The 230,686-nt window shown below is 70.9% G+C and carries 196 protein-coding genes, 9 tRNA genes, 1 other RNA gene and 1 riboswitch (1 of these 207 cut by a window edge); of the genes, 108 read left to right on the top strand and 98 right to left on the bottom strand.

Features of this window, described 5'->3' with window-relative positions; all coding sequences use genetic code 11:
* The 3 genes from ACIO3O_RS26510 to ACIO3O_RS26500 all read left to right on the top strand — a co-directional run.
* Positions 1–1,093 carry the 3' portion of a sensor histidine kinase gene (locus ACIO3O_RS26510; protein WP_401749924.1) on the top strand. It extends 245 nt beyond the left edge of the window, so 1,093 of the gene's 1,338 nt are visible here — the last part of the coding sequence; its start codon lies off the left edge, out of view; its stop codon occupies positions 1,091–1,093.
* Positions 1,090–1,701 (top strand): response regulator, encoded by a 612-nt coding sequence (locus ACIO3O_RS26505; protein WP_401749922.1) that lies wholly within the window; start codon positions 1,090–1,092, stop codon positions 1,699–1,701. The genes ACIO3O_RS26510 and ACIO3O_RS26505 overlap by 4 nt, the downstream gene beginning before the upstream one ends.
* 23 nt (positions 1,702–1,724) lie before the next feature.
* Positions 1,725–1,800 (top strand) — tRNA-Gly (locus ACIO3O_RS26500).
* 98 nt (positions 1,801–1,898) lie between these two features.
* Here ACIO3O_RS26500 and ACIO3O_RS26495 read toward each other — a convergent pair.
* The 6 genes from ACIO3O_RS26495 to ffs form a co-directional block, all read right to left on the bottom strand.
* Entirely contained in the window at positions 1,899–2,816 is a 918-nt protein-coding gene (locus ACIO3O_RS26495; RefSeq protein WP_401749920.1) for a phosphoribosylaminoimidazolesuccinocarboxamide synthase, read from the bottom strand.
* Positions 2,817–2,936: 120 nt separating this feature from the next.
* Positions 2,937–4,415, bottom strand: a complete 1,479-nt coding sequence (locus tag ACIO3O_RS26490; protein WP_401749919.1) for a N,N-dimethylformamidase beta subunit family domain-containing protein — start codon at positions 4,413–4,415, stop codon at positions 2,937–2,939.
* 259 nt (positions 4,416–4,674) lie between these two features.
* On the bottom strand, positions 4,675–6,429 hold the full coding sequence (locus ACIO3O_RS26485; RefSeq protein ID WP_401749917.1) for a hypothetical protein: 1,755 nt from the start codon (positions 6,427–6,429) through the stop codon (positions 4,675–4,677).
* Positions 6,430–6,828: 399 nt separating this feature from the next.
* On the bottom strand, positions 6,829–8,088 hold the full coding sequence (purD, locus tag ACIO3O_RS26480; RefSeq protein WP_401749915.1) for a phosphoribosylamine--glycine ligase: 1,260 nt from the start codon (positions 8,086–8,088) through the stop codon (positions 6,829–6,831).
* 449 nt (positions 8,089–8,537) lie between these two features.
* On the bottom strand, positions 8,538–10,712 hold the full coding sequence (locus ACIO3O_RS26475; RefSeq protein ID WP_401749913.1) for a DNA polymerase III subunit gamma and tau: 2,175 nt from the start codon (positions 10,710–10,712) through the stop codon (positions 8,538–8,540).
* Positions 10,713–10,779: 67 nt separating this feature from the next.
* An RNA gene (gene ffs, locus ACIO3O_RS26470) (signal recognition particle sRNA small type) lies at positions 10,780–10,876 on the bottom strand.
* A gap of 119 nt (positions 10,877–10,995) precedes the next feature.
* Here ffs and ACIO3O_RS26465 point away from each other — a divergent pair.
* Together ACIO3O_RS26465 and lepB are read left to right on the top strand one after the other, a co-directional pair.
* Positions 10,996–11,080, top strand: a tRNA-Ser gene (locus tag ACIO3O_RS26465).
* 142 nt (positions 11,081–11,222) lie between these two features.
* Positions 11,223–11,987 carry a signal peptidase I gene (gene lepB / locus ACIO3O_RS26460; RefSeq protein WP_401750022.1) on the top strand — a complete coding sequence of 255 codons (765 nt, stop codon included), beginning with the start codon at positions 11,223–11,225 and terminating at the stop codon, positions 11,985–11,987.
* 156 nt (positions 11,988–12,143) lie between these two features.
* Here lepB and ACIO3O_RS26455 read toward each other — a convergent pair whose 3' ends face one another.
* Positions 12,144–13,643, bottom strand: coding sequence for an MFS transporter (locus ACIO3O_RS26455; protein ID WP_401749911.1), 1,500 nt, complete (start codon positions 13,641–13,643; stop codon positions 12,144–12,146).
* A 324-nt stretch (positions 13,644–13,967) separates the two neighbouring features.
* Here ACIO3O_RS26455 and ACIO3O_RS26450 point away from each other — a divergent pair, with 324 nt between their 5' ends.
* Entirely contained in the window at positions 13,968–14,894 is a 927-nt protein-coding gene (locus ACIO3O_RS26450) for a helix-turn-helix transcriptional regulator (RefSeq protein ID WP_401749910.1), read from the top strand.
* A 142-nt stretch (positions 14,895–15,036) separates the two neighbouring features.
* Positions 15,037–15,747, top strand: coding sequence for a sensor domain-containing protein (locus ACIO3O_RS26445; protein ID WP_401749908.1), 711 nt, complete (start codon positions 15,037–15,039; stop codon positions 15,745–15,747).
* Between the two features lie 114 nt (positions 15,748–15,861).
* Here ACIO3O_RS26445 and ACIO3O_RS26440 read toward each other — a convergent pair whose 3' ends face one another.
* The 4 genes from ACIO3O_RS26440 to wrbA form a co-directional block, all read right to left on the bottom strand.
* Positions 15,862–16,503, bottom strand: a complete 642-nt coding sequence (locus ACIO3O_RS26440; protein ID WP_401749905.1) for a hypothetical protein — start codon at positions 16,501–16,503, stop codon at positions 15,862–15,864.
* 203 nt (positions 16,504–16,706) lie between these two features.
* On the bottom strand, positions 16,707–18,101 hold the full coding sequence (locus ACIO3O_RS26435; RefSeq protein WP_401749903.1) for a peptidase: 1,395 nt from the start codon (positions 18,099–18,101) through the stop codon (positions 16,707–16,709).
* Between the two features lie 286 nt (positions 18,102–18,387).
* Positions 18,388–19,125 carry an aquaporin gene (locus ACIO3O_RS26430; RefSeq protein WP_401749901.1) on the bottom strand — a complete coding sequence of 246 codons (738 nt, stop codon included), beginning with the start codon at positions 19,123–19,125 and terminating at the stop codon, positions 18,388–18,390.
* Positions 19,125–19,787 carry an NAD(P)H:quinone oxidoreductase gene (gene wrbA / locus ACIO3O_RS26425; RefSeq protein ID WP_401749899.1) on the bottom strand — a complete coding sequence of 221 codons (663 nt, stop codon included), beginning with the start codon at positions 19,785–19,787 and terminating at the stop codon, positions 19,125–19,127. Before wrbA ends, ACIO3O_RS26430 begins: the two co-directional genes overlap by 1 nt.
* Before the next feature lie 237 nt (positions 19,788–20,024).
* Between wrbA and ACIO3O_RS26420 the strand changes: the two genes are divergently transcribed.
* Positions 20,025–20,720 (top strand): TetR/AcrR family transcriptional regulator, encoded by a 696-nt coding sequence (locus ACIO3O_RS26420; protein WP_401749897.1) that lies wholly within the window; start codon positions 20,025–20,027, stop codon positions 20,718–20,720.
* A 310-nt stretch (positions 20,721–21,030) separates the two neighbouring features.
* Positions 21,031–22,566 (top strand): M28 family metallopeptidase, encoded by a 1,536-nt coding sequence (locus tag ACIO3O_RS26415; RefSeq protein ID WP_401749895.1) that lies wholly within the window; start codon positions 21,031–21,033, stop codon positions 22,564–22,566.
* A gap of 67 nt (positions 22,567–22,633) precedes the next feature.
* Here ACIO3O_RS26415 and ACIO3O_RS26410 read toward each other — a convergent pair whose 3' ends face one another.
* Together ACIO3O_RS26410 and ACIO3O_RS26405 are read right to left on the bottom strand one after the other, a co-directional pair.
* Positions 22,634–24,496, bottom strand: coding sequence for a hypothetical protein (locus ACIO3O_RS26410; RefSeq protein WP_401749893.1), 1,863 nt, complete (start codon positions 24,494–24,496; stop codon positions 22,634–22,636).
* A 110-nt stretch (positions 24,497–24,606) separates the two neighbouring features.
* Complete coding sequence (locus ACIO3O_RS26405) at positions 24,607–25,515, bottom strand: LysR family transcriptional regulator (protein ID WP_401749892.1); 909 nt, start codon at positions 25,513–25,515, stop codon at positions 24,607–24,609.
* A 167-nt stretch (positions 25,516–25,682) separates the two neighbouring features.
* Between ACIO3O_RS26405 and ACIO3O_RS26400 the strand changes: the two genes are divergently transcribed.
* Complete coding sequence (locus ACIO3O_RS26400; RefSeq protein WP_401749889.1) at positions 25,683–26,948, top strand: SGNH/GDSL hydrolase family protein; 1,266 nt, start codon at positions 25,683–25,685, stop codon at positions 26,946–26,948.
* Positions 26,949–26,991: 43 nt separating this feature from the next.
* On the opposite strand, the gene ACIO3O_RS26395 is transcribed toward ACIO3O_RS26400, so the two are convergent.
* The 4 genes from ACIO3O_RS26395 to ACIO3O_RS26380 form a co-directional block, all read right to left on the bottom strand.
* Positions 26,992–27,339 carry a DoxX family protein gene (locus ACIO3O_RS26395; protein WP_401749887.1) on the bottom strand — a complete coding sequence of 116 codons (348 nt, stop codon included), beginning with the start codon at positions 27,337–27,339 and terminating at the stop codon, positions 26,992–26,994.
* A gap of 145 nt (positions 27,340–27,484) precedes the next feature.
* The gene (locus ACIO3O_RS26390) at positions 27,485–27,922 is read right to left on the bottom strand and encodes a DUF6083 domain-containing protein (protein WP_401749885.1); all 438 of its coding nucleotides are present in this window, start codon (positions 27,920–27,922) and stop codon (positions 27,485–27,487) included.
* 224 nt (positions 27,923–28,146) lie between these two features.
* Positions 28,147–28,620 (bottom strand): hypothetical protein, encoded by a 474-nt coding sequence (locus ACIO3O_RS26385; protein ID WP_401749884.1) that lies wholly within the window; start codon positions 28,618–28,620, stop codon positions 28,147–28,149.
* Between the two features lie 75 nt (positions 28,621–28,695).
* On the bottom strand, positions 28,696–29,445 hold the full coding sequence (locus ACIO3O_RS26380) for a PIG-L deacetylase family protein (protein ID WP_401749882.1): 750 nt from the start codon (positions 29,443–29,445) through the stop codon (positions 28,696–28,698).
* Positions 29,446–29,554: 109 nt separating this feature from the next.
* Between ACIO3O_RS26380 and sigJ the strand changes: the two genes are divergently transcribed.
* Positions 29,555–30,442: an RNA polymerase sigma factor SigJ gene (sigJ, locus tag ACIO3O_RS26375; RefSeq protein WP_401749881.1), complete on the top strand. Its 888-nt coding sequence runs from the start codon at positions 29,555–29,557 to the stop codon at positions 30,440–30,442.
* 217 nt (positions 30,443–30,659) lie between these two features.
* Positions 30,660–31,205 (top strand): hypothetical protein, encoded by a 546-nt coding sequence (locus ACIO3O_RS26370; protein WP_401749879.1) that lies wholly within the window; start codon positions 30,660–30,662, stop codon positions 31,203–31,205.
* 181 nt (positions 31,206–31,386) lie between these two features.
* Here the strand turns inward: ACIO3O_RS26370 and cynR are convergent, their stop codons facing one another.
* Positions 31,387–32,304: a transcriptional regulator CynR gene (gene cynR, locus ACIO3O_RS26365; protein WP_401749877.1), complete on the bottom strand. Its 918-nt coding sequence runs from the start codon at positions 32,302–32,304 to the stop codon at positions 31,387–31,389.
* A gap of 142 nt (positions 32,305–32,446) precedes the next feature.
* Between cynR and ACIO3O_RS26360 the strand changes: the two genes are divergently transcribed.
* The 3 genes from ACIO3O_RS26360 to ACIO3O_RS26350 all read left to right on the top strand — a co-directional run bounded on the left by ACIO3O_RS26360 (position 32,447) and on the right by ACIO3O_RS26350 (position 34,162).
* Entirely contained in the window at positions 32,447–33,055 is a 609-nt protein-coding gene (locus ACIO3O_RS26360; RefSeq protein WP_401749875.1) for a carbonic anhydrase, read from the top strand.
* A gap of 43 nt (positions 33,056–33,098) precedes the next feature.
* Positions 33,099–33,581, top strand: a complete 483-nt coding sequence (gene cynS, locus ACIO3O_RS26355) for a cyanase (RefSeq protein ID WP_401749873.1) — start codon at positions 33,099–33,101, stop codon at positions 33,579–33,581.
* Between the two features lie 83 nt (positions 33,582–33,664).
* A complete protein-coding gene (locus ACIO3O_RS26350; RefSeq protein ID WP_401749871.1) occupies positions 33,665–34,162 on the top strand; it encodes a nucleoside deaminase in 498 nt (165 codons plus the stop codon).
* Positions 34,163–34,183: 21 nt separating this feature from the next.
* Here ACIO3O_RS26350 and ACIO3O_RS26345 read toward each other — a convergent pair whose 3' ends face one another.
* Positions 34,184–35,722 (bottom strand): helicase HerA-like domain-containing protein, encoded by a 1,539-nt coding sequence (locus ACIO3O_RS26345; RefSeq protein ID WP_401750019.1) that lies wholly within the window; start codon positions 35,720–35,722, stop codon positions 34,184–34,186.
* Positions 35,723–35,837: 115 nt separating this feature from the next.
* Between ACIO3O_RS26345 and ACIO3O_RS26340 the strand changes: the two genes are divergently transcribed.
* Together ACIO3O_RS26340 and ACIO3O_RS26335 are read left to right on the top strand one after the other, a co-directional pair.
* Complete coding sequence (locus ACIO3O_RS26340; RefSeq protein WP_003955420.1) at positions 35,838–36,134, top strand: type II toxin-antitoxin system VapB family antitoxin; 297 nt, start codon at positions 35,838–35,840, stop codon at positions 36,132–36,134.
* 147 nt (positions 36,135–36,281) lie between these two features.
* Positions 36,282–36,923, top strand: coding sequence for a LytR C-terminal domain-containing protein (locus ACIO3O_RS26335; protein WP_401749870.1), 642 nt, complete (start codon positions 36,282–36,284; stop codon positions 36,921–36,923).
* A 14-nt stretch (positions 36,924–36,937) separates the two neighbouring features.
* Here ACIO3O_RS26335 and upp read toward each other — a convergent pair whose 3' ends face one another.
* Positions 36,938–37,573 (bottom strand): uracil phosphoribosyltransferase, encoded by a 636-nt coding sequence (gene upp / locus ACIO3O_RS26330; protein ID WP_189822642.1) that lies wholly within the window; start codon positions 37,571–37,573, stop codon positions 36,938–36,940.
* A gap of 148 nt (positions 37,574–37,721) precedes the next feature.
* Between upp and ACIO3O_RS26325 the strand changes: the two genes are divergently transcribed.
* From ACIO3O_RS26325 to ACIO3O_RS26280, 10 genes are all read left to right on the top strand, one after another.
* Positions 37,722–37,934 carry a hypothetical protein gene (locus ACIO3O_RS26325; protein ID WP_266651704.1) on the top strand — a complete coding sequence of 71 codons (213 nt, stop codon included), beginning with the start codon at positions 37,722–37,724 and terminating at the stop codon, positions 37,932–37,934.
* Between the two features lie 167 nt (positions 37,935–38,101).
* Entirely contained in the window at positions 38,102–38,662 is a 561-nt protein-coding gene (locus ACIO3O_RS26320; protein ID WP_401749867.1) for a hypothetical protein, read from the top strand.
* A 59-nt stretch (positions 38,663–38,721) separates the two neighbouring features.
* Positions 38,722–39,150 carry a tRNA adenosine(34) deaminase TadA gene (gene tadA / locus ACIO3O_RS26315; protein WP_401749865.1) on the top strand — a complete coding sequence of 143 codons (429 nt, stop codon included), beginning with the start codon at positions 38,722–38,724 and terminating at the stop codon, positions 39,148–39,150.
* Positions 39,151–39,222: 72 nt separating this feature from the next.
* Positions 39,223–39,312, top strand: a tRNA-Ser gene (locus ACIO3O_RS26310).
* Between the two features lie 193 nt (positions 39,313–39,505).
* Complete coding sequence (locus ACIO3O_RS26305; RefSeq protein ID WP_401749863.1) at positions 39,506–44,482, top strand: CARDB domain-containing protein; 4,977 nt, start codon at positions 39,506–39,508, stop codon at positions 44,480–44,482.
* 505 nt (positions 44,483–44,987) lie between these two features.
* Positions 44,988–45,149: a hypothetical protein gene (locus ACIO3O_RS26300; RefSeq protein WP_189822638.1), complete on the top strand. Its 162-nt coding sequence runs from the start codon at positions 44,988–44,990 to the stop codon at positions 45,147–45,149.
* Between the two features lie 61 nt (positions 45,150–45,210).
* A complete protein-coding gene (locus tag ACIO3O_RS26295) occupies positions 45,211–45,504 on the top strand; it encodes a Dabb family protein (RefSeq protein WP_401749861.1) in 294 nt (97 codons plus the stop codon).
* Between the two features lie 321 nt (positions 45,505–45,825).
* Entirely contained in the window at positions 45,826–46,707 is an 882-nt protein-coding gene (locus ACIO3O_RS26290) for an RNA polymerase sigma factor SigF (protein WP_401750017.1), read from the top strand.
* Between the two features lie 223 nt (positions 46,708–46,930).
* Positions 46,931–47,827, top strand: a complete 897-nt coding sequence (locus ACIO3O_RS26285) for an RNA polymerase sigma factor SigF (RefSeq protein WP_189822635.1) — start codon at positions 46,931–46,933, stop codon at positions 47,825–47,827.
* Between the two features lie 93 nt (positions 47,828–47,920).
* Entirely contained in the window at positions 47,921–48,682 is a 762-nt protein-coding gene (locus ACIO3O_RS26280) for a hypothetical protein (protein WP_401749859.1), read from the top strand.
* A 39-nt stretch (positions 48,683–48,721) separates the two neighbouring features.
* Here the strand turns inward: ACIO3O_RS26280 and ACIO3O_RS26275 are convergent, their stop codons facing one another.
* Positions 48,722–48,949 carry a hypothetical protein gene (locus ACIO3O_RS26275; RefSeq protein WP_401749857.1) on the bottom strand — a complete coding sequence of 76 codons (228 nt, stop codon included), beginning with the start codon at positions 48,947–48,949 and terminating at the stop codon, positions 48,722–48,724.
* A gap of 236 nt (positions 48,950–49,185) precedes the next feature.
* Between ACIO3O_RS26275 and ACIO3O_RS26270 the strand changes: the two genes are divergently transcribed.
* The 3 genes from ACIO3O_RS26270 to ACIO3O_RS26260 all read left to right on the top strand — a co-directional run bounded on the left by ACIO3O_RS26270 (position 49,186) and on the right by ACIO3O_RS26260 (position 53,183).
* A complete protein-coding gene (locus tag ACIO3O_RS26270) occupies positions 49,186–49,716 on the top strand; it encodes a MarR family winged helix-turn-helix transcriptional regulator (protein WP_401749856.1) in 531 nt (176 codons plus the stop codon).
* A gap of 15 nt (positions 49,717–49,731) precedes the next feature.
* Positions 49,732–52,200 carry an MFS transporter gene (locus ACIO3O_RS26265; protein WP_401749854.1) on the top strand — a complete coding sequence of 823 codons (2,469 nt, stop codon included), beginning with the start codon at positions 49,732–49,734 and terminating at the stop codon, positions 52,198–52,200.
* Between the two features lie 164 nt (positions 52,201–52,364).
* Positions 52,365–53,183, top strand: a complete 819-nt coding sequence (locus ACIO3O_RS26260) for a YceI family protein (RefSeq protein ID WP_401749853.1) — start codon at positions 52,365–52,367, stop codon at positions 53,181–53,183.
* 25 nt (positions 53,184–53,208) lie between these two features.
* Here the strand turns inward: ACIO3O_RS26260 and ACIO3O_RS26255 are convergent, their stop codons facing one another.
* Both ACIO3O_RS26255 and ACIO3O_RS26250 read right to left on the bottom strand, forming a co-directional pair.
* The gene (locus ACIO3O_RS26255) at positions 53,209–54,012 is read right to left on the bottom strand and encodes a GAF and ANTAR domain-containing protein (protein WP_401749851.1); all 804 of its coding nucleotides are present in this window, start codon (positions 54,010–54,012) and stop codon (positions 53,209–53,211) included.
* 55 nt (positions 54,013–54,067) lie between these two features.
* Positions 54,068–54,772, bottom strand: coding sequence for an ANTAR domain-containing protein (locus tag ACIO3O_RS26250; protein ID WP_401749849.1), 705 nt, complete (start codon positions 54,770–54,772; stop codon positions 54,068–54,070).
* Between the two features lie 215 nt (positions 54,773–54,987).
* Between ACIO3O_RS26250 and ACIO3O_RS26245 the strand changes: the two genes are divergently transcribed.
* Positions 54,988–55,449: an STAS domain-containing protein gene (locus ACIO3O_RS26245; protein WP_401749847.1), complete on the top strand. Its 462-nt coding sequence runs from the start codon at positions 54,988–54,990 to the stop codon at positions 55,447–55,449.
* A 42-nt stretch (positions 55,450–55,491) separates the two neighbouring features.
* Here the strand turns inward: ACIO3O_RS26245 and ACIO3O_RS26240 are convergent, their stop codons facing one another.
* The 6 genes from ACIO3O_RS26240 to ACIO3O_RS26215 form a co-directional block, all read right to left on the bottom strand.
* Positions 55,492–56,286 carry a TetR/AcrR family transcriptional regulator gene (locus ACIO3O_RS26240; protein WP_401749844.1) on the bottom strand — a complete coding sequence of 265 codons (795 nt, stop codon included), beginning with the start codon at positions 56,284–56,286 and terminating at the stop codon, positions 55,492–55,494.
* Between the two features lie 145 nt (positions 56,287–56,431).
* Positions 56,432–57,949: an MFS transporter gene (locus tag ACIO3O_RS26235; RefSeq protein WP_401749842.1), complete on the bottom strand. Its 1,518-nt coding sequence runs from the start codon at positions 57,947–57,949 to the stop codon at positions 56,432–56,434.
* Positions 57,950–58,022: 73 nt separating this feature from the next.
* Positions 58,023–60,242, bottom strand: coding sequence for an ArnT family glycosyltransferase (locus tag ACIO3O_RS26230; RefSeq protein WP_401749839.1), 2,220 nt, complete (start codon positions 60,240–60,242; stop codon positions 58,023–58,025).
* Between the two features lie 22 nt (positions 60,243–60,264).
* On the bottom strand, positions 60,265–61,524 hold the full coding sequence (locus ACIO3O_RS26225; RefSeq protein ID WP_401749835.1) for a glycosyltransferase: 1,260 nt from the start codon (positions 61,522–61,524) through the stop codon (positions 60,265–60,267).
* Positions 61,525–61,772: 248 nt separating this feature from the next.
* On the bottom strand, positions 61,773–63,392 hold the full coding sequence (locus ACIO3O_RS26220; RefSeq protein WP_401749833.1) for a histidine kinase dimerization/phospho-acceptor domain-containing protein: 1,620 nt from the start codon (positions 63,390–63,392) through the stop codon (positions 61,773–61,775).
* Positions 63,393–63,529: 137 nt separating this feature from the next.
* A complete protein-coding gene (locus ACIO3O_RS26215; protein WP_401749831.1) occupies positions 63,530–64,366 on the bottom strand; it encodes a response regulator transcription factor in 837 nt (278 codons plus the stop codon).
* Between the two features lie 111 nt (positions 64,367–64,477).
* Between ACIO3O_RS26215 and ACIO3O_RS26210 the strand changes: the two genes are divergently transcribed.
* Positions 64,478–65,371: an LLM class F420-dependent oxidoreductase gene (locus tag ACIO3O_RS26210; RefSeq protein ID WP_401749829.1), complete on the top strand. Its 894-nt coding sequence runs from the start codon at positions 64,478–64,480 to the stop codon at positions 65,369–65,371.
* Between the two features lie 9 nt (positions 65,372–65,380).
* Here the strand turns inward: ACIO3O_RS26210 and ACIO3O_RS26205 are convergent, their stop codons facing one another.
* The 5 genes from ACIO3O_RS26205 to ACIO3O_RS26185 form a co-directional block, all read right to left on the bottom strand.
* Positions 65,381–66,274, bottom strand: coding sequence for an amidohydrolase family protein (locus ACIO3O_RS26205; RefSeq protein WP_401749828.1), 894 nt, complete (start codon positions 66,272–66,274; stop codon positions 65,381–65,383).
* A 234-nt stretch (positions 66,275–66,508) separates the two neighbouring features.
* Positions 66,509–67,438, bottom strand: coding sequence for a Bro-N domain-containing protein (locus ACIO3O_RS26200; protein ID WP_401749826.1), 930 nt, complete (start codon positions 67,436–67,438; stop codon positions 66,509–66,511).
* A 108-nt stretch (positions 67,439–67,546) separates the two neighbouring features.
* Entirely contained in the window at positions 67,547–68,479 is a 933-nt protein-coding gene (locus ACIO3O_RS26195; RefSeq protein ID WP_401749825.1) for a DUF2797 domain-containing protein, read from the bottom strand.
* Positions 68,480–68,580: 101 nt separating this feature from the next.
* Positions 68,581–68,653, bottom strand: a tRNA-Arg gene (locus ACIO3O_RS26190).
* Positions 68,654–68,919: 266 nt separating this feature from the next.
* Positions 68,920–69,013: transfer RNA gene (locus ACIO3O_RS26185), tRNA-Ser, on the bottom strand.
* 382 nt (positions 69,014–69,395) lie between these two features.
* Between ACIO3O_RS26185 and ACIO3O_RS26180 the strand changes: the two genes are divergently transcribed.
* A complete protein-coding gene (locus tag ACIO3O_RS26180; protein WP_401749823.1) occupies positions 69,396–73,223 on the top strand; it encodes a PAS domain-containing protein in 3,828 nt (1,275 codons plus the stop codon).
* Between the two features lie 116 nt (positions 73,224–73,339).
* On the opposite strand, the gene ACIO3O_RS26175 is transcribed toward ACIO3O_RS26180, so the two are convergent.
* The 9 genes from ACIO3O_RS26175 to ACIO3O_RS26135 form a co-directional block, all read right to left on the bottom strand.
* A complete protein-coding gene (locus ACIO3O_RS26175) occupies positions 73,340–74,986 on the bottom strand; it encodes a long-chain fatty acid--CoA ligase (protein WP_401749821.1) in 1,647 nt (548 codons plus the stop codon).
* 166 nt (positions 74,987–75,152) lie between these two features.
* Positions 75,153–75,743 (bottom strand): SigE family RNA polymerase sigma factor, encoded by a 591-nt coding sequence (locus ACIO3O_RS26170; RefSeq protein ID WP_401749819.1) that lies wholly within the window; start codon positions 75,741–75,743, stop codon positions 75,153–75,155.
* A 182-nt stretch (positions 75,744–75,925) separates the two neighbouring features.
* Entirely contained in the window at positions 75,926–76,747 is an 822-nt protein-coding gene (locus ACIO3O_RS26165; protein ID WP_401749815.1) for a DUF1906 domain-containing protein, read from the bottom strand.
* A 131-nt stretch (positions 76,748–76,878) separates the two neighbouring features.
* Complete coding sequence (locus ACIO3O_RS26160; RefSeq protein WP_401749813.1) at positions 76,879–78,045, bottom strand: lipid-transfer protein; 1,167 nt, start codon at positions 78,043–78,045, stop codon at positions 76,879–76,881.
* Positions 78,042–78,455 (bottom strand): MaoC/PaaZ C-terminal domain-containing protein, encoded by a 414-nt coding sequence (locus tag ACIO3O_RS26155; protein ID WP_401750015.1) that lies wholly within the window; start codon positions 78,453–78,455, stop codon positions 78,042–78,044. The genes ACIO3O_RS26160 and ACIO3O_RS26155 overlap by 4 nt, the downstream gene beginning before the upstream one ends.
* Before the next feature lie 20 nt (positions 78,456–78,475).
* Positions 78,476–79,552, bottom strand: a complete 1,077-nt coding sequence (locus ACIO3O_RS26150) for an acyl-CoA dehydrogenase family protein (RefSeq protein ID WP_401749811.1) — start codon at positions 79,550–79,552, stop codon at positions 78,476–78,478.
* A 5-nt stretch (positions 79,553–79,557) separates the two neighbouring features.
* Positions 79,558–80,643 (bottom strand): bifunctional MaoC family dehydratase N-terminal/OB-fold nucleic acid binding domain-containing protein, encoded by a 1,086-nt coding sequence (locus ACIO3O_RS26145; RefSeq protein ID WP_401750014.1) that lies wholly within the window; start codon positions 80,641–80,643, stop codon positions 79,558–79,560.
* 11 nt (positions 80,644–80,654) lie between these two features.
* Complete coding sequence (locus tag ACIO3O_RS26140; protein ID WP_401749809.1) at positions 80,655–81,818, bottom strand: acyl-CoA dehydrogenase family protein; 1,164 nt, start codon at positions 81,816–81,818, stop codon at positions 80,655–80,657.
* Between the two features lie 182 nt (positions 81,819–82,000).
* The gene (locus ACIO3O_RS26135) at positions 82,001–82,312 is read right to left on the bottom strand and encodes a hypothetical protein (protein WP_189822611.1); all 312 of its coding nucleotides are present in this window, start codon (positions 82,310–82,312) and stop codon (positions 82,001–82,003) included.
* A gap of 305 nt (positions 82,313–82,617) precedes the next feature.
* Here ACIO3O_RS26135 and ACIO3O_RS26130 point away from each other — a divergent pair, with 305 nt between their 5' ends.
* Positions 82,618–83,493: a bifunctional DNA primase/polymerase gene (locus ACIO3O_RS26130; protein WP_401749807.1), complete on the top strand. Its 876-nt coding sequence runs from the start codon at positions 82,618–82,620 to the stop codon at positions 83,491–83,493.
* 87 nt (positions 83,494–83,580) lie between these two features.
* On the opposite strand, the gene ACIO3O_RS26125 is transcribed toward ACIO3O_RS26130, so the two are convergent.
* Positions 83,581–83,667 (bottom strand) — tRNA-Ser (locus ACIO3O_RS26125).
* A 43-nt stretch (positions 83,668–83,710) separates the two neighbouring features.
* Positions 83,711–85,387 (bottom strand): trypsin-like peptidase domain-containing protein, encoded by a 1,677-nt coding sequence (locus tag ACIO3O_RS26120; protein WP_401749805.1) that lies wholly within the window; start codon positions 85,385–85,387, stop codon positions 83,711–83,713.
* A gap of 298 nt (positions 85,388–85,685) precedes the next feature.
* Between ACIO3O_RS26120 and ACIO3O_RS26115 the strand changes: the two genes are divergently transcribed.
* From ACIO3O_RS26115 to ACIO3O_RS26105, 3 genes are all read left to right on the top strand, one after another.
* Entirely contained in the window at positions 85,686–86,507 is an 822-nt protein-coding gene (locus ACIO3O_RS26115) for a glycerophosphodiester phosphodiesterase (protein ID WP_401749803.1), read from the top strand.
* 86 nt (positions 86,508–86,593) lie between these two features.
* Positions 86,594–87,181, top strand: coding sequence for an ATP-binding protein (locus ACIO3O_RS26110; protein ID WP_401749802.1), 588 nt, complete (start codon positions 86,594–86,596; stop codon positions 87,179–87,181).
* 175 nt (positions 87,182–87,356) lie between these two features.
* A complete protein-coding gene (locus ACIO3O_RS26105) occupies positions 87,357–88,325 on the top strand; it encodes a DUF5926 family protein (RefSeq protein ID WP_401749800.1) in 969 nt (322 codons plus the stop codon).
* A 223-nt stretch (positions 88,326–88,548) separates the two neighbouring features.
* Here the strand turns inward: ACIO3O_RS26105 and ACIO3O_RS26100 are convergent, their stop codons facing one another.
* Both ACIO3O_RS26100 and ACIO3O_RS26095 read right to left on the bottom strand, forming a co-directional pair.
* Positions 88,549–89,076, bottom strand: a complete 528-nt coding sequence (locus ACIO3O_RS26100) for a hypothetical protein (protein WP_401749798.1) — start codon at positions 89,074–89,076, stop codon at positions 88,549–88,551.
* A gap of 188 nt (positions 89,077–89,264) precedes the next feature.
* The gene (locus tag ACIO3O_RS26095; RefSeq protein ID WP_401749796.1) at positions 89,265–89,951 is read right to left on the bottom strand and encodes a bifunctional DNA primase/polymerase; all 687 of its coding nucleotides are present in this window, start codon (positions 89,949–89,951) and stop codon (positions 89,265–89,267) included.
* A gap of 505 nt (positions 89,952–90,456) precedes the next feature.
* Here ACIO3O_RS26095 and ACIO3O_RS26090 point away from each other — a divergent pair.
* Both ACIO3O_RS26090 and ACIO3O_RS26085 read left to right on the top strand, forming a co-directional pair.
* A complete protein-coding gene (locus ACIO3O_RS26090) occupies positions 90,457–91,947 on the top strand; it encodes a PP2C family protein-serine/threonine phosphatase (RefSeq protein ID WP_401749794.1) in 1,491 nt (496 codons plus the stop codon).
* Positions 91,948–92,076: 129 nt separating this feature from the next.
* Complete coding sequence (locus ACIO3O_RS26085; RefSeq protein WP_401749792.1) at positions 92,077–93,573, top strand: aminopeptidase P family protein; 1,497 nt, start codon at positions 92,077–92,079, stop codon at positions 93,571–93,573.
* Positions 93,574–93,639: 66 nt separating this feature from the next.
* Here the strand turns inward: ACIO3O_RS26085 and ACIO3O_RS26080 are convergent, their stop codons facing one another.
* Positions 93,640–94,092 (bottom strand): ATP-binding protein, encoded by a 453-nt coding sequence (locus tag ACIO3O_RS26080; protein ID WP_401749791.1) that lies wholly within the window; start codon positions 94,090–94,092, stop codon positions 93,640–93,642.
* Positions 94,093–94,331: 239 nt separating this feature from the next.
* Between ACIO3O_RS26080 and ACIO3O_RS26075 the strand changes: the two genes are divergently transcribed.
* The 11 genes from ACIO3O_RS26075 to ACIO3O_RS26025 all read left to right on the top strand — a co-directional run bounded on the left by ACIO3O_RS26075 (position 94,332) and on the right by ACIO3O_RS26025 (position 106,811).
* On the top strand, positions 94,332–95,207 hold the full coding sequence (locus ACIO3O_RS26075) for a hypothetical protein (RefSeq protein WP_401749789.1): 876 nt from the start codon (positions 94,332–94,334) through the stop codon (positions 95,205–95,207).
* A gap of 156 nt (positions 95,208–95,363) precedes the next feature.
* Positions 95,364–96,119, top strand: coding sequence for a YcnI family protein (locus ACIO3O_RS26070; protein WP_401749787.1), 756 nt, complete (start codon positions 95,364–95,366; stop codon positions 96,117–96,119).
* Between the two features lie 29 nt (positions 96,120–96,148).
* Positions 96,149–96,814, top strand: a complete 666-nt coding sequence (locus tag ACIO3O_RS26065) for an SCO family protein (protein ID WP_401749785.1) — start codon at positions 96,149–96,151, stop codon at positions 96,812–96,814.
* The gene (locus tag ACIO3O_RS26060) at positions 96,811–97,353 is read left to right on the top strand and encodes a copper chaperone PCu(A)C (protein ID WP_401749782.1); all 543 of its coding nucleotides are present in this window, start codon (positions 96,811–96,813) and stop codon (positions 97,351–97,353) included. Before ACIO3O_RS26065 ends, ACIO3O_RS26060 begins: the two co-directional genes overlap by 4 nt.
* Positions 97,354–97,370: 17 nt before the next feature.
* Positions 97,371–99,320: a copper resistance CopC/CopD family protein gene (locus tag ACIO3O_RS26055; RefSeq protein ID WP_401749780.1), complete on the top strand. Its 1,950-nt coding sequence runs from the start codon at positions 97,371–97,373 to the stop codon at positions 99,318–99,320.
* Positions 99,321–99,325: 5 nt separating this feature from the next.
* Positions 99,326–100,645, top strand: a complete 1,320-nt coding sequence (gene efeB, locus ACIO3O_RS26050; RefSeq protein ID WP_401749778.1) for an iron uptake transporter deferrochelatase/peroxidase subunit — start codon at positions 99,326–99,328, stop codon at positions 100,643–100,645.
* A gap of 107 nt (positions 100,646–100,752) precedes the next feature.
* Positions 100,753–101,688, top strand: coding sequence for a prephenate dehydratase (gene pheA, locus ACIO3O_RS26045; protein ID WP_189822595.1), 936 nt, complete (start codon positions 100,753–100,755; stop codon positions 101,686–101,688).
* 628 nt (positions 101,689–102,316) lie between these two features.
* Positions 102,317–103,594, top strand: coding sequence for a serine--tRNA ligase (gene serS, locus ACIO3O_RS26040; RefSeq protein ID WP_401749777.1), 1,278 nt, complete (start codon positions 102,317–102,319; stop codon positions 103,592–103,594).
* Positions 103,591–104,430 (top strand): HAD family hydrolase, encoded by an 840-nt coding sequence (locus ACIO3O_RS26035; RefSeq protein WP_401749775.1) that lies wholly within the window; start codon positions 103,591–103,593, stop codon positions 104,428–104,430. The genes serS and ACIO3O_RS26035 overlap by 4 nt, the downstream gene beginning before the upstream one ends.
* Before the next feature lie 362 nt (positions 104,431–104,792).
* On the top strand, positions 104,793–105,467 hold the full coding sequence (locus ACIO3O_RS26030; RefSeq protein WP_401749773.1) for a FadR/GntR family transcriptional regulator: 675 nt from the start codon (positions 104,793–104,795) through the stop codon (positions 105,465–105,467).
* A gap of 78 nt (positions 105,468–105,545) precedes the next feature.
* Positions 105,546–106,811, top strand: a complete 1,266-nt coding sequence (locus ACIO3O_RS26025) for a CynX/NimT family MFS transporter (protein WP_401749771.1) — start codon at positions 105,546–105,548, stop codon at positions 106,809–106,811.
* 155 nt (positions 106,812–106,966) lie between these two features.
* Here the strand turns inward: ACIO3O_RS26025 and ACIO3O_RS26020 are convergent, their stop codons facing one another.
* Genes ACIO3O_RS26020 through ACIO3O_RS26005 form a run of 4 tightly spaced genes read right to left on the bottom strand, consistent with a single transcriptional unit; the run spans position 106,967 to position 110,533 of the window.
* Positions 106,967–107,686 (bottom strand): ABC transporter permease, encoded by a 720-nt coding sequence (locus tag ACIO3O_RS26020; protein WP_401749769.1) that lies wholly within the window; start codon positions 107,684–107,686, stop codon positions 106,967–106,969.
* A 15-nt stretch (positions 107,687–107,701) separates the two neighbouring features.
* Complete coding sequence (locus tag ACIO3O_RS26015) at positions 107,702–108,613, bottom strand: ABC transporter ATP-binding protein (protein ID WP_401749768.1); 912 nt, start codon at positions 108,611–108,613, stop codon at positions 107,702–107,704.
* Positions 108,610–109,521 carry an ABC transporter permease gene (locus ACIO3O_RS26010; protein WP_401749766.1) on the bottom strand — a complete coding sequence of 304 codons (912 nt, stop codon included), beginning with the start codon at positions 109,519–109,521 and terminating at the stop codon, positions 108,610–108,612. The genes ACIO3O_RS26015 and ACIO3O_RS26010 overlap by 4 nt, the downstream gene beginning before the upstream one ends.
* Positions 109,511–110,533 (bottom strand): ABC transporter ATP-binding protein, encoded by a 1,023-nt coding sequence (locus ACIO3O_RS26005; protein ID WP_401750012.1) that lies wholly within the window; start codon positions 110,531–110,533, stop codon positions 109,511–109,513. The genes ACIO3O_RS26010 and ACIO3O_RS26005 overlap by 11 nt, the downstream gene beginning before the upstream one ends.
* Positions 110,534–110,765: 232 nt before the next feature.
* On the opposite strand from ACIO3O_RS26005, the gene ACIO3O_RS26000 reads away from it, so the two are divergent.
* From ACIO3O_RS26000 to ACIO3O_RS25975, 6 genes are all read left to right on the top strand, one after another.
* Positions 110,766–111,632: a M24 family metallopeptidase gene (locus ACIO3O_RS26000; protein WP_401749765.1), complete on the top strand. Its 867-nt coding sequence runs from the start codon at positions 110,766–110,768 to the stop codon at positions 111,630–111,632.
* Entirely contained in the window at positions 111,629–113,434 is a 1,806-nt protein-coding gene (locus ACIO3O_RS25995) for an SDR family oxidoreductase (protein WP_401749763.1), read from the top strand. Before ACIO3O_RS26000 ends, ACIO3O_RS25995 begins: the two co-directional genes overlap by 4 nt.
* Entirely contained in the window at positions 113,431–114,351 is a 921-nt protein-coding gene (locus tag ACIO3O_RS25990; protein WP_401749761.1) for a metal-dependent hydrolase, read from the top strand. Before ACIO3O_RS25995 ends, ACIO3O_RS25990 begins: the two co-directional genes overlap by 4 nt.
* A gap of 52 nt (positions 114,352–114,403) precedes the next feature.
* Complete coding sequence (locus ACIO3O_RS25985; RefSeq protein ID WP_401749759.1) at positions 114,404–115,348, top strand: MerR family transcriptional regulator; 945 nt, start codon at positions 114,404–114,406, stop codon at positions 115,346–115,348.
* A gap of 135 nt (positions 115,349–115,483) precedes the next feature.
* On the top strand, positions 115,484–116,044 hold the full coding sequence (locus ACIO3O_RS25980) for an RNA 2'-phosphotransferase (protein WP_401749757.1): 561 nt from the start codon (positions 115,484–115,486) through the stop codon (positions 116,042–116,044).
* A gap of 49 nt (positions 116,045–116,093) precedes the next feature.
* Positions 116,094–116,999 carry an LLM class flavin-dependent oxidoreductase gene (locus tag ACIO3O_RS25975; protein ID WP_401749755.1) on the top strand — a complete coding sequence of 302 codons (906 nt, stop codon included), beginning with the start codon at positions 116,094–116,096 and terminating at the stop codon, positions 116,997–116,999.
* A gap of 171 nt (positions 117,000–117,170) precedes the next feature.
* Here the strand turns inward: ACIO3O_RS25975 and ACIO3O_RS25970 are convergent, their stop codons facing one another.
* Together ACIO3O_RS25970 and ACIO3O_RS25965 are read right to left on the bottom strand one after the other, a co-directional pair.
* A complete protein-coding gene (locus tag ACIO3O_RS25970; RefSeq protein ID WP_401749754.1) occupies positions 117,171–120,185 on the bottom strand; it encodes a tetratricopeptide repeat protein in 3,015 nt (1,004 codons plus the stop codon).
* The gene (locus ACIO3O_RS25965; RefSeq protein ID WP_401749752.1) at positions 120,182–122,089 is read right to left on the bottom strand and encodes an HSP90 family protein; all 1,908 of its coding nucleotides are present in this window, start codon (positions 122,087–122,089) and stop codon (positions 120,182–120,184) included. The genes ACIO3O_RS25970 and ACIO3O_RS25965 overlap by 4 nt, the downstream gene beginning before the upstream one ends.
* 275 nt (positions 122,090–122,364) lie before the next feature.
* On the opposite strand from ACIO3O_RS25965, the gene ACIO3O_RS25960 reads away from it, so the two are divergent.
* Complete coding sequence (locus tag ACIO3O_RS25960; protein ID WP_401749750.1) at positions 122,365–123,252, top strand: HAD family hydrolase; 888 nt, start codon at positions 122,365–122,367, stop codon at positions 123,250–123,252.
* Between the two features lie 112 nt (positions 123,253–123,364).
* On the opposite strand, the gene ACIO3O_RS25955 is transcribed toward ACIO3O_RS25960, so the two are convergent.
* The 5 genes from ACIO3O_RS25955 to hisC form a co-directional block, all read right to left on the bottom strand.
* Entirely contained in the window at positions 123,365–125,101 is a 1,737-nt protein-coding gene (locus ACIO3O_RS25955; RefSeq protein WP_401749748.1) for a GAF domain-containing protein, read from the bottom strand.
* A gap of 127 nt (positions 125,102–125,228) precedes the next feature.
* A complete protein-coding gene (gene cydD, locus ACIO3O_RS25950) occupies positions 125,229–128,741 on the bottom strand; it encodes a thiol reductant ABC exporter subunit CydD (RefSeq protein ID WP_401749746.1) in 3,513 nt (1,170 codons plus the stop codon).
* A 72-nt stretch (positions 128,742–128,813) separates the two neighbouring features.
* Positions 128,814–129,815: a cytochrome d ubiquinol oxidase subunit II gene (gene cydB, locus ACIO3O_RS25945; protein WP_401749744.1), complete on the bottom strand. Its 1,002-nt coding sequence runs from the start codon at positions 129,813–129,815 to the stop codon at positions 128,814–128,816.
* Between the two features lie 15 nt (positions 129,816–129,830).
* Positions 129,831–131,339 carry a cytochrome ubiquinol oxidase subunit I gene (locus ACIO3O_RS25940; protein ID WP_401749742.1) on the bottom strand — a complete coding sequence of 503 codons (1,509 nt, stop codon included), beginning with the start codon at positions 131,337–131,339 and terminating at the stop codon, positions 129,831–129,833.
* A 259-nt stretch (positions 131,340–131,598) separates the two neighbouring features.
* Entirely contained in the window at positions 131,599–132,696 is a 1,098-nt protein-coding gene (gene hisC, locus ACIO3O_RS25935) for a histidinol-phosphate transaminase (RefSeq protein WP_401749740.1), read from the bottom strand.
* Positions 132,697–133,076: 380 nt separating this feature from the next.
* Between hisC and ACIO3O_RS25930 the strand changes: the two genes are divergently transcribed.
* The 3 genes from ACIO3O_RS25930 (at position 133,077) to ACIO3O_RS25920 (ending at position 136,765) form a co-directional block, all read left to right on the top strand.
* Positions 133,077–134,198 (top strand): LacI family DNA-binding transcriptional regulator, encoded by a 1,122-nt coding sequence (locus ACIO3O_RS25930; RefSeq protein ID WP_189822572.1) that lies wholly within the window; start codon positions 133,077–133,079, stop codon positions 134,196–134,198.
* Between the two features lie 252 nt (positions 134,199–134,450).
* Positions 134,451–135,752, top strand: a complete 1,302-nt coding sequence (locus tag ACIO3O_RS25925) for a metallophosphoesterase (RefSeq protein ID WP_401749738.1) — start codon at positions 134,451–134,453, stop codon at positions 135,750–135,752.
* 182 nt (positions 135,753–135,934) lie between these two features.
* Positions 135,935–136,765 carry a hypothetical protein gene (locus tag ACIO3O_RS25920; RefSeq protein WP_401749736.1) on the top strand — a complete coding sequence of 277 codons (831 nt, stop codon included), beginning with the start codon at positions 135,935–135,937 and terminating at the stop codon, positions 136,763–136,765.
* A 61-nt stretch (positions 136,766–136,826) separates the two neighbouring features.
* On the opposite strand, the gene thiC is transcribed toward ACIO3O_RS25920, so the two are convergent.
* Positions 136,827–138,593: a phosphomethylpyrimidine synthase ThiC gene (gene thiC, locus ACIO3O_RS25915; protein ID WP_401749734.1), complete on the bottom strand. Its 1,767-nt coding sequence runs from the start codon at positions 138,591–138,593 to the stop codon at positions 136,827–136,829.
* Positions 138,586–138,721, bottom strand: a riboswitch (TPP riboswitch). (Overlaps the previous gene by 8 nt.)
* A gap of 71 nt (positions 138,722–138,792) precedes the next feature.
* On the opposite strand from thiC, the gene ACIO3O_RS25910 reads away from it, so the two are divergent.
* The gene (locus ACIO3O_RS25910) at positions 138,793–140,211 is read left to right on the top strand and encodes a YibE/F family protein (protein ID WP_401749732.1); all 1,419 of its coding nucleotides are present in this window, start codon (positions 138,793–138,795) and stop codon (positions 140,209–140,211) included.
* 31 nt (positions 140,212–140,242) lie between these two features.
* On the opposite strand, the gene ACIO3O_RS25905 is transcribed toward ACIO3O_RS25910, so the two are convergent.
* The 4 genes from ACIO3O_RS25905 to ACIO3O_RS25890 all read right to left on the bottom strand — a co-directional run bounded on the left by ACIO3O_RS25905 (position 140,243) and on the right by ACIO3O_RS25890 (position 142,654).
* The gene (locus ACIO3O_RS25905) at positions 140,243–140,677 is read right to left on the bottom strand and encodes an SsgA family sporulation/cell division regulator (RefSeq protein WP_401749729.1); all 435 of its coding nucleotides are present in this window, start codon (positions 140,675–140,677) and stop codon (positions 140,243–140,245) included.
* Positions 140,678–140,776: 99 nt separating this feature from the next.
* Positions 140,777–141,514 (bottom strand): IclR family transcriptional regulator, encoded by a 738-nt coding sequence (locus ACIO3O_RS25900; protein WP_401750010.1) that lies wholly within the window; start codon positions 141,512–141,514, stop codon positions 140,777–140,779.
* A gap of 374 nt (positions 141,515–141,888) precedes the next feature.
* Complete coding sequence (locus tag ACIO3O_RS25895) at positions 141,889–142,116, bottom strand: DUF5326 family protein (RefSeq protein ID WP_401749727.1); 228 nt, start codon at positions 142,114–142,116, stop codon at positions 141,889–141,891.
* Positions 142,117–142,336: 220 nt separating this feature from the next.
* Positions 142,337–142,654 (bottom strand): cupin domain-containing protein, encoded by a 318-nt coding sequence (locus ACIO3O_RS25890; protein WP_401749725.1) that lies wholly within the window; start codon positions 142,652–142,654, stop codon positions 142,337–142,339.
* A 92-nt stretch (positions 142,655–142,746) separates the two neighbouring features.
* Between ACIO3O_RS25890 and ACIO3O_RS25885 the strand changes: the two genes are divergently transcribed.
* The 4 genes from ACIO3O_RS25885 to ACIO3O_RS25870 all read left to right on the top strand — a co-directional run bounded on the left by ACIO3O_RS25885 (position 142,747) and on the right by ACIO3O_RS25870 (position 146,005).
* On the top strand, positions 142,747–143,127 hold the full coding sequence (locus tag ACIO3O_RS25885; protein ID WP_401749723.1) for a phage holin family protein: 381 nt from the start codon (positions 142,747–142,749) through the stop codon (positions 143,125–143,127).
* A gap of 5 nt (positions 143,128–143,132) precedes the next feature.
* Complete coding sequence (locus ACIO3O_RS25880; RefSeq protein WP_401749721.1) at positions 143,133–144,287, top strand: cystathionine gamma-lyase; 1,155 nt, start codon at positions 143,133–143,135, stop codon at positions 144,285–144,287.
* A gap of 282 nt (positions 144,288–144,569) precedes the next feature.
* Positions 144,570–145,466 (top strand): LysR family transcriptional regulator, encoded by an 897-nt coding sequence (locus ACIO3O_RS25875; protein WP_401749719.1) that lies wholly within the window; start codon positions 144,570–144,572, stop codon positions 145,464–145,466.
* 59 nt (positions 145,467–145,525) lie between these two features.
* Positions 145,526–146,005, top strand: a complete 480-nt coding sequence (locus ACIO3O_RS25870) for an NUDIX domain-containing protein (RefSeq protein ID WP_401749717.1) — start codon at positions 145,526–145,528, stop codon at positions 146,003–146,005.
* Here the strand turns inward: ACIO3O_RS25870 and ACIO3O_RS25865 are convergent.
* Entirely contained in the window at positions 146,002–147,465 is a 1,464-nt protein-coding gene (locus ACIO3O_RS25865; RefSeq protein ID WP_401749715.1) for a globin domain-containing protein, read from the bottom strand. The genes ACIO3O_RS25870 and ACIO3O_RS25865 overlap by 4 nt on opposite strands.
* Positions 147,466–147,861: 396 nt before the next feature.
* Positions 147,862–149,079, bottom strand: a complete 1,218-nt coding sequence (locus ACIO3O_RS25860; RefSeq protein WP_401749713.1) for an MFS transporter — start codon at positions 149,077–149,079, stop codon at positions 147,862–147,864.
* A 213-nt stretch (positions 149,080–149,292) separates the two neighbouring features.
* Here ACIO3O_RS25860 and ACIO3O_RS25855 point away from each other — a divergent pair, with 213 nt between their 5' ends.
* Positions 149,293–149,751: a MarR family winged helix-turn-helix transcriptional regulator gene (locus tag ACIO3O_RS25855; protein WP_401749711.1), complete on the top strand. Its 459-nt coding sequence runs from the start codon at positions 149,293–149,295 to the stop codon at positions 149,749–149,751.
* Between the two features lie 72 nt (positions 149,752–149,823).
* Positions 149,824–150,276 carry a GNAT family N-acetyltransferase gene (locus tag ACIO3O_RS25850; RefSeq protein ID WP_401749709.1) on the top strand — a complete coding sequence of 151 codons (453 nt, stop codon included), beginning with the start codon at positions 149,824–149,826 and terminating at the stop codon, positions 150,274–150,276.
* A 70-nt stretch (positions 150,277–150,346) separates the two neighbouring features.
* Here ACIO3O_RS25850 and ACIO3O_RS25845 read toward each other — a convergent pair whose 3' ends face one another.
* Positions 150,347–151,783 (bottom strand): serine hydrolase domain-containing protein, encoded by a 1,437-nt coding sequence (locus ACIO3O_RS25845; RefSeq protein WP_401749707.1) that lies wholly within the window; start codon positions 151,781–151,783, stop codon positions 150,347–150,349.
* A gap of 171 nt (positions 151,784–151,954) precedes the next feature.
* Between ACIO3O_RS25845 and ACIO3O_RS25840 the strand changes: the two genes are divergently transcribed.
* Positions 151,955–152,680: a dienelactone hydrolase family protein gene (locus ACIO3O_RS25840; RefSeq protein ID WP_401749704.1), complete on the top strand. Its 726-nt coding sequence runs from the start codon at positions 151,955–151,957 to the stop codon at positions 152,678–152,680.
* A gap of 34 nt (positions 152,681–152,714) precedes the next feature.
* Here ACIO3O_RS25840 and dnaB read toward each other — a convergent pair whose 3' ends face one another.
* Positions 152,715–154,193, bottom strand: coding sequence for a replicative DNA helicase (gene dnaB / locus ACIO3O_RS25835; RefSeq protein WP_401749701.1), 1,479 nt, complete (start codon positions 154,191–154,193; stop codon positions 152,715–152,717).
* 481 nt (positions 154,194–154,674) lie between these two features.
* Here dnaB and ACIO3O_RS25830 point away from each other — a divergent pair, with 481 nt between their 5' ends.
* Complete coding sequence (locus tag ACIO3O_RS25830) at positions 154,675–156,012, top strand: MATE family efflux transporter (protein ID WP_401749700.1); 1,338 nt, start codon at positions 154,675–154,677, stop codon at positions 156,010–156,012.
* Positions 156,013–156,224: 212 nt separating this feature from the next.
* Here the strand turns inward: ACIO3O_RS25830 and rplI are convergent, their stop codons facing one another.
* From rplI to rpsF, 4 genes are all read right to left on the bottom strand, one after another.
* Positions 156,225–156,671, bottom strand: a complete 447-nt coding sequence (rplI, locus tag ACIO3O_RS25825) for a 50S ribosomal protein L9 (RefSeq protein WP_189822551.1) — start codon at positions 156,669–156,671, stop codon at positions 156,225–156,227.
* Positions 156,672–156,689: 18 nt separating this feature from the next.
* Positions 156,690–156,926, bottom strand: a complete 237-nt coding sequence (gene rpsR, locus ACIO3O_RS25820; RefSeq protein ID WP_003967857.1) for a 30S ribosomal protein S18 — start codon at positions 156,924–156,926, stop codon at positions 156,690–156,692.
* A 43-nt stretch (positions 156,927–156,969) separates the two neighbouring features.
* Positions 156,970–157,578, bottom strand: a complete 609-nt coding sequence (locus ACIO3O_RS25815) for a single-stranded DNA-binding protein (protein WP_401749698.1) — start codon at positions 157,576–157,578, stop codon at positions 156,970–156,972.
* Between the two features lie 87 nt (positions 157,579–157,665).
* Positions 157,666–157,956 (bottom strand): 30S ribosomal protein S6, encoded by a 291-nt coding sequence (gene rpsF, locus ACIO3O_RS25810; protein ID WP_005482942.1) that lies wholly within the window; start codon positions 157,954–157,956, stop codon positions 157,666–157,668.
* A gap of 267 nt (positions 157,957–158,223) precedes the next feature.
* On the opposite strand from rpsF, the gene ACIO3O_RS25805 reads away from it, so the two are divergent.
* The 3 genes from ACIO3O_RS25805 (at position 158,224) to ACIO3O_RS25795 (ending at position 160,921) form a co-directional block, all read left to right on the top strand.
* Positions 158,224–158,538, top strand: a complete 315-nt coding sequence (locus ACIO3O_RS25805) for a hypothetical protein (RefSeq protein ID WP_401749696.1) — start codon at positions 158,224–158,226, stop codon at positions 158,536–158,538.
* Positions 158,539–158,657: 119 nt separating this feature from the next.
* Positions 158,658–159,782: a lipid II:glycine glycyltransferase FemX gene (locus tag ACIO3O_RS25800; RefSeq protein ID WP_401749695.1), complete on the top strand. Its 1,125-nt coding sequence runs from the start codon at positions 158,658–158,660 to the stop codon at positions 159,780–159,782.
* Between the two features lie 107 nt (positions 159,783–159,889).
* Entirely contained in the window at positions 159,890–160,921 is a 1,032-nt protein-coding gene (locus ACIO3O_RS25795) for an alanine racemase (protein ID WP_401749692.1), read from the top strand.
* Between the two features lie 136 nt (positions 160,922–161,057).
* Here ACIO3O_RS25795 and ACIO3O_RS25790 read toward each other — a convergent pair whose 3' ends face one another.
* Positions 161,058–162,542 carry a glycosyltransferase family 87 protein gene (locus tag ACIO3O_RS25790; protein ID WP_401749690.1) on the bottom strand — a complete coding sequence of 495 codons (1,485 nt, stop codon included), beginning with the start codon at positions 162,540–162,542 and terminating at the stop codon, positions 161,058–161,060.
* Between the two features lie 153 nt (positions 162,543–162,695).
* Entirely contained in the window at positions 162,696–165,404 is a 2,709-nt protein-coding gene (locus tag ACIO3O_RS25785; RefSeq protein WP_401749688.1) for a transglycosylase domain-containing protein, read from the bottom strand.
* A gap of 388 nt (positions 165,405–165,792) precedes the next feature.
* Between ACIO3O_RS25785 and ACIO3O_RS25780 the strand changes: the two genes are divergently transcribed.
* From ACIO3O_RS25780 to ACIO3O_RS25770, 3 genes are all read left to right on the top strand, one after another.
* Positions 165,793–166,476 carry a helix-turn-helix transcriptional regulator gene (locus ACIO3O_RS25780; RefSeq protein WP_401749686.1) on the top strand — a complete coding sequence of 228 codons (684 nt, stop codon included), beginning with the start codon at positions 165,793–165,795 and terminating at the stop codon, positions 166,474–166,476.
* A 50-nt stretch (positions 166,477–166,526) separates the two neighbouring features.
* Positions 166,527–167,609 carry an inositol-3-phosphate synthase gene (locus tag ACIO3O_RS25775; protein ID WP_401749684.1) on the top strand — a complete coding sequence of 361 codons (1,083 nt, stop codon included), beginning with the start codon at positions 166,527–166,529 and terminating at the stop codon, positions 167,607–167,609.
* A gap of 86 nt (positions 167,610–167,695) precedes the next feature.
* Positions 167,696–168,979, top strand: coding sequence for an MFS transporter (locus ACIO3O_RS25770; RefSeq protein ID WP_401749682.1), 1,284 nt, complete (start codon positions 167,696–167,698; stop codon positions 168,977–168,979).
* A gap of 134 nt (positions 168,980–169,113) precedes the next feature.
* On the opposite strand, the gene ACIO3O_RS25765 is transcribed toward ACIO3O_RS25770, so the two are convergent.
* On the bottom strand, positions 169,114–170,556 hold the full coding sequence (locus tag ACIO3O_RS25765; RefSeq protein WP_401749680.1) for a CCA tRNA nucleotidyltransferase: 1,443 nt from the start codon (positions 170,554–170,556) through the stop codon (positions 169,114–169,116).
* A 181-nt stretch (positions 170,557–170,737) separates the two neighbouring features.
* Here ACIO3O_RS25765 and ACIO3O_RS25760 point away from each other — a divergent pair, with 181 nt between their 5' ends.
* The 7 genes from ACIO3O_RS25760 to trxA all read left to right on the top strand — a co-directional run bounded on the left by ACIO3O_RS25760 (position 170,738) and on the right by trxA (position 180,189).
* Positions 170,738–173,053, top strand: coding sequence for a DUF6049 family protein (locus ACIO3O_RS25760; RefSeq protein ID WP_401749678.1), 2,316 nt, complete (start codon positions 170,738–170,740; stop codon positions 173,051–173,053).
* 52 nt (positions 173,054–173,105) lie between these two features.
* Positions 173,106–175,256, top strand: coding sequence for a murein biosynthesis integral membrane protein MurJ (gene murJ / locus ACIO3O_RS25755; RefSeq protein ID WP_401749676.1), 2,151 nt, complete (start codon positions 173,106–173,108; stop codon positions 175,254–175,256).
* Positions 175,257–175,376: 120 nt separating this feature from the next.
* Entirely contained in the window at positions 175,377–177,113 is a 1,737-nt protein-coding gene (locus ACIO3O_RS25750) for a protein kinase family protein (RefSeq protein WP_401749673.1), read from the top strand.
* Between the two features lie 30 nt (positions 177,114–177,143).
* Positions 177,144–177,848, top strand: a complete 705-nt coding sequence (sigM, locus tag ACIO3O_RS25745) for an RNA polymerase sigma factor SigM (RefSeq protein ID WP_189822538.1) — start codon at positions 177,144–177,146, stop codon at positions 177,846–177,848.
* Positions 177,845–178,711, top strand: coding sequence for a hypothetical protein (locus ACIO3O_RS25740; RefSeq protein ID WP_401749671.1), 867 nt, complete (start codon positions 177,845–177,847; stop codon positions 178,709–178,711). Before sigM ends, ACIO3O_RS25740 begins: the two co-directional genes overlap by 4 nt.
* A 126-nt stretch (positions 178,712–178,837) precedes the next feature.
* Entirely contained in the window at positions 178,838–179,812 is a 975-nt protein-coding gene (gene trxB / locus ACIO3O_RS25735; protein ID WP_401749669.1) for a thioredoxin-disulfide reductase, read from the top strand.
* A 44-nt stretch (positions 179,813–179,856) separates the two neighbouring features.
* A complete protein-coding gene (gene trxA, locus ACIO3O_RS25730; protein ID WP_189822535.1) occupies positions 179,857–180,189 on the top strand; it encodes a thioredoxin in 333 nt (110 codons plus the stop codon).
* 96 nt (positions 180,190–180,285) lie between these two features.
* Here the strand turns inward: trxA and ACIO3O_RS25725 are convergent, their stop codons facing one another.
* From ACIO3O_RS25725 to rpmH, 9 genes are all read right to left on the bottom strand, one after another.
* Positions 180,286–180,903: a GNAT family N-acetyltransferase gene (locus ACIO3O_RS25725; RefSeq protein WP_401749667.1), complete on the bottom strand. Its 618-nt coding sequence runs from the start codon at positions 180,901–180,903 to the stop codon at positions 180,286–180,288.
* 299 nt (positions 180,904–181,202) lie between these two features.
* Complete coding sequence (locus ACIO3O_RS25720; RefSeq protein ID WP_401749665.1) at positions 181,203–182,300, bottom strand: ParB/RepB/Spo0J family partition protein; 1,098 nt, start codon at positions 182,298–182,300, stop codon at positions 181,203–181,205.
* On the bottom strand, positions 182,297–183,373 hold the full coding sequence (locus ACIO3O_RS25715; protein ID WP_401749663.1) for a ParA family protein: 1,077 nt from the start codon (positions 183,371–183,373) through the stop codon (positions 182,297–182,299). The genes ACIO3O_RS25720 and ACIO3O_RS25715 overlap by 4 nt, the downstream gene beginning before the upstream one ends.
* A gap of 253 nt (positions 183,374–183,626) precedes the next feature.
* Positions 183,627–184,346, bottom strand: a complete 720-nt coding sequence (rsmG, locus tag ACIO3O_RS25710; RefSeq protein ID WP_401749661.1) for a 16S rRNA (guanine(527)-N(7))-methyltransferase RsmG — start codon at positions 184,344–184,346, stop codon at positions 183,627–183,629.
* A 103-nt stretch (positions 184,347–184,449) separates the two neighbouring features.
* Positions 184,450–184,968: a R3H domain-containing nucleic acid-binding protein gene (locus tag ACIO3O_RS25705; RefSeq protein ID WP_189822530.1), complete on the bottom strand. Its 519-nt coding sequence runs from the start codon at positions 184,966–184,968 to the stop codon at positions 184,450–184,452.
* A 14-nt stretch (positions 184,969–184,982) separates the two neighbouring features.
* On the bottom strand, positions 184,983–186,242 hold the full coding sequence (yidC, locus tag ACIO3O_RS25700; protein WP_401749659.1) for a membrane protein insertase YidC: 1,260 nt from the start codon (positions 186,240–186,242) through the stop codon (positions 184,983–184,985).
* A gap of 3 nt (positions 186,243–186,245) precedes the next feature.
* Complete coding sequence (gene yidD, locus ACIO3O_RS25695) at positions 186,246–186,602, bottom strand: membrane protein insertion efficiency factor YidD (protein ID WP_401749656.1); 357 nt, start codon at positions 186,600–186,602, stop codon at positions 186,246–186,248.
* A complete protein-coding gene (gene rnpA, locus ACIO3O_RS25690; RefSeq protein WP_189822527.1) occupies positions 186,599–187,000 on the bottom strand; it encodes a ribonuclease P protein component in 402 nt (133 codons plus the stop codon). The genes yidD and rnpA overlap by 4 nt, the downstream gene beginning before the upstream one ends.
* An 18-nt stretch (positions 187,001–187,018) precedes the next feature.
* Positions 187,019–187,156 carry a 50S ribosomal protein L34 gene (gene rpmH, locus ACIO3O_RS25685; RefSeq protein WP_014137019.1) on the bottom strand — a complete coding sequence of 46 codons (138 nt, stop codon included), beginning with the start codon at positions 187,154–187,156 and terminating at the stop codon, positions 187,019–187,021.
* 398 nt (positions 187,157–187,554) lie between these two features.
* On the opposite strand from rpmH, the gene dnaA reads away from it, so the two are divergent.
* The 11 genes from dnaA to ACIO3O_RS25630 all read left to right on the top strand — a co-directional run bounded on the left by dnaA (position 187,555) and on the right by ACIO3O_RS25630 (position 202,249).
* Complete coding sequence (dnaA, locus tag ACIO3O_RS25680) at positions 187,555–189,402, top strand: chromosomal replication initiator protein DnaA (RefSeq protein ID WP_401749653.1); 1,848 nt, start codon at positions 187,555–187,557, stop codon at positions 189,400–189,402.
* Between the two features lie 980 nt (positions 189,403–190,382).
* Positions 190,383–191,513 carry a DNA polymerase III subunit beta gene (gene dnaN, locus ACIO3O_RS25675; protein WP_401749651.1) on the top strand — a complete coding sequence of 377 codons (1,131 nt, stop codon included), beginning with the start codon at positions 190,383–190,385 and terminating at the stop codon, positions 191,511–191,513.
* Positions 191,514–191,646: 133 nt separating this feature from the next.
* Positions 191,647–192,528, top strand: a complete 882-nt coding sequence (gnd, locus tag ACIO3O_RS25670; RefSeq protein WP_401749649.1) for a phosphogluconate dehydrogenase (NAD(+)-dependent, decarboxylating) — start codon at positions 191,647–191,649, stop codon at positions 192,526–192,528.
* 30 nt (positions 192,529–192,558) lie between these two features.
* On the top strand, positions 192,559–193,680 hold the full coding sequence (gene recF / locus ACIO3O_RS25665) for a DNA replication/repair protein RecF (protein ID WP_401749647.1): 1,122 nt from the start codon (positions 192,559–192,561) through the stop codon (positions 193,678–193,680).
* On the top strand, positions 193,677–194,210 hold the full coding sequence (locus ACIO3O_RS25660) for a DUF721 domain-containing protein (protein ID WP_401749645.1): 534 nt from the start codon (positions 193,677–193,679) through the stop codon (positions 194,208–194,210). Before recF ends, ACIO3O_RS25660 begins: the two co-directional genes overlap by 4 nt.
* Before the next feature lie 352 nt (positions 194,211–194,562).
* Positions 194,563–196,668 (top strand): DNA topoisomerase (ATP-hydrolyzing) subunit B, encoded by a 2,106-nt coding sequence (gene gyrB / locus ACIO3O_RS25655; protein ID WP_401749643.1) that lies wholly within the window; start codon positions 194,563–194,565, stop codon positions 196,666–196,668.
* A gap of 42 nt (positions 196,669–196,710) precedes the next feature.
* Positions 196,711–199,326, top strand: coding sequence for a DNA gyrase subunit A (gyrA, locus tag ACIO3O_RS25650; protein ID WP_401749640.1), 2,616 nt, complete (start codon positions 196,711–196,713; stop codon positions 199,324–199,326).
* A gap of 93 nt (positions 199,327–199,419) precedes the next feature.
* Positions 199,420–200,073: a DUF3566 domain-containing protein gene (locus ACIO3O_RS25645; RefSeq protein WP_401749638.1), complete on the top strand. Its 654-nt coding sequence runs from the start codon at positions 199,420–199,422 to the stop codon at positions 200,071–200,073.
* Between the two features lie 84 nt (positions 200,074–200,157).
* A tRNA-Ile gene (locus ACIO3O_RS25640) sits at positions 200,158–200,231 on the top strand.
* 159 nt (positions 200,232–200,390) lie between these two features.
* Positions 200,391–200,525 (top strand): DLW-39 family protein, encoded by a 135-nt coding sequence (locus ACIO3O_RS25635; protein ID WP_003958712.1) that lies wholly within the window; start codon positions 200,391–200,393, stop codon positions 200,523–200,525.
* A 416-nt stretch (positions 200,526–200,941) separates the two neighbouring features.
* Positions 200,942–202,249 carry a hypothetical protein gene (locus tag ACIO3O_RS25630; RefSeq protein ID WP_401749636.1) on the top strand — a complete coding sequence of 436 codons (1,308 nt, stop codon included), beginning with the start codon at positions 200,942–200,944 and terminating at the stop codon, positions 202,247–202,249.
* Positions 202,250–202,272: 23 nt separating this feature from the next.
* On the opposite strand, the gene ACIO3O_RS25625 is transcribed toward ACIO3O_RS25630, so the two are convergent.
* Together ACIO3O_RS25625 and ACIO3O_RS25620 are read right to left on the bottom strand one after the other, a co-directional pair.
* Positions 202,273–203,604, bottom strand: a complete 1,332-nt coding sequence (locus tag ACIO3O_RS25625) for a protein kinase (RefSeq protein ID WP_401749635.1) — start codon at positions 203,602–203,604, stop codon at positions 202,273–202,275.
* Between the two features lie 72 nt (positions 203,605–203,676).
* Positions 203,677–204,225: a helix-turn-helix domain-containing protein gene (locus tag ACIO3O_RS25620; RefSeq protein ID WP_401749633.1), complete on the bottom strand. Its 549-nt coding sequence runs from the start codon at positions 204,223–204,225 to the stop codon at positions 203,677–203,679.
* A gap of 160 nt (positions 204,226–204,385) precedes the next feature.
* Between ACIO3O_RS25620 and ACIO3O_RS25615 the strand changes: the two genes are divergently transcribed.
* The 3 genes from ACIO3O_RS25615 (at position 204,386) to ACIO3O_RS25605 (ending at position 205,451) form a co-directional block, all read left to right on the top strand.
* Positions 204,386–204,458: transfer RNA gene (locus tag ACIO3O_RS25615), tRNA-Ala, on the top strand.
* A gap of 141 nt (positions 204,459–204,599) precedes the next feature.
* Complete coding sequence (locus ACIO3O_RS25610; protein WP_401749631.1) at positions 204,600–205,025, top strand: hypothetical protein; 426 nt, start codon at positions 204,600–204,602, stop codon at positions 205,023–205,025.
* 3 nt (positions 205,026–205,028) lie between these two features.
* Positions 205,029–205,451, top strand: coding sequence for a transcriptional regulator (locus tag ACIO3O_RS25605; protein WP_401749628.1), 423 nt, complete (start codon positions 205,029–205,031; stop codon positions 205,449–205,451).
* Between the two features lie 119 nt (positions 205,452–205,570).
* On the opposite strand, the gene ACIO3O_RS25600 is transcribed toward ACIO3O_RS25605, so the two are convergent.
* The 4 genes from ACIO3O_RS25600 to ACIO3O_RS25585 form a co-directional block, all read right to left on the bottom strand.
* Positions 205,571–206,197, bottom strand: a complete 627-nt coding sequence (locus ACIO3O_RS25600; RefSeq protein WP_401749627.1) for a hypothetical protein — start codon at positions 206,195–206,197, stop codon at positions 205,571–205,573.
* Positions 206,198–206,621: 424 nt separating this feature from the next.
* Positions 206,622–207,746, bottom strand: a complete 1,125-nt coding sequence (locus tag ACIO3O_RS25595) for a sensor histidine kinase (RefSeq protein WP_401749625.1) — start codon at positions 207,744–207,746, stop codon at positions 206,622–206,624.
* The gene (locus tag ACIO3O_RS25590; RefSeq protein WP_401749622.1) at positions 207,743–208,474 is read right to left on the bottom strand and encodes a response regulator; all 732 of its coding nucleotides are present in this window, start codon (positions 208,472–208,474) and stop codon (positions 207,743–207,745) included. The genes ACIO3O_RS25595 and ACIO3O_RS25590 overlap by 4 nt, the downstream gene beginning before the upstream one ends.
* Before the next feature lie 269 nt (positions 208,475–208,743).
* Positions 208,744–209,454 carry a DUF5324 family protein gene (locus ACIO3O_RS25585; protein ID WP_401749620.1) on the bottom strand — a complete coding sequence of 237 codons (711 nt, stop codon included), beginning with the start codon at positions 209,452–209,454 and terminating at the stop codon, positions 208,744–208,746.
* Between the two features lie 342 nt (positions 209,455–209,796).
* On the opposite strand from ACIO3O_RS25585, the gene ACIO3O_RS25580 reads away from it, so the two are divergent.
* Both ACIO3O_RS25580 and ACIO3O_RS25575 read left to right on the top strand, forming a co-directional pair.
* On the top strand, positions 209,797–210,324 hold the full coding sequence (locus ACIO3O_RS25580) for a peptidylprolyl isomerase (RefSeq protein WP_401749618.1): 528 nt from the start codon (positions 209,797–209,799) through the stop codon (positions 210,322–210,324).
* Positions 210,325–210,377: 53 nt separating this feature from the next.
* Positions 210,378–211,295: a rhomboid family intramembrane serine protease gene (locus ACIO3O_RS25575; protein ID WP_401749616.1), complete on the top strand. Its 918-nt coding sequence runs from the start codon at positions 210,378–210,380 to the stop codon at positions 211,293–211,295.
* Between the two features lie 311 nt (positions 211,296–211,606).
* Here ACIO3O_RS25575 and crgA read toward each other — a convergent pair whose 3' ends face one another.
* A complete protein-coding gene (gene crgA, locus ACIO3O_RS25570; protein WP_401749615.1) occupies positions 211,607–211,864 on the bottom strand; it encodes a cell division protein CrgA in 258 nt (85 codons plus the stop codon).
* A 147-nt stretch (positions 211,865–212,011) separates the two neighbouring features.
* Here crgA and ACIO3O_RS25565 point away from each other — a divergent pair, with 147 nt between their 5' ends.
* The 6 genes from ACIO3O_RS25565 (at position 212,012) to ACIO3O_RS25540 (ending at position 216,599) form a co-directional block, all read left to right on the top strand.
* A complete protein-coding gene (locus ACIO3O_RS25565; RefSeq protein ID WP_401749614.1) occupies positions 212,012–212,833 on the top strand; it encodes a DUF881 domain-containing protein in 822 nt (273 codons plus the stop codon).
* A gap of 24 nt (positions 212,834–212,857) precedes the next feature.
* Positions 212,858–213,565 carry a class E sortase gene (locus ACIO3O_RS25560; RefSeq protein ID WP_401749612.1) on the top strand — a complete coding sequence of 236 codons (708 nt, stop codon included), beginning with the start codon at positions 212,858–212,860 and terminating at the stop codon, positions 213,563–213,565.
* A 57-nt stretch (positions 213,566–213,622) separates the two neighbouring features.
* Positions 213,623–213,802: a hypothetical protein gene (locus ACIO3O_RS25555; protein ID WP_189822506.1), complete on the top strand. Its 180-nt coding sequence runs from the start codon at positions 213,623–213,625 to the stop codon at positions 213,800–213,802.
* Positions 213,799–214,443, top strand: coding sequence for an aminodeoxychorismate/anthranilate synthase component II (locus ACIO3O_RS25550; protein WP_401749610.1), 645 nt, complete (start codon positions 213,799–213,801; stop codon positions 214,441–214,443). The genes ACIO3O_RS25555 and ACIO3O_RS25550 overlap by 4 nt, the downstream gene beginning before the upstream one ends.
* A 5-nt stretch (positions 214,444–214,448) precedes the next feature.
* On the top strand, positions 214,449–215,801 hold the full coding sequence (locus ACIO3O_RS25545) for a class E sortase (RefSeq protein ID WP_401750009.1): 1,353 nt from the start codon (positions 214,449–214,451) through the stop codon (positions 215,799–215,801).
* 66 nt (positions 215,802–215,867) lie between these two features.
* Complete coding sequence (locus tag ACIO3O_RS25540; protein ID WP_401749608.1) at positions 215,868–216,599, top strand: class E sortase; 732 nt, start codon at positions 215,868–215,870, stop codon at positions 216,597–216,599.
* Positions 216,600–216,689: 90 nt separating this feature from the next.
* Here the strand turns inward: ACIO3O_RS25540 and pknB are convergent, their stop codons facing one another.
* The 6 genes from pknB to ACIO3O_RS25510 all read right to left on the bottom strand — a co-directional run bounded on the left by pknB (position 216,690) and on the right by ACIO3O_RS25510 (position 224,894).
* On the bottom strand, positions 216,690–218,681 hold the full coding sequence (pknB, locus tag ACIO3O_RS25535; RefSeq protein WP_401749606.1) for a Stk1 family PASTA domain-containing Ser/Thr kinase: 1,992 nt from the start codon (positions 218,679–218,681) through the stop codon (positions 216,690–216,692).
* Between the two features lie 321 nt (positions 218,682–219,002).
* Positions 219,003–220,463, bottom strand: a complete 1,461-nt coding sequence (locus ACIO3O_RS25530; protein WP_401749605.1) for a peptidoglycan D,D-transpeptidase FtsI family protein — start codon at positions 220,461–220,463, stop codon at positions 219,003–219,005.
* Positions 220,460–221,872: an FtsW/RodA/SpoVE family cell cycle protein gene (locus ACIO3O_RS25525; protein ID WP_401749603.1), complete on the bottom strand. Its 1,413-nt coding sequence runs from the start codon at positions 221,870–221,872 to the stop codon at positions 220,460–220,462. The genes ACIO3O_RS25530 and ACIO3O_RS25525 overlap by 4 nt, the downstream gene beginning before the upstream one ends.
* A 15-nt stretch (positions 221,873–221,887) precedes the next feature.
* Complete coding sequence (locus ACIO3O_RS25520; protein WP_401749601.1) at positions 221,888–223,387, bottom strand: Stp1/IreP family PP2C-type Ser/Thr phosphatase; 1,500 nt, start codon at positions 223,385–223,387, stop codon at positions 221,888–221,890.
* Between the two features lie 150 nt (positions 223,388–223,537).
* Positions 223,538–224,053: an FHA domain-containing protein gene (locus ACIO3O_RS25515; protein ID WP_189822498.1), complete on the bottom strand. Its 516-nt coding sequence runs from the start codon at positions 224,051–224,053 to the stop codon at positions 223,538–223,540.
* A 10-nt stretch (positions 224,054–224,063) separates the two neighbouring features.
* Positions 224,064–224,894, bottom strand: coding sequence for an FhaA domain-containing protein (locus ACIO3O_RS25510; RefSeq protein WP_401749599.1), 831 nt, complete (start codon positions 224,892–224,894; stop codon positions 224,064–224,066).
* 311 nt (positions 224,895–225,205) lie between these two features.
* On the opposite strand from ACIO3O_RS25510, the gene ACIO3O_RS25505 reads away from it, so the two are divergent.
* Both ACIO3O_RS25505 and ACIO3O_RS25500 read left to right on the top strand, forming a co-directional pair.
* Positions 225,206–225,288 (top strand) — tRNA-Leu (locus ACIO3O_RS25505).
* 144 nt (positions 225,289–225,432) lie between these two features.
* Positions 225,433–227,160, top strand: a complete 1,728-nt coding sequence (locus ACIO3O_RS25500) for a glycosyltransferase (RefSeq protein WP_401749598.1) — start codon at positions 225,433–225,435, stop codon at positions 227,158–227,160.
* Between the two features lie 32 nt (positions 227,161–227,192).
* On the opposite strand, the gene ACIO3O_RS25495 is transcribed toward ACIO3O_RS25500, so the two are convergent.
* Positions 227,193–227,645 carry a MarR family winged helix-turn-helix transcriptional regulator gene (locus ACIO3O_RS25495; RefSeq protein WP_401749596.1) on the bottom strand — a complete coding sequence of 151 codons (453 nt, stop codon included), beginning with the start codon at positions 227,643–227,645 and terminating at the stop codon, positions 227,193–227,195.
* Positions 227,646–227,778: 133 nt separating this feature from the next.
* Here ACIO3O_RS25495 and ACIO3O_RS25490 point away from each other — a divergent pair, with 133 nt between their 5' ends.
* Together ACIO3O_RS25490 and ACIO3O_RS25485 are read left to right on the top strand one after the other, a co-directional pair.
* The gene (locus ACIO3O_RS25490) at positions 227,779–228,900 is read left to right on the top strand and encodes a hypothetical protein (protein WP_401749594.1); all 1,122 of its coding nucleotides are present in this window, start codon (positions 227,779–227,781) and stop codon (positions 228,898–228,900) included.
* Positions 228,901–229,094: 194 nt separating this feature from the next.
* Positions 229,095–230,540: a DUF2252 domain-containing protein gene (locus ACIO3O_RS25485; protein ID WP_401749592.1), complete on the top strand. Its 1,446-nt coding sequence runs from the start codon at positions 229,095–229,097 to the stop codon at positions 230,538–230,540.
* Positions 230,541–230,686: the final 146 nt, after the last annotated feature.

Below are 230,686 nucleotides of genomic sequence, written 5' to 3'. Positions count from 1 at the left end.
CCCGTGGCGGACCGGCGCGGTCTCCCTGGTGCTGGGCGTCGTCTTCCTCGTACTGGCTGTGACCCTTGAGGCCACGGGTGGGCTCAGTGCCCAGGGCGGCGACGAGGCGGACTACGTCCTGATGGTGATGTTCGGCCTCAGCACGACCGCGGTTTCCGTGTGCGCCCTGTCGACGGCCCTGCGGCTGACCCTGGCGACGGTCGCGGCGGCGGTGCTGACGGGCGTCGCCATCGGAGCCGTGACGGGGGACCTCCCCCTCGCCACGGCCACCGGGATCACGGTCGTCCTGGCCAGTCTCTACGGGCTGGGGGCCTTCCGCTCCTCCCTCTGGTTCATGTCCATGGTCTGGGCGATCGACCGGGCCCGGGACACCGAGGCCCGCCTCGCCGTCGCCGAGGAGCGGCTGCGGTTCGGGCGGGACCTGCACGACGTGATGGGCCGCAACCTCGCCGTCATCGCGCTCAAGAGCGAGCTGGCCGTCCAGCTCGCCCAGCGCGGCAGGCCCGAGGCAGCCGAGCAGATGGCCGAGGTGCAGCGGATCGCGCAGGAGTCGCAGCGCGAGGTGCGCGCGGTCGTGCGCGGGTACCGGGAGGCCGATCTGCGCAACGAGATCGAGGGCGCGCGCGGAGTGCTGGCCGCCGCCGGAATCAGCTGCGAGATCGAGGACGGCCTCGCGGCCGACCTGCCCCCGGGTGTGCAGTCGGCGCTCGGCTGGGTGGTCCGCGAGACCACCACCAACGTGCTGCGGCACGGCAATCCCAAGAGCTGCACCCTGCGTCTGACCTCGGACGGGGTGCGTGCGGTGCTGGTCGTCGAGAACGACGGGGCCGCCGCCGGGGCGACCGTCGGCTCCACCGGTTCGGGCCTCGCGGGGCTGCGCGAACGGCTGGCGGCGATCGGCGGCACGCTGGTCGCGGGGGCCGCGGACGGCGGCCTGTTCCAGGTGCGGGCGGAGGTCCCGCTGACCGCCCCTGACGACGCCTCACCACGTACGGAGAAGGAAGCCGAGGGCATGACCCCGCAAGCGAGCACGCCCCGCACGGGCACGGCACGGTTCCTCAGGCGCCTCGGCGCGCGGGCGGGTGCCGCATGAGTGCCGTACGTGTGCTGCTCGCCGACGACGAGCACCTGATCCGGGGGGCGCTGGCCGCGCTGCTCGCGCTGGAGGACGACCTGGAGGTGGTCGCGGAAGCGGCCACCGGGCCCGAGGCGCTGGCCATGGCGCTCCAGCACCGGCCGGACGTGGCGGTGCTGGATCTTCAGATGCCGGGGATGGACGGTGTGGCGGTGGCCACATCGCTGCGCACCGAGCTGCCCGACTGCCGGACCATGATCGTGACCAGTCACGGGCTGCCGGGGCACCTGAAGCGGGCGCTCGCGGCGGGGGTGCGCGGGTTCGTGCCGAAGACCGTGAGCGCGCAGCGGCTGGCCGAGATCATCCGTACCGTACGCGCCGGAAACCGTTATGTGGACCCGGAGTTGGCGGCCGACGCGATCGCGGCCGGGGACTCGCCGCTGACCGCCCGGGAGGCCGAGGTGCTGGAGCTGGCGGCGCACGGGGCGCCGGTCGCGGAGATCGCCGAGCGGGCCGCGCTGAGTCAGGGGACCGTACGGAACTACCTGTCGTCGGCGGCGTCGAAACTGGGGGCGGAGAACCGTCATGCGGCGGTGCGTCTCGCACGGGAGCGAGGTTGGGTATAGTTGTCCTCGCGCCACGGCGCAACGCGGACGTAGCTCAGTTGGTAGAGCGCAACCTTGCCAAGGTTGAGGTCGCCAGTTCGAACCTGGTCGTCCGCTCCAGAGAAAGAAGAAGGCCCCGGTCATCGCGACCGGGGCCTTCTTCGTGCGGTGCCCGGGGGTGGGGCCCGGCCCCTCTCGGGTCGGGCCCCACCGACGTACTACGACCAGCTCTGGCCGGTCAGGCGCTCGTACGCCTCGACGTACTTGGCGCGGGAGGCGTCCACGATCTCCTGCGGGAGGGCCGGCGGCGGGTTCTCCGACTTCGGGTCCCAGCCGGAGGCCCCCGAGCTCAGCCAGTCGCGGATGAACTGCTTGTCGAAGGACTTCTGCGAGCGGCCCGGCTCCCAGTCGTCGGCCGGCCAGAAGCGGGAGGAGTCCGGGGTGAGGACCTCGTCGGCGATGACCAGCTGCTCGCCGTCGCCGGACGCGGCGGGCTCGTAACCGAACTCGAACTTGGTGTCGGCGAGGATGATGCCCCGGTCGCGGGCGATGTCGCGGGCCCGGCCGTACACCGCGAGGGTGGCCTGGCGGAGCTGGGCGGCGGTCTCCGCGCCGACCTGGCGGGCGACCTCCTCGTAGCTCACGTTCTCGTCGTGGTCGCCGACGGCGGCCTTGGTGGCGGGCGTGAAGATCGGGGCGGGCAGCTCCGAGCCGTTGACCAGGCCCTCGGGGAGGGCGAGGCCGCAGACCGTACGCGATTCCTGGTACTCGACCAGGCCGGAGCCGGTCAGGTAGCCGCGGGCCACGCACTCGACGGGGACCATCCGCAGGGATGTGCAGACCAGGGTGCGGCCGGCCCAGTCGGCGGGGGCGCCCGCGGGGACGTCCGTGGACAGGACGTGGTTGGGGACGAGGTCCGCGAGCTGGTCGAACCACCACAGCGAGAGCTGGGTGAGGATGCGGCCCTTGTCGGGGATGTCGGTGGGCAGCACCCAGTCGAAGGCGCTGGTGCGGTCGCTGGCGACCATCACGAGGTCGCCCGCCTCGTTCTGGTACAGGTCGCGCACCTTGCCGGTGTGCAGGTGTACCAGGCCCGGCACCTCGACGGGTTCGGGCTTTACTACGAATCCGGACACGGTTCCTCCCCGTGGGTATGGCCAATCGGTGTTGATTCTCCCGTATGCGCGGGGGAAGTCCCCGGTCAGGGTGGCCGGGGCGCGCGGAACGGGTGTGCTGGGGGCGTGTGGAGGGCGCTCTCAGGTGCCCTTGGCGATGCGGTCCAGCAGGTTGGCGGTGGCCTTCTGGATGCGGGGGTCCACGTGGCCGGGGCGGTCGAGTGCGGGGGACCAGGCGAAGGTGCCGGAGGCGAAGACCAGGGCGCCGCTCGGCGAGCGGTAGAGGGAGGTCTCCTGGTGGCGCAGGGCGCCCTCGCCGTCCCGGTACGGGGAGTGGGCGAGGAGGATGCGGCCGCGGTGCTCCGGGAGGGCGGTGCGGGGGAAGTAGCGGTCGGCCTCGCCCGCGACCAGGCCCTCGATCTCGTCGCCCTCGCCCGCACCGGTGCCCTCCCACAGCCAGTGCTCGGCGTTGCGCACGACCAGGGGGCTCGGCTCGGGCACTCTTCCCGCGTACTGGATGCCCATCAGCTGCTGCTCGGGCTTGTCGACCTCGCGCCACAGGGCGGGCTTTCCGGGGCCCTGGCGCTTGCGGCAGGACAGCAGGCGGTCGGGGACGCCGGAGGGGGCCGGGCCCAGCTCGACCTGCCAGTACATGGTGTTGGCGGAGAGGAAGACCAGGGAGGTGCCCTCGTCGCGGGCGCGCTCGGCGGCGCGGCGCATGGGGACGGACCAGTACTCGTCGTGGCCGGGGAAGATCAGGCCCCGGTACTTGGAGGTGTCGACGCGGCCGGCGTGCAGGTCGCGGGCGTCGGCGTAGGCGAGGTCGTAGCCGTAGCGCTCGGCCCAGCGGATGAAGTCGTACGCGTGCCCCACGTGCAGGGGCAGGCCCTGACCGGCGTAGGGGCGGTCGAAGGAGACGGTGGCGGCGGCGTCCTCCTCGCCGAGCAGCCGGCCGTTCTCGTCCCAGGCGTGGTAGAGGCTGGCGCCGGTGCGGCCGTCCTCGGGGAAGAGGTTGTACGCCTGCCAGGTGACGTCCGGGAGGAGCAGCAGGAAGTCGGCGGGGCGGTCGTCGCGCACGGTGAAGGGGACGTGGGTGCGGTGCCCGTCCGCGCTGGTCAGCACGGCGACGTACGCGCCGAGGCTCCAGTACGAGGGGATCTGGAGCCGCCAGGACTGCCACCAGTGGTGGCAGGAGACCGTGCGGTCGACGGTGAGGGGGGCGGGCTGGACGATGCCGGAGAGGCGGGGGCTGGTGTCGACCTTCTGGGCGCCCGCGCCGCTGTAGTGGCCGATCCGGTAGACGTAGACCGAGAATTCCTGGGGCGGGTTGACGGTGACGTGGAAGTCGACGGCGCCGCCGGGCTGAACGGAGCCGGAGGACGTGAAGCCCTTGATCTGGCAGTTCACGTCGTCGGCGGCGCGGGGGCCCGAAGTACGCCGGGGCGGGGGGACCTTGGCGCCGGTGGCCGGGTCGAGGTCCGCGTACCAGGGGACGACCGTGCCGTCGGCGTCGAGGTACTGGTCGCCGCCGCGCAGCCAGGGCAGGGGGCCCTGTCCGAAGGGGTCCGACACGGCGTGCGCGAGCGCCCCCGAGTCCCAGCGAATCTGCTCCGCCGCCACGTCACGCCCCTCCCTGGCTTCCCTCCGGCACCACGGGGGCACATCGGCGCCCGAGGCAACAGTGGTACGTCAGCTGTCAGCTCCAAGTGCCCAGCACATCACATAAAGCACGCACTCCGTCACCGTTCGTCGCGAATTGGCGTGAACCGGAACTTGGTACTCCGTTCGTGGGACTTGTCGGCGCGGCGGCTCGCGCACGGCGCGGGGATCGGGAGTGGGGTTCGGGAGTGGGGTTCGGGAGTGGGGTTCGGGAGTGGGCTCAGACCAGGCGGACCGGTTTCTCCGGGCGGACGCCGAGTTCGGCGAGCCAGGTGCGCAGGGGGCCGGGGTCGCCGTCCTCGACGAGGCTGAGGACCGGTCCGGCCAGGTCGTTCCGCCGGACGCCGTCGACCAGCAGGGAGGGGCCGTCCAGCCAGTCGAGGCCGGGCGCGGCCCCCGCCGTGTCGACCGCCGCGCAGCAGACCATCGCGGTGACGTGGTCGGCGAGCAGGTCGCGGCCGGTGCGGGGCGGCTGGATGGGGAAGACCGGCAGCGGGTCCCCGCTCCAGGCGCCGCCGTCCATGAACTCCTGGCCGTCCCCCAGCGCCACCGGCACCGGGAGCGGCGCGGCGGCCTCCTCGCGGGCCGCCTCGGCGGTGATCCCGGCCGCGAGGGCGTCCGTGCGCTCCTGGTCGCTGCGGCCGTCGTCGGGGCCGGGGGCGCCGGTGAGCGTGATGGCCTCGGCGGCCAGGTGGTCCATGACGCGGGCCAGCGTGGGGCCCGTACGGTCGCCGCCGCTGCGGCGGACGCCGAGCCGGTCCAGCACGCGGTGCAGGCGGGCCGCCTCGGTGCGCCACTTCCGGTCCACGACTTCTTCGGGGTACGCCTGCCAGTCGACCGGCGACCAGTCGGGTCCGGCGGTCGCGGGCCCCCCGTGGAACAGCCGGGCCGCCAGCAGCGAGGCGGCCTCGTCGATCGCCCCGGGCTCCTCCAGGAGGTCGCAGGCGGGCCGCTCGCCGAGCCGGGTGGCGAAGCCGTCGGCGAGGCGGTCGCGGCGGGAGAGCTCGGTGAGGGCGGAGACCACGCCGGCGTCCAGCTGGGAGGGCCAGCGGCCCATCCGCCAGGCGGGCAGCGCGACCCGGGTGAGGAGGCGGTCCCAGCCCGCGTAGGCGAGGCCGACCTGCTCCTGGGCGACGATCCGCAGCCCGTAGTCCACAGCCTGTGCACGCTCGGACGCGGCGGCGGCGACACCCCGCTCCAGCTGCGTGATGTGCTCGCGGCAGGCGCCCAGGAGGAGCCGGGAGATCCGCCCGAGCGGGAGGAGCGCGATCCGCCGTACGACGCCCTGGCCGGGCTTGGCGGCGATCGCGACGGCCGCGTCGAGCCCCCGCACGAAACGGCGGGCGGCGGCTATGTCGGGGTGCGCGGAGGGTCCCGTACCGGCGACGACCGGGGCGAGGACGGCGCGCAGCTCGGCGACCCGCATCCACCACAGGAAGGGCGACCCGATGACCAGCACCGGGGCGGCCCCGCCGCGTATGGACTCGGCGTCGCGGGCCTCGCCGCCACCTCGTGCGGACGGGACGGACGGGTCCGAACCACCCCGTGCGGACGGCTGCGAACCACCCCGTGCGGACGGCTGCGAGCCACCCCGTGCGGACGGCTGCGAGCCGCCTCGTACGGACGGGTGCGAGCGGTCCTCCAGCCAGCTGTCGCAGTCCGGGGTGAGGGCTATCGCGGAGGGCGCGGGCACGTCGAGCCGCGCGGCCAGGTCCCGCACCAGCCGGTACAGGTCGGGGGCGGACTCCTCGCTCAGCTCGACCGTGGGCGTCACGGCGGGCCGGGCCCGCGCGACGACGGCGGCGACCACGAACCCCACCAGCAGCACCACCAGGGCGACCCCGGACACCGCCCAGCGGGCCACGTCCCAGCCCGCGCCGTCGAGGCGCCCGGTCAACCCGCCGGCCAGCAGCACGACGGCTGCGGCGGCGGGCAGCAGGACGGCCGCCAGCGCGCGGCTGCGCACGCGCAGCACCGCGACGGCCCGGGACCGGGCGGCCTGGGCCCCCAGCTCCGTACCGAACGCACTGCCGGAGCCCTCGGAACCAGAACCTGACCGAGAACCAGGGCCAGTGGAACTGGCACCGGAATCAGACACACCGGACACGACCGGATTCACCCCCTCTGCCCTGCTCGCCCACCAATGGGTTGCTCACATCCCCACTGTGGCACCCGCCACTGACATCGCAATGTCGGTGGGCCAAGTGCCGGAACGCTTGCGCGGCACCCTAGTTGGGGGTTCCGCACGAGTCATCCGGATGGGCGAGCCGTCACCCGATGGAATGGCTTTGGGTAAAGGTGCTGGCTTCCCGGGCGAACCCGGGACTCAGGTGTGCTGCGGTCGTGTCGTACCTGCTGGGACCGTTCTCAGGTCTCAGGCCCCTTCGGCTTCGGCGGCCTTCGCGGCGATGTCCGTACGGTGCTGCGAACCGTCCAGCCGGATGCGCTCGACGGCGCGGTAGGCGCGGCTGCGCGCCTCGGTGAGGTCGGTGCCGGTGGCGGTCACCGACAGCACGCGCCCACCGGCGCTGAGCACGGCGTCGCCGTCCTGCTGGGTCCCGGCGTGGAGCACGTACGCGTACGGAGCGTCCTCGGCGGCGACGTCGGCGAGGCCCTCGATGGGGTCGCCGGTGCGGGGCGTGCCGGGGTAGTTGTGCGAGGCGATGACGACGGTGACGGCGGCGTCGTCGCGCCAGGCCAGCGGCGGCAGGGCGTCGAGCGTGCCGTTGGCGGCGCCGAGCAGGACTCCGGCGAGGGGGGTGCGGAGCCGGGCCAGGACGACCTGGGTCTCGGGGTCGCCGAAGCGGGCGTTGAACTCGATGACCCGCACACCGCGACCGGTGATCGCCAGCCCCGCGTAGAGCAGCCCCGAGAACGGCGTCCCGCGCCGCCTCAACTCGTCGACGGTCGGCTGGAGTACGGACTCCATGACCTCGTCGACGAGCTTCGGGTCGGCCCACGGCAGCGGCGAATACGCGCCCATGCCACCGGTGTTGGGGCCCTGGTCGCCGTCCAGCGCACGCTTGAAGTCCTGCGCGGGCTGCAGCGGCAGCACGGTCACCCCGTCGGTGATCGCGAACAGCGACACCTCGGGACCGTCCAGGAACTCCTCGATGACGACGCGCTCGCAGGCCAGGGCATGCGCCCGCGCCTCCGCCACGTCCTCGGTCACGACGACGCCCTTGCCCGCCGCGAGCCCGTCGTCCTTGACGACGTACGGAGCGCCGAAGGCGGCCAGCGCGGAGTCGATCTCCTCGGCCGTGGTGCAGACGTAACTCCGCGCGGTGGGAACCTCCGCCGCGGCCATCACGTCCTTGGCGAAGGCCTTCGAGCCCTCCAGCTCGGCCGCCTCCTTGGACGGGCCGAAGACCGGAATCCCGGCCTCCCGCACGGCGTCGGCGACACCGGCGACGAGGGGGGCCTCGGGGCCGACGACGACAAGACCGGCGTCGAGTTCGGTGGCGAGGCGCGCGACGGCGGCCCCGTCGAGGGCATCGACCGGACGCAGCTCCGCCACTTCCGCGATGCCGGCGTTGCCGGGGGCGCAGTAGAGGGCGGTGACGTCGGGGTCGAGGGACAGAGAGCGGCACAGGGCGTGTTCGCGGGCGCCGCCGCCAATGACGAGGACCTTCACGGGGTGAAGCCTAGGGCCTGCGGCGCAACGAGAGGCCGCCGGGGCTGGAGTTCCCTCTCAAGGGGGTGGGGGTGGGTGGTTGTGCATTGTTACGAGGGAGGTCCCGGGCCCCTTCAGGGACGCGGTCCGTACCGATCTGCGGCTCCGCCGCGCGGGCGCGCCCTTCAGGGACGCGGTCCGTACCGATCTGCGGCTCCGCCGCGCGGGCGCGCCCTTCAGGGGCGCGGGGAACTGCGCGACCAGCCACGACGCACCCGCACGGGAACCGTGCATGCCCCCGCGGGTTTAGGTGAAGGGGCGGGGCTGGGGACCCCATGCCCCAGCGGGACGGGGCTGAGGCAGCCCGGTGCCGGAAGGCGACCCCGGGGCCCCGGCGAGGCCCTCCGGCTCCCCCCGGCCCCCCGGACCCCGGCCCCCCGGCCCCCCGGCCCCCCGGCCCCCGCCCAGCATCACTCGTTGACGAATTCCTCGACCACCGTCGCCCCCAACTCCCGCACGATCAGGTCGTACCCCGACAACGCGTCCTCCTGCAGATCCGGATCGTCGTCCTCCGGCACGTCCTCCTCCGCGGAGACGGCCCGCCGCGGCGGCCCCGGATCGGGCTGCGGCGGAGCCGAGGGCGCAGGCGCGGGCTGGTACGACACCTGCGGCGCAGGCGCCGCCGCGGCCGGAGCGGGCGCGTACGACGTCGCCGCCCGCGACACGGGCCCCGCACCCCCCATGTCCTGCGGCGGCCGCGGCGCCGCCGGGGGCGCGGGAGCCCCGCCACCGCCGAAGCCACCGCCGCCGAAGCCCCCGGAGGGCCCCGCTCCCGGACCGCCCCCGGCACCCCCGCCACCCCCCGCGTCCACCACGGACTCGATGCGCCACTGCACCTGGAAGGACTCCGCCAGCACCTGCTTCAGCACATCCTCGCTCCCGCTGCTCGCGAAGTTGTCGCGCGCACCGGCGTTGAGGAACCCGACCTGGAGCGTGGTGCCGTCGAAGCCCGCCACCTGGGCGTTCTGGCTGAGCAGGATCCAGGTGAAGCGCCGCTTGTTCTTGACGGCCTCCAGGATGTTCGGCCACATGGTGCGCACCTGGGCGGCACCCTGCGCGGCCGCCTGGCTGGGCGCTGCCTGCGCCGCCTGTGCCGGTCCGGACGGCGCGGCGGCCACCGGAGCGGCAGCCTGCGGCGGCGCGACGGGCTCCGGCCGCCCCGCCCCCGGTGCGGAGGCGGTGGGCCACCCGCCCGGCCGCCGCGCCGGAGCGGGGGCCGGAGCCTCAGCCACCGGGGCAGGCGCAGCAGGAGCAGCAGCCACAGGAGCCGCCACAGGCGCAGGCATGGGCACGGGTGCAGGCACAGGCGCCGCGGGCGCGACATGACCGGGCGCCGCCGCACCCCCATGTGCCTCCGGCCCCGGAACGTACCCAACGGGCGGCATCCCGGGCATCCCCCCGCCCGGCACGAAGCCGCCGCCACCGCCCCCACTGCGCTCCAGCCGGTCCAGCCGCGCCTGCACCGACCGCTCGTCGTCAAAGGCCGCGGGCAGCAGCACCCGCGCGCAGATCAGCTCCAGCTGCAACCGGGGCGAGGTCGCCCCCCGCATCTCCGTCAGCCCGGAATTGACCAGATCGGCGGCCCGGCTCAGCTCGGCCGCCCCGAAGACGGACGCCTGGGCCTGCATCCGCTCCACCACGTCGGCGGGGGCGTCGATGAGCCCCTTCTCCCCCGCGTCCGGCACGGCCGCCAGGATCACCAGGTCCCGCAACCGCTCCAGCAGGTCCGCCACGAACCGCCGCGGGTCGTTGCCCCCCTCGATGACCCGGTCGACGACCTCGAAAGCAGCAGCCCCGTCCCCCGCCGCGAACGCATCCACCACGGAATCCAGCAGCGACCCGTCGGTGTACCCGAGCAGCCCCGTCGCCATGGCATACGTCACACCGTCATCGGCGGCACCGGCAAGCAGCTGGTCCATGACCGACATGGAATCCCGTACGGACCCGGCCCCGGCCCGCACCACCAGCGGGAGCACGCCGTCCGCGACCGGGATGCCCTCCTGGCCGCACACCTCGCCGAGGTAGTCCCGCAGCGTCCCCGGCGGCACCAGCCGGAACGGGTAGTGGTGCGTCCTCGACCGGATGGTCCCGATGACCTTCTCGGGCTCGGTCGTCGCAAAAATGAACTTCAGGTGCTCCGGCGGCTCCTCGACGACCTTCAGCAGGGCGTTGAAGCCCGCCGAGGTCACCATGTGCGCCTCATCGATGATGTAGATCTTGTACCGGCTGCTGGCAGGCCCGAAGAAGGCCTTCTCCCGCAGGTCACGCGCATCGTCCACACCACCGTGCGAAGCGGCGTCGATCTCGATCACGTCGATCGACCCACGGCCGTTGCGCGCCAGGTCCTGACACGACTGGCACGCGCCGCACGGCGTCGGCGTCGGCCCCTGCTCACAGTTCAGACAGCGCGCCAGAATCCGGGCGCTGGTCGTCTTTCCACAACCCCGCGGCCCGCTGAACAGGTACGCGTGGTTGACCCGGTTGTTCCGCAGGGCCTGCATCAGCGGGGCAGTGACATGCTCCTGCCCGATGACCTCGGCGAACGACTCGGGGCGATAGCGGCGGTACAGCGCAAGGGACGACACATCTACGAGGTTATCGGGACCCACTGACAACCGGTCCCGCTCCGCCCCCGGGACACCTCACCGGGAACACAAAGACCCCCCACGCACCCGCCAGAGCCGACCTACCCTTGCTGCCTTCCGGCCCTGGGGGAGTTCAGTCAGATAGCGCCACGTGAGGGGCTGAAGCCCACCCTAGCGGATGCCCCCCACCAAATACGACCCGGGCCCACCTGCGGATCCTCCGGGACCCCCGCCCCGGGAACGCGGTCGCAAGCACCCCTCAACGTCTTGTATTGTTTGCGGCGGAGGATTCGCCTAGTGGCCTAGGGCGCACGCTTGGAAAGCGTGTTGGGGGCAACCCCTCACGAGTTCGAATCTCGTATCCTCCGCCGGCAGAAGGCCCGGACCGTTTCGACGGTCCGGGCCTTCGTCGTTTCCGGAGGTCTGTCGGGGTGCGCCCGGGATCCCTCCCTTAATGTCTGCTCACCCGTACAGAAGTTCGGGCGGCTCAAGGGGAGGGTGTGCGTGGGGATGCGGAGAGCGGGGCGGGGGCTGAGGGTTGCGGCCTGGGTGTTGGTGCCGGTGGGGCTGGTGCTGGCGGTGGGGGGATTCGGGTGGCTGTTCACGCAGTACCAGGGGAACGTCGTCGCGAGTGAGGCGATGCAGCCGACGTACCAGCAGGGCGACCGGATTCTCGTCGAGCGCATCGGAGCGGACGAGGTGCGACAGGGGGACGTCGTGCTGATCCGCGTGCCCGAGCGCTACCGGGACAGAGCGTCCATCCAGCGGGTCATCGGGGTGGGCGGGGACCACGTCGTGTGCGACGGGACGCGGATCACGGTGAACGGCGAGGGGGTCGACGAGCCGTACGTGAAGGACGGGATGGTGAATGCCGGGGCCGAGCCGTACGACGTGAGGGTGCCGGAGGGGCGGCTGTTCCTGTTGGGGGACAACCGGAACAACTCCTTCGACGCCCGCTTCTTCCTGTCCGACCAGTCGGGCAGCGTCGCCGCGTCCGGGCTGGTCGGGCGGGTGCAGGACGGGTTCGGCGCGCTCGCGGTGCTGGGCGGGACCGCCGTGCTGGGGATCGTGTGCGTACTGGTCGGGGTCGGGCTCGGTATCGGGGGGGTACGTCGCCGGGCGCCGGGCGCGGTGGATGGAGGGGCCGGTGGCCGTGGGCGGTGTCGCGCCGTGACGGACGAGGAGGTTGAGCATCTGTGGGAGTACCGGGAGATGTGGACGACGGGCGGGAGCAGTGGGAGCTGGTCCGGACCGGCGACGGATACCTTCCGCTGAGCGTCGGAGAGCCCCGTACCGCTCAGTTGATCTGTGACGAGGCGCTGGCCGACGAGGTCGTCGCCAGGCTGCTCGCAGCGGGGGTCCCGGTGGTTGACCGGCCGGTCTGAGGAAGGCGCCCCGGCGGACGGCTGGGAGCACGGGGGCCTGCACCGGTCATGGGGCGTCCGCGCGCAAAGGGCTCTTCGGGAGGTGGCGGGTGGAGAAGAGGCCCAGGGCGAGGTGGAGGGCGGCGGCCACCGCGGCGGCCGCGTGGAGGCCGGTGACGAAGGCGGACTTCGCGGTGGTGGCCAGGGCCGGGGTGAGGGCGGGGAGGTTGAGGGTTTCGTCGAGGGTGCCGGCGAGGTCCGGGCCCTGGAGGCGGAAGAGCAGGGTGGCCAGGGAGCCGAGGAGGGCGATGCCCAGGGCGTTGCCGAGCTCGTTGCTGGTCTCGGCGATCGCGGCGGCGGAACCCGCGCGCTCCGGGGGGACGGCGGACACGGCCGTGTCGGCGACCACGCTGAAGGAGATTCCGTAGCCGATGCCGGAGACGACGGTGGCGGCGACGTACCAGGCGATTCCCTCGGTGGCGGTGGTGGCCAGGAAGAGGAGCAGGCCGGTCGCGATGAGGAAGTGGGTGGCGAGGAGGGCGGTGCGGGTGCTGGTGCGGGCCACCAGCAGGGGGGTGAGGAGGGAGGTGAGGGTGAGGACGGCGGCGCCCGGCAGGGCGATCAGGGCGGCGTCCAGGACGGTCAGGCCGAGGACGGACTGGAGGTAGATGCCGCCGAGGTACGCCGTCGCCGACCAGGCCGCCAGGGGGAGCAGGCCGGTGATCGCGGCGATGGCGAAGACGCGGTCGCGGAAGAGGCGGAGGTCGATCAGGGGGTGGGGGAGGCGGAGTTGGCGGCGCACGAACCAGGTGAGGGTGGCGATGCCGACGGCTCCGGCGGTGAGCGCGAGGGCGCTCGGGCCCTCGGCGGCCGTGTGCTTGATGCCGTACACGGAGAGGAGGATGCCGGCGGCGGAGAGGAGGACGCTGAGGACGTCGATGCGGCCGGTGGGCGGGGTGGTGCGGACCTCGCGGAGGAGGGCCGGGGCGAGAGCCAGGAAGAGGGCGACGACGGGGAGGTTGATGAGGAAGACGGAGCCCCAGGAGAGGGAGTTGAGGAGCTGGCCGCCGACGACCGGGCCGATCGCGAAACCGGCGGCGAAGGTCGCGGCGAAGATGCCGATCGCTCTCGTACGGGCCCGGGGGTCGGGGAAGAGTTCGCCCAGGACGGCGAGCGCGGACGGGAGGAGGGTGGCTCCGGCCACTCCCATCAACGCCCGGAAGGCGATGAGGAGTTCGGGGGTGGTGGCGAAGGCGGCTCCGGCGGAGGCGAGGCCGAAGACCGCCGCGCCGGCCATCAGGAGCTTCAGGCGGCCGTAGCGGTCGCCGATGCCGCCGAACGCGACGAGCAGGGAGCCGACGGCGAATCCGTACACGTCGAGGATCCACAGGGCCTGGTCGGCGGTCGGGTTCAGCGCGGCGGCGATCTTCGGCATGGCGAGGAAGAGGACCGAGCTGTCCATCGCGACCAGCAGGACGGGCCCGAGGACGACGAGGAGGCCGAGCCGGGCCCGGACACGGGAGGGCTGCGGCCGAAGTGGCATGCGGGGTGCGGTCGTTGAGGTCATGGGGAGGAGCCTGCGGGCGGGGCGGGGGCGCAGCCATCCCTGTGATGTGGGTACACCTTGCAGGGGCAGGCAGCGGCGGGGGGGGGTGACTGGGGTTGGGGCGCAGCCGTCCCCGTGACGTGGGTACACCTCGCAGGGGCAGGCAGCAGCGCAGGCCGCGCGCCCAGGGCAGGGGCGCAGCCTCTCCCGTAGCGGAGGTACACCCCGCAGAGGCAAGCAGCAGCGCAGGCCGCGCGCCCAAGGCAGGGGCGCAGCCATCCCCGTGACGTGGGTACACCTCGCAGAGGCAGGCGGCGGCGCGGGCCCCGTGTCTAGGGTCGGGGCATGGAATTGGAGAGCCTCGGGGCGTACCTCAAGAGCCGTCGGGACCGTGTGACCCCGGTCGACGTCGGGCTGCGTACGTACGGAACTGCCCGGCGAGTGCCGGGACTTCGGCGCGAGGAGCTGGCCCAGCTCGCCGGGGTGAGCGCCGGGTACTACACGCGGCTGGAACAGGGGCAGGCGGGGACCGCCTCGCAGCAGGTGCTGGACGCGCTCGCCCAGGTGCTGCGGCTCGACCGGGACGAGCGGGCCCACCTGCACAACCTCGCCCGGCATCCGGCCGCGCCCCGGCTGGTGCGGCCCCGGCCGGAGAAGCCGCACCCCCGGGTGCTGGCGCTCCTTGGGTCGATCGGGGACACCACGCCCGCGGTGGTGCTGGGCAGGCGCGGCGACGTACTGGACTGGAACAGGACCGGGCACGCCCTGGTCGCCGAGCACGTGGACTTCGATGCGCCGCGCGATCCGGCGCGGCGGCCGTCGATTCCGCGGCTGTTCTTTCTTGATCCGCTCACGCGGGACCTGTTCGGGAACTGGGACGTGCTGGCGCGGGCCCATGTGGCGTATCTGCGGTTCACGGCCGGGCGCTATCCCGACGACGCCCGGCTGGCGGAGCTGATCGGCGAACTGACCATGCGGAGTGCGGAGTTCGCGAAATTGTGGGCGAAGGGGGAGGTCGCGGACTGCACGGTGGGGACGATGGCCTTCCGGCATCCGACGGTCGGGGCGCTCTCCGTCGACTACCAGGTGTGGCTCCAGCCGGAGAGCCCCGACCACCGGCTGGAGGTCTACACCCCGAACGACGCGGCGTCGGGCGACGCGCTGCGGCTGCTGGCGGGGCAGGCCGCGGGGAACGGGGACGGGGACGGGGAGGAGAACGGGAACGGGCCGGGTGTGCGACAGCCGTCGGACGGGCGGGTCCTGAGCCGCTGAGACGTGGCACCTGGGGCGGGCCCGGTCCGGGCAGGGGGGTTAGCACCACCCCAGGTCGGGCGGGTCGCCCCATGCCCTTCGGCGGGCGGATTCGGGATCGTAGTGCTTGTCAACGAACACGTTGCGAACCGTCCCCACCGCGATGAATTCGAGGCCCGCCATGACCGCGTACGCCACCTCCCCCGTCCCCTCCTACTCCGCCGCCCGTGAGGTCGGGTTTCTGCGGGGGCCGTTCGCCGGGTCCACCTTCCGTGAGATCGGGTACACGATCACCTCGCTGCCGGTGGCGATCGTCGGGTTCGTGTTCAGCGTGGTGCTGTTCTCGGCGGGGGTCGGGCTCGCGGTCACCGTACTGGGGCTTCCGCTGCTGGCGGCGCTGCTCCTCGGGGCGCGCGGGCTCGGGGCCGCCGAGCGCGGGCGGGCGCGGCTCGGCCTGGGGCTGGAGGTCGAAGGTCCTGCTCCGGTCGTCGCCGGGCAGGGCGGGTTCTGGGGCGCGATGCGGGCCCGGCTCGCGGACGCGGCGGGGTGGAGGGCGCTGCTGTTCCACGTGGTGATGTTCCCGTACCGGGTCTTCAGCTTCGTGATGTCGGTGACGTTCCTGCTGGTCGGGTGGGTCGTGGCGCTGCTGCCCGCGTACAACTGGGTCTTCCCGAGGTACGTGGAGGGCTGGGAGGGCTACCGGGTGTACGACTTCACCTCGGGCGGCATCCGGCACACGTACGACATCACCTCGCCGCTCCAGCTGGCCGCGGTGTCGCTGGTCGGGTTCGCGATCGTCTTCCTGACGCCGAAGCTGGTCCGTGCGCTGACGAACGTCGACCGGGCGGCGGTGCGGGGGCTGCTCGGGAAGTGAGGTCCGTACGGGTGGAGATGTCCGTACGGGTGGCATGTCTGTACGGGTGGACGTGGTGGAACCCCTGGCCCGGGTGGCCAGGGGTTCTTCCGTGTGCTCGGTCAGGAGCCGTGGTCAGAAGCCGTCGCAGGTGGCGACCGCGAACGGGCCCGTCGCGGTCGCGGTCCGCGGCTTTCCGCCGTCGACGGTCACCGAGCAGGTCGCGGTGCCGCCGGACTCGCCGGTCGTGACGGTCAGCGCGCCGCCCTTGACCAGGCCCTTGACGTCGACCTCCTTCTTCCAGGGGAGCGGCGCCTTGTTGACGGTGTTGGCGGAGGTGGCGCCGTTGCTGAAGGTCGAGTAGGTGATGGTGACGTCCTTGGCGTCGCCGGTCACCTCGTACGCGACCTTGGCGACGCGCTTGTCCTCGTCGTCCACCGCCTTGCCGATCACGGCGACGATCGCCGCGCAGCCGCCGAACAGCAGGATCGCCAGCACCAGCAAGACCCAGGGCCAGCGGCGGCGCTTGCGGGGCGGGGGCGGGGGCTGGTGGCCGTAGCCGGGGTACGGGGTGGGGCCGCCGGGACCGCCGGGTGGCGGGGGGTACGGGGTCGGGCCGTTCGCGTACGGGGTGGGGCCGCCGGGGCCGCCTTGGGGAGTGCCGTGCGGGGTGCCCCACGACGGGCCGCCCTGCTGGGGCTTGTCCCACTGCGGGCCCTCCAGGTTCGGCCCGCCCGGGCCGCCCTCGGGCGGCGGAGGCGGAGGCGTCTCGGACATGGCGGCCGTCCTTCCGGAGGGGAGGGTTCCGCCGCCATCACCGGCGGTCTCCTCGCAGCAGTGCTCTCCCCGCCGATTCTTCGGCCGTACGAGCGCCACCGCCCCCTTGTCGTCCGCCGAACGGGTGAACGCCGGGAGGGGCGGGGGAGCATCACCGCTCCCCCGCCCCTCCCCTGCCGTTCAGGCCCCTCGGGGCCTCACGCTCAGGCCTGCTGACCCGCCTTCCGGCGGCGTACGACGAACATCGCGCCCGCGCCGAGCACGACCGCCGCGCCCGCCGTCAGGGCGATCTGCGGGGTGCCCGAGGAGCCGGTCGCGGCGAGGTTGCCCGCGTCGGTGGTGACCGGGGTGGAGTTGGCGCCGCCCTGCGGGACCGAGACGTTGTCGGTGACCTTGCCGGGCTTGGAGTCCGGGACCTTGCCCGGGTCGCTGCCCGCGGCCAGGATCGAGAAGGCGTACTCCTTCATCGCGTTGCCGCCGCAGGTGCCGTCCTCGTTGAAGTAGTTGCCCGCGGCGAAGGCGATGCCGTCGGCGGCGGGGGACTTCTTGTCGATCGTGAGGCGCAGCTTCAGGTCGGCGGACTTCCCCGCGTCCAGGTTGAGGATGGTGCCCGCGAACTCGTCCTTCTTGACGTCCTTCCAGTCGGAAGAACCGGCCGCCGCGGACTGCAGGTGCAGCATGTCGTCGACGGCCTTGAATTCGCTCTTGCCGGTGCCGTAGGCCACGGCGAACGGCCTGACCTTGTCGAACTTCTTGTCGGTGCCGTTGGCGACGCGCAGGGTGAAGTCCACCGACGTACCGGCGACGACCTTCTCCGGCAGACCGACCAGGGTGGTGCTGAGGCCCGCGACGTCGACCTTGCACGCGTCGTCGACGGGCGGCTTCTCCGGGTCGGGCTTGTTCGGGTCCGGCTTGTTGGGGTCGGGGTCAGGCTTCGGGTCCGGGTCCGGCTTCGGGTCCGGGTCGGGCTTCGGCTTCGAGGCCTCGACCGCGTCGTTGTACGCCTTGACCGCGTCGTCGTACGTCTTCTTCGTGCTGGTCACCACGCCGGCCGCGCTGTCGGCGCGCATCTTGGCGTCCATGTACCCCTTGAAGAGGCCGCCTTCGGTGAAGGCGAGGGTCTTGTCCGCGTCCGCCTTCGTCGTGACGGCGAGCTTGTGCTTGTCGTCGGCCGCCTTGACGGCTTCCTTCGCCTTGGTGACGTCTGCCTCGGGGGCGTCCTTGGGCAGCTTGGCGAGGTCCTCCTCGGCCTTCTTCAGCGCCGCCTCGGCCGCGGTCAGAGCGGTGCCCGCGTCATCGGCCGCCTTCTTGGCCTCTGCGACGCCCTTGCGCGCGGGACCGTCGTCGTTCAGGTACTCGTCGGCGTACTTCTGCTTCGCGGCGTGGTCCGTGACGGCCGCGTCGTACGCCGCCTTCGCCTCGTCCATGGCCTTCTTGAGCTTCTCCAGCTCGGCCGGCGTCGGCTTCGGCTTCTCGTCCTGCACCTGACCGGCCACCGGCACGGTGTCGGCGGCGAACGCGGGGGTCACCGACAGGAGCAGCGCGGGGGTGGTGACGGCGGCGGCCACGGCCGTCGCGAGCATGCGGCGTATCTTCACGCGGGCCCTTTTCTGGGAAGGGGGTCTCCGGTCGGAGAGACCTCGGAGCGAGGAAAGAAGAGCAAGGAGTTGGGGGCGCCGCTGCGGAGTGCTGTCTCACGCGGACGGCGGCCCCGTGATCGTACGACCGGAGAACGGGCCGGAGAAGGGAAATTTCACGGCCCCGGAGGACGACGGCCGACAACCGCTTGAACGAACACGGTCATTCGCGACAGTTGCCCACGGGGCGTGTGTTTTCTGTGTGAGGTGTTTCATAGAACGGTGTTCACCGCGCGGCGCGGACGCGTCAGAGCGCGTGCGGCGGCCCCAACGACCGTACACGCGGCGGCACATGGGTGCGCGCCTGCGGTCGTACGATCCTGAACGCGGCCGCCCCCAGCAGCGCCCCCAGCACCGGCGCCACCAGGTACGCGGCCAGGTGCGCGGTCTGTCCCGACCACAGGGCCGGGCCCAGTTGCCGGGCCGGGTTGACCGAGCCGCCGGTGACCGGGCCGAGCCCGACGATCGCCGCCGCCACGGCCCCGCCCATCAGCGGCGGCAGCGCCCTGGCCAGGCGCGGGGCGATCAGCGCGGACGCGGCGAGGAGCATCATGGCGGCCATCGCGGCGGCCTCCAGCGCCAGGACGGTCGCCCCGTTCCAGGACTCCCCCGGCGCCACCGCCGCCGTGTCGGCCATCGGGCCCCACACCGCGCGGCCGAGTCCGGTGCCCAGCGCCGAGCCCGCGAGCTGGGCGGCGGCGAAGGGCAGCACCGCCCGGCCGGGGAACTCGCGCAGGGCCCACAGGCCGACGGTGACCGCCGGGTTGAGGTGACCTGCGGTGAAGCGCCCCGCCGCGGGCGACATCACCAGGGCGATGGCCGCGCCGACCGCGAGGGCCACCCCGGCGAGGCGGAGGGTGGCGTCCGGGACGGCGGCCACCACCGGGGAGTCCGGGGCGAGCAGCCACCGTACGACCGTCACGACGAGGAAGAGCAGGGCAGCGGTCAGTACCAACTCCGCCACCGCTTCCCGGAGTTGGCGCATCACCCCGCGCTCTCCTTCGCCTGTGCGCCGACCAGCAGGCGGACGGTGAGGGTGGCGAGGCGCTCGCCCTGGTAGCGGGCGGCGGCCAGGGTCTCCTCGCCGAGGTCGCCCCGGCCGGAGACGAAGGTGGTGCCGTACGGGTTGCCGCCCGCGGCGGAGACGGTGGGGCTGGTGAAGCCGGGCGGGACGATCAGCGTGCCCCAGTGGTACATCGTGTTGTAGAGGGCGAGCAGGGTGGACTCGTTGCCGCCGTGCGGGTTGGACGTCGAGACGAAGCCGGTGACCGGCTTGTCGGTGAAGACGCCGCTCGCCCACAGGCCGCCGGTGCTGTCGAGGAACTGCTTGAGCTGCGAGGAGACGTTGCCGTAGCGGGTGGGGGTGCCGAAGGCGTACGCGTCGGCCCAGCGCAGGTCGTCCAGGGTCGCCACGGGTACGTCACGGGTGGCGTCGGCGTGGGCGCGCCAGGCGGGGTTGGCGTCGAGGGCCTCGTCGGGGGCGAGTTCGGCGACGCGCAGCAGGCGGACCTCGGCGCCGGTCTTGGCGGCGCCCTCGGCGAGGGCGGCGGCCAGGGCGTGGACGCTGCCGGTGGCCGAGTAGTAGACGACGGCGATCTTGGCGGGGGCGGCGGTGGTGGGGGTTGCGGGGGCTGCGGCGGTGGTCATGGCGGGGGCCTCTCCGAGGGGTGCGTGCGGTGGTGCGCGTGGCGGTGCCTGCGGTGGCGCGTGCGGCGGGCGAAGTGCGTGCGAGGGGTATGTGAAGTGCGTGTGATCCCGTGGAAACTCAACCGGATTGCTATCCGCTTGAGTTGACGTCGATGACGTTAAGCGGATGGGTATCCGGTTGGCAAGAGACGGTGCAGAGGAAGTGGATAACTGTCCGGTTCGGGTACGCTCCCGGCCATGAGCGAGCCCGAGAGCGCCCCCGCCCAGACCTCCGCCAAGGCCCGAGCCACCGGCCCCGCCGTCCCGCCGCCGCCAGGCCGTTCCGTACTGCCGCTGGCCGAAGGGCCGCCGCCGGAGCGGGCCGACGCCGCGCGCAACCGGCGCCGGATCCTGGACGCCGCAGCCCGGATCGTGGCCGAGAAGGGCCCCGCCGCCCTCACCATGAACGCGGTCGCGCACGCCAGCGGCATCGGCGTCGGCACCGTCTACCGGCGCTTCGGGGACGTACAGAACCTCCTGTACGCACTCCTCGACGACCGGGAGCAGCAGCTCCAGACGGCGTTCATGACCGGGCCGCCCCCGCTGGGCCCGGACGCGCTGCCCGCCCCGCCGACCCCGCCCGCCGTACGGCTGCGGGCCTTCCTGCACGCGCTCGCGGACCACACCGTCGAGAGCGGGGAGATGCTGCTGGCCGCCGACAGCGCGGCGCCCCAGGGCCGGTACCGCACGGCCCCGTACCTCACGCTGCACACGCACGCCGCGATGCTCATCGGCCAGGTCCAGCCGCAGGCGAACGCCGCGCTGGTGGCCCATCTGCTGCTCGCGACGCTCTCGCCGAGCGTCGTGCAGCACCTGCACGAGACGCGGGGCGCGACGGCGGACCGGATCAAGGAGGGCCTCGACCAGCTCCTCGCGCTGCACCTGGCGGACTGAGCGCCGCGTCTGGCGGACTGAGCGACGCATCTGGCGGGCTGAGCGCGACGACTGCCAGCGGGCTGAGCCCGCACCCGGCGGACTGACCCGAACAGCGGTGCGCGACCCAACTGCTGCCCTACGCACCCCGGGTGACGCAAGAGCGCCATTCAGCCGTTGTCACGCGCGTCCCGGCACCCCCGTCCGCACACTCGGGCACGTGAGTATTCGGAAAAGCATTCCCAGACGCCCCCGGAATCGCTAACTTCCCCTCACATTTGTTCGCACCGAGAGGACTTCTGTGAACGCTTCATCCCGCAGTCGCAGATCCATGGCCGCCCTGGCGTCCCTGGCGATCGCCACGCCGCTCCTGCTCGCCGCCGCCACCCCGGCGTCCGCCCAGCGGGCCGCGGCCGACCCGGCGAAGGACGCCGCCAAGCTGGCCAAGCAGCTGGTGGCGGATTCGTCCGGGCCCGGCGCGTACCAGCACCTGAAGCAGTTCCAGGCGATAGCGGACTCGGCGGGCGGCAACCGTGCCGCCGGATCGCTCGGCCACGACGCCTCCGGCGCGTACGTCTTCAGCCTGCTGAAGAACGCCGGCTACGACGTCCACTACGAGAAGTTCAACTTCGTCTCGATCGCGACGCAGGCGCAGACCCTCAAGGTCGTCTCGCCGACTCCGCGCGACGTGAAGATCATCGCGATGTCGTACACGAAGTCGACTCCGGTCGGTGGCTTGAACGCGCCCCTCGCAGCCGTCCCCCTGGACGACACGACCGGGTGCGAGATCGGCGACTACGCGGCCGGGTTCACCGGCAAGATCGCCCTGATCAAGCGCGGCGGCTGCCCGTTCGCGCAGAAGCAGGCGATCGCGGCGCAGGCCGGTGCGGTCGGCGCGATCATCTACAACAACGTCGCGGGCGACCTCAACGGCACCCTGGGCTCCGCCGAGGACGGCAAGCTGCCCACCGGTGGCGTCACCCAGGCCGACGGCGAGGCGCTGGCCGCCGACGTCGCCAAGGGCCCGGTCACGGTCAACCTGGACATCCGCCAGAGCCAGACCACCAAGACCACCCGCAACGTCATCGCCGAGACCAAGGGCGGCAACGCCGCCAACACGGTGATGCTCGGCGCGCACCTGGACTCGGTGGACGCGGGCCCCGGCATCAACGACAACGGCTCGGGCTCGGCCGGTCTCATCGAGGTCGCGCTCAAGCTGGCCAAGGCCACCAAGAACGGCAAGCAGCCCGCCAACAAGGTGCGCTTCGCCTGGTGGTCGGCGGAGGAGCTGGGCCTGCTCGGCGCCGAGGACTACGTCGCCAAGCTCACCCCGGAGCAGAAGGCGAAGATCAAGCTCTACCTGAACTTCGACATGATCGCCTCGCCGAACTTCGGTCAGTTCGTCTACGACGGCGACAACTCCGACGGCGTCGGCTCGGGCCCCGGCCCGGAGGGCTCCGCGCAGCTGGAGAAGGGGATCAACGACTTCCTCGACAGCAAGAAGTTCCCGCACGAGGGCACCGACTTCGACGGCCGCTCGGACTACGGCCCGTTCATCGAGGTCGGCATCCCGTCGGGCGGTACGTTCACGGGCGCCGAGGGCCTCAAGACGGCCGCGCAGGCGGCCAAGTTCGGCGGTACGGCGGGCGTCGCGTACGACAAGTGCTACCACTCGAAGTGCGACGACCTCACCAACATCAACGACAAGGCGCTCGACATCAACGTCGACGTGATCGCGAACGCGGTCGGCACCTACGCGCATGACCTGAGCTCGCTCAGCAAGCCGGTCGTCTCGAAGCCCACCACGGGCGGCGACAGCGGCAGCGGTGGCCACGGCGGTCACGGGCACGAGGGTGTGACCAGCTAGTACCTGCGGTGCGGTGGTTCGGTGGGGGTACGGGTGCTCAACTGCCCGTGCCCCCACCGTTGTCGTGTCAGCCTGATCGTCCGATCCGGCCGCGCGCCCGGCGCGCGGCGTCCTGCACCACCTCGTCGGCCTGCATGTCGGACGTCTCGTCGCCGCGGTGCCGGATCGCCCGGCGTTCGTGGGCGAGGAAGGCGTCGATCGCCGGGAGGGCGGGGGCGGCGTGCGGGCCCATGTCGCCCAGGCATTCCAGGGCGGGTACGCCCAGCAGCCCCACGTCCCGGAGATAGCCGGGCAGCACCTCCAGCAGGGCGGGGGCGGCGCTCTCGCCCGCGTACCGCCACCACACGGCGGCGCATTCCGCCTGGTCCGTGCCGTACCGGCGGAAGGTGAGGGTGTGCAGTTGGGCGGCCTGGCGTGCGCTCAGCCCGCCGTGCGCGAGCAGCCCGCCGAAGAGCCGGGCGGCCTCCTTCAGCCGCCGGGGCGCCTCGGGAAGCGCCGCCAACCGGGCCTCCGCCGGGCCGCGTTCGCCCCCGATGAGCAGCAGGGCGAGCGGCGGCGGCTCGGGCATGGCGGCGACGAGCGGCAGCGCCTGAGCGGCGGCGGGCCCGATCGCGGCCAGCCCCCGGACCAGCTGCCCGGCCCGTACCGGAGAACCGTCGTCGCCCAACTCCCGGGCCAGGGCTTCGGTCAGTTGCGGTACGAGGGGTGCGGCGGCCGCGCCGAGCCGCCGCACCCGGTGTGCCACCGCCGTGGCCCGCCCCTGCTCCAGGACTCCGCGCAGGCCTTCCACCAGGGCCGCCGTGGCAGAGGCGGCCAGTCCGGCGAAGGCCTGCTCGACGCGGCCCCGGCTCTGCCCCCGGTAGTCACCGGCCGCCAGCGCCGCGCACAGCGGGGCCACGGCCCGTATGTCGCCGATGACGCCGAGGGCGACCGCCGCGTGCAGGCTGGGATCGGCCCCCTCCGCCGGGTGGGCGAGGTCGGCGAGGTACTCGCAGGCCCGGCGGGAGGCCACCCGGGAGGAGGCAACCAACTCCAGTGCCTCCGTGCCCAGTTCGGGGTCGTCGAGCAGCCCCACCAGCGGTTCCCTGAGGCGCCGGCCCCCCGCCCGCCACTCCTCCACCGCCACCCTGGCCATGTCCAGGCCGACGCGCCTGCGGTACGGGTCGGGCGCGGCCAGGAGCTGGGCGGCCTGCCGGAAGCAGTCGCGGGGGCGGTTGCGGCGGTCGTGGGCCTGCGCCCACACCTGACCGAAGGACCAGGTGCCGACGGTGGCCGCCAACGCGCCGTCCAGCACGGGGAGTTCGCGGCGCAGGGCCCGCGAGGCCTCGTCGTACCGGGACCCCGGGAGGACGTGCAGGGCGGCCAGGTGGGCGCAGACCTGTACGGCCTGTTCGGGGTCGGCCCGCAGCCGCAGCACGGTGGCCTCGGCGACCGGACGGGTCACTTCCGTGACGTACAGCCGTACGTACTGGAGGCAGGCCTGCGCGAGGGTGAGCCGGGCCGGGGCCGGGCGGGACCGGGCGTGCAGCTCGGCGAGGGCCGCGTCGAGCCCGGCGGTCCGGACGTACAGCCAGGCCGCGGTCCAGCGCGTCGCGGGATCGGGTTCGTCGAGGACGGACCGTACGGCCGCGACGGCCTCCGGCCAGGGGGACCGGGCGTCGAGGCCCCGGTCGGCGTGGGTGTGGGCGTACGCGAGGGAGTCGAGCAGCTCCACCGCCCGACGGCGCACGAGGGGCAGCCCGTCGTGCACGGCGGCCAGGAGGCGCAGCGCGAGGGGCCCGGTGCGGTCGGCCAGGACGGCACCGGTGACAGGGCTGCGGTCCTCCCAAGGGAGGGGACTGTCGGAGTTACGCGTGAGCAGGTCGGTCAGGAGCTGCTGAAGGGCGGGGTCGGGGGATTCCGGCGTCGTGGCCGGGTGCCCGGCGCTCACAGGTGGGGGCGGGAGCCGCCCTTCCGGTCGGTGCGAGTGAGGTTCATGGGCGGGATCATCGCGCTGTACGGGCTTGGGCACAAGCGAATGGGAGGGGCCGCCGGGGGTGGTCAGAGGGTCATGGGGCCGCCGTGGGCCCTCACCGTGTCGCGGACGGCGTCGATGTACGCCTCGGAGCGGGCGGTCGTGCCGCCCGTGCGCCACACCAGGGCGACGTCGCTGTTCGGGACGTCGGTGAGGGGGACGTAGGCCAGGTCGGGGCGGGAGTGGTACGTCGCGACGGAGGCGACCACCGGGGAGACGCCCTGGCAGGCGGCGATCATGGAGAGCATCTCCTGGAAGGTCGACACGTCCTGGCCGCGTTCCAGGACCGCGCCGCCGGGTGTACGACGCGGGACCTGGGCGTCCCACCAGTAGGCCGGGGCCCCGCCCGTCACCCCGAAGAAGCGCTCGCCCGCCGCCTCCTCCAGCGACACCGTCTCCCGGTGGGCCAGCGGGTGGTGGCACGGGACGGCAAGGACGCGGGACTCCGAGACCACGGTCGGGCCGACGGTCAGGTCGGACTCCTCGACCGGCAGGCGGGTGAAGAGGACGTCGACCTCGCCCGCCCGCAGCGGGCCGAGGGGGTCGGCGAACTGGACCTCGCGCATGCGGACCTCGCAGCCGGGAGCCCGTTCGCGGAAGGTGCGCTGGATGTCGCGGGTGAGCTGTCCGGCGCCGGAGCCGAGGAAGCCGACGTTCAGGACGCCGTCGATGCCGCGTGCGGCGGCCCGCGCCCGGTGGAGGACCGCCTGCATCTGGGCGTGCAACGGGCCCAGTTCCGTGTGGAGTTGACGGCCGAGGGGGGTCAGGCCCACGCTGCGGCTGGTGCGGTCGAAGAGCGGGGCGCCGATCTTCCGCTCCAGGCGCTTGAGGACCTGGCTGACCCGGGCCTGGGAGACCAGCAGCTTCTCCGCCGTGCGGCCGAAGTGCAGCTCGTCGGCGAGGGTCAGGAAGATCTCGGTCTCGTGCCGTTCCATCACTGCCGGACACCTCCACGCATGGTCGTACTCCTCCGCCGAGCTGGATCGATTGTGCTGGGTTATCGATCGTTGCACGGATCGTCGTTGTTCGGGGCGGAGCTGCGGAGGATCTTTGAGGAGTCCGGTTCGCACCGTGCTGACCGGCCAACTCCCTTGGAGGAACCGTGCTTTCACGTACCCGCAAGACCGCGATCGCCACCACCGTCGCCCTCGCGATCGGCGCCGGAACGACCGCCGTCGCGGTGGACCGTACGCAGTCCGCTCCCGCCGCGAAGACCGCCTGGTCCGCCGCCTGGGCCGCCTCCCCGCAGCGGGCGTCCGTCAGCTTCAGGCCCAACTGGTCCGAGGCCGGGTTCGACAACCACACCGTCCGCCAGGTCGTCCGGGTCACCGCCGGCGGCACCCGGGCCCGTATCCGGCTGTCCAACGCGTACGGCACCTCGCCGCTCCAGGTGGAGCGCGCCACCGTCGCCCGCACCGACAAGGGCGCCGCCGTCAGAGCGGGCACCGTCCGCGAACTCACCTTCTCCGGAGGGAAGTCGACCTCTGTTCCGGCGGGCGGGCAGCTCTCCAGCGACCCGGCGAAGCTGACCCTCGCGGCCGGTGAGCAGGTCACCGTCACCCTCTACCTCCGCCGGACGACCGGGCCCGCGACCTTCCACGCCCAGTCGTTCACCGACTCCTACCGCGCCACCGGCGACCACGCGTCCGACGGTTCGGCCGCCGCCTTCACGGAGTCCACCGAGTCCTGGTACTACCTCTCGGGCGTCGACGTCACCGGCACCAAGCAGGCCTCGGGCATCGTCCTCTTCGGCGACTCCGTCACCGACGGCTTCGCCTCCACCCCGAACGCCGACCGCCGCTACTCCGACGCCCTCGCCGCCCGGCTGAAGTCCCTGGGCAAGCCCCGCCCGGTGCTGAACTCCGGCATCGGCGGCAACCTCGTCCTCAACGACTCCGCCTGGTACGGCGAGCGGGCCACCACCCGCTTCTCCCGCGACGCCCTCGACCTGCCCGGCGTCGGCACGGTCGTCGTCCTCGAAGGCCTCAACGACATCGGCTACCAGGAGACCACCACCCAGCCCACCTACAAGCCCGCCCCGAACATCACCGGCCGCGACCTCATCAACGGCCACCAGGAGCTGATCCGCCAGGCCCGCGCGAAGGGCGTCCGGATCGTCGGCGCGACCCTGCTCCCGCTCGGCGGCTCCGACCACTACGGCAAGCGCGCGGCCGCCGCGAGCGACGAGTTCAACCACTGGGTCCGCACCTCGGGCGCGTACGACGCGTACGTCGACTTCGACAAGGCCCTCGCCGACCCGGCCGACCCCGAGCGCCTCCACCCGGCCTTCGACAGCGGCGACCACCTGCACCCCAACGACGCCGGATACCGCGCCATGGCGAACGCCCTGAACCCCGCGTCGCTGTGAACCACCAGCGGTACGGGGTCGTGGGCCGGGGCTCCCGGCGGGCTCAGGCCGCCAGCCCCAGGGCCAGGGCGCCCACCACCGGGGCGACGTACACCAGCGGGAACGGGATGTGCGCGTACCAGCGGGCACGGACCACGGTGACGACCGCCCCGGCGAAGTACAGGACCAGGCCGATCCCGGCGGCGAGCCCGATCGCCGGGACCGCCAGGCCCACCAGCAGGCCGACCGCGCCCGCCGCCTTGGCCGCCGCCAGCCAGGGCAGCCAGGCCTGCGGGACGCCGTAGTCCTTCATCGGCTCGACGGCCCACTTGGCGCCGAGGGCGGCCGACCCGGCCGAGAAGCCGACCATGACGGCGGCGACGACGGTCACGACAACGTAGGTGGTCGACATGGCGGGAACTCCTCAACAGGTGGTGTCCGCAGCGGATTTCGCTCCGCTCCGGCGGGCCGCTCGGCCCGTACACCCCTATGACTCGCCGCACCACAAAAGTGTGACCGCCCGGCGGCAAGTTCCCGAAGAAACTTTTCCGGGCGCCCTACGCCACCGCCGCCGACCTCGCCGGACACAGGTCGAAGTGACTGATCCGGCACGTGTCCGTCGGTATCGAGGACCCCAGGTTGACGGCCGTCCCGTCCCCCGCGATCCGCCACCGCTTCCCGGCGGGCACGGACGCCACGATCCGCTCACCGGGCTCGATGAGAATCCACTTCCCGCGCACCGTCCGGTGCCACTCGGCCGCCGCCCCGCACCGCTTGCAGGACGTCCCGCCGGACGCACGCGGGTCGGGCACCGCGCGCAACTGCCGGGCGGCGGAGCCCAGTTCGATCGCGGTGGTCGCCAGCACCTCGGCGAGCAGCACGGGCTCCCGCCCGCCCCCGCCCCGCTCGCAGGCCGCGCACACCGCACGCCCCAGCACCGGACGCCACCTGCCCTGCGGCCCGCCGCACGCCTCACATCCGTACGAACTGATCATGACCCCCACCCGCAAACCACGTCGATTGCAGCTGACGTGAAGAATGCTTCCACAAGGGTCTGACAATCAGTCCTGCCAACGGAATCGCACCAGCTCAGAGCCCGGACGGACGCAGCGCTGGTGCAGCATCGCCGCGACCGTGCTCGTCGCAGCATCTGCAGCAGGACCCGGACGAGGCCTCGCCGGTTCCGCCCCCGTGACCGGCACCCCACGGACCGTCCGGCCTACCTCTTGCCGTAGCGCTCCCAGGCCGCCTGTCTGCTGATTCCCAGGGCCTTGCCGATGTCGGTCCAGGAGTTGTCGAGGTACGTCGCGCGCAGGGCGGCCTCCCTCGCGAGGGGGGAGAACTCGCCGCCGCCGATGCGGATCAGGTCCAGGGCGGCCAGCGGGCGGTCCGCGTCGATCATGGCGCGCAGGGCGGTGACGACCGCGCGCATCGCGTCGGCCTCGGACGTCGTGGCGGTGGAGTGGTGGAGGTGCGTGACGTGCTCGCGCTGCCATTCGCGTTCGGCGGCGGCGTCGGCCTCCTGGAGGGGGAACGGGCCCGTTCCCAGGGCGTGTTCGATGTCCCCCTCCCAGCCGCAGGAGCAGGAGGCGGAGGATCCGGTCGGGAGTCTGCTCCCGTCGGGGGCCGTGCCCAGGGGGCGGGCGGTGAAGTCGTGGCCGTCCAGGTGGACGGTGGCGGGCAAGGTGGTCATGCGTCAAGGATTCCTTGCAGTACGTGATCTCGTCAAGGAATCCTTGCGGGCAACTCCTTTGAGGGGGAGGGCTGTTCAGCTGTGGTGGACCTCCGTCCACCATTCCCGGCCCAGCAGCGCCCCGAAGACCGGCACCGGCAGCCGCACCAGCGTCTGGAACGCCTGCGCGCTGCGGCCCGTGCCCCACACCTGGGAGCGGTGTGCGGCCAGCGCCGCCTGCTTGCGGGCCGCGTGGCGGCGGCCGTCGACGGCGTGCGTGATCAGGGCGCGCGGGGTGTGGTCGATGCGCAGCAGCGCGGTGCGGAAGGCCCGGGGGTCGCGCAGGAGCACGGTCAGGCGCAGCAGCCGGATGGGGGCGGAGCGCGGGATTGCCGCGACCAACGTACGTACACCGGCGACCAGTTCGGCGGCACGCAGGCCCACCTCGTGGGCCCGTACGTGGTCCCGGTGGCCGTAGCCGCCGCCCGCGTCGTGGGTGAGGAGGAGGTCCGCCCTCTCCTCCCGGAGGAGCGCGGCCAGCTTCTGCGCCGCCTCCTCGCGCGGAGCCCGTACGAAGCGCTGCCGGTCCGGCGGGTCGGGGTAGAGGTCCTTGCCGTGCCCGCTGTCGGCGTAGCCGAGGGAGGTCACACGGGAAGCCCCCAACGCGGCTCCGCTCGCGTGCAGTTCGCGCAGGCGTACCTGGTCCTCCCGTACCGGACCCATCTCGCCGTCGGTCGCGGCGACCAGCACCACCCGGTGCCCCTCCGCCGCCGCGCGGGCGAGCGTGCCGCCCGCGTGCAGGACCTCGTCGTCGGGGTGGGCGAAGAACGCGATGAGGGTGGCCATTCCCGCATCCTCGCAGAGCAGATCGCAGAGCAGATCGCAGAGCAGAGGGGCGTCTAGGCTCGGGGTGACCTGTCGACCTGTCCCTCGTCACCACCCCGGAGCGCAACCCATGGCGGACCAGGCGGAGTTCGAGCAGCACCGCACGCACCTGCACGCGGTCGCGTACCGCATCACCGGCTCCGTCGCCGACGCGGACGACGCCGTGCAGGAGGCCTGGCTGCGCTGGCACGCGTTGCCCGAGGGGACCGCCGAGAACCCCCGCGCGTACCTCACCACCACCGTCAGCCGCCTCTGCTACGACCAGTTGACCTCCGCCCGTGCCCGCCGCGAGCGGTACGTCGGCCCGTGGCTGCCGGAACCCCTGGTCACCGCCCCCGCGTCCGAGGGGCCCGAGGAGCGGGTGACGCTCGACGAGTCGGTCGGCACGGCCCTGCTGACCGTGCTGGAGAGCCTGACCCCGGCGGAACGGGTGGCGTTCGTGCTGCACGACGTGTTCGAGGTGCCGTTCCCGGAGATCGCGCGGGCACTGGACAAGTCGCCCGCCGCCGTCCGGCAGTCCGCGTCGACGGCACGCAAGCACGTACGGGACGCCAGGCCGCGGCACCATGTCGCGCGGGCCGAGCACCGGCGGGCCGTGGAGACCTTCCTCGACGCGGTCACCGGGGGCGGCGACCTCGACGCGTTCCTCCAGGTCCTCGCCCCGCAGGTGGTCTGGCGGTCCGACGGCGGCGGCATCGTCAGCGCCGCCCGGCGGCCGGTCACGGGCGCGACGAAGGTCGCGGCGCTCGCCCAGGGGATCTACCGGTTCTTCGACCCGACGCACATGCGCCTCCTCCGGTATGACGTGAACGGTGCGCCGGGACTGGTGCTGGACGCGCCCTCGCTCGGGTACCGGGGCACGCTGTCGTTCACGGTCGGCGAGGACGGCCTGATCACCCGGATCGACGTCGTCCTGAACCCGGAGAAGCTCCGTCACCTGGATTTCGACGCCCTGTGAACCCGGTGGGCGCCCGCACGGGTTCCCCCCTCCGGCGCCCTCGGACGTACGCCTCGTACGTGCGCCTCGTACGCACAAAGGAGGACGCCTCTCCGTCCTGCGTCGGACACCGACGTCGCCAACTGCCCACCCATCGGCTGACGCCCACCGCTTCCCCGATTGGCTACGCTCAAAACTCGAACGGGCACGACCATCGCCCACCCACGGGGGAGCCGAAATGAGCCACAACCACCCATCGGACTCAACGGTGTTGGGATACTCCCGCACCCGCCTCCTGCGCATCCTCGTCGGCTTCCCGGCCGTCGGGCTCGGCATCGGATTCCTGCTGCCGCCGCTCGCCCGCTGGGTCGACGGCTCGGCGACCGGCCCGCTGCGCCGCCTCTTCGGGGCGCTCGGCGGCCTGGAGCAGCCCTGGCAGATCGCGCTGTGCGCGTTCGCGGCCACGCTGCTCGGACTGCTCGCGGCGTACGTCGCGGTGGCGGACGCGACCCGGCTGACCGTGACCGGGGACGCGCTGGTCATCGAACCGCGCGACGGCAAGAAGGCCAAGCGGCTGGCCCGGGCGGACGTGGCGGCCGTGTACCTCGACGGCCGGGACCTCGTCGTACGGGACGCGGCCGGTCGCGAGCTGTCCCGCGGCCCCCGCCAGGCGTCCCGCCACGCGCTGAGCACGGCTCTCCGCACCCACGGCTACCCCTGGCAGAACTCCCGCCCCGCCCCTCAGGACCCGTCCCCCGCCCCGGTATCAGCCTCCGTGGCCTGACCACCCTCGGGCTCCGCCCAGCCCTGCCCCTTCACCTGGAGCTCCCTGCCGCGCGGCTTGAGTGTGGTTGCTCGCGCAGTTCCCCGCGCCCCTGAATGGCATGCCCTCCGGGCAGCCATCACGCCGGACGAACGCCCAAGGGGCCCCGGCCCACCCCACTCCCGGCCAAGCCCCACCCCCGCTAAGCCACCCCGTACCCCCTTTCCCCCACCCACCCCACCACCGTCTCCTCGAACGCCCTCCCCGCCGCACTCCGGTACGCCGCCTCCCGCCCCAGCAACGCCGCCGTCCGCGACGGCAGCGCAGGCTCGACCGGCACCCGCCGCAGCCGTCCGTCCCTCACCGCCAGCGGCTCCGGCAGCACCGTCGCCACCTCACCCCCACCCCCACCGACCACCTCGACCAGCACACTCAGCGAGTTCGCCTCGACCGCGACGACCGGCCGCACCCCGTGCCCCTCGAAGTACGCGTCCAGCTGCCGCCGCGTCGCGAAGTCCTCACTGAGCAGCGCGAGCCGGGCGCCCCCCAGCTCCTCCAGCGGCACCGCGCCCCCTCTCTCGGCGTACGGATGCCCACCCGCCCCCACCACGAGCGCCAGCCCCTCCTCGAACAGGGGCCGCGCCGTCACGCCCGCCGCGTGCTCCCCCAGGAAGGCGATCCCGACGTCGATCCGGTCGTCGAGGAGCTCGGCCTCCATACGGGCCTGCGTCATCTCCCGCACCTCCAGCGAGATCCCCGGACACCGCGCGTGGAAGTCCGCGACCAGCGGCCCCATCAGGTACGTCGTGAAGGTCGGCGTCATCGCCACCCGCAGCGTGCCGCGCGACAGGTCCCCCACGTCCAGTACCGCGCGCTCGCCCGCCGCCAGATCGGTGAGGGCCCGGCGCGCGTACGCCACGTACACCTCTCCCGCGTCCGTGAGCCGCACCGAGCGGCCCGAGCGGTCCAGCAACTGCACCTTCAGCGCCCGCTCCAGCTGCTTGACCTGCTGGGAGAGCGTGGGCTGCGAGATGTGCAGCTCCTCGGCGGCGCGGGTGAAGTTCGCGTGCTCGGCGACGGCGAGGAGATAGCGGAGGTGGCGGAGTTCCAGAGCGGGCATGCCTCGACCATAGACCACATCTATAGCTGACAGCGACAGCAACTCTTAGACGCTATAGGTCCAGCTCATGCATGGTGGAACACGTCGGACAGCGAGCCCACCGAGCGGGCCTCGCCCCCCCCCAGTCGCAAGGAGTGGTCCCATGCAGGAGATCGCAGCAGGATTCGAGCGCTTCCGGCGCGAGGCCTTCCCGCCCAGAGCCGAGCTCTTCCAGCGACTGGCCACCACCCACACCCCGAACGCCCTGTTCATCGGCTGTTCGGACGCCCGGGTCGTCCCCGAGCTGATCACCCAGCGCGAGCCGGGCGAGCTGTTCGTCATCCGTACGGCAGGCAACCTCGTTCCGCCGTACGGCCAGGGCGCGGACGGCATCGCCGCCAGCATCGAGTACGCGGTGAACGCCCTCGGCGTCGCCGACATCATCGTCTGCGGCCACTCGGAGTGCGGCGCGATGACCGCCCTCGCCTCCGGCACCGACATGTCGCAGCTCCCCGCCACCGCGGACTGGCTGCGGCACGCGGACGCCTCGCGGGCCCTGCTCACCCCCTCCCACCAGGGAGACGAGCGCATCGCCACGCTGATCCGCTTCAACGTCGCCGCCCAGCTCACCAACCTGCGCACCCACCCCTCGGTGGCCCGCGCCCTGGCCCGCGACGAGGTCTCCCTGCACGGCTGGGTCTACGACATCGGCTCCGGCCGCATCGAAACCCTCGACACGGCGACGGGCCGCACCGCCGAACTGTCCGCCTGACCCCCCACCCCCCTCACGTACGCACAGAAGAAGGAACTCCCCCATGAACAACCTCCACGCCCAGGCCGACCAGAACTCCCGCCAGCAGCTCACCGTCGCCGCCATCGAGGCCAAGACCCGCCGTGACCTGTCCTGGAAGGAGATCGCCGAGCCCACCGGCCTCTCGGTCGCTTTCGTCACCGCCGCCCTGCTCGGCCAGCACCCGCTCCCGGCCGACGCCGCCCGCACGGTCGCCGACCTGCTCGGCCTGGACGACGACGCCGTACTCCTCCTCCAGACCGTCCCGATGCGCGGCAGCATCGTCGGCAACGGCGGCATCCCCACCGACCCGACCATCTACCGCTTCTACGAGATGCTCCAGGTCTACGGCACCACGCTGAAGGCCCTGGTCCACGAGGAGTTCGGCGACGGCATCATCTCGGCGATCAACTTCAAGCTGGACGTGAAGAAGGTCGCGGACCCGGAGGGCGGCGAGCGGGCCGTCATCACGCTGGACGGCAAGTACCTCCCCACGAAGCCGTTCTAGTACGGAAGGGGGGGTAGGGGATGTTTCACGTGAAACATCCCCCACCCCGGCCTCCCATCCAACTCCCCCGAAAGGCACCGCACATGGACTTCGCCCAGCGCACCATCGACATCGCCCGCGCCAACGTGGAGGAGGGCGGCCGCCCCTTCGCCACCGTCATCGTCCGCGACGGCGAGATCGTCGCCGAGAGCGGCAACAAGGTGGCCCAGACCGGCGACCCGACGGCCCACGCCGAGATCCTCGCCATCCGGGACGCCTGCACAAAGCTCGGCACGGAACACCTCACCGACTGCACGATCTACGTCCTCGCGCACCCCTGCCCGATGTGGCTCGGCTCGCTCTACTACTGCTCGCCCGCCGAGGTCGTCTTCCTCACCACGCGCGAGGAGTACGAGCCGCACTACGTGGACGACCGCAAGTACTTCGAACTCGGCACCTTCTACGAGGAGTTCGCCAAGCCGTGGCAGGACCGGCGGCTGCCGATGCGCCACGACTCCCGCGAGGCCGCGGTCGACGTCTACCGCGACTGGCAGTCCCGCAACGGCGGCAACCGCCGCGTCCCGGGCACCCCGACGTCCTGACCCGCGAACCGGCCCCCGAGCTCACCGCCTCCTGCGGGACGTGCCGAAGATGGAGCGGCTGATCTCCCGCCCCAGCTGCGTCCCGATCGAGCGGGCCAGGGACTTGAACATCCCGCTGCCCACCACCTGCTCGATCAGGGAGGGGTCGTCCCGCTCCGGGGCGGGGGCCGAGGCGGGTGGGGCCACCGCCTCCGGCGCCTGGAGCTTCTCGTAGGCCGACTCGCGGTCGATCGCCTCCGCGTAGCGCCCGTACAGCAGCGAGGACTTGACGGCACGGTCGAGCGCTTCGTCCCCCACGGGCCCCATCAGCGACTGCGGTGCCCGCAGGCGGGTCGCCGCGACCGGGGTGGGCGCGCCCTTCTCGCTGAGTACCGTGATCACCGCCTCGCCGGTGCCGAGCCCCGTCAGGACCTCCTCCAGGTCGTACGGGGAGTTCGGGAAGGTCTTCACCGTCGCCTTCAGGGCCTTCGCGTCGTCCGGCGTGAAGGCCCGCAGCGCGTGCTGGACCCGGTTGCCGAGCTGGGCGAGGACGTCCGCCGGGACGTCCTTGGGGGTCTGCGTCACGAAGAAGACGCCGACCCCCTTCGAGCGAATCAGCCGGACGGTCTGCGTGATCGACTCCAGGAAGGCCTTCGACGCCCCGTTGAAGAGCAGATGCGCCTCGTCGAAGAAGAAGACCAGCTTCGGCCGGTCCAGGTCGCCGACCTCGGGCAGGTCGTGGAAGAGGTCGGCCAGCAGCCACATCAGGAAGGTCGAGAAGAGCTGCGGACTGCGCTGGACGGCTGCCAGCTCCAGTACGGACACCAGCCCCCGCCCGTCCGGTGCCTGCCGCATCAGCTCGCTCGTGTCGAACTCGGGCTCGCCGAAGAACTCACCCGCGCCCTGCTGCTCGAACGCGGTCAGGGCGCGCAGGATGACCCCCGCCGTGACCGTCGAGAGGCCGCCGATGCCCTTCAGCTCGGGCTTGCCGAGGTCCGACACCAGGAACGCGACGACCGCCCGCAGGTCCTTCAGATCGACGAGTTCCAGCCCTTTCGCGTCGGCGTAGTGAAAGATCAGGCCGAGCGACTGCTCCTGGGTCTGGTTGAGCTGGAGGACCTTCGAGAGCAGGACCGGGCCGAAGCTGGTCACCGTCGCCCGCAGCGGAATCCCCGGGCCGATGCCGCCCAGCGCGTAGAACTCGCACGGATGGCCCGTCCCCACCCACTCCTGGCCGACGGCCGCCGCCCGCTCCCGTACCTTCTCGTTCTCCTCGCCCGGCGCGCTGATGCCCGACACGTCGCCCTTGATGTCGGCCAGGAAGACCGGCACGCCCTGGGCCGAGAGCTGTTCGGCGATGAGCTGGAGGGTCTTGGTCTTTCCCGTGCCGGTCGCGCCCGCGACCAGCCCGTGCCGGTTCAGCATGGCCAGGGGGATGCGGATCTGCGCCCCGGGGAGGCAGTCGCCGTCCCAGAGCAGTGCGCCGAGGTCCAGCGCGGGGCCCGTGAAGGCGTACCCGCCCGCGATCGCCGCCGCCTCGGGGCCCAAAGCGGACTCCGAAGAGGCCGCAGCACTGCCCATGTCACCGGAGGGGGTACTTCCGCTCATCGTTTGCTCCCGTTCTGGCGCTGAATACGACCTTTGCATCCCTCCCTCATGGCTGCGCCCGGAGCACCTTCCCCGGTAGGCTTTCCGTGTGATCTTCAAGCGCATCGGAAACGGCCGGCCGTATCCCGACCACGGCCGGGAAAGCACCCGGCAGTGGGCGGATGTCGCGCCGCGCCCGGTCCGCCTCGATCAGCTCGTCACCACCAAGGGCCAGCTGGACCTGGAGACCCTCCTCGCCGAGGACTCCACCTTCTACGGCGACCTCTTCGCGCACGTCGTGAAGTGGCAGGGCGACCTGTATCTGGAGGACGGACTGCACCGCGCGGTCCGCGCCGCGCTCCAGCAGCGCCAGGTGCTGCACGCCCGCGTCCTCGAACTGGGCTGACGCACAAGGGACTTCCCGGGGGGCCTCCGGCCCCGTGCGGCATCTGCCACGGCACTCGGGTGTCCCATTGGCCCTTTTGGGTCGGTCATTGACCCATTCGTTGATCATTTAGTACGCATCCGCTCCGGACGGCACTACGCTGCGCCCATGAGCATGCTGACTCCCCCCGGCATGGGCGGAAAGTACCGCATCACGGGTAACGCCTATCCCCGGATGCGCCGTCCCCACCGCCGTCGCCGGATCGCCCTCCTGGCCGTCGCGGCCGTCGTCGCGCTCAGCCTGGCCGGGTGGGGAACGATGCAGCTCATCGACGTCTTCACCGGTGGCGAGAAGAAGGCCGTGGCGGGCGGCAAGAAGCCCGACTGCAAGCCCGCGGCGACCGGCGCCGCGGTCCCCGCCAAGGACGCGGCGAAGCTGCCGAAGCCCGCCGCCGTCAAGGTCAACGTCTACAACGCGACCGCCCGCGGCGGCCTCGCCAAGCAGGTCGGCGACGAGCTGAAGAAGCGCGGCTTCACCGTGGTCAAGACGGAGAACGCGCCCAAGGAGTACGACAAGAAGGTGAAGGCCGCCGCCCTGCTGGTCGGCGCCCCGAAGTCCCTTCAATCCCAGCTTCCGGTCCTCGGCACGCAGCTCAAGGCCGCCGAGAAGAAGGCCGACGCCCGGGGCACCCAGGAGGTCGACCTGATCATCGGCGACGCCTTCAAGTCCCTGGACGCCAAGAAGGACGCGGACGCGGCCCTGGTCGCGCTGACCAGGCCCGCCCCCGCGCCCTCCGGCGACACGTGCTGAAAGCCCGCTGAGTACTACTCCGCGGTGCCGTACATGCGGTCGCCCGCGTCGCCCAGGCCCGGCACGATGTAGCCGTTCTCGTTGAGGCGCTCGTCGACCGAGGCCGTCACGACCGTCACCGGCGTGCCCGCCAGCTCGCGCTCCATGACCTCCACGCCCTCCGGCGCGGCCAGCAGCACCACGGCGGTGACGTCGTCCGCACCGCGCTTGATGAGCTCCTGGATGGCCGCCACCAGCGTGCCGCCGGTCGCCAGCATCGGGTCGAGGACGTAGACCTGGCGGCCGGAGAGGTCCTCGGGCATCCGGGTGGCGTACGTCTCCGCCTGGAGGGTCTCCTCGTTGCGGATCATGCCGAGGAAGCCCACTTCGGCGGTCGGCAGCAGCCGGACCATGCCGTCGAGCATGCCGAGACCGGCCCGCAGGATCGGGACGACCAGGGGGCGCGGGTAGGACAGCTTGACGCCCGTGGTCGGGGTGACCGGGGTCTCGATGTCGACCTGCTCGGTGCGCACGTCCCGGGTGGCCTCGTACGCGAGCAGGGTGACCAGCTCGTCGGCGAGGCGCCGGAAGGTGGGGGAATCGGTGCGCTTGTCGCGCAGCGTGGTGAGTTTGTGCGCCACCAGCGGGTGGTCGACGACGTGTATCCGCATGTTTCCACAGTAACCGGGCGTGCCGGGCCCCTGCTCCCCCGCGCACGCCCCCGCTCCGCTCCGACCTGCGTTCCGGCTCGCATCATCACCGCGACCCGAGGGAAGGTGAAGACGTACCAAATACGTCTCATCAGGACGGTGCGGGCCGATGACGCAGCAGCCAGAACAGGACACTCTCCACGCCGAGCAGCTCTCGGACGAGCAGCGGGCGCAAGAGTCCGACGCGGCCAGGAGGCGGCGACGCGCCCAGTTCCTGCGGGAACTCAACGAGGCCAAGGAGCTGCGCGACCGGGTCCAGCCGAGGCGGGCCAGGGCGGCCAGAATGCGCCAGCAGATGCGGATGCGGACCTTCCGCTGGTAGTCCCACGACTGGCCCGAAGTGCCCGGCGAACAGGTCACCCACCGGACTGATGCACGACGCAAGAGCGGAAGACATCCCGCTCGGGACTGGTTTCTGTCACGATTCCGATTGGGCGGGGCCTCTTGAGCACCGCTGAATCGTCACCTCTGACCAGTGGGAGAGTCACGGTGTACTTCGCCGCACTGCTCGCGCGCACCGAAGACGGATGGGAAGCGAGCGACACGGAGCTCGACGACGTGGAGTCCCTTGCGGACCTCGTCGAACTTGCCCGCGAGGGCTCGGTGGACGACGACATGGTGCTCGTCTTCATCGAGCAGGAGGACGCCTGGTTCGGCGTCGTCCGCGTCGAGGAACTGGAGGACCCGCGGATCTACGTCTCCGACGCAGCCGCGGCCGCCCGTTCCTCGTACGGAGAGATCCTCACCGACGAGCTGCTCGGCTCCGACGACGACGTCGAGGCCGACCTGGAAGCGCTGGACCTCGACGGCACCGAGGACGGTGAGAGCGAGCCGGGGGACCCCGACGACCTCGCCGACGAGGAGTCCGGGGCCGCCGTCGCGCTCGTGCCGGCCCAGGGGGGTCCCGCGGTCGCGGGCCCGGCCGGGGACCGGCTGATCCTGGCCGACCTGGGCCTGTCGGAGAAGGAGCTGCTCGCCCTCGACAGCGACGCGCTGTCCACGATCGCCGAGGCGCTGGGGGCCGCGGAGATCCTGGAGGCCGTGCGCTAGTGATCCAGGAAGTACCCGCCCCTGTTCACGATCCCGTACGGGATCCCTGGCGTACGGCCATGACGCTCGCCCTGTCCGAGGCGGCAGCGGCGGCCCGGTCCGGCGATGTGCCGGTCGGCGCCGTCCTGCTGTCCCCGGCCGGGGAGGTGCTCGCCACCGGGCACAACGAGCGCGAGCTGCACGGCGACCCGACCGCGCACGCCGAGGTGCTGGCGGTGCGGCGGGGCGCGGCGAAGCTCGGGGAGTGGCGGCTGACCGGGTGCACGCTGGTGGTCACCCTGGAGCCGTGCACGATGTGCGCGGGCGCGATCCAGCAGTCGCGCGTGGAGCGGGTCGTGTACGGGGCGCGCGACGAGAAGGCCGGGGCGGCGGGCTCCCTGTGGGACCTGCTGCGGGACCGGCGGCTCAATCACCGGCCCGAGGTGATCGCGGGCGTGCGTGAGGAGGAGTGCGCGGAGCAGCTGACCGCGTTCTTCCGGGACCGGTGATTCGGGGGCCGGTGGCCCGGCCAGTGGTTATCGGTTTCGGAGCACTGCTCGGCGTGTACTAGACTCTGTCTCGGTAGCGTGTCCGAGTGGCCTAAGGAGCACGCCTCGAAAGCGTGTGATGGTGCAAGCTATCCGTGGGTTCAAATCCCACCGCTACCGCCATCAGAAGAAAGCCCCTCCGGGATTCCGGAGGGGCTTTCCTCATGTCCGGGGTCGCTTGGCCCGGGGTCGCCCGAAGTGACGCGCCCCCGTTCGGTCGTATCCGGACAAAAGGTATGTCTTTCCGCTTAGCGTTCTGCCTGATCGCGGGGCCGGGCGCCCGCCTGTCCCTCCTGAGGTACGGAAGAGGCAGAGCATGCGACGGATTCTGGCTGCCCTGACGGCGGTGCTGACCAGCACCGCCCTCCTGGGTGCGGCAGCCCCCGGTCATCTGGCGGACCAACCGCCACCGCCAGAGGGCACGAAGCGGTCCGCCGCAGGGCCGGGGGTGGTCTATCCGCTGCTCTCCAACGACCCGCAGATCAACAAGAACGACCTGCTCGGCGACCACCGGATCATCAACGGCGACGTCATCAAGAGCAACTGGGACATCCAGCCAGGACCCGACGGGAAGCCCGGCGTCCGCAAGCTGGACTACGACTTCGCGGGCGGCGGCGGCTGGTACTACGGCGAGAAGCTGTGGGGCGGCGACGGCGGCAACGTCTACCTGGACCGCGACGACTTCTTCCGGGGCGTGAAGGGCCAGGGCGACGAGAAGGTCACGCTCGACAGGATCCGGCTGAAGATCAAGCCGATGGGGCCGGCCGGCAAGAAGGTCGAGCTGTTCATCGGGCTCCAGGACCAGGCGGGCAAGAAGGCCTGGCACGTGGAGAAGTTCCCGGCCGGGGACACCTGGCAGACGGTCGAACTGCCGCTGGACTTCACCAACCGTACGGTCTGGAACAGCGGTTCGCCCGGCGACGTCGACCCGCACAAGCTGGTCGACTTCCTCATCAACGAGGACCCGGCCGGTGACGGCGGCACCGAGATGAGCAAGGGCACGATCCTGGTCGACGACATCGAGTTCGTCGACACCGACGGGACGCCGGAGGACTTCGCGACCGCCTCCGACGACCGCATCCTGGAGCTCGCCGAGAAGCGCGCCTTCCAGTACTTCATCGACTACTACCACGAGCCCAGCGGCCTCTGGCAGTCCGAGACGACCAAGCTCTGGCAGATCAACATCTCCGCCACCGGCTACGGCCTGAGCGCGATGGCGATCGGTGAGCAGCGCGGCTGGATCACCCGGCAGGAGGCGCTCGCCCGGGTCAAGAACACGCTGCGCAAGCTGTACGACGGCCAGACGGCCGGGGCCGACCAGGAGGAGAGCCTCGACCAGAACGGGTATCGGGGCCTGTACTGGCACTGGACCAACAGCGAGCGCAAGCGGGCCTTCGGCGAGCTCTCCACGGTCGACTCGGGCTTCCTGCTGATGGGCGTCCAGCACATCCGCGAGTACTACCGGGACGACCCGGAGGTCCTCGATCTCGCCACGAAGATCATCGAGCGGGTCGACTGGGACTGGATGACGGACAAGCGGCCGGGCAAGGTGCCGTTCCAGTTCTTCAGCTGGTACCCCGACTCCCACTGCCGCGAGAAGATCAAGCCGGAGGACCAGATTCCGGCGAAGGGCGGCAAGGGCTGCCACCAGGACGAGCACTGGGACCGGCCGACCGACGAGGGCTTCGTGGTCCAGTTGCAGGCGGGCGGGTCGACGACCCATCCGGCGCCGACGGACGCCTGGTTCAAGTGGTCGCGGGAGCGGCGTTCGTACAAGGGCATCGAACTGGTCCCGACCTTCGAGGGCTCGATGTTCGCGTACATGTTCACGCACGGCTGGATCGACTTCAAACGGCTCGGCAAGGAGACCCTGCCGGGACAGCAGGACATGGCGGTGGACTGGGCGGAGAACACCGGGCTCGCGGCGAAGGCGGCACGTCAGTTCGCCATCGACCAGAACCAGTTGCTGCCGAACATCATGACGGAGTACGGGCCGGACGCCTGGGGCCGCAGTGACGCGGACGGGCCGCCCGCCGACCCCGACGACAAGCCGAAGAACGGCAGTTACCGGGTGTACGGGTCGCCGCCGCTGCGCGGTGGGCACTTCCACAGCGACAACACCCTCCAGCCGCACGCGGCCGGTTCGGTGGTGCCCTTCTACCCGGCCGAATCCATCCGTGCCGTACGGCATTTCATGCAGGTGCCGAAGGTGTGGCACCCGCGTCTGGGGCTCAACTACTCGTACACGACGAAGGCGTTGAGCGCCGACGAGCTGGGCGAGGCGTACCGCAAGAACATGAAGCCGGGGACGAGCGCGGCGGACGCCGCCGAGGACGAGGCGTTCGAGCGGGCCAACGGGGCGGACTTCCCCGGGCTGCCCTGGTACTCGCGCAAGCTGTCCGGGATGAGCCAGGGCGGCATGCTGTTCGCCATCGACAACTACCGGGGCGGCACGACCCAGCGCGACACCATGCGCAGCCCCGACCTGCGCAGGGCGATCTGCGCGCCCTGGCCGAACGACGTGATCTGCAAGGACTCCGACCTGGAGGTCAAGGTCACCCCCGCCGGTCCCGAGGTGGAGACCGGCAAGCCGCACAAGGTGACCGTCACCGTCACCAACAAGGGCCCGGACGCGGCCGTCGACGCGGTCGTCGCCATCACGCCGGGCCCGGGGCTGACCCTGACCGGACCCGCCGCCGACTGGAAGATCCCCTCGCTCGCGGCCGGGCAGACGCTCACCCGAGAGATCGAGGTCACCGGCAGCGCGCCCGGTGACGTGAAGGTCGACGCGGCGGTGAAGTCGGTGGAGACCATCGACAAGGTGGCGGCGAACGACAAGGCCTCGGGCCCGTTCAAGGTCGTCGACACGGCGGTGGAGCCGGTGAAGAAGAGCGACGTGGAGGTGTCCGTCGCCTCGCCCGGCGACGCCACCACCGGGAAGCCGCACAAGGTCACGGTGACCCTCACCAACCACGGCCCCGACCCGGCGAAGGACGCCGTCGTCACCATCACGCCGGGTACGGGGCTCACGCCCGGCGGCGACGTGGAGTGGAAGATTCCGGCGCTGGCCGTCGGGGAGTCCGTCACCCACGAGATCGAGGTGACCCCGGCGCAGGCGGGCCGGGGGAAGATCGACGCCTCGGTCACCTCACTGGGCACGACCGACGACGTACCGGGCAACGACAAGGGCAGTGCGGCCTTCGCGGTGAAGGACCTGCCGCCGCCCCCGAAGAAGAGCGACCTGGAGGTGCGGGCGACCGCCGCGGACGGCACCGCCACCACCGGCAGGCCGCACAAGGTCACCCTCACACTCACCAACCACGGCCCCGACGCGGCCCAGGACGCCGTCGTCACGATCGCTCCGGGCAGCGGGCTCACCGTCGCCGGGGGTACGGAGTGGAAGGTTCCGGCGCTGGCCGTCGGGGAGTCCGTCACCCAGGAGATCGAGGTGACCCCGTCGAAGGCGGGCGAGCAGCAGCTCGGCGCCACGGTCGCCTCGGCTCAGACCGACCCCGTACCGGCCAACGACAAGGGCGATGTCACCTTCCGGGCGCAGGACGCTCCCCCGCCGGTGCAGAAGAGCGACGTCGAGGTGAAGGTGACCGCGCCCGCGGGCGGGGCCGAGCCCGGCAAGCCGGTCAAGGTCACGGTGACCTTCACCAACCACGGGCCGGACGCGGCCAAGGACGCCGTCGTGAAGATCAACCCGGGTGCGGGACTGGACCCGGCGGGCGACGTGGAGTGGAAGATTCCGGCGCTGGCCGTCGGGCAGAACGTGACCCGGGAGGTCGAGGTGACACCGTCGGCGTCCGGGCCCGCCACGGTCGCGGCGCAGCTCGCCTCGTTGGGCACGGTGGACGACGTACCGGGCAATGACAGGGGTTCGGTCACCTTCGCGGTGAAGGACGTGCCGCCGCCGGTGAAGAAGAGCGACGTCGAGGTGACGGTGGCCTCCGTGAGCGGGACGACGGAGACCGGCAAGCCGCACACCGTACGCGTCACCTTCACCAACCACGGGCCCGACGCGGCCACGGACGCTGTCGTACGGATCGTCCCCGGGCCGGGGCTCACGCCCGCCGCGGGCGTGGACTGGAGGGTTCCGGCGCTGGCCGCCGGGCAGTCCGTCACCCGGGACGTCGAGGTGACGCCGAACAGTGCGGGCGAGAAGACGGTGGACGCCTCCGTCGCCTCGCTGGGCACGGTGGACCCCGTACCCGGCAACGACAGGGGGAGCATCGCCTTCCAGGTGAAGGACGTGCCGCCGCCGGTGCAGAACAGTGACGTGGAGCTGAAGGTGACGGCCGCCGGTGAGGCCACCGCCGGCACGCCCCACAAGGTCCTGGTCACCTTCACCAACCACGGCCCGGACCCGGCGGCCGACGCCGTCGTGAAGATCAACCCGGGTGCGGGGCTCGCCCCCGCCGGGGAGATCGAGTGGAAGGTCCCGGCGCTGGCCGTCGGACAGTCGGTGACCCGCGAGGTCGAGGTGACGGGCTCCGCCGAGGGCGAGGGCACGGTCACCGCGTCGCTGGGCTCGCTCGGCACGGTGGACCCGACGCCGGGCAACGACACCGGGACGGTCACCTTCCGGGTGAAGAACCCGGTGGTCGTGGTCCCGCCCGCGGTCAAGAAGGCGGACGTACGGGTCACGATGCGCGCCGAGCGGACCTCGGTCGCGGTCGGCGAGCGGGTCAGGGTGACCGTCACCGCCGCCAACAAGGGCCCGGCGGAGGCCGACGACGTGTCCGTGACGATCGCCCCGGGCGCGGGCCTCACCCTGGTCGCGGGGCGGGCGGCGGCCTCGCAGAAGTGGGCCGTCGGCGATCTGCCGGTGGGCCGCAGCGCCTCGCGGGTGTACGTCACCACGGCCGCCCGCATCGGCCGGGCGTCGGTCGGCGCGGCCATCACGGCGCGCAATGTCGACACTCCGGGGCCGGTGGACGACGACCGGGCGAGTGTGGTCCTGGACGTCAGGAAGGCACCGGTCCTGCCGGTGAAGCCCGTGCAGCCGGTCAAGCCCGGCAAGCCGACGGGCGCCGGTCACAAGCCGGGTCACGGGTACGGCCATGGGTACGGCCACAAGCCCGGCCAGGGCAGGCCGGGTCCGCAGGCCCAGGTGCAGTACCTCCAGCCCGTCTCGGGGAACGCGCCGGCCACCGGCACCCTCGCCGCCGGAGGGCTCGGCGGCGACCCGGCCCTGTGGGCGGTCGGCGCACTGCTCTGCTTCGGCTTCGGCGCGACCGCGCTGCGGCTGGCGTCGGGGCGGGGAGGGGGCCGGCACAAGCGCCGGTGACCCCTGACGCGTAACGACGCGGGACCGTAACGACGCGGCACCGTAAACCAGAAGCCCCGGCCTTGGGGGAGGCCGGGGCTTCTGGTTGTTCGTGGGGGCACTGCTGCGTGGGGAAAACCGCTCGCGGGAGAAAGCTGGGACGGGGGAAGCGGCATCGGGGGGACAAGCCGCTTCCCCCGATGAGAACGGACCTCCAAGTCCGGGCCGCAGTCAGGGGAGTGCGCGGCGCGGACCCCGCAGTGAGGTCACGTTCCTCGCCCGGTGGATTCCTGCCAGATCCCTCCGGGCTCATGGACAATCCTGCTCCCCCCGCAAGCCCGACATCCCCGCCGAAGGGCCCCCATGGTCGGGCCCTTGGTCCTTAAAGGACGCGTAGGGGTCTCCGGGGGCGGAGCGGGGGATTCCGTAAGGACTCGCAGAGTGATCGCGTACGCCCACTTGAGTTGTCCGGTCGTACGGTTAGACTCTCGCGACTGCTCAGCGGACCACAGGGGAGGGTCTGGGCATGGACATCAAGAAGGCCATTCTGTACATCTTGGTCGTTTTCGTGCTCTACACGATCATCACCTCCCCGGAGAAGGCCGCCAACATGGTCGGACTAGGCTTCCAGGGCCTGTCCGACGCGGCCAAGGGGATCGGCTCGTTCATGACCAACCTCGTGAAGTAGCCCGTACGTCACACCCGTACGTCTCCGGAACTGGCCGCTCCTCTTCCCCAAGGAGTGCCCCGTGATCCGCCATCTGGTCCTCTTCAAGCTCAACGAGGGCGTCTCCCGCGACGAGGAGCGCGTGCAGGCCGGCGCGAAGGCCTTCGCCGAGCTGCCCGGCCTCATCCCCGAGCTGGAGTTCTGGGAGTCCGCCTGGAACATCTCGGACCGCCCGATCGCCTACGACTTCGCCATCAACTCGGCGGTCGCGGACGCCGATGCACTGAAGACGTACGCCGAGCACCCGGCCCACCAGGCGGCCGTCGCGCAGTGGCGCGAGTTCGCCACCTGGGTCATCGCGGACTACCCGTTCTAGACCCTCCGCAGCACGGCCCCGCACCCTCCTGGTGCGGGGTTTTTGCATAGTTATGCCCCAACTTGCCCCCAACACGGGGTTATACGGTGCTTGCACACAGTGCACATGTCTTGTGATGCTATGACCGCTTTTGACGGATGAGTGCGACGAAGTGTCCGCTCAACGACCGAAAAAGGGGTGGCGTTGACTGTGCCGGCCAGTACTGCTCCGCAAGCCCCGCCCCAGCGGTCCCAGGGACCCCACGAGTCACACGGCACCGAGCCCCACGGCACCGGCACAGGACCCGGCACGGGCACCGGCACCGCCACCGAGGCCCCCGGCATCGGGGCCCCGTTCCCCGAAGCCGCCCACACCGAGGCCCCGCTCGCCGAAGCCCCGCCCGCCGAAGCCCCCCTCGTCGAGACCCCCGACCAGGCCCCGGGCACCCCCGCCCCCCGCACCCGCGGCGCGGACACCCGGGCCCTCACCCAGGTGCTGTTCGGCCAGCTCAAGGGCCTCGCCCCCGGCTGCGGGGAGCACTCGCGGGTGCGGGCCGCACTGATCGAGGCGAACCTCCCCCTCGTCCGGTACGCCGCCGCGCGCTTCCGCAGCCGCAACGAGCCGATGGAGGACGTCGTCCAGGTCGGCACCATCGGCCTGATCAACGCGATCGACCGCTTCGACCCGGACCGGGGCGTCCAGTTCCCCACCTTCGCGATGCCCACCGTGGTCGGCGAGATCAAGCGCTACTTCCGCGACAACGTCCGCACCGTGCACGTCCCCCGGCGCCTGCACGAGCTGTGGGTGCAGGTCAACGGCGCCACCGAGGACCTCACCACCCTGCACGGCCGCTCCCCCACCACCGCCGAGATCGCCGAGCGGCTGCGCATCACCGAGGAGGAGGTGCTCGCCTGCATCGAGGCCGGCCGCAGCTACCACGCCACCTCGCTGGAGGCCGCCCAGGAGGGCGACGGCCTGCCCGGACTGCTCGACCGGCTCGGCTACGAGGACCCCGCACTGGCCGGGGTCGAGCACCGCGATCTGGTCCGCCACCTGCTCGTACAGCTCCCGGAGCGGGAGCAGCGGATCCTGATGCTCCGCTACTACAGCAACCTGACACAGTCTCAGATCAGCGCCGAACTCGGCGTTTCCCAGATGCATGTGTCGCGTTTGCTCGCTCGCAGCTTCGCACGCCTGAGGTCCGCAAATAGGATCGAGGCTTAACCCTCAGGGGTACAACGCGAAGGAAGCTGTGGGGGGAAGAAATGCCGCACACCCCCTCTTTCCTGCATGTATTTGTCGACTTGGCGCTACAGCGTGTTGCCGACATGTGACATTCTGCTGGAACCGCGTTTGCCGCAGCTCCGCCTCCGGTATTCAGGTGGAGGCTGCTTCCTTCGACGGGAAGCGTCTGCCGCTACCGTCCGCGACCCTAAGAGGGGGTGGCATGTCCGTAGAACAGGGCAGTTCGAAGGTGCTCATCAAGGATGCGCCCGACATGCTCGACCGCGCTCCGGCGATGACTGCGATCCCGGCCCAGCCCGTGCCCGCACCGGCGCCGCCGATCGTCTCCCAGCCGGAGGCACTCGACACCCGCACGCTGTCCCGCTCCCTGTTCCTGCGGCTCGCCGTCCTCGACAAGGACAGCCCGGAACGCACGTACGTCCGCGACACCCTCATCGAGCTCAACCTGCCGCTCGTGCGGTACGCGGCGGCCCGCTTCCGCTCCCGCAACGAGCCGATGGAGGACATCGTCCAGGTCGGCACCATCGGCCTGATCAAGGCGATCGACCGCTTCGACTGCCAACGCGGCGTGGAATTCCCGACGTTCGCGATGCCGACCGTGGTCGGCGAGATCAAGCGCTTCTTCCGTGACACGTCCTGGTCGGTGCGCGTCCCGCGCCGCCTCCAGGAGCTGCGCCTCGCCCTCACCAAGGCCTCCGACGAGCTGGCGCAGAAGCTGGACCGCTCGCCGACCGTGCCCGAACTCGCCGCCGTACTGGGCGTGTCCGAGGAGGACGTGGTCGACGGCCTCGCGGTCGGCAACGCGTACACGGCCTCCTCGCTCGACTCGCCCTCCCCGGAGGACGACGGCGGCGAGGGCTCCCTCGCGGACCGCCTCGGCTACGAGGACACGGCCCTCGAAGGCGTCGAGTACCGCGAGTCGCTGAAGCCGCTGCTGGCCAAACTCCCGCCGCGCGAGCGCCAGATCATCATGCTGCGCTTCTTCGCCAACATGACCCAGTCGCAGATCGGCGAGGAGGTCGGCATCTCCCAGATGCACGTCTCCCGGCTGCTCACCCGCACGCTCTCGCAGCTCCGCGAGGGCCTGATCGCCGACTGAGCACGCCCTTCCGGGAATCCCAACCACCGCCCCGTCCGCGTCAAGTCGCCGACGGGGCTGGTTATTTGACGGGTCGTCAGCGAAACTGGCGCGATGCGACGTCAGGGTGTGGCAGTGGGGGCCGGAGCGGTCGCGCTGTGCCTGGGCGGCCTGCTGGCCGTCGGCGGCGACGGCCAGGGCGGCAAGGGGTTCGTCGCGGTGGGCGCGGCAGGCGCGGGCCCCGAGGGCGCCCCGACGCGCCCGATACCGCCGGAGGGCACGGTCGAGCTGTTCCCGCTGGACGGCCCCGCCTCCGGTGGCGCGTCACGCCGCCCGTCCGGTCCGTCCGGTACGTCACCGGGCTCGCCCTCCGGCGCTACGGACCCGGGCGCACCCGGTGGGGTCCCGGCGGGAGGCCGTGCGGGGACGCGTACCCCCGAAGCCCCGGCGGGCGGAAGCGACGGACGTACGCCCGCAGGAGCGACGCCCTCCGGGCCCGCGTCCGGGCCCCCGGCCTCCCCGAAGCCCCCGCCCTCCTCGAAGCCGCCGCAGCCGGAGCCTCCCGCGAGCCCCGCGGCGCTGTCCGTCGGCGCGCCCGTGCGGGCGAAGGCGGACCGGCGGTGGTGCGAGAAGGTGACGGTGCGGCTGCGCAACACGGGCGGAACGGCGGTGCGTTCGGGCAGCGTGACGTTCGCGACGCACATCATCGGGGCGCTCGGCGTCGACTGGGGGACGCGGACGTCCTCCCAGCCTCTCCCGGGCCGGATCGACCCGGGAGAGGCCAGGAACGCGTCGTACACCGTATGCGTGGACGCCTGGCGGGTGCCGCTGGGCATGCACGTGGAGACGCGGTCGGTCTCCGCCGCCTGGAAGTAGGGGACGTACGAGGAAAAGGGCCCTGCGTCAGGAGAAGGGTCAGCCGAGCGCGAGCCAGGCCACCGCGGCCAGGATCACCACGACGGCGACGATGCCGATGATCAGACCCGTCTTGGGGCCCGACGACTGCGCCGCCGGCTGCGAGCGCCGCTGCTGCTGCTGCGCGGGCTCCTCGTCCACGAACGCGCGGAACATCTGAGTGCTGCCCGCCGGGTCGTAGTTGCCCTCGGGACCTTGGCCTTGGGGGGCGTGGGGGTTGTGTGCCATGCGCGAGACCCTAGCGAAAGGTGGTGCCCGAGCGACACCCCAGGGCACATATACGCACGGACCTGCGGCTTTACCCCCTCCCCCGGGGCCCTTGACCGGCCGATCACGCAGCCTTTTGGATTCCTTTGCCCCAGAGGCCCGAAATTAATTTGCCTGAAGCAACCAACTAATCCTATCGTTGCCCTAAGCAACAACATGCACGACAGGCTGGACCCGAAGGCTCGCAGGGAGGTGCCATGGCCGCCAAGAGTCAGTACGAGGAACTGGCCCGCCAACTCAGCGCCATCGGCGCGGTGAAGCGGGGGCTGGGGCGCATCCTGCCCCCCGAGTGCCCGCCCGGTTCCGCGGCCGTACTCACCCTTCTCGACCGGCACGGCGAGATGCGGCTCAGCCGTCTCGCCGAGCTGATGGCGATCGACATGTCGGTGACCAGCCGCCATGTCACCCACGTCGCCGAACGCGGCTGGATCGAGCGCTCTCCCGATCCGGGCGACAAGCGCTCCCGGATCCTCCGCCTGACCGACGACGGCCACGCCGTTCTGCGCGAGCTGTCCCGACGTACCACCGAAACCCTCGCCCACACCCTGGGCGACTGGTCCGACGACGAGGTCGGACAGCTCAACGCGATGCTCGCCCGCCTGCGCGACAACTTCGGCGACTGCCGATCCTGGCCGCCCGCGCCGCACGACTGCACCGCCGCACTCACCGCCCCGGCCACCAGCACCGGGGCGCTCACGACTTCCGCGATACCCGCAACACCCGCGTAAAGGACAAGGATTCCATTGGCTACGACCACACCCACCGGTGTGCGGGGCGGCCACGCCAAGCACGGAGCCTCCCCGGCTCCTGCCTCCGACAGTGCCGCACCGATGACACACCGCCAGATCATGGAGGCCCTCGCGGGCCTGCTGCTCGGCATGTTCGTCGCGATGCTGTCGTCGACGATCGTGTCGAACGCCCTTCCCGAGATCATCCGCGACCTCGACGGCACCCAGAGCGCCTACACCTGGGTCGTCACCGCCGCCATGCTGTCCATGGCGGTCACCACCCCCATCTGGGGCAAGATGGCGGACCTGTTCAGCAAGAAGCTGCTGGTCCAGATATCCCTGATCATCTTCGTGCTGGCCTCCGCGCTGGCCGGTCTCTCCCAGAACACCGGAATGCTGATCGGCTTCCGCGTGCTCCAGGGCATCGGCACCGGCGGTCTGGTCGCGCTCTCCCAGATCGTCATCGCCGCGATGATCCCGCCGCGCGAGCGCGGCCGGTACTCCGGCTACATCGGCGCCACCTTCGCGGTGGCCACCGTCGGCGGCCCGCTGCTCGGCGGTGTCATCACCGACACCTCGTGGCTCGGCTGGCGCTGGTGCTTCTACGTGGGTGTGCCGTTCGCGGCGATCGCACTGATCATCCTGCAGAAGACGCTGCACCTGCCGGTCAACAGGCGCAAGGTCAAGATCGACTGGTTCGGCGCGTTCTTCCTGGCCGCCGCCGCGTCGCTGCTCATGATCTGGGTGACCCTCGCGGGCAAGAACTACGACTGGAACTCGTGGCAGACGTACACGATGGTCGGCGGTTCGATCGTCCTCGGCATCATCTTCGTGATCATCGAGTCCAAGGTCGCCGAACCCCTCATCCCGCTGCGCTTCTTCCGCAACCGCACCATCGCGCTGACCTCGGCGGCGAGCCTGTTCGTCGGTGTCGCGATGTTCGGCTCGACGGTCTTCCTGAGCCAGTACTTCCAGCTCGCCCGGGACAAGTCGCCGACGATGTCCGGCGTCATGACCATCCCGATGATCGCCGGTCTCTTCCTCTCCTCGACGGTCTCCGGCGCGATCATCACCAAGACCGGCCGCTGGAAGGGCTTCCTGGTCGGCGGCGGCGTCGGCCTGACCGCCGGTCTCGGACTGCTCTCCACCATCGCGTACGACACCGAGTACTGGCAGGTCGCCATCTGGATGGCGATCCTGGGCCTCGGCCTCGGCATGATGATGCAGAACCTGGTCCTCGCCACGCAGAACCAGGTCAAGCCGCAGGAACTGGGCGCCGCCAGCTCGCTGGTCGCCTTCACCCGGACCCTCGGCGGTGCGGTCGGCGTCTCCGCGCTCGGCGCGGTGCTCTCCACCCGCATCACGCACTACGTCACGGACGGCCTGACCGCCCTGCACATCAAGCTCCCCGGCGGCGGCACCGGTGACGGCATCCCCGACATGGACGCCCTCCCCGCGCCGATCCGCAAGGTCATGGAGAGCGCGTACGGCGACGGCGTCGCGGACGTCTTCCTCTACGCGGCCCCCTTCGCCCTGGTCGCCCTCCTCCTGGTCCTGTTCGTCAAGGAGGTCGCCCTGAAGACCTCCAACGACGCGGCCGCCCCGACCGCCACCGCCGAGACCCCGGTGGAAGCCGCGGCCGAGGGCCTGGCGGGCGTGTCCCCGGTCCACGAGGAGGAGGCCCCCGTGACGCAGCAGCTGCCCACCACACCGCCCACCGGACGCACCCTGCACGGCACCGTCCGTACCGCCGAAGGCGCTTCGGTGCGCGGCGCGGCCGTCACCCTCATCTCCCTCGCGGGACGCCAGCTGGGCCGCTCGGTGGCCCAGCCGGACGGCCGCTACGCGGTGGACGCCCCGGCAGCCGGTTCCTACGTCCTGATCGCCTCCGCCGACGGCTTCCAGCCGCAGGCCTCGACGGTCACCGTCGGGGACGACCCGATGGCGTACGACATCCTGCTGTCCGGCACCAGCGGCCTCAGCGGCGCGGTGCGCAGCGCGGCCGACGGGTCCGGCGTGCCGGAGGCGATGGTCATCGTGACCGACGTCCGCGGCGACGTCCTGGCCACCGGCAAGTCGAACGAGTCCGGCGAGTTCGCCTTCGCCGAACTGGTCCCCGGCACGGTGACGGTCGCGGTCAACGCGGCGGGCTTCCGCCCGATGGCGCTCCCCGTCGAGATCGGCGGCACGGGCATCACCCGCATCGAGGCCGTCCTCCAGGCCGGCGCGCTGGTCCAGGGCACGGTCCGGGCGGGCGCCGCCCGCCGCCCGCTGCCGGACGCCCGCGTCACGATCATGGACGCGGCCGGGAACGTCGTCTCGACCTCGACCACCGGTGAGGACGGCGCGTACGCCTTCACCGACCTGGACGCGGGCGAGTACACGGTCATCGCGACGGGCTACCCGCCGGTCGCGGGCAATCTGACGGTGGCGGGGCGCGGCGTGGACGCGCACGACATCGAACTCGCCCACCCGGGCGAGTAGTTCAGACCTCCTGACCCCGGGGCGCTTTTTCGAGCGGAGGAGCGTTCCGGGGTGGGGTGGCACACGGGGGCGGCAGGCAGGGGACGGCCTGCCGCCCCCCTCTTTTCTCTTTCCCGGGCTCTTTGGGCCCTTGGGCTTCGAACACGGCAAGGCAGGTAAGCGGTATGGGACTTCGCGCACAGGTACGGACCCGGGACGGCTGGGCCGTGCAGCACGCGGTGGTGACCGTCACCGACATGACCGGCACGCAGGTGCTGCGGGCGACGGCGGACGCGGACGGCGTCGTCACGGACGCGACCGCCCTGGTCCCCGGCCCGTACACGGTCATCGTGACGGCCGTCGGCTACGCGCCGATCGCCTCCACGGCGCTGGTGACGGCGGCGGGCCGGATCGACGCGGGCAACGTCGTGCTGACCCGCCAGGGCGGCGTGGAGCTGCCCCCGCCGGGCGTCTGGACCATCGACCCGGTGCACTCCTCCGTGGGCGCGGTCGCCCAGCACCTGGGCATCTCCAGCGTGCGCGGGCGCTTCACCGACTTCTCCGGTCAGATCGAGATCGCCGAGGACGTCGAGAAGTCGCGGGTCGAGGCGGTCATCTCCGCGTCCTCCATCGACACCGGCAACGGGATGCGGGACGGCCACCTGAAGTCCCCCGACTTCCTGGACGTCGACGCCCACCCGTCCATCACCTACCGCAGCACGGGCCTGGTCCCGGCGGGCCCGGACCGCTGGACGGTACGCGGCGAACTCGCCCTGCACGGGGTGGTGCGCCCGGTCGACCTGGACCTCTCGTACCTGGGTACGGGCCCGGACCCGTGGGGCGGGGTGCGGGCCGCGTTCCACGCGACGGCGGATCTGCGCCGGGACGACTTCGCGATGAACTACAACCAGGTGGTGCAGGCGGGCATTTCGGCCATCGGCGCGACCCTGCGCGTCGAACTGGACATCCAGGCCGTGCAGGGCGACTCCCTGCCGCAGGCCTGACCTCACGGGGCGGCGCGGGGCGGAGCTAGTCGCGGCGGGTGAAGTGGCCCGGTTCCGGGGGGCGGCCGCCGGTCTGGAGGACGAGTTCGTAACAGAGCTCGCGGAGCTTGATGTTGCGGCCCTGGGAGGCGCGGCGGAGCACGCCGAGGGCGACCTCGGCGGGGCACCGCTGGCGGGCCATCACGATCCCGATCGCCTGGTCGATCACGAAGCGGGACTCCATCGCCGCCCGGAGGTCCCGCGCCGCCTCCGACTCCTTCTCGATGCGCTCGGCGACGGCCACCGCCCCCGCCGCCTGCTCCGCGAAGCGCCGTACGACCTCCTGCTCGCGCCGGAAGGCCCCCGGCCGCCGCGCGTACAGGTTCAGCGCCCCCACGGTGTGCACCCGCGACACCTCGTCCGGAACCGTCGACGCGGGCCGCCCCTGCACCGACAGCGGGGCCGCGAACACCGAGCGGATGCCCTGGGCGGCGGCCAGCCCCGGGTAGGGCCCCCAGCGCTCCTCGTCCAGGGTGTCGTCGACGTACTGCTCCACCCCTTCGCGCAGGCTGCACACGCACGGCCCGGCCTCCACCTCGTACTGCATCGCATCGAGGGTGAGGGCCTCGGCGTCGCTGCTGGCGGTGGTCACCAGCCGGCCGTTCCTGCGCATGGTGACGCTGCACGAGTCGGCGCTCGCGACGGCCCGTACGGCCTGCTCGGTCAGCTCCTGGAGGAAGGAGTCCAGCCCTCTCCAGTCGGTGAGCGCATCGTGCATCGACGTGAGGTCGAAGTCGTGGAGGCGACCCGGTCCTCCCGAGTCCGCGATGGCGTCAGTCGTGTCCGTCATACCTCCGCAGGTGCCCCCTTTCGCGCCGGAAACTCTGTGCGGTCACTCACTGTCGTCACTCCGTGGCAGATGCATCAACAATCCGTGACGCGATGTCGCGCAGCTTCACGTTGTTCTTCTGCGAGGCGCTGACGAGCCGGTCGAAGGCCTCTGCGGCGTCGATGTCGAGCCGCCCCATGAGGAGCCCGGTGGCCTGGCCGATGACGTCGCGGGTGTGCATGGCCTCGGTGAGCTGCTCGGTGATGTCGACGGTCTCCAGGGCGATGCCGACGTACGCGGCCAGCAGCCGCCCGACCCGTACGACACCCGGATCGGCGAACACGCCGGGCCGCTTGGCGTACAGGCTCAGCACGCTGAACCTGCTCTGGTGGCCGCGCAGCCGCAGGAAGAGCGCGCAGCCGTCGTCCCCGTCGTCGGCGAGGGACAGCGGCGACTCCCACAACTCCTCGCCCGGCGGCAGGAGTTCCGAGGCGGGTACGTCGTCGGTGGTGGCGAGGGTACGGACCCGGCCGGAGCGCTCGACGACGAAGAGCCCGGCGCGGTCGGTGCCCGGGACCAGGTCGCGGGTGAGCCGGACGGCGGTGCGGGCGGTCTGCTCGCGGCCCTCGGCCTCGTGCAGTTCCACGGCGGCGGCGGCAAGCGCCTCGGCGAGGCCGTCGGCGGGGCCCCCGGCGGGGCCGGCGGTTTCGGCCTGTCGGGCAAGGGGGTGCCCGAAATCAACCTGGCCATGCTGAATTTCGGGAATGTCGGACGCAGTCACCACGAACCTCTTCGGCGTGCACGGCGCTGGATACGGCCGTGCGCGGGAGAGCTCCGCAGCACATTCCCGACTGCGAGCAAAGGACGAACAGACTCTATCCGCTTCTGTCCTGCGGCGAAGCAAGCAGGCGGGGATCAGCCAGGGGCGGACGCCGACGAGATCTTCGGCAGGGCTTTGCCCGGACACCCTCGACCGGCCGCCGCCCGCGTGGTCCAATGAGAGTCCCGGTCAGGAAGCGGCCCCCGACCACGACGCATCAACGCGTCGGCATCGGACAGGTGACCACTGTGCCCTTCCGCCTCACCCTCAATGACCTTCCCGGCCCCCCGCACCACCCTCGGTGCACGCTGCTCGTGATGCCCCGCGAGATGGACATCGCCAACTGCGACGAGCTGTACGGGGCCGTGTGCGACGCCGTGGACCTGCGGCGCGACCGCACGAACGTGCTGATCCTGGACTTCACCCGGACGATCTTCACGGACAGCCGCGGGGCCCGTCTGATCTCCGCCACGCGGGAGTACGCGGAGCGGGCGGGCATCGCGGTGCGGCTCGCGGTGGAGGAGGACGGGGTGGTGCGCCGGGTGGTGACGCTGACGGGCGTGCGCCGGGACGTGCCGGTGTTCGGGTCGGTGGCGGACGCGGTGGCGGGCGAGGACGAACTCTGGGCCCGGGACTGAACCCAGGACCTCCCACAGGGCTCCCCGGGCCCTCACCGGGGCCTACTCGGGCCTGCCCGCGCCCCCGCCCGTCACTTCGATCCCCGCGATCAGCACGTCCAGCGAGTACGTGAAGTCCCGCCCGTACATCTCGGCGACCGTGTCGCCGCCCCGGGCCGCCATGATCTCGGTGGAGGCGCGGAACAGCTCCGACCCCTCGATCTCCCCGGCGATCAGCCCCATCGACTCCCGGTAGAGCTCGTCCACGGTGAGTCCGGCGTCGGCGGCCCGCTGGTAGAACTGGGCCTCACTGTTGGCGAATCCGTACACGAACTGGAAGACGGCGGAGATCGACCCGCCCTGCCGCTCCACCGGGACGCCGCCCTTGCGCATGACCTCGATGGAGGCCCGGGAGAAGGCCATCATGTGCGGGCCGATGTTGAGGAAGCGGCTGAGCAGCCCGGTCGTCCACGGGTGGCCGACGAGCATCTCCCGGTAGCTCTGGGCGAGTTGGCGCAGCTGAACGCGCCAGTCGGTGTCGTCGTCGGGGTCGGGCGGGGAGAGCTCCCCGGCCACCCGGTCCAGGGCCAGTTCCAGGAGGTCGTCCTTGTTGGCGACGTACCAGTAGACGGACATGGCGGTGACGCCCAGCTCGGCGGCCAGGCGGCGCATGGAGAACTTGGCGAGGCCCTCCGCGTCGAGCAGGGCGACGGTCGCCTCGGTGATCCGCTCCCGGTCGAGCCCGGAGGCGGGTTCCGCCTTGCGGGCGCCCGCGCCCCCGCTCCCCCGGGGCGCTTTCGCGTCCAGCCACACACTGCGCATTCCGGGCTTCTTGGCGCGGTCGTCCGCGGGCACCATGGGGCACACTCCTTGGTTCTGCTCGGACGGACCGTGACGTTCCGGTTCCGTCCGGCCCGATGCTATTCAGTATCGGGCCGGACGGGTACGGGGCGGGCTCACACGGTGGGGGTACGGGGCGGGCTCACACGGTGGGCGTACGGGCTCACGCCCCGGACGTACGGGGAGCGGCCTCGGCCCGCCTGAGCAGCACCGCCGCCAGGACTCCGCCCGCGAGGACGGCCCCGGCGCCGACCAGCTGGCTGGTCTCCAGCCCGGAGGCGAAGGCGTCCCGGACGCGCTCCCGGTCCTCCGGGCCCCGGGCCGCCGCCATGGCCGCCGGGAGGGACACCGCCGCTCCGGCGGCGCCCGTGAGGAGGGCGGCGAAGCGGGAGTTGAGGACCGCGCCGAGGACCGCGACGCCCAGGCCGTTGCCGAACTCGGCGAGGGTGCCGTTGATCCCGGCGCCGACGCCCGCCTTCTCGGGCGGGATCGAGCCCATCAGGGCGTTGGCCATGGCGGGCCCGGCCAGGGCGGCGCCGATGCCGATCAGGACGAGGCCGACGACCATGCCGCCGTAGCCGTCGCCGCCGAGGACCGCGATGGCCGCGAGCCCGGCCGCGACGCAGCCCATGCCGAGCAGGATGGTGCCCGGGGTGCCCAGCCTGGCCAGCACCCGCGCGCCGACGCCGAGCAGGTTCAGTACGACGACGGTCGCGGCCAGCGGAACGGTCCGCAGCCCGGCCTCCAACGGCTCGTACCCGAGCACGAACTGCAGGTGCTGGGTCAGCAGGAACAGCGACCCGACCATGCCGAACGCGACCAGGATCGAGCCCGCGACCGCGCCGACGAAGCGCTGGTCGCGGAAGAAGTGCAGGTCGAGCATCGGATACGGAATCCGCAGCTCCCACCACACGAACACGGCCATCGCCCCGACCCCGACCGCCGCCGCGGCCAGTACCTGGCCGGACGCCCAGCCGTGCTCGGGCCCGGTGATGATCACGTACACGATCGCCGTCATGCCGACGGTGGACAGGACCGCACCCAGCAGGTCGGGCCGGTCACCGGCCGGGTTCTTGGACTCGGGCACGAGGGCGAGGACGGCGACCAGGGCGAGGACCGCGACCGGGATGTTGACCAGGAAGATCGCGCCCCACCAGAAGTGTTCGAGCATGAAGCCGCCGAGCAGCGGGCCCGAGGCGAAGCCGAGCATGGCGACGGTGGACCACAGGCCGATCGCCTTGACGCGCTCCTTCGCGTCGAAGATCTGCACGACGACGGCGAGCGTGGTGGTCATCAGCAGTGCCCCGCCGATGCCCATTCCGGCGCGCGCGGCGATCAACTGCCCCGCGTTCTGGGCGAGTCCGGCGGCGAGCGACCCGATGCCGAACAGCGCGAGACCGGCGGCGAGGAGCTTCTTGCGGCCGTAGCGGTCGGCGGAGCTGCCCGCGGTGAGCAGCAGTCCGGACTGGACGAGGGCGTACGCGTTGATCATCCACTGGATGTCGGTGGCGGAGGCGTGGAGTTCGGTGGTGAGGGAGGGGATGGCGACGTTCAGGACGGTGTTGTCGATCAGCACGGTGAGCTGGGCGAGACAGATGACGCCGAGGATCAGCCAGCGCTGGGGGTGGCCCTGGGGCGGGGTGGTGGTGGGTGGGGTGGTGTCGGTGGTCGTCGTTGCCACGGGGGAACTCCTCTACGGTGTACAGGCAATTGCTGTACACCGTAGAGGAGTTTCTTGTACGCCGTAAAGTTGATTAGCCGGGGAGGGGCTTGGTCAGGTCGTAGAAGGTGCTTCCACCTGCGGAAACCTTGGTGAAGTGGGCCTGGACCCAGGAGGAGATGGCGGAGCCGTGGCCGGTGGCGGAGCCGGGGCCGCCGGGTCCGCCGGCCGTGCGGGGGCCGCCTTCGCCGCGCGCGCCACCGGGACCTCCTCCCTCGCCGCGCATGCCGCCCTCGCCGCTCGCGATGAAGTAGTGGATCTTCCCTTCGCGTACGTACGTCTGGAACGCCGCCAGGGTCGGGGACGGGTCGCTGCCGTTGAAGCCGCCGATGGCCATCACGGGCTTTCCGGTGGCGAGTTGGTAACCGGCGGCGTTCTGCGAGCCGACGGAGGCGGCGGCCCAGGTGTAGCGGTCGGCGTCGGCGGCGAGGAGCGTGCGGGCCGCGTCGCTGACGCGCTGGCCGTCGAGGAGGCCGTTCATGGGGGCGCCTTCGGTGGATCCGCCGTTACGGGAAGGGGGGCCGCCGCGCGGGGAGTTGGGGGCGGAGGAGGGCTGGCCGCTCGGGCCGCCCTGGCCGCCTTGGCCGCCTTGGCCGCCTTGGCCACCTTGGCCACCTTGGCCGCCTTGGCCGCCTTGGCCGCCTTGGGGAGGCTGGCCACCGGGGGACGCGGGGCCACCGGCGCGGGCCGCGCCGCCCGGGCCGACGAGCCACAGGCCCTCGCCCCTGCCGCCGTCGCCGCGGAAGCGCATGCCGCCGGGGCCGCCGCCCCGGGTGGCGGGGCCCGCGGTGACGATGGAGCCGGTGTGGCCCGTGCCCACGGTCTGTGCCGCGTAGGCCGCGGGACCGGCGAGCCCGGTGGCGATGCCCAGTGCGGCCGCGCCCACGGCGACGTACCGCAGAAGGACGGGACGTACGAACCGGCCGGACCCGTCACCGACCCCCTCCCCGGACTCACCCCTGGCCCCGGACCCGGACAGCAGTCCGGCCGCCAGCACGCCCGCGGCGGCCGCCGCGCCCGCACCGAGCAACGTCCAGCGCAGCCAGGGGAGTTGATCCGGGGTGCGGCCCAGGAGGACGTACGCCCAGTACGCGGTGATGCCGATGGTCGCGGCGAGGGTGACGGCGGCGGCCGGGTGGCGGCGCTCCTCCCAGAGGACGGTGGCGCCCATGCCGACGAGGGCGGCGACGTACGGGGCGAGGGCGACGGTGTAGTACTCGTGGAAGATCCCGGCCATGAAGCTGAAGACGGTGGCGGTGGCGAGCAGTGCGCCGCCCCAGACGAGGAACGCGGCGCGGGCGGTGTCGGTGCGGGCGGCCCGCCAGGTGATGGCCAGGCCTGCGACCAGCAGGATCAGGGCGGCGGGCAGCAGCCAGGAGATCTGTCCGCCGACGGCGTCGTTGAACAGGCGCAGGACACCGGACTCGCCCCACATGCCACCGCCACGGGGACCCCCTCCGCCCCCGACGCTGCCGGTCTCCTCGCCGTTGATCCGGCCGAGGCCGTTGTAGCCGAAGGTCAGCTCCAGGAAGGAGTTGGTCTGGGAGCCGCCGATGTAGGGGCGGGAGGCGGCGGGCCACAGCTCGACGAGGGCGACCCACCACCCAGCGGTGACGATCAACGCACCGGCAGCGAGGGCGAGTTGACCGAGCCTGCGACGTAGGCCGGTAGGCGCGAAGACCGCGTACACCAGGGCCAGTGGCGGGAGGATCAGGAAGGCCTGGAGGGTCTTGGTCAGGAACGCGAGGCCGACCGCGGCACCGGCCCACACCAGCCACTTCGTGCGGGCGTCCTCCAGGGCGCGCAGGACGCAGTAGACGGTGACGGTCATGAGGAGGGTGAGCAGGGCGTCGGGGTTGTTGAAGCGGAACATGAGCGCGGCGACGGGCGTGAGGGCGAGGACCGCACCGGCGAGCAGCCCGGCTCCGTACGAGAAGCGACGGCGGACGGCCGCGTACAGGACGGCGACCGTACCCACGCCCATCAGCGCCTCGGGGACGAGGATCTGCCAGGACCCGAGCCCGAAGAGCCGCACGGAGAGGGCCATCGGCCAGAGGGCGGCCGGGGGCTTGTCGACGGTGATGGAGTTCGCGGCGTCCGACGACCCGAAGAAGAAGGCCTTCCAGCTCTCGCTGCCGGCCTGGACGGCGGCGGAGTAGAAGGAGTTGGCGTAACCGGAGGAGGAGAGGTTCCAGAGGTAGAGGGCGGCGGTGGCGAGGAGGAGGGCGAGGAGCCCGGGACGGATTTTCGTCAACTGGTGCAATGTCACGGCTGGTTCAGCTCTTCTCTGAGCCTCGGGCTGTCGCCTCGGGGAAGACCCAGGCGCGGAACAGCAGGAAGCGGAGGACGGTGGCGGCGAGGTTGGCGGCGACGAGGACGGCCAGCTCGCTGTGCGCGGACGCGGTGCCGGCGGCAGCGAGGGCGGCGAGAGAACCGCTGGTCAGGGCCAGTCCGATGGCGAAGACGACGAGCCCCTGGGCCTGCTGGCGGACGGCCCGGCGGCGGCCTCGGACCCGGAAGGTGAAGCGGCGGTTGGCGGCGGTGTTGATGAGCGCTGACACCAACAGGGCGGCTGCATTGGCCAGTTGGGAACTGACGGCGGTGCGCGCGGCGGCGTACAGGCCGAGGTAGAGGAGCGTACTGAGCACGCCGACGCAGCAGAAGCCGATGAGCTGGCGCACCAACCCCCCTGGCGTCTCGTGCACTTGGCTGTCGCGCGGGTCGTCGCCGAAGGGGCGGGCGAGGCGGTCCAGGGGCAGCGCGCCGGTCGCGAGGGCCCGGCCGACCCGCCAGACGCCCCGCAGGTCGTCGATCGCCGTACGGACGACGCGCACGCTGGAGCGCGGGTCGTCGACCCAGTCGACGGGGACCTCGTGGATGCGCAGCCCGGCGCGCTCGGCGAGCACCAGGAGCTCGGTGTCGAAGAACCACCCGGTGTCCTCGACCATCGGCAGCAGCCGGTGCGCCACGTCCGCCCGGATCGCCTTGAACCCGCACTGGGCGTCGCTGAAGCGGGCGGCGAGGGAGGACCGCAGGATGAGGTTGTACGTACGGGAGACGAACTCGCGCCGGGGGCCGCGCACGACGCGGGAGGCGGGGTCGAGCCGGGTGCCGATGGCGAGGTCGGAGTGGCCGGAGACGAGGGGGGCGACCAGGGGGAGGAGGGCGTTCAGGTCGGTGGAGAGGTCGACGTCGAGGTAGGCGAGGACGGGGGCGTCGGAGGCTTCCCAGACGGTGCGCAGAGCCCGCCCGCGGCCCTTCTCGGGGAGGCGGACCCAGGAGACCTCGGGGTGCTCGCGGGAGAGGCGGTCGGCGATGGCGGGGGTGCGGTCGGTGCTGGCGTTGTCGGCGACGGTGATGCGGAAGGAGTAGGGGAAGGCGCGGGCGAGGTGGGCGAGGAGGCGCCGGACGCAGGGTTCGAGGTCGCGCTCCTCGTTGTGGACGGGGACGACGAGGTCGAGGAGGGGGGTGCCGTCGTCGCGGGGGCGCAGGGGGATGCGGAGGGGGAGGAGGGGACGGTCGCTGGTTGGCCTCATGGGGGAGAGGCTGCGGGGGGAGGCTGGGAGGGGGGTGTGGTGGGGCTGTGGGCGGGCTGTGACTCGGGCACATCAGCCTGTCCGGCGTTTGAGGACGCGCGGCGCAGCCGTGCAGGGGGCAAGGGGCGTAGCCCCATCACGAGCAGCACCCCCCACCCAACAGCCTCGCGAGTTTAGGTGAAGGGGCGGGGCTGGGGACCCGCCTGGACGCGAGCCAACACCCCACCCGCACCTACACACACGCCCCCCTACAAGGGCACCCCCACCGAGAACACCGTGCACCCGGGCACACTCTCCACCCCGACCCACCCCCCGTGCGCCTCCACCACCGCCTTCACGATCGCCAACCCGAGCCCGGTCGACCCGAGCCCGGTCGACCCGACCACCGCCGAAACCCCCGCCGGACCCCCCGCCGCCCGCCCGGGCCCACCAGAAGCCCCCACGGGCCCGCGAATACCCCCCACCCCCACGGGCACCCTCGCCCGCCCCACATCCCCCCGAGCGAACCGCTCAAAAACCCGCCCCACCAACTCCCCTGGCACCCCGGGCCCGTCGTCCCGCACCTCGACTACAGCCCACCGGGCAACACCCTCTCCCTCCCGGCCAGAAACCTCCGTCACCCGCGCCGTGACCCTCGTCCCCTCCGGCGTGTGCGCCCGCGCATTCCCCAGGAGATTCACCAGCACCTGCTGCAACCGCGCCGCATCCCCCCGTACCACCACAGGCTCATCGGGCAGCTCCAGCCGCCACACATGCCCCTGCCCCGCAGCCCGCGCATCACTGACCGCATCCACCACCAGCGGTACGAGATCAACGCTCTCCACCGAGAGCACCGCTCCCACTCCCACCTCGGCCCCCGCCCCTGCCCCCGTCCCCGCATCCAGCCGCGCCAGCAGCAACAAGTCCTCCACCAGCCCGGTCATCCGCGCCGCCTCCGACTCGATCCGCCCCAGCGCGTGCCGCGTGTCGGGCCCGGCGGTCGCCGCCTCCCGCCCCCGGCGCGTCAGCTCCGCGTACCCCCGTATCGAGGCGAGCGGCGTCCGCAGCTCATGACTGGCATCGGCGACGAACCTCCGCACCCGCATCTCGCTCTCCTGCCGCACCGCCAGCGCGGACCCCACGTGCCCGAGCATCCGGTTGAGCGCCGCCCCGACCTGCCCGACCTCGGTCCGCGCGTCCGCCTGCGCCTCGGGCACCCGCTCGTGCAGGGCCACCTCCCCGCGCTCCAGCGGGAGTTCGGACACCCGCGTGGCCGTCGCCGCGATCCGCCGCAACGGCCGGAGCGCGGCCCCCACCAGCGCGTTCCCCGCGATCCCGGCGGCGACCAGCGCGGCGAGCGTCACGCACACCACGACCACCACGAGCGTACGAACGGTGTCCCCGACCTCCTCCAACGGGAACCCGAGCACGACCTCCCCGCCCTCATCCACCCCACCCGGCACACTCCCGGGACCCGGCCCGGGCACCGGCGCAGGAGCCTCCCCCTTCCCACCCCGGAACAACACCATCCCCACCCCCTTGCCGCTGCCCACCACGGCCCGGTACTCCCCGAGCCCCGGCACGGTCACGGTGTGCGGCTTGCCGTCCCCGGGCACACCGCGCAGCGCGGCGACCTGCCCCGCGTTCAACCCCTTCAGATGCGACTCGGCCCGCACCCCCGACCCGGACACGCTCCGGGCCCCCGCGTCGTCGCGCAGCCCGACGGACCCGATCGGGTGCCCGGGCGCGGCGACGAACAGCAGCCCGCTCCCGTGCTCACGCTCCAGCGCCGAGGTCAGCTGCTCGTCCAACTGCCCCTCCAGGTACGAGTGCAACGCGACAGACGTCACCACCCCGACGACCGCCGCAACCACCGCCACCAGAGCCACACACGACACAACAAGCCGCGCCCGCAACGACAGCCTCCGCCGCCTCCACGGACCCCCGCGCCACCTGGAACCCGCACGCACCCGAAACCCCCCACGCCACCCGGAGCGCACGCCTCGCACGCCGTGCACGCCGCCCCTCACCCACCCGGCTTGATCAAATACCCGGCCCCACGCCGCGTGTGGATCATCGGGGTCCGCCCCGCGTCGATCTTCTTCCTCAGGTACGAGATGTAGAGCTCGACCACATTGGCCTGCCCCCCGAAGTCGTAGTTCCACACCCGGTCCAGGATCTGCGCCTTGCTCAGCACCCGCTTCGGGTTGCGCATCAGGAACCGCAGCAGCTCGAACTCGGTCGCCGTGAGCCGCACTTCGTCCTCCCCCCGCCACACCTCATGGCTGTCCTCGTCCAGCCGAAGGTCCCCGACCACCAGCTCCGAGTCGGGCCGCGCCATGGTCCGCCCTCCCCCACCGCTCCTGCGGATCAGCCCGCGCAGCCGCGCCACGACCTCCTCCAGGCTGAAGGGCTTGGTGACGTAGTCGTCCCCGCCCGCCGTGAGCCCGGCGATCCGGTCCTCCACCGCGTCCCGCGCGGTCAGGAACAGCACCGGCACGTCGGGCAGGTCCGCCCGCATCCGCCGCAGCACGTCCAGCCCGTCCGTGTCGGGCAGCATCACATCCAGTACGACCGCGTCCGGCCTGAAGACGCGCGCCGCCCGCACCGCTTCCGCGCCGTCACCGGCACTCCGGGTCTCCCACCCCTCGTACCGCAGGGCCATGCACAGCAGTTCCGCGAGCGGAGCCTCGTCGTCCACGACCAGCACGCGCACGGCATCACCGCCACCCCCGCCACCCCCCGCACCGACACGCTCCCCAACGCGCTCCCCCACCCGCTCACTCAGCCGCTCACCGACCGGCCCGCCCACCCGTTCGCCCGCCCGCTCGCCCACCCGGGGTCCACTCACTGTCGTCCGCATGGCCCCCACCCTCACCACCGTCGGTGAGAGCCCCCTTGCCCGTTCCTGTGAATCCCCTGAGAAGAAGCGCACACCCGGAATAGCCCCACCAGCCTCCCCGTTAGCCCCCACATGACTTCCGACTCCCCCCGCTCCCACCACACCCGCACCTACGGCCGCCTCGGCATCTGGCACGGAGCCCTCCGCTCCCCGGAGCCGCAGGACCAGCTGGAACTCACTGACGCGGTGACGGAGTTGGAGGATCTCGGATACGGAACGATCTGGTCCGGCGGCAGCCCGTCCCCCGCCGACGTGGCCCCGCTCCTCGAAGCCACCGACCACGTCAAGATCGCCACCGGCATCGTCAGCATCTGGAACCACACGGCCGAGTCGGTGGCGGCGACGGCGGCCGACTTCGAGTCCCGTTACCCCGGCCGCTTCGTCCTGGGCCTGGGCGTGAGCCACGACGCGCTCGCCCCGCAGTACGCCCGCCCGTACTCGGCGATGGTCGACTACCTCGACGCCCTCGACGCGGCCAGGACCCCGCTCCCCGCCGACCGCCGCGTCCTCGCCGCCCTCGGCCCGAAGATGCTGAAGCTGGCCTCCGCCCGGGCGGCCGGCGCCCACCCGTACCTGGTCACCGCGGCCCACACGGCCCAGGCCCGCGAGGCGCTCGGCCCCGACGCGTTCCTCGCCCCGGAACTGACCGTCGTCCTCAACCCCGACCTCGCCGAGGCCCGCACGACCGCCCGCACCATGCTCGGCCGCTACCTCGCCCTCCCCAACTACACCAACAACCTCCTCCGCCTCGGTTTCACGGAGTCCGACTTCGAGAACGACGGCAGCGACCGCCTCCTGGACGCCCTCTTCGCCCTGGGCGACGAGGACCGCATCCGCGCCAAGGCCGAAGAATTCTTCGCGGCGGGCGCCGACCACCTCGCCCTCCAGGTCCTGCCCCCGGCCGGCGCCCCCCGGACAACCCTCCCGCGCGAAGACTGGCGAGCCCTGGCCAAGGCCCTCCTCTGACGCGCCGGACTAACCCACCGAACCCGGTGCCTCGACCCCGAACAACTCCGCCCCGTTCCCCCAGCACACGGCGCGCAGCCACTCCTCCCCCAGCCCCAGCCGCTCCAACGCCTCCAGCTGGTGCAGGTACCCGTACGGAATATTGGGGAAGTCGCTCCCCAGCAGCACCCGGTCCCCCAGATCCCTCAACCGCCCCAACTCCCCCTTCGGGAACGGCGCCATGCGCTCACTGAAGTCCGTGAACGCCATGGTCGTATCGAGCCGTACCTCCCCATACCTCTCCGCCAACCCCAAGAACTCCCCGTACTCGGGCATCCCCATGTGCGCCACGATCACGCCCAACCGGGGATGCCGCGCCAGCACCTCCCCCACGGGCCCCGGCCCGGTGAACTTCCCCGGCGTCGGCCCGGACCCGCAGTGCATCACCACCGGCACCCCGGCCTCCGCCAGCATCCCCCACACCCTTTCCAGCTCCGGGCTGTTCGGGTCGTACGCCCCCACCTGGAGGTGCGCCTTGAAAACCCGCACCCCGCCCTCCACGGCCCGCCGCACATACCCCTCGACCCCGGGCTCCGGAAAGAACGTCCCCGTCCTCAGACACCCTTCCGTCCGCCCCGCGAACTCCTCCCCCCACCCGTTCAACCACTCCGCCATGCCCGCCTTGTGCGGGTAGATCATCGAGGTGAACCCCACCACCCCGAACTCCCGCAACACCTCGACCCGCTTCTCCTCCTCGAACCGATACGTGATCGGCCACTCCACCCCCGTCAACGGCCCCACGGCATCGAAGTACGCCCACACCTTCTTCAACACCCGCTCCGGCATGAAGTGCGTATGCACATCCACCAGCCCCGGAACCCCGATCCGCCGCGAGAACTCCCGCACCTGCGCCGCTTCATCCATGCGCGGCACGCTACGTGCAACAACTAGCTTCAAGAAGCGGCACGTTATCCACAGGGGTTGACCTGCGATGTTGCTTACGGGGGTTAGTCCCTAGAGCCCCTTCACGCAAGCCCAAAGGCGAGACTGTGCTTCCTCAGCACAGTCTCGCCCCCCCTCGCGACAAGTCCGGTACGGTACGACAAGGCCCGAAGCCGCAACTTCGTTTTGCGGCTTCGGGCCCTTTGCCATCCCGCGCTACGGCAGCACGTACACGGGCGCGCCGTCCGCCATCACCCCCTTCTGCTTCATGCACCCCCGCTTGAGCAGCAACCGCAGACAGTCGTGCACACGCTCCTGCGGCAGCCCGGTCTGCGCCGCGATGACCTCAACGGTGTACCGCGCGCCACCCCGTACGAGCGCCGGCGCCAGGTAGGCCGCCACCGCATGCACGTCGTCCGTCACCACCAGATTCCGCTGCCGCCACGTCGCCAACAGCTGCTGCGGCGTGACGTCCGGAACCTCCTGTGCCGGAACCCGAGGCTCCATACGCTCGACGAGCGTCTCCAGCGAACCCGCGATCCGGTCCAGCAGGTCGTTCGTCCGGTGAACCTGCTCAGCCCGCTCTGCCTGAGCAGCCGCGAAGAGCTCATCCGCCCGTACGTTCCGCTCCTCCAGCCGAACGATCACGTCAATCACCTCGGGCGGCATGACGTACGCCGTCCCACGGCCCTCCAGAGGCTGCACCGGAGCCGGTTCGAGGGAGTACGCCCCGTCTCGCTGAACGATCGCAATGACTTCTGCCACCCAGGCCTTGAAGGGCTGACACTCCGGTTTCGTGCACCCGTTGATGAGCTGGATCAGCCCCTGGGTGTTCACCATCTTGATGGACTTCTTGAGCTTGTGACCTGCGTTCTTGCTCAATGTGTCTGCTCTATAGACACTTCGTTCAAGATCGTCAAAGGCCATCTGGTTGCGTTCCGAGACATGCCGAATGAGCGCTTGCCGCACATTCGTGTAGCCGAGTCCACCAGCAAAGTCGGTCGCCGGAAACCAGTGAGTCCCGTCCGGCAACGTCACCCTCCGCACCCGCGCCCCCGTCGCCGCGTACACGAAGTCGCCAATATCGATCGCGTCCCGTCGCTGTGACGCTGTGTCTCCGGACGGTTCGTTCTCCTGCTCGTACATCGAGCATCACCTCCACCCGCAAGCTGACACACCCGTCAAGCCAACTGGCCGGAAATCAGGCGAAGTTCACCCCAAAGCGCGACACAAACCCCTCCCCATCCAACCCCCTCAGAACAACCCCTCCTGCACCCCCACCTCCCCCTCAACCCCCTTCACCGGCACCGTCACCCCATCCCCCGCATCCCCCTTCTCCAGCCCCCACCCCGCCAACAGCCGACTGTCCACCACCACGACCCCCTCACCCCTCCCCACGTCCATATGCACATCGGGCCCCGCCACCGCCACGACCCTCCCCGCCACGCACCCCCCGCTCACCATCTCCCGCACCACACCCACGGCCCCCGCCAACCCCTCCAGCCCAAACACCCCCGCATGATCAACGACCTCGCACCCCACCACCCCCAACGCCTCCGGCCACCCCGCCAGCCCCACCGCCCGCGCATGCAGCTCCCGCACCTCCGCGGCCCGCTCCGCCGCCCCCGGCAAAGCCGCCCGCACCGCCCGCTTCTTCGCGTACGAGATCCGGTCCGGCACCCCGAGCCCCGACCGCAACAGCTCCTCACACCGCCGTGCCGCCATCAGCGGCCCCCGCCCCAGCCAGCTGAACGCCACCACCCCCTGCTCCAGCAGCCGCGCCGACCCCCGGTCCTCCCGGGTGATCCCCACCTTCACCATCCCCGGCCCGAACCACGCCAAATACACCGCGTACGGCCGCGGATCATCGGCCATCGTGTCCGCCGCCACCGACCTCGACCGATCCAGCCGCGCACACTCCCCGCACTGCGCCTGCGTCGCCCTCCCGGCCACGACAGCACGCAGGGGGCACGGATTCCCCCGCACCCCCACACACCGCCGCTCCCCGACCACCCGGAAGCCGATTCCCCGCCCGTACGCCACGAGCCCCCCGGCCCCCACCCCGTACGACAACGGACTGACCGGCCCACCCCCGCCCCCCGCCGCCTCCCACCGCAGCCCCGGCACCCCGCCGGCCCAGCTCAGCCCGGCACTCCGCCACTCCCGTTCCCGCGCCCTGTCCTCCATACCGCCAGTGTGTCCCCCACCACTGACAACGCCCCGCCCACCCGAGCGCCCCCGAACACGAAGAAGCCCCCCGGACTGTGTCCGGGGGGCTTCCCTCACTGTGCACTCGGCAGGATTCGAACCTGCAACCTTCTGATCCGTAGTCAGATGCTCTATCCGTTAAGCTACGAGTGCTTGTCGCTGTGCTTCCGGGCCGTTTTCCGCCCCGTCGGCGTTGCAAGAAGAACATTACATGACCTGCGCCGTCATGCGAAATCCATTGCGCACACCCCGCCTGACCTGCACAAACACCCAGACGAGTGACGGGCGTGGCGCGCCTGCGGCAACCGCCCCCGCTGATCACGTCCGGAAATCGGACCCCCTGCCCGGCCTCCGCACGCCGAGCCGTCCCCGAGAACGACCGAAGCCCCGGTCCTGGTGGACCGGGGCTTCGGTGGTGCTGGCGGAGGCGGAGGGATTTGAACCCTCGATGGGCTTTAAGACCCAAACCGCATTAGCAGTGCGGCGCCATAGACCGGACTAGGCGACGCCTCCAGCACAACCCACACACGCCAGCGCTTGCGCGTTCGCGAGTAGGTGCGTTGCAGATGATGGCACAGCATTGCGCGGTGTCACCAATCGCACCCCACGGTACTAGGCGACCGGGCGGCAGGGCAAAGCACTTGTGGCGGCCCGTCGGGGCGATTCGCGACGAAGATCCACTTCGTGCCCCGCCCGGGCCCGCCACGCGTTCCGCGAAGATCCACTTCCGTCGCGGCGGCAGCTCCACAGCAGCTCCCCGTCATCCGCCGTCACGCCCGCATCCCCAGCCTTTAGACTCCTTCCAGTGACAACGTGCGCCCCAAGGGGAAAAATTGGGGCTGCCGGAGGGTCACCGACTGGGCAAAATGCAGTAATTCAGGGAGGAACCGTCGTCGTGAGCAGCAGGCCATCCCGAGGCGCTGCTCGCCTCGCAGCGATACTCGACGCACTTCCGGACGGGCTCCTGCTCGTCAATTGCAACGGGACCGTGGTCAACGCCAACACCATCGCCCTGGAGACCTTCGAGGCCCCGGGCACCGCACTGGTCGGGCGCGGACTGCTCGACCTGCTGCCGGAGTTCGACTCCAAGCTGATCCCCGGGTCCATGCGCCGCCCCGCCGGGGCCGACGCGCAGGGCCGCACCAAGCCGACCCGGATGACCGCCCGCCGCACCGACGGCAGCCAGTTCCCCGTCGAGGTCACCAGCGCCAACCTGGAGGACGGGCGGGACGCCTTCTCCGCCGAGCGTCCGGCCGGCGCCACCTCCCTCACCGGTGACGAACTCCTCATGCTGGTCGTACGGGACCTTTCGGGCACCGTCGACACCGAGGCCGAGCTGGCCCGCTCGCAGCGGCAGACCGAGATGATCCTGCGCGCCGCCTCCGAGGGCGTCGTCGGCACCGACACCGAGGGCCGCATCGTCCTCGCGAACCCGGCCGCCGCGCAGATCCTGGGCTTCCGCGCCAGCGACCTGGGCGGCAAGGAGCTGCACGCCCTCGCCGTGCACTCGCGGGCCGACGGGACGCCGTTCCCGTACGAGGAGTCCCCGCTCGCCGACACCCTGAAGTCCGGCCGCAAGCACCGGGTGCGCGGCCAGGTGCTGTGGGCGAAGAACGGCAAGCAGGTCCCGGTCGACCTGACGACCGCCCCCGTGCGCGACGGCGAGCAGCTGGTGGGTGCGGTGATGACCTTCGCCGACCGCCGTGCGTACGAGGAGCAGGCGAGCCGGCACGCCGAGGAGCTGGAGCGGCTGACCGCCGAGCACGCCGAGGAGCTGTCCTCCACGCGCGAGCGGTACGACGCCGAGGTCGCCCTGGGCAAGGAGCGGTACGAGGAACTGTCCGACCGGCACGCCCAGTTGAGCGCCGTGCTCGGCGGCTCCCTGCGCGGCCCCCTGGAGGAGCTGCGCGGCGAGCTCGGCACGCTGGCCTCCGACCCGGCGGGCCAGCTGTGGCCCGAGGCCAACCAGGTCCTGCACCACCTGGCCGCCGGGTACGCCCGCATGACGACGCTGGTCGACAACGTGCTCGGCTTCCAGCGCCTGGCCTCCGGCGTCGAGCCGCTGGTCAAGACAAACGTGCTGGTGGACGGCGTCGTCGCGGCGGCGGTGGAGGGGGCGGTCGAGCTGATCGGCCCGGGCCGCGCCCAGTTCGCGGTGCACGCGCCCGCGATCGAGGCCGAGGTGGACGGCGTACGGCTGGCCACCGCCCTGGCCCACCTGGTGGCGGACGTCGCCGGAGTGGACTCGACCGGCAAGGTGGCCCCGGCCGCCGCGGCGGCCGGTGGTTACGTGGACTCCACGATCGTGGTGGCCGCCGCCCAGCGCGGCGAGGTCGTCCGCTTCGAGGTGCGCGGCCCGTACGCGGGCGGCGACCCGGTGCACGAGCCGATCGTGCGGGGCATCGTCGAGGCGCACGGCGGAGTGCTCCAGACGCACGAGGTGCCGGGCATGACCGGCAGCGCGTACGTCCTGGAGGTGCCGATCGGCGAGGGTTCCGGCGTCGTCCGGCCCCCCGCCCCCGAGGCCCCGGGCGCCGAGGCGCCGGAGACCCCGGCCCCCGTCCCGGCCCAGCAGGGCGGCGGCCGACGGGCCCGGCGGTCCTCCACCGACGCCTTCCTCGACGCCGAGGAGAGCACCCCGAGCACCCCGGAGACTCCCGGTACGTCCCCCGAGGCCGCCCCCAGCGGGCGGCGCAGGGCCCGCCGCGGACCCGCCGACGAGCTGCACGAGATGATCCCGGCCCAGGGCACGGGCGAGGGCGCGGGCAGCGGCACGGGCCGCAGGCGCGGCCGCCCGAGCCCCGCCGAGGACCCCGCGGCAGGCCCGGCCGGTGCTGCCTCCGGTACGGACGCCCCCGCACCCGGTGCCGGTCAGGCCCTGGCACTGCCCGGCCCGTCCCGGCCCACCGACCCGACCGGCGCACCCGCCGGACCTGCCGAGGGCTCGGTCGTGACGGCCGGCGAGGGTGCCGCAGGGCGTGCCGCGCTCGGCGAGACCGTGCCGCCGCAGGGCGTGCCCCCGCAGGCCGTTCCGGCACAGGGGCTCCCGGCTCAGGGACTTCCGGCACAGGGGCTTCCCGGCCAGGGCCCCGGCGACCTGGCCCGCCGTGCCCCGCACGAGGGCGGCGGCATGCCCGCGCTGCCGCCCGCACCCGCCCCCGCTTCCCACGGCCAGCGGCCGCCGGGCGCGGACGCCTCCGCCATGCCCGCCGCCCGTACCGAGGGCCCGGCCCCGTCCGCCGACGACACCTCCGGGCACGAGCAGGTCCTCGCCTCCGCGGGTGTGGCCCCGCACCAGGGGGCCCGCGCCCAGGCCGGGGGCGGCCGCCGCGCCCGGCGTGCGCTGGCCTCCGCACCGGCCGAGCCCGAGGAGGCGCGGAGCCCGTTCGCGCTGCCGCCCGCCGAGGCGGACCGCGTTCCCGGGCGACCCGGTGACGTACCGCAGGAGCGGTCCGCGCAGAGCGTGCCGGGCGGCTGGCCGACGCCGTCCGCCGACGTGGCCAACCCGCAGGCCCCGCAGGCCCAGCCCCTCCCGCAGGCGCAGCCGCAGCTGCCCGGCGGGCCGCAGCCGCTGCCCGCCGAGTCCGCGCACTCCACCCAGGGGCGTGCCTTCAGCGTGCGCACGCTGGGGCAGGGCGCGCCGTTCTCGCAGCAGATCGCCCAGCAGCAGAACCAGACGCTGGGTTCGGGCCGCCGCCGCAAGCTGGCGGCGCCCACCGAGGCCGAGCGTCCGGCGGCCGCCGCGCTCGCCGGGGCCGCCGAGGCGGAGCCCGAGGCCCGCCCGCACCCGCAGAGCTCCCAGCACACCCCGACCGGCGGCACCCCCACCGGTCCGGTCGCCCCGCAGCACCAGCAGCTGATCCCGGAGGCCTCCGAGGGGCGTGCGTACGCCATAGACGCCCCGGACGAGGGCAGCGAGGGTCCGGAGCCGCTGGACGGCCCGGGCGGCGCGGTGGAGGTCTCCAACCGGCCCGTGCCGCAGCCCGTGGACGACGAGCTGCCCCCGGAGCCGCTGGACAACCCGCGCAGGCTGCTGGTGTGGCCCGCGCCCGACGTCTCCACGGAGCAGGCGCTCAGCGACCGGGGCTACCGGCCGGTGATCGTGCACTCCCGTGAGGAGGTCGACGCGCAGATCGCGGCGTTCCCCGCCGCCCTGTTCGTGGACCCGCTGACCGGGCCCATCACCCGTACCGCGCTCCAGTCGCTGCGGCAGGCGGCCGTGGCGGCGGAGGTGCCGGTGCTGGTCACCGCGGGCCTCGGGCAGGCGACCCGGGAGGCGGCGTACGGCGCCGACCCCGCCGTGCTCCTCAAGGCGCTCGCGCCGCGCGACAGCGAGCAGCACCCGCCGCGCGTCCTGTTGATCGAGGAGCACGAGGAGATCGCGCTCGCGCTGACCGCCACCCTGGAGCGGCGCGGCATGCAGATCGCGCGCGCCGCCACGGACACCGAGGCGGTCAACCTGGCCACCCAGATGCGGCCGAACCTGGTCGTGATGGATCTGATGCTGGTCCGCCGCCGCAGGTCGGGCATCGTCGACTGGCTGCGCGCCAACGGACAGTTGAACCGCACGCCGCTGGTCGTCTACACGTCCGCCGGGCTCGACCAGGCGCAGCTGCCGCGGCTCTCCTCGGGCGAGACGGTCCTCTTCCTCGCGGAACGCTCCACAAGTGCCGAGGTGCAGGGGCGGATTGTGGATCTGCTGGCCAAGATCGGCACCAACTGACGCACAGGCATGGATGTTTCACGTGAAACAGGCCCGAGCGGCGCTGTTTCACGTGAAACATCACGAAGGGCCGGGGTCGTGTTTCACGTGAAACACGACCCCGGCCCTCGTCATCCTCAGAGCTCCGTGACCTCCAGCTCCCCGTCCGCGTAGCTCTTGCGGATCACCTTCTTGTCGAACTTGCCGACGCTCGTCTTCGGCACCGCCGGAACCAGCGCCCAGCGCTCCGGGAGCTGCCACTTGGCGACGGACTGCGCGAGGAAGTCGCGCAGGTCGGTGTACGAGACCGTGGAGCCCTCCGTGAGGACGACGGTGGCCAGCGGGCGCTCGCCCCAGCGCTCGTCCGGGACGGCCACGACGGCCGCCTCGGCGACCTCGGGGTGGGCCATCAGGGCGTTCTCCAGGTCGACGCTGGAGATCCACTCGCCACCGGACTTGATGACGTCCTTGGCCCGGTCGGTGAGGGTGAGGTAGCCGTCCGCGCTGATGACGCCGACGTCGCCGGTCTTCAGCCAGCCGTCCTCGCTGATCTTGTCCTCGGGGCGGAAGTTCTCGCCGCCCGCGCCGCCGTAGTACGAGCCCGCGATCCAGGCGCCGCGCACCTCCAGCTCACCGGCGGACTCGCCGTCCCAGGGCAGGAACTCCCCGGCCGGGCCGACCAGGCGCGCCTCGACGCTCGCCGGGAGGCGGCCCTGGGTGATGCGGTACGGCCACTCCTCCTCGGGGGTGAGACCGGCCGGGGGGCGCGCCATGGTGCCCAGCGGGGAGGTCTCGGTCATGCCCCAGGCGTGGCAGAGCCGGACGCCCAGCCTGTCGTACGCCTCCATGAGGGCGGGCGGACAGGCCGAGCCGCCGATGGTGACCTGCTTCATGGAGGTGAGGTCGCGGGGGTTGGCGGTGACCTCGGCGAGGAGACCCTGCCAGATGGTGGGGACGGCGGCGGCGTGCGTGGGGCGCTCGCGCTCGATCATCTCGGCGAGCGGGGCGGGCTGCAGGAAGCGGTCGGGCATCAGCATGTTGACGCCGGTCATGAAGGTGGCGTGCGGCAGGCCCCAGGCGTTGACGTGGAACTGCGGGACCACGACGAGGGTGGTGTCCTGGTCGGTGAGGCCCATCGACTCGGCCATGTTGACCTGCATGGAGTGCAGGTAGATGGAGCGGTGGGAGTACGCGACGCCCTTGGGGTCGCCGGTGGTGCCGGAGGTGTAGCAGAGGGCGGCGGCGGAGCGCTCGTCGACGTCCGGCCAGTCGAAGGTGACCGGACGGTCCGCGATCAGCTCCTCGTACTCGTGGACCTGCGGCGCGCAGCCGTCGAGGAGGGAGCGGTCGCCGGGGCCCGCGACGACCACGTGCTCGATGGTCGGCAGGTGCGGCAGGAGCGGGGCCAGCAGGGGGAGCAGGGTGCCATTGGCGATGACCACGCGGTCGGCGGCGTGGTTGACGATCCAGATCAACTGCTCGGCGGGAAGGCGGAGGTTGAGGGTGTGCAGGACGGCACCCATGGAGGGGATCGCGAAGTACGCCTCGATGTGCTCCGAGTTGTTCCACATGAGGGTCGCGACCCTCTGGTCGCCGACGACGCCGAGTTCGTCGCGCAGGGCGTTCGCCAGACGGGTGGCGCGCCCGCCTATCTCCGCGAAGCTGCGGCGCTGCGGCTCCGCCTCACCCGTCCATGTCGTGACCTGCGACTTTCCGTGGATCGTCATCCCGTGCTTCAGGATGCGGGTCACGGTCAGCGATACGTCCTGCATGGTGCTGAGCACGGCGTCCTCCCGGTGGGCGCGCGATAAGGCACAAAGAGCACGGGCAGCGAAATGTCGCCCGTGGGTGTGCGGCCGATTCTGCGCGCGTACCCGGCGGTATGTCACTACCTGGAGGTAACCAAAAAGCAGGCAAAATTCGGGAGCCCGCAAGGGAGATCGCCGCCGGTCAGCGCACCGGGGTCAGCTCGGGGTCCTCGCGGAGCTTGCCGAGCGCGCGTGAGACGGCGCTCTTGACGGTGCCGACGGAGACGCCGAGCACCTCGGCGGTCTGCACCTCGCTGAGGTCCTCGTAGTACCTGAGGACGACCATGGCGCGCTGGCGGTCGGGGAGCTTCATGATCGCGCGCCACATGGCGTCGTGCAGGACCTGCCGCTCGGCGGGGTCCGGGGCGGGCGCGACCGTGGAGGCGGACGGCTCGGGCAGCTCGTCGCAGGCGAACTCGTCGACCTTGCGCTTGCGCCACTGGGAGGTGCGGGTGTTGACCAGCGCCCGGCGTACGTAACCGTCCAGGGCGCGGTGGTCCTCGATGCGCTCCCAGGCGACGTACGTCTTGGTCAGCGCGGTCTGCAGCAGGTCCTCGGCGTCGCTGGGGTTGGCCGTCAGCGAGCGCGCGGTGCGCAGCAGGACGGGGCCCCGGGCCCGGACGTAGGAGGAGAACGACGGGTACCCCGTGAAGGCGGCGCGGCCGGGGTTCGCGGTGTGCCCGGCGTGCCCGGTGGCGGCCTTCGATGCGCTGGTGCAGACAGGCGTGGTCATGTGTTCCACGCTAGAAGTGGAGGCGGCCCCGGGGATCGGCCCCAGGTCCCGAAGGCATGTCCGCCTCAGGTTGTAGGGGTGGGGCGGGCCCCACCTCCTGAAGGTGGAGGGGGGCCGGGGGGATGTCAGGGTCGGGCCGCGTCCCGCGTCGGGGTCGGGGCCGCCGCGGGTGGGCGCGGAGGTCACTCCCAGGTACGGGCGACCAGGGCGTCGATGCGGTTGCGGTCGATGTTCAGCCGGTACCCGCCGTGGGTCTCCTTGACGTTGCCGGCGTACTGGTGGATGCGGCGGTGCGGCATCCAGGCCCGGGGGTGCAGCGACGGCTCCCCGGCCAGCGAGGGCTTCTTGCCCCAGCGGGCGAACCACACCACGGTGGGCAGGTCCTTGATCTTCGCCCGGCGGGCCCACTCCAGGTGCGCGACGCCGGAGTCGGCGCTGCTGTAGTAGCCGGGGACGTAGCGGTGGCGGCGCAGTTCGCGGTTCCAGGCGCGGACGAAGTCCAGGGTGCGGGCGGCGCAGGCGCGGTTGCCGACGTCGTACGACTCGATGTCGAGGTAGAGGGTGCTGCCGGGGATCATGCCGTGCCAGCGGGCGCGCCTGACCGCGTCGCGGGCCTCGGCGGCGCCCTGTCGCCAGGGGTCGCGGCCGATCGCGTACGGGCGCTTGTGGGTAACGGTGACGCAGGGGGACTGGGAGCCGACGTACACCGGGAGCAGGAACCAGCCCATCCGGTCCACCGACGTGATCCACTGCTTGTTGAGGTTGGTCTGGCGCGGGCAGCCGCGGGCCCGGCCGCCGAAGTAGACGCCGACGGCGCGGTACGGGGACGAGGCGCGCCACGCCTTCATGGTGGCGACGGAGGGCGCCTCGCAGGTGTCGAAGGCCCAGCCGTTGAAGTGCACGGGCCGCCCGGAGTACGGCTTCGCCGCCGCCTCCTTGGCCCCGGGGTCGGCCGCCGCCCCGGGTGCGGGCAGCACCGGCGTGGTGAACAGGGCGACGAGCACGACCGCGAGCGTCACCCACCTGCCGGAGGGCCATTTTCGTACGTACGGTACATACGCTGAGCCAGTGAATCGGTACATAAGGTGAGCTAACGGTCATTCAGTACCGGAGTCCACGACTCACGCCGGGGCGGTCAGCAATCGGCACCCAGGATCAACCCGGATGTGGGAACCCCGGTGCCCGCCGTCACCAGCGTCCGCGCCGCGCCCGCCACCTGGTTCACCGAGGTGCCGCGCAGTTGCCGGACGGCCTCGGCGATCCCGTTCATGCCGTGCAGGTAGGCCTCGCCCAGCTGGCCCCCGTGCGTGTTCAGCGGCAGGGCATCCGCCGCCACGAAGTCGGCCGCCTCACCCGGCTTACAGAACCTGAACTCCTCCAGCTGCATCAGCACGAACGGCGTGAAGTGGTCATACAGAATCCCCACGTCGATGTCCGAGGGCGCGAGCCCCGACGTGCGCCACAACTGCCGTGCCACCACGTCCATTTCCGGCAGCCCGGTCAGATCGTCCCGGTAGAAGCTGGTCATCGCCTCCTGCCCGCGCCCGGCCCCCTGGGCGGCGGCCACGATCACGGCGGGCGGCTGCGCGAGGTCGCGGGCCCGCTCGGCGCTGGTCACCACGATCGCCTGGCCGCCGTCGGTCTCCTGGCAGCAGTCGAGCAGCCGCAGCGGCTCCACGATCCACCGCGAGGCGGCGTGGTCGGCGAGGGTGATGGGCTTGCCGTGGAAGTAGGCGGCCGGATTGGTCGCCGCGTGCCGCCGGTCGGTCACCGCGACATGCCCGAACGCCTCGGGGGTGAGCCCGTACGTGTGCAGGTACCGCTGCGCCGCCATCGCCACCCAGCTCGCGGGCGTGAGCAGCCCGAACGGCAGCGCCCAGCCCATCGCCGCGCCCTCCGCCGACGGCTCCCTGCGCTGCACCCCGGACCCGAATCTGCGCCCCGAGCGCTCGTTGAACGCCCGGTAGCAGACCACCACGTCGGCCACCCCCGCCGCCACGGCCAGCGCAGCCTGCTGCACGGTCGCGCAGGCCGCGCCGCCGCCGTAGTGGATGCGGGAGAAGAACGACAGCTCGCCGATCCCGGCCGCCTGCGCGACGGTGATCTCCGGGCTGGTGTCCATGGTGAAGGTGACCAGCCCGTCCACGTCCGCGGGCACCAGCCCGGCGTCGTCGAGTGCCGCGTGCACCGCCTCCACGGCCAGCTTCAGCTCACTGCGCCCGGAGTCCTTGGAGAACTCGGTCGCCCCGATCCCCACGATCGCGGCCTTCCCGCCCAGCTCGTCCGCCCTGTGGATGCTCATGCACGCTCCTCCGCCTCACGGACCGGTGCGAACGCCACCTTCACCGTGCCGGTGACGTGACGGCCGATGCCGTTCGCGCCGACGATGTGGATCTCGGCGGTGCCCTCGGACGCGTCGACCTCGCTGACCGTCCCGCGCAACACCATCGTGTCGCCCGGGTAGTTGGGCGCGCCGAGCCGGATCTTCACCGCCCGCAGCCGGGCCCCGGGGCCGAGCCGGTCGGTCACATACCGGCCGACCAGGCCGTTGGTCGTCAGGATGTTCATGAAGATGTCCGGCGACCCCTTCTCCCGCGCGGCCTCGACGTCGTGGTGCACGTCCTGGTAGTCGCGGGAGGCCACCGCCCCGGCGACGATCAGCGTCCGCGTCACCGCGATCTCCAACGGCGCCAGCTCCGCACCGGCCCGCAGTTCCCCCAGCCCACCGGAACTCATTCCTCGGCCCCTTCCGCCACGAGCAGTTCTCCGAGCCTCTCCAACGACTGACCCCCGCCGCCCAGGTAGGCGTCGATCTGCCGCCCCCACAGGAAGTGCCGGTGCACGGGGTGCTCCAGGTCGGCGCCCATCCCGCCGTGCAGGTGCTGACCCGCGTGCACCACGCGCCGCCCCGCCTCGGACGCCCACCAGGCGGCGGTCAGGGCGTGCGTCGCGTGCGGGAGGCCCTCGTCGTACCGCCAGGCGGCCTCGTACGCCGTGACCCGGATCGCCTCGGTGTCCATGTGCGCGTCGGCGGCCCGCAGTTGGACCGCCTGCTTCGTGGACAGCGGCCGCCCGAACTGCTCCCGCTGCGAGGTGTACTCCGCGGCCCGCGCCACCGCCCCCGCGCAGACCCCGGCCTGGAGCCCCGCGTACGCGATCGTCGCCGCCCTCCGCACGCTCTCGTACGCCGCCGGGCCCGGCCCGCCCAGCCGCTCGGCCCGCGCCCCGTCGAGCGTGAGCCGCCCCGCAGCCCAGGGCGCGGTGGTCTCCACCGGCTCCACCCGGACCCCGGCCTCCTCGGCCCGTACGACCCACAGGCCCCGGTCCCTGTCCGGCACCAGCACATGGGTGGCGTCCCGCAGCCACGGCACCACCGGCACGACCCCGGACAGCGCACACACGTACGAGCCGTCGCCGGATTCCGCACCGCCACTCACCCGAACGTGTCCGGGCCCGGTGGCCGAAAACGCACCTACGGCCACAAGGGAGCCGTTTCGAAGCCCCGGGCCCATCGTTTCCCGCTGTTTTCGCGTCCCGAAAGCGCCCATCGCGAGCAGACCCGCGACACCGGTGGCCGCGAACGGAACCTGTGCCGTCGTCCGCCCCTGCTCCTCCAACAGCAGAACCAGCCCCAACAGCCCCACCGACTCGACCGCTTCGAGCAGTCCGGCCCCGCCCAGCCGCTTCCACAGCTCCGCATCGCTGCCCGTACCGGCCGCGGCCAGCCGCTCGTGCGTGGACAGGTCGCCGAAGATCCGTGCCGCCAGGTCCCGCGCGGCCTGCTGCTCCTCGCTCGGCGTGAAGTCCATCCCGCTCACCCCTCGCCGTCCACGACCCGGAACACCGGCAGCTCCAACTCCTCGTCGAAGCGCTGGAACTCCGCCGCGACCCGCATCCCGATCCGCACCCGCTCGGCCGGCACCCCGACGACGTTGCTGATCATCCGCACGCCCTCGGCCAGTTCGATCAGCCCCACCGCGTACGGCGGGTCGAAGGCCGGGAACGCCGGGTGGTGCATGACGACGTAGGAGAAGACCGTGCCCTCGCCGCTCGCCTCGACGGTGTCCCACCGCGCCGAACCGCATCCGTTGCACCCGGGCAGCCACGGGAAGCGGAGCACCTCGCACGCCTCGCAGCGCTGGATCAGCAGCCGATGGTCGGAAACCCCCTTCCAGAAACCGGCGTTGTCGCGATTGACCACCGGCCGCGGCCGCAGCGCGGGAGGAGCGTCCTTCCGGGTCTCGGCCCGGGGCGCCGCCCGGCCGGTCTCCACCCCGAGCGCCGCCCAAGTCTCTGCCCGGGGCTGTGCGTGCTCCTGTCTCGCCGCTCCCTGTTGAGTTGTGCTCGCAGCCGGGCCGTCCTGGCGCTGCCTCGGGGCGTACTTGAGGATGCGGAAGCGGTGCGTGCCCGCCAGTTCCCCGTCCCCGAAGACGTCCATCCGGGTCGTGACGAAGTACCCGGTGCCCAGCTTGGTCGTCTTGCGGTCGGACACCGACTCGATCACCGCGTCGAAGGTGATCCGCTGTCCGGGCCGCAACTCCCGCACGTACTCCTGCTCGCAGTCGGTGGCCACCACCGACGTACACCCGGCGCCGTCGAGCAGCGCGAACAGGTCCTCGTACGCCGACGAGCGATCCGTGTGCCCGGACAATCCGCCCATCGTCCAGGCTTGGAGCATCGTCGGCGGAGCTGTCGCATCCGGCCCCTCATACGCCGGACTGGTGTCTCCCATCGCTTCGCACCAGTGCCTGATCATCGGCTCGTTGACCAGGTCCTTGCCCACTGCCGAGGAGGCCGCCGTCCGCCCCTCGTACTTCTTCAAACGAGCGTGGAATCCGGCATGTTCCCCATCGTCGTAACTTTCTGTGACGAATTTTTGCGACCCCGCACTGTCCGTCATCTTCTCGCCCGTCACCGCTTGGTCCTCCGCATCCCGAGCCGCATGGTCGCCACGATCTCCCGCTGCACCTCGCTCACCCCGCCGCCGAAGGTGTTGATCTGCGCGGCCCGGTTCATCCGCTCCAGCTCGCCGTCCCCGAAGGCCCCCGGCGATCCGGCCCGCACCAGGCCTGCGTCGCCCACCACTTCCTGGCAGAGCTGGTAGACGGCGACCGCGTTCTCGGTGCCGACGAACTTCACGCCGCTGGCGTCGCCCGGCGCCAGCGTGCCCGCGCCCACGTCGCCGACCAGCCGCCAGTTCAACAGCCGCACCATCGCCAGCCGGGCGTGCGCCTCGGCGAGTTGGGCCCGCACCCAGGGCCTCTCACCTGGCCTTTCGCCGGTTTCCGGGTCGACGCGGCGGGCATGGGCCACGGCTTGTGCGTATGCGTCCTCGGCCTGCATCCCGATGGCCGCGAGGGCGACGCGCTCGTGGTTGAGCTGGTTGGTGATCAGCCCCCAGCCCTCGTTCTCGGCCCCGACCAGGTTCCCCGCCGGGACCCGTATCCCGTCGTAATACGTGGCGGTGGTGGTCAGGCCGCCGACCGTCTCGATCGGCGTCCACGAGAATCCGGGCGCGTCCGTCGGGACCAGGACGATCGATATCCCCCGGTGCTTGGGCGCTTCGGGGTCGGTGCGGCAGGCGAGCCAGATCCAGTCCGCGTTCTGGGCGTTGCTGGTGAAGACCTTCTGCCCGTCGATCAGCCACGCGTCGCCCTCCGGCGAGGGCACGGCGCGGGTGCGCAGCGAGGCGAGGTCCGTTCCGGCCTCCGGCTCGCTGTAGCCGATGGCGAAGACGAGTTCGCCGCGCAGGATGCGCGGCAGGAAGAACTCCCGCTGCTCCTCGGTCCCGTACTTCATCAAGGTCGGGCCGACCGTGTTGAGCGTGACCATCGAGACGGGCGCGCCCGCGCGGTAGGCCTCGTCGAAGAAGACGAACTGTTCGTCGGGGCAGCGGCCCTGGCCGCCGTACTCCTTCGGCCAGCCGAGCCCGAGCATCCCGTCGGCGCCGATCCGCCGCAGCAGGGCGCGCTGGTCCGCCGCCCCGGTGGGCGGGCCGTCCGGCATCAGTTCACGGAAGTACGTACGGAGCTCGGCGCGCAGCCGCTGCTGGCGCTCGGTCGGTGCGAGGTGCACGGCGGGGCCCTCCGGCGGGTGGTCCGGACGTACGGAACAAGGTTTCTGACTGTCCGTCAGATCCCTGGACCCTGTCAAGAGCCGGAGACCGCACGCACACATGCCTGTGCGGCGGCGCCGAAGCACCGCCGCACAGGCAGTCGTTCACCCCGCAGCACAGACCCCCATCAGGCCGCGCAGTACTACCAGAGCTCGGTGAAGTTCACCGCGACGTTCTCGTTGCCCTGCTGGATGGACGTGTCGTCCGAGCCGTTCACCGCGGCGGTGTTGTTCTGGTTCGAGGCGCCGGCACCGGTGGCCACCTGCTGCGTGGTCACGGAGTTGCCGTTGTTGGTGCCGCCCACGCCGGTGCCGTTCTGCGTGGCAACGGTCGCGTTCGATCCGTCGTCCGCGAAGGAACCGTTGTCGGCGGTGGCAACACCCGTGAACAGGGCGGCCGCGAGGGGGAGAGCGGCGACAGCGGCGATGACGCGGGCGTTACGGATACGTGCCATGTCAATTCCTCCAGGAACTGTTAAGTACGGCTGATGCCGAGGAAGTTGGCCGACTGCCTCGGTGCTGGTGACGACGTCGCGAGATCAGATTGACCTACCGAATCCCCGGCGAACCACCCACCACGCATTTATTCGCTCGCAAGCGTGAGGTTTTGTCGATAAACCCTCAACCTCACCCCAAATCCCCCATCTGTCGGCCAAATGGCGCACAGAGTCCAGTAACCCCATAAGAGGAACCGTTCCGGCACATTTTCAGCCAACTTTTCCGGCTTCCCTAACTCGAACATCTGTACGACCATGGAGGCATGGCCACTCCAGACCGGCTCACCGCCACCCTGGCCCTCGCACACGCGCTCTCGGCCGCTGAGCGCGGCCTGCCCGTCATCCCGCTGTCCCGGACCAAACTCCCGGCCCTGCCCTCGCCGCACCGCGACGAGCCCCCCGCGCCGGGCCCGCCCTGCCGCGGCGCCTGCGGCTTCCCCGGGCACGGTGTGCACGACGCCTCCACCGATCCTGCGGTCGTCCGCGCCCTGTTCGCGGCCGCCCCCTGGGCCACCGGCTACGGCATCGCCTGCGGCCGGCCCCGGCACCACCTCATCGGCCTCGACCTGGACACCAAGCACGGTGCCGACCCGCTCGCCGCCCTCCACCACCTGGCGCGCGAGCACGACTTCCCGATCCCCGTCACGCTCACCGTGCTCACCCCCTCCGGCGGCCGCCACCTCTGGCTCACCGGACCGCCGGGCGTCACGGTCCCCAACTCCGCGAGCCGCCTGGCGCCGGGCATCGACGTGCGCGGCGCGGGCGGCTACCTGGTCGGCCCCGGCTCCCTGACCTCGGCCGGTGTCTACCGCATGGCCCCCGGCACGGCGAACCTCCCGGCCGCCCCGTGCCCACCGCCCCTCCTCGCACTCCTCACCCAGGAGCGCCGCAAGCCCCCGCCGTCGCCCCCGTTACGTACCGCCAACGGCCACGGCCTCGTGGAATTCGTCCGCACCGCCCGCGAGGGCCAGCGCAACACCCGCCTCTTCTGGGCCGCCTGCCGCGCCCACGAGAACGGCATCGGCGAAACCCTCGCCCCCGCCCTCACCGAGGCCGCCCTCCACACCGGCCTCACCCTCCCGGAAATCCACTCCACCCTCGCCTCGGCGGCCCGCCTCACCGCGGACACGCGCGCGTAGATACCCGCACGGCACGCGAAAGGGGCGCCCGGAGAAACTCCGGACGCCCCTTCGGCGTACTGCCGCAACTCGGCTGCGGCCACTGTGCGGTGGGTGTGGGATTTGAACCCACGGTGACATCGCTGCCACGACGGTTTTCAAGACCGTTCCCTTAGGCCGCTCGGGCAACCCACCCTCGCGTCACCGACCTGCGGGGACGCGAGGACAGCCTAGCCGGTCAGCCGTCGCCCTCGCGTGCCTGGAGGGTTACTTCGGTGGTGGACTCCTTGCCGCCGCGGGTGTAGGTCAGCTTGACCTTGTCGCCGGGCTTGTGGGTCCAGATCTCGCTGATCAGGGTCGGGCCGCTGTCGATGACGCGGTCCTCGAACTTGGTGATGACGTCGCCGGGCTTGAGGCCCGCCGATGCGGCCGGGCCGTTCGGGGTGACCGCAGGAGTGTTGCCCGCGCCCGATTCGGCGATCTTCGCGCCGTCGCCCTTCTGCTCCATCGACACCGTCGCGCCGATCATCGGGTAGACCGGCTTGCCCGTCTTGATGAGCTGCTCGGCGACCGTCTTGGCCTGGTTGATCGGGATGGCGAAGCCGAGGCCGATGGAGCCCGCCTGGCCGCTGCCGGAGCCGAAGCCGCCGCTGGGGACGGACTGGATCGCGGAGTTGATGCCGATGACCGCACCGCGCGAGTCGAGGAGCGGGCCGCCGGAGTTGCCGGGGTTGATGGAGGCGTCCGTCTGCAGGGCGCTCATGTACGAGGCTTTGCTGCCCTGGCCGTCACCGGAGGCGACCGGGCGGTCCTTGGCGCTGATGATGCCCGTGGTGACCGTGTTGGACAGGCCGAAGGGCGCGCCGATGGCGATCGTCGCGTCGCCGACGACAACCTTGTCCGAGTCGCCGAGAGGAAGCGGGTTGAGGTCGCCCGCGTTCTTGAGCTTGATGACGGCGACGTCGTAACCCTGGGCGCGGCCGACGACTTCGGCGGCGTACTTCTTGCCGTTGGAGAAGGTGACGGACAGTTCGCCGCCGTCGGCGGCCGAGGCGACCACGTGGTTGTTGGTGAGGATGTGGCCCTGCTTGTCGTAGACGAAGCCGGTGCCGGTACCCCCCTCGCCGCTGCCGCTCTGTGCGTCGATGGTGACGACGGAGGGCAGTGCCTTGCCCGCCACGCCCGCGACGCTGCCGGGGTCGCGCTTGAAGTCCTGGGGGTTGCCCGCGGCCGAGATGGTGGTGGAGCCGCCGGGGGAGTTCGCCTCGCGGTTCGCGGCCCAGAAACCGATGCCGCTGCCGACGCCGCCCGCCACCAGTGCGGCGACCAGGACGGCGGCGATCAGCCCGCCGCGGCCCTTGCGCTTGGGGGCCGGGGGCTCCTGGCCCAGGGGGGCGCCCCAGGGGTCGCCACCGCCGTGACCACCGCCGTGACCGCCGCTGTTGTGGTGCGCGTCGCCGCCGCTGCCGCTGCCGTACGCGGTGCCGTACGTCGGGAACGCGGGCGGCGGCGGGGGCCAGGCCGCTCCCGGGGCGGCGGGGGCGCCGGGGGCTCCAGGAACGGGGTGCTGCGGCGCCTGGTGCTGGGGGGCCTGCGGCATCGGGGGCTGGTGCGGGGAGGACTGGTGGGCGGCGGGCGGCGGGGTCAACGGGAGCTGCGCCGTGTGCTCCGGGGCCGGCACCCTGTCGGCGGGGGTCACGGCGTCGGGGTGAGCACCGGCGCTGGTGGCAGGGGCCGCCTGAGCACCGGCACCGGTGGCAGGGGCCGTCTGAGCACCGGCGTTGGTGACCGGAGCCTCCTGAGCACCGGCACCGGCAGCACCGGCCGTCGGCGCGCCCTGTTCCGTGGCCGGGACGGGAGACGGCGGTACGGACGGGGCGGCCGGTACCGCAGTGCCCTCGTTCTCGGTGCTCACAGCTCTCTCCTCGGTTCCACGTCGTCCTGCTTCTGATGATCCGGCACGCTCCGGGATCCCTTGTCCCGTTGTAGGCCGTTTTCCCACTGTGCAAGTGTGTGCTGTCAGCTTTTCCCACAGCACGTCAGAGCACTGTAAACGGGACCTGTGCGTCCGCTCTTCATCCTTTATTCCGGACTAATGGGACGCACCCGGAGGCCGTCCCGAAGAGGCCGAACGGCCCCGTGCACCCCTCGCGGCACCCGTTCCCCGCACCGCTTCGCGTACACCTGCCCGTCGTCGGTGACACCATGACGCGGTGACCCACGCACGACAGCAGACCATCCAGGTAGTCGCCCACCGCGGAGCCTCCGAGGAGGCCCCCGAGCACACCCTGGCCGCGTACCGCAGGGCCATCGAGGACGGGGCCGACGCCCTGGAGTGCGATGTGCGCCTGACCGCCGACGGCCATCTCGTCTGTGTGCACGACCGCCGGGTCAACCGCACCTCGAACGGCCGGGGCGCCGTCTCCGCACTGGAGCTGGCCGACCTCGCCGCGCTCGACTTCGGCTCCTGGAAGGGCATCGAGGAGAGCGGGGAGCGCCCGGACCGCGACCCGGACCGCGGCGAACTCACCTCCGTACTGACGCTGGAGCGGCTGCTCGAACTGGTCGCGGACGCGGGCCGTCCGATCCAGCTGGCCATCGAGACCAAGCACCCCACCCGGTGGGCGGGTCAGGTCGAGGAGAAGCTGCTGGAGATGCTGAAGCGGTTCGGTCTCGACGGGCCGCCCCAGGAGGCGGGCACCCCCGCTCCCGTACGCGTCATGAGCTTCTCGGCGCGCTCCCTGCACCGGGTGAGCCTCGCGGCGCCCGCCATCCCGACGGTGTACCTGATGCAGTTCGTGACGCCCCGGCTGCGCGACGGGCGGCTCCCGGCGGGCGCGAGGATCGCGGGCCCCGGCATGCGGATCGTGCGCAACCACCCCGGTTACATCGCCCGCCTCCACCGCGCGGGGCACCGGGTGCACGTCTGGACGGTGAACGAGCCCGAGGACGTGGAGCTGTGCGTCCGCCTCGGCGTGGACGCGATCATCACCAACCGCCCCAAGCAGGTACTGGCGCAACTCGGCCGCACCTAGCCCTCCGACGCCGACCTGGGCCCACTACGGGGAGTGCACCGGCGCATCCGTACCGTATTCGATCGTTACGAGTGCATCATTGGCCAATGCTTGGCCGGTTTCCGGTCCAGGCCATTGGGGAATTCACACGGTGGCGTGGGGCGAAGGAGGTCTCGGGGGTGGCGTTGATGGAGGCACAGGAGGTGCCCACGTCGTCGTGCATGGCCATTCCGCATGGCCCTGCCGGCGTAGGGGCGGCAAGACACCAGATGCGTACGGAGTTGCGCACACAAGGGGTGTCCGAATCGGTCGTCGATGATGCGGTTCTGGTCCTTTCCGAACTACTGAGCAATGCCTGTCGGCATGGCAGGCCCTTGGGCGCGACCGAGGTCGGCGACGGAGACGTGCGCGCCGCCTGGGGAGTCGATCCGGCGGGGCGGCTGACCGTGGAAGTGACGGACGGCGGCGGTCCGACCCGCCCGGTTCCGGCCACTCCCTCGGTGACCGCGCGGGGCGGCCGCGGACTGAACATCATCAGCGCGCTCGCCCGCGACTGGGGCGTACGGGACGACCGGGCGTCCGGCGAGGTGACGGTGTGGGTGGTGCTCGAAGCGAGCGACCGGCACAGCGACTTCGCCACCCGCGTCGCACCACCGGCACTGGACTTCGCGGTCCCGTTCGACGATCTGGGCTGAAGGCGCAGCACCGGCACCGGCGACGCGACATCCACGCGACGCCCCTGTCACCGGCGCCGGTGCTCACCGCGCTCAAGCCCTGTCACCGGCCCCGGTGCTCGCGGCACGAAGGACGTGCTCCCCATTGCGGCTAGGCTCGCGCCGACACCGCACTGCCGCAATGGGAGAAGCACGCATGGCCAAGAAGCGCCCGCAGACCAAGGCCGCCAAGCCGCAGAACACCAGCAACGAGCCCGTGCCGGTGGTCGGGGCGCGCGAGCCCTGCCCGTGCGGCTCGGGCCGCCGCTACAAGGCGTGCCACGGCCGCGCCGCCTCGCACGCCGTGACCGAGCTGGTCCAGCGCCCCTTCGAGGGCCTGGCCGGGGAGTGCGACTGGGTCGCGCTGCGCGAGCTGGTCCCGGCCGCGACGGTGGAGCTCACCCTCAAGGGCGGCCTCCCCGAGGGCGTTCCGTCGGTGACCCTCGCGACGGTGCTGCCGATGGCGTGGCCCGCGCTGCGCCGCGAGGACGGCTCCGTCCTCCTCGGCCTGCAGAACGACACCCCCTCCGGCGACCTGAGCCGCGACCTGGCGAACACCCTGCAGAGGGCCCTGGTCGCCGAGCCCGGCAACCCGGTCACCGCCGACAAGGCGCCCGCCGACGGCCCGCGCCTCCAGGACCTGCTGGACCCGAACGCCGCGTTCGCGCCGGACGTGCACACGGGCTTCGAGTTCTGGGTGCCGGACGCGGAGAACGCCAACGCCGAGGTCACCGCCTCCCTGGAGCGTGCCAACGCCGCCGCGATCCCGACCGTACGGCTGACCGGCGTGGACAGCGCGTACTGGTGCGAGACGCCCGAGAAGAACCACCTGCGGTGGGCCATGCCGCACCCGGAGGAGAAGCTCCTGGACGCGCTGGCCCGGCTGCACGCCGCGGGCACCTCGTCGCTGGGCGAGAACACCCGCCTCGTCGGCTCGTTCCGGGCACACGGAATCATCGTTCCGGTGTGGGACCTGCCGACCGGGATGACGGCGGAGGAGTGCGAGAAGCCCGCCGCGGAGTTCGCCGAGCGGCTCGCCGTGGCACTCTCCTCGGACGCGCCGCTGACGGCCGAGGAGCGGCGCTCGCGCGGCGGCCTCACCAACCGTCAGGTGACGCTGAGTTGATCCGCCCGGAGGGGTCCTGAGGGGCCCCTCCGTTGCACGTCGCACAACGGGACGGAGCGGGCGCGGTGACTCCGGTCACAGTGGGCCGTACTGACGAGTAAATCCCTGTCTGAATACACGAGATCGAATTTGCGAACAGCAGATCTCTTGTTACCGTTCTAGGAGCCCGGTCGCTGGTGCATCCCCCGTCGCCAGCGATCGGGCCTTTCCGTTCTCAAGGCCCTTACGGCCCTGCCGGCTCCGGTGAGTTGCTCCCCGAGCGCAGCAGCAGCGGACCGTCTCCCGGACCCGCGAATTCCGACACCGCCGTGTACGGCTCCGTGCCCTCTCCCGTCGCCGCCGTCTTCTTCGGCACCGGCTCGCGCGGCGTCTCGCACGACCCCGGCTCGTCCTCCGCACCGACCGCGCAACGCATCCGTACCGTACGACCGGCCGGACCCATCAGCGTCAGTACGGCGTCGAGTTCCTCCCCCGTCGCATTGCGGTAGTACGCGCGCGCCCAGGTCTCGCCCTTCTCGGTGAGCACACAGGTCTGCGCCTCCACGCCGTCGGGGGAGGACACCTCGGGACCGCACCGGGCACGCGTGCGCCCCAGGGCTTCGGTCTCGTGGGGCTTCGGGTCGTCCGCCACGGGCGGCGCCTGGGCGAGCACCTTCTCGGGTTCGGCCGGGGTTCCGGGGGCGGGCCCGGCGGAGGCTCCCGCGAACGGCAGCAGAACGGTGAACACCACGACGGCCGAAAGCCCGATCATGCGGATATTCAAGGGGAGTCCCACCTGTCAACTGCCGGGAAATTCGTGACGGTGGGCCGAAGATATCGACGGATGGCGCGCGGCTTGCCGGTCGCGCGCCCAATTCCGCTGAACTCGCGCCGTCTCACACCCTTACGAGTGAGCGGCACACCGTGGTTAACGCCGGATGCCGCTCACCGGGTGCGGCGTCAGTACGCGAGCCTGCTGCCGCCGCCGGGGGCTCCGCTGCTGGCCACCACCAGGGCGTCCAGCACGGTCTCCACGTCCGGCAGCCAGGGGCGCCCGTCCTCGCCCGGTACCGGCTCCCGTTCCCAGCGCACCTGCCCCGCGCCCGTTTCGGCGGGCGGCAGCACCAGATAGCCGCCGTCGCCGTGGAACCTCAGGGAGGAGGGCACCCGGTCCTTCGCGTACAGGAGTTCACCGAGTCGCTCCAGGGAGTACGGGGAGACCAGCAGCGACCACCGGGTGGGTGTCGCCACCACCGGACCCAGGCGCACCCCCATCCGGTCCAGCGCCACCAGCGCCCGCGCGCCCGCCAGCGCCGGCAGGCTGAGCGCACAGGGGGCGCGCCCGCCGGTGGCGAGCACCACCGGTGCGTCCGGGCGCTTCTCCCACCACCAGCGCACCATGCGCGCATCGGTGGTGGCGGCCAGCAGCCCGGGGTCGAAAGGGTGCGCGCCGGGCACCACGCACTCGGGATCGGGGCAGGCACAGCGCACCGCTGTGCCCGCGCGGCCGCCGGCCGCCGTCAGCCCCACGCCCGGCAGCACCGGCCACTGCCACGCGGTGGCGCAGGTGAGCGCCGTACCGGGCAGGACTGGCCGCTCGCTTCGCCGGAACCGGAGCCTGCGTCGCCTTCCGAGGATCTCGCGCATGAGCGCTCGTTCCTTTCCGTTGAACGCCGAGGTCCACATGACACCATGTGTGCATCACTTGACTGCGCGTGCTGGGGACGTACTCACTCACGTACTCACTGCGCGTACTTCGGGACGTACAGAGCCACTGAACAGCCTGCGGTACGGCAGCCCCACAGGGGCCGAGCGCGGAACGTGGCGGGGGGTGGCGCGCACAGGGCGCTTTCCCGTCCTCAAGGACGTCGCCGACGTTTCCGGTGGTGCTGATCCCTGGTGCTTGACGGTCATCGGGGTCGGTGCCGGGCCCACAGCGGATAGGACGCCTGCGCCCGCCGCCGGGTTCCGGGTCGACGGCGGCACGGCCGCAGTCCCCCGGTCATCACCTGGTTCAGATACCCAGCGCGGCCCGATATGACGCGCTGTCGAACGCCCTCAGTCGACCGCAAATATGTGTACGGGGCTGCATTTTCACGCCAAGTGCGCATTCCCCTGTTTCCTCAGGGACACCATGAATCCCTCCAGGACAATGCTGGACATCGCCTTACATGTGCGTGTAGATGTGGATCTATTGATAGCGGCGCAGAATGACATGGGGGTTTGCGATGCTATTGAGCGAAACGCACCAGGCGGAAAGCCGGCTGACATGAGCGCCCCGAACGTGCCGAAAGTGGCCGGAATCGATCCACTGGTTCCGCCCCCCGCGCAGACTCCCGCGCCCGCGGGAACGACCTCCGCTCCCGCGGGAGCAGTGATCCAGGACCGGCTGGCCGGCTGGGTCTCCGACCTGACCACCCTGCACGAACTCACCGAACGCCTGGTGACGACCGGTGCGCTGGACGAGGCACTGCACGAAGTGGTGCGCGCCGGAGCCGCCCTGGTGGGTGCCCGCCGGGGCCTGGCCGTCCTGGAGCCCGCCGACGGCCTCGGGCCCGCCAGCACCGTCGGTTTCGGCCTCGCGCACGCCGACCTCGGCCACTTCGAGACCGTGCCGCGCGACGCGACCGCGTACGGGCGCTTCCTCGACGGGAGCGCCGAGCCCGGTGACGGCGACCCGAGCGCCAGCCCCGACCTGCTGCACGAGGAGGAGCTCGACCCGCTGCACCGCGAGGTCGCCGACCGCCTCGGCTACGCCGCCAGTTACGCGCTCCCCCTCACCGGGTCCTCCGGGCGGCTCGGTGCGGTCGTCTGGCTGTACGACGAACCCGCCGAGCCAGTGGAGCGCCAGCGGCACCTGGTGGGGCTCTACAGCCGGTACGCGTCCGAGCACCTGAGCCGGCTGCTGGAACTGGAACGGGCACGCGCGCGCCTGGCGACACTCACCGAGGAGCTGCTGCCGAGCCGTCTCCCCCGGGTCTCGGGCGTACAGATGGCGGTACGGCACCGGACCGGGCCGCGCGGCGGCGGCGACTGGTACGACGCGCTGCCGCTGCCGGAAGGGGCGCTCGGTCTCGTCGTCGGTTCCGTCACCGGCGCCGGACCCAGCGCGACCGCGGCGATGGGACGGCTGCGGGCGAGCCTGCGGGCGTACGCCGTCATAGAGGGTGAGGACCCCGTCGCCGTACTGTCCGATCTGGAGCTGCTGATGCGGCTGACCGAGCCCGCGCGCTCGGCCACCGCGCTGCTGGCGTACTGCGAACCGGCCAAACGGAAGATCGTGCTCGCCGGAGCGGGGCACGCGCCGCCGCTGATCGTCGGCGAGCGGCGCACGGAGTACGCGGAGACGTCGCTGTCGGCGCCGCTGGGCATGCTCTCGTGCTGGGAGGCGCCCAGCGTGGAGATCAGCCCGAAGCCGGGCGAGACCGTGCTGCTGTACACCGACGGGCTGCTGCACCGCACCGGCGACCCCATGGACCGGGCGTTCGCACGGCTGCACGCGGCGGCGGCGAGCGTGCCGAAGACGATCCGGGACGACCCGGGGGCGATCTGCGACCACGTGCTGCGCACGGTGCTGCCCGACGGGCTCGACGAGGTGGACTCGGCGGAGGACATCGTGCTGCTGGCGGCACGCTTCGACTGAGGTCCGGGCCGGTGGGGACTGATTTCTCACAGTTATCCACAGGCTGGGGAGGGTTCGTCCGCACGGACATACGATGGAGGGCCAGGAGGCGGGAAACCCCTGGCCCTGTGTCGTATGAGGAGACGTGTCGTGTCTGAGGAGCTCAAGCCGGAGAACCCGGAGATCCCCGAAAATGGGACCGGCGAGACTGAGGCCGTCGAGGAAGAGCCCATCAAGCAGCGCAAGAACGGGCTGTACCCGGGTCTGTCCGACGAGCTCGCCGAGAACATGAAGTCCGGCTGGGCCGACACCGAGCTGCACGGCCTGGAGCCGATCGCGCAGGCGAAGCACACCGCCGCCCGCCGCGCCGCGCTCTCCGCGCGCTTCCCGGGCGAGCGTCTGGTGGTGCCCGCGGGCAACCTCAAGACGCGTTCCAACGACACCGAGTACGCCTTCCGCGCCTCCACCGAGTACGCGTACCTGACCGGCGACCAGACCCAGGACGGCGTCCTGGTCCTGGAGCCGACCACGTCCGGGCACGACGCGACGATCTACCTGCTGCCGCGCTCCAACCGGGAGAACGGCGAGTTCTGGCTGGACGGCCAGGGCGAGCTGTGGGTCGGCCGCCGTCACTCCCTCGCCGAGGCCGAGCAGGTCCTGGGCCTGCCCGCCAAGGACGTCCGCGAGCTGCCCCAGGCGCTGCGCGAGGCCACCGGCCGGGTCCGCAGCGTGCGTGGGCACGACGCGGGCATCGAGGCCGCGCTGGCCGACAAGGTCACCGCCGAGACGGACGAGGAGCTGCGCGTCTACCTCTCCGAGGCCCGCGTGGTGAAGGACGAGTTCGAGATCGGTGAGCTGCAGAAGGCCGTCGACTCCACCGTCCGCGGCTTCGAGGACGTCGTGAAGGTGTTCGACAAGGCCGAGGCCACCTCCGAGCGCTACCTGGAGGGCACGTTCTTCCTGCGCGCCCGCGTCGAGGGCAACGACATCGGCTACGGCTCGATCTGCGCCGCCGGCCCGCACGCCACCACCCTGCACTGGGTGCGCAACGACGGCGCGGTGCGCTCCGGCGACCTGCTGCTGCTCGACGCCGGTGTGGAGACCCACACGCTCTACACGGCCGACGTGACGCGCACGCTGCCGATCAACGGCACGTTCTCGCCGCTCCAGAAGAAGATCTACGACGCGGTGTACGAGGCCCAGGAGGCCGGTATCGCGGCGGTCAAGCCCGGTGCTTCGTACCGCGACTTCCACGACGCCGCGCAGCGCGTGCTCGCCGAGAAGCTCGTCGAGTGGGGTCTCGTCGAGGGCCCGGCCGAGCGTGTCCTGGAGCTGGGCCTGCAGCGCCGCTGGACCCTGCACGGCACCGGCCACATGCTGGGCCTGGACGTCCACGACTGCGCCGCCGCCCGCCGCGAGGCGTACGCCGACGGCACGCTGGAGCCGGGCGTGTGCCTGACCGTCGAGCCGGGCCTGTACTTCCAGGCCGACGACCTGACGGTGCCCGAGGAGTACCGGGGCATCGGCGTCCGCATCGAGGACGACATCCTGGTCACCGAGGACGGCAACCGGAACCTGTCGGCCGCGCTGCCGCGCCGCTCCGACGAGGTCGAGGCGTGGATGGCCGCGACGAAGGCCGCCCAGTAGAACCCGTACACGGTTGAGGTACGAGGGCGTGCTGCCCGGGGATCGCGAGATGCCCGGTCCGGGATCTCAGGATGCCGGGAGCAGCGCGCCCTCACGCCATTTCAGGATCTTGTCGAAGCTGACCACCGCGCCCCGGCCGGGCCGGTTGCGGAAGTGCACGTGGTCGGCGAGCTGCTCGATCAGACACAGCCCCCGGCCGCTCTCGCGCAGGTGCGCCACGGCCCGGCCCGCACCGCGCCTGCGCACGGGCGGGAAGCCGGGGCCGGAGTCGGTGACCTCGATGCGGCAGGTGTCGCCGTCGAGATAGGCGGTGACCCGGTAGGCCGCGCAGTGCGGGCCGGGTTCCGCGTCGCCGCCGTGCTCGACGGCGTTGGCGCAGGCTTCGCTGAGGGCGACGGACAGGTCGTAGGAGATGTCCGGATCGACGCCCGCGGTGTTCATGCTGTCGAGCAGAAGACGGCGGGCGAGCGGAACGCTCGCGGCTTCGCGCCGCAAGTGGAGTGACCACCAGATGCTCATGCTCCAGCCTCCTGGCTGCGGCTCGACATACGACTACCTATTGCCGCCGACGGTGGTCGGTAAGCCAGGAATCGGTGCGAGAGCGCTCGTTCGGCGGATGCACACACCCCGTGCGCCGGTGTAGGAGGGGCGTCGAGGGGGGCCTCGGCCCCGGGCCGAGCCGGTGACGTACCGGACCATTGTGAGCTTCCGGACCTGGCCGGTCCGCTACCGGGGCGCAGTGCGATGATGGCTCCGCCATGTCACAGCCTCTCGCCCCTGCGGGTGCACACGACCGGGTCGCTCCGCGACTCGCCAGGGCCGCGGTGTTCGCCGCGGTCTGCGTCGTGCTGTCCGCGACGGGGCACGTGCTGGGTTCCACGGCGACCGTGCCGTGGTGGACCCTCGCGGTGGCCTTCACCGGGGTGTTCGCGCTGGCCGTGCCGCTGGCCGGACGCACGCGTTCCCTGCCCGGCATCACCTTCGCGATGACGGCCGGACAGCTCGCGCTGCACGCCCTCTTCGGCATCGGCCAGAACCACGCGGGCACGGTGCAGGGCGGCGGCGAAGGCCCGCTGTCCGATCTCGCCGCGCAGTTGATGTGCGGCGGCGGCGGGGGCATGAGCGACGCCGAGGCGCGGAAGGTGCTCGCCACGGCGGGCCTCGACCCGGCCTCCGGTGCGCACACCGCACACGCAACGGGCGTGTCCGGGGTGTCTGGAGCGTCGTACAACGGCTACGACGCACTCGGTACGGGCGGTGGACAGGACATCGGCGCCACAGCGGCCGGTTGTCTGCACTCCCTGGTCCCCAGCCTTCCCATGCTGCTCGGTCACCTGCTGGCCGCGCTCGCCACCGGTTGGCTGCTGCGGCACGGCGATCTCGCGCTGCGCCGACTGGCCCGGCTCTCCGCGTACGGGGCGCACGAGGTGGCCATGAAGGTGCTCGTACGAGCCCTGCGCGCCGCTTTCGCGCTGGTACGCGCCCTGTGGGCGGGGCTTTCCGGCGCCCCCGCGTGCGGGCCGACGACGGTGCCCGCACCCTTCCTCGTACCCGTGCGCACGGGCGAGGAGGATCTCCAGCACTCGGTGATCAGGCGCGGGCCACCCGCGACGGCGTTCTCCCTCGCTGCCTGACACGGCCCCTCGCGCACACAAGCGGAGCGGGTCGTGCCTCCGGTGCGCCTCGCCGAGGTGTGCGTCCGGGTGGTTCACGTTTCACGTGAAACATCGGCGCGCCCCACGAGGTGTGCCCCTCACCCGATCCACTTCTGCCATGTGGGGTTCACAGCCATGAACGCAAACCGTCGCACCCGTATCTCCCGTCTCTCCGCCGTCGGCGTCGCCGCTGCCGCATCCGTGGTGGTGCTCGCCGGGCCCGCCTTCGCGCACGTCAGCGTGCAGCCGGTCGGCGCGGCCGCCAAGGGCGGGTACGCCACCGTCAACGTGAAGGTCCCCAACGAGCGCGACAACGCCTCGACGGTGAAGCTCGAAGTGAGCTTCCCGGTCAAGGAGCACCCGCTCACCTCCGTGATGCCGCAGGCGGTCCCGGGCTGGACCGTGGAGGTCGAGAAGGCCAAGCTCGACAAGCCGCTGAAGGTGCACGGCAAGGAGATCAAGGAAGCCGTCTCGAAGATCACCTGGACCGGCGGGAAGATCGGCCCCGGTGAGTTCCAGCAGTTCCCGCTCTCGCTCGGCCAGCTCCCCGAGGACGCCGACCAGATCGTGCTGAAGGCCATTCAGACGTACGACAACAAGGAAGTCGTCCGCTGGATCGAGGAGCCCAAGGAGGGCCAGCCGGAGCCGCAGAGCCCGGCCCCCGTCCTGAAGCTGACCGCGCCCGCGGCTGACGGGCACGGCGCCGCGCCCGCCGACGACAAGGCCAAGGACTCGAAGGCCGCGGACACGCACGCCGACGACAAGAAGGAGACCGCCGCCGCGGCCTCCAGCAGCGACACCACCGCCCGTGTGCTCGGCATCGTAGGCATCATCGTGGGTGTCGCCGGTGTCGCCTTCGGGGTTCTCGCGGGCCGTCGCCGGGCCTCCTGACCCACCCCCTCAAGAGTTCCAGGATTTCCATGCGCAAGAAGAACGTGCTGGTCGCGGCGGCTCTCGTCGCCGCGGCCGCGCTCACCCTGTCCGCGTGCGGCGACGACTCCTCCAGCACGGTGGAGAGTGGCCAGACGGCCACCAACGTCACCCCGACCAAGGAGAAGGCGGCGACGGTCCTCGACCGGCCGTACACCAAGCCGAACCTCGTCCTGAAGGACACCAACGGCAAGGAGTACGACTTCCGCGAGGCCACCAAGGGCAAGCCGACGCTGATCTACTTCGGCTACACCAACTGCCCGGACGTGTGCCCGCTGACGATGAGCAACATCGCGGTCGCGTACAAGAAGCTGCCGAAGGCCGACCAGGAGAAGCTGCGCGTCGTCTTCGTGACGACCGACCCCGAGCGTGACACGCCGAAGGAGCTCGGCAAGTGGCTCAAGGGCGCGGGCAGCCCCGACTTCATTGGGCTGACCGGCGACTTCCCGACCATCCAGGCCGGAGCCAGGCAGCTGGGCGTCAGCATCGAGCCGTCCACCAAGGACAAGGACGGCAAGGTCACGTCCATGCACACCAAGCAGGTCATCGCGTTCTCGCCGAAGACCGACGCGGGGTACCTCCTCTATACCGACGAGGCCACCCCGGACGACTACATCGCCGATCTCCCGAAGATCGTCAAGGGAGAAACCCCGTGAACACCCGCACCACCCGTTCCCTCCGCTACACCACGCGTCTCACCGGTTTCGCCGCCATAGCCGTGGCGGGATCGCTCGCCCTGACGGCGTGCGGCGGCGATGCCACGACCGAGAAGACCTCGGCTGCCAAGACGACCGCCCCGGCGGCCGACAGCGCGCCGAAGATCGAGGTCACCGGCGCGTTCATGCCCGAACCCGCCATGGCCGACATGGCGGGCGGCTTCCTCGTCGTCAAGAACTCCGGCGCTGTCGCCGACCGTCTGACGTCCGTCACCGCCTCCGCGTTCTCCGGCAAGGCCGAGATCCACGAGACGACCGCGGACGGAAAGATGAAGGAGGCGAAGGACGGTTTCCCCGTCCCCGCCAACGGCGCGCTGGAGCTCAAGCGCGGCGGCAGCCACATCATGTTCCTCGATGTGAAGAAGAAGCCGAAGAAGGGCGACAAGGTCGCCATCGAGCTGCACTTCGAGAAGGCCGGGACCGTGAAGGTCGACATGCCGGTGGAGGCAGCCACCCACAACCCGCAGCAGCACCACTGAGGGGCTGAGGACTCACCATGACGGACACCGCCCCGCGCTTCGGGCCTTCGGCGACCTCCACGGCAGTGCGCGCACTGCTCGTGGTCGTCGCCCTGTTCGGCGCGCTGTTCGTGAGCGCCGGCCCCGCCGCCGCGCACGCCGCGCTCACCGACAGCAACCCGAAGGACGGGGCGGTGGTCGCCACCGCCCCCAAGAACATCACCCTGAACTTCTCCGAGCAGATCCAGCTCGGTGAGGACGCCATCCGCGTCCTCGACCCCACGGGCAAGCGCGCCGACACCGGCGAAGTGCTCGACCTGTGCAGCGGCAACCTCGTGCAGTACGGGGTCGCGCTGCACAAGGGGCTGCCCGACGGCACGTACACCGTCGCCTGGCAGGCCGTCTCTGCGGACAGCCACCCCATCTCCGGCGCCCTCACCTTCTCGATCGGCGCCCCCTCCGAGAGCAGCGTCGCGCTGCCCTCGCAGGAGGCCGGCGGCGGTGTCGTCGGCGTGCTCTACGGCATCGCGCGGTACGCCGCGTACGCCGGGTTCATCGTGCTCGTCGGCGGAGCGGCCTTCGTGCTGGCCTGCTGGCGGCGCGGGGCGTCCGAGCGGCCGATGCAGCGGCTGGTGGTGCGCGGCTGGCTGCTGCTGACCGCCGCGACGCTGCTGATGCTGTTGCTCCGCGGCCCGTACACGGGGTCCGGGGACCTGTCGGGGATCTTCGACCTCGGGGCGCTCAAGGCCGTACTGACCACCAAGACCGGTGCCGCGCTGGTGTCGCGGCTGCTGCTGCTCGGTGCGGCGGCGCTGTTCGTGGCGGTCCTCTTCGGGGCGTACGCGAAGAAGGTCGCCGTCGATCCCGAGGAGCTTGAGGACGACGAGGACTCCTCGCGCAAGGACCTCACCTTCGGCCTGGCCCTGGGCGGCGGCGTCGTGGCGGCGGGCATCGCCGCGACCTGGGCGATGTCCGAGCACGCCTCGACGGGACTCCAGCCGGGCCTCGCGATGCCCGTCGACGTCCTGCACATGCTGGCGGTCGCCGCATGGCTGGGCGGACTCGCCGCGCTGCTGACCGCGCTCTACCGGTCCCCTTCTCTGGAACGTACGGCGGTACGGAACTTCTCCCGGCTCGCCTTCGGCAGTGTCGCGGTGCTCGCCGCGACCGGGCTCTACCAGTCCTGGCGGCAGGTCGGCTCCTGGGAGGCGCTCTTCGGGACGACCTACGGGCTGCTGCTGCTGGCGAAGGTCGCGCTGGTCGCGGTGATGGTCGCGGCCGCGTGGTTCTCCCGGCGGTGGATCGGGCGGATGGCCGAGCGTGCGGCCCCCGAGGCCGAGGCCGAAGCCGTACTGAGCGAGCGCGAGGACCGGGCCGGGGAGGAAACCGACTCGGTCACCGTTCCCGAGGACCCCGAGCGTGCGGCCCAGCTCGCCCGGCAGCGGGCCGCCATGAGCACCGCGCGCGCCAAGCGGGTCCGCGACGCCGACCCCGAGCGCACCGGGCTGCGCCGCTCGGTCCTCCTGGAGGCCGGGGTCGCGGTGGTGCTGCTCGCCGTCACCACCGTTCTGACCAGCACCGAACCGGGTCGTACGGAGCTCAAGGAGGCGGGTCGCACCAACACGTCCGCCCCCGCCGTCGCCGACCGGCCCGTCGACCTGAACATGCCCTTCGACACCGGCGGCGAGAACGGCAAGGGCACCATCCGCCTCCAGGTCACCCCGGGTCGCACCGGCAGCAACGCCCTGCACGTCTGGGCCAACTCGCCTGACAACAAGCCGGTGGACGCGCCCGAGCTGAAGGTCGCGTTCACCAACGAGGACAAGCAGATCGGCCCGCTGCCCGCCGTCCCCGACAAGCTCGCTCCCGGACACTGGAGTGCGAGCGGTGTGCAGATCCCGATGGCAGGGACCTGGAAGATCGACGTGACGATCCGCACCTCCGACATCGACCAAGTGACCGTTTCCCAGAACGTCAAGATCGGCTGAACGGCGTGAGCGACACCCCTTCCTCTTCCTCCTCCTCCGAGGCTTCTCCTTCACCTGAGGCTCCTTCACCTGAGGCCTCGGACGCTGCCGGGATCTCGCGGCGGCGGCTCCTCGGTACCGCGGGCGGGGCCGCGGCGGCCGGACTGGTCGTGGGCGCGGCGGGCGGCGCGGGAGTCGCCTCCGCGGTCGCCTCGGGGGGCGAGGAACCCACGGCACTGGCCTCGCTGGGCACGACCAAGGCGATGTTTCACGGGAAACATCAGGCCGGAATCACCACTCCGCCGCAGGCCCGCGGCCATCTGATCGCGTTCGACCTGGCCCCCGGGGCCGGGCGCAAGGAGGCCACGGCACTGCTGCGCCGCTGGTCGCAGGTGGCGAAGGAACTGATGGCGGGGCGGCCGTTGGCCGGGGGCGACACCGGGGTCGCGTTCGACGCGGGGCCGTCGTCCCTCACCGTCACCTTCGGTTTCGGGCGGACCTTCTTCGACCGTACGGGGCTGAGCGCGAAGCGTCCGGTGGAGCTGGACCCGCTGCCGGACTTCTCCTCCGACCACCTCGACGCCCGGCGCAGCAACGGCGATCTGTGGGTGCAGATCGGGGCGGACGACGCGCTGGTGGCCTTCCACGCGCTGCGGGCGGTGCAGCGGGAGGCCGGGGACGCGGCCCGGGTGCGCTGGCAGATGAACGGCTTCAACCGCTCACCCGGAGCGACGGCCGCGCCCATGACGACCCGCAACCTGATGGGCCAGGTGGACGGGACGGGCAACCCGAAGCCCTCGGAGGCGGACTTCGAGAAGCGGATCTTCGTCCCGGAGAAGGGCGGCCCGGCGGGGCAGGAGTGGATGGCGGGCGGTTCGTACGTGGTCGTACGGCGGATCCGCATGCTCCTGGACGACTGGGAGAAGCTGCCGCGCGGCGACCAGGAGCAGGTCATCGGGCGGCGCAAGAAGGACGGTGCGCCGCTGACCGGCGGGGGCGAGTTCACCGAGCCGGACCTCCAGAAGGTGGGGCCGAACGGCAAGCTGGTCATCGCCTCCGACGCGCACTCCCGGATCTCGGCCCCGGAGCAGAACGGCGGTGCGGCGATGCTGCGGCGGCCGTTCTCGTACCACGACGGCATCTCGGCGGACGGGGTGGCGGACGCGGGGCTGCTGTTCATCTGCTGGCAGGCGGACCCGATGCGCGGGTTCGTGCCGGTGCAGCGCAAGCTCGACCGGGGGGACGCACTGTCGAAGTTCATCCGGCACGAGTCGAGCGGCCTGTTCGCGGTGCCGGGCGGTCCGGGCGAGGGCGAGTACGTGGGGCAGCGGTTGCTGGAGGCGTGAGTCGTCACGGCCGGTGGTCGGTGGTCGTGACCGACGGGGCTCGGGGGCTGCCGTGCGAGGGATGAGACGGCTGAGCCGTGTCCCGTACGGCCCATTAGGGTGACCGTATGTCAGCGACGCGCTACGCCTATCTCGGCCCCGAAGGCACCTTCACGGAGGTCGCCCTTCGTACGCTCCCCGAAGCCGCCACCCGTGAACTCGCGCCCATGGTGTCCGTGCCGGCCGCGCTGGACGCGGTGCGCAGCGGTGAGGCGGCGGCGGCCCTGGTGCCGATCGAGAACTCGGTGGAGGGCGGCATCACGGCGACGCTGGACGCGCTGACCTCGGGCGAGCCGCTGATGATCTACCGCGAGGTGCTGCTGTCGATCCGGTTCGCGCTGCTGGTGCGGCCGGGGACGAAGCTCCAGGACATCAAGACGGTCACCGCCCATCCGGCGGCGCAGCCGCAGGTGCGGAACTGGATCAAGGAGAACCTGCCGGACGCGGTGTGGGAGTCCTCGGCCTCCAACGCGGACGGGGCTCGGCTGGTGCAGGAGGGTCGGTACGACGCGGCGTTCGCGGGCGAGTTCGCGGCGGCGACGTACGGTCTTGAGCCGCTGGTCACGGACATCCACGACGCGGTGAACGCGCAGACGCGCTTCGTACTGGTGGGGCGGCCCGCACGGCCCGCGGCGCCGACCGGGGCGGACAAGACGTCGGTGGTGATCTGGCTGGGTCCCGACCGGCCGGGTGCGCTGCTGGAGCTGCTCCAGGAGTTCGCGGTGCGCGGGGTGAACCTGATGCTGATCCAGTCGCGGCCGACGGGTGCGGGGATCGGGAACTACTGCTTCGCGGTGGACGCGGAGGGGCACATCGCGGACCGTCGGGTGGGCGAGGCCCTGATGGGGCTGAAGCGGATCGCGCCGAAGGTGCGGTTCCTGGGGTCGTACCCGAGGGCCGGGGTGGCGGTGGAGGACGTCGCGGAGCTGCGGCACGGGACGTCGGACCGGGAGTTCACGGAGGCGTCGGACTGGCTGGCGCGGGTCCAGGACGGGCGGGGCTGAGGGCCGGAGGACGGCGGCGAACGGGCGCGGCCGGGGCGGGCGGGGCGGCGTCCCGGGTTTCCCACAGGGTTATCCACAGGCCGGTGGTTCGGGTTGGGGACAAGTCGACAACGTAACGCGACATGGTCGACAAATCGCCCTAGTGACCCAAGATCCCTCCACAGGCCGACACGACCGGCACTGTCAGCCCAATTGCCTTGATCAACTCTTTAGGGGATCAATTCCCACTCGAATGAGCGTGTGGGGCGGGTTTGGGCTGGGAATCCATCGTTCCGCACAGCCCTTTCGGAAGGCCGGATTCCGGCATCCACAGATCTTTCGCACACCCTGTGGATAACTTTCAGAAACGGCGCCGCCCTGTGGAAAAGGAGCCCGGGCGGGGCCCCAACTCCCGCCTCGCACAAGGCGGAAGGACCGGGTCCGCACCCCTCCCGTGGCCGCATCCAAGGAAATGCACCCCTCATTGCCCGGCCCCGCGAAGGGCTTCACCGCGGCACCTCCGGACCGATTTCGCATCGCCCCGCACAGCACCTTTGCATCGAATTCCCATATCCGGCAATACGGACAAAAGAGGGGGCTCGTGGATATCCAGTCGAGGGGTGCAGGCGGGCACCGGTAGCCTGGTGGGGTGATTGACCTTCGCCTGCTCCGTGAGGACCCCGACCGTGTTCGCGCCTCCCAGCGCGCCCGTGGAGAGGACGTCGCGCTCGTCGACGCCCTGCTCTCCGCCGACGAGCGGCGCAGGTCGTCCGCCGTCCGCTTCGACGAGCTCCGCAACGAGCAGAAGTCGCTCGGCAAGCTCATCCCCAAGGCCACCGGCGACGAGAAGGCCGAGCTGCTGAAGCGCACCGGCGAGCTCTCCGCCGCCGTGAAGGCCGCGGACGCCGAGCAGAACGAGGCGGCCGAAGAGGCCCAGCGTCTGCTGCTGCAGCTCGGCAACATCGTCCACGAGGACGTTCCGGTCGGCGGCGAGGAGGACTTCGTCGTCCGCGAGACGCACGGCACGATCCGCGACTTCGCCGCCGAGGGCTTCGAGCCCAAGGACCACCTGGAGCTCGGCGAGGCGCTGGGCGCCATCGACGTCGAGCGCGGCGCGAAGGTCTCCGGCTCGCGCTTCTACTACCTCACCGGTGTCGGCGCCCTCCTGGAGCTGGCCCTGGTGAACGCGGCGATCGCCCAGGCCACCGAGGCCGGCTTCGTCCCGATGCTGACCCCTGCGCTGGTCCGCCCGCGCGCCATGGAGGGCACCGGCTTCCTCGGCCAGGCCGCGGAGAACGTGTACCACCTGGAGAAGGACGACTACTACCTCGTCGGCACCTCCGAGGTCCCCCTCGCGGCGTACCACATGGACGAGATCATCGAGGCGGACAAGCTGCCGCTGCGGTACGCGGGCTTCTCGCCGTGCTTCCGCCGCGAGGCCGGGACGTACGGCAAGGACACCCGGGGCATCTTCCGGGTGCACCAGTTCGACAAGGTCGAGATGTTCTCCTACGTCCACCCGGACGACGCGGAGGCCGAACTGGAGCGCCTGCTGGAGTGGGAGAAGCAGTGGCTGAACGCCCTTGAGCTGCCCTTCCAGGTGATCGACGTGGCGACCGGCGACCTCGGCGCCTCGGCGGCGCGGAAGTACGACTGCGAGGCGTGGATCCCCACCCAGGGCAAGTACCGCGAGCTCACCTCCTCGTCGAACTGCAACAGCTTCCAGGCGCGCCGACTGTCGATCCGTATGCGCGAGGACAAGAAGGTCCAGCCGCTGGCCACCCTGAACGGCACGCTGTGCGCGGTCCCGCGCACCATCGTGGCGATCCTGGAGAACCACCAGCTGCCCGACGGCTCCGTGCGGGTCCCCGAGATCCTGCGTCCGTACCTGGGCGGCCGCGAGGTCCTGGAGCCGATCGCCACGTGAGCACCGCCCCCTCCGCGCGTGCGGACGCGCCCGCGCCGTTCCCGTACAAGCTGATCGCGACCGACCTCGACGGGACGCTGCTGCGTTCCGACGAGTCGGTCTCGCAGCGCACCCGTGACGCGCTCGCCGCCGCCTGCGCGGCGGGCGCCGCGCACATCGTGGTGACCGGTCGCTCGGTGGCCTGGACGAAGCACATCTTCGAGTCCCTCGGCTACGAGGGACTCGCGGTGTGCGGGCAGGGCGCGCAGGTCTACCACGCGGGCGAACGCCGACTGCTGACCTCGGTGACGCTGGACCGGCAGCTGGCCGGTCTCGCACTGTCCAAGATCGAGGCGGAGATCGGGCCGCTGGCGCTGGCCGCGAGCCGCGACGGCATGGACGGTGCGGTGCTGATCGGCCCCGGCTACCGGGTGCACGAGGGCGAGCTGCCGTACGTCCCGTTCACGGACATCGCGGACGTCTGGGCCGCCCCGCTGACCAAGCTGTACATCCAGCACCCCGGCATGTCCGACGACGACCTCGCCCGGGTCGCCCGTCAGACGGTCGGGAATCTGGTGGACGTCGTCATGGCCGGTGCGGGGGTCGTGGAGATCCTGCCGCTGGGCCTGAGCAAGGCGACCGGCCTGTCCCTGGCCGCCCGCCGCCTGAAGCTGAAGGCGGCGGACACCATCGCCTTCGGCGACATGCCGAACGACGTCCCGATGTTCGGCTGGGCCGCGCACGGGGTCGCGATGGCCAACGCGCACGACGAGCTGAAGGCCGTCGCGCACGAGATCACCGCGTCCAACGAGGACGACGGCATCGCCGTGGTCCTGGAGAACCTGCTCGCCCGCTGAGGCGGGCGGGTGGTTCCCCGAAGGTACGGGGAGGGGCGGCCCGGCGCGATGCGCGCTGGACGAGGCCGCCCCGGGCAGTCTCCGCAGGGCCGCACGACGGAGTGGCGGGTGTGTGCCCCCTCCGGTGCCTGCCCCACACTGCTGCCCCGAACGGGAGCCGCGCGGACCGACTGATCGGCCAACGCCCGCTCCACCCCCGGTAGTTGGGCATTGCTGCCCCCCTACTGTGCGCGCCGCCGCAGGGCGCCCGCCACTTATTTTCCAGCCGCGTGCACCGTACAACCATTCAGTTGTAGGATGACTGGGCAACCGGGCGAATCATCGTCCGGTCATCGACGGGCGGACCGGGAACGGGGAACGGCATGGCACTTCGGGCGGCGGGACGGAAGTCCCTGGTGGACACCGTCGTGGAGCAGCTCCGCGACCAGCTCACCAACGGCGAGTGGTCCGTCGGCGACCGCATCCCCACCGAGCACGTCCTCGCCGAGCAGCTCGGCGTGGGCCGCAACACCGTCCGCGAGGCCGTACGCGTCCTGGTGCACGCGGGGCTGCTGGAGTCCCGGCAGGGCAACGGCACCTTCGTCCGCTCGACCGCCGACCCCGCCGCCGTGCTGCGCGGGATGCGGCACGCCGGTGCGCTCGACGTGCTGGAGCTGCGGGTGGCCCTGGAGGCGGAAGCCGCCCGGCTGGCCGCCGTACGCCGCGACGGGGACGACCTGCGCGCGCTGCGGGCCGCGCTCGCGAAGCTCCGTGAGCAGGGGGACCGATCGGCCGATGCCGATGTCGCCTTCCACCTCGGGATCGTCGAGGCCACCCACAACGCGGCGTTCACCGAGGTCTACCGCTTCTTCTCGGCCCAGGTGCACGAGTCGTTGGTGACCTCGCTCGGCGATCACGAGATGCCGCCCATCGACCTGGTCGCCCACACGGCCCTGGTCGACGCCGTCGAGAGCGGTGACCCCGCTGCCGCGGAGCAGGCGGCGCGTGCGCTGCTCCAGGTGCCCATCGACGTCATCCGGGGCCTGGTCGGCCGCTGAGGCCTCGCCGCTCCCCCTTCCCTTCGTTCTCCCCTCCCCTCACCCCTCGTTGACCTCCCCCTTGGAAAGGTGCTTGCCTTGTCACGCCCGGAAGCCGATCAACTCCTGCTGGACGCCGAGGCCGACGTCCGGCCCACCCCTCAAGGGGCCGCCGCGCGGCGGGCGTTGCTTGCGCATCCGGTGATCCTGATGGTCGGCATCGTGCTGGCCTCGCTCAACATGCGGGCGGCACTCGCGAGCGTGTCCCCGCTGGTCAGTGAGATCAGTGACGCCTTCGGCCTGTCGTCCACGGCCACCAGCCTGGTGACGTCCGTGCCGGTGCTCTTCCTGGGTGTCGGTGCGCTGGTCGCCCCCTGGCTGGGGCGGCGCTTCGGCACCGAGGTGGTGCTGTTCTGCGCGCTGCTGCTGCTCGGCATCGGCATCGTGGTGCGTGTCGTGCCCTCGACGGTCGCGCTGTACGGCGGCGGTGTGCTGATCGGTGTCGCGATAGCCCTCCTCAATGTGCTGATGCCCGGTCTGATCAAGCGGGACTTCCCCGACCGGGCCGCGTCGATGACGTCGGTCTACACGGGCTCGATGATCGCCGGAGCCACCGTCGTGGCCGCCGCCTCGGTGCCCCTGGAGAAGGCCTTCGGCGGGAGCTGGGAGGCGTCGCTGGCGTTCTGGTCGCTGCTGGCGGCCGTGGCAGCGGTGGCCTGGCTGCCCCAGGTGCTGATCGCCCGGGGCCGTACCGGACACGAGGTGCGGGTCAGGCCCGTGGCCGGGGCAGCGCCGAAGAGCGTCTGGCGTTCGGCGCTGGCCTGGCAGGTCACTCTCTTCATGGGCCTCCAGTCGCTGTGGTCGTACGTACTGATCGCCTGGATGCCGACGATCTTCACGGATCACGGGATGAGCCGCTCCACGGCGGGCGTGATCTTCGCGTTCAACAACCTGATCCAGGTCGCGGGCGCCTTCGGTGTGCCGCTGCTGGCGGGGCGGATGCGCTCGCAGCGGCCGCTGGTGGTGCTGGTCTCCTCCCTGGTCGCGGGCGGGTACGTCGGGTTGATGGTCGCCCCGGTGTCCGGGGCCTGGCTGTGGTCGGCGATTCTCGGCGTCGGCCAGGGCGGCGCCGTGGGTCTCGCGCTGACGATGATCGTGCTGCGTGCCGGTGACGCGGCGACGGCTGCGCGGCTGTCCGGCATGGCGCAGACGGTCGGCTATCTGCTGGCCGCCGTGGGCCCGTTGGCGGCGGGCGCCGTGTACCAGGTGACCGGCAGTTGGACGGTGCCGATCGCCCTGATGCTGGGCGTGTGCGCGACAGCACTGGTGGTGGGCCTCTTCGCGGCCCGGGATCGTAAGATCTGACGCTCTTCAGGTGTCAAGGTCCAAGGACGCGCAGTCCCAAGGGCCCGGAGCATGCGGCCTGTTGCTGAAACGGGGCCGGAACGAGGAACGCCCCCGGTTCGTATGTGACATACAAACCGGGGGCGCTTTCCGTTCCCGAACGGGCCTGCTTTCGGCTACTCATCACCCGCAAGAGTGAGCGAACGCAGCTTCTGCCCCGCGTACCAGGTGGCCAGACCGGTCACGGCGGCCAGCAGGATCACCGCGGTCGGCAGTCCGACGTCCGAGGCGATCGTGCCGTCCGCCCCGATCTTCTCGGCCAGGGACAGGGCCCACTGCTGGATGCTGAGCGTCCGGGCGCCGGGCACCAGGCTGCCGAACAGGGCCTCCCACACCAGCGCGTACACCAGGCCGAAGACGACCGCGTGCCGCGAGACGGTGCCCAGCAGCAGGAAGACGGCGCTGTAGGCGATGGAGGCGACGAGGGCGGCCACCGTGTAGGCGATGGCGATCTGGCTGCCGTTGCCGTTCAGGATGAGGCCCGCGATGAAGGTGGGGATCGCGGAGAACGCCATGGTGACGGCGATGGCGACGATCAGCTTGGTGAAGATGATCGTGGGCCGCTTCACCGGCTTGGACAGCAGGTAGACGATCGAGCCGTCGTCGATCTCGGGGCCGATCGCCCCCGTGCCGGCGATGACGCCGATCAGCGGGACCATCGTGGCCAGCGCGAAGCCGCCCAGGACGGAGGCGGCGACGCCGTCGTCCACGCCGACCAGGGCCCGCACCGCGATGGCGATCACGATGAGCAGGGCGGGCAGCAGGAAGAGGATGGCCGCGCGGCGGCGGCCGAGCAGGGCCCGGTAGGTGAGCCGGGCGACCGTGGGTTCGTACATCGCAGCAAGCTCCTTTCAGGCCGTGACGAGGTAGGAGAAGACCGATTCGAGGGACTCGTCGGAGGGCTGCACCGTGAGTAGGCGGATGCCGTGCGCGCGGGCGACCTGCGGGAGCAGCTCGGTGAAGCGGCCGAAGTCGACGGCCTGGATGCGCAGCGCCTTCTCGGTGAGGTCGACCTCGATGCCCGCCGTGGACGGGTCCGCGATCAGGGCGGCGGCCAAGGCGCGGTCGTCGCTGGAGCGTACGAGGTAGCGGTGCGGGCGGTCCGTCATCAGGCGGCGGATCTTGCGGAAGTCGCCGGAGGCCGCGTGCCGGCCGGCGACGATCACCTCGATGTGCGAGGCGAGCTGCTCGACCTCCTCCAGGATGTGCGAGGAGAAGAGCACCGTGCGGCCCTCGGCGCCCATGCGGCGCAAGAGGTCCATCAACTGCATGCGCTGGCGGGGGTCCATGCCGTTGAACGGCTCGTCCAGCAGGAGCACCGCCGGATCGTGCACCAGGGCGGAGGCCATTTTCACGCGCTGGCGCATGCCCTTGCTGTACGTGGCGACCTTGCGGTCCTGTGCGTACTCCATCTCGACGGTCGCGAGCGCCTTCTGTGCCGCCCGCTCGTCCAAACCATGCAATTCGGCGTTGGCGACGACGAATTCGCGACCGGTGAGGAAGTCGTACATCGCCTCCCGTTCGGGGACGACGCCGATCTCCTTGTAGACGCTCTCGTTGCGCCAGATCGGGTTGCCGTCGAGGGTGACGGTGCCGTTGGAGGGGGCGAGGAAGCCGCCCATCATGTTGATCAGGGTGGACTTCCCGGCGCCGTTGGGGCCGAGGAGGCCGGTGACGCCGGGGCCGATGCTCATGGTGACGTCGTTGACGGCGACCACGTTCCCGAACCAGCGGGAGGCCTTGGTGATGTCGATCGTGGTCACAGTCCGACCTTCCGGTAGCGGCGCATCAGGACGCCGTAGGAGCCGGCGATGAGCCCGAGGACGACCAGCAGGTAGACCACGCCCGTGCCGGCACCGGGGCCGGTGCCGCCGGGGAAGTTCGAGGTGGCGCCGAGGAAGGCGGTCTGGACGCCGTCGATGAGGGTGGCGGGCGAGAAGAGGCCGAGCCACTCCACCGCCCCGTTCGCCTCCTGTGCGGCGGCGATGGCCTGGACGGTCGAGACGGCACCGTACGAGATGGTGAACACGGCGATGACGGCGGCGACGCCGAAGCCGCGGCGCGGCGTCAGGGCGGCCATCACGAGGCCGAGCCCGGCGAACAGGAGGGACAGCAGTGCCACGGAGACCAACCCCTGTGCGAAGCCCTTGGTCTGGGTGCCGAAGTCGAACTTCGCGAGCAGTGCGCCCGCGTAGAGGATGACCAGCGGGATCGCCGTCAGGGCGAACAGCGCGGAGGCCATCGCCGCGTACTTGGCGAGGACGTAGTCGCGGCGCTCGATGGGCCGTGAGAAGTACAGCGGCACCGTCTTGAAGCGCAGGTCCCGGGACACCGTCTGCGGCGCCTGGGCGGCCAGGTAGAGGCCGATGACGGGCTGCAGGGTGATCGCGAACGCCGTGTAGGAGAGCGGCAGTTTGGTGATGGTGCCCGCGGGGGCCGCCACGGCGACGGCGACGATGATCGCCGCGGTGGCGGTCATGACGCCGAACAGGACCATCGGCAGCACCTTGGACTTGGCGCTGCGGCCCAGTCCGTACGCCCCGCGCAGGGACTGGGAGTAGAGCGAACGGCGGGCGTAGCCGCGGCCGAGGCGGGGGCCGTCGTAGGAGCGGTAGCCGATGTTGTGGATGCGCGTCGGGTCGGCGCCCTGCGGTGTGAGGTCAGTTGCCATCGTGGCCGCCTCCCTTCTGCTTGTCGTTCCACTGGGTGCCCCAGGCGGCACCGGCCGCGACGGGCTCCGCGTCGGCGTGCTGCTCGGTGCGGAAGACCTCGGCGATGTGGTGGCGGCGCTGTTCCATGCGGACCAGGCCGATGCCCAGGTCGGCGACGGTGTCGCGGACCAGGTCGTACGTGGCGTCGCCCTCGCCCTCGACCAGGAGGATGTGACCGGCGCCGGGCAACCCCTGCTCCTCGGCGGCGTGCAGGGTGGCACCGGCGGCGGTGAGTGCCTCGCGCAACGCGCGCGTGCCGTCGGGGTGGGTGTCGGAGTCGGTGACCTCGACCGCGAGGGTGGTGGTCGTCTGGGTGAAGTCACTGGTCGAACTGGACCGCAGCAGCGCGCCGCCGTCGATGACGACGACGTGGTCGCAGGTGCGCTCCAGTTCGCCCAGGAGGTGCGAGGTGACCAGGACCGAGATCCCGAAGTCGGTGTGCACACGGCGGATCAGGCCGAGCATCTCGTCGCGGCCGACCGGGTCGAGGCCGTTGGTGGGCTCGTCGAGGAGGACCAGCTGCGGGTCGTGGACCAGGGCCTGGGCCAGCTTCACCCGCTGCTTCATGCCCGTCGAGTAGCCGCCGATGGGGCGGTAGCGCTCTTCGTAGAGGCCGACGTGCCGCAGGGTGTCGGCGGTGCGTTCGCGGGCGGCGGTCGCGGGCAGGCCGGACATCCGCGCCATGTGCACGACGAACTCGGTGGCCGAGACGTCCGGCGGCAGGCAGTCGTGCTCGGGCATGTATCCCACGCGTTCGCGGATCTCGGCGCCGCTGGTGGCGACGTCGAGTCCGAGCACGGCGGCCGTGCCCTCGGTGGCGGGGGACAGGCCGAGCAGGATCTTGATCAATGTGGACTTGCCGGCTCCGTTGGCTCCCACCAGACCCGTCACTCCGGGTCCGATGTCCAACGTGAGCCGGTCAAGCGCGGTCACCCGGGGGAACCGCTTGCTCAGGGCTTCGGTTGCGATCACGGCAGTCACAACTCCGAAGGTAGTGGCGCAGGCCACATTCCACGTCAGCCCTGGCGGTTGTTCTCCTCTCCGCCTCTGGTCGTACGAACCCGTAGGGGGGCCGGTGGCGGCGGAACGGGCGCGGAGTTATCCACAGGCCTCATGCACAGCCCTTGACGTAGCCGCCGAGCATTGTCACATTCATCAGTGTCAAGTTACGGACGCGTACCGCTACACGGGACGGACGGGTGGCATGACCTCAGCAATCTCAGAAGTCTCCGGCACACGGGGCGAACTCACCGCGGAACTGCGGGGGTTCAGACAGGTGCAGCGCCTCGCGTACGAGTGCGCCGAGGCCGTCGCCGGGCAGCTCAAGCCGGGGGTGACGGAGCGCGAGGCGGCCCGGATGCAGCGGGTGTGGCTGCGCGAGCGCGGGGTGCGCGACTGGTTCCATCTGCCGTTCGCGTGGTTCGGGGACCGGACGGCGTTCACCGGTTTCCGGATTCCGCTCCAGTTCTTCCCGACGAACCGGCGGCTGGAGGCGGGGATGCCGTTCGTCCTCGACATGGCCCCGGTCTACAAAGGCTACACCGCGGACATCGGCTACTCGGGCTGCCTGGGCCTCAACCCGGTGCACGACCGGTTGCTCGCCGACCTGGAGGCGCACCGCACGCTGATCCTCGACCAGGTGCGCGAGAAGCGGACGCTCCGCGAGATCTACGAGAACGTCGAGCGGCTCATGGTGCGCCAGGGATACGCCAACCGGCACCGCGCGTACCCGTTCGGCGTGATCGCCCACAAGGTCGACCGGGTGAAGGAACGCCCCTGGTCACCGCATGTGTTCGGGTTTGGGACGCAGTCGCTCAAGGGGCTGGCGGGCGACGCGCTGCACGGGCACCGGGACGGCTGGTCCCCGCTGTGGAGCCCGTACAAATTCTCCGACCACCCGCCGCAGCCGGGCCTGTGGGCGGTGGAACCGCACCTCGGATTTCGGGGTACGGGCGCGAAGTTCGAGGAGATCCTGGTGGTCACCGACTCCCAGGACCCCGAGCAGAGCGCGTTCTGGCTGGACGACGATCTGCCGCACGTGCGGCGCTGGGCCGAGGAGAAGGCGGCATGAGCGTGGAGAAGGCACAACCCGAGGCGGGCGCGACGGGTCTGGCGGGGGCGCGCGAGCGCCGGGTGCGGACCGGCGGGCTCGAACTGTGCGTCGCCGAACTGGGCGACGCCGCGCAGCCGACCGTGCTGCTGGTGCACGGCTACCCGGACAGCAAGGAGGTGTGGTCCGAGGTCGCGACCCGGCTGGCGGACCGCTTCCACGTGGTGCTGTACGACGTCCGGGGGCACGGCAGGTCACAGGCGCCGAAGCCACTGCGCGGCGGATTCACGCTGGAGAAGCTCACCGACGACTTCCTGGCGGTCGCGGACGCGGTCAGTCCGGACCGGCCGGTGCATCTGGTGGGGCACGACTGGGGGTCCGTGCAGGGCTGGGAGTTCGCGACGGTCCAGCGCACGCAGGGGCGGATCGCGTCCTTCACCTCCATGTCGGGGCCGTCCCTGGACCACTTCGGTCACTGGATCAAGAAGCGGATGTCCCGGCCGACCCCGCGCCGCGCCGCCCAGCTCCTCAACCAGGGCATCAAGTCCTGGTACGTGTACATGCTGCACACCCCGGTGCTGCCCGAGCTGGCCTGGCGCGGGCCGCTCGGCAAGCGCTGGCCGAAGATGCTGGAGCGGCTGGAGAAGATCCCGGCCGGCGACTACCCGACGGCCTCGCTGCCGCAGGACGCGGCGCACGGCGCCTGGCTCTACCGCGACAACGTCCGCACCCGGCTGCGCAGGCCGCGCGCCGACGCGTACGCGCACGCACCCGTGCAGCTGATCACCCCGACCGGGGATGCCTTCCTGTCGGAGCGGCTGTACGACGATCTGGCGCTGTGGGCTCCGCAGTTGGTACGTCGCACCCTCCCCGCCAAGCACTGGGTGCCCCGCACCCGGCCGGACCAACTGGCGGCGTGGATAGCCGAGTTCGTCACGGCGAACGAGGACAGCACGGCGGGGGTCGCCCCGCGCGAGTCCGCCGCGGGCGGCGCGTACGCCGACCGGTTCGGCGGGCAGCTGGTCCTGGTCACCGGTGCGGGCAGCGGGATCGGGCGGGCCACCGCCTTCGCGTTCGCCGAGGCGGGCGCGCGGATCGTGGCGGTGGACCGGGACGCGGAGGGGGCGTCCAGGACCGCCGAGCTGGCCCGGCTGATCGGGGCGCAGGACGCCTGGGCCGAGGTCGTCGACGTCAGTGACGCGCAGGCGATGGAGAAACTGGCGGAGAAGGTCGCCGCCGACCACGGCATCGTGGACGTGCTGGTCAACAACGCCGGAATCGGGATGTCCGGTTCCTTCATGAGCACCTCGGCGGAGGACTGGAAGAAGGTCCTGGACGTCAACCTGTGGGGGGTCATCCACGGCTGCCGCACCTTCGGCAGGCAGATGGCCGAGCGCGGCCAGGGCGGTCACATCGTCAACACCGCGTCCGCCGCCGCCTTCCAGCCCTCCAAGGCGCTGCCCGCGTACAGCACGTCGAAGGCGGCGGTGCTGATGCTCAGCGAGTGCCTGCGGGCCGAGCTGGCCGGGCAGGGCATCGGGGTGAGCGCCATCTGTCCCGGCCTCGTCAACACCAACATCACCGCCACCTCCCGCTTCACCGGGGTGTCGGAGGAAGAGGAGAAGCGCAGGCAGAAGCGCTCGTCGCGGCTGTACGGGCTGCGCAACTACCCGCCGGAGAAGGTCGCCGACGCCGTACTGCGCGCCGTGGTGAAGAACCAGGCGGTGGTGCCGGTGACACCGGAGGCGCGCGGCGCGTACCTGATGTCCCGCTTCACGCCGAAGGCGCTGCGCGCGATCGCCCGATTGGAGCCGCCGCTGTGAACACCGAACCTCAGGACGCCGGACACGTCATCGCGCCCCGCCGGGTCTCCTTCGACTGGCACGGGACGCCGCTGCACTGGATACCGGACGAGCCGACCGCCACGCACGTCATCAACGTGCTGCACCTGCTGCTGCCGGCCGGTGAGCGGTGGTTCGTACGGGTCTTCAAGGAGGCGCTGCCGTTGGTGCGCGACCCCGAACTCCTCCAGCAGGTCAAGGGGTTCATGGGGCAGGAGGCCACGCACAGCGTGCAGCACAGCTATGTGCTGGACCACCTCGCCGACCAGGACCTGGACACCGCCGCGTACACCCGGCACGTCGACTTCCTCTTCGAGAAGCTGCTCGGCGAGACGCCGCCGCTGAACCTGCCGGTGCCCACCCGGGAGTGGCTGCGGTTCCGGCTCTCGGTGGTCGCGGCGATCGAGCAGTTCACGGCCGTGCTCGGCGACTGGGTGCTGCACGCGGAGGGCCTGGACCGGGCAGACCCGGACGCGGTGATGCTCGATCTGCTGCGCTGGCACGGTGCGGAGGAGGTCGAGCACCGGGCGGTCGCCTTCGACATGTACCAGCACTGCGGCGGCGAGGGCCTGCCCCGCTACGCCCGCCGTATCGAGGGCATGGTCGTGGTCGCGCCGGTGATGCTGTGGCTGTGGGCGTGGGGGGCCTCGTACCTCATACGTCACGATCCGCAGCTCGCCGGGAGGCTGCGCTACTCGCTGCGCGAGCACAACCGGGCGGTCGCCAAGGGGCTGCTGCCGACCTGGCGGGAGCTGGGCTCGGCGGTCCCCCGGTACTTCCGGCGGTCGTACCATCCCTCGCAGGAAGGCTCGCTGCGCAGGGCCGTGGAGTACCTGGCCACCTCGCCCGCGGCGCGCGCCGCCGCGGGTGCGGTGGGACGGGCCGCACTGCGGCCCTGAGCCGGCCGGGAGAAACGGTCCTGAATCGGCGCCGGGAGGAAGGGGAGTGGCCATGTCCGGGCGACAGACGGAGGGCGAGTACCGGATCGAGGACCTCGCGCACCACAGCGGTGCCACGGTCCGGACGATCCGCGCCTACCAGGACCGCGGGCTGCTCCCCAAGCCGGAGCGGCGCGGGCGGGCCAACGTGTACGGGGACGCGCACCTGGCCCGGCTGCGGCAGATCGCCGATCTCCTGGACCGGGGCTACACCCTGGCCAGCATCAAGGAGCTGCTGGAGGCGTGGGACGCGGGCCGGGGCCTGGGCGGGGTGCTCGGACTGGTCGCGGAGGTCGGCGGGCCGTGGACCGACGAGGAGGCGAGCCGGATCACGCGGGCGGAGCTGGACGCGCGGTTCGGCGGCCGTCCCGACGACTCCGCGGTCGCCGAGGCGGTCGAACTCGGGGTGCTGGAAAGGATCGAGGGCTGCGAGGACGAGTTCCTGGTGCCCTCGCCGCAGGAGCTGGCGGTGGCCGCGGAGCTCTATGCGGCGGGGGTTCCGCTGCGTGCCATCTCGGGCCATCTGCGCGAACTGCGCGGCCAGGTCGAGCACATAGCGGCCCGGTTCCTGGAGTTCACCACCGAGCACGTCTTCGCGCGGTATCTGGGACACACGCCGCCGACGGACGCGGACGCGGCGGAGGCGGCCGCCCTCGTACGTCGGCTGCGGCCGCTCGCGCAGCAGAGCGTGGACGCCGAACTGGCGCGTGCCATGCGACTGTTCGCCACCCGTCACCTGCAGCAGCACCTCGGGGCGGCGCCCTCCGCCGAGCCGGACGACCGACCGCAGGCGCTCGCGCTTCCGGCGGGAACGATCGCCGCCGTCCAGGCGTTGGTTGGGGCAGAGAACGCTTCGGCTTTTGTTGCGGCGGCCACGGAACGGGAGCTCCAGGCACGGACCTTGGACGCCCTGTCAGCAAAACAACTCAATCGGGCGAAAGTTGATGAAGTGCCTTAAATCGGGCATGAGTTATCCACAGTTCTTGCATTTCCCTTGTGGAAAAGGGCGGTTGGCTGTGGATTACCTCGAACTTCCTCTCAGGCCAACGGAATTCGGATGCGCTCCGAGCACTTCGCCAGGGATTCTGACCGGATGAACGAGCAGCGCATCGTGAAGGTCTCGAAGTACCTCTCGAAACACCTGCGCCATCAGCCCGAGCGCATCGGCCTCGCCCTCGACGCGAACGGCTGGGTCGAGGTCGACACCCTCGTCCGGGCCGCCGCCGCGCACGGCTTCCGCTTCACCCGCGCCGAGCTGGACCACGTCGTCGCCATCAACGACAAGAAGCGTTTCGCGGTACGGGAGGACCAGGCGCGCGGCACCCTGATCCGCGCCAGCCAGGGCCACACGGTCGAGGTCGACCTGGCGCTGGCCCCGGCCGAGCCCCCGCCGTATCTCTTCCACGGCACCCACCCCCGGGCCGTGGAGGCCGTCCGGGCCGAGGGCCTGCGCCCGATGGCCCGGCACGACGTGCACCTGTCGGCGGACCGGGAGACCGCCACCCGGGTCGGCGCGCGCCGGGGACGCCCGGTGGTGCTGTCCGTGGACGCCGGGGCGATGCACCGGGCGGGCCACACCTTCCGGGTGAGCGCGAACGGGGTGTGGCTGACGGCACGGGTGCCGGTGGAGTTCCTGCACTTCCCGGGGGCGTGAGCCCGGTGACGCCTCCCCGGGGCGCAGGCCCGGCCCGTACAGTCGGATCATGCGTCTGAGCACTGTGATTCTGCCGATCCGCCGTTGGAACGAGGGCGGCAAGCAGGTGTGGCAGCGGGCCGAGGAGCTGGGCTTCCACACCGCGTACACCTACGACCACCTGTCCTGGCGGGTGCCGTTCCGGGAGGGCCCGTGGTTCGGGGCGCTGCCCACGCTGACGGCCGCCGCGTCGGCCACCGAGAGCCTGCGCCTGGGCACGCTGGTGACCTCGCCGAACTTCCGGCACCCGGTGACCCTGGCCAAGGAGCTGATCTCGCTCGACGACATCAGCGGCGGGCGCGTCACGCTGGGCATCGGCGCGGGCAGCGCGGGCGGGTTCGATGCGACGGCCCTGGTGCCCGAGGGGACCGCGCCGTGGACGCCGCGCGAGCGGGCGGACCGGTTCGCCGAGTTCCTGGGGCTGCTGGACCGGCTGCTCACCGAGGACGCCGTGTCGTACGAGGGCACGTTCTGGTCGGCGGGCGACGTACGGAACATCCCCGGGTGCGTGCAGCGGCCGCGGCTGCCGTTCGCGGTGGCGGCGACCGGGCCGCGCGGGCTGAAGCTGGCCGCGCGGCACGGGCAGGCGTGGGTGACCACCGGTGACCCCAAGCTGTACGAGAACGGCACGCCGGACGAGTCCCTGGAGGCGATCCGGGGGCAGGTGGCGAAGCTGGGGGCGGCGTGCGAGGCCGTGGGGCGGGACGTCGGCGAGCTGGGGAAGACCCTGCTGACCGGGTTCACGCCGGACCGGCCGCTGGAGTCCCTGGACGCGTTCGTGGACTTCGCGGGGCGGCATGCGGAGCTGGGCTTCGACGAGCTGGTGCTGCACTGGCCCATCGCTGACACGCAGTTCGCGGCGGACGAGAAGGTCTTTGAGCAGATCGCGACGGAGGGGCTCGCGCAGCTGGGCTGAGCGGACGAGGAGGGGGCAATCCCGCGCCGGGATCGCGCCGGGGTCGCCCCCTCGTACGCGACCTCGCGCCGGGGTCGCCCCCTCGTACGCGGCCTCGTGCCGGGATCGCCCCCTCGTACGGGGCCTCGCACCGGGATCCGGGGTCGCCCCCCTTCGTACGCCGCCTCGCGCTCAGCCGTAGTGCTCCACCCGCTGCTCCACCTGCCGCAGCAGCTCCGCCGCCGCCTCCGATTCCCCGGCCAGCTCCTTCAGCTCGCCGACGAACGTCTCCAGCAGCGCCCGTCCCTCGTCCTTGCGCCCGAGCCCCTGCTCCGCCCACGCGGACCGCAGCACGCAGCTCGCCCGCTCGCCCAGCTCCTCGGGGCCGAACTCGCGCAGTGCCTCCGCCGCCCGGATGCCCAGTTCGACGGACTCGGCCTCCAGCCCGTCCTCGTCGTAGAGCAACCGCGACAGCTGCGACCAGGTGCGGGCCCGCTCCAGGCGGTACTCCGGCCCGTCCTCGTCGAGCACCACGAGGGCCCGGTCCATCAACTCCCGGGCGCGCGCGACGTCGCCCGGCAGTTCCTCGCCCTCGTCGTCGTACCGCTCCTCGGCAGCCAGCCACGCCAGCGCCCGCAGCGCGCGCACCTGCCCGAACGGCTCGCCCGCCTCCTGCCACAGCCCGACGGCCCGCTCGTACGCCTGCGCCGCCTGCTCCTCCAGCCCGTCCGCGCCCGCCAGGCACTCGGCCGCCAGCATCGCCAGCCGCGCCTTGGGCGCCGGGTGGTCCCAGGCCTCGGCGGTCTCCGCCGCCAGCAGGTACTGCTCGGCCGCCGCCTTCTCGTCGCCGAGCTGCCGCAGCAGTCGCCCGAGGGTGTCCCGCGCGCGTACGGCCTGCTCGTCGCCGTGCTCCAACAGGTCGGGCAGCGCCGACTCCAGGATCTCGGCGCCCTCGGCCGCCCGGCCGCTCGCGCCGAACGCCTGCGCCAGGACCAGCCGCGCAGAGGCGCCCGCCCCCGCGCCGTCGCCCGCCGCGTCGAACCAGTGCGCCGCCTCCAGCGCGTACGTCGCCGCCTCGGCCTCCTTGCCGTCCTGCTGGTAGAGCGCCTCCGCCAGAGCCAGTCGTACGGTTCCCCGTTCCTCGGCGTCGACCAGCTCGGCCGCGCATTCCAGCGCCGTACGGGCCGCCTCCTCCGCCAGGTCGGGGCGGCCCAGCATCAGACGCAGCCGGGCCAGACCGGTCAGCGGTTCCGCGGCCTCCCACGGCTTGCCGGCCTCCTGGTTCCGCCGGGCCGCGGAGGTCAGCAGGTCCTCGGCGCGCTTCCAGTCCTGGGTGTCCACCGCGTCGTGGGCGAGCGCGACCTCGGCCTCGGCGACCAGGTCGGACAGGCGCCCGGCGGCCTCGCCCGTGCCGTACCGCTCGGCGAAGCCGGACATCGCCGCGAGGAAGCGCGCGTGGGCCTCCGCCTCGAAACCGCCGTCGTGCCCGGCCTCCTCGTGCCCGGCTTCCTCGCGCCCGGCCCCGTCACGCTCGGCGTGGGAGCGCTCGGCGTGGGAGCGGTGGGCATGGGCGCGCTGGGCGATGAACGTCTCCAGCTTGATCCGGGTCAGGGCCGCGGTGGCCTCCCGGTACGTCCGCAGCGGATCGTCGGCGGGTATCTCCTCGACCAGCGCGTCCGCCGCGTGCAGCGCCGCCCGTATCTCCTCGTCGGACGCACCCTGCTGGACAGCGGCGACAGCGATCCGTACGGCGTTGACCGCGGCCCGGGCGGGCTCGCCGAGCGCCTGGTAGACCGCGACGACGTCCTCGAAGAGCCGCCGTACCGTGCCGTCCCCGACCGGTGTTCCCCCGGCCCGGCCCACGGTGAGCGCGTGGTGCTCCGCCAGCTCGGCCGCGAGCAGCGCCTCCGGCTCCGGTGCGCCCTCGCGCGCGCGCAGCACCGCGATCCGCTCCCAGAGCTCCGCCGCAGCCGGGTGGCCCGCGGCCCGCGACGCCCGTGCCCGTACGGCCAGTTCCTCTACGGTCTCCGCCGCACTCCCGGCCGGAGCCGACCGTACGGAGTGCGCAGAGGGCGCAGCGGACACAGAGGCAGCCGCCCGCACCCCCAGCGGCAGCGTGTCCGTCAGGGGCTGCCTGGCGAGCCGCTCGGCGCGCTGCCCGGACACCACCGTGCTGCCGTTGCGCGCGTCGAAACGCCGGGCCGTCTCCTCCGTACGGTCCTCCAGCAGCGCGGCCAGTTCCGCCGCCGTGTGCCGGCGGCCGTCGTGGTGCGCGACGGGACGGTGCCCGTGCCCGGTCGCGACCAGGCGGCGCAGCAGCACGAGGACGCCGGTCTGGAACTGCAGGTTCGTCCACGCGTTGCCCTCGGACGAGAGGTGACCCGCGTGCTCGGCGAGGATCTCCAGGCCGCGTCCCTCGTTGCCGGTCAGCGCGCAGAACTCGATGTGCAGGCCGATCGACGGCAGCAGGCTCTCGTTGCCCTTGGCCATGCGGTAGCCGCGCAGGTGGTGGCTGCGCGCCTCGTCGGTCCGGCCCGTGCGCACCAGCGGGAGCAGGGACTTGGCGAAGGTGCGGTGCGGTTCCTCCGCGCAGGTCAGACGCCCGTCGAGCACGGGGGTCCAGACCTCCAGCGCCTTGGCGTCCTCCCCGCGCGTCTCCCAGTGGTGACCCTGGTCGTTGGTCTCGCAGGCGTGGCAGTTGGCCATCTCGTCCCGCTCGGCGGCGGTCCAGGCCGCGAAGGCGCGCTCGGCGCGCTCCGTGTCACCGGTGTCCTGGGCGAGTTCGAACTCGGCCTGGCGCACCGCTCGTTCGCTGTAGCCGCCGAGGCTGTAGCGGTGCTGCATCTCGACCAGCCAGCCCTCGATCGAGGAGAGCGGTATCTCGGGCAGCGTCAGCATCCCCGAGGTGACCCACTTGAACATCCAGTGGAACCGGTAGACGTCCGAGCTGTCGAAGCCGGAGGGGTCCTTGTCCCACTCCTGGAGCAGGCGGGCGAAGGGCACCATCATCCGGCCGCGCTCGACGCTGTACTCGTACGCCGAGATCAGCTCGAAGAGGGCGAGCCGGACCAGCCCGGGGTCCCCGGTGGTCTCCGCGGCGGCGACCAGCTGCTCCCCGCGGGCGTTGCGCACCGGCCCGTTGGGGGCGCGGCGGTTCTCCCAGAGGGCTTCCCGGACGTCGTGGGGCGAGAGGATGTGGTCGCTCACTGCCCGTCCTCCTTCTTCTCCGCCTCGGCGGCGTTCGCGATCGGGTGGGTCGCCCACTCCAGGAGGCCGAGGAAGGCCCGGTTGAGCAGTGAGGTGTCGGCGGGGCGCAGCGGGCGCTGCGACATCAGCAGGGCCTGGCCGTAGAGCGATTCGACGGCCGTACCGGCGAGGTCGGCGTCGGGGATCGCGGCGATCTTCCGGACCAGCGGGTTGTTGTGGTTGAGGACCAGGCGGGCGCGCGGCACGGAGCCGCGGAGCGCGCCGAGGATGCCCGTCCACAGGCTGTCGGCGTTCGCCTCGGCGTCGGCGCGGTCGCGCTCGTGCCGGGCCTGACGGTCGTCGAGGAAGAGTGCGGGCACGGTCACCGGCTGGAATCCGCGCAGGACGACGTCGCAGCCCAGCGGGTCCAGCCGGGTCCTGGCGGTGGCGAGGAAGGACGCGAAGGCCAGCTCCTGCTGCGGGGCGACCGGGTCGAGGTGCGCGGTGACCGCTCCGGCGTCCAGCTCGCTGACCTTGACGTCCCTGCGCACCTGCGGGAGCAGTTCGACCAGTTCGGCGTCGTACGTGTAGCCGCCGTTGACCACGCCGAGCCCGTGCGCGGCGGCGATCGGGGCGACCTGGCGGAACTCCTCGACGGTGCGCGTGAAGTGCACCTCGGAGTGGGTACGGGCGAACTCGTCCAGGGTGAGCCGGCCGTCGCTGGTCTCGAACGGCAGCCAGGGCAGCATCAGTTCCAGCAGGTCCGCGTCGTGCCGGGCGAGGGACTTCACGCCCAGGTGGTGCACGGCCAGGAACGACGCCAGCCGGTCCGGGTCCCCGGCCGCGAGCTCGGCCAGCCACTCCCGTATCCGCACGCCCAGTGCTTCGCGTACGGCGTCCAGCGTCTCGTCGTCGTAGAGGTTCTCCCGCGACGCGGTGGGCCGCAGGGTGTCCGTGTCGAGGACGACGCGGACGAAGAAGGCCCAGTCCGGCAGCAGGTTGTCCGCGCGGTCGGTGAGCAGCATGCCCTTGAGGTAGACCCGGTGGGCGGCGCGGTGGGCCGGGCTGGTCGCCGACGGCAGGACGTACGCCACGCCGCGCACCCCGGCGACGGGCAGGTCCAGGTCGATGCTGTCGAGCGGGCTGAAGCCGAAGGTCTGCGCGCAGTGCCCGGCGAGCGCCACCCGGCGGGCGGTGGGTGTGGGGTGCTGGCGGTCCCAGACGGCGGGCCGGTCCGTGACGGGGCGGGCGTCGCCGTCGGGCCCGGTGAAGGTGACGTCGTACGGGAGCAGCGAGCCGAAGTCCCTGGCCAGCTCCTCGACGCGGGCAGCCTGCGTCCACTCCTCGGCGCCGGGGCGCGGCCGGAGGTGCACGGTGGTGCCGGGCTCCGGGCGGGCGTCGTCGGGCAGCGTCCGTACGGTGTACGAGCCGTCGTCGGTGGCCAGCCACTCCACGGGCGGCGCGTCGGGGGTGCGCGCGGACCGGGATATGACGCGGATCTGCCGGGCGACGACGAAGCAGGCGAGCAGGCCGATGCCGAACTGGCCGAGGAACTCGCGGCGGGCGCCCTCCAGGCCGTCCCGCTTGGAGCTGCGGCCGATGGTGGCGAGGAGGGTATGGACCTCGTCCGCGGTCAGGCCGATGCCGCTGTCCTCGATGGTGACGGCGCCGTCGGCGGCGGCGCTCAGCCGGATGCGGACCGGGGCGTCGGGGTCGTGGCCGCGGCGGGCGGTGGAGGCGTCCACCGCGTTCTGCAGCAGTTCGCGGACGTAGACGCGGGGGCTGGAGTACAGGTGGTGGGAGAGCAGGTCGACGAGGCCGCGCAGGTCGACCTGGAAGGTGTTGACCTCGGGATTCTCAGGGGTGTCGGGATTCTCGGGATTGTTGGGATTCTGGGGATCGTCTGCCTGTGTTTTCGGGTTCACCGAATCACCTCGCGTCTGTGGGCGGCTGCGTGGGCTCGGACGAATCGCTGGGTCCCCCCTGACGAATCGCGACGGCCGTCCGGCCCATGCCGCCGACCGCAAGGCCACGGGCAGGACCCGGAATTGATGAACATCGTAGGTGGGGGCACTGACAATCCCCCAGGGAATTGTGGCCGCCCCGAAACGCCACCGACCGGAGCACCTGATTCCGGATGTGCCCCCTCAGATGTGCACCCTTTCGCACGTCCGTGCGCTTCATGCGGGAAGATGAAGCGGTGACCTCAGCTACCGACCCCCGCCCCCGCCCGGCCGACGACCCCGAGGACGGTGCGGGCGCGGCCGCGGCCGTCCGCCTGATCGCCACCGACCTGGACGGCACGCTGCTGCGCGACGACAAGTCCGTCTCGGAGCGCACCGTCGCCGCCCTGGCCGCCGCCGAGGCCGCCGGGATCGAGGTCTTCTTCGTGACCGGCCGCCCGGCCCGCTGGATGGGCGTCGTCAGCGCGCACGTCCACGGCCACGGCCTCGCCATCTGCGCCAACGGCGCGGCCGTCGTCGACCTGCACGCGGGCGGCGAGCTCATCGAGGTGCGCCCCCTGGAGCGCGCCGACGCCCTCGCCACCGTGGCGGCGCTGCGGGCCGCCGCCCCCGACACCTCCTTCGCGGTGGAACTGACCACGGGTATCCACTACGAGCCCGACTACCCGCCGTTCCAGTTCGACCCGGCGGCCAGCATCGGCACCGCCGAGGAGCTGCTGCACGCGCAGACCCCCGGCCTGGGCGCCCCGGTGATCAAGCTGCTCGCACACCACCCCACGATGGCCCCGGACGACTTCCTCGACCTGGCCCGCACGGCCGTCGGCACCTACGGCTCGGTCACCCGCTCCAGCCCGACCGCCCTCCTGGAGATCAGCGGCCCCGGCGTCTCCAAGGCGAGCACCCTGGCCCGCTGCTGCGCCGAACGCGGCATCCTCCCGGAAGAGGTCGTGGCCTTCGGCGACATGCCGAACGACATCGAGATGCTGGCCTGGGCGGGCCGCTCGTACGCCATGGGCAACGCCCACCCGGCGGTCCTCGCCGTCGCCTCGGGGCGCACGGCGCCCAACGAGGAGGACGGGGTCGCCGCGATCATCGAGCAGCTCCTGGCCGAGCGGCAGCAGTAGCGCGCCACGGGCGAGGGGCGACCTCCGACGCCACGAACATGGGCGTCCTCCGACGCCACAGGGGTAAGGGGCGTCCTCCGGGAGGGCGCCCCTTACCCGTACGCAACCCCTGCTACAGGGGTGCCTCCCACACCACCGTCGTCCCCCCGCCGTCCACACCCAGCCCGGGGCCGTACGAGCTGGAGCCGCCCAGCGCCTCGGCCCGCCGCCCCAGGTTCCGCAGCCCGCTGCGCCGGCCGCCCTCCGGGATGCCGACCCCGTCGTCCGCGACGGTGAGCCGCACCGCACGCCGCCCGTCGGCCAGCTCCGCCGTCGCGTCCACGACCACCTCGATGCGGGACGCCTCCGCGTGCCGGAAGGCGTTCGACAGCGCCTCGCGCAGCGCCGCGATCAGGTTCTTCCCGGTCAGCTCGCCGACCAGCGCGTCCACCGGACCCAGGAAGTGGTGCGCGGGCTTGAAGCCCAGTGGCACCGCCGCCATGTTGATCTCCCGCAGCACCTTGGTGCGCAGCCCCGACGGCGCCTCGGCGGGCCCCTGCTGGAGCGCGAAGATCGCGGTGCGGATCTCCTGGATCGTCACGTCCAGCTCGTCCACCGCCTTGCCGACGCCCTCCTGGACCTCCGGCACGACCGACCTGCGCTGGGCGCTCTCCAGCATCATCCCGGTCGCGAACAGCCGCTGGATAACAAGATCGTGCAGGTCACGGGCGATGCGGTCGCGGTCCTCGTACACCGCGAGACGCTCGCGGTCGCGCTGCGACTCGGCCATCATCAGCGCCAGCGCCGCCTGCGAGGCGAACTGGGTGGCCAGCGTCCGCTCCGCCTCGGTGAACGGCTTCCCGCCCCGCCCCCGAGGCGTCGCCAGCGCGCCCATCACCCTGCCGCCGCTGTGCAGGGGCAGCAGCATGCTCGGCCCGTACCGGGCGGACATCCGCGTGATCATGCGCGGGTCGGTGGCCGAGTCGCTGACGAACACCGACTCGCCGCCCAGCAGCAGGCCCACGATCGGGCTCTCCGGCGGCATCACCTTGCCCAGCGTCTCGCCGGGATTGTCGGAGGAGACCGCCGCGATCTCCAGGCCGCCGTCCTCGGTGGGCAGCAGCACCATCCCGGCGTCCGAGTCCGCCAGCCGCCGCGCCTGCTCGGCGACCACGGTGAGCGCGTCGTCGACGTCCCCGCCCGAGAGGAGGGCCGTCGTCACGGCCACCGAGCCGTCGATCCACCGTTCGCGCTGGCGGGCCGCCTCGTACAGGCGGGCATTGCCGATGGCGATCCCGGCCTCGGTGGCCAGCACCCGCAGCATGTGCAGGTCGTAGTCGTTGAACTCGCCGCCGCCGTGCTTCTCGGCCAGGTAGAGGTTGCCGAAGATCTCGCCCTGCACCCGGATGGGGACGCCGAGGAAGGTCCGCATCGGCGGGTGGTGCGCGGGAAAACCGGCGAACCGGTGGTCGGCCGTCAGGTCCGCGAGCCGCACCGGCTCCGGGTCCCTGATCAGCGCACCGAGCAGCCCCTTGTGCCCGTCGGGCAGGCGGCCGATGGCGGCGGCCTCCTCGACCGTCACGCCGTAGGTCACGAAGTCGGACAGCCCGTCGCCCTCGTCGTCGACCACGCCGATCGCCGCGTACCGGGCGTCGGCCAGTTCGGCGGCGGTCTCGCAGATGCGGTCGAGGGTGGAGTGCAGTTCGAGACCGGTGCCCACCGACCGCATGGCCTCCAGCAGGTGCGGCACCCGTGCCGTGAGCTCGGTCGACAGCCCTTGCAGGCTGCGCGTCGCCTCGGTGGCGGCGTCGAGGGAGTCCTGTGGGGCGGACGGGCCGTCGGATACGAGCGGGTCCTGCTGCGCTGACATGCCCTTGAGACTAGTTAGTCCGATTTAAAGGGGAAAGTCGACGTGCGCGTGTTTCGACCGCTTAAGCCCCTGCGGTCGCCCGCCCATCGGGACCCGGCGCCGCTCCCAGGCCGCCCCGGCACCGTTCCTACGCCACCGGCTCCGCCGCCCTCTCCCGCTCCAGCATCCGCCGCAGCGGCCCCTCCGCAGCGGCCAGCGCCCCGAAGTCACCGCGCTGCACAACCTTCCCCGCAGCCAGCACGACCACCTCGTCCACGGCCTCCAGGCCCTGCAGCCGGTGCGTGATCAGCACGGTCGTGCGGCCCTCGGTGGCGGCCAGGAGATCCGCCGTCAGGGCGTCCGCCGTCGCCAGGTCCAAGTGCTCGGCCGGTTCGTCCAGGACGAGTACCGGGAAGTCGGCCAACAGCGCCCTGGCCAGCGCGAGCCGTTGCCGCTGCCCACCGGACAACCGCGCCCCGTGCTCGCCCACCAAGGTGTCGAGACCCTCCGGCAGCACCTCGACCCACTCCCGCAGCCGGGCCCGGCCGAGCGCCTCCAGGAGCTGCGCGTCGTCGGCGCCGGTCCTGGCGAGCCGCAGGTTCTCCCGTACCGAACTGTCGAAGAGGTGCGCGTCCTGCGCACACAGCCCGACCATCGTCCGTACGTCGTCGCCGTCGAGCTCCTCGGCGGCCGTCCCGCCGATCGTGTACGACCCGGCTTCGGCGTCCAGGAACCGCAGCAGCACCTGCGCGAGGGTCGTCTTCCCGGCCCCGCTCGCCCCGACCACCGCGATCCGCTTCCCGGCCTCCAGCGTCAGGTCCACCCCGCTCAGCGCCTCCCGCTCCTGCCCGGCGTACCGGGCGGACAGGCCCCGCACCTCCACCGGGAAGGGCGTGGCGGGCACCGCCGCGGGCGTCTCGGGCTCCCGTACCGGCAGCGGCGCGTCCAGCACCTCGTACACCCGCTCCGCGCTGCGGCGCACCCGCTGCCGGTACTGCACGGCCAGCGGGAGCCCCGTCACCGCCTCGAACGCGGCCAGCGGCGTCAGCACCACCACCGCCAGCGCCACCCCGGACAACCGCCCGTCCGCCACGGCCTGCACCCCGACCCACGCGGCCCCGACCACGGTCAGCCCGCACACCAGCGCCGACAGACCGCCGCCGAGCGCGGTGGCCGACGCCCCGCGCGAGGCAATCCGGGTGAGCGCCCCGTCCGCCTCCTTCACGGCGGCCAGCCTGCGCCGCAGCGCACCCGCCACCGTGAGCTCGCCGACCCCGCCGAGCAGGTCCGCGACCCGCACGGCCAGTGCACCGCGCGCCGGAGCCAGCTGCCGCTCCGCCCGCCGCGCCGCCGCACCGCTCACCAGCGGCACCCCGACCCCGGCGAGCAGCAGCCCGACAGCCAGCACCGCCCCGGCCTCCGGCAGCAGCCACCCGGTGAAGCCCACGGCGGCCGCGCCCACCAGGGCCGCGGCACCGACCGGCAGCAGCCAGCGCAGCCAGTAGTCCTGCCAGGCGTCCACATCGGCGACCAGCCGCGACAGCAGGTCCCCGCGCCGGGTCTCCCGCAGACCGGCCGGGGCGATCCGCTCCAGCCGCCGGTACACGGCCACCCGCATGTCCGCGAGCATCCGCAGCACCGCCTCGTGCGAGACCAGCCGCTCCGCGTACCGGAACACCGCCCGCCCGATGCCGAAGGCCCGCGTCGCGGTGACCGCCATCATCAAATAGAGGACCGGAGGCTGCTCGGAAGCCCGGGAGATCAGCCACCCGGACACCGCCATCAGCCCCACGGCCGACCCCAGCGCCAGACTCCCGAGCAGCAGCGCCAGCGCGAGCCGCCCGCGCTGCTCCCCCGCGTCCCGCCGCACCCGGCGCAGCACGCTGCCCCGCGCGCTCGGCGATGTTTCACGTGAAACATGAGCAGGCGCCTGGGCATCCGCGACCGTTTCACGTGAAACATCGCTCGCAGGCAGCTGAACCCCCGCAGCCGGCTGAATCCGAGCACCAGGACCCGCCGGAACGGCCCCCGCGTCCCCCAACGCCACCACCCGGTCGGCCACGGCCAGCAACGCCGGCCGGTGCACCACCAGCAGCACGGTCCGCCCGACCGCCAGCCGCCGCACCGCATCGACGATGCCCGCCTCGGTCTCGCCGTCCAGCGCGGCCGTCGGCTCGTCCAGGAGCAGCACCGGCCGGTCGGCCAGGAAGGCCCGCGCCAGTGCCAGCCGCTGCCGCTGCCCTGCGGAGAGCCCGGCCCCGTCCTCGCCGAGCAGGGTTTCGACGCCCTGCGGCAGCGCGGCCACGAAATCGTGCGCCCCGGCGTCCCGCAGCGCCTCCAGCACCGCCGCGTCGTCCGCCTCCGGCCGGGCCAGCCGTACGTTCTCGGCGACCGTCCCCGCGAAGAGGTGCGGCCGCTGCGGCACCCACGCCACCCGCGCCCGCCACTTCTCGGGGTCCACGGCCGCCAGGTCGGTGTCCCCGACCAGCACCCGCCCCGACTCCAGCGGCACAAAGCCCAGCACCGCGTTCAGCAGCGTCGACTTGCCCGCCCCGCTGGGCCCGACCAGGGCGACCGTCTCGCCCTCCCCGACCTCCAGCGACGCCGACTCCAGGGAAGCAGCCGACCGCCCCTCGTGCCGTACGGTCACGCCCTCGACCCGCAGCGCACCACCCGCCGGAGCGTCCCCCGAACCGCCCTCGGGCAGCTCGGTCTCCAGCACCTCGAAGATCTCCTCGGCGGCCGCCAGGCCCTCGGCGGCCGCGTGGTACTGCGCCCCGACCTGCCGCAGCGGCAGGTACGCCTCCGGGGCCAGGATCAGGATCACCAGCCCCGTGTACAGATCCAGCTCCCCGTGGACGAGCCGCATGCCGATGGTGACCGCGACCAGCGCCACCGACAGCGTGGCCAGCAGCTCCAGCGCGAACGACGACAGGAAGGCGATCCGCAGCGTCTTCATGGTGGCCCGGCGGTACTCGCCGGTGATGGCCCGGATCTGTTCGGCCTGCGCCTTGGCCCGGCCGAACACCTTGAGCGTCGGCAGTCCGGCGACGACGTCCAGGAAGTGCCCGGACAGCCGCGACAGCAGCTTCCACTGACGGTCCATCCGGGACTGGGTGGCCCAGCCGATGAGAATCATGAACACCGGGATCAGCGGCAGCGTCACCACGATGATCGCCGCCGACACCCAGTCCTCGGTGACGATCCGCGCGAGCACCGCCACCGGCACCACGACCGCCAGCCCCAGCTGCGGCAGGTAGCGCGAGAAGTAGTCGTCCAGCGCGTCCACACCACGGGTGGCCAGCGCGACGAGCGAGCCCACCCGCTGCCCTCCGAGCCACCCGGGACCGAGCCCGGCCGCCCGCTCCAGCAGCCGCCCCCGCAGCTCGGACTTGACCGCCGCGCTCGCCCGGTGGGCGGCCAGCTCGGTCAGCCAGGCCACCAGCGCCCGCCCGGCCGCGACGACGGCCAGCAGGATCAGCGGAGTCAGCACCCCGGCGGAGTCGAGACCGTCCTCAAAGCCCCCGACCACCACCTCGGCGATGAGCATCGCCTGGGCAACGACCAGACCCGCGCCTGCGAGTCCGAGAACCACCACCGCTCCGAGGAAGAAGCGGGTGGCACGGGCGTACCTGAGCAGACGCGGGTCGATCGGTTTCACGTGAAACATCCCCCACTAGCGAGAACGAAGGGCATCAGCGAGAGCGGACGGCACTCGCCGAAGCGCACGGCGTCAGTGCGCATCGGCGATGTGCTGCGTACCGATCCGCTTCCGGAACACCCAGTACGTCCACCCCTGGTAGAGCAGCACCAGCGGAGTGGCGATGCCGGCGCACCAGGTCATGATCTTCAGGGTGTACGGGCTGGACGAGGCGTTGGTGACCGTGAGGTTCCAGGCGTCGTTCAGCGAGGACGGCATGACGTTCGGGAAGAGCGTCAGGAAGAGCATGGCGACCGCCGCCGCGATGGTCACGCCCGACAGGGCGAACGACCACCCTTCACGCCCCACCTGGATCAGGGCGATCGCCGCGACCAGCGAGAGTGCCGCCACGATCAGCGCGACGAGGCTGCCGGTGTCTCCCTTGTCGACCTGGGTCCAGATCAGGAAGCCCAGCGCCAGCACAGCGGTCACCACGCCCAGCTTCACCGCGAGCGCCCGCGCCCGGACCCGGATGTCACCGACCGTCTTGAGCGCCGCGAACACCGCGCCGTGGAAGGTGAACAGGGTGAGCGTGACCAGGCCGCCGAGGATGGCGTACGGGTTGAGGAGGTCGAAGAAGTTCCCGACGTACTCCATGTCCCCGTCGATCTTCACGCCCCGCACGATGTTGCCGAAGGCGACGCCCCACAGGACGGCCGGCAGCAGCGAGGTCCAGAAGATCGCGTGCTCCCAGTTGGTCTGCCAGCGCTCCTCGTCCCGCTTGTGCCGGTACTCGAAGGCGACGCCCCGGATGATCAGGCAGACCAGGATGAGCAGGAGCGGCAGGTAGAAGCCGCTGAAGAGGGTGGCGTACCACTCGGGGAAGGCGGCGAAGGTCGCACCGCCCGCCGTCAGCAGCCAGACCTCGTTGCCGTCCCAGACGGGCCCGATGGTGTTGATCAGGACCCGGCGTTCCTTGCGGTCCTTGGCGAGCAGCTTGGTGAGGACGCCGATCCCGAAGTCGAAGCCCTCCAGGAAGAAGTAGCCGATCCACAGGACCGCGATCAGCACGAACCAGACGTTGTGGAGTTCCACAGCAGTTCCCCAGTCCTAGTACGAGAAGGCCATCGGCCGGTCGGGATCGCGGTCGTCGCCGCCGATCTTCGTGGGCGGGTTGAGGTCGGCCTCGGTGAGCTCCGGCGGGCCGAGCTTCACGTACTTCACGAGGAGCTTGACCTCGATGACGGCGAGGACGGCGTAGAGCAGGGTGAAGACGATCATCGAGGTGAGGACCTCGCCCTGCGAGACGCCGGGGGAGACCGCCGCCGAGGTCTTCAGGACGCCGTAGACGACCCAGGGCTGACGGCCCATCTCGGTAAAGATCCAGCCCCACGAGTTGGCGATGAGCGGGAAGAGCATGGTCCACAGCGCGACGATCCAGTAGAGCGACGCGAGGCGGGGGCTGAGGGCCTTCTTGCGGAAGAGCACCAGGTTCGGCACTTCGTCCTCACCGGTCCGCAGGCCCGGTGGCAGCAGGAACTTCTTCCTGGTCAGCCACAGGCCCAGGATGCCGAGCGCGAAGGACGCCATGCCGAAGCCGATCATCCAGCGGAAGCCCCAGTAGGCGACCGGGATGTTGGGCCGGTAGTCGCCGGGCCCGAACTTCTCCTGCTCGGCCTTGTTGATCTCGTTGATGCCCGGGACGTACTCGGTGAAGTTGTTGTGGGCGAGGAAGGACAGTATTCCGGGGATCTCGATGGCGACCCGGTTGTGGCCCTTGTCCACGTCACCGATCGCGAAGATCGAGAACGGTGCGGGTGCCTCGCCCTCCCAGAGGGCCTCCGCCGCCGACATCTTCATCGGCTGCTGCTTGTACATGACCTTGCCGAGCTCGTCACCGCTGATCGCGGTCATCAGACCGGCGATCACCACGGTGACCAGGCCCAGCCGCAGCGAGGTGCGCATCACCGGGATGTGCTTCTTGCGGGCCAGGTGGAAGGCCGCGATGCCGACCAGGAACGCGCCGCCGACCAGGAAGGCGGCGGTGATGGTGTGGAAGAACTGGGTGAGCGCGGTGTCCTGGGTGAGCACCTTCCAGAAGTCGGTGAGCTCCGCCCGCCCGCGCTCCTTGTTGATCCGGTAGCCGACCGGGTGCTGCATCCAGGAGTTGGCCGCCAGGATGAAGTACGCCGAGAGGATCGTGCCGATCGACACCAGCCAGATACAGGCCAGGTGGATCTTCTTCGGCAGCTTGTCCCAGCCGAAGATCCACAGCCCGATGAAGGTCGATTCGAAGAAGAACGCGATCAGCGCCTCGAAGGCCAGCGGAGCGCCGAAGATGTCACCGACGAAGCGGGAGTAGTCGGACCAGTTCATGCCGAACTGGAACTCCTGCACGATGCCGGTGACCACCCCCATCGCGATGTTGATGAGGAAGAGCTTCCCCCAGAACTTGGTCGCCTTGAGGTACTTCTCCTTGTTCGTCCGCACCCAGGCGGTCTGCAGGCCGGCGGTCAGCGCGGCGAGCGAGATCGTCAGGGGGACGAAGAGGAAGTGGTAGACGGTGGTGATACCGAACTGCCATCGCGCGAGGGTCTCTGGCGCCAGTGCCAGCTCCACGTCGTCTCTCCTTACGTCGCCGAAGCCACAGCCACATGCACGGTCCCGCATCTACGGGACTTTCATCGGGCAGTTTGCCCCTTTAATCCCACAAATCATGGGACGAACGGGGACACGCTTGTGAACGCGTTCACATTCACAAGCATTATGTCGCACGCCCATTCGGAAGGATCCAGGGGGGTACCCCCTAAAAACGACGATGCCCCCGCAAGCCGGCACACGGCTCACAGGGGCATCAGGCGCACCGCGCCCGCCGGGGCTACAGCTCCTTGCGGAACTCCTCCGCCGCCTTCAGGAACAGGTCGTTCGCCTCGACCTCGCCGATCGTCACGCGCACGCCCTCGCCCGCGAACGGACGCACCACGACACCGGCCCGGTCGCACGCCGCCGCGAAGTCGGTCGTACGCTCCCCCAGCCGCAGCCACACGAAGTTCGCCTGCGTCACGGGCACCGTCCAGCCCTGGCCGACCAGCGCGTCGTACACCCGCGTCCGCTCGGCGATCAGCGCGTCCACCCGCTCCAGGAGCTGGTCCTCCGCGCGCAGCGAGGCGACGGCCGCCTCCTGTGCGATCTGGCTCACACCGAAGGGCACGGCCGTCTTGCGCAGCGCCGCCGCCACCGGCTCGTGCGCCACGACGAAGCCGACGCGCAGGCCCGCCAGGCCGTACGCCTTGGAGAAGGTGCGCAGCACGGCGACGTTCGGCCGGTCCCGGTAGAGCTCGATGCCGTCCGGCACGTCTTCATCGCGGATGAACTCGCGGTACGCCTCGTCCAGGACGATCAGGATGTCCTTCGGCACGCGGTCGAGGAAGCGCTCCAGCTCGGCGCGGTGCACCACGGTGCCGGTGGGGTTGTTGGGGTTGCAGACGAAGATCAGCCGGGTCTTCTCGGTGATCGCGTCGAACATCGCGTCCAGGTCGTGCACATCGCCGTCGTCCAGCGGCACCTTGACCGAGGTCGCCCCGCTGATCTGGGTGATGATCGGGTACGCCTCGAAGGAGCGCCAGGCGTAGATCACTTCGTCGCCGGGACCCGAGGTCGCCTGGAGCAACGACTGCGCGACACCGACCGAGCCCGTGCCCGTCGCCAGGTGGGACACCGGCACGCCGAAACGCTTCGCCAGTTCCTCCATCAGCCCCGTGCAGGCCATGTCCGGGTAGCGGTTGAAGACCCCGGCCGCGGCGATCGCCTGCTCCATGACGCCCGCGAGCGGCGGGTAGGGGTTCTCGTTGGAGGACAACTTGTACGCCACCGGGCCGTCGCCCTCGGCGGCCGCGGCCGGCTTCCCGGGCTTGTACGTGGGGATGCCGTCCAGCACCGCACGCAACTTCGGGCTCCCCGCGCTCGTCTCGCTCACTTAAGGTCCTCCTCGACCGTACGTACCGCCAATACTGCTCACCTTATGAGGATTGGGCGACGCTGCGAAGGGGCCGCGGAAGTCCGCCGTCCGTCCGGAAAGCACCGGCGCATCCCTCAGGGGCGCGCCCTTGGATTTCGTGCGCGCCGGTGGCTCACGCCGTGGCGCGCGTCCCTCGAACTGGTGAGTTGAGACCTCACCGAAACATGCGGCAGGTGCCGGACGCACCCCGCCAGTCGGCGAACTCCACGGCGACACACCCCCCAACTCCCGTTATTTCCATGGTCATTGACCGAGTAACCCCATGCAGAAACGTGCCTGCTACCAGGAGCATATGCACGGCAGCCAATCGGCCCCCTGAGCCCTAATATCGGCTCGCCATGACAGCAGCAGGGAAGCATCAGGTGAGCCGGACCGAGACACCCCGGCGAGGCAGTCGGCCAGGACGAGCGGGCATCCGGGATGTCGCCGCCGCAGCCGGTGTCTCCATCACGACCGTCTCCGACGCCCTCAACGGCAAGGGACGGCTCCCGGACGCCACCCGCCGCCACGTTCGCGAAGTCGCCGACCGGCTGGGCTACCGCCCGTCCGCCGCGGCCCGCACCCTCCGTACCGGAAAGTCGGGCCTGATCGGCCTGACCGTGACGACGTACGGGGATGAACCTTTCACCTTCACCGAGTTCGCGTACTTCGCGGAGATGGCCAGGGCCGCTACCTCGGCCGCCCTCGCCCGCGGCTACGCCCTCGTCATCCTCCCCGCCTCCTCCCGGCACAGCCCCTTCGACGTGTGGCAGAACGTCGCGCTCGACGGGACCGTCGTCATCGACCCCTCCGACGACGACCAGGTCGTCACCGAGCTGATGCGCCAGGGCCTGCCCGTCGTCTCCGACGGCCGCCCGTCCGGGGCGCTGCCGGTCACCGCGTGGGTCGACAACGACCACGAGGCCGCCGTGCTCGAACTCCTCGACCACCTCGCCGACGCCGGCGCCCGCCGCATCGGCCTGCTCACCGGCACCACCACGGACACCTACACCCGGCTCTCCACCACCGCGTACCTGCGCTGGTGCGAGCGCGTCGGCCAGGACCCGGTGTACGAGTCCTACCCGGCGCACGACCCGTGCGCGGGCGCCGTCGCGGCCGACCGGCTGCTCGCCCGCCCGGACCGCCCGGACGCCGTGTACGGCCTCTTCGACCCCAACGGCACCGACCTGCTGGCCGCCGCCCGCCGCTACGGGCTGCGCGTCCCGGAGGACCTGCTGCTCGTCTGCTGCTCGGAGTCGACGGTGTACGCGAGCACCGAACCGCCCATCACGACGCTCTCCCTCAAGCCCCGCCGGATCGGCACGGCGGTCGTGCAGCTCCTCATCGACGCCATCGAGGGACTGGACACCGGGCGGCCCGTCGAGCAGGTGATACCGACCGAGCTCATCATCCGTACGTCCTCCCAGCGGCGCCCTCCGCGCACCACGGTGAGCGCGCCGCGGTCGCCGTCGGGGGACTGAGGGAGCCCCGAGGGGGCGGACGCAGGGGTGCGCGGGGCGGCAGGCGGGGAGCCGCCCCGAAATCAACACCGGGACCGATCTCCGCAATCCGGGCGAAACAACTGGTGAACCGGGGGTGTACCCGGATTCACCACCCCTGGTGCCTCACACAGCGCGGGCCGCATTCCTATGATGGGCGCACGACACAGCGGACCACCCGAGACCAGGTGGGACCCCAAGGTGTACGGCGGTGCGACGGTGGTGGAGGGGTCAATGACTCAGGGGGCCGGTCAGGGACCCGCGGTGCGTACGGCTACGTTGCGGGACTTCCGGGTGCCTCCCTATGCGCAGGCCCCCGTCGCGACGTACGACGCGGAGCAGGCGCATGCGGGGGAACCGTTGCTTGCGGAAGAGCACGTGCACGCGGGAGCGCAGGCGTACGCCGGAGGGCAGACATCCGCCGGCGAGCAGGCGTTCGCCGGTGAGCAGGCGTTCGCGGAGCGCCCGTACATCCCCGAGCAGGAGACGTACGCACCTGTGAAGGAAACGTACGCAGCTGTGCAGGAGGCGTACACACCGGTGCAGGAGACGTACGACCCCGAGCCCCCCTTCGACGAGGGCGACGAGCCCGAGGGCTACACCCCCACCCAGCGCGACCTCCCGGTGATCACCCGGGACGACCGGGGCCCCGGCGACACCCTGCGCATCCCGCAGCCCGACTTCGCCGCGCAGCCCGAGGGCGAGGGCCTCGGCCCGCTGTTCGTCGTCGGCGACGTGCACGGCTACCTGGTGGAGCTGCTGGACGCCCTGCACGAGCAGGGTCTGATCGACGAGGAGGGCCACTGGTCGGCGGGCAACGCGCGCCTGTGGTTCCTCGGCGACTTCACCGACCGCGGCCCCGACGGCATCGGCGTCATCGACCTGGTGATGCGGCTGTCCGCCGAGGCGGCCGCAGCCGGCGGCTACTGCAAGGCCCTCATGGGCAACCACGAGCTGCTCCTGCTCGGCGCCCGCCGCTTCGGCGACACCCCCGTCAACTCCGGCGCCGGCACCGCCACCTTCCAGGCCGCCTGGCTGCTGAACGGCGGCCAGAAGCACGACATGGAGCGCCTCCAGGACGTACACCTGCAGTGGATGGCACGCCTGGACGCCGTCGCCCTGGAAGACGGGCATCTGCTGACGCACTCCGACACCACGGCCTACCTCGACTACGGCAGCACCATCGAGGACGTCAACGACACGGTGCACGACATCCTCACGCGCAACGACGCCGACGAGTGCTGGGACGTCTTCCGTAAATTCACCAAGCGCTTCGCGTTCCGTGACGAAGGCGGCTCCGACGCCGTGCGGGAACTGCTGGCCGCATATGGCGGCGAGCGCATCGTCCACGGTCACAGCCCCATCCCGTACCTCCTCGGCGAGGTCGGCAACGAGGACACCTCCGACGGAGAGGGCAGCTCGGGGCCGGTCGTGGAGGGTCCGCACGTCTACGCGGACGCGCTCGCGATCGCCATGGACGGCGGCGTGACCATGGCCGGAAAGCTCCTGGTGGTCCAACTCCCGTTGGATGACTGAGCGTCACGGACTCGTACGTGCGCCGTACGAACACACTCCCACCGGCGTGCCAATTTCCGGAAACCCTCTGTCACCCCGTGCCGTAACGGCTCTACCATCGGGTTATCCGTAGCAGGCTCTCCTCCGTTTCCGCCCAACCGCCCCACCGAAGCGGGCAACCCGGCCCTACGGAGCATCGGGGGATGCACATGAACAGCGCTCCGCACCTGCTGGCCGAGGACCGCCCGGAGTTCGAGCGGACCCTCGACGAAGCACTGCGCACCGCGCACGAACGCCCGGAACTCGCCGCGGAGGGCGGGCGGCTGAACAGCGAGCAGCTGCGCACCGCCGCGCTCAACGCCAGGGAAATAATCAACGGTCACGCGCTGACCGAGTACGACCACTACGTGAAGGTGCGCGGTGAGCTGCGCGCGCCCTCCCTGCCCGCCGCCACCCTGCTCGCGCCCGGGGTCGGCGAGAACGCCGAGGCGACCGGCGCCGGTGCGATCGCCGTCGTCGCCGTGCTGACCCCCGTGCTGGCCGGGATCGCCGCCGTGGTGCTGCTGCTCGTCGGCTTCTCGCTGCGGATGCTGAACCCGCCGCCCGCCATCGCCGACGCCCTGTTGACCGCCGGGTGGGTCTTCGGGGCGCTGACCGCGGCGGGGCTGCTGGGCGCGGCGGTGGGCCTGCTGTTCACCGCGCTGCGCAACGGCTCGACCGCCTTCCAGGTCGGCCACCGGGACGCGAGCACGGAGGAGGTCGACCGGGCCAGGGACGCCTGGAAGGAAGCACTCCTGGAGCGGGGCATCGTCCCGTTCCTGCGCGAGGCCCTCGCCAAACCGCCCGACCCGGCCTCCTCCTCGCCCGAACCGCCCCGGCAGTCCGGCCGCATCCCCGGTCTCGGGTACTCACGGCCGGACTTCAGCAGCCCCGGCGACAACAGCAACAACAACGGTCACAGGACCCGCCCCAGCTTCAGCAGCCCGGACTTCTCCAGCCCCGACTACGGCGGCCCGGACCACAAACCAGAGTGATCCGATCCGATACACCGGAGTGATCCGATCCGGTACTACGGGCCGTGGCCGCCGCACGGGGCTACTCCGCGATCGGCAGATACACCCGGTTGCCCGCCGCCGCGAACTCCGCGGACTTCTCCGCCATGCCCGCCTCGATCTCCTCCGCCGTCCCCCCGTGCTCACGGCGGATGTCCTGCGAGATCTTCATCGAGCAGAACTTCGGCCCGCACATGGAGCAGAAGTGCGCCGTCTTCGCGGGCTCGGCGGGAAGCGTCTCGTCGTGGAACTCCCGTGCCGTGTCCGGGTCGAGGGCCAGGTTGAACTGGTCCTCCCAGCGGAACTCGAACCGCGCGTCGCTGAGCGCATCGTCCCACTCCTGCGCACCCGGGTGCCCCTTGGCGAGGTCCGCCGCGTGCGCGGCGATCTTGTACGTGATGACGCCGGTCTTCACGTCGTCCCGGTTGGGCAGCCCCAGGTGCTCCTTGGGCGTCACGTAGCAGAGCATCGCGGTGCCCCACCAGGCGATCATCGCGGCGCCGATGCCGGAGGTGATGTGGTCGTAGGCGGGCGCCACATCGGTCGTCAGCGGGCCGAGCGTGTAGAACGGCGCCTCCTCGCAGATCTCCTGCTGGAGGTCGATGTTCTCCTTGATCTTGTGCATCGGGACGTGTCCCGGGCCCTCGATCATGGTCTGTACGTGGAAACGCTTGGCGATCGTGTTGAGTTCCCCGAGCGTCTTCAACTCCGCGAACTGCGCCTGGTCGTTGGCGTCCGCGATCGACCCCGGCCGCAGCCCGTCGCCGAGGGAGTACGTCACGTCGTAGGAGGCGAGGATCTCGCAGAGCTCCTCGAAGTGCTCGTACAGGAACGACTCCCGGTGGTGCGCCAGGCACCAGGCCGCCATGATCGACCCGCCGCGCGAGACGATGCCGGTCTTGCGGCGCGCGGTCAGCGGAACATACGCCAGGCGCACGCCCGCGTGGACGGTCATGTAGTCCACGCCCTGCTCGGCCTGCTCGATGACTGTGTCCTTGTAGACCTCCCAGGTCAGCTCCTCGGCGCGGCCGTCGACCTTCTCCAGCGCCTGGTAGAGCGGGACCGTGCCGATCGGGACGGGCGCGTTGCGCAGGATCCACTCGCGGGTGGTGTGGATGTTGCGGCCGGTGGACAGGTCCATGACCGTGTCGGCGCCCCACTGGGTCGCCCAGGTCATCTTGTCCACCTCCTCCTCGATGGAGGAAGTGACCGCGGAATTGCCGATGTTGGCGTTCACCTTCACCAGGAACCGCTTGCCGATGATCATCGGCTCGATCTCCGGGTGGTTCACGTTCGCGGGCAGCACCGCCCGACCTGCGGCGATCTCCTCCCGTACAACCTCGGGAGAAACGTTCTCCCGGATCGCCACGTACTCCATCTCGGGGGTGATCTCCCCGCGCCGCGCATACGCGAGCTGCGTCACCGCTACCCCGTCGCGGCCCCTGCGGGGCTGGCGCGGGCGGCCGGGGAAGACCGCGTCGAGGTTCCTGAGGCCCCCGCGCGGGGACGTGTGCTTGATGCCGTCGTCCTCGGGCCGGACCGGACGGCCCGCGTACTCCTCGGTGTCGCCGCGCCCGACGATCCAGTTCTCGCGCAGGGGGGCCAGGCCCCGCCGCACGTCCGTCGCGACGGTCGGGTCGGTGTACGGGCCGGACGTGTCGTACAGCGTCACGTCCTTCCCGTTGGTCAGGTGCACCTGACGGACCGGCACCCGCAGGTCCGGGCGCGATCCCTCGACGTACCCCTTGTGCCAGCCGGGCGTGCGCCCGTCCTGGTCAGAGGCAGGCGTGCGTGCATCCATCGTGGTCATGAGACCTACTCCCTACGCCGGCATTACCCGGTAACAGGTTCAGCGGTCGACGCAGCCGTTTCCGTACGTTCGTGTACGGAGGTCAGCGCCCTCTCAGCCCGGTGCTCCGAGCTCCCGCGTGTGCAAAGGTGCCCCCACGCTAGCGCCATGCCGGGCGCGCTGACCAGAGGGCCCCTGTCGTTCTTGCGATGATCGCCTCGTGACCCCACCACAGCCCCCCTCCCAGCCGACGCCCCCTCAGCCGCCCCCCGCCGCTGGTCATGGGCACGGCCACAGCCACAGTCACGGCCCCGCCGCGCCGGTGTCGAAGCACCTGCGCAAGGTGATCGCGGCCGTGCTGATCCCCTTCGCGACCGCCGTCCTCGTGGGACTGGCGATCCTGTGGCCGGGCGGCGCACCCGCCCACGAGCGCACCGGAGTCGGCTTCGACCGGCAGACCGAGCAGGGCAGGGTCGTCGCCGTCGACACCATCGACTGCAAGGACGCCAACGTCGCCCCGCAGCAGCCCGCACAGGGCGAACAGGCGGCGCAGGGCGATCAGGCGGCGCCCCCGGACAAGGCCACCGCGTGCAAGAAGGCCGGCGTCGAGGTGACCACCGGCGCGAACAAGGGCCGCACCTTCACCGAGATCGTCCAGCCGGAATCCTCCCGGCAGTTGAAGCAGGGTCAGAAGGTCGTCGTCGCGTACGCACCGAACGCCCCGCGCGATCTCCAGTACTCGGTGATCGACGTGGACCGCAAGCTGCCGCTCACCCTGCTCGCCGGGGTCTTCGCCGTCGCGGTGGTCGTCGTCGGCCGGATGAAGGGCGTCATGGCGCTGGTCGCGCTGGTGGCGTCGTTCGCGGTGCTGACCCTGTTCATCCTCCCGGCCATCCTCCAGGGGTCGAATCCCCTGGTCGTGGCGGTGGTCGGGGCGAGCGCCATCATGCTGATCGCCCTGTACGCCTGCCACGGCCTGAACGCGCGCACCTCCGTCGCCGTCATCGGCACGCTGATCTCGCTGCTGCTGATCGGGCTGCTCGGGTCGCTCTTCATCGGCTGGGCGTTCCTGTCGGGCAACATCGACGACAACACCGGCCTGATCCACAGCCTCTATCCGTCGATCGACATGAGCGGCCTGCTCCTCGCGGGCGTCATCATCGGCTCGCTCGGCGTCCTGGACGACGTCACGGTCACCCAGACCTCCGCCGTCTGGGAGCTGCACCAGGCCGACCCGACGATGGGCCCGCGCGCGCTGTACCGGGCGGGCATCCGCATCGGCCGCGACCACATCGCGTCCGTCGTGAACACCCTTGTGCTCGCCTACGCGGGCGCCGCACTGCCCCTGTTGCTGCTGTTCTCCATCGCCCAGTCCAGCGTCGGCACGGTGGCCAACAGCGAGCTGGTCGCGGAGGAGATCGTCCGCACCCTGGTCGGCTCCATCGGTCTGGTGGCCTCGGTGCCGGTCACCACGGCGCTCGCCGCCCTGGTGGTCTCCGCGGACCGCTCGGGCTCCGGTGCTGGTGCTCTTTCCGGCACCGGCGCCGGTGCTGGCTCTGGTGCTGGTGCTGGTTCTGGTGGTACGACGCCGGGCGCTCGTCCGGTACGAGGCGGACGCGGCCGGCGCCGCAAGGGCTGACGCCGACCGGAGCCGGCGACGCGGGCTGGGGTCAGCCCGCGTTCTCCTCCGCGAGGATGCGGCCGAGCTCGTCCTCCAGGCACCCCGCGTAGTTACTCTGCGTGTGCTCCTGGCCGAGCGGGACCAGCTTGTCGGTGCGGTCCAGGAAGGCGACCAGCGGGGCTGCGCTCGCCCGGAACAGCGCCCGGTCGCCGCCGACCTGGAGCCGGATGTGGACGTCGGCGAGTTCGTCCGGATCGGTCGGCGAAATATGCACATCTCCCTCGCCGCAGGGTTCGTTGATTCCGTCGACCAGCAGTTCGCGACCGAAAGCCCAGGTCACAGGGGCATCGCCGGGCAGGTGAAAGGTCAGGCGGATCGCGTACGGGTCCTTCGCCTCGTACATGAGCTCCACCGGAATGCGAAAGGAGAGCTCCTCAGAGACGAGGAAGCTCATCATGACCTCTGCCTGAACCGACTCGCGCATAGCCAACCCTGCCGTAGATGAAAGTGGCCGGAACGATCCCCTCCGGCCCTCTTGACGTCATCGTGCTTGAAGCAGTAACAGATCACAAGGAGTGAGTTTTCAGATACTGATAGAGAACATGAGCGAACGGACGACCTCACCCACTTCGCCGCGCATACATTCGATCGCGGGCCTCAACCGGTACTCCTGGTCGAACGGCAGGGAGATCGCCAGCACCGCCGCCGTCAGCCCGATCGTCACCGGAATCGCGGCGCACACCGTGCCCAGCGCGTACTCCTGGCGCTCGACCACCGTCTGCATCCGCTCGACCGTCGCCAGCCTCCCCAACAGGGCGGATGCGTCACGCACCGTGTACGGGGTGAGGGGTTCGACGGGGTGGCGGTCGAGGTGGTCGCGGCGGGCCGGAGTGTCCAGCTGGGACAGCAGGCACTGGCCGATCGCGTGCGCGTGCGCGGTCTCGCGGAGGTCGGCCCACTCCTCGACGGCGGGGTGTTCGATGCTCTCGGCGAGGGCCGTCAGTTCGACCTCGCCCTCGCGGTAGACGGCGAAATACACCGCGACCCCGAGCGTGTCGCGCCACCGCTCCATCGTCTCGGTGACCACCTCGCGGCGGTCCTGCCCCGCCCCTCCCCGCCCGAGCCGCCCGGCAGCGGCCCCGAGCACAAAAACACCCTGCTCACGACGGAGATATCCCTCGTGGGTCAAGGTGCGCAACAGGTGGTAGGCAGTGGGCAGCGGCAGACCGGCCTCGCGGGCGAGCTGCTTCGCGGGGGCGCCGTCGGGGTGGTCGCTGACCGCCTCCAGCAGACGCAGGGCGCGCTGGACGGAACCGATCAGGGTGGGGGCCGACGCGGGACCGCCGGGCGCGGGCACCGGTGCGGTGCGGGGGCCGGGGGCGGGGACTCCGGGTCCGGCTGGGCCTGCGGATCCGGCCGGGACCGGGACGGCCCGAGCAGGGACGGCCGGGGTGGGTACGGCGGCGGATCGGGCCGTGGGCTGGGCCGTGGCCATGGGTCACTCCCGGGGTCCCGAGGGGCAACGCGGTCGCCGGGGAGCGGGAGTCCCGGGTGACGGCAGCGGTTTTTCACCCTAACTGCCTTGCCCGGGGCCTCAGTTCTTTCACGTGTCAGGTTCCCCCCGGCGGGCTAACGCCCGCACGGGCTACCAAACGGACTTGCCCAGCGGCGGCCACGGCCCTGCCGCCCGCGGGGTCACCAGCCCTTGGAGGAGCCGCCGGACGAGGAGCCCGACTTGAAGCGTCGTACGACGTAGATCAGACCGCCGATCAGGGCGACCAGGACCAGGAGCTTGAACAGCAGGCCGATCAGCGTGCCGATCGCGGTGAGGATCGCGCCGCCGAACACGAGGAGGACGAGGGCGGGGATCGCGACCCACTTCACCCAGCCCGGCAGACCTTCGAATATTTCCCGTGCAGCCATCTTCTTGCCTCTCCCTCGGTCCGGAACCTGCCCGGCTCTGCGGTGTTTCCCTGCTCTCGATGCTAGGCGCGGAAGAGCTCCTGCCGGGGCCGTGCAGCCCTTGAAGACCCCTGATCCGACCCCTAGGGAACCTCGGGGTGTTTCACGTGAAACATTCGGGGATCGCCCGCCGGGTCACAGGTCGGCTCTCCGGGCCGGCTCCCCGGGCCGGCTCTCCGGGTCAGCTCTCGGGCGGGGAGAAGACCACCAGCACCCGCAGGTCCTCCGCGATGTGGTGGAACTTGTGCGCCACTCCGGCCGGAACGTAGACCACGCTGCCCCGCGCCACCTGCGTCGTCTCCATGCCGACGGTGATCGCCGCCCGGCCGCTCACCACGAAGTAGATCTCGTCCTCGTTGTGCGGCTGCTGCGGGTCCGTGGAGCCCGCGTCGAGCGCGTACAGCCCGGCCGACATGTTCCGTTCCTTGAGGAACTGCAGATACGCGCCGTCGTTCGCGGCGCGCTCCGCCTCCAGCTCGTCCAGTCGGAATGCCTTCATGCCTGACCTCGGAATGCCTTCATGCTGACCCGCTCCTCGCCGCGTACCGCCACACCTGGGTATGACCGATCATGTCTGCCACGATCAGACACATGTTGAATTTCGCAGTCAAGACGATCGCCAACGCGGTCGCCCTCTGGGTGGCCGTGTGGCTCGTCCAGGACATCACCCTCACCGGCGAGAGCACCGGCCGCAAGGTCGGCACGCTGATCGTCGTGGCCCTGCTCTTCGGGCTGGTGAACTTCCTGGTCAAGCCGGTGGTGAAGCTCCTGTCCTTCCCGCTGTTCGTTCTCACCCTGGGCCTGTTCACCCTGGTCGTGAACGCCCTGATGCTGCTGCTCACCTCGTGGCTGGCCGACAAGTTCGACCTGGCCTTCCACGTCGAGGGCTTCTGGACCGCCGTGCTCGGCGCGCTGATCATCAGCGTCGTGTCCTGGGCGCTGAACGTGATCCTCCCCGACGGAAGGGACTGACCCGCATGCCGATATCCGACGAGGACGGAGACGGCACCCGGTCCGTACGGGCCGGGCTGCCCGAGCCCGTCGCGTACGAGCCGACCCTGCCGGGGCCGGTGTTCGCCGCCCACTTCCACCTGCCGGGCGAACCCACCGGCCCGTACACCTACGGCCGCGACGAGAACCCCACCTGGACCCATCTGGAACGGGCGATCGGCGAGCTGGAGGATCCGGGCGGCGCCGCCCACACGGTCGTCTTCGCCTCCGGCATGGCCGCGATCTCGGCGGTCCTGCTCTCCCAGGCGAAGGCGGGCGACACCGTCGTCCTGCCCGACGACGGCTACCAGGCCCTCCCCCTGGTCCGCGAGCAGCTGGAGGCGTACGGGGTCGAGGTGCGCACCGCCCCCACCGCGGGCGAGGCGCAGATCGCCCATCTCACCGGGGCGAAGCTGCTGTGGATCGAGTCGCCGTCCAACCCCGGCCTCGACGTCTGCGACATCCGCGTCCTGGTCGACGCGGCCCACGAGGCGGGCGCACTGGTCGCCGTCGACAACACCCTCGCCACCCCGCTCGGGCAGCGCCCGCTCGACCTGGGCGCCGACTTCTCGGTGGCCAGCGGCACCAAGGGCCTCACCGGGCACGGCGACCTCCTGCTCGGTTACGTGACGTGCCGGGACGCCGAGCTGGCGGCGCGGGTGCGGCGCTGGCGCAAGGTCGTCGGGGCGATCCCCGGGCCCATGGAGGCCTGGCTCGCCCATCGCTCGCTGGCCACGCTTCAGCTGCGCGCCGACCGGCAGGGCGCAAGCGCCCTCGTCCTCGCGACGGCCCTGCGTGGCCACCCGTACGTCAGCGACCTGCGCTATCCGGGGCTGCCCGAGGACCCCTCGTACACGGTCGCGGTGCGCCAGATGCAGCGCTTCGGGTGCGTGGTGTCCTTCACGCTGCCGGACAAGGAGTTCGCGGAACGCTTCCTCGGCGCACTGCGGCTGGTGGACGACGCGACCAGTTTCGGCGGCGTACGGTCCACGGCCGAGCGGCGCGGGCGGTGGGGCGGCGACGCCGTGCCGGAGGGCTTCATCCGGCTGTCGGTGGGTGCGGAGGACGCGGACGACCTGCTCGTCGACCTCATGCGGGCACTGGAGACGGCGGGCGGCCCACTCGATGCAGCAAGCATGTAAGTAGCGTCGAGTAGCCGCCTGGCGTAGGACGGGCGGTCCGAACCTCCCCCCTCGTGGCTCGGACCGCCCCGGTTCTGCGCACGAAGAACCGCCTGCACAAGGCTAGTTGACTCTGCGTCAGTGTCCAATCACGCTAGCGACAGAGACCTATCGACATATTTATACTGCGTCTTCGGGCACACCGGCGGGGACCGGACCACGGGGCCTGGACGGTGGTACGGGACAGGGCGGACGCCCGGTCCGCGGCCACCGCCCGGCACCGCGCAACGCGGAAGGCATGACATGGATCTGGCCCTGCTGCGCACCTTCGTCACCGTCCACCGGGCGGGCTCCTTCACCCGGGCCGCCGCCCTGCTCGGCCTCTCGCAGCCCGCCGTCACGGGCCAGATCCGCACCCTGGAGCGGCAGTTGGGCCGCCCCCTGTTCCTGCGCCGGGCACGCGGCGTGACCCCGACCGCGATCGGCGACGAGCTCGCCCACCGGGCCGCCCCGCACCTGGACGCCCTCGTCGAGATCACCGAGACCGGCCTCGACGACCAGTCCGGGGTGCGCACCCTGCACCTCGCCGGTCCCCCGGAGTTCACCTCGCTGCGCGCACTGCCCGCGCTGGCCCCGCTCACCGCGCAGGGGCTTGCGCTGCGGGTCGCCTTCGGCAGCTCCGAGGAGACCCTGGAGGGTCTCGCCGCCGGCCATCACGACCTGGCCCTCACCACCGACCGGCCGCGCGGCGGGCTGCTGACCGCCACCGCCCTGTGCGACGAGGAGCACGTCCTGGTCGCGGCCCCCCGCTGGGCCAAGCACCTCACCCCCGAACTCCTCGCCGACAAGGGCGCCGTCGTCCTGGAGAACCTGCCCGTGGTCGAGGTCCACGAGAGCCTGCCGCTCGTCGCCCGCTACTGGGCCGCCGTCTTCGACACCCCGCCCGCCGCCGCGGGCACCGTCGTCGCCCCCGACCTGCGCGCCGTGCTGACCGCCACCGCCGCGGGCGCGGGCCTGGCCGTACTGCCCCGCTACCTTTGCGCGGACGCCCTCGCCCGGGGCGAGGTGGTGGCCCTGTACGAACCCGCCGTACCTCCCCTGCGCACCTACTTCCTCGCCGTGCGCACCGGCACGCTCGCCCAGCCGCACCTCGCGCGGGCGCACGAATGGCTGCTGCGCGCTGCCGGTGACTGGTGCTGAGCGGGAGCCGAGGGGGGCCGGGGAGTTTCGACGGGCCCCGCGCGGGCCACGTTATTGCCATGACCGAACGTCCCGTGGTCAAGCGCACCGCACGCGCCGTCCTCCTCGACGGCGACCACCTCGTCCTCATCAAACGCACCAAGCCCGGCGTCGACCCGTACTGGGTGACCCCCGGCGGGGGAGTCGAGCCGGAGGACGCCTCCGTCGTCGACGCCCTGCACCGGGAGGTGGACGAGGAGCTCGGGGCGAAGATCACCGATGTGGTGCCCTGCTTCGTCGACACCGTCGAGCACATCGCGGGCAACGCGGGTGCGGGCGTGAAGGTGCAGCACTTCTTCGTCTGCCGCCTGGAGTCCATGGACCCGGCGCTGCGGCACGGCCCGGAGGTCGACGACCCGCTCGGCGAGTACGAGATCGTCCGCGTGCCCTTCAGCCGGGTGGGCATCGCGGCCGTCCACCTCGTACCGCTGTCGCTGCGGCACTACCTGGACGGCAACATCGAGGGCGTACGGGCGCTGCTCGCCCCCGACCTGGGCTAGTCGCCCGCGGCGACGAGTTCCTCCACCGCGTCGTGCCGTATCCGGCTGCCCGGGATGCCGACCGTGCGGAGCGCGTCGAGTCCGCTGCGGATCATGCCGGGCGGACCCGACAGGTAGGCGTCGTAGGCGTTCCAGGGGCCGAACTGCCGCACCGCGTCCGGGAACTGGGATCGGTCGTCCACCACCGGGCGCACCGACAGCCAGGAGTGCGACTTCGCCAGGCGCAGCATGGTGTCGATGTCGTACAGGTCGTAGTCGGTGCGCGCCCCGTAGAACACCTCGACGGGCCGTCGCTCCCCGTGCTCCGCGACGTCCTCGACCAGCGCCTTGATGGGCGCGATGCCGGTGCCGCCGCCGATGCAGAGCAGCCCGTTGTCGGTGGTGTGGTCGACGGTCATCGAGCCGGACGGCGGGCCGAGCCGCAGGACGTCGCCGGGGCGGGCCCGGTGCACCAGCGCGTTGGACACCCAGCCCGCCGGGACCGCCTTCACGTGCAGGGTGAGCAGTCCGTCCGGGCGCGGGGCCGCCGCGAAGGAGTAGTGCCGCCAGATCCGCGGCCACCACGGGGTCTCCAGGCTGGTGTACTGCCCGGCCAGGAAGGGGTACGGCTGGTCGGGGCGCAGCGTGACCACGGCGATGTCGGGGGTGCGCAGGTCGTGCGCGACGACCTCGGCGTGCCACCAGGCGGGCGAGGTCAGCTCGCTCTCCGCCGCCGCGTCGATCATGATCTGCGAGACCGCGGTGTACGTCCGCACCCAGGCGGCCTCCGTCTCCGCGTCCCACACCGCCTCCGCATACCGCGCCAGGGCTCCTATCAGGGCCTCGCCGACGGCCGGGTAGTGCGCGGCCCGGGTGCCGTACTTGCGGTGCCCGGAGCCGAGACGGCGCAGGTAGTCGCTCAGCACCTCCGGGGTGTCCATGTGGTCGGCGGCGGTCAGCAGCGCCTTGAACAGCCGGTCGCGCTGGGTGTCCATGGCGGGCGGGAACATCGGCCGCAGCTCGGGATGCCGGACGAACAGCAGCGCGTAGAAGTACGACGTGGCCCGGTCCGCCACCGGCTGGATCTCGGCCAGCGTCCGGCGCACCCGGAGCGCGTCCGGGGAGGGCTGACGGGTCCGGGGGGCTGCGGGGGATCGGTGCGGGGTGCTCCCGAAGAAGAGCGCGGCGGCCGTCGGGGCGGGGTCGGGGACCTGCACGGAGGGCGCCGGAACCTCTGCGGCAGGGGCGGCGACGGGCGGGGAGGGCTCCGGAGCCCCCGCAGCCGCAGCCTCCTCAGCACGGGCCTCCGCAGCCGGGGCCTCCGTGTCAGTGCCTGTGGGCGGCCCGGGCGCGGGGTCGAACCACCCGCTGCTCATGTCCCCGCTCGTGCCTCTTCCGGCTACCTCGGCACCGGCCCCGGGTATGCCGTTCTGCCCGGTCACGCCGTTGTCCCCGGCCGGTGTCGTCGTCGGAGCGTCCATTCTGTGCCTCGCCTCGAACGTCATGTGGTCGCGCTTCTCCCTCAGTGAGAGCTCTGTGAGAGCAAGGCGTAAAAGGCTGCGCGTCGGCCGCAGTTCCCGTCGTCGCAGCGTGTCAGCCCGTCGCTCAGAACGGGTGAAGACCGGGAAGTCCGGGTTTCCGATCTCTCCTTACGTCTAGGCTGCTTTCGCCCCATGCCCATGGGCCCTCGGTCCGAGGCAGCGCATTCCCAGGAACACCGGCACCATTCCTGTCGCGCCCACTCACGAACCGAACCACGATGTTTCACGTGAAACACACCGCATGGCCCGGTTGTCTTGTTTGCCCCCGCACAAAAGGCCCGCCCCCGGACCCTCCTGTGACGGAGAACCGGGGGCGGAGAGTAACGAAGGAGCAGCTCAGCGCCGTGCTGCGACCACCGTCACCTCGGGCTCGGGCACTCCCCCCGCGATGACCCGGCTGCCGCTGTGTCCCGTACGACGGTCCAGTGAGCCCGACACGAAGGCGACCACCAGCGCGGACACCGCCAGTCCCGCACCGACCCAGTTCGGCGCGGTGAACCCGAGCCCGCCCGCGATGACGAGGCCGCCGAGCCAGGCCGCGAGGGAGTTGCCGAGGTTGAAGGCGCCGATGTTCCCGGCGGAGGCCAGCGTGGGTGCGGCGGCGGCCTGGTCCAGCACCCGCTTCTGCAGCGGCGGCACGGTCGCGAAGCCGAAGGCGCCGATCAGGAAGAGGGTGACGGCTGCGGCGGCCTTGTCGTGGGCGGTGACCGTGAAGAGGGCCAGGACCACGGCGAGTCCGGCCAGGGACACGTACAGCAAAGGCATCAGTGCGCGGTCGGCGTACCGGCCGCCGACCAGGTTCCCGGCGACCATGCCGAGGCCGAAGAGCACCAGCAGCCAGGTGACGGAGCCCGGCGCGTAACCGGCGACGTCGGTCAGCATCGGCGTGATGTAGGTGATCGCGGCGAAGACGCCGCCGAAGCCGAGCACGGTCATCGCCATGGCGAGCAGTACCTGCACATTGCGGAACGCGGCCACCTCGTCGCGCAGCCGGACGCCCTCGGGCTTCGGCTGTTCGGGCACCAGCTTGGCGATGCCCGCGAGGCCGAGGACGCCGAGTCCGGCGACGACGACGAAGGTGGCCCGCCAGCTGACCTGCTGCCCGAGCCAGGTGCCGAACGGGACGCCGATCACGTTGGCCAGGGTGAGGCCCGTGAACACCATGGAGAGGGCCTTGGCCTTCTTGTCCGGTGCGACCATTCCGGCGGCGACGATCGAGCCGATGCCGAAGAACGCGCCGTGCGTGAAGGAGGCGACCACCCGCCCGGCGAGCATCACGCCGAAGGCGGGGGCGACGGCGGTGAGCACGTTGCCCGCGATGAAGAGCCCCATCAGCAGCATCAGCATGTTCTTGCGGGAGACGCGGGTGCCGAGCGCGGTCATGAGCGGGGCGCCGAGGACGACACCGAGGCCGTATCCGGTGACGAGGTATCCGGCGGTGGGGATCGAGACGTGGTACTCGGCGGCCACCTCGGGGAGCAACCCCATGATCACGAATTCGGTGGTGCCGATACCGAAGGCGCCGATGGCCAGTGCGAGGAGCGCGAGCGGCATGGGGTTCCTTCCGGGGAGGGGGGGTTGCCCCGCAGGAGGGCATTACTTGCAGGGGTTCCCTACGAGCGTCGACAATAATTGCAGACGCCGATTAATTGCAAGCGCGGGATATTGCGGAGTTCGCCTATCCTGGTGGCGGGCCGCATCCCCGGCCGCCCATGGCACGGCACAGCGCCGGCCCGCCCATCGCGCAAGGGGACGAGGAGAGACCAGATGACCGCCACCGACCCCGCGCTCACCGCCCTCGCCCAGGGGTGGTGCGCGCTCTCCCTGCTGCACAGCCGCATCGAGGCCCACATCGAGAAGGCGCTCCAGGCCCAGCACGACCTGAGCGTCCGCGAGTACTCGCTGCTCGACGTCCTCAGCCGACAGCACAGCGGACCCGGCGGCCACCTCCAGATGCGCCAGGTCGCCGAGGCGGTGCTGCTCAGCCAGAGCGCCACCACCCGCCTGGTCACCCGCCTGGAGGACCGCGGCCTGCTCACCCGCTACCTCTGCGACACCGACCGCCGAGGCATCTACACCGATGTCACCGACGCCGGTCAGATCCTCCTCACCCAGGCCCGCCCCACCAACGACACCGCCCTGCGCGAGGCCCTCGACGCCGCCGCCGAAAACCCCGAACTCGCCCCGCTCGTCCGCACGGTGGAAGCGCTGCGCACCCCGGCCTGACCTGGGCGCTCCAAGGTCACCGCGGCCGGGCGGTCCATGGTCACGACGGGCCGTACGGCATACGCTGCGGCCATGACCGACCTGTCGATACGTCCCGCCACCGAGGCCGACCTGCCCGCCGTCGTCGCCATGCTCGCCGACGACCCGCTGGGCGCGCAGCGCGAGTCCCCGGACGACCTCACGCCGTACGCCGAGGCCTTCAAACGCCTGGCGGCCGACCCGAACCAGCGGCTCGTCGTCGCCGAGCGCGCCGGACGCGTCGTCGGCACCCTCCAGCTCACCCTGGTCCCGGGCCTGTCCCGCAAGGGTGCCACCCGCTCGATCATCGAGGGCGTGCGCGTCCACGCCGACGAGCGCGGCAGCGGCCTGGGCACCCGGTTCATCGAGTGGGCGGTCGAGGAATCACGCGCCCAGGGCTGCCAGTTGGTGCAGCTCACCTCGGACGTCAGCCGGAAGGACGCCCACCGCTTCTACGAGCGGCTCGGGTTCACCGCCTCCCACGTGGGCTTCAAGCTCCAGCTCTGACGCAGTCGGGGCTTCTGACGGGCGGGGGCGCGGGGGCACATCACGGTGCGCCCCCGCACCCTGCGGTCCGCTACCCGATCCCCCGCCACCCCCGCGCGTCCACCCCGCCCGGAACCGGAGCATTCGCCTCGTACGCCTCCCGGGTGAAGACGAACGACGCCACATCGAGGTGGCTCACCGTGCCGTCCGGCCGCCGCACCACCCGCAGCGTCTCCCCCGCGTAGTACCCGTCGAGCCCGACCCAGGTCCCGTCCGGCAGCGCCCGGAACCGCGAACTGCGCCCCGCGCTGCCGTCCAGCTTGCCCAGCGAGAGCCCGCCGTCGCCGGTCAGGCGCAGCCCGAAGGCGAGCGTGCCCCAGTACCAGGCGCCGGTCAGCTCAAGAAGCGCCCGGTCCACGCCGCCCTCCGGCAGCGGGCGCCACGGCTCCGGAATACCGGGCTCCGCCTCGATCACCGCAAGGGCGAGCTCCGCGGCCACCACACCGGTCGCGGGCCCGGAGGTGGCGTTCGCCAGTGCCGCGGCGGCCACTCCCTCGGCGACGTCCACCCAGAGCGCAGCCACGTACCCCGGCAACGAACCGCCGTGCCCGATGAGTTCCCGTCCCCCGGCCCGGATCACCTGCACCCCGAGCCCGTACGTCCCGGACCAGTTGCCCGCCTCCAGCGGCGCCGCCGGCACGCGCATCTCCCGTACCGCATCCGCACTCAGCACCCGGTCGTCGCCGTGCAGCAGGAAGGCCCCGAAGCGGCAGAGGTCCCCGGCCGTCGACCACAACTGCCCCGCGGGCGCCATCAGCCCGAGGTCCTCCACCGGTTCCGGAAGCAGTACGTCCGCCCAGGGGTGCACCGCCCAGCCCTCCGCGTACGGCGCCTCGGGCCGGACGCTCGTGCGGGTCAGCCCCAGCGGCTCCGTGATCTCGCGCCGCACGGCCTCGGCCCACGGCACCCCGCGCACCGCCTCGACCAGCACCCCGAGCACCGTGTAACCGGGATTGGAGTAGTGGAAGATCCGCCCCGCCGCATGCGGACGCGCCGCCTCCGCCTTCTCATCGGCTACGTCGCCCAGCACAGCGGCGAGATCCGGGCGTACCGTACCCGGCGTGCGCTCCCACCACGGCCCGGCGGTCTCGGCCGCCAACCCGGCGGTGTGTCCCAGGAGCTGACGGATCGTGACATCCCCGACACCTGTGCCCGGCACGTACTTCTCCAGCGGGTCGTCGAGACCCAGCAGCCCCTCTTCCCTCAGCCGCATCACCAGTACCGCGGTGAACGTCTTGGTGATCGACCCGATCCGGTACTGGTCGTCCGCCCCCGGCGCCCGCCCGTCCACCTCCGTCCCACGCACCCCGTCCCACACCACTCGCCCCTCACGCAGCACGGCGGCAGCCAGCGACGGCGCCCGCCCCTCGGCCTGCGCGACGGCGACCCGGCGCAGGAGGGAGCGACGAGTGCTCGCGAGGAGGTCGGTGAACTCACGGTCGGGGGCGGCGTCCGCAGAAGAAGTCATGCTCCACAACTACCCCCGCCCCCTCACCCACGTCGAATCAAAACCTTCGCGCAGCCTCCCCAACTCCCCTCCCAGCAGGCCCGGTTCCCCTTCCGCCGCCCGTTTCCACGTCATTCCGCCCCTGGCGAAGCCCGTCTCGGTACGGCGCACGGCGCACTACGGTCCGATCCCATGACGACGATCACCACACGCACGGTCGAGTACCCCGCCGACGGCCTGACGATGATCGGGCACCTCGCACTCCCCAGCGGCACCGGCCCCCGCCCCGCGGTCCTGATCGGTCCCGAGGGAGTGGGACTGAACGACTTCCAGCGTCGCCGGGCCGACGCCCTGGCCGAACTGGGTTACGTGGCGCTGGCCTTCGACATCAACGGTGGACGCTGGTTCACCGACCCCCGCGAGATGCTGGCGCACACGACACCGCTGCTCGCCGACCCCGCCCGGATGCGGGACATCGGCCATGCGGCCCTCAAGGTGCTCCACGCCGAACCGCGCACCGACCCCGACCGGATCGCCGCCATCGGCTACGGCACCGGGGGCCTGATCGCCCTGGAGCTCGGCCGCGACGGCGTCGACCTGCGGGCGATCGGCACCGTCAACGCCCTGACCACGGGCCACCCCGGCGAAGCCGACCGCATCCGGTGCCCCGTGTGGGCCGGGGTCGGGTCACAGGACCCGATCATGTCCGCCGCGCAGCGCGACGCGTTCGCCGCCGAGATGCAGTCCGCGGGCGTGGACTGGCGCCTCACCGTCTACGGCGGCGCCCAGCACGCCTTCCACCACCCGCCGGTCGACCAGCAAACCGTCCCCGGCGTCGCCCACCACCCGCTGCACGCCGAACGCGCCTGGCGCGACATCGTCGGCCTGCTCACCGAGTGTGTGCCGGTGCCCGCGTAGGCGGGACATCCCCGGGGCCCCGAGGCAGGGCCCGTCAGGTCTGGGCCATGTCCACGAAGCGCGAGTAGTGGCCCTGGAAGGCCACCGTGATGGTCGCCGTCGGACCGTTACGGTGCTTGCCGACGATGATGTCCGCCTCGCCCGCGCGGGGCGACTCCTTCTCGTACGCGTCCTCGCGGTGCAGCAGGATCACCATGTCGGCGTCCTGCTCGATGGAGCCGGATTCACGCAGGTCGGAGACCATCGGCTTCTTGTCGGTGCGCTGTTCGGGACCACGGTTCAGCTGGGACAGCGCGATCACCGGCACCTCCAGCTCCTTGGCCAGCAGCTTCAGGTTTCGCGACATGTCCGAGACCTCCTGCTGGCGGCTCTCGCTGCGCTTGGAGCCACCGGCCTGCATGAGCTGGAGGTAGTCGATGATGACCAGCTTGATGTCCTGCCGCTGCTTGAGCCGACGGCACTTCGCGCGGATCTCCATCATGGAGAGGTTCGGGGAGTCGTCGATGAACAGCGGCGCGGCCGACACGTCCGGCATCCGCCGGGCCAGCCGGGTCCAGTCGTCGTCGGTCATCGAGCCCGAACGCATGTGGTGCAGGGCCACGCGCGCCTCGGCCGACAGCAGACGCATCGCGATCTCGTTGCGGCCCATTTCGAGCGAGAAGATCACGCTGGCCATGTTGTTCTGAATCGAACAGGCACGGGCGAAGTCCAGCGCGAGGGTCGACTTTCCCATGGCGGGACGGGCCGCGATGACGATCATCTGGCCCGGGTGCAGGCCGTTGGTCAGCGAGTCCAGGTCGGTGAAGCCCGTCGGCACACCGGACATCTGGCCGCTGCGGGAGCCGATCGCCTCGATCTCGTCGAGCGCGCCCTCCATGATGTCGCCGAGCGGCGCGTAGTCCTCGGAGGTGCGCTGCTCGGTGACGGCGTAGATCTCGGCCTGCGCGGAGTTGACGATCTCGTCGACGTCGCCGTCGCCCGCGTATCCCATCTGCGTGATCTTCGTGCCCGCCTCGACGAGACGGCGCAGCACCGCCCGCTCGTGGACGATCTCCGCGTAGTACTCGGCGTTGGCCGCCGTCGGCACCGACTGCACCAAGGTGTGCAGGTACGGGGCGCCGCCGACCTTGGTGATCTCGCCGCGCTTGGTGAGCTCGGCGCTGACCGTGATGGGGTCGGCGGGCTCGCCCTTGGCGTACAGGTCGAGGATCGCCTGGAAGACGGTCTCGTGCGCGGGCTTGTAGAAGTCGTGGCCCTTGAGGACCTCGACGACGTCCGCGATGGCGTCCTTGGACAGCAGCATGCCGCCGAGCACCGACTGCTCGGCGTCCAGGTCCTGCGGCGGTACGCGCTCGAAGCCGCTGCCCCCGCCGCCGTCCCAGCCACCGCCCTCGGAGCCTCGGTCGTGCCGGTCGTCGCGGCCGCGGCCCTCGCCGCCTCGCTTACGGGCGGGCAGACGGTCACCCGGACCGCTGTCGGCCCAGGGGTCGTCCAAGGGCTCGGAAATCGTCACCGGGCCCACCTCCTCCCGTCCGCTCCGCGGACCTCGCTGTGCCACTCTTTCTTACGGCACGGCACCGACAAATGAGACGCCCGACTTCCGCTTCCGGCAGATCGAATGAGGCGGTTTTCCGTGGGTGCCCAAAGGGCGATTCCGGCCGGAAGACAGGGCGGGCGCCGGTCCACGGTAGGCCCGCGGGCACCGTCAGCCAATCTGGTTATCCACAGGGCCTGTGAGAAAGTCCGCCGATGCTGTGGAGAACTCACCAGAACCTGTGCACGGACCGGGGGACAGCGCTGTGGACAAGTTCACAGCACTCTCACCGTGACCTACCTGACCTGCGGAAACGCCATCCACCGGCTGTGGGGGAGAAAAACTTTCCCCAGCAGCTCAAGATCACTTCAAACGGCGCACACCGCAAGCCGGAGAACGGCGATCAGTAAGGGTCCCAGACCCATTGCATCTCTTACCTGTGGAAGATTAGATTGAGGCCATGACACAGGCTCCCGCGGCATCGAAAGCAGGCCGCCGTCGGCACGACCGCGAGATCGTCGCCCTCGCCCTGCCCGCCTTCGGCGCACTCGTCGCCGAGCCCCTCTTCCTGATGGCCGACAGCGCCATCGTCGGCCACCTCGGCACCCCCCAGCTGGCCGGCCTCGGCATCGCCTCGGCCCTGCTCACCACCGCGGTGAGCATCTTCGTCTTCCTCGCGTACGCCACCACCGCGGCCGTCTCCCGACGTGTCGGCGCGGGCGACCTCGCCGCCGCCATCCGCCAGGGCATGGACGGCATCTGGCTGGCCCTGCTCCTGGGTGCGGTCGTCATCGCCGCCGTCCTGCCGACCGCCCCCGGCCTGATCGACCTCTTCGGCGCCTCCGACACCGCCGCCCCCTACGCCATCACCTATCTGCGCATCTCCGCCCTCGGCATCCCCGCGATGCTCGTCGTCCTGGCCGCCACCGGCGTCCTGCGCGGCCTCCAGGACACGAAGACCCCGCTGTACGTCGCCATCGGCGGCTTCGTCGCCAACGGCATCCTCAACGTGCTCCTCGTGTACGGCTTCGGCCTCGGCATCGCCGGATCCGCCTGGGGCACGGTGGCCGCCCAGTGGGCCATGGCCGCCGTCTACCTCGTGGTCGTCGTCCGCGGCGCCCGCCGCCACGGCGCCTCGCTACGCCCGGACGCGGCCGGGATAAGGGCCTCCGCCCAGGCCGGAGCACCCCTCCTCGTCCGTACGCTGTCGCTGCGCGCGGTGCTGATGATCGCCACGGCCGTCGCTGCCCGGCTCGGCGACGCGGACGTGGCCGCCCACCAGATCATCCTGACCCTGTGGAGCCTGCTCGCCTTCGCCCTGGACGCCATCGCCATCGCCGGGCAGTCCATCATCGGCCGCTATCTGGGCGCGGGGGACGAGGAGGGCGCACGGGCCGCCTGCCGCCGCATGGTCGAGTGGGGCATCGCCGCCGGTGTGATCCTCGGCATCCTGGTCGCTCTCGCCCGCCCCCTCTTCGTCCCGCTCTTCACCGGGGACCAGCTCGTCCGGGACACCCTGCTGCCCGCGCTCCTGGTGGTGGCCGTGAGCCAGCCGATCTCGGGCGTGGTCTTCGTGCTCGACGGTGTCCTGATGGGCGCGGGCGACGGCCCGTACCTGGCCTGGGCGATGCTCGCCACGCTCGCGGTGTTCGCCCCGGTGGCGCTGCTGGTGCCGACGCTGGGCGGCGGCCTGACGGCGCTGTGGTGGGCGATGGTGCTGATGATGGCGGTCCGCATGGTCACCCTGTGGTGGCGGACCCGCTCGGGCCGCTGGATCGTCACGGGCGCGACCCGCTGACGTACGGCGGATGTTTCACGTGAAACATCCGGGCCCGCACCACCCGCACCACCCGGACGACTCGCCCCGATCACCCTGCGGACTTTGTTTCACGTGAAACGGCGGAGGCTTCGTTTCACGTGAAACATCCGCCCATGCGAAAGGGCCACACCCCCGAGGGGATGCGGCCCTTTCTCACTGCTCAGACCTTCTCAGGCCGGGGCGTGCTGCACTCAGGCAGCAACGACCTCGACGCCGAGCTTCGCGGCCACGTCGGCGTGCAGACGCACGGAGACCTGGTGCGAACCGAGGGTCTTGATCGGGGAGCCCAGCTCGACGCTGCGCTTGTCGACCTTCGGACCACCGGCGGCGACGATCGCGGCAGCGACGTCGGCGGGGGTCACGGAGCCGAAGAGACGGCCGGCGTCGCCGGAGCGAACGGCCAGGCTGACCTTCGTGCCCTCGAGCTTGGCCTTGACCTCGTTGGCCTGCTCGATGGTCGCGATCTCGTGGATCTTGCGGGCGCGGCGGATCTGCGCCACGTCCTTCTCGCCACCCTTGGTCCAGCGCAGCGCGAAGCCACGGGGAACCAGGTAGTTGCGAGCGTAGCCGTCCTTGACGTCGACGACGTCGCCAGCGGTACCGAGGCCGGAGACCTCGTGGGTCAGGATGATCTTCATTTTTCGGTCACCCTTTCCTTATCGCGCGGTGGACGTGTAGGGCAGCAGCGCCATCTCACGGCTGTTCTTGACGGCCGTGGCGACGTCACGCTGGTGCTGCGTGCAGTTGCCGGTGACGCGGCGGGCACGGATCTTGCCGCGGTCGGAAATGAACTTCCGCAGCATGTTCGTGTCCTTGTAGTCCACGTACTGGGTCTTGTCCTTGCAGAACGCGCAGACCTTCTTCTTAGGCTTGCGCACAGGCGGCTTCGCCATGGTGTTTCTCCTGTGTGATCAAGAAGTGGGAGTACGAACAGCCCTAGAAGGGCGGCTCGTCCGAGTAGCCACCGCCGCCGCCACCGCCGGAGTTGCCGGAGTTTCCGCCCCAGCCACCCCCGCCCTGCGACTGCTGCCCACCGGCCGGCGCGCTGGAGGCCCAGGGGTCGTCGGAGGGAGCTCCGCCGCCCTGCTGGCCGCCACCGGAACCGCCGCCCCAGTTGCCGCCGCCGCCACCCTGCTGGCCGCCGCCGCCGAATCCGCCGCCGCCACCCTGACCGCCGCGACCGGAGGTCTTGGTGACCTTGGCCGTTGCGCTCTTGAGGGCGGGACCGACTTCTTCGACGTCCAGCTCGTAGACCGTGCGCTTGATGCCCTCACGGTCCTCGTAGGACCGCTGCTTCAGCCGGCCCTGCACGATGACGCGCATGCCTCGCTGGAGCGACTCCGCGACGTTCTCCGCCGCCTGACGCCAGACCGAGCAGGTGAGGAACAGGCCTTCGCCGTCCTTCCACTCATTGGTCTGCTTGTCGAAGATGCGGGGAGTGGACGCGACACGGAACTTCGCGACCGCCGCACCGGACGGGGTGAAGCGCAGCTCGGGGTCGTCGACGAGATTGCCGACGACCGTGATGACGGTCTCGCCTGCCATGGGTGAACCTCTCGGCGGGGATTGCTGCGGAAAGCTGTGGTGCTGCTGGTGGGTGCTACTCGAACCCGATTACCGCTGAACCGAAGTTCAGTGGGTCTCGGGGCGGAGGACCTTGGTCCGGAGGACCGACTCGTTCAGGTTCATCTGTCGGTCGAGCTCCTTGACGACCGCAGGCTCGGCCTGCAGGTCGATGACCGAGTAGATGCCCTCGGGCTTCTTCTTGATCTCGTAGGACAGACGACGACGGCCCCAGGTGTCGACCTTCTCGACCTTTCCGTTGCCCTCACGGACGACGGAGAGGAAGTTCTCGATCAGGGGGGCGACAGCGCGCTCCTCCAGATCGGGGTCGAGGATGACCATCACTTCGTAGTGACGCATGTGGAACCCACCTCCTTTGGACTCAGCGGCCACGGTCGTTCCGTGGCAGGAGGGTCGTGATGCGTACGCAACGGTATCGGCTGCCTCTGACAATCCCGCGGGAAAGAACCCACGGAGACGTTTCGGGCAGGGGTGACACCGGTGCAGACCGTCCAGAGTACCCGTAGAGAGGCTTCCGGTTGAAATCGGGCCCCGGAAGGCCGCAATCTGTACACATCGGGTGTGAGCGGCGCTACAGTGCGCCGCCTTCCTGCCAGGAGGTGCCTCATGGCACAGGCAATGCGACGCAACTCGTCCGTCTCCCTCTTCGCCACCGACGGCAAACCCCATCCGCTCCAGGACACCCTCATGGGCATCACTCTCGTCCTGGGCGTGCTGGCGCTGGTGACGGCGATGTTCCACCACCTCCATCTGCTGTCCTCGTGGGCCGGACTGGTGGGCATCATCACCGGCGGCTACGGCATGTACGTCTCCGCGACCACCCGCGAGCGGTTCGTCCTGATCCTCGGCCTGGGTGCCTCCGCGCTCGGTTTCTTCCTGGGGATGGCGCACGGCGGGCTCTTCGGCGGCGTACTGGGCTGAGCCCGGCGGCAATTCGGCCAGGCAGGGCCGGACGGGGCGCTCCATCGGCCCAGTAGGCTTCGGCGCGAGAGCCGGAGCCCCTGACCCCATGGGGACACACCTGCCGAGGAGCGCCCCGCATGACGAGCCTGACCCTTCGGACCATCCCCCGAGAGCAGCATCTGGCGTACATCCAGAACCTGCCCGCGGCAAGCCACATGCAGGTCCCGGCGTGGGCCGACGTGAAGGCGGAGTGGCGCTCGGAGAGCCTGGGCTGGTTCGACGAACGGACCGGTGAACTGGTCGGCGTCGGCCTGGTGCTGTACCGCCAACTTCCCAAGATCAAGCGGTACTTGGCGTACCTCCCCGAGGGCCCGGTCATCAACTGGTACGCCCCGAACCTGGACGACTGGCTCCAGCCGATGCTGGCGCACCTCAAGCAGCAGGGCGCCTTCTCGGTGAAGATGGGCCCCCCGGTCGTCATCCGCCGCTGGAACGCCGCGGCCATCAAGGCGGGCATCCAGGACCCGGACGTGAAGCGCCTGCGCGACGTCGAGGCCACCCACATCGAGCCGCGCGCCTTCGAAGTGGCGGACCGACTGCGCAAGATGGGCTGGCAGCAGGGCGAGGACGACGGTGCCGGCTTCGGCGACGCACAGCCCCGCTACGTCTTCCAGGTACCGCTCGCCAACCGGTCGCTGGAGGACGTCCACAAGGGCTTCAACCAGCTGTGGCGCCGCAACATCAAGAAGGCCGAGAAGGCCGGCGTCGAGGTCGTCCAGGGCGGTTACCAGGACCTGGAGGAGTGGCAGCGCCTGTACGAGATCACGGCGGTCCGCGACCACTTCCGGCCCCGCCCGCTCGCGTACTTCCAGCGCATGTGGTCGGCCCTCAACACCGAGGACCCCAACCGGATGCGGCTGTACTTCGCCCGCCACAACGGGGTGAACCTCTCCGCGGCGACGATGCTCGTCGTCGGCGGGCACGTCTGGTACTCCTACGGCGCCTCCGACAACATCGGCCGCGAGGTCCGCCCCTCCAACGCCATGCAGTGGCGGATGCTGCGCGACGCCTATGCGATGGGCGCCTCGGTCTACGACCTGCGTGGCATCTCCGACTCGCTGGACGAGACGGACCACCTCTTCGGTCTGATCCAGTTCAAGGTGGGCACCGGCGGCGAGGCCGCCCAGTACCTCGGCGAGTGGGACTTCCCGCTCAACAAGCTGCTGCACAAGGCGCTCGACGTCTACATGTCGCGCCGCTGATGTCCGGGTCGCCGACGCCCGGGTCGCTGAGGTCCGGGCCTGCGTGGCCCTCGTACGTTTCATACCTCTGATACACCGCAGCAACAGGAAAGGTTCCGGACCGGCTCATGGCGCTCACTCTCTCCGTCGACACCGCGCGCTGGCGGGCGCACCAGAAGTCCGTGATCGAGCAGTTCCCGGGCCTGGTTCCGGTCTGCAAGGGCAACGGCTACGGCTTCGGGCACGAGCGTCTCGCCGAAGAGGTGACGCGCTTCGGCTCGGACATCCTCGCCGTCGGGACCACGTACGAAGCGGCCCGGATCAAGGACTGGTTCAGCGGCGACCTGCTGGTCCTGACCCCGTTCCGGCGGGGCGAGGAGCCGGTGCCGCTGCCCGACCGCGTCATCCGTTCCGTGTCGTCCGTGGACGGCGTGCACGCCCTGGTGGGCGCCCGGGTCGTCATCGAGTGCATGAGCTCGATGAAGCGGCACGGCGTCAAGGAGTCCGAGCTCGCTCAGCTGCACGCCGCGATCGAGGACGTCCGTCTGGAGGGCTTCGCGCTGCACCTGCCGCTGGACCGCACGGACGGCTCGGACGCCGTCGAGGAGGTCATCGCGTGGATGGAGCGCCTGCGCACCGCGCGCCTGCCGCTGCACACCATGTTCGTCAGCCACCTCAAGGCGGAGGAGCAGGCCAGGCTCCAGCAGCAGTTCCCGCAGACCCGGTTCCGCGCGCGGATCGGCACCCGGCTGTGGCTGGGCGACCACGAGGCGACGGAGTACCGGGGCTCGGTGCTGGACGTGACGCCGGTGTCCAAGGGCGACCGGTTCGGCTACCGGCAGCAGAAAGTGGCCTCCGACGGCTGGCTGGTGGTCGTCGCGGGCGGCACCTCGCACGGTGTGGGCCTGGAGGCCCCGAAGGCGCTGCACGGCATGATGCCCCGGGCCAAGGGCGTGGCCCGGGCCGGCCTGGCGACGGTGAACCGGAACCTTTCGCCGTTCGTGTGGGCGGGCAAGCAGCGCTGGTTCGCGGAGCCGCCGCACATGCAGGTGTCGATCCTGTTCGTGCCCTCCGACGCGACGGAGCCGAAGGTGGGCGACGAGTTGGTGGCCCATCTGCGCCACACGACCACGCAGTTCGACCGCATGGTCGACCGCTGAGGCGTCCCTGAGCAGCGACGTCCCTGAGCAGCGACGTTCCTGAGCAGCACCGTTCCTGAACAGAAGACGTCCCTGAGCAGAAGCCGACGGCCGGTGTTTCACGTGAAACACCGGCCGTTTCACGTGAAACACACCCTCAGTCGGCGGCGGTGACTCCGCCCTGCGGCACGCCCCACTGAACGCGCGGCCCCTGGACCTGGTGTGCCTCGCGCCAGTCCGGCGCCGCCGCCCGGCCGAGGGCAAACACGTCGGGAGCCCGGTCCAGCACACCCCCGGAAGGGTCGTCGGAGCCGTCCCGACGGACCACGTCCCGGTCGGGCAGCAGGATGTCCCGGACGACGACCGCGCAGACGTACAACGTGCCGATCAGGTGGAGCAGGATCGCCAGGTGGTAGCCGTCGGTGGGCAGGCCCTGGTGCTTGTCGCCGCTGGTCGTGTACGCGAGGTACATCCAGATCCCCAGGAAGTACATGACCTCGCAGGCCTGCCAGATCAGGAAGTGCCGCCAGCGCGGCAGGGCGAGCGCGGCGAGGGGGATGAGCCACAGCACGTACTGCGGCGAATAGACCTTGTTGGTCAGGATGAACGCGGCGACGACCAGGAAGGCCAGCTGGGCGAACCGCGGTCGGCGTGGGGCCGTGAGCGCGAGCCAGGCGATGCCCGCACACGCCAGCACCATCAGCACGACGGCGTACGTGTTGACCTGCTCGTGCTTGAGCGAGACACCGGTGCTCTGGGTGATGATCAGCCAGAACGAGCCGAAGTCGACCTCGCGCTCCTGGCTGAAGGAGTAGAACTTCTTCCAGCCCTCGGGCGCGGCCAGCATGACGGGCAGGTTCACGAGCAGCCACGAGCCCGCCGTGCCCAGCACCGCGGCCCCGAACTCCCGCCACCTCCCGGCCCGCAGACAGAGCACGAACAGCGGTCCCAGCAGCAGTACGGGATAGAGCTTGGCGGCGGTGGCGAGCCCGATGAGGATGCCGAACATCAGCGACCTGCCGCGTGACCACATCAGCATGCCCGCGGCCGTGAGCGCGATGGCGAAGAGGTCCCAGTTGATCGTCGCGGTGAGCGCGAAGGCGGGCGCGAGGGCGACGAGAAGGCCGTCCCAGGGGCGCCTGCGGTGGGTGCGGGCCACGCAGACCGCGATGACGACGGCGCAGACCATCAGCATCCCGCAGTTGACGAGCCAGTAGATCTGCTCCCGGTACTGGATCGTCCCGCCGGACGGGGTGAACCAGGAGGCGACCTCCATGAACAGGCCGGTCAGCACCGGGTATTCGAGGAAGTCCATGTCTCCCGAGAGCCGGTCGAAGTAGGGCATGAGCCCGTCGGAGAAGCCGCGTCCGACGAAGAGGTGCGGGATGTCGGAGTAACAGGCGTGCGTGTACTGGGAGCTGGTGCCCTGGAACCAGGCCCAGTTGTAGCAGGGCAGTTTCTGCACCATGCCGAGCGCGAACATGCCGATCATCACGAGCGCGACGACGCGGACCGGGGTGAGCCTGCTGCCGCCGAGTCTCGCCCACCGCCCGACGGGTCCGCCGATCAGCTCGCTTCCGGCGGAGGCGACGTCGTCCTGCCGCGTGGGGGGTACGGGCCGGTCCTCGTGCACGCTCGTCATGCGGGACATCCTGCCGTACGGGGCTGTGCGCCACCGGATGCACGGCCCAGCTCCCGCCGACAGGCCTGAGCCCGGACACGGCGGAGGGCCGCCGCACCGTACTGCTCGGTGCGACGGCCCTCCTGGGTGGTGCCGGGCGGCCCGGGGGCCGGGTCATCCGAAGATGCCGCCGCCTCCGTTGCCGCCTCCGTTGCCTCCGTTGTCGCCGCCCGGAGGCTGGGTCTCCTCCGGCGGGCGGCCCGGATCGACGCCGCCGTTCTCGCCGCCGGTGTTGTTTCCGCCCTGGTTGTCACCGCCGCCGTTCTGGTTCTGCTTGCACTCCCAGTCCCAGAACTCGCACTCCTTGTCGCCGCCCGGCTTCTCCGGGGGCGGGGACTGGGCCGGGGGAGACTCCGCCGGGGGAGACTCCGCCGGAGGCGTCTCCGAGGGCTTCTCCTCTTCCGTCTCGGTCGGCGTGGGCTCGGGGCTCTTGGCACCGCCGCCCCAGACCGTCTCACCGATGGGCTCGGGGACGGGGAACGACTTGGAGTCCGTGCCCTTGAGCGCGTCGACCATGTAGTCGTGCCAGATGTCCGAGGGGAACGAGGCGCCGTGGATCTTCTCCTGGCCGCCGGTCCCGAACATCTTCAGGAACGCACGCTTCTTGTTCTCCGCGTCGTCGTCCAGGCGGTACATGTCGATGGCCGTCGACAGCTGCGGCGTGTATCCCACGAACCAGGCGGACTTGTTGCCGTCGGTCGTTCCCGTCTTGCCCGCGATCTCACGGCCGGGAATCTTGGCGTTGGAGCCGGTGCCCTTGTCGACGACGTTCTTCAGCACCTCGGTGACGTTGTCGGCGACAGCACTGGAGATCTTCTGCTCGGCCTTGGCCTTCGGGTCCTTGTCCCGCTCGTACGTGGCCTCACCCTCCTTCTCCACCTTGACGACGGAGTAGGGGTCGTTCTGCTTCCCGCTGGCCGCGAACGTGGCGTACGCACCGGCCATCCGAATGGCACTCGGGTCGGAGATGCCGATGGAGAACGACGGAACGTCGCTGCCGACCAGACTGGTCTTCAACAGCCCGGCGTTGACCGCCATGTCCCGAACCTTGCTGATCCCGACATCCATGCCCAGTTGCACGTAGGGCGAGTTGGCCGACACCCGCATCGCCTCGCGGAGGTCGATGTCGCCGTACGACTCGTCACCGTCGTTGGTCTGGAGCCACTCCAGGCCCTTCTCGTTCCGCCAGACGGTGCCGTCGTAGTTCTTGATCTTCAGCTTGTTCTTGCCGTTGTAGATGCTCTTCGGCGAGAGCTTGGTCCGCATGGACTCGCCCTGCTGCGGCTCCCCCTCGGGGTCGCGCTTGCCGTACTCCATCGCCGCTGCGAGAACGAAGGGCTTGAACGTCGAACCGACCTGGGCACCCGTCTGGTCGGCGTTGTTGGTGAAGTGCTTCGTCGCGTCGCTGCCGCCGTAGATGGCGACGATCGCGCCGTCCTTGGGGTTGACCGACGCCCCGCCGAACTGAACGTGGGAGTCCAGGTCAGGGCGCTTCTTCACGTCGATGTTCTTGTCGTAGACCTTCTTGACGGCCTTCGTGAGGGCCTGGACCTTGTCCTTCTGGAAGGTCGTCTGGATCTGGTAGCCGCCCTGGGAGAGCTGATCGGCGGTGATGTCCGTGTTGTTCAGGATGTACGACTTCGCCAGGTCGACCAGATAGCCGATCTGCCCGCCGAGCTGAGCGTTCTTGTGCGGCGCGAGAGGCATCGGGAACTCGCGGTACTTGGCCCGGTCCGCAGCGCTCAGCGCACCGTCCTTGACCATCTCGTCCATGATCCAGCCCCAACGCTTCTTGGCGTTGTAGGTGTTCTGTTCCTTGGTGGCCCGGGGGTCGATCTCCGGAGCACCGGCGGGGTCGTAGTACGTCGCGCCCTTGAGGACCGCTGCGAGGAAGGCGCACTCGGCCGGGTTGAGGTCCTTCGCGTCCTTGTTGTAGTACGCGCGGGCAGCGGCCTGGAGACCGTAGGCACCACGTCCGTAGTACGAGACGTTGAGGTACCCCGCCATGATGGTTTCCTTGCCCTCCTCGATGCCGACCTTCATCGAGATGAAGAGTTCCTCGGCCTTTCGAGTGAGCGTCTGCTCCTGGCTCAGACGGGAGTTCTTGACGTACTGCTGGGTGATCGTGGAGCCGCCCTGGGTGTTGCCACCGCGCGCCATGTTGAAGACGGCCCGGGCGATGCCCATGGGGTCGACACCCCGGTCCGTCTTGAACGTCTTGTTCTCCGCGGAGATCACCGCGTTCTGCATCGCCGGGGGGATCTGGTCGATCGGCAGCGCCTGGCGGTTGATCTCACCGCCGGTCGCAACCATCTGGTCACCCTTGGACCCGTCGGCCTTCGAGTAGTAGTAGACGTTGTTCTGCGCCTTGGCCGCCTTGTTGATGTCCGGGATGTCCACCATGGCGTACGCGATGCTGCCCGCCGCCATCACAGCGCCGACGAAGCCGATGCACAGCCCCGTCACCTGCTTCCACGACGGGACGAACCGCTGCCACCCGTACTTCGTGGACCGCGGGTAATCGATGAACCTCTTCTTCCCCGGCGGCCGGCCGCCTCTCCCACGGCCGGGGCCCTCAGGGCCACCCCGACCGCCTCCACCTCCACGCCGGCCGCCACCGCCGCCGCCCCGCTGGGCGGCACGGCGGGCCTCGGCCCTTCCTCCGTACGGACGTTCCTGCCCGTACGCACCAGACGGCGACCCGACGGCAGGACCGTGGGACGGCGGGGCCGCGCGGCGACCTGTTGGTTGCTGGGCGGCTTTCCTGGCCGCGGCACGTCCGCCGCCCTGAGGCTGCGGAGGCTTGCGACGGTGCTCGCTCATCGAACGACTACTCCTCGGGCAGGCGAGTTCGCCTGGAAGCGGCAGCTGAGTTCCGGTCCCCCCGAAATGCGAACGAGCCTTCCCACGGGCCCGTTCTCGCTACTCCCGGAAGCACGACGCCCCCTTGCGTCACGCGGCTCCCGGTGTTGTGCATGCCGCACAGACTACGCACGCTCAAAACCACCTCAGTGCCGATGTTCACCCCAAATCAGGCAAGTTGCTTCCCACGAATTGATGATGTGACGCCGTTCACCATGACTGGCCTTGTCGCGGACGGATGGCCGTTCTATCGTCTGGATGTATCGAGTCGATACATCGGCCCAGCATAAGTTCGGCATAAGTGCAGGACAGCGGGCGGGACTTCACAACAGAGGCAGGGAGGCGAAGGATGAGCAGACGCTCCGGCATCCTCGAATTCGCCGTGCTCGGCCTGCTGCGCGAGTCCCCGATGCACGGATACGAACTGCGCAAGAGGCTCAACACCTCGCTGGGCGTCTTCCGTGCCTTCAGCTACGGCACGCTCTATCCGTGCCTCAAAGCACTCGTCGCGCACGGCTGGTTGATCGAGGAGCCCGGCAGCGCCCCCGAGGACGCGCTCGCCGCCTCGCTCGCCGGACGGCGGGCCAAGATCGTCTACCGGCTCACGGCAGAGGGCAAGGAGCACTTCGAGGAGCTGCTCTCGCACACCGGACCCGACTCCTGGGAGGACGAGCACTTCGCAGCCCGTTTCGCCTTCTTCGGGCAGACGGAGCGCGAGGTGCGGATGCGCGTCCTCGAAGGGCGCCGCAGCCGTCTGGAGGAGCGCCTGGAGAAGATGCGGGCCTCACTGGCCCGCACCCGGGAGCGCCTGGACGACTACACCCTCGAACTCCAGCGGCACGGAATGGAGTCCGTGGAGCGCGAGGTGCGCTGGCTGAACGAGCTCATCGAGAGCGAGCGCGTGGGCCGGGACCAACTCCGGTCCGAGGACGCCGGTGCCGCCGGTGACAACCGCACATCAGGTGACAAGGGCGGCCTGCCCCGGGACAGGGGTACCACCCCGCCGGACACGCCCGACGACACCGCCAACTGAGGCCCTGCACTCCGCAGGTCTCGTACAGAACACACAGGGAGCAACCGTCAATGGGTTCCGTTCGCGTAGCCATCGTCGGCGTGGGCAACTGCTCTGCGTCGCTGGTCCAGGGCGTCGAGTACTACAAGGACGCTGACCCGGACGCTCGCGTGCCCGGTCTGATGCACGTCCAGTTCGGCGACTACCACGTCAAGGACGTGGAGTTCGTGGCCGCCTTCGACGTCGACGCCAAGAAGGTCGGACTGGACCTCGCGGACGCCATCGGCGCCAGCGAGAACAACACCATCAAGATCTGCGACGTGCCGCCCACCGGCGTCACCGTCCAGCGCGGCCACACCCTCGACGGCCTGGGCAAGTACTACCGCCTGACCATCGAGGAGTCGGAGCAGGAGCCGGTCGACGTCGTCCAGGCCCTGAAGGACGCCCAGGTCGACGTCCTGGTCTGCTACCTCCCGGTCGGCTCCGAGGACGCGGCGAAGTTCTACGCCCAGTGCGCCATCGACGCCAAGGTCGCCTTCGTCAACGCCCTCCCGGTCTTCATCGCCGGCACCAAGGAGTGGGCGGACAAGTTCACCGAGGCGGGCGTCCCGATCGTCGGCGACGACATCAAGTCGCAGGTCGGCGCCACCATCACGCACCGCGTCATGGCGAAGCTCTTCGAGGACCGCGGTGTGCGCCTGGAGCGCACCATGCAGCTGAACGTCGGCGGCAACATGGACTTCAAGAACATGCTGGAGCGCGACCGCCTGGAGTCCAAGAAGGTCTCCAAGACGCAGGCCGTCACCTCGCAGATCCGCGACCGCGAGCTGGGCGAGAACAACGTCCACATCGGCCCGTCCGACTACGTGGCCTGGCTGGACGACCGCAAGTGGGCCTACGTCCGCCTTGAGGGCCGCGCGTTCGGCGACGTCCCGCTGAACCTCGAGTACAAGCTTGAGGTGTGGGACTCCCCGAACTCCGCGGGCGTCATCATCGACGCGGTGCGCGCCGCGAAGATCGCCAAGGACCGCGGCATCGGCGGCCCGATCCTCTCCGCGTCCTCGTACTTCATGAAGTCCCCGCCGGTGCAGTACTTCGACGACGAGGCCTACGACAACGTCGAGAAGTTCATCAAGGGCGAGGTCGAGCGCTAAGCGCCGACGCCTTCCACGAGGAGGGGCCCCGGGCAGTCGCTGCCCGGGGCCCCTCCTCGCGTCCCGCATGTGTGACTCTTGCTCGCATGTCCGTCGTACGTGATCTGCGCGTGCTGCTGCGCCTGCCCGACTTCCGGCGCCTGCTGAGCGTGCGGCTGCTCTCCCAGTCCGCGGACGGCGTCTACCAGGTCGCCCTCGCCGCGTACGTCGTCTTCTCCCCGGAGAAGCAGACCTCGCCCGCCGCGATCGCCTCCGCCATGGCGGTGCTCCTGCTGCCGTACTCCGTCGTCGGCCCCTTCGCCGGGGTACTCCTCGACCGCTGGAGCCGCCGTCAGGTCTTCCTGTACGGCAATGTGCTGCGCGCCGTGCTGGCCGCCTGCACCGCCCTGCTGATCGTCGGGTCCGCCCCGGACTGGATCTTCTACGCCTCGGCCCTGTCGGTCACCGCCGTCAACCGCTTCGTTCTGTCCGGGCTCTCGGCCGCCCTGCCCCGGGTCGTCGACGCCGAGCGCCTGGTCATCGCCAACTCCCTCTCGCCGACCGCAGGCACCCTCGCCGCCACGCTCGGCGGCGGGCTCGCCTTCGGCGTGCGGCTGCTCGGCTCGGACTCCGACGCGGTGGTCGTCCTGCTCGGCGCGGTGCTCTACCTCTGCTCGGCGCTGGCCTCGCTGCGCATGAGCCGGGAGTTGCTGGGCCCCGAGCCCGAGCTGCGGCAGCCCCGGCTGGGCGCCGCGCTCGCCTCCACGGCGTACGGACTCCGTGACGGCCTGCGGCATCTGACCGCGCAACGGTCCGCCGCCCGCGCCCTGGCCTCCATGACCGTGCTGCGTTTCTGCTTCGGCGCGCTGACGGTGACGGTCCTCATGCTCTGCCGGTACGCCTGGACGGAGGGCCCCGCCCGCTCCGACGGCAGCGACGGCCTGGCGCTGCTCGGCCTGGCCGCCGGGCTCTCCGGTGCGGGGTTCTTCGTCGCGGCCGTCATCACTCCCTGGGCGGCGAGGCGGTGGGGACCGTACGGCTGGATGGTGGTGTGCACCGCGTCGGCCGCCGTCCTCGTACCGGCGCTGTGGCTGCCGTTCTCGCCCGTACCGGTTCTGATCGGCGCGTTCGTGCTGGGACTCATCACACAGGGGCCGAAGATCGCCACCGACACGGTCGTGCAGTCCGCCGTGGACGACGCCTACCGGGGCCGGGTCTTCTCTCTCTACGACGTGCTGTTCAACGTCGCTTTCGTCGGCGCGGCAGCGGCAGCAGCCCTGGTCCTGCCTGCGGACGGGCGCTCGGCCGCCCTGGTTCTGGGCGTCGCAGTGCTGTACGCGGGGGTGGCGGCGGCCCTGTTCCGCTGGAATCGGCAGCCGGAGAGCGCGTGATGTTTCACGTGAAACATCACGCCGCCACACGGCAGCCCACCGCACACGGCTCGATGTTTCACGTGAAACATCCGCAGCCACGCATGACGACGGGCCGATGTTTCACGTGAAACATCGGCCCGTTCGCTCACGCCTCAGGCCTGCTGCGCCCACCACTCCTTGAGTGCGGCCACCGCGTCCTCGTGCGCCATCGGGCCGTTCTCCAGGCGAAGTTCCAGCAGGAACTTGTAGGCCTGACCGATCGCGGGACCGGGGCTGATACCCAGGATCTCCATGATCTGGTTGCCGTCCAGGTCGGGCCGGATCGAGTCCAGCTCCTCCTGCTCCTGGAGCTGCGCGATGCGCTCCTCCAGCCCGTCGTAGGCCCGGGAGAGCGCGGTGGCCTTGCGCTTGTTGCGGGTGGTGCAGTCCGAGCGGGTCAGCTTGTGCAGCCGGTCCACGAGCGGGCCCGCGTCGCGCACGTACCGTCGGACGGCCGAGTCGGTCCACTCCCCGGTGCCGTAGCCGTGGAAGCGCAGGTGCAGCTCCACCAGCTTCGACACGTCCTTGATCATGTCGTTGGAGTACTTCAGCGCGGTCATGCGCTTCTTGGCCATCTTCGCGCCGACCACTTCGTGGTGGTGGAAGGAGACCCGGCCGTCCTTCTCGAAGCGGCGCGTGCGCGGCTTGCCGATGTCGTGCAGCAGCGCGGCCAGCCGCAGGGTGAGGTCCGGGCCGTCCTCCTCCAGGTCGATGGCCTGCTGGAGAACGATCAGGGAGTGCTCGTAGACGTCCTTGTGCCGGTGGTGCTCATCGCTCTCCAGGCGCAGCGCGGGCAGCTCGGGCAGCACGTGCGCCGCCAGCCCGGTGTCGACCAGCAGCGAGAGGCCCTTGGCGGGGTGCGCGGAGAGCAGCAGCTTGTTGAGCTCGTCACGCACCCGCTCGGCGGAGACGATCTCGATGCGCTCCGACATCGCGGTCATCGCGGCGACGACCTCGGGGGCGACCTCGAAGTCCAGCTGGGCGGCGAAGCGGGCGGCGCGCAGCATCCGCAGCGGATCGTCGGAGAAGGAGTCCTCCGGGGTGCCGGGCGTGCGCAGCACCTTCGCCGAGAGGTCCTCCAGGCCACCGTGCGGGTCGACGAACTCCTTCTCCGGGAGCGCGACGGCCATCGCGTTCACGGTGAAGTCGCGGCGGACGAGGTCCTCCTCGATGGAGTCGCCGTAGGACACCTCGGGCTTGCGCGAGGTCCTGTCGTACGCCTCGGAGCGGTACGTGGTGACCTCCACCAGGTAGCCGTCCTTCTGGCAGCCGACCGTCCCGAAGGCGATCCCGACCTCCCACACGGCGTCCGCCCACGGCCGGACGATCTTCAGTACGTCCTCGGGCCGGGCATCGGTGGTGAAGTCCAGGTCGTTGCCGAGCCGGCCCAGGAGCGCGTCCCTCACCGATCCCCCGACCAGGGCGAGGCGGAAGCCCGCCTCCTGGAAACGGCGGGCGAGGTCGTCGGCGACGGGTGAGACCCGCAGCAGTTCGCTGACTGCGCGGCGCTGCACCTGGCTCAGGGCGCTGGAGTGGTCTTCGTTGGCGTTCGGCACAACAGAAAAGGGTACGTGCCCCCGCCGGGCGGAGTGTCATCGTTTTCCGCGGCCCTGAGAGACTCATGCGATCACGTGGCGCAGTCCGCGGCACTTCGACGCCGCGCGCATCGTTACCATGCGTGGACGCAGCAACCGGACAACCATCAACGGCAGCCAACGAAGAGGGACGGGCGAGCGCGTGGCCGAGGCGGCAGACTTTCAGGGGATGACTCCTTCTCCTGCCCGCCGATGGGCCCTGCGCACGGCATCCCTGCTGGTCGGGGCACCCTTCCTGGTCGGTATGACGCAACTGACGCCCGCACCGGCCGCCTACGCAGCGGAGGACGCCACGGGGTCACGCACCGTGGACGTGGCACTCAACGCGGTGACGCCCTCGGCACCGGTGAAGGGCGACACCGTCACCCTCTCCGGCACGGTCACCAACACCGGCCGCACCCCTGTCACCGAAGCCCACCTCGGCCTGCGCGTCGGCACCAGGCTCTCCGGCCGCACCCAGCTCGACACCGCGGCGGACCGCACCGGCTTCACCGAGGGCACGGAACCCGAAGAGCTGAAGTCGTACGCCGTCAAGGTCCCCGAACTGGCACCGGGCATAAGCACGGACTTCAGCCTGGCCGTCCCGGTCGACAAACTGGACCTCGACGACCCCGGCGTGTACCAGCTGGGTGTGACGCTCTCCGGGAAGACCAAGGGGAACGGCACCGAGCAGGTCCTGGGCGTCGAGCGCACCTTCCTCCCGTGGCAGAGCGACCAGGTGAAGAAGAAGACGCAGTTCACCTACCTGTGGCCGTTGATCTCCACGACCCGGCTGTCCGCCGAGACCGGCTCCGACGAGCAGCAGACCCCCGTCTTCGAGAACGACGGCCTCGCCAAGGAGCTCGCCCCGGGCGGGCGGCTGGAGCAGCTCGTCTCGCTGGGCGACGAACTGCCCGTGACCTGGGTGATCGACCCCGACCTGCTCGCCACCGTCGAAGCGATGGTGAAGGGCTACACGGTCCAGGACAAGGACACCGGCACCAAGGTCCCCGGCACGGCGGAGAACCGGAACGTCGCCAAGAACTGGCTGAACGCGCTGGAGAAGGCGGTGAAGGACCAGAAGGTGGTGGCGCTGCCCTTCGCCGACCCCGATCTGGCCTCGCTCGCCCACCGCGGCAAGAAGGTGCCCGGCTCCCTCAACCAGCTCCAGCGGGCCACCGAGGCCGCCGCGATCACCGTCGACTCGATCCTGCACGTCAAGCCGTCCACCGACTTCGCCTGGCCGGTGGACGGAGCCGTCGACCCGGCGATCGTCAACGCGGCCACCTCGGCAGGCGCCCACAACGTGATCGCCCGCAGTGACAGCCTGCGCGAGCGGGGCAAACTCCTCTACACGCCGACCGCCGCCCGCCCCATCGGCGCGGGACGCACCGCCGTGGTCGCCGACGCCCGGCTCTCCACGGCCTTCCAGGGCGACATGTCCACGGCGGAGAACTCGACGCTCGCCGTCCAGCAGTTCCTCGCCCAGACGCTGGCACTGACCCTCCAGGACGAGGACAAGCAGCGCAGCATCGTCGTCGCCCCCCAGCGCATGCCCAGCGTCACCCAGGTCCAGACGATGGCCTCCGCCCTGCGCGCCCTGAGCGCCGGACGCTGGACCCAGCCGCTCGACCTGGAGGCGGCGGCCAAGGTCAAGCCGGACCCCGCCGCCACCACCCAGGTGCCCGGCTACGCGTCGTACCCGAACAAGCTGCGCGACCGGGAGCTCCCGACCTCCGCCTTCGAGACCATCAAGGCCACCCAGCACAGGCTGGACCAGTTCAAGGTGGTCCTGACCCGCCCGGAGCGGGTGGTCACCCCGTTCGGCAACGCCATAAACCGCGAGATGTCGACCTCCTGGCGCGGCAAGGACACCGCGGCGGACGCCTACCGGGCGGACGTCCAGAACTATCTGCTGGCCCTCACCAAAGAAGTCAACCTGATCGAGAAGTCCACGGCGACCCTTTCGGGGCGCAGCGCGACGATCCCGGTGACGGTGCAGAACAAGCTGGTGCAGGACGTCGACCACCTGGTGCTGCGCCTCCGCTCGACCATGCCGACCCGGCTCAAGCTGGGCGAGGGCGAGGGTCAGGCGGAGACCAATGTGCCGATCAAGGTCCGCGGCGGGCACAGCCAGTCCGTGAAGATCCCCACGACCGCCAACGCCAACGGCAAGGTCCTGGTCGTCGCGCAGCTGTTCACCGAGGACAACACCCCGTACGGCCTCCCGATGGAGTTCACGGTCAAGGTCAACGAGGTCACCCCCACGATCATGCTCGTGATCGCCGGAGGTGTGCTCCTGCTGGTGCTCGCCGGAATCAAGATGTACTCGCAGCGCAAGCGCGCGGCTGCCCGGGGCGATGCCCCCGAGGACGGCACGGAACAGACAGAGGACCCCGAGCAGCCGAGTGACCCGCCCACGGACACCGGTCCGGAAAGCGGGGAGCCCAAGGCCACGGGTGAGAAAGTGGACCGTTGAGCGATGTCGTGATGTCGTGGCCGTCGGCCGGGGACGATGAGGTGGGGTTGCAATGAACGCGCCGTACGACGGTGACCGCGGCCAGCGCGCGGGCGGCGATGCGGCGGGCCACGCCCCGCCGCAGCAGCCCGCACCGGATGCCCCGGACGACCCGTACCTCCGCTCCGCGTACGACCACGACCCGTACCGGTCGCAGGACCTCTCCGCGCAGGACCCGGTGACCGAGGCGCTCTACGACCGCGCCGCGCACCCCCCGCCGCCGCCCGGCACCTACCCGGACACCCCGCCGCTCTACCAGCAGCCGGCCGCACCCCAGCACGCCCCCGACCCCCGGGTGTGGGCGCAGACCCCGCCGCCGGAGCCGGACGGCCCGTCCCGCCACCTGCCGTACGGGGACGACGCGCGCACCGTGCAGTTCACCGGCGTCGACGACCTGGTGACCCGGGCCAGCCAGGAGGAACAGCCGGAGAAGGACGCCTTCGCGCACCTCTACCGCGACCAGCAGACCCCCGGAATCCCCGCCCCCGCGACCCCGGAACCGCAGGCCGCCGCGCCTGCCGCGCCGAAGAAGCCCGCGGGCCGCGCGGCGGGCCTCATGAAGTCCAGCGCCGTCATGGCCATGGGCACCATGGTCTCCCGCCTCACCGGCTTCATCCGCTCCGCGCTGATCATCGCCGCGCTCGGCGCGGGCCTGCTCGGCGACACCTTCCAGGTCGCCTACCAGCTGCCGACGATGATCTACATCCTCACCGTCGGCGGCGGCCTCAACTCGGTCTTCGTACCGCAGCTGGTGCGCGCCATGAAGGACGACGCGGACGGCGGCGAGGCGTACGCCAACCGCCTGCTCACCCTGGTCACGGTCGCCCTCGGCGCGCTCACCGCCCTCGCGATGGTCTTCGCGCCGCTGCTGGTGCGCTTCCTGTCGGTGCCGATCTCCAGCAACCCGGAGTCCAACGACGTCGCGGTGACCCTGCTGCGCTACTTCCTGCCCACGATCTTCTTCATGGGCGTCCACGTGGTGATGGGCCAGATCCTCAACACGCGCGGCAAGTTCGGCGCGATGATGTGGACGCCGGTCCTCAACAACATCGTCATCATCGCCACCCTCGGCATGTTCATCTGGGTGTACGGCACCTCGGCGAGCTCCGGGATGACCGTCTCGACCATCCCGCCGGAGGGCGAGCGCCTGCTGGGCGTCGGCGTCCTGCTGGGCCTGGTCGTGCAGGCCCTGGCGATGATCCCCTACCTGCGCGAGACCGGCTTCAAGCTGCGTCCGCGCTTCGACTGGAAGGGCCAGGGCCTCGGCAAGGCGGCCAAGCTGGCCAAGTGGACGATCCTGTTCGTCCTCGCCAACCAGGTCGGCGCGGTCGTCGTCATCCAGCTCGCCACCGCCGCCGTCGGCAAGCACGGCGAGGGCATCGGCTTCGCGGCCTACGCCAACGCCCAGCTGATCTGGGGTCTCCCGCAGGCCATCATCACCGTCTCCCTGATGGCCGCCCTGCTGCCGAGGCTCTCCCGCTCGGCCAACGAGAACGACGCCGGCGCCGTCCGCGACGACATCTCGCAGGGCCTGCGCACCACCGCCGTCGCCATCGTCCCGATCGCCTTCGCCTTCCTCTCCCTCGGCGTGCCGATCTGCACCCTGATCTTCGGCTCCTCGGGCGTCACCGCCGCCACGAACATGGGCTACATGCTGATGGCCTTCGGTCTCGGCCTGATCCCCTACTCCGTGCAGTACGTCGTCCTGCGCGCCTTCTACGCGTACGAGGACACCCGCACGCCCTTCTACAACACGGTCATCGTCGCCGCCGTCAACGCCGGAGCCTCGGCGCTGTGCTACCTCCTGCTGCCCGACCGCTGGGCCGTCACCGGGATGGCGGCCGCGTACGGACTCGCCTACGCCATCGGTGTCGGCATCGCCTGGCAGCGGCTGCGCAAGCGGCTGGGCGGCGACCTGGACGGCGCGAACGTCCTCCGTACGTACGCACGTCTCGCGATTGCCTCGATTCCCGCAGCCATGCTTGCCGGTGGAGTGGGGTACGCGCTCTCCCAGGCCCTCGGCCAGGGGGTCTTCGGTTCGATCGCGGCGCTGGTCGTCGGCGGTGCGGTCCTGCTCGGGGTCTTCTTCGTCGCGGCGAAGAAGATGCGCATCGCGGAACTGAACGCCCTGGTCGGCATGGTCCGCGGACGCCTCGGACGCTGAGCCGGCACAGCGTCCGCACCGCCCTCGTCCGCCGCCGCATGTCGTGCGCAGCGGCGGACTGTGGGCACAATTGACAGGGCTGCACAGCAGCGCGCAACGAATGGGGAGGCAGGAACGACGGTGGCGGAACGTAGCACGGCTGCCGTCGACGTGGCCGACAACAGCGGTGACGGTCCCACTCCCGCCCCCGGCGGAGAAGGACCGACCACCGCCTGTGCGGACGGAGCCACGGCCGACGGGGTGGCGGAAGGCCAGGACACACCGGAGATGAGCACGCAGGACGAGCCCGGCACGAAGAAGGGCACGGAGTCCCCGATCGTCGCGCCCGAACTGCACAGCGGCCACAAGCTGGCCAGACGCTACCGCCTGGAGGAATGCCTCACCCGGCTCGACGGCTTCAGCAGCTGGCGCGCCGTCGACGAAAAGCTGCGCCGCGCCGTCGGGGTCCACCTGCTGCCCGCGGACCACGCCCGGGCCCGTTCGGTGCTCGCCGCCGCCCGCTCCTCCGCACTGCTGGGCGACCCCCGCTTCGTCCAGGTCCTGGACGCCGTCGAGGAGAACGACCTCGTCTACGTCGTCCACGAGTGGCTGCCCGACGCCACCGAGCTGACCGCCATCCTCGCCTCCGGCCCGCTGGAGCCGCACGACGCGTACCAGCTGGTCAGCCAGGTCTCCCAGGCCATGGCCGCCGCCCATCGCGAGGGCCTGGCCCACCTCCAGCTCACCCCGAACGCCGTCCTGCGCACCTCCACCGGCCAGTACCGCATCCGCGGCCTCGCGGTGAGCGCCGCCCTGCGCGGCATCACCTCCGAGCGCCCGCAGCTCACCGACACCGAGGCCATCGGCGCCCTGCTGTACGCCTCGCTGACCCAGCGCTGGCCGTACGAGAGCGACGCCTACGGCCTCACCGGGCTCCCCAAGGGCATCGGGCTGATCGCCCCCGACCAGGTACGGGCGGGCGTCCACCGGGGCCTGTCCGAGCTCGCCATGCGGGCCCTGGCCAACGACGGCGCGACCGCCTCCCGGCAGGAACCGCCCTGCACGACCCCCGACGAGCTGGCCAAGGCGGTCGCGGCGATGCCCCGCGTCCGCCCGCCGGAGCCCGCCTTCACCCCGCGCCCCGACTACCAGCGCACCACCTACCAGCAGGGCGCCTACGGGCGTCAGCAGCCGGGCCCTCCCTCGGCGACGCAACCCGTACCGGTGCCGCCGCGCCCGCTCCAGAGCCGTACCGGACGGGCCCTGAAGTGGGGGGTGGCCTCGCTCCTCATCGCCGCTCTCGGCCTGGGCAGCTGGCAGCTCGCCGACACCCTCCTGGACCGCAAGAACTCGGGCGATCCACCGGAAATCTCCACCAACCACGGCGGCAACGAGAAGCCCAAGCCCGTAGGACCGCTCGCCATCAAGGGCGCCCAGGAGTACTACCCGGACGGCAAGGCGCAGCACCCCGAGGACGTCGGCAAGACGTACGACGGCGACAGCTCCACGTACTGGCGCTCCTACTCCTTCAAGGGCGGGCCGGTGCTCGCCCCGTTCAAGCAGGGCGTCGGCATCGTCTACGACCTCGGCGCGACCAAGGACGTGTCGACCGCGTCGATACAGCTCAACTACAGCGGCAGCAAGACCGCCATCTCCCTGTACGCCGCGAAATCCCTCTCCTCGTCGACACCTCTCGAGTCGATGAAGAAGTTCGCAGATACCGAAACCGAGGGCACGACGGCCGCTCTGCGGGCAAAGTCTCCTGTGAAGACCCGGTACGTACTTGTGTGGATCACGGCCATGCCGCAGGCTCCCTACGATCAGTACAGCGACGCGGGGTACAAGCAGGCCATAACCGATGTGAAGTTCACAGGCTGACTCAGCCGCCGGGGGGAAGGGGGCTCACCGTTGGACGAGGTCACACTGCGCGATGCCGACGACCAGGAACTCCTGGCCCAGCACGTCGGAGGAGACCCCGACGCCTTCGGTGAACTCGTACGCCGCCACCGCGACCGGCTCTGGGCGGTGGCCCTGCGCACGCTGGGCGACCGCGAGGAGGCCGCCGACGCGGTGCAGGACGCCCTGGTCTCCGCCTACCGGGCCGCCCACACCTTCCGCGGCCAGTCCGCCGTCACCACGTGGCTGCACCGAATAACGGTGAACGCCTGCCTGGACCGCGCCCGCAAGGCCGCCTCCCGCAAGACCTCCCCCGTGGACGACACCGACCGGCTCGACCAGCTCCTGGAGCCCCACGAGTCCGCCGAGGCCCCCGCCGAACGCCAGGACCTGCACCGCGAACTCCTGGCCGCCCTGCGCACCCTCCCCGCCGAACAGCGGGCCGCACTCGTCCTCGTCGACATGCAGGGATACCCGGTGGCAGAGGCCGCGCGCGTCCTCGACGTACCCACCGGAACGGTGAAAAGCCGCTGCGCACGCGGTCGGGCCCGGCTTCTCCCGCTCCTCACTCATCTGCGCACCGGCACCGGGGGTAGCGAAGACCTCGGAGGGGGAAGGAACCGGAGGCCGGGGACATCCGTCCCACCGGCAACGGAACCGAGGGACGCAGGGCCGAACGGTCCTGCCGCTGTGAAGGGCGGAGGTGGGCGCGCGTGACATCGACGACCGGAACGGCTCAGCACCCGGATGTCGCGGAGATCTCCGATCTCACGGAGGGGCTGCTGTCGCCGTCCCGCACCCAGGACGTACGCCGTCACGTCGACGGCTGCGGCCTGTGCGCCGACGTCCAGCTGTCCCTGGAGGAGATCCGCGGACTGCTCGGCACCCTGCCCGGGCCGCAGCGGATGCCCGCCGACATCGCCGGACGGATCGACGCCGCACTCGCCGCCGAAGCACTGCTGGACTCCACGACGCCCGGGACGACCGCCGACGTGTCGGCCGATGTTTCACGTGAAACATCGCAGGCTCCCGCCCGGCCGCTCGCCGACCGCCCGGCCGGGCACTCCCGTGGAACGACCGGCCCGGGACGTTCCTCCTCGCGCAGGCCGCGTCACCGCGCGGTGTGGAGCGCCGTGCTGGGAGCCGCAGCCCTGGGCCTCGGCGCCCTGCTCGTCCAGAACCTCTCGACGGGTGGCGTGAGCACGGACAAGCAGAGCACCACGAAGGCCGCACAGAGCCCGCAGTTCGCGGGTGCCCCCCTGGCGACACAGGTGGACACGCTGCTGGACGCCCCGAAGTACCTGCGGGGCGACAAGAACGCCCCGTCGGTCGGCGCCCAGGACGTACCTCTTGCCAAGGAGCCGGTCCCCGCCTGCGTACGGCAGGGCACCGGCAGGACCGAGAGCCCGATCGCGAGCAAGCAGGGTGTCTACGAGGGCAAGCAGGCCTTCCTGCTCGTGCTGCCGCACACGTCCGACCCTGCGCAGGTCCAGGCGTACGTCGTGGATGCGACCTGTGTCGGGACGACGCCCACCGGCAAGGGCGAACTGCTGCTCACGAACGCCTACCCCCGCCGCTGACACTCGCGCCAAAGCCGCTCGGCCGTCTCGGGAATGCCAGCCCCGTAGTATCCGTTGGGTGGGGTGGAAGGTTCAGACCGGGCCCCGGTTGGCAGTAGGCAGTCTGCAGAGACGAGGAAGAAACCCGTGAGCGACGTCCGTAATGTGATCATCATTGGCTCCGGGCCGGCCGGCTACACCGCCGCGCTGTACACCGCGCGCGCGTCGCTGAAGCCGCTGGTGTTCGAAGGCGCCGTCACCGCCGGCGGTGCGCTGATGAACACCACCGAGGTCGAGAACTTCCCCGGCTTCCGTGACGGCATCATGGGCCCGGACCTGATGGACAACATGCGCGCCCAGGCCGAGCGCTTCGGCGCCGAGCTGATCCCCGACGACATCGTCTCGGTGGACCTCACCGGCGACATCAAGACGGTCACCGACACCGCCGGCACCGTGCACCGCGCCAAGGCAGTGATCATCTCCACCGGTTCGCAGCACCGCAAGCTGGGCCTGCCCCAGGAGGACGCCCTCTCCGGACGCGGCGTCTCCTGGTGCGCCACCTGCGACGGCTTCTTCTTCAAGGACCACGACATCGCCGTGGTCGGCGGCGGCGACACCGCGATGGAGGAGGCCACGTTCCTCTCCCGCTTCGCGAAGTCCGTCACCATCGTCCACCGCCGTGACACCCTGCGCGCCTCCAAGGCGATGCAGGAGCGCGCCTTCGCCGACCCGAAGATCAAGTTCGCCTGGGACAGCGAGACCGCTTCCCTCGAAGGCGACCAGAAGCTCTCCGGGATCACGCTGCGCAGCACCAAGACCGGCGAGACCGCTCCGCTCGACGTGACCGGCCTGTTCATCGCCGTCGGCCACGACCCGCGCAGCGAGCTCTTCAAGGGCCAGGTCGAGCTGGACGACGAGGGCTACGTGAAGGTCGAAGCCCCCTCGACCCGCACCAACCTCGCCGGTGTCTTCGCCGCCGGTGACGTCGTCGACCACACCTACCGGCAGGCCATCACGGCCGCGGGCACCGGCTGCTCCGCCGCGCTCGACGCGGAGCGCTACCTCGCGTCGCTCGCCGACAGCGAGAAGGTGGCCGAGCCCGAGAAGACCCCCGCCGCCTGAACCCCACCCCCACCCCACACCCCTGAGAAGTGAAGGAGGCCGCCGTGGCCGGCGACCTGAAGAACGTGACCGACGACTCCTTCGACGAGATCGTCCTCAAGAGCGACAAGCCCGTCCTCGTCGACTTCTGGGCCGCCTGGTGCGGTCCGTGCCGCCAGATCGCCCCGTCCCTGGAGGCCATCGCCGCCGAGCACGGCGACAAGATCGAGGTCGTCAAGCTCAACATTGACGAGAACCCGGCCACCGCTGCCAAGTACGGCGTCATGTCCATCCCGACGCTGAACGTCTACCAGAACGGCGAGGTCGCCAAGACGATCGTCGGCGCCAAGCCGAAGGCCGCGATCGTCCGCGACCTGGACCCGTTCATCGGCGAGTAATCACCGCCGTTGTTTCACGTGAAACACTGAGGCCCGCTCCCGTCAGGGGTGGGCCTCAGTGCTTTTCCGCCGCAGGAGCCGCAGCACGCCGATCCGCTACAGCGGCCGCAGCACCGGGTCCTTCTGCACGACGCCCAGCAGCTTGTCCAGCGCCAGCTCCACGTCTTCCTTCCAGGAGAGCGCCGTCCGCAGCTCCAGCCGGAGCCGGGGATGCGTGGGATGCGGGCGGACCGTCTTGAACCCGACCGACAGCAGATGTTCCGCGGGCAGCAGACAGCCGGGCTCCTTCCACCGGGCATCGCCGAACGCCTCGATCGCCTTGAAGCCGCGCCCCAGCAGGTCCTTCGCCACGGTCTGCACCATCACCCGCCCCAGCCCCTGCCCCTGGTAACCGGGCACGATCAGGGACGTCATCAGCTGCACGGCGTCCGGCGACACCGGACTCGTGGGGAACGCCGTGGCCCGGGGCACGTACGCCGGCGGTGCGTACAGCACGAAGCCCACCGGGACCTCGTCCACGTAGACGACCCGGCCGCAGGACCCCCACTCCAGGAGCACGGCGGAGATCCAGGCCTCCTTCTCCCGTTCGGCCCGGCCCTCCGCTATTGCCGCTTCACCGCGGACGGGGTCGAGTTCCCAGAAGACGCAGCCGCGACACCGCCGGGGGAGATCCGCAAGGTTGTCCAGCGTGAGCGGTACGAGCCGACGCCCCAAGGCCGTTCCCCACTTTCTTCGCCTGCCGCACCGCGGGCGGCACTCAGCGCGCTCCATTCCCGGAGCAGGCTGCCGACGAATCCGCCGACCGCCCCGATTCCCAGTCCCGCAGTCACCAGTTGGCTCCGGCTCACCGATCGCATGGCTCCGTTCCCCCTTCGAGGTGGATCACAGTGGATGCGCCGTACCACGAGGCATCGTATCCACCGGGCAATCGCACGGATACCGACGACAAGCAAAGGGCGGGGGTGTTCCGGCCACTGCCGGAACACCCCCGCCCTTCACAGGACTTCGGGAGATCAGCTCTCCTGGTCCTGCCCGTCCTGCTCGCTCAGGCTCTTCTCCAGAACCCGTCCCTCGCCCGGGGCGAGGGTGCCGAGGATGCGCTCCAGATCCTCCACCGAGGCGAACTCGACGGTGATCTTGCCCTTCTTCTGCCCCAGGTCGACCTTCACCCGGGTCTCGAAGCGGTCGGACAGCCGCGATGCCAGGTCCGACAGCGCGGGAGCCATCCGGGCACCGGCCCGCGGGCCCTTCGGCTTGACCGTCTTCTTCGGCTCGGACTCCATCATCTTGACGATCTCCTCGGTCGTACGGACCGAGAGACCTTCCTGGACGATGCGCTTCGCGAGGTGCTCCTGCGCCTCGGAGTCCTCCAGGCCGAGCAGCGCCCGGGCATGGCCACCGGAGAGCACTCCGGCCGAGACCCGCTTCTGCACGGCCATCGGGAGCCTCAGCAGACGCAGCGTGTTGGAGACCTGCGGGCGCGAACGCCCGATCCGGTCGGCCAGCTGGTCGTGCGTGCAGCCGAAGTCCTTGAGCAGCTGGTCGTACGCCAGTGCCTCTTCCACCGGGTTCAGCTGGGCCCGGTGCAGGTTCTCCAGCAGGGCGTCGAGGAGGAGCTTGTCGTCCTCGGTCGCCCGGATGATCGCCGGAATGCGCTCCAGACCCGCTTCACGGCTGGCCCGCAGACGGCGCTCGCCCATGATGAGCTGGAAGCTCTCCGGGCCCAGTTGCCGCACCACGACCGGCTGGAGGAGCCCCACTTCCTTGATGGAGGTGATCAGCTCGGCCAGCGCGTCCTCGTCGAACACGCGACGCGGCTGCTGCGGGTTCGGCGTGATCGAGTCCAGCGGAAGTTCCGCGAAGAACGCTCCCACCGGCACCTGGAGAGCAGCCGTATCGGGCTCCTGCTCCGGGGTCACCGGTGCTTCCGGTGTGCGGGGCGGCAGCGATGTTTCACGTGAAACATCGCTCTCCCGCAGCGCGGTCACCTTCGCCGCGGCCACCCCGCGCTCTGCGGTCGCCGTGCCGGCGCCGGGTACCTGCGGCTCCCGGGAGGCATTCGGAATCAGTGCCTGGAGCCCACGCCCCAGTCCCCTACGTCGCTCGCTCATTGGACACCCTCCGCCACACCGTGCTGATTGTTCTGGTCGACAGCATGGGCGTGCTGCGCGTCGTAGTAGACACCGGCCCCCCGCAGCGCGATCTCCCGCGCCGCCTCGAGGTACGACAGCGAGCCGCTGGAGCTCGGGTCATAGGTGAGCACGGTCTGCCCATAGCTGGGAGCCTCCGAGATCCGGACGGACCTCGGGATGCTGGTCTTGAGGACTTCCTTGGCGAAGTGGCTGCGCACTTCCTCCGCCACCTGCGAGGCGAGCCTGGTCCGACCGTCGTACATGGTCAGCAGAATCGTGGAGACGTGGAGTTCGGGGTTGAGATGCCCGCGCACCAGTTCCACGTTCCGCAGGAGCTGGCCGAGCCCTTCCAGCGCGTAGTACTCGCACTGAATCGGGATCAGCACCTCCTCACCGGCGACCATCGCGTTGACCGTCAGCAGTCCCAGGGACGGCGGGCAGTCGATGAGGACGTAGTCCAGCGGCTGTTCGTAGGCCTGGATGGCCCGCTGGAGCCTGCTCTCACGTGCCACCAGCGACACCAGTTCGATCTCCGCACCGGCGAGATCGATGGTGGCCGGGGCGCAGAAGAGCCCTTCGACGTCTCGGACGGGCTGGACCACGTCCGACAGCGGCTTGCTGTCGATCAGCACGTCATAGATGGAGGGGACTTCGGAGTGGTGGTCGATTCCCAGTGCCGTGGAGGCGTTGCCCTGCGGATCGAGGTCGATCACCAGGACCCGTGCACCGTGCAGTGCGAGCGAGGCGGCGAGGTTGACCGTGGTCGTGGTCTTCCCCACTCCGCCCTTCTGGTTGGCAACCACCATCACGCGTGTCTGCTCGGGCTTCGGGAGACCCTCGCCGGTACGGCCGAGGGCATCCACCGCCACCTGGGCAGCACGCCCGACAGGGGTGTCGTCCGGCAGGGGCGATGTTTCACGTGAAACATCGGCTCCTGCCGCTTCGGAACGGGGGCCGGGGACCGGATCGGTCATCGGTCCCGCGATGTTGGCGTCGGACCGCAAGGATTCACTCTCCTCGACTTCAGGCTCGTAGTGCTCAGAGCCTGTCACGCTTAGGGGGTCATGAACCAGTGAGGCCCGTTCTCCTGTGGAAGAACCCGCTCTTGTGGACAACCCCATGACCCTTTCGGGCCTCGATTCGTGCGGGGCGGCAGCAGCACGGCCCCGGCTGATGATTCCTTGCAGCAACGAGCGACGTTTCACGTGAAACACGATGCCTGCGTGGACTCATCGGAAGACCCCGACACTCCGCGCCGCGCAGGCGCGGCACCTTGTATGGAGCATCGGGGCAGGATTCCGCCGTTCAGCGGCGGCGACGCGACCTTCCGGTCCGCGCGGCCTTGGCCCGCTTCGCCGCGAACCGCACACCGCCCGGGCTCTCGCCGACCTCGACCCGTACGACCGTGGACAGTGGATCCACCACACCGGTGCCGACCTGGAGCACCTCGGTCTTCACCACGCCCAGCTTGCCGAGCGCGGCCCGCGCACCCTTGAGCTCCTCTTCGGCGGTGTCGCCCTTGAGGGCGAGCATTTCGCCGTACGGACGCAGCAGCGGAACACCCCAGCCGGCCAGCCGGTCCAACGGCGCCACCGCGCGAGAAGTGACCACGTGGAAGGGCTCGACCTTGCCCATGACCTCTTCGGCCCGTCCCCGTACGACGGTGACGTGGTCCAGGCCCAGCAGCTCGACGGCTTCCTGGAGGAAGTTCGTACGCCGCAGCAGTGGCTCCAGAAGGGTGATCTTCAGGTCCGGGCGGGCGAGGGCGAGCGGGATGCCGGGCAGACCGGCGCCCGAGCCGACGTCGCAGACCGTGGTGTTCTGCGGGACGACCTCCGAGAGGACGGCGCAGTTCAACAGGTGCCGCTCCCACAGGCGCGGTACCTCGCGCGGGCCGATCAGACCGCGCTCGACCCCGGCGTCCGCGAGCAGCTCGGCGTACCGAACGGCCTGCGGGAAGTACTCACCGAATACCGCCTTGGCCTCTTCGGGCGCCTGGGGAAGCTCCGCTGCTGCCTCCGTCACGGGGACCGTCCTTCCGTACCGCACTGTGGGCTGACTATCAGGCTGACAAAGATCGGCCCCGTCTGCGAACAGAACAGACGGGGCCGAAAAAGCACGTATCCGGTCAGGCCGGGAGAACGACGACGAAGCGCTGGGGCTCTTCGCCCTCGGACTCGCTGCGCAGACCCGCCGCGGCGACCGCGTCGTGCACGACCTTGCGCTCGAACGGCGTCATCGGGTCCAGCTTCACGGGCGCGCCCGAGGTCTTCGCCTCGTCCGCGGCCTTGGCGCCGATCTCCGCGAGCTCTTCGCGCTTCTTGGCCCTAAAGCCCGCGATGTCCAGCATCAGACGGCTGCGGTCACCGGTCTCGCGGTGCACGGCCAGCCGGGTCAGCTCCTGAAGTGCTTCGAGCACCTCGCCGTCACGGCCCACGAGCTTCTGCAGGTCGCGGCCGTTGGAGTCGCTGATGATCGAGACAGCGGCCCGGTCGGCCTCGACGTCCATATCGATGTCGCCGTCCAGGTCGGCGATGTCGAGCAGACCCTCGAGGTAGTCGGCCGCGATCTCACCTTCCTGCTCCAGGCGCGTCAGGGTGTCGGTGCCCTCGGCGGGCGCGGAGGAAGTGGTGGTGCCGTCCGTCACGGGAGGACTCCTTCTTACTTCTTGGACGGGTGCTTGGGCCGCTGCGGGCCCTTGCGCTGCCCGGACTTGGCTTGGGAACGAGCAGCGGGCTTGCCCGCCGCCGTGGGCTTGGCGTCCTGCGCCGCGTCCTTCTTCTCCAAGGAGGTCTTGGAGTCGGAGTCCTCGGGAGCCTTCGCCGCCGTGCCCTGCTGGACGGTGGCCGACTGGCGCTTGGCCTTGGTCTGACGCTTGGGCTGCTGCCGCTTGGCGGCCGCGGCGCCACCCTCCGCCTCGGCGAGGGCGGTGGTGCTCCGGGAGACCGTGCCGTCCGCCTCGGCGACGAAGCCGGCCTTGGCCAGGCCGGTGATGAACTTGCGCTCGACGTCGTTGCGGTCGGGGCCCTTGGCGACGATCACCTTGACGACGTTGCGCTTGCGCTTGGCCTTGACCTGGCCCGACTCCACCGTGGACTTCAGCAGACGCTGCAGGTAGGAGTCCTGGGCCTTGCTGCCCGGCGTCGGGTTCTGGTTGATGACGTACATCTGCTGGCCCATGGTCCACACGTTGGTGGTCAGCCAGTAGACGAGGACACCGACGGGGAAGTTGATGCCCATCACCATGAACATCACCGGGAAGATGTACATCATCATCTTCTGCTGCTGCATGAACGGCGTCTTGACCGTGAGGTCGACGTTCTTCGTCATGAGCTGGCGCTGCGTGAAGAACTGCGAGGCCGACATCATCACGATCATGACCGCGGTGACGATCTTGACCGAGGTCGCCGAGGCGTCCAGGCTGGCGATCTTGTCGGCGCTGTCCATGAACTTCGCGGCCAGCGGGGCACCGAAGATGTGCGCCTGACGGGCGCTCTCCAGCAGCTGGTCGTTGATGACGCCGATCTTCTTGCCGTCGGCGATGCTGGAGAGCACGTGGTACAGGGCGAAGAAGAACGGGGACTGCGCCAGGATGGGAAGGCACGAGGAGAGCGGGTTGGTGCCCGTCTCCTTGTACAGCTTCATCATCTCTTCGGACTGACGCTGCTTGTCGCTCTTGTAGCGCTCCTGGATCGCCTTCATCTTCGGCTGGAGCACCTGCATGTTCCGCGTCGACTTGATCTGCTTCACGAAGAGCGGGATCAGGCAGATGCGGATGAGCACCACGAGGGACACGATGGACAGGCCCCAGGCCCACCCCGTGTCGGGTCCGAAGATGAACCCGTACACCTTGTGGAACTGGACGATGACCCAGGAAACGGGCCAGGTGATGAAGCTGAACAGACTGGCAATCGTGTCCACTAATCAAGCTCCTTGAGCATTGGGCGAGGTCTCTGCGGCCGGGCTCGGGGTCTGGTCGGACCCCGGAGAAGACACGCCGACGGCGGGCTTCTCGCCCTTGCTTCCGCGCCACGCGTCGCGCAGCGCTTCGTGCCAACGACGACGGGTGCGTGGTGGCACGTGGTCCACACCGCCGGGCGACCACGGGTTGCACCGCAGGATGCGCCAGGCGGTGAGAGCAGTGCCCTTCACCGCGCCGTGCCGGTCGATGGCCGTGAATCCGTAGTGGGAACACGACGGGTAGTACCTGCAGACCGGCCCGAGCAGCGGGCTGATGGTCCACTGGTACAGCTTGATGAGGGCCAGTAGCGGGTACTTCATCGCGTGCCTCTCCCCCGACCTTCGGTATGGGGAGCCCCGCCCAGCAGCCGCTGCAGTGCGGCGTCCAGGTCTCGGGCCAGCTGTGCGTGGTCGGCGTCACCCGCTCCGGGCAGCGCCCGTACGACCACCAGGCTACCGGGGGGCAGCTCGGCGATCCGTTCGCGCATGAGGTGGCGCAGTCTCCGCTTCACCGCGTTGCGTACGACGGCAACGCCAACGGCCTTGCTCACGACGAAACCCGCACGCGTCGGGGGAGTGCTCTCCCCTGCCGCGTGCGGGTCCGTTGCACCGCTACTGCGTAGGTGGACGACGAGAAGCGGGCGGCCTGCGCGGCGCCCTCGTCGTACCGCGGTCGCGAAGTCCTCGCGCCGCCTCAGCCGGTTCTCGGTAGGCAGCACGTCATGACCCGTACGGGATCAGGCGGACAGCTCAGTGCGGCCCTTGGCACGGCGGTTCGCCAGGATGGCGCGGCCGGCGCGGGTACGCATGCGCAGACGGAAGCCGTGGGTCTTGGCGCGACGGCGGTTGTTCGGCTGGAAGGTGCGCTTGCTCACTCGGGGGCTCCAGAAATGAATCGGGGGTGGCGAACACATCGCCTGGCTGTCACCGTGCGCCCACGAGGAAGCTCGCAACGCTCTCAGTGCACCGCTTCACGATCATTGACCATGATCTTTGCCCATCGGAGGCAGGCGGCAGCAGCCATCGACAACTCGACCTGGTTACGGTACGCGCGGCTACGCCATCCGGTCAAACCGGGGCCAGTCGGGGGCCCTCTGTGCACAGCCTGTGGACAACAACTTGAACCGCGTGAGCTGCCGCGACTACCGTGGCACAACCAGGATTCAGGCATTCGTCGACAAGCGGCCCTTGTGTCCCTGCCCGTCCAGCCTGTCCGTCCCGTCCCGTCCCTTAAGAACCACACCTTCGTGGGACCTGTGAGAGAGCGTGCCCTGTGGCTGACGTACCTGCCGATCTTGCCGCAGTGTGGCCACGCGTGCTGGAGCACCTGCTCGGGGAGGGACAGCAGGGTGTCGAGGCCAAGGACAAGCAGTGGATCGAGCGCTGCCAGCCCCTCGCGCTGGTCGCCGACACCGCCCTGCTGGCCGTCCCCAACGAGTACAGCAAGCAGGTCCTCGAGGGTCGTCTGGCGCCGCTCGTCAGCGAGGCCCTGAGCCGTGAGTGCGGGCGTCCGATCCGGATCGCCATCACCGTCGACGACTCGGTCGGCGAGGCCCCCGCCCCCGTACGGCAGCAGTCCCACCAGCAGTCCTCCTACCCGGCACAGCGCCAGCAGGGTCAGCACGGGCAGCAGCACGACGAGCCGCAGCAGCGTGATGTTCGCGACAGCCGCGACGACCGTGACGCGTACGACTCCTACGGCCACCGTCCCTCCGACGACGGCCTGCCCGTGGCCCGCCCCGCCTACCCCGAGTACCGCCAGCAGTCGCGCCCCGCGCCCGGCACCTGGCCCGGCGCGCAGGAGGACCACGGCGGCTGGCAGCAGCCCCGGCTCGGCGGCTTCCAGGAGCGCGACCCCTACTCCCGGCCGCCGCAGCACGACTACCGCTCGCAGCTCCCCGACCGGCAGTCCTACGACCAGCCGTCGTCGTACGAGCCCCAGCGGCAGGAGCGCGCGGAGCGCCAGGACCGGCCGGACCGGCATGAACACGTACCGCGGCACGGCGGCGGTCCGTCGCTGCCCGCCTCCAGCGGCGCACCCGGCCCGCTGGCCGCGCAGCCCGCGCCGGCGCCCGGCCCCGGCGAGCCGCACGCGCGCCTGAACCCCAAGTACCTCTTCGACACCTTCGTCATCGGCTCCTCGAACCGGTTCGCGCACGCGGCCGCGGTCGCCGTCGCCGAGGCACCGGCGAAGGCGTACAACCCGCTCTTCATCTACGGCGAGTCCGGTCTCGGCAAGACGCACCTGCTGCACGCGATCGGCCACTACGCGCGCAGCCTCTACCCGGGCACGCGGGTGCGGTACGTGAGCTCGGAGGAGTTCACCAACGAGTTCATCAACTCCATCCGCGACGGCAAGGGCGACGCCTTCCGCAAGCGCTACCGCGACGTGGACATCCTGCTCGTCGACGACATCCAGTTCCTGGCGAGCAAGGAGTCGACGCAGGAGGAGTTCTTCCACACCTTCAACACCCTGCACAACGCGAACAAGCAGATCGTGCTGTCCTCCGACCGGCCGCCCAAGCAGCTGGTCACGCTGGAGGACCGGCTGCGCAACCGCTTCGAGTGGGGCCTGACCACCGACGTGCAGCCGCCGGAGCTGGAGACGCGGATCGCGATCCTCCGCAAGAAGGCGGTGCAGGAGCAGCTCAACGCCCCGCCGGAGGTCCTGGAGTTCATCGCCTCCCGCATCTCGCGCAACATCCGCGAGCTGGAGGGGGCGCTGATCCGGGTCACGGCCTTCGCGAGCCTGAACCGGCAGCCGGTGGACCTCGGTCTCACCGAGCAGGTGCTGAAGGACCTCATCCCCGGCGGCGAGGACGCCTCCCCGGAGATCACGGCCCCGGCCATCATGTCGGCGACCGCGGACTACTTCGGGCTGACGGTGGACGACCTGTGCGGTTCCTCGCGCAGCCGCGTGCTGGTGACGGCCCGGCAGATCGCGATGTACCTGTGCCGTGAGCTGACCGACCTGTCGCTGCCGAAGATCGGCGCACAGTTCGGCGGCCGCGACCACACGACGGTGATGCACGCCGACCGCAAGATCCGGGCCCTGATGGCGGAGCGGCGCTCCATCTACAACCAGGTCACGGAGCTCACCAACCGCATCAAGAACGGCTGACAGAGCCGCCGTTACGAGGGTTGCGTCGACGAAGGGCGCCCGGAGGCCACTGGTCTCCGGGCGCCCTTGCGTGTGCTCCGTGAGCGGCCTGTGGGTTGCCCCAGAAGCGTTCTCCGGGCGGCCGCTCCGCTCCTGTCCGAGCATCTCCGGCACCCGTTTCCGGGGCTCCGCGACGTTTTCCCAAGGCTGTTGACGGGTGCTCGGCACATCCCGCTGTTCGAATTCGGGCCTCTGGGCTGGAGTTCTCCACAGATCCTGGGACGATGTTCCGTCCACACCCTGGGGACTGCGGAGTTGTCCAGATTATGTCCACAGGGGCGGTTGCTGAGGCTTCATCACCCCAGGTCAGGTGCTTGTGGAATTGTGGCAAACAATGATCCACAGCCTGTGGACAAGATTTTCCTCCACAGGGGGCCGAAGGAGTTGTCCACGGGCAGCCCACAGGCTGAGCCGTCTTGTCCCCAGCTTCTCCACACGGCTGTCCACTGTTCGGCAACGCGACACCCCTTCTCACCGGGTCGAGTGAAAGGCGTCACACCAAGGAGGTCGGTTGGGCTGTGGGGAAGGTGGGTAAAGCTGGGGACACAGCTGTGGGGAAGTGGCCCCTGCCTGTGCACCGGGTGTGCAGAACTCCGCCCCGTCCACAGAACAGGCAAGTTGTCCACGGGTCCCACCCACAGGGGCAGTGGACAAAAAAGTGGGTCTGAGCTGCGAAAACGGGGTTATCCACGGTTTCCACAGGCCCTACTACTACTCCCACTCAGAGAGAGCCCGGAATCCGCAAAGAAGAAGGCCCTGTGTACAACTCGGCCCGGAACCTCCAGGCCGCTCTCGGCCCGACTTGACCGGCGGCAGCACCGAGTGTCGGTGGCGTACGTCAGACTGGTCCCCGGTGAACCTCCCCCGCCGACGGCAGGGAGACACCGATCCAGACGACGAAAGCCAGCAGGGCGAGCCAGCAACAGCAGGAGGCGGTTCCGGTGAAGATCCGGGTGGAGCGCGATGTACTCGCGGAGGCGGTGGCCTGGACGGCCCGCAGCCTCCCGGCCCGTCCGCCGGTGCCCGTCCTCGCGGGCCTTCTGCTGAAGGCCGAGGAGGGCGCTCTGAGCCTCTCCGGCTTCGACTACGAGGTCTCGGCCCGTGTGTCGGTCGACGCGGAGATCGAGGAGGACGGCACGGTCCTGGTGTCGGGGCGTCTGCTCGCCGACATCTGCCGCGCCCTCCCCAACCGGCCGGTGGAGATTTCCACAGACGGTGTACGGGCGACCGTGGCCTGCGGCTCCTCGCGGTTCACACTCCACACCCTCCCTGTGGAGGAGTACCCGGCGCTGCCGCAGATGCCGACCGCCACGGGCACCGTCCCCGGTGAGGTCTTCGCGTCCGCCGCCGCCCAGGTGGCCATCGCCGCCGGCCGCGACGACACGCTCCCCGTCCTGACCGGTGTGCGCATCGAGATCGAGGGCGACACCGTCACGCTGGCCTCCACCGACCGCTACCGCTTCGCGGTCCGCGAGTTCCTGTGGAAGCCGGAGGACCCGGAGGCCTCCGCGGTCGCCCTGGTGCCCGCCAAGACGCTCCTGGACACCGCCAAGTCCCTGACCAGCGGTGACACGGTCACGATCGCGTTGTCGGGCTCCGGCGCCGGTGAGGGCCTGATCGGCTTCGAGGGCGCGGGCCGCCGTACGACGACCCGGCTGCTCGAAGGCGACCTGCCGAAGTACCGGACGCTGTTCCCGACCGAGTTCAACTCGGTGGCCGTCATCGAGACCGCCCCGTTCGTCGAGGCCGTCAAGCGCGTGGCCCTGGTCGCCGAGCGCAACACCCCGGTCCGGCTGACCTTCGAGCAGGGCGTCCTGATCCTCGAAGCGGGTTCCAGCGACGATGCACAGGCTGTGGAGCGCGTCGACGCCAACCTCGACGGCGACGACATCTCGATCGCCTTCAACCCGACCTTCCTGCTGGACGGTCTGAGCGCCATCGACTCCCCGGTCGCCCAGCTCTCGTTCACCACGTCCACCAAGCCGGCGCTGCTCAGCGGCCGCCCGGCCGCGGACGCCGAGGCGGACGACGCGTACAAGTACCTGATCATGCCGGTGCGTCTGTCCGGCTGACCTGTTCAGCAGTGCCGTGCAGGCCCGGAGCCCTGGTGGCCCCGGGCCTCACGTGCCCCTCGGGCCGTCCGCACAAGCCGGGCGTAGGCTCGTACCTGGGTACGAATCGCCTCGAAGCTAAAGGAATCTTCTGATGGAGCTCGGTCTCGTCGGCCTCGGCAAGATGGGCGGCAACATGCGCGAGCGCATCCGCCGCGCAGGCCACACCGTCATCGGTTACGACCGCAACGCGGACGTCGCGGATGTCCACAGCCTGGAAGAGCTTGTGGGCAAGCTCAAGGGCCCCCGCGTCGTGTGGGTCATGGTCCCGGCGGGTGACGCGACCCAGTCCACGATCGACGCCCTGGGCGAGCTGCTCTCCCCCGGTGACGTAGTCGTCGACGGCGGCAACTCGCGCTGGACGGACGACGAGAAGCACGCCGAGGAGCTGCAGGCCAAGGGCATCGGCTTCGTCGACTGCGGTGTGTCCGGCGGTGTCTGGGGCCTGGAGAACGGCTACGCGCTGATGTACGGCGGCGACGCCGACAACGTCGCGAAGGTCCAGCCGGTCTTCGACGCCCTCAAGCCCGAGGGCGAGTTCGGCTCGGTCCACGCGGGCAAGGTCGGCGCCGGCCACTTCGCGAAGATGGTCCACAACGGCATCGAGTACGCCATGATGCAGGCCTACGCCGAGGGCTGGGAGCTCCTGGAGAAGGTCGACTCCGTCACCGACGTGCGCGAGGTCTTCCGCTCCTGGCAGGACGGCACGGTCATCCGTTCCTGGCTGCTGGACCTCGCGGTCAACGCGCTCGACGACGACGAGCACCTGGAGGGCCTGCGCGGCTACGCCGCCGACTCCGGCGAGGGCCGCTGGACCGTCGAGGCCGCCATCGACAACGCCGTGCCGCTGCCCGCGATCACGGCCTCCCTGTTCGCGCGGTTCGCCTCGCGGCAGGACGACTCCCCGCAGATGAAGATGATCGCCGCGCTGCGCAACCAGTTCGGCGGCCACGCGGTCGAGTCCAACAAGAAGTAAGCGCGGTCGGGGGAAGGTCGGCGCACCACCATGCACGTCACGCATCTGTCGCTGGCCGACTTCCGCTCGTACGCCCGGGTCGAAGTTCCGCTCGACCCGGGCGTCACCGCTTTTGTGGGGGCGAACGGGCAGGGCAAGACCAATCTCGTCGAGGCGATCGGCTACCTCGCCACGCTCGGCAGCCACCGCGTCTCCTCGGACGCCCCGATGGTGCGGATGGGCGCCGAGCGTGCCGTGATCAGGGCGGCCGTCACCCAGGGCGAGCGCTCCCAGCTGGTCGAGCTGGAGCTCAATCCGGGCCGCGCGAACAGGGCCCGTATCAACAGGTCCTCGCAGGTCAGGCCCCGGGACGTGCTGGGGATCGTACGGACCGTGCTGTTCGCGCCCGAGGATCTTGCCCTGGTGAAGGGCGATCCGGGCGAGCGCCGGAAGTTCCTGGACGAGCTGGTCACGGCGCGCTCCCCGCGCATGGCCGGGGTGCGGTCCGACTACGAGCGCGTACTGAAGCAGCGCAACACCCTCCTGAAGTCGGCGGCGATGGCCAGGCGGCACGGTGGGCGGTCCATGGACATGTCCACCATCGACGTGTGGGACCAGCACCTGGCGAAGGCCGGTGCCGAGCTGCTCGCCCAGCGTCTGGACCTCGTCGCGACCCTTCAGCCGCTGGCCGACAAGGCGTACGAGCAACTCGCGCCCGGCGGCGGCCCGTTGCTGCTGGAGTACCGCAGCTCGGCACCGGGCGAGGGACAGACCCGGGAGGAGCTGTACGGGCAGCTGCTGGAGGCGCTCGGTGAGGCGCGCAAGCAGGAGATCGAGCGGGGCGTGACCCTGGTCGGCCCGCACCGCGACGACCTGCTGCTGAAGCTGGGTCAGCTGCCCGCGAAGGGCTACGCGAGTCACGGGGAGTCCTGGTCGTACGCGCTGGCGCTGCGGCTCGCCTCGTACGACCTGCTGCGTGCCGAGGGCAATGAGCCCGTGCTCGTCCTGGACGACGTCTTCGCCGAGCTGGACGTGCGGCGGCGCGAGCGGCTGGCGGAGCTGGTGGCGCCCGGTGAGCAGGTGCTGGTGACGGCGGCGGTGGACGACGACGTCCCCGGAGTGCTGTCGGGGGTCCGGTACGGGGTGGCCGACGGAGAGGTGACCCGCCTGTGAGCGACGACCCGAAGAAGCCCGCTCCCCCGGAGTCCTCGGGTGTGGACCTCGCCCGGCAGGCCCTGGCCGCGGCGAAGGAGCAGGCGCGGGCGCGCGGGGCCGCGGCGCAGCAGAAGAAGACGGTGCGCCGGGGCGGGAGCATCCGGTCGGGGTCGGGGGCGGACGGCCGGGACCCGCTGAAGCTGGGGGCGGCGCTGGACCGGCTGAAGACCGAGCGCGGCTGGGAGATGCCGATCGCGGTCAGCGGGGTGATGGGGCGCTGGAAGGAGATCGTGGGCCCCGATGTCGCGCAGCACACCGAGCCGCTGAAGTACGACGAGGACGAGCGGATTCTCTGGGTGCGCTGCACCTCCACGGCGTGGGTGACGCAGATGAAGTACTTGCAGCCGAACCTGCTGAAGCGGCTCAACGGGGAGCTCGGCCGGGACACCGTGCGCCAGATCAGGCTGGAGGGTCCGAACGCACCGCAGCGGCGGTACGGGCCGCTGCGCGCGCCGGGGAGCACGGGGCCCGGGGACACGTACGGCTAGAGCCGGTGCGTCCCTGTTTCACGTGAAACATGACGAGGATGTTTCACGTGAAACCGGGCGGTGGGAGTGAGGCGTCCCTCACGGTAATGAGTGGTTGACAGCCCGAAGCGCTGGACGCCCTCTGGAGCCGCTTGGAGCCCCTCTCCGGATATGGGGAGTCGGGCGGCCCCGGTTCCGGGCGGCACATGCGGACTCAGGTACCGGCAAACCCCCATTCATGTCTGCGCTACCGGTAGACTGGTGGATAGTCCTCGCTTGTTTCGCGGGGCACGTCGACTCACACAGAACGACGCAGCCGCTCCTGCCTGCCTGGGGATGGGGATTCCCCCAGCCGACGGCAGGGGATGGGCCTGTGCTGTGCCAGAAAGGGCGCTTCGTGGCCGATTCCGGCAACCCCAACGAGATCAGTCCGTCCACTGCCGGCGAGGACGCCGAGGGCACTGCCGCGGAGGTGACCTCTTCGGGGGGCACCAACTCCGAGGTCACCTCGTCGTACGACGCCAGCGCGATCACCGTCCTCGAGGGCCTGGACGCGGTCCGCAAGCGCCCCGGCATGTACATCGGCTCGACCGGTGAGCGTGGTCTGCACCACATGGTGCAGGAGGTCGTCGACAACTCCGTCGACGAGGCCCTGGCCGGGCACGCGGACTCCATCGACGTCACGATCCTGGCCGACGGCGCCGTGCGCGTCATCGACAACGGCCGAGGCATCCCGGTGGGCATCCACCCGGTCGAGAAGAAGCCGGCCGTCGAGGTCGTGCTCACCGTGCTGCACGCGGGCGGCAAGTTCGGCGGCGGCGGCTACGCGGTCTCCGGCGGTCTGCACGGTGTCGGTGTCTCCGTCGTCAACGCCCTGTCGTACAAGCTGGCCGTCGAGATCCGTACGGACGGTTACCGCTGGACGCAGGACTACAAGGCGGGTGCCCCGACGGCGCCGCTGGAGCGGCACGAGGCCACCGAGGAGACCGGTACCTCGGTCACGTTCTGGGCCGACCCGGACATCTTCGAGACGACGGAGTACTCCTTCGAGACGCTGTCGCGGCGTTTCCAGGAGATGGCGTTCCTGAACAAGGGACTGACCATCAAGCTCACGGACGAGCGGGAGTCCGCGAAGGCCGTCGCCGGTGCCGACACTCCGGACACCGCCGACGACGAGCAGGTCCGCACGGTCACGTACCACTACGAAGGCGGCATCGTCGACTTCGTGAAGTACCTGAACTCGCGCAAGGGCGAGCTCATCCACCCGACCGTCATCGACGTCGAGGCCGAGGACCGGGAGCGGATGCTCTCGGTCGAGATCGCGATGCAGTGGAACTCGCAGTACAGCGAGGGCGTGTACTCGTTCGCTAACACGATCCACACGCACGAGGGCGGTACGCACGAGGAGGGCTTCCGTGCGGCGCTGACGGGTCTGGTCAACCGGTACGCGCGGGAGAAGAAGTTCCTGCGCGAGAAGGACGACAACCTGGCGGGCGAGGACATCCGCGAGGGTCTGACCGCGATCATCTCGGTGAAGCTGGGCGAGCCGCAGTTCGAGGGCCAGACGAAGACCAAGCTGGGCAACACGGAGGCCAAGACCTTCGTGCAGAAGGTCGTGCACGAGCACCTCAACGACTGGTTCGACCGCAACCCGAACGAGGCCGCGGACATCGTCCGCAAGGCGATCCAGGCCGCCACGGCCCGTGTCGCCGCCCGCAAGGCGCGCGACCTGACCCGCCGCAAGGGCCTGCTGGAGTCGGCGTCGCTGCCGGGCAAGCTCAGCGACTGCCAGTCCAACGACCCGACGAAGTGCGAGATCTTCATCGTCGAGGGTGACTCCGCCGGCGGCTCGGCGAAGTCCGGCCGCAACCCGATGTACCAGGCCATCCTGCCGATCCGAGGCAAGATCCTGAACGTCGAGAAGGCGCGCATCGACAAGATCCTCCAGAACACCGAGGTCCAGGCGCTGATCAGCGCCTTCGGCACCGGTGTGCACGAGGACTTCGACATCGAGAAGCTCCGCTATCACAAGATCATCCTGATGGCGGACGCCGACGTCGACGGTCAGCACATCAACACGCTGCTCCTGACGTTCCTGTTCCGCTTCATGCGGCCGCTGGTCGAGGCGGGGCACGTGTACCTGTCGCGTCCGCCGCTGTACAAGCTCAAGTGGAGCCGCGACAACGTCGAGTACGCCTACTCCGACCGTGAGCGCGACGCGCTCCGCGAGGCGGGCGAGCAGCAGGGCAAGCGCATCAAGGAGGGCGACCTCCAGCGCTTCAAGGGTCTCGGTGAGATGGATGCCGAGGAGCTGCGCATCACCACGATGGACGTCGACCACCGTGTGCTCGGCCAGGTGACCCTGGACGACGCGGCCCAGGCCGACGACCTGTTCTCGGTGCTGATGGGCGAGGACGTCGAGGCGCGGCGCTCGTTCATCCAGCGCAACGCCAAGGACGTTCGCTTCCTCGACATCTGAGTCGGTCCGTCGCTGACCGCTTCGAAAGGATTTTGACCAGCAATGGCCGACGAGAACACCCCTGTCACCCCTGTTCCCGAGGATCAGACCGTACGGATCGAGCCCGTCGGGCTCGAGACGGAGATGCAGCGGTCCTACCTCGACTACGCGATGTCCGTCATCGTGGCGCGTGCGCTGCCCGACGTGCGGGACGGCCTGAAGCCCGTGCACCGTCGCGTCCTGTACGCGATGTACGACGGCGGCTACCGGCCCGAGAAGGGCTTCTACAAGTGCGCCCGCGTCGTCGGTGACGTCATGGGTACCTACCACCCGCACGGCGACTCCTCGATCTACGACGCCCTGGTGCGTCTGGCGCAGCCGTGGTCGATGCGCATGCCGCTGGTGGCCTCCAACGGCAACTTCGGCTCCCCGGGCAACGACCCGGCGGCCGCCATGCGCTACACCGAGTGCAAGATGGCGAACCTCTCCATGGAGATGGTCCGCGACATCGACGAGGAGACCGTCGACTTCACGGCCAACTACGACGGCCGCAACCAGGAGCCGACGGTCCTGCCGTCGCGCTTCCCGAACCTGCTGGTCAACGGCTCCGCCGGGATCGCGGTCGGCATGGCGACCAACATCCCGCCGCACAACCTGCGCGAGGTCGCCGCTGGCGCCCAGTGGTGCCTGGAGAACCCGGAGGCCTCGCAGGAGGAGCTCCTGGACGCCCTGATGGAGCGCATCAAGGGCCCCGACTTCCCGACCGGCGCCCTGGTGGTGGGCCGCAAGGGCATCGAGGAGGCGTACCGGACGGGCCGCGGCTCGATCACGATGCGCGCCGTGGTGGCCGTCGAGGAGATCCAGAACCGTCAGTGCCTGGTCGTCACGGAGCTTCCGTACCAGACGAACCCGGACAACCTGGCGCAGAAGATCGCCGACCTGGTGAAGGACGGAAAGGTCGGCGGCATCGCCGACGTCCGTGACGAGACCTCGTCCCGGACCGGTCAGCGCCTGGTCATCGTGCTCAAGCGCGACGCCGTCGCCAAGGTCGTGCTGAACAACCTGTACAAGCACACCGACCTCCAGTCGAACTTCGGCGCGAACATGCTGGCGCTCGTCGACGGTGTGCCGCGCACCCTGTCGCTGGACGCGTTCATCCGCCACTGGGTGACGCACCAGATCGAGGTCATCGTCCGTCGTACGCAGTTCCGCCTGCGCAAGGCGGAGGAGCGGGCGCACATCCTGCGCGGTCTGCTCAAGGCGCTGGACGCGATCGACGAGGTCATCGCGCTGATCCGCCGCTCGAACACGGTCGAGATCGCCCGCGAGGGCCTGATGGGCCTGCTGTCCATCGACGAGATCCAGGCGAACGCGATCCTGGAGATGCAGCTGCGCCGTCTGGCCGCCCTGGAGCGGCAGAAGATCGTGGCGGAGCACGACGAGCTCCAGGCCAAGATCAACGAGTACAACAAGATCCTGGCCTCCCCGCAGCGCCAGCGTGCGATCGTCAGCGAGGAACTGGCCGTCATCGTCGACAAGTTCGGCGACGACCGGCGCTCCCAGCTGGTGCCCTTCGACGGCGACATGTCCATCGAGGACCTGATCGCCGAGGACGACATCGTCGTCACCATCACCGGTGGCGGCTACGTCAAGCGCACCAAGACCGAGGACTACCGGTCGCAGAAGCGCGGCGGCAAGGGCGTGCGCGGCACGAAGCTGAAGCAGGACGACATCGTCGACCACTTCTTCGTGACCACCACGCACCACTGGCTGCTGTTCTTCACGAACAAGGGCCGGGTGTACCGCGCGAAGGCCTACGAGCTCCCGGACGCGAGCCGGGACGCGCGCGGCCAGCACGTGGCGAACCTCCTCGCGTTCCAGCCGGACGAGAAGATCGCGCAGATCCTCGCGATCCGTGACTACGACGCGGCGCCGTACCTGATTCTGGCCACCAAGGGCGGCCTGGTGAAGAAGACGTCGCTGAAGGACTACGACTCGCCCCGTTCGGGTGGTGTCATCGCGATCAACCTGCGGGAGACCGCGGACGGCAGCGACGACGAACTGATCGGCGCGGAGCTGGTGTCGGCGGAGGACGACCTGCTGCTGGTCAGCAGGAAGGCCCAGTCGATCCGGTTCACGGCGACGGACGACGCACTGCGTCCGATGGGCCGTGCGACGTCGGGCGTCAAGGGCATGAGCTTCCGAGAGGGCGACGAACTGCTCTCGATGAATGTGGTCCGGCCGGGTACGTTCGTGTTCACTGCAACCGACGGCGGGTACGCGAAGCGCACTCCCGTCGACGAGTACCGCGTCCAGGGCCGCGGCGGTCTCGGCATCAAGGCCGCCAAGATCGTGGAGGACCGGGGCTCGCTCGTGGGCGCGCTGGTGGTCGAGGAGACCGACGAGATCCTCGCCATCACCCTCGGCGGTGGTGTGATTCGTACGCGAGTCAACGAAGTCAGGGAGACGGGCCGTGACACCATGGGCGTCCAACTGATCAACCTGGGCAAGCGGGACGCCGTCGTCGGCATCGCCCGCAACGCCGAGGCCGGCCGTGAGGCCGAGGAGGTCGACGGGGCAGACGGCTCCGAGACCGAAGCGGACGGTGCGGTCACTGCCACGGCCGCGACCGAAGTAGCCGAGGGCGTCGAGCCTTCGGCAGGGGAGCACGAGGAGTAGGTCGTGAGTGGAGCCACGGGCACCGGAGGAAAAACTTCCGGATCTGGAGCACCCGGTGCCCGTGGCTCTGCCGCGGACTCCCAGGGGGGAACTGTGACGGACACCCGGGGGCCGCAGCCCCAGCAGGGTTACGAGGGGTACGCGGCCGGACCGCTGCCCGGTGAGCGGGAGGAGCCGGCCCAGGGGCCGGGTTCCCAGCCGTATCACCCGCCGCAGGCGTACCAGGCGACGCAGGGCGGTCAGCAGGGCGGCGGTGGCACCCAGGGTGGCCAGCGTCCGGCCGCGGGCCAGGGCGGCGGCGGTACGCAGGGCGGTCAGACGGGTGCGGTGCGTCGGCCGCGTACGGGGGCGCGGACCACGCCCCGTACGCGCAAGGCGCGGCTGCGGGTGGCCAAGGCCGACCCGTGGTCGGTGATGAAGGTCAGCTTCCTGCTGTCGATCGCCCTGGGCATCTGCACGGTGATCGCGGCGACCGTGCTGTGGATGGTCATGAACGCCATGGGCGTCTTCGAGACCGTCGGCGGCACGATCAGCGAGGCGACCAGCTCGACGGCCGGTTCCGGTGAGAGCAGCGGGTTCGACCTCCAGTCGTTCCTGTCGCTGCCGAGGGTGCTGACCTTCACCTCGGTGATCGCGGTGATCGACGTGGTGCTGATGACGGCCCTGGCGACGCTGGGCGCCTTCATCTACAACCTGTCGGCCGGTTTCGTGGGCGGTGTGGAGCTCACGCTCGCCGAAGACGAGTAGGCGCTGGTGGCGGGGGGCGGAGAACCGATTTTGGGACTGCGCCCCTCGTGCGCTAATCTTCAGGAGTCAGCGCGCGAGCGCAGCGGGCCTATAGCTCAGTTGGTTAGAGCGCATCCCTGATAAGGATGAGGCCACAGGTTCAAATCCTGTTAGGCCCACAGACACCGGTTGGCCCGGACGAGAAACTTCTCGTCCGGGCCAACCGCTTTTGTGCGTCCGGCAGTTGAACCCCCCGGTAGGTCACCGATCGGTATCGGCCGGTGTGTATAGTCGGCCGCCAAGAGGTCTCCTACGTCAAGGAAAGACGAGGTCGCGCGGTGAAGAAGCTTCTCCTGGTCGCACTGGCCGCCATTGGCGGGCTCCTCGTGTACCGCCAGATCCAGGCGGATCGCGCCGAGCAGGATCTGTGGACGGAGGCGACTGACTCCGTGCCCGCAGGTTCGGGTGTGTGAGCCCCAGTAGTCACACGCAAAACCCCGGTCGCTCTGAGGAGCGGCCGGGGTTTTGTGCTGTCCGGGCTCTCATGCGTGATGTTTCACGTGAAACGGTCCGTGGGTGCGGTCTGTGTTTCACGTGAAACATTCGCGCGGGGTTTCCCGGGCGCGCGCTCTGAGCGGGCCGTGAGCGCCGTACGGCGGGTGGGCGGGTTCCTGGCGGGTCGTCACTTCGCAGGCCCGCAGAGGGCCTTCCAGGGCCGGTAATCGGTCGTATGAGCGGACAGTGCTGGTGCCGGCGGGGCAGGATGAGCCTCACGGAGTCCGTTGCGCCCACCGCGGTGGCAGACGGCCACCCGGAGAGGGCGAGGGGCGGCGTGGTGACGAGGGAGCGAGACGGGGGCCGGGGAGCCTGTGGGGCCGGGTGGCCACGGGTGCGTCTCGCCGGGGTGGCGGCGCTCTGCGCGGTGCTCTGCCTGCCGGGGGCGTCGCTCGCGGCAGCCGGGCCGGACCCGTACGTCTTCGCCGAGGGCATCCAGCAGGTCCGGGCCACGTCGAGCACCGCCGACGCGCCCGTGCTGGCGGCCGGGAAGGCGTACCGGGACAGCATCGGACCGAACGAGAAGCGGTATTACCGGCTGGACCTCGACGCCAGGACGAACGCACATGTGTCGGCCGTCGGGGTGCCGAAGGCGGGGGCCCGCGTCCAGTACGCCGACGGGCTCAAGGTGTCGATGCTGGACGGCAGCAGCATCCCCTGCGACCAGGGCGAGGGCATGAACTTCGGGACGGCCGCGTACCCGCGCCCGCTCAGCGCCACCGCCGCCCGGCTGATCGTGCCGGACTCGCGCAGGTGCCAGACCGCGGGCGCCTACTACGTCCTGGTGCAGCGCACCGCGAAGGCCACGTCCTCCCGGGAGGCCTGGGACCTGGAGATCCGGCACCAGTCCGAGCCGGGGCTGAAGCAGGCCGGGCCGACCAAGGCGCCGCAGGGCTGGCCCAGCACGCCGCCCGGGCCGCCGAAGGGCAGTGCGCGCAAGCGGCACGGCGGCACCGGGTTCAACGACGCGACCGCGCTGACCGCCGGGGAGTGGCGCGACGAGATCACCCCCGGGCAGACCCTCTTCTACCGGGTGCCCGTCGACTGGGGACAGCAGATCTACGCGGACGTCGGCCTGCACAACGCCGGGGGCGGCCGGAAGGGGATGGTGAGCAACGCCCTGTCCGTCGCGCTGCACAACCCCGCGCGGGGGTTCGTGACGGGCCACAACGCGATGCTGTACGACGGGGACCTCAAGACGGTCTCGCTGGACCCGCTGCCGCCGGTGGCGTACGAGAACCGCTTCGACTTCTCCAGCGCCGTCGGCGGCATGCGGCTGGCGGGCTGGTACTCCCTGCGGGTCACGCTGAACCCCGAGGTCTCCAGCACCTTCGGCGACCGGGCGTACGGAGTGACGCTGCGGGTCGCCGTGCAGGGCGCCGCGCGACCGGGACCCGCGTACACGGAGGCGTCCCGGGACTTCGGCGTCCCGAAAGGGGATGCCCGGGCGGTGGACGGAGGGCGTGGTGCCGCGCCGGACGGGCGCAGCGGCGTGATGCGGGTCGTCGCGGCCGCCGGAATCGGTACCGGGAGCGTCCTGGTCCTCGGGTTGGGGACCTGGACGCTGGTGGCCAGGCGCAGGGCGGCGGCGGGCGGCGCAGCGCAGCCGGGGGCGGGCTTCGGGCCGCCGGCGGGCTGGTAGCCGCGTCCGGGGGGACCTGGGTTTCAGGCCTGGGTCAGCGCCCAGATGCCCACGGCGAAGCAGATCAGCGCGACCAGCAGGACCGGGACCGCCACTTTGGGGGGCGGTCCGGGGCGTTTGCGGGGGGCCGGGGCCGAGGGGGGAGCCACGGGCGGGGGCACGTAGGCGGGGGGCACGGCGTGCGGGAGAGGGGCCGTGGCCTGTGGCAGTGGGGTCGTGGTCTGCGGCGGGAAGGGGGTCGTGGCCCGCGGCGGAGGCGGGACGGGGGACGTCCCGGGCGAGGGCGGCGGGGCGAGGTAGTAGCTGCCGGTCTGGGACATGGGGGTCGGGGCGGAGGCCACGGGGCCGGACGCGGACATCGGCGCGGAGGACGTCGAGGGCCAGGAGGACGCGGGGGGCGCGAGGGGTGTGGAGGATGCGGGGGGTGCGAGGGGCGTGGAGGACGCGGGCGGCGCGAGGGGCGTGGAGGATTCCGTACGGTCCGGGCCCGACGGGCCGAAGCCCGTCGGCAGGGGGCCCAGCTGGTCGAAGACCTCCACCGGGTCCTGGTCCGGTCCCTCCTCCGGCAGCAGTTCCGCACACGCCGCCAGCGCCTTGCGGGCTCCCGTGGCGGTACGGAACCTGGCCTGCGGGTCCGTCCGGAGCATCCCGGCGAGAACCTGCCACAGCGACTCGGGCAGGTCCTCGGGGGCGTTCGGGGTGCCGTCGGCGAAGAGTTCGGCCAGCTCTCCCGGCTCGGGCTTGCGCCCCTGGAGCAAATACAGCGCGACCAGCCCGACGGCGTACAGGTCGGCGGGGAAGTCGGGTTCGCAGCCCCTGAGCTGCTCGGGCGCGAGATAGCCCGGGGTGCCGATGACGTAGTCGGTCTGGGTCAGGCGGGCGTCGCCCTTGCGGATGGCGATGCCGAAGTCCGACAGCCGCAGGTGCGGGCGGCCGGTGCCGGTCGCCTCCAGGAGGATGTTCGCGGGCTTGATGTCGCGGTGCACGACCCCCTCGGCATGGAGGGCGGCGAGGCCGGAGAGCAGCTGGTCGAGGAGGGTGCACACGAAGCGGGGCGGGAGCGGGCCGTAGTCCCCGATGAGGTGGGCGAGCGAGCCGCCGCTCACCAGGTCCATCGTGAACAGCACCTGGTCGTCGTCCGCCGCCCAGCTGGCCGGAGCCAGGACGTGCGGATGGTCGATGCGCAGGGCCTGCTCGCGGACGAAGCGCAGCAGCGCGTGGGCGTCGCTCTGCCGCAGCACCTTCGCCGCGACGTAGCGGTGGCGCCGGTGGTCCCAGGAGCGCCACACCGCGCCCGACCCGCCCTGCCCGATCGGGTCGATCAGTTCGTACCGGTTCGCGAAGATCTCGCCCATGGCCCCCGCCCGCCCCCGCCCCTTGTTCTCCTGGTGACGCGCTCCTGGTGACGCGTCAGTTCCGGTGACGCCTCAGCTCTGGTGCGCTTCGTAGTGGGCGACGGCCTCGGCGGTGCGCCCGGCGCCGTACACCCGCAGGAACTCGGCGAGTTCCGGGTGGTCGGCGGCGAGGGAGTCCGCCGCGTGGATGATGTCCCCCGCACCGGCCACCGAGCGCAGCAGCGACTGGATCTCGCGCACCACACGGCGCACGGTGGGTGCCCCGGAACTGGGCGTGGACTGGTTGGTGGTGCTCAGGACCGACCCGCCCTGGGACTTCTTGATCTCTTCCATCCGGTCCGTGGCCTCCCCCGCGCTGACGCTGCCGTCGGAGACCAGGCCGGCGAGTTCCTGGAGGGCCTGGACGCGCTGCACCACGGCGGGGTTGCCGATCTTGGCGCGCTGGCCGCTCATCAGCTGGGAGAGCATGGGGGCGGAGAGGCCGAGCACGCCCGCGAGCCGGGCCTGGTTGAGACCCAGGTCGTCGATGAGCCGACGGAAGAGCGCCCCCAGCGGCTCCCCGTACCAACTGCGCTGAAGCTCCCTGGCCCTCGCCGAGGCTTCCTGTTGTGCTGCGTCCATCTGCGTCTCCCCTTCGCTGCTGCGAACCTCGCGGTGCATCTTACGGAGAGTGGTCACCCACGGGGAGTCCCTATCTGTTTGCGGGATTGTGGGGGTCACCCGCTACTCTGGTGGGCGTCGGTGGACGCGTGCTGTGCGGCGTGTTCGCGGCACCCTTTTCGGGGCCTTAGCTCAGTTGGTAGAGCGCTGCCTTTGCAAGGCAGATGTCAGGAGTTCGAATCTCCTAGGCTCCACACATTGAATGCCCCCTGAACTGCGGAAACGCGGGTTCAGGGGGCATTTTGCATGCCCGTCGTCGCTGCGGGGGATCCCTTGGGGCGCCGCGCACACCCAGCTAGTTGCACATCTCGTAACTAGCTGCCAGTGTAGTAACCATGAAGCGCAACGAGCCCCTCACAGGTCCCGCCGACCAGCTGGCGGTGATCACCGCAGCGCCCGATCTGAGCCGCCCGGCCTCCCTGGGCGAGCGGGTGGTGGGTGTGGCCACGCTCGTCGGTCTGTACGGCGGGCTGGTCGCAGCGCTGGAGTCCGATCTGCCGCGCCCCGTCGGCGTCCTGGTCTTCGTGGCGGCCCTTGTCCTGCTGCTCCGCTGGAACGGCCATCACGACAACGCCGCCCGCAGGCGGCCGCACACGCGCCTGGAGAACGGCGCCCGGCTCTGTGCCGCGGCCCTGGTCGGCATTCCCGGCATCAGCCTCGTCTTCGGTGACGGCCCCGACACCTTTGCCGCCCACCTCGTCGCCCCCGCGTTCCCCACCCTCGCCGCCGCCGTCTACCTCGTTCTGCGCTGGAGGAAGTGACCGGTGACCGACAGCCCACAGGAACGGCAACCGCGCGAGGCGCTGGTCAACGTCATCCACTCGCCGACCCGCCTCGCCATCCTCGCCACCCTCAACCGCATCCAGCACGTCGCCTTCGCCGACCTGCGCGACAGCCTGCACCTGACCACCCCCGAACTCTCCCGCCAGCTCGCGATCCTGGAGAAGGAGGAGCTGGTGGAGGTCGCCAAGCTGCGGGTCAAGCGGGTCACCGTCACCCACGTGCGCCTCTCCGACAGCGGACGCGAGCGCTTCGCCGCGTACCTCGACTCCCTGTACGCCATCGTCGGCGAGGGCGACCGCGGCGAAAGAGCCGACGGGCGGGAGCCGGACAACGAGACCGGCACGGCACCGGTGGACACGGCGCATACGCAGGGGGCACCTGCGAACGGGGCCTCCGGTGCATGACACCGGAGGCCCGCCCTTGCCGTGCCGCCTGACGGGACCTGCCTCACCGTCCGAAGCCTCATCGTCCGAAGAGGGCGAGACCACTCACCGCCTCAAGCAGGCGATGCGGCAGGGGAATTTCAGCCTGCCAGAGCGAACGAGCCGGCCTCACGGCTCGCGAAGGACGCCGGCGTGAAGCCGGAGTTGTCCGCCACCGTTTCGGGGGCCGTCGGGGCGCCCTTCCAGATGCAGTAGACCGCGGCGGCGGCCAGGATCGCGGTCGCGCCCGCGACCCCGCCCTTCACCGCGATCTTCATGCCTCGCTTGGCGGCCTCCTTCAGGCCGATCTCGGCGACCTTGCGCCAGTTCTTGGCCCTGATGTGCTTGTCGAGCTCCTTGGAGACGCCGGCCAGGCCGCCCAGACCGATCGCGTCCAGCATGCAGCTGGCGTACGAGCGCTGCACACCGGCAGGGACGTCCGTGTCCGTGAAGTACGCCTTGAAGGCGTCGGCGAACTCGACACCGAACTTCGCCTTGGTGGCCTCGTAGTCGAAGTTGCCGTCCGCGTCCAGGTGTTCCCCCTTGTCGATCGCCTCGAGGTAGGAGGCCACCTGGTCGATCTGTTCCTGCGTGACCTGCTCGGCCTGGTCGGCCGCACGGGTCGGGCCCCCGTCGGCGGCGTAGGCCGTGGAGACACCGGTCGTGCCGATGGCGAGGGCGGTGACACCGGAGATCACGACGGTGCTCAGTCGCGTACGCATGTTCATCTGTGCTTGTTTCCTTGCGTGTTCGTGCACAGGAAGGGTGAAGACCTGGCTATGCCCGGCCGAGCGAAACCACACGCTTCACTCGGTCCCCCCCCTGGGGCACTGCGGTTTCCGGCGTCTGGTCAGGACGGCCGGAAGTGGATGCCTGGACACGTATGTAGTGGTCGACGTGCGCCGGAACGCTCCGGCGCACGGTCGGTTCCCCCACCGCGACAGTCCCCCGAGGCCCTGGACGAGGCCCCCGGGCGGCGCGGCGAACGTATCGCCGCCGAGCCGGCGCACTCAATCTCCCGCTGACTTTTTCGCGTCGTAAACAACCTATGTCCGCTTTGTGTGGCCACCTGGCGGGGTCCCTCCCCGCCGGGTGGCGGGGGTCCGCCGCTCGAGGGTCCGGCCTTGTCCGCTCAGAGAAGGGAAAGGCAGGTCAGGGCAGGTCGGGTTGTCGATGTGGCCCCCCGCGGGGCAGCTCCGCACGCACCATGAAGCCGCCGTCCGGGGTGGGGCCCGCCGTCACGGTGCCGCCCAGGAGGCCGGCCCGCTCCCGCGCGCCGAGCAGGCCGTGTCCGGCCGAGGGCGCGGGCGTGCCGGAGGGGCCGACCGGGGGCCCGTTGACCACCTCGATCCGCAGCGGGTCGCAGTCCGAAGCGGCCGACACGACGATACTGATGGCGCTGCCCGGCGCGTGTTTGGCCGCGTTGGTCAGGGCCTCCTGGATGATCCGGTAGGCGGCATGCTCCGTGGCGGGCGGCGGCGTCGGCATGCGCGGCGGCAACCGGAGCTCGATCTGTACCGCGAGCCCGCTGGCCGCGATGAGGGCGGGCAGATCGGCCAGGCCCGACAGCCCGCCGTCCCCCGTGCCGCGCAGGACGCCCAGCATGGTGTGCAGCTCATCGAGGGTCTTGCCGCCCAGCTCGCCGATGCGTTCGCCGCTGCTGCGGGCCTGCGGGTCGGCCGACGTGAGAGCGAGCACGCCGGCCTCCATGGCGATCAGACTCACCTGGTGGGACACCACGTCGTGCATCTCATGGGCCATCCGGGCACGCTCGGTCGCCACGGCCTTCTCCGCCACGAGTCTGCGTTCCTGCTGCCGGCTCTCGCTCAGTTCCGCCAGTCGCCCGGCCAGCTCCCGTCGGGTGTGGGCGAGCCGCCCCAGAGCCGTCGGCCCGGCGCTGAACAGGGCGGGGCCCAGGAGAGCGGCGGCCCATTGGTGCACGGTGCGGCTGCACGCCGCCGCCAGTGCGGCGGGGGTCGCAGCAGTCAGGAACATCACGACGGCACACCCGTAGACGAGCGTTGGGCGTGAGAGCGCGGCGGCCGCGGTGCCGAGAGCCGTCATCGGCGCCAGCCACAGATAGCCGCTGACGGCGGCGGGCAGCGTGGCCAGGAGGGTCACCAGGGGCCACCGCCTGCGCAGCACCAGTGCGCAGACCGCGAGCACATAGGTGGCGGCCGTCACCGGTCCGACCCGGTCGACCACGGTGATCAGCTCTGCGGCGGCCACTGCGACGATCGCGGCATCCACAGCCCACACCGGCGGGCGGATGCTCATGGCTGCCCGGTGCCGCCGACGGTTTCGGGAGCGGTGGCCGCACGCCTGTCCACGAGGGACTGGGCCAGGACCGCCGCCTGGATGCGGTTGGTCGCGCCGAGCTTGGCGAGGACGGAGCTGACGTGGTCCTTCACCGTGGACCGACTCAGGAAGAGGCGTCCGGCGATCTCCGCATTGGTCATCCCGGTGGCCAGCAGCACGAGCACGTCCCGTTCCCGGTCGGTGAGCTGCCCGCCGCCGAGTCGGGCGGCAGCGGTTCCGGGCGGTACCCCGGGCCTGCCGGTGGCCGGGCCCAGGGCCGGGCGTACGACCGAGTGCGTCACCCGGGAGGACAGGGCGCTGCCTCCGGCGGCGAGCAGCCGCACCCCCGGGATCAGCTCCTGGGCCGCAGTGCCCTTGAGGAAGAAGCCGACGGCACCCGCGGTCAGCGCTCGCGCGACGTTCTCGGCGGTGCCGAAACCGGTCAGCATGGCCACGGCCGGCGGAGCCGCGAGGCCGCGCAGAGCCGCGAGGACGCTGAGGCCGTCGACGCCGGGCATGTGAACGTCGACCAGCGCCACGTCCGGCCGGTGCAGCTCGGCCTGCGCCACCGCGTCCGGCCCGTCACACGCCGCGGACACCCTGATGTCGTCGGCGCTCTCCAGGATGCGCTGCAGGCCATGGCGCAGGAGCTCGTCGTCGTCGACGACCATGACCTTCACCATGGGTACGGCCGCTCTGCCTCTCACGGTCTGAACCAATGGTGTTCACCGCTCCCTCACGCCGACATCCCCTCAGCTCGGCGCAGTTCCTGCCCGCGCCCGCCGACCGACTCGACCGGGAGTCTTCCATGGTTTACACATAAACCGCCAAAACGGATGTACGGGAAGAGCAAGGCCGATCCAGCACGATCGGGTACGGCGCCGCCCGTTTCGGGTCGGCAGCACCTGGACTCCGCAAAAAGACCCCCTGGCCTGCGAAACAGCAGGTCAGGGGGTCTTCTTGGGGAAAGAGGAGGTTAGCGGTCCTCGGGGTCCGCGGCCTCCGCCTCGGCCTGCTTGGCCTCCACCTCGGGGTCGAGGACGGCCTTGCCGTTGCTGTCGACCGAGGTCAGCGGGGTGCGGTCGTGGACCTCGGTGGCGGCCGGGGGCTCGACCAGCCAGTCGGGGTTGGCCTGCTTGTCCCACCACTTCCAGGCGGCGAAGGCGCCACCGGCCAGCAGCCCCAGTACCGTCAGGCGCTTGGCGAGCCGACCGGAACGGGCCCGGCGCTCGTGCTTGCGCACCAGCTTCTGGACCTCCTTCGCGGAGACCTGGCCGCGCAGGGCGGCGAGTGCGGCCGTGCTGCGGGCCGCCGCCTCCTCGCGCACCGGCTGGGCTGCGGCGACGGCCTGCTCGACGCGGGGTGCCGCGTAGTCTGCGGCCTGCTTGGCCGCCTTCCTGGTACGTACCGCTGCCTTCTGGGCCGCCTCGTCCACCCGGGCCGGCACATGGGTGCGGGCCTGCTCGATGCGGGGGGCGAGGTGCGCCCCGTACTGGGCGCGGGCCTGCTCGGCGGCCTGCTGGGTGGCCTGCGAAACCCGTGGGGCGATCTTGGTGCGGGCTTCGTGCGCGTAGTGCACGGCCGTGTCCTTGGCCGTGCCCGCGTAGGGCGCCACCACTTCGGCGGCGTGTCGCACGCTGTCCTTCGCCGTACTGGTCGCGTGGCGCACGCTGTCCTTACGGGTCACGGAAATCCTCCTCCTCGGTGGCGCTTCGTCGATGCGCCTTTCCACCCGAATCGAAATCATGCCCGGCACAGCCATATCCGGCACGTGCGGAAGGGCATCCGGGTCATGAACGGTCATGAACGGAGACGGTGGGGCAAATACGGTGCAAGGGGAACTGCGGACGACAATGCCACGCTTCTCGGTCGGCCGCGCCGGTTCCGGGCGTACTCGTCCGAAGAAAGCCGGTCGGCAAGCGGTCGCACGGGCCCGGTCCGGGCCGGTGGGGGACGGCGCGTGCGAGGATCGACGCACGCCCGGCTGGAGCACCACAGCGGGCCCACCAGGACTCAGCGGAGGAGACCCGTGGCCGAGCAGCTCTATGCCACCCTCAAGACCAGCCAGGGCGACATCGACATCCGGCTGCTGCCGAACCATGCGCCCAGGACGGTCCGCAACTTCGTCGAGCTGGCCCGCGGCGAACGCGAGTGGACGCACCCGGGCACGGGCGAGAAGACCACCGCGAAGCTGTACGACGGGACGATCTTCCACCGGGTGATCAGCGGTTTCATGATCCAGGGCGGCGATCCGCTGGGGAACGGCATGGGCGGCCCGGGATACGAGTTCGCGGACGAGTTCCACCCCGAGCTCAGCTTCAACAAGCCGTACCTGCTCGCCATGGCGAACGCCGGTCCGGGGACCAACGGGTCGCAGTTCTTCATCACCGTCGAGCCGACCGTGATGCTCAACCGGAAGCACACGATCTTCGGCGAGGTCGCCGACGAGGCGAGCAAGCGGGTCGTCGACGCGATCGCCCGCGCCGAGCGCAATCCGCGCACCGAGCGGCCCGTGACGGACGTCGTCGTGGAGACCGTCGTGGTGGAGAAGCGCTGAGTGTGCGCTGAGGTTGTGGTCGGGCACCGCACGCAGTCGTGACAATGGACGGCATGGAGCAGCCGCCGAAGAGCCCGGACCCGCAGCCCGCCGACGACGCGCACGACCCGGTGGCGCACTGCTACCGGCACCCCGACCGGGACACCGGCATCCGGTGCACCCGGTGCGAGAAGCCGATCTGTACCGACTGCATGGTCAGCGCGTCCGTGGGCTTCCAGTGCCCGGACTGCGTGCGCGGCGGCTCGGGGACGGGGCACGCGCCGGACGCCAACCGGCCGCGCAACGTCGTGGGCAGTGCGGTGCGGGGCGGGGACCCGCGGCTGGTCACCAAGATCCTGCTCGCGATCAACCTGCTGGTGTTCGCCCTCACCCTGATTCCGGACACCGGTGAGCGGATCGTCGACGACCTCGCCCTCGTCGGTGCGTGGCCTCCGCCGCCGTACCCGATGTTCCAGGGGGTCGCGGCCGGGGAGTGGTACCGGCTGGTCACGTCGATGTTCCTGCACCAGGAGCTGTGGCACATCGCCTTCAACATGCTCAGCCTGTGGTGGATCGGCGGCCCGCTGGAGGCGGCGCTGGGGCGCACCCGCTACCTCGCGCTGTACCTGATGTCCGGGCTCGCGGGTAGCGCCCTGACCTACGCGGTCTCCGCGCCCGACGCCGGGTCGCTGGGCGCGTCGGGAGCGATCTTCGGGCTGTTCGGTGCGACCGCGGTGCTGATGAAGCGCTTGAAGTACGACATGCGGCCGGTCATCGCGCTGCTGGTGATCAACCTGATCATCACCTTCGGCGTCCCGGGCATCTCCTGGACCGCGCACATCGGCGGCCTCGTCGGGGGCCTGCTGCTGGCTCTGGGCCTGGTGTACGCGCCGCGGGAGAAGCGGAATCTGGTGCAGGCCGGGACCTTCGGCCTGGTGTTCGTCGCCGTCCTGGTGACGGTGCTGGTCAGAACGGCGACGCTGGTCGCCTGAGGGGCTGTGGGCAACGGACTTTCGCCCCGGACCTTCGTACGTTGTCCACAGCGCGTGGCCATGGCTGTGCACGCGGTGGGGAAATGCGGGAACAACTGAGCCCCTCGTCGCTGAGCTGGGTTTTCCCGGCCAGGACAAGGGGCGTCAGGGGGGTGTGCGGTGAGGATGCGATCACACTGGCGTCAACAGCGTGGGAGTTATCCACAGATCGTCGTAACTTTTCCTCAGGTGTGGATAACGCTGTGGACAGTTCTGGGGAGTGCTTGTGCGGCGGGGCCCCGGTGTGCAGCCCCGCCCCCGCGCTCAGGCCCCTACTTCCACTGCGTGGAGACGCCGAAGCCGGCGGCGATGAAGCCGAAGCCGACGACGATGTTCCAGTTCTCCAGGCTCTTGAGCGGCAGGTCGCCCTCGGTCACGTAGAACAGCACGATCCAGGCGAGCCCGATCAGGAACAGCGCCAGCATCACCGGTGCGACCCAGCTACGGCTGGTCAGCTTGATCGCCGTCGCCTTCTTCGCGGCGGGCGGAGGCGTGAAATCGGCCTTCTTGCGGATACGTGACTTCGGCACGAGGGACTCTCCTGTCGATGCGCTGCGTTACCGCGCAGAGAACTGTGGCGTGACGCCAAGGGGCAGACGGGAGCCAGCAGGGGAAACACGGCCTCCCCCGGGCGTCCGTTAGCGTAGTGCTTCCGCGGCGTCGAAGGAGATAAGGGTATGAGCAATTCTGCCGACTCTCCGGAGCAGTCCACGGATCGATCGCCTCACAGGTCCACCGACCGGCCGCCTGTACGACCTGTACGACGTCCGGGCCTGCGTCCCGTGCGCCTGCTGACCGCCGCCGTGTTCGCCCTCGCCGGGCTCATCTTCGTCACCAGCTTCAACACGGCCAAGGGCACGAACATCCGCACGGACGACTCGCTGCTGAAGCTCTCCGACCTCACCCGGCAGCGCAGCGACAAGAACAAGGAGCTGGAGAAGTCCACCGGCGTGGTGCGCGGCGAGGTCGACGCCCTCGCCCGCCGCGACGACGGCAGCACCGAGGCCGAGGACGCCAAACTGGGCGTGCTGGAGAAGGCCGCCGGGACGAAGAAGCTGGCGGGCGGCGCGGTCACCGTCACCCTCAACGACGCCCCGCCCGGCGCCACCGCCAACCCCGGCTACCCCAAGCCGCACCCCAACGACCTGGTCATCCACCAGCAGGACCTCCAGGCCGTCGTGAACGCCCTGTGGCAGGGCGGCGCCCAGGGCATCCAGGTCATGGACCAGCGCCTGATCTCCACCAGTGCGGTGCGCTGCGTGGGCAACACCCTGATCCTCCAGGGCCGCGTCTACTCGCCTCCGTACACCGTCACCGCGGTGGGTGACCGGGGCCGCCTCAAGCAGTCCCTCGCTGCCTCCCCGGCGCTCCAGAACTACCAGCTGTACGTCAAGGCGTACGGACTCGGATGGAAAGTCGACGAGCACGAGACGGTGACTCTGCCGGGCTACTCGGGCACAGTGGATCTCCACTACGCGAAGCCCGTGCAACAGCCGTAGGGGCTCGGGAGGGGGGCTTCCCCGGTGTCGGTGCGACTGGTCGTCAGGACGTTCAGCGAACTCTGCATCACCGCGGGCGCGCTCATCGTCCTGTTTGTTGTGTACGTGCTCTTCTGGACCGGCGTGCAGGCCTCCGGGGCCTCCGACGGCCAGATCGACACACTGGAGCGGCAGTGGGCACAGCGTTCCCTCGCACCAGCACCGGCGCCCGCTGTCACAGGTGCGGCCGGGCCGGTCGCGGAGCCCACCGGACCCGCCTACGAGGAGGGCAGGCCCTTCGCGGTGATGTACGTGCCCCGCTTCGGCAAGGGCTGGGACTGGCCCGTGCTGGAGGGCACCGGCACCGGCACCCTGAAGAAGGGGCTGGGCCACTACGCGGGCACCGCGCGCCTGGGCGAGACGGGCAACTTCGCCGTCGCCGGGCACCGCAGGACGTACGGGGACCCCTTCAAGGACTTCCCCGAGCTGCGGCGCGGGGACGCGGTGGTGGTGAACGACGGGACGACCTGGTTCACGTACCGCATCGAGAAGAAGCCGTACCTCACCGTCCCCAGTGACGTCGGCGTCGTCGACCCGGTGCCGCGCAAGGCCGGGTTCGACGGGCCCGGCCGGTATCTGACCCTCACCACCTGCGATCCCGAGTGGGGCAGCACCCACCGGCTGATCGTCTGGGCACACCTGGACGCCACGCAGCCCGTGGGCAAAGGCAGGCCCACGGCTTTGGAAGGGTGACCCCTGCTGTTTGCCCCTGCCCTTTACTCTGGTGACCACCGAACGGGAAGGGACAGCATGTACGGCTGGATCTGGCGGCATCTGCCGGGCAACACATGGGTGCGGGCGCTGATCTCGATCGTGCTGGTCCTGGCGGTGGTGTACGTGCTCTTCCAGTACGTCTTCCCGTGGGCGGAGCCCCTGCTGCCGTTCGGTGATGTGACGGTCGACGGAAAGAACGGGTCGAACACCTCATGAGCGCGCGCATTCTGGTCGTCGACAACTACGACAGCTTCGTCTTCAACCTGGTGCAGTACCTGTACCAGCTGGGCGCCGAGTGCGAGGTGCTGCGCAACGACGAGGTGGAGCTGAGCCACGCCCAGGACGGCTTCGACGGTGTGCTGCTGTCACCGGGGCCGGGCGCGCCGGAGCAGGCGGGCGTCTGCATCGACATGGTCAGGCACTGTGCCGAGAACGGGATCCCGGTGTTCGGGGTGTGCCTGGGCATGCAGTCGATGGCGGTCGCGTACGGCGGTGTGGTGGGCCGGGCGCCGGAGCTGCTGCACGGCAAGACGTCGCCGGTGCTGCACGAGGGCGCGGGTGTGTTCGCCGGGCTGCCGTCGCCGTTCACCGCGACGCGCTACCACTCGCTGGCCGCCGAGCCCGCGTCCGTTCCGGACGTCCTGGAGGTGACCGCGCGGACCGCCGACGGCATCGTGATGGGGCTGCGCCACCGTGACCTGCCGGTCGAGGGTGTGCAGTTCCACCCGGAGTCGGTGCTCACCGAGTGGGGGCACCTGATGCTGGCCAACTGGCTGGTGCAGTGCGGGGACACGGAGGCGGTGGCGCGGTCGGCCGGGTTGGCCCCGGTGGTGGGTGCGGCCAAGGCCGTCGCGTGACGGCACTGCGTCCCGAGCACGACGCGGCGGGGTACGGCGTTCCTCCGGAGGGCTACGGTCCTGCCCACGGGGACGGGTACGACCCGCAGCAGGCGTACGGGGCGCAGCAGGCGTATGGGGCGCAGGGGGATCTCGGCGCGGCGGTGGACCGGCTTGCGGACCCGTTGAACGATCCGCTGCCGGGCGCGCAGCAGGCGGGGTGGGGCCAGGAGCCCGCCGGGGCTTCCGAGGGCGTCTACGGGGCGTACAGCGGCTACCAGGCTCCGCAGCAGGAGTGGTACGACCCGGAGGGGTACCGGCGGGACTGGTACGGGGAGCAGCAGGCACCGCACACGCCGTTCGTGCCGCCGGAGCCCTCCGCGGCGCAGCAGCAGGACGCTGTGTACGCGCAGCCGCAGGAGGCCTCGTACGTACCGCAGCAGGAGGCGTACGTACCGCAGCAGCAGGCGTATGCGCCTCAGCCCCAGCAGTACCTGCCGGAGACCGGCGCGTACGAGCCGACGCAGCGGCGAATAGCCGAGCCGGCGCCGGAGTTCGCACCGGAGCGCGAGTTCGCGTCGGAGCCGGTGACAGGGCCGGACCGCGACAGTGGTGACGGTGTGTCGGAGCCCGTGCGCACGGGAGGCAGGGCGGAGCGCCGCAAGAGTGCGAAGGGGCGCGCACCGGCGGGCAAGGAGACCACCGGCGTCGTCGTCAGCCGGTTCGTCGGGGAACTGTTCATCACCTTCGGCGTCGTGATGCTGCTCTTCGTGACCTACCAGCTGTGGTGGACGAACGTCCGTGCCGGGATGCAGGCCGACGGCGCGACGCACAGCCTCCAGGACGGCTGGGAGAAGGCGAAGCAGGACGGGGCGAAGCCGGCCGGGGCGTTCGAGCCGGGCCAGGGCTTCGCGATCATGCACATTCCGAAGCTGGACGTGAAGGTGCCGGTCGCCGAAGGCATCGACAAGCACAAGGTGCTGGACCGGGGCATGGTCGGCCACTACGCGGACGGCAAGCTGAAGACGGCGATGCCCGGCGACAAGCAGGGCAACTTCGCGGTGGCGGGCCACCGCAACACCCACGGCGAGCCGTTCCGCTACGTGAACAAGCTGGTCAAGGGCGACAAGATCGTCGTGGAGACGCAGGACACCTTCTACACGTACGAGATGACGTCGGTGCTGCCGCAGACCTCGCCGTCGAACGTGGGGGTCATCCAGCCGGTGCCGCCGGGTTCGGGTTTCACCAAGCCCGGGCGCTACATCACCCTGACGACGTGCACCCCGGAATTCACCAGCACGTACCGGCTGATCGTCTGGGGCAAGATGGTCGATGAGCGCCCCCGGAGCAAGGGCATGCCGGCGGCGCTCGGAGGCTGACGGAGCGGCTGCACGTGGCCGCCGGGGCCGGTGATGCCGGTGACCAGGACACGAGGGACGGGTGCGGTGGCAGCGAGTACCGGGCAGGACGAGCGGGCGCAGGAGTCCGCACCACCGAGGACCTCGGGGACGCGCGGGCGGATCGCGGGGGCGATCAGCGTCTTCGGCGAGCTGCTGATCACCGCGGGGCTGGTGCTCGGGCTCTTCGTGGCGTACTCGCTGTGGTGGACGAACGTCCTCGCCGACCGCGAGGCGGGCAAGCAGGGCGACGACGTCCGCCACCGGTGGGAGAGCAGCGCTCCCGGCGAGATCGACATAAAGGGCGGGCTCGGCTTCCTGCACGTGCCCGCGATGAAGAACGGTGAGGTGCTCGTCCGCAAGGGCACCAGCACCAAGGCCCTCAACGCGGGCATCGCCGGCTACTACACGGACCCGATCAAGGCCGCCATGCCGTCGGACAAGCAGGGCAACTTCTCGCTGGCCGCGCACCGGGACGGGCACGGGGCGAAGTTCCACAACATCGACAAGCTGAAGGAAGGCGACTCGATCGTCTTCGAGACGAAGGACACCTGGTACGTCTACAAGGTGTTCGCCTCCCTGCCGGAGACCTCGAAGTACAACGTGAAGGTGCTGGACCCGGTTCCGAAGGAGTCCGGGAAGACCGCGCCGGGCCGCTACATCACGCTGACGACGTGCACGCCGGTCTACACGTCGAAGTACCGCTACATCGTGTGGGGCGAGCTGGAGCGCACGGAGCGGGTGAACGCCAAGAGGACGCCTCCGGCGGAGCTGCGGTAGGCCGGTACGGGCCGCAGGCCGCCGGTACGGGGAAGGGCCCCGGCACTCAAGAGTGCCGGGGCCCTTCCGTGTTCGGGTGCGGTGGTGCGGCTAGTCGAAGAGGCCGCCGCCACCGCCGATGGCGAACAGCATGACCTCGCTGTTCTTGGGGACGGTGTTGTTGGCGCCCGGGTTCGTGCCGACGATCTTGGCGTCGTCCGGGGTGCCGTCCTTCACCTTCACCTGGAGCCCGAGACCTTCGAGGGCGGCCCTGGCCTCCGCGACGGTCTTGCCGGTGAGGTCACCGGGGATCTGCACGGTGTCGCCGCCCGGCGGGGGCTGGTTCTCCTTGGCCTTGGCGACGATCAGCGTGATGCCTGTGTCGGGGAGGGCCTTGGTGTCGCCGTCGGGCGTCTGCTTGATGACCGTGTTCGGCGTCTCGTCGGACTCCTGCTCGGCCTTGGTGATGTTGGTGAAGCCGAGGTTCTTCAGCGTCGCCTCGGCGGCCTCGTAGGTCTGGCCCTTGAGGTTGGGGACGTTCTTCATCTTCTTCTTGGCGATGGTGATGGTGACCTCGGAGTTCTTCTCCGCCTGCTCACCGCCCTTGGGGAGCTGGTCGATGACCGTGCCCTCGGGCTTCTCGGACTCCTCCTGCTTGACCTTGGGCGTGAAGCCCTCCTTGGTCAGCCTTTGAGAGGCCCGCTTCTCGGTCTGCTCCATGACGTCGGGGACCTCGACCTTGGGGGCGCCGGTCGAGACGACGACGTCGATGGAGCCGCCCTTGGCGAGGGTGGCGCCCGCCGCAGGGTTCTGTGAGCAGATCTTGCCCTTGTCCATGTCGTCGCAGGGCTTGCTGGTCGTCTTGAGGACCATGTCGACGTTCTTGGCCGACAGTTGCGCGTCCGCGAGCTCCTTGCCGATGAGCTTGGGGACGGTCTTGACTTCCGGCTTGTCGTTGTTGTTGAACAGCTCGTTGCCGATGAGGACCGCGCCGACGAGGACCAGGATGCCCGCGATGACCAGCAGGATCGTCGAGGTGTTGCTCTTCTTGGGCTGCTGGCGGCGGCGTCCCTGCGGCTCGTCGTAGCCGCCGTTGCCGTTCTGGTTGCCGTAGCCGTCCCCGCCGCCTGCGACGGGCGGCATCATCGCGGTCTGGCCGCCCTGGCCGGACTGCCGCAGGGCGGTGGTGGGCTGGTCGTTGCTGCCGTAGGAGTCGTAACCGCCGTAGCCCACCGCACCCATGGCCGCGGTCGCGGCGACGGGGCGGCCGTCGAGGCAGGCCTCGATGTCGGCGCGCATCTCGTCGGCCGACTGGTAGCGGTAGTCGGGGTCCTTGGTCAGCGCCTTGAGGACGATGGCGTCCATCTCGGGCGTGATCTCGGGGTCGAAGTTCGACGGGGGCTGCGGCTCTTCCCGCACGTGCTGATAGGCGACCGCGACCGGCGAGTCGCCGATGAAGGGCGGACGTACCGTCAGCAGCTCGTACAGCAGGCAGCCGGTGGAGTAGAGGTCGGAGCGCGCGTCGACCTGCTCGCCCTTGGCCTGCTCCGGGGAGAGGTACTGGGCGGTGCCGATGACGGCGGCGGTCTGGGTCATCGTCATGCCGGAGTCGCCCATGGCGCGGGCGATGCCGAAGTCCATGACCTTGACCTGGCCGGTGCGCGTCAGCATGACGTTGGCCGGCTTGATGTCGCGGTGGACGATCTGGGCGCGGTGCGAGTACTCCAGCGCCTGGAGGATGCCCACGGTCATCTCCAGGGTGCGCTCGGGGAGCAGCTTGCGCCCGGAGTGCAGGAGTTCGCGCAGGGTCGATCCGTCGACGTACTCCATCACGATGTACGGGATGGAGACGTTGTCGACGTAGTCCTCGCCGGTGTCGTAGACGGCGACGATCGCCGGGTGGTTGAGCGAGGCGGCCGACTGGGCCTCACGGCGGAACCGGGCCTGGAAGGACGGGTCGCGGGCGAGGTCCACCCGGAGCGTCTTCACAGCGACGGTGCGGCCGAGCCGGGTGTCCTGGGCGAGGTAGACCTCGGCCATGCCACCACGGCCGAGCACCGAGCCCAGCTCGTACCGGCCGCCGAGGCGACGCGGCTCTTCCATAGCTAATCCAGCCCTCTCCGTCTGTCCCGACCGCACCTGTGCGTGGTCCGGCGGTGTGCTGTTCGCGCATACGGTACCGGGCGGTCCGCACCCGGTCGGCCCGCGACCGTCACCTGATACCTGACCGGTACGTCAACGTGCATGAATGGTGAGGGGTGGTGACGGGGGTCACGTCGGACCCGTGGGGCGGTGGGGATGTTTCACGTGAAACGTCGGTTTCCGTGGGTTGGTTCGGGATGTTTCACGTGAAACGTCGGCATGTGTCGGACCGTTTCACGTGAAACATCCCTCCCCTGTTTGTCCCAGCTTCTGGAGCTGCGCCTACTTGGCGCGGTCGAGTACGGCCTTCATGACGTTCTTGGCGATCGGCGCTGCGAGGCCGCCACCGGAGATGTCGCCGCGCGCGGCCTCGCTGTCCTCGACGACGACGGCGACCGCGACCGGGGAGCCCTTGTCGGTCTTGGCGTAGGAGATGAACCAGGCGTACGGGTTCTTCTCGTTGTTCACGCCGTGCTGGGCGGTGCCGGTCTTGCCACCGACGGTGACGCCGTCGATCTGGGCCCGGGTGCCGGTGCCCTCCTTGACGACGGTCTCCATCATCTGCTGGAGCTTCTGGGCGTTGTCCGCGGAGAGCGGCTGGCTCATCTCCACCGGGTCGGTCTGCTTGACGACGTCCAGGTTGGGGTCGGTCAGCTTGTCGACCATGTACGGGGTCATCAGCTTGCCGTCGTTGGCGATGGCGGCGGTGACCATGGCCATCTGGAGCGGTGTGGCTGCGGTGTCGAACTGGCCGATGGAGGAGAGCGCGGTCTGCGAGGGGTTGATCTTCTTGGGCCAGACGCTCGCGTTGGAGCGGACCGGGGTGAACTGCTCGCTGTTGAAGCCGAACTTCTCCGCCGTCTCCCTCATCTTGTCCGCACCGAGGTCGGAGCCGAGCTTGCCGAAGACGGTGTTGCAGGACCACCGGAGCGCGGCGCGCGGGGTGGCGTCCTCGCAGGGGATGGTGCCCTCGTTCGGCAGCGGGGTGGTCGTGCCGGGCATGATCCACGGCAGCGGCGTCTTGGTCGGCTCGTCGATGTTGTTGATCAGGCCGTGCTCCAGGGCCGCGGCGGCGGTGACGACCTTGAAGGTCGAGCCGGGCGGGTAGGTCTGGCGCAGTGCCCGGTTGAGCGAGATGTCGTCCGGGTTGACCTTCTTGTCGAGCTGCTTCCAGGCCTCCGCGTCGCCCATCCCCGCGATCTTGGACGGGTCGTACGACGGGGTGCTCGCCAGCGCGAGGATCTTGCCGGTCTTGGGGTCGAGGGCGGCGACGGCGCCCTTCTTGCCCTTGAGGCCATCGTAGGCGGCGCGCTGGGCGTCGCCGTTGAGGGTGGTGACGACGTTGCCGCCCTTCTTCTCCTCGTTGGAGAGCAGGGAGAGCGTGCGGTCGAAGAAGAGGCGGTCGTCGGTGCCGGTGAGGATGCCGTCGTTGATCTTCTCCAGCTGGGTGGCGCCGTAGACCTGGGAGGCGAACCCGGTGACGGGAGCCCACATGGGGCCGTCCTTGTAGGTGCGCTTGTACTTCAGGTCGCCGTTCTTCGCCTCGACGGAGCCGGTGACGGCCTTGCCGTCGACGATGATGTCGCCGCGCGGGTGGGCGTAGCGCTCGACGAGGACGCGGCGGTTGTCGGTGTGGTTCTTGAGCTGGTCCCCTTGGACGAACTGGACCCAGTTGACGCGAACGAGCAGGGCGAGGACCAGGATTCCGCAGAAGATTGCGACCCGGCGCAGGGGCTTGTTCACGGGCGGACCACCTGGGTCATTTCGGCGTCGGGGGACGGGGCGGGGGCGGGGGCGGGACGCCGGGCGGTGTCGCTGATGCGCAGCAGGATGGCCACGAGCGCCCAGTTGGCGATCACGGAGGAACCACCCTGCGCGATGAACGGCATGGTCATGCCGGTCAGCGGGATGAGGCCGGTGACACCGCCGGCGACGACGAACACCTGGAGGGCGAAGGCGCCGGAGAGGCCGATGGCGAGGAGCTTGCCGAAGGGGTCCCGGGCGGCCAGCGCCGTACGGATGCCGCGCTCGATGAGCAGGCCGTACAGCAGGATGATCGCCATCAGGCCGGTCAGGCCCAGTTCCTCGCCGACGGTGGCGAGGATGTAGTCGCTCTTGGGGGCGATGCCGCCGATGAAGCGGGAGTAGCCCTGGCCGAGGCCGGAGCCGAAGAGGCCGCCGGAGCCGAAGGAGAACATCGACTGGGCGGTCTCGGTGACCAGACCGCATTCGCCGTTGACGCACTTGGTGGCCAGCGGGTTCAGCCAGTCGTTGACGCGCCCCTGGACGTGTCCGGCGAAGGAGGCGACGGTGACGGCGCCGACCGCGCTGAGGGTGAGGCCGAAGACGACCCAGCTGGTGCGTTCGGTCGCGACGTACAGCATGATCACGAAGAGGCCGAAGAACAGCAGTGAGGTGCCGAGGTCGGTCTCGAAGACGAGGATCATCAGGCTGAGCGCCCAGATGGCGATGATCGGGCCGAGGTCGCGGCCGCGCGGCAGGTACATCCCCATGAAGCGGCGGCTGGCCAGGGCGAGGGCGTCGCGTTTGACCATCAGATACCCCGCGAAGAAGATCGCGATGATGATCTTGGCGAACTCACCGGGCTGGAGCGAGCCGAGGCCGGGGATGGTGATCCAGATGCGCGCGCCGAAGCGGGCGGGGAAGAACATCGGCAGGATCAGCAGCACGAGGGCCACGACCATGGAGATGTACGTGTAGCGCTGGAGTACCCGGTGGTCCTTGAGGACCAGCAGGGTGCCCAGGAAGAGGGCGACGCCGACGGTCGACCACATCAGCTGCTTGGCCGCCATCGGCCCGCCGAGTGCCGCGGTGGTGATGGCCGGTTCCTGGTCGAGTCGCCAGATCAGCACCAGTCCCAGCCCGTTGAGCAGGGTCGCGATGGGCAGCATCAGCGGATCCGCATACCGGGCGAACTTACGCATCATCAGGTGCGCGATGCCGGCGAGGAGGCTGAGCCCCACTCCGTAGCCGAGCATGCCCGCGGGCAGGCTGCCGTCCTTGGCGAGGCCCACGTTGGCGTAGGCGAAGACCGGGATGGCGACGGCGAAGGCGAGCATGAACAGCTCGGTGTTGCGCCTGCTGGGTGCTTCGATCGCGCCGATGGTGGTCGTGTTGGTGACAACGCTCATGGTGGTGTGGGCCCCCTACGGTGTGGCCGGCTTACCGCACTGCGAGGCCAGTTCCTGCTCTTCCTCGGAGAGGGTGGGACCGGGAGCGGGGGCGCTCGTCGTGGGTGTGGGCGAGTTCGGCGGCTTCTTGGCGCCGTCCTTGGCATCGGGCGACGCGGCCGGGTCGGGCTTGGCCGGCGTCTTCGGCGGTGCGGCCCGCTGCTCGGACTTCTTCTTGCAGGCGGACGCCTGGAGTGCGAGCTTCTCGATCTTCTCGCGCGCCTGGGCGAGGTCGCTCGCGGGCAGCGTGCCCCTGACCTCCTTGGACTGGAAGTCCGGGAGGTACTTGAGTTCGATCTCGGGGTGGTCCTTCTCGATCGTCGAGAGGGACACCCACGGAAGGTCCTGGTCGACGCCCCGGTACAGCGCGACGTGCTCGCTGTTGGCGCCGACGTAGTACTGGGTCTGGGTCCAGCGGTAGCCGCCGTACAGACCGCCGCCGACGACGGCGAGCGCGAGCACGAGGTACAGGGATCTCTTGAACCACTTGCGGCCGGGGGACTTCACGAAGTCCTCGCCGTTGTACATGTCGAACGTGTCGTCCGGCAGGCTGCCGCCGTACCCGCCGCCACTGCCGCCGCCCGCGGGGCCGAAGCCGCCGGAGGGCTGCTGCGGTGCGGGTCGGCCCAGGCCCGCGGCACGGCCGGCCGGGGTCTGCATGGCGCCGGTGTCGTGCAGCTGGTGCTGGTTCTCGGCGACCGCGCCGACGACGACCGGGGTGTCGTTGAGCTGCCCGGCGAGGGTGTCGTTGCCGTCGACGTCCAGGACGTCGGCGACGATGCACGTGATGTTGTCGGGTCCGCCGCCGCGCAGTGCCAGCTCGATGAGGTGCTGGACGGTCTCCTGCGGGCCCTGGTAGCTGGCGAGCGTCTCCTCCATCGTCTGGTGGGAGACGACGCCGGACAGCCCGTCGGAGCAGATCAGATAGCGGTCGCCGGCCCGCACCTCACGGATGGAGAGGTCGGGTTCGACGTGGTCGCCGCTGCCCAGCGCGCGCATCAGCAGGGAGCGCTGCGGGTGGGTGGTGGCCTCTTCCTCGGTGATGCGGCCCTCGTCGACGAGGCGCTGCACCCAGGTGTGGTCCTGCGTGATCTGGGTGAGGACGCCGTCGCGCAGCAGGTACGCGCGGGAGTCCCCGACGTGTACGAGGCCGAGCCGCTGGCCGGTCCACAGCAGGGCGGTGAGCGTGGTGCCCATGCCCTCCAGCTGGGAGTCCTCCTCGACCATCATGCGCAGCTGGTCGTTGGCCCGCTGCACGGCGGTGCCCAGGGAGGTCAGGATGTCCGACCCGGGCACGTCGTCGTCGAGCTGGACCAGCGTGGAGATCACCTCGGAGGAGGCGACCTCGCCGGCGGCCTGGCCGCCCATGCCGTCGGCGATCGCGAGGAGCCGCGGACCGGCGTAGCCGGAGTCCTCGTTCCCCTCGCGGATCATGCCCTTGTGCGATCCGGCGGCGAAGCGCAGGGACAGACTCATACGCACCTCGCCCGTCGGCTCCGGGTACACCGGGTTTCGAGCCACACTGCCCACCCTCCGGTCGAGAGCGCGCCCGGGGCCCCGGGCAGGGCTCGGGGGCCCTGTGCCAGGGCCGCTGCGGCTCGCTCGCTCCGCTCGCTCATTGTCGTACTACTTCCGCAGCTCGATGACGGTCTTGCCGATGCGGATCGGTGCGCCCAGCGGAATCGGTTGCGGCGTGGTGAGCCGGTTCCGGTCGAGGTAGGTGCCGTTGGTGGAACCCAGGTCCTCGACGATCCAGTTGCCGTCGCGGTCCGGGTAGATCCTGGCATGCCTGCTGGACGCGTAGTCGTCGTCCAGCACGATCGTCGAATCGTGCGCGCGGCCCAGCGTGATGGTCTGCCCCTGGAGCGCCACCGTGGTTCCGGTGAGGCTGCCCTCGGAGACGACCAGCTTGGTCGGTGCGCCGCGGCGCTGGCGCTGCTGCTGCGGAGGCGCGGCCTGGCGGCCCGCCCCGGTGTTCTGCTGCTGGGCACGCGTGTCGGGCGCATTGCCGCGGCGTGAGCCGCGCTGCGTGACACGGGTGCCGAACAGGTCGCTGCGGATGACCTGGACGGCCACGATTACAAATAGCCACAGGACAGCTAGGAAACCTAGCCGCATGACCGTCAGGGTCAGCTCTGACATTGCCCCCGCTTCACCCTTCGGCTTGCCGGTAAACGATGGTGGTGCTGCCCACGACGATCCGCGAGCCGTCGCGGAGCGTAGCGCGGGTGGTGTGCTGCCCGTCCACCACGATGCCGTTGGTGGACCCGAGGTCCTGGATCGTCGCGGGGGTGCCCGTACGGATTTCGCAGTGCCGGCGGGAGACGCCGGGGTCGTCGATCCGTACGTCGGCCTCGGTGCTGCGGCCCATCACGAGCGTGGGACGGGAAATCTGGTGGCGGGTGCCGTTGATCTCGATCCAGCGCCGGATCTGGGCGCCTGGCATCGGACCGGGACCCGCGGGGGGCCGTCGGTCCGCGGCCGGGCGGTTGCCGCCGGGCGGGCCGGACGGCATGGGCGGCGGGCCGCCCGGGGTGGACTGCGGGTATCCGCCGCCGCGGGGAGCGACGGGGGCGGGGCCCGCGTCGGGTGCGGCGACCTGGGAGGTGCTGGAGGCCAGCGTGCGGCTGCGTACGCGGTAGAGACCGGTGTCGAGGTCGTCCGCCTTCTCCAGGTGGACCTTGATGGGTCCCATGAAGGTGTAGCGCTGCTGCTTGGCGTAGTCGCGGACCAGGCCGGACAGCTCGTCGCCGAGCTGGCCCGAGTACGGGCTCAGGCGCTCGTAGTCGGGGGCGCTGAGCTCGACGATGAAGTCGTTGGGGACGACGGTCCGTTCGCGGTTCCAGATCGTCGCGTTGTTGTCGCACTCGCGCTGGAGGGCGCCGGCGATCTCGACGGGCTGGACCTCGGACTTGAAGACCTTGGCGAAGGTGCCGTTCACCATGCCTTCGAGCTTTTGTTCGAAACGCTTCAGGACTCCCATGGGGCACCTCCTCCGTCGTTGTCGTCCTGGTACTGCTTACTGATCGTATCCACGCGCCGGGAAAACGGCTGGTTCCCCTTGTCCGCCCAGTCGATGAGTGTCACCCCTCACAAGGGATCGTAGAGGTGGCTTCCTGACAGTGTCCCGCACGTGCGCTCCTCCTCTGAGGAGTGGGTGCCGGAGGCCGGCGTTCCACTCCCGGGTCCCCGGAAACAAGGCGTGTGAATCCACCCCGACCAGCGTGCTAATCTTCTTCTTGTCGCCAGGCAGTCGCACAAACCAAGTGCGGGGAATCGAACGACATCACTCATGCGCGAGTGGCGGAACGGCAGACGCGCTGGCTTCAGGTGCCAGTGTCCTTAGGGACGTGGGGGTTCAAATCCCCCCTCGCGCACTCTTGAGATTCGGGTCTCACCGTGAAAACGGTGGGGCCCGTTTCTGTATGTCCGGACACGGGACGTCCGGGCTCGGGTCGACCTGTGCATTCCTGTGAATTCGGGGGGCGGTCGGTCTGACGGTGTGCTGGGCGGAGGCGGTTGTGACGCGGTCGAGGCTGTTCGGTGTCGGTGCGGGGGTGCTGACGGGGCTGGCTGCCGCGCAGCAGGTGATGCTCGCCGTGGGCCTCGGGGGCTGGCTGCCCGGCTGGCAGCCGTGGCCCTATCTGCTGCTCGCCGCCGTGCTGTGGCTGCTCGCGAAGCCCTGGTGGAGTGAGAACGGGCCCCGCGGCGCGGGAGTTCCCGGTTTCTGGAGCACCGCCGAGACGTGGGTGCGCCGGATTCCGGTGTGGGCGTACGTCGTGGCCGTGCTGGTCCTCACCGCCGCGGTCTGGGCCTGGCTGCAGGACTTCGAGCCGTACCTCGGTCATGAGGAGGCGGTCTACGCGAACAAGGCGCGCTTCTGGTTCGACGGGACGCCGGACGCCGGGTGGGGCGTCTACCGGCCGGTCGGGCTGCCCGCGCTCGGGGCGCTCGCCCTGTGGATCACGGGGTACGACGGGTACGCGTCCGGCGGCGGCATGGGGGCGCTGCGTGCGGTGACCCTCGTCCTGGCGCTCCTGATGCTGTGCACGACGTACCTGGTGGCCCGTGCGTGGACGACGCCCCGGCGGGCCCTGGTGGCGGTGCTGGTGCTGCTGAGCGGCCTCGGGTTCCTGCGCCGGATGCCGGAGTACCTCAACGACATCGGGTCCACCGCGCTGCTGCTGATCGTGGTGTTCCTGCTGGTGCGGGCGCTGGAGCAGGCCGGGACGAAGGCGGGTGCGAGGGCGCTCCTGCTGGCACCGGTCGTGGTGCTCGCGGCCTTCTATCTGCGCTACGGAGTCGTCGGAAACCTCCTGGCCGTCGCTCTCGCGGGTGTTTTCGCGTACGGGCCGAGGGCCTGGTGGGCGCTGGGGTGGCGGCTGTGGGCAGCGGTCGGTGTGCTCGTGGTGGGGCTGGTGCCGCACTTCGTGTACGCGACGGAGCGCACCGGGAAGCCGCTGGGGATGATCCTGTCGGCGACCTCGCAGGCCAACCGGCAGTACGTGGGCGACGGCTTCGTCTACTACCTGAGCGTCTTCCCGTACCGGCTGGCCGGTGACCTGGGCGCCGTGGTGATGACGGCGGGTGTGTGCGCGGCGTTCGCGGCGTGGAGGCGCGTGCGCAGGGCCGGTGCCGCCGGTGCTGGGGTGCGGGGCGACGACCGGCGCCGGGTGTTCCTGGGGGCTTCGGCGCTGCTGGTGTTCGTGGTGCTGGGGGTGGCCACCGACGGGGAGCCCCGTTTTGTGTATCTCCCGGTGACGCTGCTCACGGTGCTGGGGGTGCAGGCCGTGGCGGAGTTCACGCGGGCGTGGGCGCCCCGGGTGCTGGTGTGCGTGGGGGCGCTGGCCGCGGTGACGGTGCTCGGGACGGCGCAGGTGGTGGCGCACTCGGCGATGCCCGCGCCGACCAAGCTGGGCGCGTCCACGGTGCCGGTGGCGCGGGCGCTGGCGGCGAAGGACGGGGAGCGGTGTCTGATCGTCACCGGGTACGAGCCGGAGTTCGGCTGGTATTCGGGGTGCGATGCGCTGACGTACCGCCAGTACCGGGAGAAGTACGGGAACGGGCGCACGGTGCAGGTGCCACGGGGGACGCGCGTGAGCTTCGTACGGTTCGAGAAGGGGCGGCTGCAGCCGAACGCGACGGGGGTGCGCGAGCTCATCGACGGGCGTCCGGCGACGCTGCTGCGGATGCCGGCGGTGGCCGACGGGTCGGCGGGGGCGGCGACGGTGTGGAGCGTGCGGTTCTGAGTGTGTGGTTCTGAGTGTGTGGTGCGGGGTTCTCAGGTGCGGCTGTTGTTGTAGCGCAGCAGGTACGAGGCGAAGCGGGTGAGGTCGTCCTCGCTCCAGTCGGCGAGACGCTCCTGGTAGGCGGCGTGCCGGCTGGCGTGGGTGGCGGTGAGGGTGGCGGCGCCCGCTTCGGTGGGGTGCAGGACCTGGACGCGGTGGTCGTCGGGGTCGGGGCGGCGTTCCACCAGGCCGAGCTTCTCCAGGGCGGTGAGCTGTCGGCTGACCGTGGACTTGTCGAGCATGTAGTGCGCGGCGAGGTCGGTGGCGCGGCAGCCCTGCTGGTCGTGGATGTGCGCGAGCAGGGTGTACGAGACCAGGGGCAGGTCCGGGTGGAGCCGGGCGGCGGTGGCGCGGGCCCGGCGGGCGAAGGCGGTCAGCTCGCGCTCGATGGTGTCGACGGCGGTGGTGCGCCGGGGGTGTTCGGGGCGGGAGTGCTCGGTGGTCATGGGGTGATGTGCCCTTCGCTCTATTGGTTGTAGAGTACACTCACCGAGTGGTTGTAAATGCCAACCACTGTGTCGTGTTCCGTGCTGCCTCCCGCGCCGGACCGATCTCGCGCCGCACCCCTGGAGTCTGTCGATGTCTGCGTCCCCCACAGGTCAGAGCGGTACGGGGGCGCAGCTGCGGCACGTCCTCGGCCACCTCCTCACCCCGCTGCTCATGTGCATCGGCATGGGACTGGCCTACCTCGGGGCCTTCCACGCACCCGAGCCGCACAACCTGCGCGTCGACGTCGTCGGGTCGGGGCCGAGTGCACAGGTGCTGGCGCAGACGCTGCACGACAAGGGGGACGGTGCGCTGGACGTGCGTACCGTCGCCGACCGTGCGACCGCGCGGCAGCAGCTGAAGGACCGGGAGAGCTACGGGGCGTACGTGCCGGGCGCGAAGCCCGAACTGCTGGTGGCCTCGGCAGGGTCGGACACCACGGCCACCGTCGTGGAGAAGGTCTTCACCGGCGTCGCGGCCGAGCAGGGGGCGCCGCTGAAGGTCACCGACGTGGTGCCCGTGGCGCCCGGCGACCCGACGGGGCAGGGGCTGTTCTTCCTGCTCGTCGCGCTCAGCATCGGCTCGTACGCCTCGGTCGCGGTGATCGGCGGGGCGGGCGCCGTGCTGGCGCTGCGGCTGCGGGCGCTGCTGGCGGTGGGCATGTCGCTGGTGGTGAGTGTCGTCGGGGCGGTGTTCGCGGGGCCGCTCTTCCACCTGGTGGACCAGGGGCTCGCCGGGGTGTGGGCGATGGCGTGGCTGTACTCGGCGGGCATCCTGCTGGTCGGCGTCGGACTGCACACCTTCCTCAAGCGGTGGACCACGCTGGGTGTGATGGTGCTGTTCGTGATGCTCAACTTCACCAGCTCCGGCGGCATCTTCCGGCCCGAGCTCCAGTCCGGCTTCTTCGCCTCGCTGCACTCCTTCTGGAACGGTGCCGGGTTCGTCGAAGGGGCGCGCGGACACGTGTACTTCGAGGGCAACGGGGTCGGGCGCAGCGTGCTGGTGCTGGCGCTGTGGTTCCTGGTGGGCGTGGTCGTGATGGGGGCCGCGGCGGTGTGCGAGGCGGCGCGGCGGCGGAGGGAGCACCCGGGGGCGCATGCGGGGCACGTGGGGGCTGTGGAGGCTGTGGGGTCTCGGCGGGCCGAGGGGGATTCGGGAGCCGTGCGGGAAGAGGACGTGGTGGAGGAGGAGTTGGAGGAGGCGGTCGGCGTCTGAGGGCGATCGGGCGGTCGGCTTGTGGGTGGGCGAACGGCCCTGGGCTTCGGTCCGGGGTCGTTCTTCGTACTAATCCTCGGTTATCCACAGGGTGTCTGAGCAGGGCCTCGACAACGGCGCTACGGTCGTGGGGAGTTGATGAACGGCCGCGGAAAGCGGTTCGTGAGGCGGTACGGAGCGGGGGAGGCGGCGTGATGAACGACACCGGGGGCACCGGGCGGATTCCGGAGGTCGAGGGCTTTGCCCGGCGGGCTGTGCAGGGGGACGCGGCGGCTTCGAGCAAGTCGGCTTCCCGCAAGGCGGAGTCCCGCAAGGCGGAGGGGAAGGCCCTGCGGGTGAAGGTGCCCCGAGCCGACCACCGCAGGCTGACCCTCGACCCGGGGCGGCCGGACGCTGTGCGGGCCGTCGAGGAGTCCAACCGGGGGCGGGTCGCGTCGCTCACACCGATACGTGTGGGGCGTATGGCCGCAAGCCCCTTCTCCTTCCTGCGCGGCACGGCGGGCCTCATGGCCCACGACCTGGCGGGCACCCCCGTCACCGGGGTCGCCGCCCAGATATGCGGAGACGCGCACGCCGCGAACTTCGGGCTCTACGGGGACGCCAGGAACCGCCTGGTCATCGACCTCAACGACTTCGACGAAACGGTCGTCGGACCGTGGGAGTGGGACGTCAAACGGCTCGCGGCCTCACTGGTGCTCGCCGGACGCGAGGCGGGGGCCGACGAGGACACCTGCCGCCGAGGAGCGTTCGACGCGGCCGGCGCCTACCGGCGGACCATGCGGCTCATGGCGAAGATGCCGGCGTCCGACGCCTGGAACGCGATAGCCGACGAGGAACTCGTCTCGCACACCGACGCCCGCGACCTGCTGGGCACCCTGGAACGGGTCTCGGAGAAGGCCCGCAAGAACACCAGCGCCCGCTTCGCGGCCCGGTCCACCGAGGTCACCGAGGACGGCGGCCGACGCTTCGTGGACGCGCCGCCGGTGCTGCGCAGGGTCGCGGACGCGGAAGCGGCAGCGGTCGCCACCGCCCTCGGGGAGTACCTGGGGACCGTCTCCCAGGACCGGCTGCCGCTGCTGGCCCGGTACGCGATACACGACGTGGCGTTCCGGGTGGTGGGTACCGGCAGCGTCGGCACCCGGTCGTACGTGGTGCTGCTGCTCGATCACCGGGGCGAGCCGCTGGTGCTCCAGGTGAAGGAGGCACGGGCCTCCGCCCTCACCCCGTACCTGCCGCAGGCCGGGTTCGAGATACCGGAGCCCGTGCACGAGGGCAGGCGGGTCGTGCTCGGGCAGAAGCGGATGCAGGTGGTCAGCGACATCCTGCTCGGCTGGTGCACGGTCGACGGGCTGCCGTTCCAGGTGAGGCAGTTCAGGAACAGGAAGGGGAGTGTGGACCCGGCGGCCCTGGAGGCCGACCAGGTCGACGACTACGGGCGGATGACGGGCGCGCTGCTGGCCAGGGCTCACGCGCACAGTGCCGATCCGGAGCTCGTCGCGGGCTACTGCGGGAAGAACGAGGAGTTCGACGAGGCGGTCGCCGACTTCGCCGTGGCGTACGCGGACCGGACGGAGGCGGATCACGCGGAGCTGGTGGCTGCGGTGCGGGGTGGGCGGGTGGAGGCGGAGATGGGGGTGTGAGGGGGTGGGGTTGGGGGGCGGGGGGGAGGGGCCCCCCCCCCCCCCCCCCCCCCCCCCCCCCCCCCCCCCCACACAAAAAAAAAAAAAAAAAAAACCCCCCCCCCCCCCCCCCCACCCCACCCCCCCCCACCCCCCCCCCACCCACC

This window comes from Streptomyces sp. NPDC087440 (genome assembly GCF_044744005.1).
GTDB lineage: Bacteria > Actinomycetota > Actinomycetes > Streptomycetales > Streptomycetaceae > Streptomyces.
The sequence above is the reverse complement of the archived record's forward strand: the minus strand, read 5'-3'. Positions and strand labels throughout refer to the sequence as shown.

Bases quoted from the DNA above. Each gene is read 5' to 3' on its own strand.
- ACIO3O_RS25995 (WP_401749763.1), top strand. From the start codon at position 111,629: ATGAGCGTGGAGAAGGCACAACCCGAGGCGGGCGCGACGGGTCTGGCG.
- ACIO3O_RS26100 (WP_401749798.1), bottom strand. From the start codon at position 89,076: ATGATCGGGCTTTCGGCCGTCGTGGTGTTCACCGTTCTGCTGCCGTTC.
- ACIO3O_RS25800 (WP_401749695.1), top strand. From the start codon at position 158,658: ATGACGAGCCTGACCCTTCGGACCATCCCCCGAGAGCAGCATCTGGCG.
- ACIO3O_RS25600 (WP_401749627.1), bottom strand. From the start codon at position 206,197: ATGAACATGCGTACGCGACTGAGCACCGTCGTGATCTCCGGTGTCACC.
- ACIO3O_RS26135 (WP_189822611.1), bottom strand. From the start codon at position 82,312: ATGGCACGTATCCGTAACGCCCGCGTCATCGCCGCTGTCGCCGCTCTC.
- ACIO3O_RS26110 (WP_401749802.1), top strand. From the start codon at position 86,594: ATGCTTGGCCGGTTTCCGGTCCAGGCCATTGGGGAATTCACACGGTGG.
- pknB (WP_401749606.1), bottom strand. From the start codon at position 218,681: ATGGAAGAGCCGCGTCGCCTCGGCGGCCGGTACGAGCTGGGCTCGGTG.
- ACIO3O_RS25610 (WP_401749631.1), top strand. From the start codon at position 204,600: ATGAAGCGCAACGAGCCCCTCACAGGTCCCGCCGACCAGCTGGCGGTG.
- recF (WP_401749647.1), top strand. From the start codon at position 192,559: ATGCACGTCACGCATCTGTCGCTGGCCGACTTCCGCTCGTACGCCCGG.
- ACIO3O_RS25815 (WP_401749698.1), bottom strand. From the start codon at position 157,578: ATGGCAGGCGAGACCGTCATCACGGTCGTCGGCAATCTCGTCGACGAC.
- ACIO3O_RS26390 (WP_401749885.1), bottom strand. From the start codon at position 27,922: ATGATCAGTTCGTACGGATGTGAGGCGTGCGGCGGGCCGCAGGGCAGG.
- ACIO3O_RS26305 (WP_401749863.1), top strand. From the start codon at position 39,506: ATGCGACGGATTCTGGCTGCCCTGACGGCGGTGCTGACCAGCACCGCC.
- sigJ (WP_401749881.1), top strand. From the start codon at position 29,555: ATGGCGGACCAGGCGGAGTTCGAGCAGCACCGCACGCACCTGCACGCG.
- ACIO3O_RS25830 (WP_401749700.1), top strand. From the start codon at position 154,675: ATGACACAGGCTCCCGCGGCATCGAAAGCAGGCCGCCGTCGGCACGAC.
- ACIO3O_RS25625 (WP_401749635.1), bottom strand. From the start codon at position 203,604: ATGGGCGAGATCTTCGCGAACCGGTACGAACTGATCGACCCGATCGGG.
- ACIO3O_RS25595 (WP_401749625.1), bottom strand. From the start codon at position 207,746: ATGAGCATCCGCCCGCCGGTGTGGGCTGTGGATGCCGCGATCGTCGCA.
- ACIO3O_RS25770 (WP_401749682.1), top strand. From the start codon at position 167,696: ATGTCCGTCGTACGTGATCTGCGCGTGCTGCTGCGCCTGCCCGACTTC.
- murJ (WP_401749676.1), top strand. From the start codon at position 173,106: ATGAACGCGCCGTACGACGGTGACCGCGGCCAGCGCGCGGGCGGCGAT.
- ACIO3O_RS26280 (WP_401749859.1), top strand. From the start codon at position 47,921: ATGCGACGTCAGGGTGTGGCAGTGGGGGCCGGAGCGGTCGCGCTGTGC.
- ACIO3O_RS25930 (WP_189822572.1), top strand. From the start codon at position 133,077: ATGACAGCAGCAGGGAAGCATCAGGTGAGCCGGACCGAGACACCCCGG.
- ACIO3O_RS25860 (WP_401749713.1), bottom strand. From the start codon at position 149,079: ATGCCGCTCGCGCTCCTCGCACTGGCCATCGGCGCCTTCGGTATCGGC.
- ACIO3O_RS26020 (WP_401749769.1), bottom strand. From the start codon at position 107,686: ATGTACGAACCCACGGTCGCCCGGCTCACCTACCGGGCCCTGCTCGGC.
- ACIO3O_RS25780 (WP_401749686.1), top strand. From the start codon at position 165,793: ATGAGCAGACGCTCCGGCATCCTCGAATTCGCCGTGCTCGGCCTGCTG.
- ACIO3O_RS26170 (WP_401749819.1), bottom strand. From the start codon at position 75,743: ATGACCACGCCTGTCTGCACCAGCGCATCGAAGGCCGCCACCGGGCAC.
- ACIO3O_RS26300 (WP_189822638.1), top strand. From the start codon at position 44,988: ATGGACATCAAGAAGGCCATTCTGTACATCTTGGTCGTTTTCGTGCTC.
- ACIO3O_RS26415 (WP_401749895.1), top strand. From the start codon at position 21,031: ATGGCCGCCCTGGCGTCCCTGGCGATCGCCACGCCGCTCCTGCTCGCC.
- ACIO3O_RS25515 (WP_189822498.1), bottom strand. From the start codon at position 224,053: ATGTCAGAGCTGACCCTGACGGTCATGCGGCTAGGTTTCCTAGCTGTC.
- ACIO3O_RS25920 (WP_401749736.1), top strand. From the start codon at position 135,935: ATGCACATGAACAGCGCTCCGCACCTGCTGGCCGAGGACCGCCCGGAG.
- ACIO3O_RS26325 (WP_266651704.1), top strand. From the start codon at position 37,722: ATGACGCAGCAGCCAGAACAGGACACTCTCCACGCCGAGCAGCTCTCG.
- ACIO3O_RS25975 (WP_401749755.1), top strand. From the start codon at position 116,094: ATGCGTCTGAGCACTGTGATTCTGCCGATCCGCCGTTGGAACGAGGGC.
- ACIO3O_RS26260 (WP_401749853.1), top strand. From the start codon at position 52,365: ATGGGACTTCGCGCACAGGTACGGACCCGGGACGGCTGGGCCGTGCAG.
- ACIO3O_RS25850 (WP_401749709.1), top strand. From the start codon at position 149,824: ATGACCGACCTGTCGATACGTCCCGCCACCGAGGCCGACCTGCCCGCC.
- ACIO3O_RS26285 (WP_189822635.1), top strand. From the start codon at position 46,931: ATGTCCGTAGAACAGGGCAGTTCGAAGGTGCTCATCAAGGATGCGCCC.
- ACIO3O_RS25885 (WP_401749723.1), top strand. From the start codon at position 142,747: ATGTTGAATTTCGCAGTCAAGACGATCGCCAACGCGGTCGCCCTCTGG.
- ACIO3O_RS26245 (WP_401749847.1), top strand. From the start codon at position 54,988: ATGAGAGTCCCGGTCAGGAAGCGGCCCCCGACCACGACGCATCAACGC.
- ACIO3O_RS26080 (WP_401749791.1), bottom strand. From the start codon at position 94,092: ATGAGCATCTGGTGGTCACTCCACTTGCGGCGCGAAGCCGCGAGCGTT.
- ACIO3O_RS26380 (WP_401749882.1), bottom strand. From the start codon at position 29,445: ATGGCCACCCTCATCGCGTTCTTCGCCCACCCCGACGACGAGGTCCTG.
- ACIO3O_RS25775 (WP_401749684.1), top strand. From the start codon at position 166,527: ATGGGTTCCGTTCGCGTAGCCATCGTCGGCGTGGGCAACTGCTCTGCG.
- ACIO3O_RS25870 (WP_401749717.1), top strand. From the start codon at position 145,526: ATGACCGAACGTCCCGTGGTCAAGCGCACCGCACGCGCCGTCCTCCTC.
- cynS (WP_401749873.1), top strand. From the start codon at position 33,099: ATGAACAACCTCCACGCCCAGGCCGACCAGAACTCCCGCCAGCAGCTC.
- ACIO3O_RS26275 (WP_401749857.1), bottom strand. From the start codon at position 48,949: ATGGCACACAACCCCCACGCCCCCCAAGGCCAAGGTCCCGAGGGCAAC.
- tadA (WP_401749865.1), top strand. From the start codon at position 38,722: ATGACGCTCGCCCTGTCCGAGGCGGCAGCGGCGGCCCGGTCCGGCGAT.
- wrbA (WP_401749899.1), bottom strand. From the start codon at position 19,787: ATGACCACCGCCGCAGCCCCCGCAACCCCCACCACCGCCGCCCCCGCC.
- ACIO3O_RS26200 (WP_401749826.1), bottom strand. From the start codon at position 67,438: ATGTACGAGCAGGAGAACGAACCGTCCGGAGACACAGCGTCACAGCGA.
- ACIO3O_RS26420 (WP_401749897.1), top strand. From the start codon at position 20,025: ATGAGCGAGCCCGAGAGCGCCCCCGCCCAGACCTCCGCCAAGGCCCGA.
- ACIO3O_RS26130 (WP_401749807.1), top strand. From the start codon at position 82,618: ATGGCCACTCCAGACCGGCTCACCGCCACCCTGGCCCTCGCACACGCG.
- ACIO3O_RS25980 (WP_401749757.1), top strand. From the start codon at position 115,484: ATGAACGAGCAGCGCATCGTGAAGGTCTCGAAGTACCTCTCGAAACAC.
- ACIO3O_RS25865 (WP_401749715.1), bottom strand. From the start codon at position 147,465: ATGGACGCTCCGACGACGACACCGGCCGGGGACAACGGCGTGACCGGG.
- ACIO3O_RS26450 (WP_401749910.1), top strand. From the start codon at position 13,968: ATGGAATTGGAGAGCCTCGGGGCGTACCTCAAGAGCCGTCGGGACCGT.
- ACIO3O_RS25855 (WP_401749711.1), top strand. From the start codon at position 149,293: ATGACCGCCACCGACCCCGCGCTCACCGCCCTCGCCCAGGGGTGGTGC.
- ACIO3O_RS25550 (WP_401749610.1), top strand. From the start codon at position 213,799: ATGAGCGCGCGCATTCTGGTCGTCGACAACTACGACAGCTTCGTCTTC.
- ACIO3O_RS25985 (WP_401749759.1), top strand. From the start codon at position 114,404: ATGTCCGGGCGACAGACGGAGGGCGAGTACCGGATCGAGGACCTCGCG.
- ACIO3O_RS26095 (WP_401749796.1), bottom strand. From the start codon at position 89,951: ATGCGCGAGATCCTCGGAAGGCGACGCAGGCTCCGGTTCCGGCGAAGC.
- ACIO3O_RS26350 (WP_401749871.1), top strand. From the start codon at position 33,665: ATGGACTTCGCCCAGCGCACCATCGACATCGCCCGCGCCAACGTGGAG.
- ACIO3O_RS26270 (WP_401749856.1), top strand. From the start codon at position 49,186: ATGGCCGCCAAGAGTCAGTACGAGGAACTGGCCCGCCAACTCAGCGCC.
- ACIO3O_RS25555 (WP_189822506.1), top strand. From the start codon at position 213,623: ATGTACGGCTGGATCTGGCGGCATCTGCCGGGCAACACATGGGTGCGG.
- upp (WP_189822642.1), bottom strand. From the start codon at position 37,573: ATGCGGATACACGTCGTCGACCACCCGCTGGTGGCGCACAAACTCACC.
- ACIO3O_RS25790 (WP_401749690.1), bottom strand. From the start codon at position 162,542: ATGACGAGCGTGCACGAGGACCGGCCCGTACCCCCCACGCGGCAGGAC.
- ACIO3O_RS25880 (WP_401749721.1), top strand. From the start codon at position 143,133: ATGCCGATATCCGACGAGGACGGAGACGGCACCCGGTCCGTACGGGCC.
- ACIO3O_RS26440 (WP_401749905.1), bottom strand. From the start codon at position 16,503: ATGTCCGAGACGCCTCCGCCTCCGCCGCCCGAGGGCGGCCCGGGCGGG.
- ACIO3O_RS26105 (WP_401749800.1), top strand. From the start codon at position 87,357: ATGGCCAAGAAGCGCCCGCAGACCAAGGCCGCCAAGCCGCAGAACACC.
- ACIO3O_RS26010 (WP_401749766.1), bottom strand. From the start codon at position 109,521: ATGGCAACTGACCTCACACCGCAGGGCGCCGACCCGACGCGCATCCAC.
- ACIO3O_RS26150 (WP_401749811.1), bottom strand. From the start codon at position 79,552: ATGGACTTCACGCCGAGCGAGGAGCAGCAGGCCGCGCGGGACCTGGCG.
- ACIO3O_RS26145 (WP_401750014.1), bottom strand. From the start codon at position 80,643: ATGACGGACAGTGCGGGGTCGCAAAAATTCGTCACAGAAAGTTACGAC.
- ACIO3O_RS26370 (WP_401749879.1), top strand. From the start codon at position 30,660: ATGAGCCACAACCACCCATCGGACTCAACGGTGTTGGGATACTCCCGC.
- ACIO3O_RS26055 (WP_401749780.1), top strand. From the start codon at position 97,371: ATGACGGACACCGCCCCGCGCTTCGGGCCTTCGGCGACCTCCACGGCA.
- cynR (WP_401749877.1), bottom strand. From the start codon at position 32,304: ATGCCCGCTCTGGAACTCCGCCACCTCCGCTATCTCCTCGCCGTCGCC.
- ACIO3O_RS25520 (WP_401749601.1), bottom strand. From the start codon at position 223,387: ATGAGTCTGTCCCTGCGCTTCGCCGCCGGATCGCACAAGGGCATGATC.
- ACIO3O_RS26070 (WP_401749787.1), top strand. From the start codon at position 95,364: ATGAACGCAAACCGTCGCACCCGTATCTCCCGTCTCTCCGCCGTCGGC.
- ACIO3O_RS26090 (WP_401749794.1), top strand. From the start codon at position 90,457: ATGCTGGACATCGCCTTACATGTGCGTGTAGATGTGGATCTATTGATA.
- ACIO3O_RS26075 (WP_401749789.1), top strand. From the start codon at position 94,332: ATGTCACAGCCTCTCGCCCCTGCGGGTGCACACGACCGGGTCGCTCCG.
- ACIO3O_RS25575 (WP_401749616.1), top strand. From the start codon at position 210,378: ATGGAGCAGCCGCCGAAGAGCCCGGACCCGCAGCCCGCCGACGACGCG.
- ACIO3O_RS25840 (WP_401749704.1), top strand. From the start codon at position 151,955: ATGACGACGATCACCACACGCACGGTCGAGTACCCCGCCGACGGCCTG.
- yidD (WP_401749656.1), bottom strand. From the start codon at position 186,602: ATGAAGTACCCGCTACTGGCCCTCATCAAGCTGTACCAGTGGACCATC.
- ACIO3O_RS25510 (WP_401749599.1), bottom strand. From the start codon at position 224,894: ATGGGAGTCCTGAAGCGTTTCGAACAAAAGCTCGAAGGCATGGTGAAC.
- ACIO3O_RS26360 (WP_401749875.1), top strand. From the start codon at position 32,447: ATGCAGGAGATCGCAGCAGGATTCGAGCGCTTCCGGCGCGAGGCCTTC.
- ACIO3O_RS25565 (WP_401749614.1), top strand. From the start codon at position 212,012: ATGAGCAATTCTGCCGACTCTCCGGAGCAGTCCACGGATCGATCGCCT.
- ACIO3O_RS26240 (WP_401749844.1), bottom strand. From the start codon at position 56,286: ATGGTGCCCGCGGACGACCGCGCCAAGAAGCCCGGAATGCGCAGTGTG.
- gyrA (WP_401749640.1), top strand. From the start codon at position 196,711: ATGGCCGACGAGAACACCCCTGTCACCCCTGTTCCCGAGGATCAGACC.
- thiC (WP_401749734.1), bottom strand. From the start codon at position 138,593: ATGACCACGATGGATGCACGCACGCCTGCCTCTGACCAGGACGGGCGC.
- ACIO3O_RS25495 (WP_401749596.1), bottom strand. From the start codon at position 227,645: ATGACCACCGAGCACTCCCGCCCCGAACACCCCCGGCGCACCACCGCC.
- ACIO3O_RS26395 (WP_401749887.1), bottom strand. From the start codon at position 27,339: ATGTCGACCACCTACGTTGTCGTGACCGTCGTCGCCGCCGTCATGGTC.
- ACIO3O_RS25890 (WP_401749725.1), bottom strand. From the start codon at position 142,654: ATGAAGGCATTCCGACTGGACGAGCTGGAGGCGGAGCGCGCCGCGAAC.
- ACIO3O_RS25525 (WP_401749603.1), bottom strand. From the start codon at position 221,872: ATGAGCGTTGTCACCAACACGACCACCATCGGCGCGATCGAAGCACCC.
- ACIO3O_RS26030 (WP_401749773.1), top strand. From the start codon at position 104,793: ATGGCACTTCGGGCGGCGGGACGGAAGTCCCTGGTGGACACCGTCGTG.
- ACIO3O_RS25845 (WP_401749707.1), bottom strand. From the start codon at position 151,783: ATGACTTCTTCTGCGGACGCCGCCCCCGACCGTGAGTTCACCGACCTC.
- ACIO3O_RS25785 (WP_401749688.1), bottom strand. From the start codon at position 165,404: ATGAGCGAGCACCGTCGCAAGCCTCCGCAGCCTCAGGGCGGCGGACGT.
- ACIO3O_RS26385 (WP_401749884.1), bottom strand. From the start codon at position 28,620: ATGACCACCTTGCCCGCCACCGTCCACCTGGACGGCCACGACTTCACC.
- ACIO3O_RS25875 (WP_401749719.1), top strand. From the start codon at position 144,570: ATGGATCTGGCCCTGCTGCGCACCTTCGTCACCGTCCACCGGGCGGGC.
- lepB (WP_401750022.1), top strand. From the start codon at position 11,223: ATGCGGAGAGCGGGGCGGGGGCTGAGGGTTGCGGCCTGGGTGTTGGTG.
- ACIO3O_RS26065 (WP_401749785.1), top strand. From the start codon at position 96,149: ATGCGCAAGAAGAACGTGCTGGTCGCGGCGGCTCTCGTCGCCGCGGCC.
- rplI (WP_189822551.1), bottom strand. From the start codon at position 156,671: ATGAAGATCATCCTGACCCACGAGGTCTCCGGCCTCGGTACCGCTGGC.
- ACIO3O_RS26335 (WP_401749870.1), top strand. From the start codon at position 36,282: ATGAGCATGCTGACTCCCCCCGGCATGGGCGGAAAGTACCGCATCACG.
- ACIO3O_RS25925 (WP_401749738.1), top strand. From the start codon at position 134,451: ATGACTCAGGGGGCCGGTCAGGGACCCGCGGTGCGTACGGCTACGTTG.
- ACIO3O_RS26255 (WP_401749851.1), bottom strand. From the start codon at position 54,012: ATGACGGACACGACTGACGCCATCGCGGACTCGGGAGGACCGGGTCGC.
- rpsR (WP_003967857.1), bottom strand. From the start codon at position 156,926: ATGGCGAAGCCGCCTGTGCGCAAGCCTAAGAAGAAGGTCTGCGCGTTC.
- ACIO3O_RS26430 (WP_401749901.1), bottom strand. From the start codon at position 19,125: ATGCGCCAACTCCGGGAAGCGGTGGCGGAGTTGGTACTGACCGCTGCC.
- ACIO3O_RS26210 (WP_401749829.1), top strand. From the start codon at position 64,478: ATGACTTCCGACTCCCCCCGCTCCCACCACACCCGCACCTACGGCCGC.
- ACIO3O_RS25805 (WP_401749696.1), top strand. From the start codon at position 158,224: ATGGCACAGGCAATGCGACGCAACTCGTCCGTCTCCCTCTTCGCCACC.
- ACIO3O_RS25485 (WP_401749592.1), top strand. From the start codon at position 229,095: ATGAACGACACCGGGGGCACCGGGCGGATTCCGGAGGTCGAGGGCTTT.
- ACIO3O_RS25720 (WP_401749665.1), bottom strand. From the start codon at position 182,300: ATGAGCGAGCGACGTAGGGGACTGGGGCGTGGGCTCCAGGCACTGATT.
- pheA (WP_189822595.1), top strand. From the start codon at position 100,753: ATGTCAGCGACGCGCTACGCCTATCTCGGCCCCGAAGGCACCTTCACG.
- ACIO3O_RS26405 (WP_401749892.1), bottom strand. From the start codon at position 25,515: ATGGAACGGCACGAGACCGAGATCTTCCTGACCCTCGCCGACGAGCTG.
- ACIO3O_RS26455 (WP_401749911.1), bottom strand. From the start codon at position 13,643: ATGACCTCAACGACCGCACCCCGCATGCCACTTCGGCCGCAGCCCTCC.
- ACIO3O_RS26205 (WP_401749828.1), bottom strand. From the start codon at position 66,274: ATGGATGAAGCGGCGCAGGTGCGGGAGTTCTCGCGGCGGATCGGGGTT.
- ACIO3O_RS26225 (WP_401749835.1), bottom strand. From the start codon at position 61,524: ATGAGGCCAACCAGCGACCGTCCCCTCCTCCCCCTCCGCATCCCCCTG.
- gnd (WP_401749649.1), top strand. From the start codon at position 191,647: ATGGAGCTCGGTCTCGTCGGCCTCGGCAAGATGGGCGGCAACATGCGC.
- ACIO3O_RS26000 (WP_401749765.1), top strand. From the start codon at position 110,766: ATGACCTCAGCAATCTCAGAAGTCTCCGGCACACGGGGCGAACTCACC.
- ACIO3O_RS25895 (WP_401749727.1), bottom strand. From the start codon at position 142,116: ATGGCTGCACGGGAAATATTCGAAGGTCTGCCGGGCTGGGTGAAGTGG.
- ACIO3O_RS26215 (WP_401749831.1), bottom strand. From the start codon at position 64,366: ATGCGGACGACAGTGAGTGGACCCCGGGTGGGCGAGCGGGCGGGCGAA.
- rpsF (WP_005482942.1), bottom strand. From the start codon at position 157,956: ATGCGTCACTACGAAGTGATGGTCATCCTCGACCCCGATCTGGAGGAG.
- ACIO3O_RS25905 (WP_401749729.1), bottom strand. From the start codon at position 140,677: ATGCGCGAGTCGGTTCAGGCAGAGGTCATGATGAGCTTCCTCGTCTCT.
- ACIO3O_RS25795 (WP_401749692.1), top strand. From the start codon at position 159,890: ATGGCGCTCACTCTCTCCGTCGACACCGCGCGCTGGCGGGCGCACCAG.
- ACIO3O_RS25620 (WP_401749633.1), bottom strand. From the start codon at position 204,225: ATGGACGCAGCACAACAGGAAGCCTCGGCGAGGGCCAGGGAGCTTCAG.
- ACIO3O_RS25955 (WP_401749748.1), bottom strand. From the start codon at position 125,101: ATGTCAGCGCAGCAGGACCCGCTCGTATCCGACGGCCCGTCCGCCCCA.
- ACIO3O_RS26195 (WP_401749825.1), bottom strand. From the start codon at position 68,479: ATGGAGGACAGGGCGCGGGAACGGGAGTGGCGGAGTGCCGGGCTGAGC.
- ACIO3O_RS26505 (WP_401749922.1), top strand. From the start codon at position 1,090: ATGAGTGCCGTACGTGTGCTGCTCGCCGACGACGAGCACCTGATCCGG.
- ACIO3O_RS26445 (WP_401749908.1), top strand. From the start codon at position 15,037: ATGAATTCGAGGCCCGCCATGACCGCGTACGCCACCTCCCCCGTCCCC.
- ACIO3O_RS26160 (WP_401749813.1), bottom strand. From the start codon at position 78,045: ATGAGCATCCACAGGGCGGACGAGCTGGGCGGGAAGGCCGCGATCGTG.
- ACIO3O_RS26345 (WP_401750019.1), bottom strand. From the start codon at position 35,722: ATGGGCAGTGCTGCGGCCTCTTCGGAGTCCGCTTTGGGCCCCGAGGCG.
- ACIO3O_RS25490 (WP_401749594.1), top strand. From the start codon at position 227,779: ATGTCTGCGTCCCCCACAGGTCAGAGCGGTACGGGGGCGCAGCTGCGG.